We start from the raw sequence: 229,346 nt of genomic DNA on the forward strand, positions 1-229,346 counted from the left end.
CTCGACCGGCGGACCAAGGCCCGTCCGCGCCCGGTGCATTTCAACACTTGGGAGGCGGTCTACTTCGACCACAACGAAGAGAAGCTTCTCGCGCTTGCCGAGAAAGCCGCAGCGGTGGGGGCCGAACGCTTCGTGCTGGATGATGGCTGGTTCGGTGCCCGGCGGAATGACCGCGCGGGGCTTGGGGACTGGACGGTGGCGAGCGAAGTCTATCCCCGCGGGTTGCACCGGTTGGCCGATCGCGTGCGTGAGCTTGGAATGGAATTCGGGATCTGGTTCGAGCCGGAGATGGTCAACCCAGATAGCGATCTTTACCGTCAGCACCCGGATTGGGTCCTGCACGCCAGCGGCGTGGACCAGGTCCCGGAGCGGAACCAGCTCGCCCTCGACCTGACCAAGGCCGAGGTCTGCGACTATCTCTTCGGTGCAATTTCTTCCATCGTGGAGAACTATGGTGTCGCGTATATCAAGTGGGACATGAACCGCGACCTTCATCATCCGGGAACGGATGGAGGGCGAGCCGTCGCCCATCAGCAGACGAGGGACCTCTATAGCCTCCTCGCAAGACTGCGAAAGGCGTATCCCGAGTTGGAGATCGAGACCTGTTCTTCTGGCGGGGGCAGGGCAGACTTCGGTATTTTGAGGTATACTGATCGTGTATGGTCGTCAGACAACAATGATGCGCGGGAAAGACAGGCCATCCAGCGCGGGGCGAGCTATTTCTTCCCGCTCAAAGTCCTGGGCAGCCATGTCGGGCCGAAGGTCTGCCACATCACGGGCCGCGCCCTGGATATGCGTTTGCGGGTTGCCAGCGCCATCTTCGGCCATATGGGCATGGAGGTCGATCTTTCCGAAGAGAGCGAAGAGGACCTCGAGATCCTGAAGAAAGGTGTTGCTCTTTACAAGGAGCACCGGCTGCTGCTGCATGACGGCGTGTTCCATCGGCTTGAAACCCCTTCCACCTATAATGCTCTCTCGGTCGTTTCCTGCGACAGGCTGGAAGCGCTTGTTTCCTGCGCCAAGCTGGACAGCCAGGTAGCGACCCATCCGAGCCGGTTGCGGTTTGCCGGGCTCGCGGATGAGTATCGTTATAGGGTGAGGCTGGTTTGGCCAGCTGGCCTTGTCAGCGCGACGGTACCTTCGATCATCGAAACTGCAGGCCTGCAAGCGGGCGGATCAGTCTTTTCGGGACGGGCGCTGATGACCCATGGGATGCAATTGCCCGTGACGCATCCAGATGTGTGCCTTGTCTTTCATCTGCAGGCGGATAATCAAGAGGGAGCGGCCGAGAGATGAACGCTGTCACCAGGATCGGACAGGTTGGCGAGAAGGCAGTCTTTCGCCGGCATCATCGCAAGCCCGATGGAAGATCGTTGTTCCTCTACGGCTTCGCCAAGCCCGACGGAGTCTCTCTTCCTGAAGGGAATGATCCGGTGGCGAAGGGCGGGGAGCTGCGCTGGCATCCGTTCCGCCGCGAATGGAACGTCTACGCCGCGCACCGGCAGAATCGGACCTTCAAGCCAAGCTCTGCCGAGGACCCGCTCGCCCCGAGCAAACCCGGCGGCGCCGTGACCGAGATACCTTTCGAGACCTTCGAAGTCGCGGTCTTCGGCAACAAGTTCACGAGCCTTCACCCCGAAGCACCGGATCCGCCGGAGATCCCTGGCGTGTCCAGCCAGCCGGCTGTCGGGGCGTGCGAGGTCGTCGTCTACACCCCGGAACAGACAGGCAGTCTTTACACGGTGGGCCAAGAGCGCCGGAGACTGCTCCTTTCAGCATGGAACGATCGGTATGAAGCGCTTTTCCAGCAGGGCTGTGCCTTTGTGATGCCGTTCGAGAGCAGGGGAGAGGAAGTGGGCGTCACGCTCCATCATCCCCACGGTCAGATCTATGGCTTCGGAGAGGTCCCACAGGTCCAGAGACAGATGGCGAGCGCTTTCGACGACGGCTTCTCGCTCGAGAGACTTCTTCCGCAGTGGTCTGAGTATAGTGTCGATGAGGCAGGGGGCGTTTCGGCATTCTGTCCGCCCTTTGCCCGCTTTCCCTTCGAAGTCTGGCTCACGCCAAGGCGGCGCGTGCCCGGTCCGTGGGACTTCAGCGAGGAGGAGTCCGATGGCTTCGCCCATCTCCTCGGCGAGGTCACGAGGCGGTATGACCGCTTCTTCGGCAGGGACACTGCCTACATGCTGACGCTTCACGCCGCGCCGAAGGGATGCGAGCAGACCTTCCACTTCACCGCGCAGTTCTATCCGATCTTGCGGGCACCGGGGCGGGTGAAATTCCTCGCTTCGGTCGAGCAGGGAACGGGGGTCTTCACTGTCGATGTGATGCCCGAAGAGGCCGCCAGAACGTTGAGGGCGCAATGACGATCGAGGAACTCTTCCGTAAACGGTTCGGAGCAGAGCCGGAGGCTGTTGCCCGAGCGCCGGGCAGGGTGAACCTCATCGGTGAGCATATCGATTACAACGGCGGTGCTGTCCTGCCTTTCCCGATCAGCCGTGGTGTGACCGTGGGGATTCAGCTCACGGAGGAACCGGTTGCGTCGATCGCTTCGGACCGGTTTCCGGATATGGTCACCGCGCGGCTCGAAGGCGAGATGCGGGAGGGTTGGGCACGGTATGCGTTCTACGCGATCAGGCTCGCAAAGGACCTCGGCTGGTTTTCCGGCGGAGCCCGGCTCGCGATTACGTCCGATCTCAGCGATGGGGCGGGGCTGTCCAGCTCCGCCGCGCTGTGTGTCGCTGTCCTCAAGGCCCTGCGTTCTCTATCCCAAGTCGGCGTCACCGATGTCGAGATCGCGAAGCTCGCCCGGCGTGTCGAGAACGAGTTCATCGGGATGCCCTGCGGGATCATGGACCAGATGGCAGTGGCAATCGTACGGCCTGGCGAGGCGCTGTTCCTTGATACGGTTACACTCGAGTTCGAGACCATTCCGCTTCCGGATGGATACGACTTCATAGCCCTTCACTCCGGCGTGCACCGGGAGCTGGCCGATGGCCGATACCGAGCGCGGAAGGAGGAGTGCGACGTCGCCAAGGAAGTGTTGGGAACGGATAATCTTTGCACTCTTGACCTGGCCGAGATCGAAAAGGCGAGCCTTCCTGATAGTGTTCGCCGTCGTGTACGGCACTGCATCACGGAGCATCGGCGCGTGGGTTTGGCCGCCGAGGCTCTCAGGAAGGGAGACGCTGCGAGATTGGGCCGGTTGATGAACGAAAGTCACGCGTCGATGCGGGATGATTTCGAGATGTCCCTTCCGGCCATCGACGCGCTTGTGGCGACTGCCTTGGCTGAGGGCGCGGCCGGGGCACGCCTGACTGGCGGCGGCTTTGGCGGGTGTATCGTGGCCTGCGTCGAAGCCGCTGCTTCGGATGCCTGGCAGCAGCGCGTGCTCCGTCAGCATCCGGAGGCTTTCGCCATCGAGGACCGGTAGGCCCGGACCTATCCAGCAGCAACGATGAAGCAGCAGTTTGTCGTTCCCGATCCGCCGACGTTGTAAGTCGCTGCGCGCCGGGCGCCTTCGACCTGATAGTCGCCAGCCTGACCGCTGACTTGTCTCGAAGCGTCGAGGACCATCCGCACACCGGTTGCACCGACCGGGTGGCCAAGGCCTATGAGGCCGCCTGACGGGTTCACAGGCAGGCTGCCTCCGAACGCAATCCTGCCATCCTCGACGGCCTTCCAGCCCTCGCCGGGTAAGGTCAGGCCGAAATGCTCGATCGCCATATATTCAGTGATGGTGAAGCAGTCATGGGTCTCGATGAGATCAAGATCGTCTGGTCCCTGAAGGCCAGCGCGGTCATAGGCATCGGTGATGGCCTTGCGGACCCATGGGAAGACGTAAGGGCTCCCAGCGCTATCCTTGAGCTTCTGCTCCAGCATCATAGGCGCAGTGGTATGACCCCAGCCGTCGATCCGCGGCAGATTCTCAAGAGACAATCCGTGCTGGTCGCAATAAGCTTTGGCGCGCTCTGGTGAAGCGAGAAAAAGAACGGCAGCGCCGTCGGTGACTTGCGCGCAGTCCTGCCTGCGCATCCAGCCCTCGATGACGGGGTTCGCCTCGTCATCGGCGGTGAAGCTTTGCGACGTGAAGCCCCAGCCCCTTGTCTGGGCGAGAGGATTTCTCTTGGCGTTTGCGAAGTTGATCTCGGCGATGCCCATCAGGTGACGATAGTCGAGCCCGTATCGCCGATCATATTCCTCCGCGAGGTCCGAGAACATCGCTGGCCAGACATAGGTCGCGCCCTGCGCTTCCTTCCCGCGCCAAGCCGCAGCGCCCAGATGGTCCGCAGCCAGATGGCCTGCCACATTGCGCATCAGTTCGATGCCGACGACACAGGCAAGATCATACCGGCCGCTCTCGATATCGGCCATCGCGGCCATGAGGGCGAGGGATCCCGATGCGCAGGCGCCTTCGTGCCGCGAGGCAGGCATCCCGGCAAAACCCGGATCAGCGTGGGCAAAGAAACCACCGAGCATCCCCTGTCCGGTGAAAAGTTCGGCGACGAAGTTGCCCACATGGCCCACCTCGACCTCGTCAGCGTCGATCCGGGTGCCGTCGAGCGCATCCAGCAGGCAGGATTGGAAAAGGTCAAACAGCTCGGAGCCTTCGCGCGTCCAGTTGCGTGCAAAATCGGTTTGCGCACCGCCAAGAATATAGACCGGTCCAGCCATTATAGCGCTTCCTCCGCATGGATGGGGACGCGTCCTCACCCTTGCTTGCGAGGGTAGGCCCGGCATCACCACCAACACAAGCTATGCCTGATGGGCTGACTTAATTCTTGCTGCTTTCTACCCCGCTCCATAGGCTTCGGTCGAGGAAAGAGCGCCGCGAAAGGCACCGCCCGGGAGGACAGGATGAGCATCAACATCGTCAACCGCTTCCAGTCGGGGATCCGGCCGTCTGCACACCCTTACCTCAACGGTGCATGGACGCCGTGTACGGAGGAGGTTGACGCGGACGAGCTTGAGGTGATCGGGGAAATCCCGAAGGACCTCAGCGGTGTCTATATTCGCAACACCGAGAATCCGCTTCACGAGGCCATCGGCGTCTATCATCCCTTCGATGGCGACGGAATGCTGCACATGATGTCGTTCGAGGGCGGAAGGGCAAGCTATCGCAACCGCTTCGTGCGAACGGAAGGTTTCCGCGCCGAGCAGGAAGCAGGCCGCGCCCTCTGGACGGGGATTGCCGGGAATCCAAGCAAGTCCGAACGTGAAGGGTGGGGTGCGCGTGGCCGGATGAAGGATTCATCGTCCACGGATGTCGTGGTCTTCGGCGGGGAGGCCCTGTCGACCTTTTACATGTGCGGGGAAGGCTATCGCCTCGATCCGTATACGCTTGAGGATCATGGGCGCGCGGCCTGGGTGCCGCCGGAGGGCATTTCGGCCCACCCGAAAGTCGATCCGAGGACTGGCGAGCTCCTGTTTTTCAACTACGGCAAGAAAGCTCCCTACATGCATTATGGTGTGGTGGGGCCTGACCGGAAGCTCAGGCACATGACGCCGATCCCCCTGCCGGGACCACGCCTGCCACACGATATGGCGTTTACGGAGAATTATTCCATCCTGATCGACCTGCCGCTGTTCTGGAAGGAAGAGCTTCTCGAGGCGGGCATCCACTCGGCGGCCTATCACGAGGACCTGCCGACGCGTTTCGCTGTCGTTCCGCGCTACGGATCAGAGAACGAGATCCGCCGGTTCGAAGCGGCTCCGACCTACGTCCTGCACTGGACGAATGCTTGGGAGGAGGGGAACGAGATCGTCATAGACGGCTATTTTCAGGAGGACCCAGACCCCGCGCCGATCCGGATGCCGGGCATCGACCCGCGCTTCGGAAAGCTGCTCGCGAACATCGACTACCACTCCTTCAAGCCGAAGCTTCATCGCTGGCGCCTCAATCTCGATACCGGAGGCGTCCGGGAGGAGAGGCTGCACGACGAACTGGTCGAGTTCGGAACGATCAACCAGCATTATGCCTGCCGGCCCAACCGTTACGTATACAGCGCAACCGCCGTGCCGGGCATGTTCCTTTTTGCGGGCTTGAAGAAGCACGACCTCGAAACCGGAGAGACCACGTCGCTGTCTTTCGGTGAAGGCAGGGTCGGCAGCGAGGCACCCTTCGCACCGCGTGTCGGTGGTGAACGGGAGGACGATGGCTATATCGTGTCTTTCGTGACCGACACGAATGAGGATCGCTCCGAGTGCATCATCGTTGACGCCCGCGATATTGCGGCGGGTCCCGTGGCGCGGGTCATTCTCCCTCACAGGATTTCCAGCGGGACCCATGTCGTCTGGGCATCACATGACGAGATCCGCCAGCAACGAGCGATGGCCTGAGGTCCCATGAGCGGCATCATTCTCTCCAACCTCGCCATCATGCTCGGGATCTTCACAGTCGTCTGGGTACTGAGCATTGCAATCCGGAATGCCAGCATTGTCGATATCCTCTGGGGACCGGCCTGCGCCCTTCCGGCATTCCTCACTTGGGTGCGGACCGACGGCTATGAGCCAAGAGCGCTCATCCTGACCTTTCTTGTGGCGCTATGGGGACTGCGCCTCGGCTTCTATCTTGCCCGGCGGAACATCGGTCACGGGGAGGACTACCGCTATGTGGCCATGCGGAAGAAGGCAGGCGGCGACGGACCGTTCAGAATGATCAGTCTCGTGAGGGTGTTCTGGTTGCAGTGCCTGATCTCCTTCTTCGTCTCCCTGCCCACACAGGTTGGCCAGTTCGGGGTATCGCCGTTCCTGCTTTGGGGAAGCGAGCCGCTCGGCGTCCTTGCATGGCTCGGCATCGCGGTGTTCGCCGTCGGGTTCCTGTTCGAGACAGTGGGCGATGCGCAGCTCCGCGCCTTCAAGTCGAAGCCTGAAAACAAGGGCCGATTGATGACCGAAGGGCTTTGGGCATGGACGCGGCATCCGAACTATTTCGGCGACGCAGCGGTCTGGACCGGCCTGACGCTGATAGCCCTCGAGAGCCAATGGGGCTTCGTGACGGTACTGAGCCCGGCACTGATGATTTTCTTCCTTTACGCGGTGTCCGGGAAGGCGCTGCTCGAGCGCGCGATGGTTCGGAAGTATCCTGAGTACGAGAGCTACAAGAAGCGAACGAGCGGCTTCTTCCCGAGGCCTCCCAAAAGGCTGTAAGCCTTCCCGCGGTGACTCCGGAACTGCCGGGAGCTCACCGTGGGCTCAAGCGGTGGGCGCGGGTTCCCTCCGTTTCGTTCCGGCGACGGGGCTCAGGGGCCGACCATCAATCCCGATGGCGGGCACCGAAATCTGCACCTCAAGCCCTCTCGGCTCGAGCGGTACAAGCTCCAACCGGAAATCGTCTTGGAAGGCCGACCGCAGTCTCTGTTCGACATTGCGCAGGCCGATTCCCGTGGAAGAGGGCGCGTTGCGTTCTTGCCGTCTTTCTTCGTCGCTGCCGCTGTCGCGAACCCGGATTTCAAGCCGTCCCTCGTCGAGCCATGCGGCAAGCGTGAGGGTGGAAGGGCTTAGGCTCCGGCCGACCGCATATTTCATCGCATTCTCGAAAAGCGGCTGGAGGAGGAAGCTCGGCACCGTGGCCTTGATGGCTTCGGGTTGGACGTCGAATTCGGTCTGCAGCCGGTCGCGGAATCGGATTTTCTCTATGCTGAGATAAAGGCCGAGGAGATCGATTTCCTGGTCGAGGGTGTGTTCGAGTTCGTCGTCGTGTTCGAGGGTGGCGCGCAGGAACTCGGCAATTCGGGCCAGCATCGATGTTGCGCCCTCGGCTTCGCCCTTGCGGACCAGCCCGCTCACCGAGTTCAGGGCGTTGAAGAGGAAGTGCGGGTTGAGCTGGTACTTCAGCATTCGGAGCCGGGCCTCCTGGTAGAGGCTCTCAGCGGTGAGGCGTTTGACGCTTTCCTCGTGGGCGCGTGCCGTGGCCTGCAGCGCGGCACGTTCTACCGCCGCGATCCGGTCTTTCTGCTCGAGGGACTGCCGGTAATACTTCGCGGCATGGTAACAGAAGACCCAGCTGCCGAAGACAATGACCGAGGCGAAGAGCCAACCGCCATAGTCGACCGGGCTGACCCATTCGCCTGTGAGCCATCCGAAAGTCAGGAGACGGAGGGCTGTCCAGATGACAGAGGCTGCGATCACTGCAGCGGTCACGATGGCGATCCGTACGAAGATCGGAGCGTTCCAGGCCCACCTCGAAACATAGCGGAGAGGGTGGCTGACGATGAGGCCGAGCACCGATTGCACCAGGGTGTGGAGCGCGTAATCCCATTGGCCGGGGTTGTACCAGAGCGTCAGACTGAGATAGCTCAACATCGTCAGGGCCAGCCAGCCTGCGATTTGTAGCGTCCAGTAACGCCTGTTGTCGGAGGACAGCCACATTTGCGTTCGCTGCTCGATGCTGGTCATATGCCCCTTCAACTCCACGTCTGTAAGCGACGTGCCGACATGGTAAGACCCCTCCACAGCGGATGGCAAATCTGCGCAACCAATTGTTCTTGGGCTGAGCATGACACTTCGTACCGTTGTCTGCGATGACGAGCCGCCAGCACTCGAGCTGCTATGCGATCTTCTTCGCGCAACGGGCGACGTCGAGATTGATGAGGCTTGCCAGTCGGTTGATGCGGCGATCGAGCGGATCAACCGCGGCGGCATCGATCTGGCCGTCTTCGATATCGAAATGCCGGGCAGCAGCGGGGTCGAGGCATGGTCGCAGATCTCGGTCGAGCCGAAACCGCTGCTCGTCTTCGCCACGGCCCATCCGGAATACGCGCTCGAGGCTTTCGACATCGACGCGATCGACTATCTTGTGAAGCCGCTGGAGCAAGACCGCGTGAACAAGGCGGTGGAAAAAGCACAGCGCATGCACCGGCTCATTGCTTCGGTCCAGCCGGAGGTGCCAGCGGAGTCCTCGGCCCTCGAACAGGGCGAAACCATCAAGGTCCGCGATGGCGGAAGGGTTCATTTTATCCCTTATGAAGAGGTGACTTGGATCGAGGCCGCTGGCGATTACTCGCTTGTCCACACCGCGGACAAGGAGTTTGCGATGCGAACGACCATCTCCGCGCTCGAGAAGCAGTTGCCCGATGATCGTTTCGTGCGGATCCATCGCTCGACGATCATCGCGCGGGGCCATGTCCGTGAAGCCCGGCTGCTGGCCAAAGGGGAGGCGATGATCACCCTCGACACTGGAATCAAGGTCCGGGCGAGCCGCAGCTACCGCAAGGTGATCCGCGAGCTGACTGGCGGCTGACTTCGTTGCGCTGCAACATCCCGTTCGTCGCGTGAGCAGGGCGCTTCACCGCAATATGCGCAGACGGTAGTTGAAACGGTGGTGCCGTTCGCAACAATACGAGTGCTTGCGAGCCGGCCGGCTCGCCATGATGGCGGCTGGGTCGAGGGCGGCAGTTTGAGAACGACAAAGTTCGAGGAAGCCTCATGAAAGCTATTCTCGCCGCAGGGACGGCACTTCTTTCCAGCAGCCTGCTTGCCGGAGCCTTGGCCCAGGATACCGCAGCCGAGAAGGCAGAGGCTTTGCTCCAGCAGATGACCCTCGAAGAGAAAGTCGGCCAGCTGACCCAGTACAGCGAGGCCTGGGACGTCACGGGCCCTGCGCCGACCGGCGATGTCGCGCGCGAGAAGTTCGAGCACGTCGAGACCGGCATGGTCGGGTCCATGCTGAATGTCATCGGTGCGGAGCGTGTACGGAAGATCCAGGACTATGCTGTCGAGAATTCGCGGCTCGGTATCCCGATGATCTTCGCCTACGATGTTATCCACGGTCACAAGACGGCTTTCCCGATTCCCCTCGCAGAAGCTGCGAGCTGGGACCTCGAGATGATCGAGCTCAGCGCGCGCATCGCCGCGCGTGAAGCGGCAGCGCAGGGCCTCAATTGGACCTTTGCCCCGATGGTCGACATCTCACGCGATCCGCGCTGGGGCCGGGTCATGGAGGGGGCTGGCGAAGACCCCTATCTCGGCTCTAAAATCGCGGTTGCAAGGGTTCGCGGCTTCCAGGGCGAGGATCTCTCCGACCCGCTGACGATTGCAGCCACGGCCAAGCACTTCGCGGCCTACGGCTTCGCAGAGGCAGGCAAGGACTACAATGCTGCCGATATCGGCACGGTGACACTCTGGAACGTCGTCTTCCCGCCGTTCAAGGCCGCTATCGATGACGCTAATGTCCGTACAGTGATGAATGCCTTCAACACTTTGAACGGCATTCCGGCGACGGCTGACGAATGGCTCCAACGCGATGTTTTGAAAGGCAAATGGGATTTTGACGGCTTCGTTATTTCGGACTGGGGTTCGGCCGTGGAAATGATCGACCACGGCGTTGCCGCAGACCGCGAAGACGCTGCATTCCTCGCCATGAAGGCCGGATCGGACATGGACATGGAGTCGTATGTCTACCGCGATCATCTCAAAGATCTCGTCGAGGCGGGAAAGATCGACGAGGAGCTGGTTGATGATGCTGTCCGCCGTGTCCTGACGGTCAAATACGAGCTCGGTCTTTTCGATGACCCTTATCGTTATATCGACGAGGGTCGCGAGGCTAGCCTTCTGTTCACGGACGAACATCGTGAAGCTTCTCTGAAGATGGCCGAGCGCTCGGTGGTCCTTCTCAAGAATGAGGGGTCCTTGCTCCCCCTGAAGGAAGGCGAATCGATCGCCCTGATCGGCGCTCTGGCAGCGGACAAGGACAGCCCCCTCGGCAACTGGCGTGGTCAGGCCGAGAAGGGCTCCGCAGTCTCGCTCATGGAAGGGTTTGAAGCTGCCGGTATCGATTTCACCTATGCCGAGGGTGCGGCCGTCGAAACCGGCGATGCCGGCTTCGCGACCGAGGTCGAGGTCAATCTCGACGACCGCTCCGGGTTCGCCGAAGCGGTGGAGGCTGCTCAGTCTGCGGACAAGGTTGTCATCGTCCTCGGCGAGGACGCGCTCCAGTCCGGCGAAGGGCGGAGCAGGGCCGATCTCGGATTTCCGGGCGTACAGCAGGAGCTGCTGGAGGCCGTTCACGCGGCCAACCCGAACACGATCCTCGTCGTGATGAGCGGGCGCCCGCTTATCCTCACCTGGGCGGACGAAAATGTTCCGGCGATCGTGCAGGCGTGGCATCTCGGCCACGAGGGTGGGCACGCTCTGACCAACGTCCTGACCGGCGCCTACAACCCGAGCGGCAAGCTTCCCATGACCTTCCCGCGATCGGTCGGGCAGATCCCGATCTACTACAACCACCTCAACACCGGGCGCCCCGGACCCAGGGACGTCGTGTTCTGGCAGCACTACATCGACGAGAGCAACGACCCGCTCTATCCGTTCGGCCATGGCCTCAGCTACACCGAGTTCGACTATTCGCGTCTTCGCGTGCGAAACCGTGGCGATCAGGTCGAAGTGTCCGTTCGGGTGCGAAACACCGGGGACGTCGAGGGAGAAGAAGTCGTCCAGCTCTACATCCGGGATCGCGTCGCCAGCATTGCCCGGCCTGTGAGAGAGCTCAAAGGCTTCGAGAAAGTCAGCCTGAAGCCGGGCGAGGCGCGCCGTGTCAGCTTCACCCTGACCGACGAGGAGCTCGGCTTCTACGGTCCGCGCGGTGATTACCGGGTCGAGCCAGGCGCGTTCGATGTGTTTGTCGGTGGGTCGTCCGAAGCGGACCTGACGGCGACTTTCGAGCTTTCTCGCGACTGAATCGCAGAAACAACCAAATGGGAGGTGTGCGGCGCAGCAATTGCTCCAAATCGTCGCACAACCGTCCCGTTCACCGCTGCACGCGACCCGTTCGTCGCAAACCGATTGAGCGAATAAGGCGACCCCATCACCCTGTTCCTAACGCCAATGCAAGATTGGCGATCGTTAGGGTGGACATGCAGAAGCACGTGAAGATCACGGCTGCCAGGGGTATCGTCGGAGGGGTTCTCATCTCCGCGGGGCTTGTCGGTTGCACGGCGTCCGGCGGCGTTGCGGAGAGCAGCAGCGCCCGCTGGGAAGTGGTTTGGTCCGACGAATTTTCCGGCAACGCGCTCGATCGGTCCAAGTGGCTCCCTGAAGAAAGCTGCTGGGGCGGCGGTAACAATGAGCGCCAATGCTACACGGACCGGCCGGTCAACGTGTCCGTTGCGGATGGCAAGCTCAAGTTGACGGCGATCCCCGAGGAGTTCACCGGCCCGATGTATCCGGAGGGCCTGGGTATGGATGGTCCCGAAACGGGGACGCAGGCCTACACGTCGGGGAAGGTTCGCACCCGCGGTCTTCACGCTTGGAAATACGGCCGTTTTTCCGCCCGGATGAAGCTTCCCAAAGGGCAGGGTACCTGGCCCGCCTTCTGGATGATGCCCGAGGCCGACCATTACGGCACTTGGCCGCTGTCGGGCGAAATCGACATCATGGAGGCGACCAACCTCGGAACGCCCTGCGACGAATGTCAGGGCGGGTTCGAGAGTCGCACCTCCGCAGCGCTTCATTTCGGCGACCACGCGCCGGACAACACCTACCTGTTTCACAAGACTGAAGCTCGCCCGGTCGATGGTCCTGGCGACGGATGGCATACCTATACGGTCGAGTGGGCCGATGGGGTCATCCAATGGTTCGTGGACGATGAGATCCTCATGCGCGTGCACGAGGACCAGTGGTTCACGGGGTCGAACGAGGCGCGCGAGGGCAGCGCCGCGCCCTTCGACCAACCTTTCTACATGATGATCAATCTAGCCGTGGGCGGAAGGCTCGCTGAAGAAAGCAACGGCCGCGGCTTTGATCCACAAGCTTTCCCGGCGGAAGTGCTGGTCGACTGGGTCCGGGTCGAACAGTGCGTCGGGGATGAGGAGACGGGCCGGGCCTGTCTCTCCGATCAGGCCTGGAACGGCCAACCACGCGGGCCCTGGGAACCAGAAAAACAGTAGGGCTCGAAGGCGAAATCGCGCCGTACACGTCGTCAAAGCTTCAGGGAGGGTACTCAATGCAAGATGACAAGAAACTGAAGGGGCTGAAAATGTCCCTCGCGCTGCTCGGGAGCGTCTCCGCGCTTTCGATCGCGCAACATGCCTCGGCGCAAATCGCCGTCGATACATCGGATGAATTCACTGAGGATGATGTCATCATCGTCCGCGGTATCCGCAGCTCGTTGGAAGCGTCCTCTGATGTGAAGCGGAACGAGCAGGGCGTCGTCGATGCTCTGACCGCGGAAGACATGGGCAAGTTCCCCGACACCAACCTCGCTGAATCGCTTCAGCGTATCACCGGTGTGGCAATTGACCGTTCGAACGGTGAAGGATCGCGCGTCACGGTTCGCGGCTTCGGTCCGGACTTCAACCTCGTCCTCCTCAATGGCCGCCAGATGCCGACTGCCTTCCTCGAAGGCGGTGCGCCCGCATCGCGGAGCTTCGATTTCGGTAACCTCGCATCCGAGGGCATTGCTGGCGTCCGCGTCTACAAGACGGGTCGCGCAGCGCTTCCGACCGGTGGTATCGGCTCTACGCTGAACATCCTGACCGCGCGTCCGCTCGACGCTCCGGGTATGCGTGCTTCGTTTGGTGCGAAGGCGGTTATCGATGACTCGGTCACCACGCTCGGTGACGGTACGAGCATCACCCCCGAATTCTCGGGCTTTTATTCGAACACCTTCGCCGACGACACGTTCGGCGTGACGCTGGTTGGCTCCTACCAGGACCGCGAGTCCGGTGTTGCACAGTTCGGGACCACCAGCGGCTGGCGCGGCGCCTATCTCGGCTCCGAAAACAACTGGGGCACGCTGCCGCAACCGCCGGCTGACACCCAGGTCACCAACCGTCCGGGCCCGAACGACATCTATTCGGTCCCGCAGAACGGCAACTACTCGCTCACCAACATCAATCGTGAGCGGATCAACGGTCAGCTGGCGCTGCAGTGGGAGCCGGTCGAAACCGTCCGCGCGACGCTCGACTACTTCTACTCGCAGAACAAGGTCGACACCGAGCGCTCGGATCTTTCGGTCTGGTTCAACCACGGCAATACGACCAGCGCATGGGGCGATGGCCCGATTGCCGACATTCTCTTCTACAACGAGAACTTTGCTCCGGGTACGACCGACCTCTCGATGGGTGCGGCGAAGTTCGCTACGGTCGCAGAGAACAACTCGCTGGGCGGCAATATCGTCTGGGAAGCCACCGACAACCTGACCCTGACCCTCGACGCCCATTCGTCGAGCGCCGAGTCGGGTAATGATAGCCCCTACGGTACCGCTGGCGTCGTCTCGACGGCAGACTTCTCGCTCGACTTCCAGGGCCTGGATTTCCGGACAGAGCTTCCGAGCCTCTCGCTCGGCTGGGTTGATCCGATCAACGACATCGACCCGAGCCGCATGGTCGGTACCGGCTCGACGTTCCAGGACAGCTTCATCCGTACCGAGATCGACCAGATCCAGCTCATCGCGACCTATGAGTTCGACAATTCGATCGTGAACAGCATCGATTTCGGTGTGTCGTCGACGACCAACAACTATCGTTCGACCTTCTCGAACAACCAGCGTGACAGCTGGGGTGGTGTCGGTACGCCTGCGGACTACCCGGACACGATCTGGCGGCGTCTCGACCTGGCTTCGAACTTCGATCAGTTCGATGGCTCGTCGCAGACCTTCCAGGACTTCCTCGTCATCGATTTCGATGCGCTGATTGCAGTCATGGACACCGATTTCGGTGGCTTTACCGCGGTCTGTGGTGGTGACGGCATCTGTACGGCCGACTCGGTTGCCGTTGATCGTCGCTCGGAAGAAGAGAGCCTTGCTGCATTCTTCGAGTTCGACACGGACTTCGAGATCGGAAGCATGCCTGCTTCGCTCATCGGTGGTGTCCGTTACGAGAAAACCGACGTTACCTCGCGCGCGCTCGTTCCGATCCCCACCGGTTCGCAGTGGGTTGCCGCAAACGAGTTCGGTCTGCTCGGCCTGAACGACCCGAACAACCGCGACTTCACCGAACTTCAGGGTGAGTACGAGTTCTGGTTGCCGGCCATCGACTTCGAAATCGAGCCGTTCGAGAACTTCGTGTTCCGTGCTTCCTACAGCCACACCATGACCCGTCCGTCCTATGCGGATATTCAGGGTGGCCAGACCGTGGACCAGCTGTTCCGTGTGGACGGCGGCACCGGTTCAGCGGGTAACCCGGACCTCGATCCGTTCCTTTCGAAGAACATCGATTTCTCGGCTGAGTACTACTACGCTGAAGGCAGCTATGTTTCGGCGGGCTACTTCACCAAGGAGGTCGAGAACTTCATCGGTATCGACACCACCTTCGGTGTGCAGCCGTTCCCGAACATCTACACCCCGGTTGGTGGCCAGCGCTACAACGACGCTGTCGCCGCTCTCGGCACGACGGACGCCGAGGCCATCCGTCAGTGGATCTTCGCGAACGCCGATCCGTCGACCTTCGAGATCACCGGCGGCGTGCCGGGAGCCTATACCGGTAACATCTTCGCTGTTCCGGGCGAGGATCCCGTCCTTGAGTTCCGGATCACCCAACCGGTCAATGATGACGAGACCAAGTCGGTCGATGGTTGGGAATTCGCCTGGCAGCACCTGCTCGGCGAGACCGGCTTCGGCTGGATCCTGAACTACACGATCGTCGATGGCGATGTTGAATTCGACAACCTCTCGGTTCCGTCGAGTGGCGATGTCCAAACCCCGCTTCTGGGTCTGTCGGACAGCTACAACATCATTGGCTTCTACGACAAAGAAGGCCTCCAGGTCCGTGTCGCGTACAACTATCGCGACCAGTTCCTGGCTTCGGCTATCGGTGTCAGCGGTCAGCCGAACAACCCGCTGTATCGCGAACCGTTCGGTCAGCTCGACTTCTTCGCGTCGTATGACATCAAGGAAGGCGTGACGGCCTTTGTCGAAGGCATCAACGTCACGAACGAGACGAGCCGGACGATCGGCCGTAGCGACGCCTACGTCAATTTCGCGACCCAGACAGGTCCGCGTTACGGCGTTGGCCTGCGTCTCAACTTCTAAACACACTCCCTAGGTGGCGGCTCCCAAATGGCCGCCTCCTAACTTTGCCGGGTCCTCCACCTGCGCGGTGATGCCTCTCTCGAACTCTGCGCGTTCGTGGTATCATCTGAGGAGGGCCCGGCTTTTTTCTTTTCGGGCCGGGGAAGGGTTGCGTGACGGACACGGTTGAACGTGTGGTGATTGTTGGAGGCGGAACGGCCGGCTGGCTCACCGCCGGTATCCTCGCAGCCGATCATTGCGCGCACGAGCCAGACGGGTTGAAGGTCACGCTGATCGAGGCTCCCGGAATTCCCATCCTCGGCGTGGGCGAGGGAACATGGCCGACGATCCGTGACACGCTGCGGCGTATCGGGATCAGCGAAACCGAATTCATCCGGCGCTGCAATGCAAGCTTCAAGCAGGGCTCGCGCTTCGACGGATGGCGCGACGGTTCCTCTTCTGACAGCTACTTCCATCCCTTCGGAGCCCCTCCGAACCCTGACGATTGTGACCCGCTCGCCCTGTGGCGAGCGGCTCCGCAGGGTGAGGCCTTCGCGCGCGCCGTCAATGTGCAGGCTGATCTCTGCCTTGCAGGGAAGGCGCCGAAACAGGCAGGGACGCCCGAATACGCAGCCGTGGCGAACTACGCCTACCACCTCGATGCAGGTGCATTTTCGGAATTGCTGAAAGAGCATTGCACGGACCGTCTGGGGGTCGAGCATATCGAGGCCGAGGTGGTCGGTGTCGATCTCGACGACCATGGCTGGGTCCGGGCAGTGGAGACCAAAGAACGCGGCAGTGTATCTGGCGACCTCTTTATCGATTGCTCGGGAATGCGTTCCCTTCTGGTCGGGCAAGCTCTGGGCGCGGCGCTGACCGATGTCTCGGATATCCTGTTCAATGACCGCGCCCTCGCGCTTCATGTTCCTTACGCAGACGAGAATGCACCGATCCAGTCGCAGACGAACGGCACGGCCTTGCCTGCTGGCTGGGTCTGGGACATCGGCCTTCAGACTCGCCGCGGGGTCGGGCATGTCTTTTCTTCATCGCACAGCACCGAAGACGATGCGCGGGCAGCGTTGCAGCAGTATCTCGACCGCCATGCGCCCGGTGCCGGTGTGTCCAGTGCCGATGCCCGGCTGATAAAATTCCGCTCGGCCTACAGGGAGACGCCCTGGGTCAAGAACTGCGTTGCCGTGGGCATGGCGCAGGGTTTTGTCGAGCCGCTGGAAGCGTCCGCGATCGTCATGGCCGAGCTTTCCGCGGGAATGGTCTCGGACAGCCTTCCGGCGCACCGCGTGCTCATGGAGAGCACGGCAAGAAGGTTCAACGAACGCTTCGCCTACCGCTGGACGCGCATCGTCGATTTCCTGAAGCTTCATTACATTTTCAGTGAGCGGCGCGAGCCCTACTGGCAAGACCATCGCAACCCCGAAAGCTGGACGCCCCGTCTTGTCGAGCTGGTCGAGCGGTGGCGCTTCACGCCTCCCTCCCGTGAGGATTTCGTCCAGATCCAGGAGATATTCCCCGCGGCCAGCTACGCCTATGTCCTTTATGGGATGGGGTTCGAGACCGCACCGTTGCGCACGAGGAGACGGAAGGATGCCCCTGAAATCGCGGCGCGATTCCTGCAGGATATTCACGCAACCAAGCGCAAGTTCCTCCAGGGCCTGCCCACGAACCGGGAACTGCTCAATCACATCATGGCCCACGGATTGTCCCGGGTCTGAGGAAACAACTGATGCCTAATTTTACCCAGCTCAACAACGTCGAACACGCAGATCTCCGAGTCCGTACGGAGCGCGGCACCGAGTTCGGCGATAACGTCATGTCTGCCCCCGTCTTCCCGCACGAGTTCCGCAATCTCCAGGGGCACTATCCCATCGTGTTCATGAAGGAGCCGGAGTCCGGGAAGTTCCGCCCGATTGCGCTCTTCTCCTTTGAGGAAGGCCAGAACCTTTTCCTCACGGAAGACGGATGGGACGCGCGCTACATTCCGCTGTCCATGCGCATGCAGCCTTTCGTCATCGGTCTGAACAATCGGGACGGCGGTGCCCCCAGCCTCGAGGTTCACGTCGATCTCGATCATCCGCGCGTCAAACAGGAAGGTGGCGAACCGGTTTTCCTGGCGCAGGGCGGGCATACGGACTTTCTCAAGGAGAAAACCGAGCTGCTGGGGGAGATCCATTCTGCCGAGCAGGCGCTTCCTCAGTTCATGGCGCTCCTCGACGAGTTCGAGCTCATCGAGCCTTTCACCCTTGATGTAACGCTCAAGGACGGATCGCAGGGCCGACTGGCTGGCCTCTACGTCATTGCCGAGGAGAAGCTTTATAACCTGGGCGACGAAGCGGTTAGCAAGCTTCACAAAGCCAATGCGCTGCTGCCGATCTTCATGGCGGTGGCATCGTTCTCCCAGTTCGGCAGCTTGGTCGAGCGCCGGAACCGGCAGCTGGAAAGTTCCTGATGAGCGTTCTTGCCGGTTTTCCTTCGCGCGGACTGCCGAGCGGCACGCCGGTTGAGGAGATTGGCGCACGCCCCGGTGCTCCGGTTCCTGAAGAACTCATCGACCGCCAGACGCCTGCCATCCTGCGCGGCTTCGTTGAAGACTGGCCTGTTGTGAAAGCGGGACGCGACGGCGCCGATGCGCTGCGGGACTACCTGCTCCGGTTCGAGAACGGGGCGGTGGTGCCTGTCTCCGTTGGTTCATCGGGGCTGAAGGGGCGGCTTTTCTACCGGGAGGACTTCTCCGGTCCGAATGCGGACAGGGGAAACACGAAGATCGGTGAAGCGCTTCGGAGGATCGCGCTGCATGGCCAGGAAACCGATCCGCCGCTGATCTACCTGGCGTCCGCGACCATCGACCAGGTCCTGCCTGGGTTCAGGCGGGAGAATGATGTCGATTTCGCGGGGTACGAACCTCTTGCGAGCATCTGGATTGGTACACGGACGAGAATAGCGGCCCATAACGACCTTCCGCTCAATCTCGCATGCGTTGCTGCGGGCCGTCGTACGTTCACGCTGTTCCCGCCAGACCAACTCCCGAATCTGTATATCGGCCCGATCGAGAATACCCCTGCCGGGCGGCCAATCAGCCTTGTTGATTTTGCCGACCCCGATCTCGAGCGATTTCCGAGATTTGCGGAAGCCATGAAGCACGCTCAGGTCGCCGAACTCGAGCCGGGTGACGCGCTCTTCATTCCTTCGATGTGGTGGCACCATGTCGAGGCGACCGAGGGGTTCAACGTGCTCGTCAATTATTGGTGGCGCACCGTGCCGCGCTTTCTGGGGACACCTCAGGACGTGCTGAATCACGCCATGTTGACGATCCGCGACCTTCCGCAGGCAGAGAAAGACGTCTGGCGCGGGATCTTCGATCACTACGTTTTCGGTAACAGCGACGAGACCGCGGCACACATCCCTGAACACGCCAGAGGTATGCTCGCTCCGATCGATGAAGCATCCGCGCGGCGGATTCGTGCCTTTCTCCTCAATCAACTCAATCGGTGAAGCTATGAGTACCGTCCGCAAACAGAGAGTCGTGATCGCAGGCGGGGGGACCGCAGGCTGGATGGCGGCGGCCGCTATTGGCAAGGCCGTGGGCAAGGTTTCCGATATCACGCTTGTCGAATCCGACGCGATCGGAACAGTCGGCGTGGGGGAGGCTACGATCCCGCCGCTTCTCAACTTCAACCGGCTCTGCGGTATCGAGGAGCCGGAGTTCATGAAGGCGGTTCGCGGCACCTTCAAGCTCGGTATCGCTTTCGAGAACTGGACCGATGTCGGCCACCGCTACATTCACTCCTTCGGCATCACCGGAAAGGATCACTGGACCGCCGGGTTCCAGCATTTCTGGCGTCGCGGCAAGGAAATGGGCATTGCTGACGAGTTTGGGAACTATTGCCTCGAGCTTGTCGCCGCCGAGGAAGAGAAGTTCGCCCATCTTCCGGACCTCGGCCTCAACTACGCATACCATATTGACTCCTCCGCTTACGCAGCGCTGTTGCGCAAACATGCAGAGAGCCACGGCGTCGTCCGGAAGGAAGGCAAGATCCAATCGATCGAGCGGGATGGCGAGAGCGGCGAACTGCGTTCGATCACGCTTGAGGATGGCACTGTCCTGGAGGGTGATCTTTTCATCGACTGCACGGGGTTCCGTGCACTGTTGATTGGCGGTGCCCTTGGGGCCGGTTACCATGACTGGACGCACTGGTTGCCTTGCGACAGGGCAATTGCCGTGCAGACGAAGTCTATCCGAGAGCCTCTTCCGTACACGCGATCAATTGCGCACGAAGCAGGCTGGCGCTGGCAGATTCCACTTCAGCACAGGACAGGCAACGGGACGGTCTTCTGCAGCCGGTTCATGTCCGAGGACGAGGCGCGAGCGAAACTGCTGGAGGACGTCGAGGGAGAAACCCTGACAGAGCCGCGCGTGATCCACTTCCGCACTGGAATGCGTCGCGAGCATTGGAAGAAGAACTGCGTCGCGTTGGGGCTTGCCAGCGGTTTCATCGAGCCGCTGGAATCGACGAGCATCCACCTGATCCAGCGCTCGATCATCCGCCTCCTGCAAATGTGGCCCCACGGCCGGGTCAGTGATGAAGATATCGCGGAATTCAATGCGCAGACTGACTATGAAGTCGAGCATATCCGGGACTTCATCATCCTTCACTACAACCTGACCAACAGGACGGACACCGAATTCTGGCGTCACGTCAGGAGCATGGACATCCCGGAGAACCTCAAGCACCGGATGGACCTGTTCCGCGAGACCGGTCGGGTGTTCAAAGCCAATGACCAGCTCTTCGCCGAGAACTCATGGGTGCAGGTCATGCTGGGGCAGGGCATCATGCCGGAGACCTATCATCCGACGGCTGATGTCATGGACGAGCAGGAAATTACACGATTCCTCGATCATGTGAAAACCAATGTGTCCCGCACCGTGGCGGGGCTTCCCCGGCATAAGGCCTATATCGAGAGCTATTGCCCGGCCGACGTATGACCTGATTCCGGCAGGGATCCTTTTCTGCAACGAAACGGGAGCAACCTGCCTGCTGGAGCGTTTCATCGTCTCCTATTCCTGAGCAACTCGAGCCGGAAGAGGTGTTGCTCATTGGGATCGGCGGACGGGCGTGAAAGCGGTGTGGCCACCGGGCGCGTCGATATCGGTCGGTGTTGATCGAACGAAGATCAGCCCGGCGAAGGACCTGCTTCCGGTTTCCCTTTCTCCGACTAAGGGTCGAGATAGAGCGCGAGGTAGGCTTCCAGCGCTTTCTCGCCTTCTTCGAAAGCTGTCCCCCGCTGGTCCGGAGGCAGGCTTTCGTAGCGGCGTTCGACTGCCTCGACGATGGTGATCACCATCCCGGCGATGTTCGCCGCGGCCTCCTCGTCAAGATTCTCCGCCACCTTGAGGATCCGGTCGCTCAGCACACTGTTGATCGCGCTGCTTTCGTCTTCCAGCCGACCGACATGCCCCATCAGGGCACCATAGGCGGGGTGCTCGTCGTGGGCGTCTTTGACGATCGCGAGGATGCGTCTGAGGTCGTGCCGCCAATTGGAAGGCGTGACAGGGAGGGCTCTGACGGCCTCGACAGTGCGCTCATTGAAGCTTTCGAACAATGAATGAAGCAGGCCTTCGACATTGGCAAAGTAACGATAGACAGAACCGATTGGGATGCCCGCCCGCTCCGCCACCATGCGGGTCGTCACCTCCGACGGTGGAACCTCAGACAGGAGATCCTCGGTCGCGGCCAGGATTTGCTCGCGTTTCTTGGCGGCGCGGGCCTGCTTGATCGGGGGGCGGGTCACACTGTCATTCACTGGACTTCGTTAGCAGCGCTCGGAACCGCAGGCGAGGGTTGCAAATAAAATGAACATTGTTCACCTTATCGATCCCGGAGGATTTCCCATGCGCCTAGCTGCTGTTTCGATTGTCGTCCTGTCCCTTGTCGCTTGTGGACAGGAGGCCACCGCTCCTCCCGAGACGGATGTGAGCTTCCAGGACCAGCTGCAGGCCCAGCTTCTTGATGCGCAGCCCGGTGACGTGATCACCATTCCAGCGGGAACCTATGCGCTCGACCGGGGCCTCAGCCTTGCGCAGGACGGTGTCACCATCCGCGGCGCCGGCATGGACGAAACCGTGCTGAGTTTCAAAGGCCAGCTCGCGGGCGCCGAAGGGCTCCTTGTCACTGGCGACGATTTCGTCATCGAAGACCTCGCTCTCGAAGACGCCAAGGGCGATGCCCTGAAAGTGACGGAGGCGGACGGCGTCACGATCCGGCGGGTGCGGGTGGAGTGGACGGGCGGTCCCAAGACCGAAAACGGGGCCTATGGATTCTATCCGGTGCAGACGACGAATGTCCTGATCGAAGATACGGTGGCAATCGGTGCCTCCGATGCGGGCATCTATGTCGGCCAATCGAAAAACGTCATTGTCAGGAACAATCTCGCAGAAGAGAACGTCGCAGGCATTGAGATCGAGAACACGCAAGATGCGGATGTTTACGGAAACACGGCGCGCGGGAACACGGGCGGCATTCTCGTCTTCAACATGCCGAACCTGTCCCAGGAGGGTGGGCGTGTCAGGGTCTACCAAAACGTCGTGACTGGGAACAACCTTGGCAATTTCGGACATCCGGGGACGCCAGTCGCTTCCATCCCGGCCGGCTCGGGCGTCGTGATCAACAGCCATGATGACGTCGAAGTCTTTGAAAACCAGATCAGCGACAATCGCACTGCGAATGTCATCATTTCATCAGTCTACAGCTCGAACTATGCCGAGGACAGCTGGTCTGAGAGCTTCGATCCTTACCCAGAGCGCATTTATGTCCACTCCAACACACTCTCCGGAGGCGGGAACCGGCCTGACGGCATGGAGCTCAAGGCGGCGAAGCTCGTCCTGTTCGGTCCCAACGGGCGCTTCCCGCATGTCCTGTGGGACGGTTTTGCGCCGGAAGACCGAGATCCAAAGATCTGCATCTCCGACGAGGGGGCGGAAGTCCTGAACGCTGATGTCCCCGGTGGGTCGAAGAATGCGCGGGTGGAGAACGAACCCTTCGATTGCTCGCTTCCGCGGCTTCAACCTGTCCGGCTGGCGCGCGCTGGCTGAAAACCATGCTCCGTCTTCTGATAATTGCCGTCCTCGTCTTCGCAGCGGCGTGTTCGGACCGGCAGGTCACACCGCGCTTCCATGCGTCTCAGAACCCCCAGCTCCTGTCGGAGTGGGGCGCCATCGCCGTCGAGGGAGAGATCCTTGCGCTTGGAAGGGGGGTCACGCCTTATGCCCTCAACACGCCGCTGTTCACCGACTACGCGCACAAGCTCCGCACTGTCTGGACGATGGGCGACGCCTCGCCTTACCAGGAACAGGATGTCTTCGCACTTCCGGTCGGAACCGTCATCACGAAGACCTTTTATTACCCGACATCGGGCGACAGCGTCCTTCAGGCAGAGGACCTCGAAAGCGTCAATGGAGCGAACCCGCTCGATCTGTCCAGACACCGCCTCATTGAAACGAGGCTGCTCGTCCGGCGAGACGATGGCTGGCACCCGCTCTCCTATATCTGGAACGAGGCACAGACGGATGCGGTGCTGAAGCGGACCGGCGCAGTGATCCCCCTGACCCTCGTCGCCGAGGACGGAGGCGAGCGATCATTCGCTTATGTCGTCCCCAACAAAAACCAGTGCGCTGCCTGCCACGCAACGAATGCTACGACGAAGGAAATAAGCCCGATCGGCCCTTCTGCGGGGCAGCTGAACCGATTTTATTGGTATGCTGAAGGCGAAAGAAATCAGCTGCTGGCTTGGGCGGAGCGCGGTCTGATCGAGCGGCCGGTCAGTGTCCCTATCCGTCAGGTTTCCTGGATGGACCCGGAAGCATCGCTCGATGCACGTGCGCGCAGCTATCTCGCGGCCAATTGTGCGCACTGTCACAATCCGAAGGGACCGGCTGATACGTCAGGTCTCGACCTCACCCTTTCTGCGACGCCATTGGCACTGGGTCGTTGCAAGCTCCCGATCGCCGCCGGTTCTGGCACGGGCGGGCACCGCTATGACATCGTGCCGGGCGCACCCCAAGAGTCGATCCTTGTCTATCGCACCGCTTCCAGCGATCCGGGTGCCATGATGCCAGAACTGGGGCGCAGCCTTGTGCATGACGAGGGGGTTGCGCTCCTCTCCGAGTGGATCAGCGCGATGGAAGGGAGCTGTTCCTGATATAAACCCCCGGACCGCAAGGCCCGGGGGTTGCCAAGGGAGGCTCTCGATGAGGGAAAGCGAGAGCTATTCTCCCTGTGCCGAATGAAAAACTGCCACGGCCGCCTGATGCCGCTGGACTTGGCCGGGTGGCACGCCTTCCAGTGCTTGCAGAATGGTCGAGCGAAGCAGGTCGAAATCGATTGGCTTGCTGAGGACTGAGTCCATTCCCGCTTCTTCGGCCCGGTAGAGCTCGGCATCAGAGGTCGATGCTGTCAGGCCGATGATGGTCGTCCGGGCGTTCCGGCTGTCACTTTGCCGGAGGCGACGGGTGGCGTCGAAGCCGCCCATGACCGGCATGAAGACATCCATCAGGATCGCACCGAATTCTTCCTCGGCTGCCAGCTCGAGCGCTTGTGCACCGTTCTCCGCGGAAACAGTCTCCATACCCATTTTCTTGAGCACCGCTTCGACCAGCAGCCGGTTGGCAGGAACGTCATCGACGATCAGCACCCGGCGCTCGTTCTTGAATGGCTTGAGGGTGACGATGTTGTCTTCTTTCACCGAGGCAGGACGTTCGTCACGTTGGCCTTTCTCGCTCTCGCCCCGGAGCGTGAATTCCAGGGCTTGCGAAATCGTCCCGTCAAAGATCGGCTGGTTGACGACGAAGCTTTTGCCGTCCTCGGAGATGCCAGCCTTATCAACGGATCCACCGTAGAACACCAAGGCTGCTTCATCCACCAAGCGTTTCCGGCGCAGCTTGTCGCCAACATTCAGGGCGGCGTCGATGTCGTGACTGATGAAGACCGCATCTATGACATCGCCTTCGGAACCCATCCTTGAGAGACTGACGAAGGCTTCTTCGGCGTCACAGAAAGCAACAACGTCTACGTTCTGGCTGCGGAGCATCGCGGATACAATCTCCGCATTGATCCCCACGCTGTCGACAAGCGCGACGCGCAGCGCGGTACCCGTCTTGGCGGGGGCCGGCTTGTCGAGCACGACGGCGTCCACGTCGGCGCAGAGGGGGACTTCGAAGCTGAAGCAGCTCCCGGTGCCGATTTGGCTTTCGCAGCGGATGTCCCCGCCCATTGCGGTGACCAGCTCGTGGCAGATGGCAAGGCCGAGGCCTGAGCCTTCGAAGCGGCGGGTGTCGCCGTCGTCGACCTGGCTGAAGCGTTGGAACAGGACGCGCTGCTTGTCGGCGGGGATGCCGATCCCGGTGTCGCGGACCTCGAAACGGATCTCGCCGTTCTCGCCAGCAGGCTTGATGGTCACAGCGACAGCGCCAGTCTCGGTGAACTTGATCGAGTTACCGACAAGGTTGAGCAGGATCTGGCGGATGCGATCTTCGTCGCCATTCACATGGCTCGGCACCCGCGGGTCGATGTGCAGGGCGAGGCTCAGGCCTTTCTCCTGCGCTTTCGCACGGAGGAGCTTGACCGCGTTCTCGGCCGTCACGCGGAGGTTGAACATCGAGCTGCGGAGCTTCAGCTTGCCTGCCTCGATCTGTGAAAGGTCGAGGATGTCATTGATCAAAGTCAGGAGCGCCTTGCCCGAGTTGTCGATGATCTCGACCTGCTCGCGCTGGTCTTCGCTCAGGTCGCTGTGGAGCAACACCTCTGTGAATCCTAGAATGCCGTTCATCGGAGTACGGAGTTCATGGCTCATCGTCGCCAGGAAGGTCGACTTGGTACGGTCGGCCTGCTCGGCCTCTTCCTTCGCCTTGATAAGGTCGCGTTCGATGACTTCGCGCTGCGCGATTTCGTCATTGAGCTGGTCGACAGTCGAGCTGAGTTCGTCATTGATGCGGGCAACATGGCGCTTGTTCGAATAGGCGCCGACGGCTGCAAGGAAGGCAAAGAGGAGCACGACGCCGCCAGCGGCAATGACGACACGCTGCACGTGCTGTTGGCGCTCACCTTCGGAAAGCTCCTGCGCCTGTTGCAATCGCTCGTTCTTGAGGCGTTCGATGTTGAGCTGTTGCTCTGCAAACTGAAAACGGGCGCCGATGATTGCCAGGTTCGACGACGAAGCGATTTTCTTGGCCTCGTCCGAGAGGCGTTTATGGTTGCGCTGGTGCGCGAACGCAGTCTCAAAGTCGCCGAGGCTCGAATAGACTTCGCTCGCGACGCTGTGCATCCCTTCAAATGACAGGGACGTGGTGTCGAGATCGATCCCCGCGAAACCTGATTCGATGCTTTTCCGGGCCTGCTCGATATTACCTTCAGCCATGGCGATCTCGGCTTCAACGCCGTGTACGAACCGATCCCAGGGCGCGCCTTCGTCGGTAGCGAGCGCCTTGTGCGCACGAAGGGCGGTCATGCGAGCCGATTCGAGCAGGCCCGTAGCAACCTCGAGGCGCGCAATGTTCGTCAGGATACGTCCGACCAGGATATCGCTTCCCATCTCTTCGGCAAGCCCGAGCGCTGCTTCGAAATTCTCGCGAGCACTTTCGTGTTCGCCCATTTCGAAGAGGATATTGCCGCGATTGTTCGCCATCGACAGGGCCACGACCGTGTCCGCGTCGTAAACATCACCAGCACGGCGGTAGTAATCGAGTGCCTTGGCGTAGCTTTCGGCATCCTTGTAGATCGACCCGATCGCCTGCAGCGCGATCGATTCCTTTCGCTCGTCGCCCAGTTCCACGAACTTGGTATGCGCATCAAAGAAACTGCGGGCCGCCAGTTCGGTCTGTGACAGGCGGCTGGCCAGCCGGCCACGCGCGAGGAGGAGGTCAGCTTCGAGCTGTCCATGGTCCTCGATCCGTTCCAGAATCGTCAGTGCACTCTCGACCGCCGGTGCACCCTGTTCGGGGATACCTGCGCGCAGAGCCGCTTCGCCTTTCAGCCAGAGGGCTGTGGCACGCGCAATTTCGCGCTTTCCGTCTTCAAGGCTCGTGGCGAGGTGCTCGGCCTGCTCCGCCGCGGTGAACGAGCCCTTCGGGTCGTTCATCATCATGTCCTTCGAGGCCGCGATCAATTCGTCATACGCGCTTTCGAGATTCGCACGGTGGGACATATTGGTGTCGAGAGCGAAGGCGGACGAAGCCATCACCGTGCCGGAGAGAGCGGCAGCGAGGACGGACTTGCGCTGCACCCTGCGCGCAAGACGCTGAAGCGAGATCATGCTCATTGGACAGATCCTCTCCAGATTTTTCTCAATAGCTGATCGTCAGCTTGCTGCCGAACGACAGGGCGTCGTATCGACCGAAGCTGTCGACCACGTTCTGGTCGTAGCGGGTGAAGGCGCTCATCCGAACGGCGTCGCCGGCGAGGCCGAAGCCATATTCCGCCTCTGCCGCCAGGTGCCGAGCGCTGCTGCCCAGGGCCCAGTGGTCCGTGACCTTCCCGGTCGTGCCCGACAGGCGGTCCGTGACCTGAACGGAGGTGTAGGCGACATCGCCGGCTTCCACATGCATCGGCTGCATTACGCTGGCGCGCAGACGGTCGCGCTTGCCAAAGATCTGGTCCTTGGTGATCGTGAATTGCATGGCGCTGGAGAGGAGGCCATCCTTGGCGATCGCCAGTGCACGCTGGTCATCGAGCGACGTCGTTCGCGCGCCCGTGGCCGATGCCGTAAGCGACAGGGTCGGGGCAAGCTCATAGCGCCCTGTCAGGGTCAGTGCTCCCGTGGCTGCACCGTTCTCCATGCTGAGTATCCCCGCGCCCTGGGCGCCAAGGACAGCGTTTTCCTCCACGAGACCGGTGAAGCCGACGCCGATCGAAAGGCGCTCGCTCGGGGCCCACGCGATTTCGGCATAGGTCGCAGCAGCATCGCGAGAGCCGAAGAGCGGATTCTCGGCCAGGAAGTCCCCGGTTGCCGGGTCGGCGACACGCTGGTCAAAAGCCGTTGCCGACATCCCCAAGGAAAGGGTCAGGTCACCAGGCGTCTTGACGGTGAGGCGCCCGAAGCTGCCGCCGGAGGCAAGGCCGAGAAGGGGGTTCGTGCCGCCCGTCTCGGCGTGATAATCCGTGCTCGAAGCAGTCGGGTTGATCGCGCTGAGGTGGTGGCTGCCGAGACCTTGGCCGCTCAGGACCTCGACGTCGCCCTCCTGCGAGGTGAAGCTGAAGAAAACCGAGCCGCCAAGCACGCCTGAAGCATCATCGGTGGTGCTTGTCACCATCGTGTCAGCCCAAGCGATGAGCCTGTCGGTGACATGGCGCTGGAACCGTTCACCGGCGAGATGCATGCTGGAATTGCCGTGCAGCAGCGTCGACAGCGGGATCGCAAAGTCCCGGAAGGTACCCGCGGTTCGTTCGAAGGCGATGATGCTGGCGCCGTTCGCCTCCCAGAGGTCGAGGACTCCAGGCGTCATGATCGCCGTCGCGAGAGAGACACTGTTGGTGTAGGAATAACCGTAGTTTCCGAGCTCATCGAGATAGATATGCAGATCGGAGAAATCGATCGGAGAGACCGCCGCCTCCACATCGAGAAGCCCATGTCCGTACACGGCATCGACACCCGGATCACCAAGGTCGCGCGCAGTGGCCAGAATGATCTCGGCTGTTGCCTCCGGGTTGCGTTGCAGCCACGGCCAGAAGTCCTGCATGAGGGCAACGGTGCCGGTGACCAGCGGAGCGGCAAAGGACGTGCCCGTGGCGCGGGCCGTACCCCCATTGTTGTCGGACACGAGAAGCAGCTCACCCGGCGCGACAAGGAAGCGGTCCATAAGGCGGTCGCCTTCGGCGCAGGTGCCTGCGGTCGATACGAAACAGGCACCACCCGGACGGTTCGAGAACGAGCTGATCGTACCCGTGGGATCGACCGAACCGACGATCAGCAGGTTACGCGTCGAGAACGCGCTCCCGCCAAGGATCACGTCGCCCGTTTGGGTAACGCCCTCGTTCCCTGCGGCGAAGACCATCAAAGCCGATCTGCCCGCCAGAGAGAAGTCTGGCGAGTTGAAGATGTCCGCGATCGACTGATCGAAAGTCGATCCGGGCACACCGAGCGACATGTTAATCACGCTGGCGCCACCATTGACGAGGGCAAGAAGGCCTTCGCGGACAGCATCGGGGTTCGTCGTGCCGGTGTCGTCGAACGGGTTGTAGGCAAGAACCGATGCGGTCGGTGCGATACCCATGACGCCCTGGCCATCGTGACGCGCGCCGATGAGGCTGGCCACCGCGGCACCGTGCGGATTCGTATCATTCGTGTACCCACCGATGTTCGTGAGATACTCGATGTTGTGGTCCGTCTGTGCGATCCGCATGTCCAGGAGGCCCACCACCGTGTCGAAGCCTGCGCCCTGGTCCTACGAGATCATCGGCGTCCAGTTGATCATGGGCATCCAGTGATCCGGGATGTCCATGCCGGCATGGGCCATCAGCTCATCGTACCATGAGAGGAAGAAGGCCGAACGCTGGGCGTCGGTAAACTGTGCGAGCGTGTCGGGATCATTGAGGTCGATCCCCCACTCGGCAAGGAATGGATTGGCGAAGCCTGTCCAGAAGTCGAGACCCGTCGACGTGGTGACGGCGCTGGCCCAGCTGGCCTCGGCATTGGCGAGAAAGGCGTTGAATGCGTCGGTGACGGCGTTCCAGTCAGCGCCCGTCGAGGCCGCCGACCAGTCGCGGTAGAGGGACCCGATCTGCTCGCCGGTTTCTGCCCAATAACCAGCCATGCCCCATTGGTGGGTGACCGGATCGCCATCAACAAACGGATCAAGGTCACCCCAGAAGGGGTTGATGTCGCCGGTCAGGCTCGTGCCATCGCCAAAGAACGGATTGATATCCCCGGTCAGGCTGGCGCCGTCACCCATAAACGGGTTGATGTCATGCCAGAAGGGATTGATGTCCCCGAGGAAAGGGTTGATATCGCCGACCAGGCTGGATCCGTCGGTCGTGAACGGGTTTATGTCGACCGTGAACGGATTGATATCCGAAACGAACGTTCCCGTCCGTGTGCCGAAGGCCTGAATATCACCGCTTCGTGGGCTGATCGTTTGTGCTACCGCGCCAGAAGCTGCAGCGGTAAGGCCGCCGCAGCAAAGAGCGACTTTTGCAACCGAGAGCTTGAACGTCTTCCGCGACATGACGGACCTCTTGAAGGATCAAATCGAGGCGCATTAGGCGCGGTTTTTCGTAAAAAGCTCTGAAAATGCTTCGTTAACGGACGTTATCCATAGATGAATGCTGGAGCTAGAAACCTCGGAAAAACGGAGGGTTCCGAGCGATTGGCTCAAGCGCGCAGAAAAAACTTTGACGATCTCGTTCGATTTTCTCGTCGGTGAAGAAGCCCCGCTCAGGGTGCCGGGTCGGCTTTCCCGAGGAAGGGAAGCCGTGCGAGCAGGCTCCGTGCGTCAACGATCAAGGGGTGCCTCAGAACACCAAGCGCGATCAGCCAGCCCATGCCCGCGCCGACCAGACCGACCGTTAGCTGTGCTACCGGGCCTGTCTCTGGAGGAACGAGGAAGCCGAGCGAAGCGCCTCCACCGGCGACGGCCGCAATCGCCAAGCCTTGACCCAGAACCCCGAGGAGCTCGGCCGTGTCGTAGGTTATGCGCCGGTGAAGCTCCCAAACCACTGCGGTCATTTTTAAGAAGAGGGCGATTGTGATCCCCGCACAGGCCCAGGCCAGGGATTGGGTCGCGCCGATCCCGGCAAACAGCAGCCTGATCACCTGGAACCCGGTCTGTATTCTCAGGTAGACGGGCGTGAAATCGAATGTCGCGTAGAGCTTGAGCCCCATCTTCGTGAACGGCGTCGTGAGCGCGCCGATGAGAAGAAGGCGGGCCGGCAGAACCGCCTCTGCCCATTGCGGACCCAGAAGCGTCATGATCAGCGGTTCTGTCAGGACGATCATCCCGACAAGAATCGGCCAGAGGAAGCTCGTCAGGTACTGGATCTTCCGGACATAGACCTCGCCAGGGCTGTATCCGTCTTCCAGGGCTCGGGCGAGGATCGGCATGATTGCTGGCTTGATGGCGTTCATCACTGCGCGGTCGAGCAATGTGACAATGGCCTGTGCCCGGTTGAAGAGACCGACAGTGGCCACGCCCAGGAGTTCTGCGAAGATCGCAAGAAGGGCGAAGCCGCCAAGCTTGGGAAGCGTGTTGGCCAGGGCGTAAGGCGCGCCGAAGGCGGAAAACCGTTTCCACCCGCCTAGGCGCGGGCGTACCCGCCCTTGCGGCGCGAAGATCAGGACGCCAGCAGCGGTGACCGCCCGTCCTGCGAGGAAACCGATTGCGATGGCAATCGGGCCGTAGCCCAGGACGGCGAGAAGCGCCCCGATACCGGTCTCCGTGATACTGCGCCCCACCGAAAGGGCCGACACGAAGCCGAAGCGCAGATCCCTTTCGAGCACCACCTCGGCAGCCAGGCCCATCGGCTGGATGAGGAGCGAGGCCATCAGGACCAGGAGCACGGTTGCGAAACTCTCCGGCACCGCGCCGTCGGGCAACAGCATCAAACCGGCGATGCAGAACAGAAAAGTCGCAAGCCCGGTCGTCAAACCCAAGCCGACCGCATGTTCAAGATCGAGTCGGCTGAGCTTCCGTTCCCTGACGAGAAACGGCTTCAAGCCAAAGAGACAAAGCTGCTCTGCAACCTGGAAGACGGCAAACGCCAACGCGTAAACACCGAACTCGGTAGGGGTCAGGAAGCGCGCGAGAATTGCGACGCCGATCGCCATGACCGCAATATTGAAGGGGCGTGCCATCAGCGTGTGGACAACGGCCAGCCGCATCCGGTGGGATCGGTCGGATGTCGGCTGCTCGCTCGTCACGACATGCGTTTCCTCTGCCGGTTCTGTTGGTCCTGAGCCCAGACGAGGGTGCTGGCAGTGAGGGCCGCGACCGGATCGACAAACTTGGCTCCAAGATTGACGAAGTTTCGGTTGGTTCCAAGGCCCGGCACCTTTTTGAGAAGGGTCTTGCTCACGCCTTCCCGACGGCGCCAACCGAGCTTCGAGAAGCGCCCTGCGAAATACTCGTCGTTCTTGAGCCCCCATTTGTCGCGGAAGTGCTCAAGGCTTCGCCTCTGCCATTCCGGCGACCAGCGGACGAGGAAGAACGGGAAGTCGCCGATCTCCATGGCGTGCTGCCTGGTGGGAAAAAGGTAGGTCACCACCGATTTCGGCTCGAACCAGACCGTCCCGCCCGCTTGGTGCACCGACATGCATAGGTCCATATGCTCCTTGGTCGCGCACATTTCCTCGTCGAGCGGGCCGATCGTGTCGAAGATCGAGCGCCTGACCAAGACGCAGTGGAACTCGCAGACGCCGGTTTCCTTGCGCTCAAGGGGCGGGAGGTCGGAACGCCTGGCTTTGTGATGATGCATGATGTCGGCGATGGCGCGTTCGCCTCGCGGCGCCCGCCAGAACGTCGTCCGGTCGACCGCGTAGTCTCCGCCTGCCTGATGAACGACCTCGTGGATAGCCGGGCCCTCGCAGGTGAGCGGCGCGACAACGTCCGCACCCGTCTCGTCTGCGCAATCGACCAGCGCGCCCAACCATCCTTTTTCGAAGATCACATCATTATCGACGAACACGATGTAGTCCGTTTTCGCGGCCTCGAATCCGAGGTTTCTCGCCGCGTTGGGCGGCAGGACCGTTGGGCTGTGGGCGAGGTGGAAACCTTTCTCCTCGGCTTGTTCCTGAAGCCATGCGCGCAGGCTGCGCGGTGTGCCCGCATCAACATAGACGAGGTCAAAGGGCGTATCCGTCGCTTCGTAGAGGCTTTCGAGGGAAGCTTTGGCCATGCCAAAGCGTTCGCGCGGCGTGACGATCACCGTCGCACGTGTGGAACTCTGCTTCATACTCTTGCTCCCTCGGCCAGCATCGAGCGGTAGATGCTCAACATTTTCTCGCCAGTACTTTCGAGATCGTAGTCGTTTTTGACCTTCTCGGCACCGGCCTTACCCATGGCAGGCCAACGTTCCGGAGAGGCGAGAAGTTCTGTCACTGCGGCAGCAAGTGCTGTTGGATTCCTTTCGGGAACGATGAAACCGGATCGACCATGCTCCAGAAGTTCCGGTATTCCGCCATGCCGGGTGCCGACAACCGGTAGGCCGCTCGCCATCGCCTCCTTCAAGGTGTTGATCGGACCGTCTTGGTTGCCATCCGAAGCGGTCACCGACGGACCAAGGAAAATATGCGCATTTTGAAGTTCTTGCGCGATGCGGTCGAGCGATTGGGCACCCAGGAACTCGACCCGGTCACCAAATCCTACCGCACGGGCACGGGCTTCGAGTTCGTCCCGGAGGGGGCCGTCGCCAATAATCGTGTAGCGCAGGGGCTTGTCTGTGCTGATCTTCGGAAGGGCATCGATCACATCGACGAACCCTTTCTTTTCAACCAGGCGCCCGACGCTGATGAGCCTCACCGGCCCCTCGGTCGGCATGGTTCTCGCTGCGAATGTGAACTTCGACGTATCGAGCCCTGACGGCAGGACGTCAGAACGATCTGCGGGCGCTCCGAGCTTGATGGCCTTCTGCCGGAAGAACTCGGAGTTGGCGCAGAAGTGGTCGGCGTCGCGGAAGGTCGCATCATAGACGTCTTCGCCTTGGGCCATCACGTAGGAAGAAATATCGCCGCCGCGAAAATGAACGAGGACCTTGCCCTTCAGGAGACCTGCGCGCCGGAGCTGGAGAACCCGGTGCGAGAGTTGGCCAAAGTGCACATGAATGACGTCGTAGCTCGCGCCTTCTCTGAGCGCTGAGGCATCGAAAATGGTGCGCGCTTTCGTGCGAAGGCCGTCAGGGCACGGGGTGGTCAGGAGACGGAAGGCTTTCGAACCCTCGCGCGCGTAGGTTTTGCCGAATGCCTTGGCCAGTCCTGCCAGCTTGCCAGCGCCATTCGGGACGTGGGGCGACCGTGTCCGCTCCACCATGTCGTAGCGTGCAACCGTGTCCTGGACCTCGCTGGTCTGCCTGAACTGCGGATCGACGGCATAGATGTCGAGGTCGTGACCTGCATCCAGCACCTTTTTCGCGGCATTCACCACGAAGGTCTCCGACGTCATCGGGAATGCTCCGACGAAAAAAGCCACACGCAAACTCCGGCTCATTTCTTGTCTTCCTCCAGGTTAGGCGCCACATTGCCGATGCTTAGCATGGCGAGACTTATGGCCAGGGTTTCCGTTGTCATCCCGACTTACAGAAGGCCCGACGACGTCATGCGCGCGATTGAATCCGTCCGCTCCCAAACGTTTCAGGATTTTGAAATCGTCGTGACGGTGGATGGACGGGACAATGCCACTGTCAAATCCGTCCGCAAGCTGAGCGATCCGCGGATAAGAGCGTTCGTCCCCGACGCCAATCTCGGCAACGCGGAGGCCCGCAATGTCGCGATCCAGGCGGCCGAAGGAGAACTCATCGCGCTTCTCGATGACGACGACATCTGGATGCCCGGCAAGCTCGCCGCGCAGGTCGAGACCTACGACCGCATCGGCTCTGACCGCGCGATCGTCAGTTGCTTTTTCCGGGTTCAAAGCGAAAGCGAGAGGCTGGTCTGGCCACGCCGACGACCCGGAGAGGGGGAGCCCCTTTCGGAGTTCATCTTCTGCCGCCATCGCAGCCTGAGCGTCGAGGGCGCTGTGCAGACATCCACGCTTCTCGCCGCACGGGCGCTGTTCCTCAGCGTTCCGTTCGACAAGGACCTGCCCCGCATGGTCGACCTTGACTGGCTCTTGCGGGTCGCAGGGGAAGGTGCCTTTCTGGTCTTTCCTGATACGGAAGAATGCTTGTCCCTCTACGCTGTTGACGATACGCGACCTCGGGTCAGCCATAAGGCTCGGTGGAGCTGGGAAAGGGACTGGGCGATCGCAAGGCGCGAGCTCTTCACCGACCGGAGCTTCGCTGCTTTTCTTCTGACATCCGCCAGCCTCGCGGCCAGCCGGGCCGGCGATCATGGCGCTTTCATTCCGCTTCTGAAGACGGCGCTCCGTGAAGGTCGTCCGAGTGCTGCTGAAATAGCGTTTCATTGCGGCAACACGGCACTTCCGCTGCCGCTGAAGAAGCGGATTGCAGCGTGGCTCGAACCGAGGAAAGCTTCCGCGTGACCCCAGATTTTTCTATCGTCATCCCGACCTATAACAGGCCGGGCGAGATACGCGGGTGCATCGATGCTCTGACCTCGCTCCGTGGACCGAGCTTCGAGGTCATCGTCGTGGACGATGGCAGCGACGAGCCGGTGGCCTCGGTGCTCGATAGGTCGCAGGCGGACATTGATGTCCGCGTCATTCGTCAGGCCAATAAAGGTCCTGGCGCTGCCAGGAACCGCGGAGCACGGGAGGCGCGGGGAAGGTTTCTCGCTTTCACCGACGATGACTGCAGGCCCGTCGAGGGTTGGCTCGAAGCCTTCGCCGACAGCCTCGCAGAGCACCCCGACCGGCTTGCAGGCGGTCTGGTGGTCAACGCCCTCACCGGCAACCCTTTTGCCGCAGCCAGTCAGGACATCATCGCCTACGGCTTCCTCGAGGACACGACGGAGCTGACCTTCTTCACCTCGAACAATTTCGCCTGTCATCGCGAAGCGTTCCTCGCGTTGGGCGGGTTCGACGAAGCGCTGAGGATCTCGTCCGAGGACAGGGACTTTTGCATCCGTTGGCGGGCCGCAGGAAAGCAAACGGTCCGCGCCGACGACGCACTCGTGCACCATCGTCACGAACTCGACCTGCGCGGTTTCTGGGAGCAGCACACCAACTATGGTCGTGGTGCACGGCAGATGTCTGACAAGCTCAAGGTGACGGGCGATGCTCCGCCGCTCCATGTGCGAGGCCCGGACTATTATGCCGATCTCATCAGTTTTCCCTTCCGCGCAGGTGGAAAGCACCGCTTTGCGCGCTCCATGCTCATCGTTCTGTCTCATATCGCGATGGCCCGGGGCTTTTACTGGTCGGCCGGGTAGTCGGTTTCCATGAGGGCGACGTGCTGCCGGGCCAGAAGTGGCGGCAGAGGCAGCGCGCTGTTCAACCACACAAGCGCAAAGGCCGTGCTCGAATAGGCATGGTAAGCGGCGTGCAGGAATATTCCGGGAACGAACGTCCTGACCCCGCCGCGCTTGAGCAAGAGCCAGAAGAACGGGAGATTCATTGCGACGTAAACTGAAGCGAACAAGACAGCGAAGGGCAAAGCACCAGGCACGAACAGAGACAGTGCCAGCAAGAGAGCAGAGGCGTAGACCAGAACAGCTTTCAGCTTTTCACCGCTCCGGGCATTCAGGACCTCCGGCGCGCGCCCATGCACGATCAGGGTCGACCAGGGCAGGGCGCGGGACACGATGTCATCTCGCCAGAGCTGGCGAAGGGTCCAATTCTTGAGGTGCGTTCCCTGGGCTTGCGGTACCAGTCGCACACGGTATCCGGCCCGCGAAAAACGTAGCCCGATCTCGACATCCTCCATCGCCGGCTTCTCGATCTTGTCGGAGAAGCCCCGAAGATGCGCGAATGCCGACGCCCGGACCATGCCCAGCCCGGTCCAGAAGCTCTTTGCTTCGCGGCGGCCGGACTGATGGAAGAAGTGGTGTCGAAGATTGGCGTAGCGCGCTGCGATATTCGGACAGGCCTGCCACGCACCGTAGGAGCCGAAAGCAGCCGCGATCTTCGGATCGTGACGGAGCGCCCGGATCAAATGATTCGGGGCTTCTGGGTGGATGACCACATCCGCGTCGAGGAACAGGTAGAGGTCGCAGGTCGCCGTCTGTGCCCCGAGGTTCCTGGCGCGGGCAGGTCCGATAGGCTTGTCGCCACCGTGTGACACCACGCGAGCGCCGGAGGCTTTCGCGATCTCCGCAGTGTTGTCGGTTGAGGCATCGTCGACAACGATCACTTCTGCCGGAGCCGGCTTGGCCGACAGGGCTGCATCGATGACACGAGCGATCTCGTTCTCCGCATTCCTTGCGGGGACAATGACGCTGTAGCTCTCGCTCGCCTGCAAATGACCCACGGACTTCTCCCTCGCCGGATCGACCCGTCCCGCGCTTATCGTCTAACAGAGACGAACCGAAATGATTGCATTGACAAGCGGCAATCAACAGCTTGTTAATCAACCTTTTCCGGCTATTGGCCGAGGTATAACCCAAGTGTGATCCTCGTGGGGGCAGTTTGCTGCACCGTAAGCTGGTTTGGTCGCGTTCGGGCTGGAGGAGTATCGCACCTGCATGCGGCCGAGCTTTATCGTGATAGGCGGAACGAAGTGCGGCACGACGAGCCTTTACAGCTCGCTCGCCGACCATCCGGGCATCTTCCTGGCGCCGAAGGAACTCCGCTTTTTCACAATTGAGCACCGGTGGAGGCGCGGCGAGGGGTGGTATCGCAGCCAATTCGCGGCCGCCCCGCGCACGGCCGTCTCCGGAGAGTTTTCGAACGCCTATACGCGCGATCCCGTCTATGCCTGCCCGGCTTCGAGAATAGCCAGGATGCTTCCTGAGGTCCGGCTCGTTTACCTCGTGAGAGACCCTTTCGAGCGCCTCGCCTCGCATTACCGGCACCGCTTCGTGACAGGTGCTGAATGGCGGAACCCATCCCGAGCCATCGGCGCGGATGATGGCTATGTCGCGGCCAGCCTCTATGGCCACCAGCTCAATCTCTTCCGGCAGCACTTCCCCGAAGAGCAGATCAAGGTCATTGACAGCGCAAGGCTGTTCTCTGAACCAACAGCGACCCTTGCCGAGATTTGTAGCTTCGTTGGGGCTGACACAGACCATCCGCTCGAGCTTCGGCGCGAGAACGCGTCCGCCGAACGCCACGTCGTCCCGCCGATGTTGCGGAGCCTTGCTCGGTTTCCGGCCCTGCGACCGGTCTTGAAGAAGACCCCGGCGGCGATGCGCGCAATTGGCCTCCAGGGGGTGACGCACACGGCGGACAACCGCAAAGCCTCTCTTCCCGATGAAATGCGCCGTCGTCTCGAGCGCCGCTTCGCAGAAGACTTTCACCTTCTTCGCAGTTTGGCGGGGAACGTTTCGTTGTCCTGGTCGTTCGGCCAGGACGGATACAGGGGAGGGGCCGCAGGCGGCCGTTCGCCCATGCCCAGCCAGGAGGGCAGGATTGATGCTTGAGAACGCAGGGGCGACTCCAACCGCGAAAATGATGCGGAGCGTCGGACTGGTGACGCGCTACGGCGGCAAGCTTGCGAAAAAGCAGGCCTTCGTCGTCACGAATGCCATCGCCAGGAATTGGGAGAAGGCCAGCCCCCAGACGTTCAAGGCTGCGCGTGCCGTGCTCAGGGGCAAGGACGCTGCGCAGGTCGAAGACCCGATTCCTCCTTACGGATCGGTCGTCGAGGTCGATGGCTTCCGTATCCGTATCGACCCACGCATGGCCAAGGCGAACATCCGGAAGCTGATGGCCGGGAAGCACGTCCTGCAGGAGCGCAAGATCCTCGATCTCATCCTCGAACCTGGTGACCGGATGGTCGAGCTTGGCGGCGGCATCGGCATGGTGGCGATTGCCGCGTCGCGCGCGATCGGTTCCGAGAATGTCACGTCCTTCGAGGCCAACCCGGCGCTCGAGGAGGTCATTCGCGAAAACTACCGCCTGAACAATGTCAGCCCGACGCTTCGAATGTGCATGGTCGGGCCGGAAGCGTCGAGCAGGACGTTCTACGTCGCCAAGAAATTCTCGCGTTCCTCGGTCTATGATCCTGACGGAGAGGATACGACGGCGGTGGACGTCCCTGTCGTTCCGTTCAATGACGAGTTGATGGCCATAAAACCCAATGTGCTCGTCATCGACATTCAGGGGGCCGAAGTCGAGCTGATCGACTATGCTGACTTTACCGGTGTCGAAAAACTGGCCATCGAGTTCCACCCGAGCATGACCGGTGTCCGGCCGATCCTCTCGATGCGCAGGAAGCTTGCTGAGCAGCACGGCTTTGAAGAGACGCACCGCTTCGGCAACAGCTTCGTGTACCGAAAACCATCCTAGAACCCGAACGCCACCCCGGGAACATGGGGACGCCCTGTGATGTCATAGTCCTGGGCGTCGAGGTTTGCCCTGAACGTCATGGGCTTCCGGACCCGACGCCCGCCTGCGGGCGCCGTCACTGGTAGGGGGTGTCCTGTCGGTTGTCTTCCGCTCTCGAGCCATGAATTCCCGACAGTCCTGCCTGTCACCCATGGCTGCTTCTGAGTATGGATACGGACGGAATGGGGCGCCTCAGGCAGCCGCCTGTGACCGATCGCCTTTGAGGTGAGAGAGAACGAGGTCAGAAAGACGGCCATGCAGCCTCGGCGGAAGATCGTGCCCCATGCCTTCGATCAATTCGAGACGCGAGCCTTCGATATTGGCGTGGACGTCCTTTCCGGCGGCTGTCGGGACCAGCTTGTCCTCGGTTCCGTGAATGACCAGCGTCGGTGCCTTGATGGTCCGGCTGTGCTTGCGCAGGTCCCCGGTTTCGAGAATCGCTGCCATCTGCCGCTGCCAGCCCTCTTGGTCCATGCCGCGTTCTGCAGCCGCCCGGTGGAAGGCCCTGAGTTCCTCGAGGGACATGCCACCGTCAGCCGTCATGAAGAACTGCCATTTCGCGACCATCCGATCCACGACCTCATCGATGCTGGCGGGTTCGGGATCGCGCCCCATCAGGATCTTCCGTGCTTCGCCGCTCGGCAGGGGCAGTGAGCGGTTTCCCGTCGTGGTCATGAAGAGCGTGAGTGTCTCCGTACGCTGAGGGTAGCGCGCGGCGAACATCTGGCTGATGATCCCGCCCATGGAGAGGCCGAGGACGTGGGCCTTTTCGATGCCCATGTCATCGAGCACGCTCGCCGCGTCATCCGCCATGTCAGCCAGGGAGTAGGGCGCGCCTGCCGAAAGGCCGAAGAGCCCCAGGCCGATCTGCACCCAGGGATTGGGGATTTTGCCGCCCGTCACCCGTCCGGACAGGCCAACGTCGCGGTTATCGACCCGCACGGTCCTGAAACCGGCATCATGGAACGCTTCGAGCATCGACTGTGGCCATTGGGTCAACTGCATACCAAGCCCGTTCAGCATCATGATGACAGGCGCGCCGTCGGGCCCGTCGACCTCGTAGGCGATAGGGATTTCGCCAGATGTCCTGTGCTCGCTCATTCCTCAGTCTCCGTTCTTCCGGATACGGCGCATGCCGGGCTGTGGAGGGGTTTCCGCACCCCCGGCGAAGCACTGGGCCTTGCTCATCCAGTCCTTCGCCACCGCTCCGGTGACCTTCAGGGGAACATCTGCGATGTTCCGTGTCTGGGCCACGACCTGGCAGAAGGCCGTCGCTGGTCCCTCGATCCGTTCGTCGTCCCGTTCGTCGTTGAACCGCCACACTTTCCCTGAAGGAGCCGTCAGGACGACATGCGGTTTCGTCTCGGGTTTCCGCTCGCCGCGCACCGTGTAGGTCCAGCCGAAGGTCCTCACGCCAAGCTCCGCAATCGGATAGATCCGGTCCTCATCCTGCCGTTCGATCCCGGCTGCATCATAGATCGCCTGGCCATGGGCCCATGTTTCCATCAGCCGCGCAGAGATCGACGAGCGGGCACTCATCGGTGGGCCGGCCCAGGGAAGGCGGGCTTCGGGGTCGGCGACCCTGAAGGCGTCCGCCGTCTCTTCCGCGCCCTCGAGCCAGGCCTCAAGCAAGTCCTCACCGGCGAGGCCGCTGAACCGGTCGTCTTCATAGCCGCGCATGCCGCCTTGCATCATCTTCGGCATGGCCTCCTTCAGCATCGCCATAAAGCCGTCAGCATCTTGAAGGCTCAACAGCGCGGCGCCATTCCACATGTGCAGGTGTCGAAGGATCTGGTTCGGGGTCCAGTCCTTGAACAGCGTTGGTTCGTCAAAGGGCAGCGCACTCTCAGCGATCACCCGGCCCAAGGCCCGGCTCTCGGCAAGGAAGAATTCGGCTTCCTCGATCATTCTCCGAGTGCCTCGGTCAGGCGCTCATACGCCTCTGCGAACTCTTCCTTGAAGCGCTGGACAACCTGTCCCGAAGTCTCCCTTTCATTCATCAGGCCAACAGCTTGGCCAACCCAGTAGGTGGAGAGCTCCCTGGCGCCCTCGTGGCCGCCATCAGCGAGCTTGTCGAGCTTTCGCAGCGCTGGCTCGGATACCAGCGTCTGGAGCGGCATGGGCAGGGGCTTCGGTCCTTCGGATTCCCATGCATCCGTCCACGGACTTCTCAGCTGGCGGGAAGGCTTGCCCGTACGCGAGCGTGACCGCACGGTGTCCGCGGACGTTGCCGTCAGCATTTTCTCCTTCACCGACTCGGAGGTCTCTGCCTCGGCGGTCGTCAGCCAGACTGAACCGCACCAGGCGCCGGCGGCGCCCATGGCCATCAGTCCCGCCATCTGGGCGCCCGTGGCGATGCCGCCCGCCGCCAGAACGGGTGTCCCCTTGGCGGCGCGGACGACTTCCGGGACGAGGACGATGGTCGAAACCTCGCCGCAATGGCCACCAGCCTCTCCGCCGGCAGCGATCAGCACGTCCACTCCCGCTTCGACCTGTTTCGCGGCGTGCTTGGCCGAGCCGACCAGAGCACCGACCTTCACGCCGTGCTCCTTGCCCTTGTCGAGCATGATCTGCGGCGGCACGCCGAGGGCGTTCACAAGCAGCTTGATCGGGTGCGACAGGGCGACATCAAGAACCGCACCCGCACCGTCAGGGGTCAGATTGTCCGTGAAGTGAAGCTGGTCGCGCCTTGTGTCCTCGATCCCTTCGGTCGAAACGCCCTTGTCCTCCAGGACCTTGTTGGCGAACGACTTGTGTTCTTCAGGCACCATTCCGAGGAGCGCGTCCTTGTCGACGGGCCCGGCTTGCAGGACGCTGGATGTCGGGACGATGAGGTCGAGGCCGTAGGGCTTTCCGTCCACATGCTCGTCGATCCATGCCAGTTCTTCCTCGAGAAGTTCGGGCGGGTGGTTCACGGCGCCGAAGACACCCATGCCGCCGGCCTTGGAAACGGCGGCCACCACGTCGCGGCAATGGCTGAAGGCGAGGAGGGGGAACTCGATCCCGAACATCTCGCAGATTGGCGACTTCATCTTATTCCTCCGTATCAGGTTCGATCTGCACGAGAAGCTCGCCGCTCCCCACCTGCGCACCTTCCCGCGCGGGCAGGGACGTCACCACGCCGCTCACCGGCGCGGCAATCTCGTGCTGCATCTTCATCGCTTCGAGGGTCGCAAGCCGCTGGCCTTTCTCTACCCGCTCGCCGTCCTCGACAAACACGCTGGTGACAAGGCCGTGCATGACGGCGGTTACGGCCCCGACGCCTCCGGCATCGTTCGCGCTCTTTCTCGTTGCCACCTTGTTCGTAAGCTGAAGGTCATTGCTTGGTGTCGAGAGGAAGAGGTCTGGTCCTCGCGTGACGAAGGCAAACCGAATCCTGTTGTCCCCAACCTCAGCGGTGCCTTCGTTCCCCGCAAGCCTCAGCTGGCCCACCGGGACCTCTTCCCCATCGACATCCACGATGCAGCCGTCTTCCGACGAGCGAACCGCGCAGGCTATGGTCCCCTCGGGCCCCTCGTAGAGGAACGGCGCAGCGATGGGTTCGGCGGAGCTCCAGCCAGCAAGATCTTTCGGCAGGCGGAATTTCTCAGCGACTTCCTCGAAAGCCGTCCGGAACTGAATCGCGGCCGCAAGAGCGAATGTGTCCCTGTCCGGAGTAATAGCAACCGGCGGAGGAGCGCTGTCGATCGTGTTGGTCCGCGCCTCGCCTGTGCGGAACACTTTGTCCCCGACGAGATCGATCAGAAAACGACGGTTGCTGACAGGGCCGAGGAGAGCGGTTTCTTCCAGCATCCGGTTCAATTTACGGATCGCTTCGTCACGCGTATCACCGCGCGCGATCACCTTCGCGACCAAAGGGTCGTAATGCGGCGTGATCTCTCCACCTGTCTCGATTCCGGCATCGGTCCGTCCACCGGGCGCGGGGCGCCAGAGATGGACTGGCCCGGTGGCAGGAAGGAATCCGGCCGCTGGGTCTTCGGCATAAAGCCGCGCTTCGATGGAATGGCCGCGGAGCCGGACCTCTTCTTGGGTCAGACCCAAGGGCTCCCCCTGCGCGACATTGAGCTGGAGCGCCACGAGATCGAGCCCCGTGACTTCCTCCGTAACCGGATGTTCGACCTGCAGGCGCGTGTTCATCTCGAGAAAGTAGAACTGCCGATCATCCGCCAGCAGGAACTCGACCGTTCCTGCTCCGCGATAGCTCACGGCTCTCGCCGCCTCGACGGCAGCTTTTCCCAAGGCCTGCCGAAGTGCTTCATCGACCGCAGGCGAAGGCGCTTCTTCAATGACCTTCTGGTGACGCCGCTGGAGCGAGCAGTCTCTTTCGCCCAAGTGGATGATCGTGCCGTGGGCATCCCCGAAGACCTGCACCTCCACATGGCGCGCGTTCTCCACGGCCTTTTCGAGGATCAGGTCGCCCGAGCCGAACGCGTTTTCTGCTTCGGACCTGGCCGTCTGCAGCGCCGCTGGCAGCTCGTCGGGGTTGCGAACAATCCGCATACCTCTTCCGCCACCGCCGGCAGCTGCCTTGACCATGACAGGATACCCAGCCTCTTCGGCTGCGCGGACGAAGCGCTCCTCGTCCTGCTCCTCCCCCTCATAGCCCGGGATACACGGGACACCGGCGGCGATCATCGCGCGTTTCGCGCGCGCCTTGTCACCCATCAGGTCGATCGCCTCGGGGGAAGGACCTACAAAGACGAGCCCTGCATCTTCGACCTCGCGCGCGAAATCCGCGTTCTCGGAGAGGAAGCCATAGCCCGGATGGATAGCTTCCGCCCGGCTCTCCTTCGCCGCCTTCAGGATCCGTTCTGCGTCGAGATAGGACTGGCCCACAGGCGCGGGCCCGATGACAATGCACTGGTCAGCAAGCTTCGCGTGCGGAGCATCGCGATCAGCTTCGGAAGCGACGGCAACCGTCCGGTAGCCGAGAGCCTTCGCGGTCCGGATGACCCGGCAGGCGATCTCGCCACGGTTTGCAACGAGGAGGGAGGTAAACCGTTCAGCCATCCTGCCTCCAGCTCGGTTTGCGCTTCTCGACAAAGCTCGCGATGCCCTCCCGGCCTTCCTCAGAGAGGAGGCATTCGGTGAACATCTCCGCCGCCAGCTTTTTCATCTCCTCAGCTGGAAGACGAACAGATGCGAGGGCGAGCTTCTTGGTAGCCGCATTGGCAGCGGGAGCGCATTGCAGGACCTGCCTGCGGATCGCTGCTTCGAAATCGTCCAGACCATGACTATCGGGGACAAGGCTGTCAGCCAGCCCTAACCGCAAGGCCTCCTCGCCATCGAACTTGGCACCGGTGAGCATCAGGCGCTTTGCCTGGGGTAGCCCGATCCTTGCCACCACGTGCGGAGCGATTTGCGCAGGTGGGATGCCGAGTTGGGTCTCGGTCAACGCGAAGCTTGCTGCCTTCGTCACCGCGACAATATCGGCGCAGCAGGCGAGGCCAAGGCCACCCGCCAATGCCGGTCCATCGATCAGTGCAAGGATGGGCTGTGGTTGGTTCTTCACCTGATCGAAAAGGTCGCCGCCAGCCCGGCTCATGGCTGCAATCGCCTCAAGATCGCCCGAAAAGATATGCTTTGCCATTCCCTTCAGGTCCCCCCCTGCGCAGAACACACCGCCTTCGCCACGGAGCGTGATGCCGCGGACGGAACGGTCGTCCGCCACGGCGGCGAGCGCGGATGAGAGATCGCGTGACATTTCCTGCGAAAGGGCATTTTTCCGGGCGGGGTCGTCGAATTTGATGGTCAGCCAACCGCCCTCGACGGAAGCGTTGAGTACCTTGCTAGTAGGAAGATCCGTCATCGTCACATCCTTGCTACGCCGAAGGCATTGGGTTGCAACGTCCGTGCCCGTCCTTCGAGGCAGGTTGCGAGCAGGAAGCCCAGGACCCGACGCGTATCGCGCGGGTCGATCACGCCATCGTCGCAATTGCGGCCCGATGTGGTGAAGGCGTCCGCCTGGTTATCGAACATGTGTTTGAGCGCCGCTTCCTGGAAGGCGAGCATCTCCTTGTTTGGCTCCTCTCCCTTTGCGGCAGCCTGCGCTTCGGCGACGATCCGCATGACCTTGCCGGCCTGCTCGCCACCCATCACGCCGGTCATGGCATTGGGCCAGGTCACGACGAAGTCGGGGCGGAAGCCTCTTCCGCACATCCCGTAATTGCCGGCGCCAAAGCTGGCGCCGACCTGGACAGTAATACGCGGCACACGGAGGTTCGCGACGGCCTGGATCATCTTGGAGCCGTTCTTGATCATGCCCAGCCGTTCATGCTCGACCCCGACCATGTATCCGGTCGTGTTTTGCAGGAAGACCACTGGCGTCTGCGCGCTGTCACAGAGCTGCAGGAACTGCGCCGCCTTATGCGCGCCCGGATTGTCGATCGGGCCATTGTTTCCGAGGATGCCGACCCGCTGCCCGAAGATGGACGCGAAGACGCAGACCGTCGCCGATCCGATCCGTTCCTTGAAATCAGTGAAGTCCGAGCCATCGACGATGCGGGCGATGATTTCGCGGACATCGTAAGGCTTGCGATAGTCCGTGGGCACGACGCCCGCAAGCTCCTCGGTCGGGTAGACCGGCTCCTCGAACGGTTCTCCGCCAAGGTCCGGGGTTTCGGGAAGCCGACTGACAATTTCGCGCGCCATCAGGATGGCTTCCGCGTCGTCTTCGGCCAGCATGTCCACAAGCCCGGAAACATCCGCATGCATCTGTGCGCCGCCAAGGCTCTCATCGTCGGCCACTTCGCCCGTTGCCGCCTTCAGGAGAGGAGGCCCCGCGAGGAACGCCTTGCCCCTGTCCTTGACCGCAACCACGTAGTCGGACAATCCGGGCATGTAGGCGCCGCCAGCAGTTGAAGAGCCATGAAGGACGGCCACTGTCGGCACCCCTTGTGCCGAGAGCCGGGCAAGGTTGGCGAAAATCGATCCGCCCTCGATAAACCCTTCGACCGTATAGTTTTTCAGGTCGCCCCCGGCGCTTTCGACCAGGTGCACGAACGGCAGGTTCTGTTCGAGCGCGATCTCCTCGCAGCGGATGAAGCGCTGCGCCGATCCCGTTGTCAGGGCGCCGGCCTTGATGGCGCTGTCATCGACCGTCACCACGCAGCGCCGGCCGGAGACATAGCCAATCCCTGCGATGATGGTCGATCCGGGAACGGAGCGCTCTTCCTTGTCCGTGTCCACCATATATCCGGTGAGGTTGCCGATCGCGAGAAAGGGCATCCCCGGATCGAGTAGCCTTGCGAGCCGTTCTCTTGGCAGGAGCTGGCCGCGCTTCTCAAACTTCTCCGCCTTGGATGCCGAGAGCCTTGCCCCCCGCGCATTGAGTTCCTGCAGGCGCTCGATGAGAGCCAGCATGTCCTTGCGGTTCTCGGCGAACCCGTCGGAGTTGGTATCGATGCGGCTGGAATAGACGCTCATGACCACGCCTCGCGCAACAGGCTCTCGGGCACTTCGACTGGAATAGTCAGCATGATCTGGCTGAAACCCTTTCCTTGCGGATCATTTCTCAGGGACGCGATCCCGCCGCCGCCGAGACTCCGGGTCAGGAGGAAGTTGATAGCGTGTGGTCCCGGCATCGCGAAACGGGAAACGTCGCCTTCGAGGACATGCGCGAAGCGTTCAGCAACAACGCCTTCGGTCAATTGCTCCCAGAGATAGGGGAGCAGATCTGGATGCCGCGCAATGACGCCGACATTGGCGCTGTCGCCCTTGTCGCCGGAACGTGCCCATGCCGCCTCGATCAGCATCACGCTCACCATGTCATCCGTCCGCTGCGCGGGAGGCAGGGTCGGAGCGTTGACCTGAGCTGCTTCTCCGGACGGTGTATGCTGGTGAACCTGTTGCGGTCCGCTGCCAAGGTCAAAGGTTGCCTCGACGCGGCTCCGGTCAATGAGGAAGGAATAGAGCTGGACCACTGGCGAAGGCTTGGGCCGCGCGCCCGCGAAGCCGCAGAGGCCCGGAGGTGTCGCCAGCCCCATGCCCGCGGCTTCCTTGAGCAAAACAGCGATGCCGTCCTGCTCAGGGTGGCGCGCGGCAAGCTTGAGAACGACTTCATCCGCAGGTGCCGTTTCGCCGAACATCGTCCCTGTGCCGATGACTTCGACCGAGACCTCAGTGAAAGGAGCAAGGTTCGCTGCGCGCAAGGTCTCCTCCGCCCGGGCTAGTGTCGCGGCGGCGAACTCTTCGGCCTTTTCCGAAGCCTCGAAGCCATAAAAGGTCGGCGTCAGGCCACCGCGCCATCCTGCGACGTGTGTGGCGCAGACCTTGAGCTCTTGAGGGGGCGGACGACCCTTGGCCCCACTGACCCGGACCCGGTCCTTCCCGGTTTCCTCGATTTGCACCGAAGAGAAGTCGCAGCGCACGTCGGGAAGAACGTAGTCGGACGGGTCTCCGATCTCGTAGACCAGCTGCTCGGTCACCGTGCCGCGACTGACAAGCCCGCCGGTCCCGCCGGGCTTTGTGATTACAGCGGTTCCGTCGGCTTCTACCTCAGCGACCGGATAGCCGATGGCGGCACGTCGCGTGACATCACGCCAGTCTGTGAAGTTCCCGCCCGTCGCCTGCGGGCCGCATTCAAGCAGGTGCCCGACAAGGCTGCCGGCGGCGAGCAAGTCGAGGTCTTCAGCCTGCCAACCATAATGCGCGATGAGCGCGCCGAGAGTCACAGCGCTGTCGACGCAGCGTCCCGTCACAACGATGTCCGCGCCAGCATCGAGCGCCGCGGCGATGGGGAAAGCACCGAGATAGGCGTTCATGCTGACCACCGTCATTGGGTGGGGAAGAGGTGCGCCGGAGAACATCTCCTTGACGCCAGCTTCGGCAATCTCGGCAAGCCGGGGTTTCAGGTCGTCGCCTTCCACCACGGCAACCTTCAGGTCCACGCCAGCCCTGTCGATCAGCTCCCGGAGAGCCTTGCCGCAGGCCTGCGGATTGATTCCTCCGGCGTTGCTGACCACCTTCACGCCCTTCTCGGCGATCTCGGCAAGGTGAGGCTTCATCGCGGCACTGACGAAGTCCTTGGCGTAGCCGCCTCCCTCGGGGTCCTTCATCTTCGCCCGAGCAAGGAGGCTCATCGTGATCTCTGCAAGGTAGTCGTAGACGAGGACATCGACGCCGGCTTCCAGCAATTGTGGCGTCGCCATCGCGCTTTCGCCCCAATAGCCGCTCGCACCGCCGATCCTGATCATCGAAGCCTCCTTCTGGCCGCGCTGACCATGCCCTTGACGAACCGAATGAGCAACCCTCATTATTTCTGAGCGTGACTTCAAACCGCGGGAGCAGGCCATGCGCAACCCTTTCGATACGCCGGAGCGCGAGGCCTTCCGGGACACCGTGCGGAGCTTTGTTGCGCGGGATATCACGCCCTTTGCGGACGGCTGGGACGAAGCAGGCGAAATCCCGTGGGAGCTTCACCAAAAGGTCGCCGAGCTGGGCGTTTTTGGCTTCGGCATTCCCGAGGAGCATGGTGGCCTCGGTTTTGACGATGCCTTCATGCGTGCCATTTGGGCCGTGGAGCTTGCCGCCTGCGGGGCGGGGGGTGTCGGGGCGGCTCTCGGCGGGCGGACGATCTCGATCGACCCGATCGTCAAGTTCGCAAGCCCCGAAATCCGTGACCGCGTCGTTCCCGAGATCGTCTCGGGGCGGAAGGGCTCCTCCCTGGGGATCACGGAACCCGGTGGCGGGTCCGATGTCGCCAACCTCAAGACCTCCGCCCGCAAGGACGGTAACGGCTGGAGGATTTCCGGTTCGAAGACTTTTATCACAGGAGGGATGACGTCCGATTATTTCGTCATCGGTGCACGGACGGGCGGCGAGGGGATGGGAGGAGTGTCCCTTTTCTTCATCGAATGGGGGGCGGAAGGGTTCACCCGTACAGCCCTTGAGAGGAAGATGGGCTGGTGGTGCTCGGACCAGGCGACGCTTTACTTCGACGATGTCTTCGTTCCTGCCGATGCGATGATCGGGCCGGAGAATGCCGGATTCATGGTCGTCATGAACAATTTCAATCTCGAACGCCTCGGCTTGATCGCCGGCTCGCTGGGCATGGCGAAGGTCTGCCTCGAGGACTCGATCGCTTGGGCCAAGGAACGGGTCACGTTCGGCAAGCCTTTGATCCGGCACCAGGTCATCCGCCACAAGATCGCGGACATGAGCGCAAGGATTGATGCGCTCGAGGCGTATACGAACCAGATCTGCTGGCAGATCAATGAAGGCGACATGCCGGTGGCGGAGCTTTCCAAGGCAAAGTTTTTCGCGACCAAGACCCTCGAGCATGTCGCCTCGGAGGCCATGCAGATTCTCGGCGGGGCAGGCTACCTTCGGGGCAACCGCATCGAGCGGATCTACCGCGAGGTGAAAGTCATGGCGATCGGCGGAGGTTCTGAGGAGATCATGAAGGACCTCGCGGTCAGGCAGATGGGCCTATGACCGTCCGGACAAAGACCAAACGCGAGAAGCTTGCCGAGCGGGAGGAGGCTATCGTGTCTGCGGCGCGCAAGATGTTCCATGAGCGCGGCATGCAGGCAGCGAAGATGGCCGACATTGCGGCAGCGGCGGGGGTCGCGGAAGGCACGCTCTATCTCTACTTCAAGAACAAGGAGGCATTGTTCGCAGCCGTCGTCACCCGGCACTGGGAAGACCTGACCGAGGGTGCTTCGCGGGTCGTGGCGGAAGTGGACACACCGCGGGACCAGCTCGCGGCCCTTGCGCAGTTCACCCTGCGGCGCATCCTCGATGACTGGAAGCTCTTCGAGCTTAGTTTCGTTCTCCACTATGGCAGTGGCGACACGAGTGATGCCACGGACAAGCGCGCCTATGTCCGGATCTTCGACGGCATCATAGAGCGGGGCATCGACCGCGGGGATTTCTCCCCCGAGGCGCCGGTCCGTCTCCTACGGGACCTTTTTTTCGGCACGATGGAATACGCGGTCCGATCCATGCTTCGGTCTGGCAAGCAGGACGATGAGCCCGCAGCGCTCGCCATGCTGCTCAAGGCCACGGACGGCGTGCTCATGCCCACAGCCGAGCCGCAGAAAGCAGATCTTGCCGACCGGCTGGAAGCGGCGGTCGCGCGTCTCGAGGCGATGTCAAATCGGTGAAATGGAGCGGGTAGCGGGAATCGAACCCGCATCCTCAGCTTGGAAGGCTGCTGCACTACCATTGTGCTATACCCGCAAAGGAAGGGCCGCATAGCAACCTTTCGCGTCCGCGCAAAGGGTCCGATTTCCCGATCTGCCATTGAGCTCTCGGAATGCCCTCACCGTTCAGCGCGACCGGATGCGTGACGAGGGGCTTCAGGAGAAGGCCTGAAGCCCGGTCATTGCCCGGCCAAGGATGAGGGCGTGGATGTCGTGGGTGCCCTCATAGGTGTTCACGGTCTCGAGGTTCACAGCATGGCGCAGCACGTGATAGTCCTCGCTGATACCGTTCCCTCCGTGCACGTCGCGAGCGACGCGCGCAATGTCGAGGGCCTTGCCGCAATTGTTTCGCTTCATCAGGGAAATGGCTTCGGGCGATCCTGTCCCTTCGTCCAGCATCCGGCCAAGACGGAGGGAGCCTTGCAGCCCAAGGGCGATCTCGGTCTGCATGTCGGCGAGTTTCTTCTGCACGAGCTGTGTCCCGGCGATCGGCTTGCCGAAAACCCTCCTGTCCATGGCGTAGTCCCGCGCCGCGCGCCAGCAGAACTCTGCCGCCCCCATGGCGCCCCAAGAAATGCCGTAGCGGGCCTTGTTGAGGCAGGAGAAAGGTCCCTTCAGTCCACGGACCCCTGGCAGCAAATTGTCTTCCGGCACGAAAGCGTCACGGAGCACGATCTCGCCGGTGATCGAGGCACGCAAGGATAGCTTTCCCCTGATCGTCGGCGTCTCGAAGCCCTTCGTCCCGCGCTCGACAACGAACCCGCGTATCTTACCGTCGAGCTTGGCCCAGACCACGGCGAGGTCCGCGATCGGCGAATTGGTGATCCACATCTTCGCGCCGTTGAGCACATATCCGCCATCGGCCTTCGCGGCGGTGGTCCGCATGCTGGCGGGGTCTGAGGCGCCATCGGCCTCGGACAGACCGAAACAGCCGACCAACTCGCCGCTGGCGAGGCCCGGTAGGTATCGTTGCTTCTGCTTCTCGCTGCCGAAGGCTTCGATCGGATACATGACCAGCGACGACTGCACCGACATCGCCGAGCGGTAGCCGGAGTCGACAGCCTCAATCTCCCGCGCGATCAGTCCGTAGGCGACGTGGTTCACACCAGCACCGCCATAGGCTGGATCGACCATCGCGCCGAGAAGGCCAGCTTCGCCAAGCTCGGTCATGATCTCCCGGTCAAAGCGCTCCTCACGGTTCGCGCTGATGACGCGAGGCATCAGCCTGTCTTGCGCATAGGCGCGGGCCGTGTCGCGGATCGCGCGCTCCTCGGCCGTCAGTTGCTCATCGAGAAGAAAGGGGTCGTCCCACTGAAAACCGCTCATCCGCCGAACACCACTTCATGCATGATCCGTCCGGGCATCAGCGTGAAAGCCCCGGCGATGACAAGGCCGAAGATGTAGATCGCCCTGAACGCACCGCCATGGCGCTTGAGGTCCGGGCCGCCCCTGACGAGGTGCGCGATCCCGGCCAAGAGGCCAATCGTCGTGATCCCGCTCAGGACGTGGATTGGCGAAAATCGGATGTCTCCGAACATCCAGACCGTCATCCAGGACGTCGCTACGACGAGGACCAGGAGGACGATCCAGACGAGCCCGAGGCTCCGGTGCGGCAGCGTCCCCTTCGGTGCCAGAAGCTGCACGGTTCCCAGCATCAAGGCCCCGAGCGCCGAGAGCGCGTGAACCTGCAGGAACCACGGGGCCTCCCATAAGGGTTCCCAATCAATGCCCATGGTGGTTGCCTCCCTGCCTGCACTTTGATTGAAAGCAACGCCTAGTCTGCGCGCAAGGAGTTCCGTCATGGCTGACACGAAATTCGACCTCATTGTCATCGGCGCAGGACCCGGGGGCTATGTCGCGGCGATCCGCGCGAGCCAGCTGGGGATGAAGACCGCGATTGTCGAGCGCGAGCATCTGGGCGGCGTCTGCCTCAACTGGGGCTGTATCCCGACCAAGGCGCTGCTCAGGACCGCGGAGGTCTACACCAACATGAAACATGCCTCGGCGTTTGGCCTCAAGGCGGAGAATATCGGGTTCGACCTCGACGCCGTGGTCCAGCGCTCGCGCAAGATCGCGAAGCAACTGGCTGGCGGTGTCGGCTACCTGATGAAGAAGAACAAGATCACCGTCATCGATGGCGAAGGGCGCCTTGGGGGCGCCAATGGCTCGGGGCCGTCGGTGATCGTGAAGGGCAAAGACGGCAAGGAGACGACCTACCACGCGACCAACACGATCATTGCCACCGGCGCGCGTGCACGGACCATCCCGCAGGCAGGTCTGGAACCTGACGGAAAGCTGATCTGGACCGCGCGCGAGGCGATGACGCCCGACCACTTCCCGAAGAAGCTGCTGGTGATCGGCTCCGGCGCGATCGGGATCGAATTCGCGAGTTTCTATAATGCTCTTGGCTCTGACGTTCACGTGGTGGAGATGTTGGACCGGATCTTGCCTGCCGAGGATAAAGAGGTCTCTGCCTTTGCGCGTAAAGCCTTCGAAGGGCAGGGGATGAAGATCTCCACCGAGGCGAAAGTCGACAAGGTCGAGCTGAACGGTGACAGCGTGAAGGCGACGATTACCGGCAAGGACGGCAAGTCCGTGACCGACGTGTATGAGCGGGTCATTCTCGCTATCGGCATCGTGGGCAACACCGAAGGTCTCGGTCTCGAGGAGGCTGGCGTGAAAGTCGAGAAGGGCCATGTCGTTGTCGATGAGTGGCTGTCGACCGGCGTGAAGGGCGTCTACGCTATCGGGGACCTCACGGGCCCGCCATGGCTGGCGCATAAGGCGTCCCATGAAGGCATCATCTGTGTCGAGAAGATCGCCGGCTCGAACTCTGTTCATCCGCTCGATGTGAAGCGCATTCCGGGGTGTACGTATTGCCAGCCGCAGGTCGCTTCTGTTGGCCTCACCGAAGAGAAGGCGAAGGCTGCGGGGCGCAAGGTCAAGGTCGGCAAGTTCCCCTTTCAGGGCAACGGCAAGGCCATCGCGCTGGGCGAGCAGGAAGGCTTCATCAAGACCGTCTTCGACGAGAAGACCGGTGAGCTCCTCGGCGCCCACTGCATCGGCGCGGAAGTGACCGAGCTGATCCAGGGCTTCGGAATCGCGATGACGCTCGAGGCGACGGAGGAGGACCTCTTCCACACGGTCTTCCCGCACCCGACGCTCAGCGAGATGATGCATGAATCGGCGCTCGATGCGTTCGGGCGGGTGGTGCATATCTAGTGCTCGCCCGTGTGCTGACGGTTTTAGCTGTGCTCGTGCTCGGCCTTCTTGGTAGTGGCGCATATTGGCTGCACGTCAATATCGCACCGGAATTGGCCTACGACGGTGTTTGGATCTGGATCGCAGCTCCTTTCTTTGTCAGCGTGATTTTCGCTGCGTTGGTCGCTTCAAGGATGCCGATCTGGATTAAGCTTCTCGGCTCTGCGGCTTGGTTCCTAGTCGCGGTTCTCCCACCGCTCAATCTCCTCTTCGGACTGTATTAGGGTCCCGGTGATGCTCAAACAATCCGACGACCATATCCTTCTTGGTGCTGATCATATGGGGGCTGGTGTCGAGCTGCCTCTCAAGATGTGCAACCGCCACGGGCTGATCGCCGGGGCGACGGGGACGGGGAAGACTGTCTCTGTGCAGATCATGGCGGAGCATTTCAGTGCGGCCGGGGTTCCTGTTTTCGTGTCTGACGTGAAGGGTGATCTTGCCGGGCTTGCGGCGGAAGGGGGAGACAAGGACTTCCTTCACGCGAGGGCGGAGAAGATCGGGCTGCAGGGGTATACCGGGAAGAGCTTCCCTGTGCGCCTGTGGGATTTCTACGGCGAGGGTGGCCTGCCGATCCGGGCGACGGTGACCGAGGTCGGGCCGCTGCTCATGTCACGCATGCTCGACCTCAACGATACGCAGGAAGGTGTGCTGGCGATCACCTTCCGGGTGGCTGACGAGGATGGGCTGCCGCTTCTCGATCTCAAGGACCTGCGTGCGCTGCTGGCCCATGTCAGTGAACGGAGGGCCGAGCTTTCGGCGATGTATGGTAACGTCTCGCCGTCGTCAGTGGCAGCGATCCAGCGGCGGCTGATCCAGCTCGAGGACCAGGGGGGCGAGCTCTTCTTTGGTGAGCCTGCCCTCGACGTCAGAGATCTTCTGAGAACGACCCGTGACGGACAGGGTATCATCAATGTCCTGAAGGCCGATAAGTTGATGATGGCGCCGAGGCTCTACGGCGCTTTCCTTCTCTGGCTGCTGTCAGAGCTGTTCGAAGAGCTGCCGGAGGTCGGTGACCCGGAGAAACCAAAGCTTGTCTTCGTATTCGACGAGGCGCACCTCCTTTTCGATGGAGCTTCCAAGTCGCTCCTCGACAAGGTGGAGCAGGTCTGCCGCCTGATCCGGTCGAAGGGCGTCGGCGTGTTCTTCGCGACGCAGGATCCCGGCGACATTCCCGATGACGTGGCCGGGCAGCTTGGCAGCAAGATCCAGCACGCTCTCCGCGCCTTCACCCCTGCGCAGCAGAAGCGGGTGAAGGCTGCGGCCGACGGTTTTCGTCCGAACCCGGCATTTGATACGCGCGAGGTCATCACCGAGCTGGGTGTCGGCGAGGCGCTGGTCTCGACCCTCCAGAAGAAGGGCATCCCGACCCCTGTTTCGCGCATGTTGATCCGTCCGCCTGCGTCACGGCTCGGGCCGCTGACCGACAAGGAAAGGAAGGCGATCCTGAGGGACGATGAGCTTTCCAGCATCTATGCCAAGCCTGTGGATAACCGCTCGGCCCACGAGATGCTGGCCGAAAGGGCCGAACGCATGGCCCGCGAGGCGGAAAAGGCCGAGACCAAGACGGTACGGGAGAAGCGCCAGCGCTCAACGAAACGCCGACGCTCCTCACGCATGACGACCACGGAGCGCGCGATCAACCAGGCAGCACGGACGGCCTCGGGCACCTTGGTCCGTGAGCTGATCAGGGGCCTACTCGGCGGGTTGAAGCGGCGCTAGCTTCCGTGGGAAGAGGTTTCTTTGCGTTCTTGGCCCTGTTGGTCTTGGTGCTCTCGACCTCCCTCGGTCTTGAGGCGACGATGTCGGTCAACTGCGTGAATAGTGAGTGCGTGACCCGAGGGTCGACCTCTCCGGCAGCGATGGTGGCTGGAGTGTCGCTTTTTCGCCTGTCCTTCTTTGTCCCGCGAAAAGCCGTGGCAGAGGTGATCGACGGTCCAGCCAGTCTGCGCCGACGCTTGGTGGCAGCGTATACCGATTTTTTCATCTCGCTGAGCATCACCCTCCCGTTTCTCGCATTTTTCTTTGTGGCCGTGGAAGCGCTGAATTCTGGAGAGTTCGCGTGGGAGTTCAGCAGGGATTATGTGTTGCCTACAGACTTGCTGATCGTATTTGCATCGCTAGTCTTAACGTTTGGGTTCCTGTTTTTCTAATTCTGGTGGGCCATTCGCAGCCGGACGGCGACTGTTGGACAGTATATTTTCGGGTTTTCGGTCATCGCGTCGGAAGAAGGCAGGTTGCCAGCGGCTCGTCTTGCCTGGTGGCCAATCCTGACGTCAGATCCGATGAAGCTACGCGGGATCCGTCGTCTGCTCGAAAGGCTCCGGGATGCTGAGCACGCTCGGCGGGTCGTGCGATCTTAGTAGCTCCGTCGGAACCTTCGCGTTCGGCACTTTTCTTCAGGGGCGGTGAGGCGCGGGTCTCGCTGCACTCCACCCTCTGTCCTTCCGGGTGGGCGAGGCTGACGCCCGGAAGTCATAGGAAGCACTGTTTGGTCCTGGGCACGCTCTGCGAGCGCCCCACAGAGCACTTTAAGCCCTCGTCCCCGCGGCACGATTGTCATCCGTAGCGACGAGGAACACCGCCCCGCTGCCAAACCGTGACGAACCCGGATTGTCCTGACCAGCAGCAGGGACGGACAGGATACGCTGGCTGGAAGGAGCGGGGATAAGTTTTGGGAAGCTGGCAAAATCGCTCACTGATTGCGACCCGTGCCTATTCAATTGAACGGAGAACTGCAGTAGGCTTTTCGCCATGACCGCGAGCTGGGGACATCGGCGTCAACAAACTGTGCGGGGAGCGTCCTGGCTGATCGCCGCGCTGGTGCTGTATGTCTTCGCCAGTGCGGCAGGTGCCGCGCACCAGCACGCCGGTGACGAGCACCTGCCTGGAAACAAGCAGGAATGCCTTGCCTGTGCGATCGGGTCTCTCGGAGACGACCCGGTGCTGCCCGCCGACGAGGCAGAGCTCCCCTTGCCAGCACTCACGCGCGACGCCCCGGAGCGAGCGGACGAGAGCACTGCCGGTCGCCGCGCCCGTCAGAACGTCCAGCCCCGCGCGCCCCCTGCTGCCTGACTGAAGACGCATCCACGCAGATTTTCATTCAGGGAGGACGATCATGTCCCATCGTCTGGCGGTCGTCAGTGACCGCAACGCTATCGCCCAACCGGTCAAGCGCCGGGAGCGCATGACCGCCAATGACCGCATGGTTATCGAGTGCCTGCGTGAGCAGGGGCGACCGATGAAGGCCTATGACTTGCTGGATTGCCTTCGCGCCGGCGGGATCAATGCGCCCATGACCATCTACCGCGCCCTGTCGCGGCTGACGGAGAGTGGCAAGGTCAAGAAGATCGAGTCGCTGAACGCCTATTTCGCAATGCCCGCCGATGAGGCTTCAGGGCCGACAGCCTTCCTGCTCTGCGACAGGTGCCAGGCGGTGAGCCTTCTGCCTGTGGAGGACCATGCGCTGCTGGCGTTGGTGCCCGAAGGTGTCGAACTCAAAGAGGCAGCGATCGAGCTGACGACGGGATGCCTCGACGGCAAGCCGGCTGTCTCTGAGGGGACCTGCCGGAAGAGCTGACCACGCGCCGGGATTGGGATAGGCTGGGGCCATGTCCGTCTGGTCCCCCAGCCGCTCCGGCGATCCGGAGCCCGACGCCTTTCGCCGCATGGCGGAGGAAGCCTATGCCCGTATCCCCGAGGCGTTCCGTACCCTGACGGCGGATCTCGTCATCAGGACGCCTGACCTGCCGACCGAGGACGTGCTCGCCGAGCTCGGGATCGAGGATCCCTACGGGCTTCTCGGACTCTATCACGGCATCGACCTCACGCGGAAGTCACTGTTCGACGTATCAGGGGAGCCGGACACGGTGTTCCTCTACCGGCTGCCGATCCTGCGCTTCTGGCGCGAGGGGACGGACAGCCTGGAGGAGATCGTGGAGCATGTGCTGGTCCACGAGATCGGCCATCACTTCGGCTTCTCCGACGAAGACATGGAGGCCATCGAAAGCTCCGAGGACTGATCGGTGTCCCCGGCCTCTTCGAGGGCTTCGCGCTTCTTCTTCTGGACCGAGTTGTAGGTCGACCAGAGGCCGAGGGCGATCAGGACGGCGATGGCGCCATAGACCCAGCCGGGCAGGTTCTCTCCGAATACAGCCACGTAGAGATAGGGCTGGATGGCGAAGTAGAGCAGCAGCAGCGCCTGCAGCGTCACGGACTTTTTCTGCCGCGCGCGGTTCGTCAACCAAGCAAGGATGCCGAGGAAGACGGGGATGCCGCCGACATAAAGGATCCCGAAGATCCAGGGGTTCACATTGTAGGCCTCACTCAGCCCGAAGAACCATTCGCTCAAGCCTTCCATGCGGCCTCCCGGTTTGCTGCCCCCCTGTTCGGGGCGCATCGCTGCGCGGTTACCATGAACAGGTGCTTAAGCGCATCGCGCGAGTTGGCCAGCGCGGGGAAGCAGCATCGTAGGACAAATTTGATCCAATGCCCGCTGGTTCGGGAGGGTATGGAACCTATGAAACGTCTTCTTCTTACTGCTGCCGCATCGGTCGCGGCCCTGTCCTCGTCCGCTCTTGCCGGTATCGGTGCGGATGTTTCTGTCGGTACGCCCGGCGTCAGCGGCAATGTGCACTATCAGGTGACGCCGTTCGTGACCCTCCGCGGCGGAGCGAATTTCTTCGAGTTCGAGATGGAGGACATGGAGTTCGACGGCATCTCCTATGATGTCGATTTCGGCTTCACGCAGCTCGGCGGCTATGTCGACCTGCACCCGATGATGAACGGCTTCACCGTGACGGGCGGGATGCTGTTCGGCGAGCGCCAGATCGAGCTGAGCGCAACGCCGGTGGACCCGGTCGAGATCGGTGGACAGACCTTCTCCGCGAGCGATGTCGGTTCCCTCGTCGGGAGCGCGAATTTCGGCGATACCTCGTACTATGCAGGTGTCGGCTGGGACTCGACGACCCATGGCCTGATGCCGGTGTCCTTCGTGATCCGCGCAGGCGTGCTGATGACGGACTCGCCGGAGATCTCGCTGGTCAATGTCGGCGGCAGCACTGACCCGATCATCCAGTCGCAGATCGACGCGGAGATCGCGACGGAGATCAACCAGCTCCAAAGCGACTTCGAGGACTTCGAGTTCTATCCGATGGTCTCGATTGGGATCGGCTTCGGCTTCTGAGCCAACGAGGATTGACGATATAAGGAAATCCTTATATCGCAGCGCGGTGAGGTGAGCCGTGCTTTTCGGTCCGAGTTTAGAACAATTGCGCGCAGCGGGTGAGGAAACCCGCCTGCGCGTTCTTTGCTTATTGCGGCAGGGGGACCTGACGGTCTCCGAGCTGACCCGCGCGCTGGGCCAGTTGCAACCGCGGGTGAGCCGCCACCTGCGCATCCTCGTCGATGCAGGTCTCATCAAGCCATACCAGGAAGGCTCCTGGCGGTTTTACAGGCTCTCGGCCTTGCCTGCGTGGCTGGCGGAGCTGCTCGACGGGCTCGAAGGCGAAGAGGTCGATGCGCTGGCGAAGGCGATCGACGAGATTCGCGCCGAGCGGGCCAAGAGGGCCGCTGACTTTTTCGCGGAGAATGCCGAGGAGTGGGACGCACTGCGCCTCCTGCACACGGATGACCGCCTGATCGAAGAGGCGATCCTGTCGCTGGCGCCTGACCGGGTGGACAGCTTTGCCGACCTCGGAACCGGGACGGGACGTATGCTGATCGTCCTCAAGGACCGCTACCGTGAGGCCGTGGGCTATGACCTCTCCCCGGAGATGCTCTCGGTCGCGCGCGTGCGGCTGGACGAAGAGGGGGTGAAGAACGCTCGGGTGAGACGACGGGACATCCTGGCGCCGGACCAGGTGCCGCCTGCTTCGGCTGACCTGGTGTGCCTGCACCATGTCCTGCACTTCCTTGGCGAGCCGGAACGGGCGGTGGAGGTTGGCGCGGCGACCCTGCGTCCGGGGGGATCGCTTCTGATCGCGGATTTCGCTTCTCATGGGATGGAAGAGCTCCGCGAGCGCTATGCCCACCGGCGACTTGGTTTTGATACTGAAGATATTGTCGAGTTTGCCCGGCGCGCGAACCTGATCCTGAAGGATGAGACCTCGCTGGCGCCGCGCTCTGGCGGCGGGCTCGTCAGCAAGATCTGGCGGCTGGACAAGCCGCTTTCAGCCACCCATTCGGCACCCCAGCGGGAGACAGCCCTTGTCTGACTTATCGGTGAGTTTCGAGTTCTTCCCGCCCAAGACCGAAGCGATGGCGGAGAAGCTGTGGGCGTCAGTGGAGAAGCTCGCACCGCTCAAGCCGAGCTTCGTCTCCGTCACTTATGGCGCAGGCGGATCGACTCGCGAGCGAACCCATGCCACCGTCGAAAAGATCGTGCAGAACACGGATCTCCCGGTGGCGGCGCACCTGACGACGATCGACGCGACAACCAGCGAGGTGGACGACGTCCTGCGCAGCTACTGGGATGCCGGGGTCAGGCATATCGTGGCCCTGCGCGGTGATCCCGCCGACGGTGTGGGTGAGCGCTACGTACCGGCTCCGGATGGTTATGCAGGCGCGGCAGAGCTGGCGGCGGGTGCGAAACGGATTGCGGATTTCGAGATCTCGGTCGGCTGCTATCCCGAGAAGCATCCGGAAAGCCCGAGCTTCGAGCATGATATCGACCTCCTGAAACGGAAGGTGGACAACGGCGCCACGCGGGCCATTACGCAGTTTTTCTACGATAATGATGTCTACGAACGTTATGTCGAGATGGTCCGAAAGGCCGGGATCGACATCCCGATCGTACCGGGAATAATGCCGGTGAACAGCTTCAGGGCGCTGACCCGCATGGCGAAGCTGTGCAACGCCACGGTGCCGGCGCGATACGAGAAGCTTTTCGGGCATCTCGATGACGACCCGGAGACGCGCCAGCTTGTCGCGGCGACGGTGGCGGCCGAGCAGTGCCACGACCTTGCCGAGCGCGGCGTCGACCATTTCCACTTCTACACGCTGAACAAATCCGAACTGACCTATGCGTTGTGCCACATGCTTGGCCTGCGTCCGAAGGCCTGAGGCTCATGCAACCCACTTTCGTCAATATCGGTGAACGGACCAATGTTACCGGCTCAGCCAAGTTCCGGAAGCTGATCAAGTCCGGTGATTATGCGGCGGCGGTCGAGGTGGCGCGCCAGCAGGTGGAGAACGGTGCGCAGGTCATCGACGTCAACATGGACGAGGGGATGCTCGATGGCGTCGAGGCCATGCAGACCTTCCTCAGGCTGATCGCTTCGGAGCCTGACATCGCGCGGGTGCCCGTGATGATCGACAGCTCGAAGTGGGAGGTGATCGAGGCGGGCCTGAAGCAGGTGCAGGGCAAGCCGATCGTCAACTCGATCAGCCTGAAGGAAGGCGAGGGGCCCTTCCTCGAGCAGGCGCGCAAGTGCATGCGCTATGGCGCGGCCGTCGTTGTCATGGCCTTTGACGAGCAGGGCCAGGCGGATACGGCCGAGCGCAAGATTGAGATCTGTACGCGGAGCTACAAGCTTCTCACCAGCATTGGCTTCCCGCCGGAAGACATCATCTTCGACCCCAATATTTTCGCCGTGGCGACGGGGATCGACGAGCATTCGAACTACGGCGTCGACTTCATCGAGGCGACGAAGGCGATCAAGGAGACCCTTCCGGGCGCCAAGGTGTCGGGCGGCGTGTCGAATGTCTCGTTCAGCTTCCGCGGCAATGACGCAGTCCGCGAGGCGATGCATTCCGTCTTCCTCTACCATGCCATCCGTGCAGGGATGGATATGGGCATCGTCAATGCAGGGCAGCTTGCCATCTATGACGATATCCCACCGAAGCTGAAGGATGCAGTCGAAGACGTGATCCTCAACCGCCGCGAGGACGCGACGGAGCGGCTGCTGGACGTGGCCGAAGAGTATCGCGGGCAGGGCGCGAAGGCGCGGGAGCAGGACCTTTCTTGGCGCGAGCAGGAGGTCGAGAAGCGGCTCGAACACGCGCTGGTCAAGGGAATTACGGAGTATATCGTCGAGGACACCGAAGAAGCGCGGCAGAAGCTCGGCCGCCCACTCCATGTGATCGAAGGCCCCCTGATGGATGGAATGAACGTCGTGGGTGACCTCTTCGGCTCTGGCAAGATGTTCCTGCCGCAAGTGGTGAAGTCCGCCCGCGTGATGAAGGCGGCGGTCGCCTATCTCGAACCCTTCATGGAGGAAGAGCGACTGGCCGGAGGCAAGGCCCCGGAGGCCAAGGGGCGTGTGCTGATGGCCACTGTGAAAGGCGATGTCCATGATATCGGCAAGAACATTGTTGGCGTCGTTCTTCAGTGTAACAACTACGAGGTGATCGACCTCGGCGTCATGGTCCCCGCCAACGACATCCTCGACAAGGCCGAGGAACACAAGGTCGATGTCATCGGGCTTTCGGGCCTCATCACGCCGTCGCTCGACGAGATGGTCGGTGTGGCGAAGGAAATGACGCGGCGGGGCATGACACAGCCGCTGATGATCGGCGGCGCCACGACCTCCAAGGCGCACACGGCGGTGAAGATCGCACCGGCTTACGAAAATGGCGTGATCTATGTCGCGGATGCGAGCCGCGCCGTGGGGGTCGTCAGCGACCTGATCTCCGAAGATCGGAAGGCTGACTATCTCGCCAGTATCGCGAATGAATATGACAGCGTGCGACAGAGTTTCTCCAAGCGCCAACGGCAGGATGACCGCGTGTCGATTGCCGAGGCGCGGGCGAATGGCCATGCGCTGACCGACTGGGACGTGCCAACGCCGAAGAAGCCGGGCGTGACCGTCCTGCGGGATATTCCGCTCAAGGAGCTTGTTCCTTACATCGACTGGACACCGTTTTTTGCAAGCTGGGACCTGCACGGACGGTTTCCGGCCATTCTTACCGACAGCGTGGTCGGTGAGGCGGCGCGCTCGCTCTATGCCGATGCGCAGAAGACGCTGGAAAAGCTGGTCGATGAGGGCTGGTTCACGGCCCACGCCGTGGCGGGCCTTTTTCCTGCCAATCGCGACGGCGATGACATCGTGATCTGGGAGGACGAGAGCCGCACGAAAGAGCGCACGCGCCTCCATACGATCCGCCAGCAGATGAAAAAGAGCAAGGGCGCGAACCTGGCGCTGGCGGACTTCATCAAGTCCGAAGGCGAGGACTGGATCGGCGGCTTCGCCGTGACCGCCGGGCATGGCGAGGACGAGATCGTCGCGAAGTTTAACGAGGCGGGCGATAATTACGGCTCGATCATGGCATCGGCGCTCGCGGACCGGCTGGCCGAGGCGATGGCGGAGTGGCTGCACGAGAAGGTGCGGCGGGAACTCTGGGGCTTCGAGGCTGGCGATCCACTGTCGAACGCCGAGCTGATCGCGGAAAAATACCAGGGCATCCGCCCGGCGCCCGGCTATCCCGCGCAGCCGGACCATACCGAGAAGCGCGTGCTGTTCGATCTTCTGTCTGCAGAGGAGAATGCAGGCATCACCCTGACCGAGAGCTTTGCGATGCAGCCGGGGGCCGCGGTCTCGGGGCTCTATTTTGCCCACCCCGATGCGCATTACTTTGGCACGGGCAAGATCGCGAAGGACCAGGTTGAGGACTATGCGCGCCGGAAGGGCTGGGACCTTCCGACGGCTGAAAGGTGGCTGGCGCCGATCCTGGCCTATGAGGCCTAGGACGCCTTGCGGACCTCCGAATGGCTCTTGAGGACGCGCTGGCCGTCCTTCTGCTCGATCATGTAGGCGGGGCAGTCGCGTGAAGCCTCGCGCTTGATGTCATTGCCGTCGATCTGGCGCTCGACGTCCTCGGTGAAGCTCTCCTGCACCTCGCCGGTGGCGGTGCCGTTGCCCCAGTCCCATTCGACTTTGGTGCCTTTGTTGTAGGCTTTGCTCATGGCGTTCTCCTCTGCGGATATGGAGGGGGAACGACGCTCACGGCGCGCGCTATCCATCACGTTGATGCGCGGGGACAGTATGCCGCAATAAAAAAGCCCGGCGGAGAGCCGGGCTTCGTGATGGTTCCAAGCCTTCGGGGCTTAGAGGACCTTGAGGTCCACGGCGCTGGTCTTGCCACGGCGCTCATCGGTGTAGAGCTCGTAGGAGACCTTCTGGTCTTCCGCGAGGCCCTGGAGGCCCGAGCGCTGCACTGCGGAGATGTGGACGAAAATGTCCGAACCGCCTTCATCCGGCTGGATGAAGCCATAGCCTTTTTGGTCGTTGAACCATTTCACTTTGCCGACTGCCATACTGGCTCCTTGTCGTTAGATACCGCCCTTTCGGGCCTTGAGCATTCCGGGGGTATCAAGTCGTAGAGCCGTCGGTCTGACGGTAGTCCAAGTCCAAGACCGACCGTATGCAGCCCTAGACGTGAAACGCCAGGGGTTCGCGGTCAAGACCGAAGTTCATCCGTAGGTTGATAAGACCCGCAGGTCCGGCGTCGGGGGCAGGCTGAGACGGCGTAGAATGGCGGACGCTGACAAGGGCTGCGGTGACCGTGTTACAAAAAATTCTTGCAAGACCCGCGACGCTCGGCCCGTGCGACGGAGAAGCGGTGCAGGTGCTGCCGGAGGAGATACAAAGGCGAAGCTGGTGAGATTTTTGAAGGCGATTGCACGACATTGCTTAAGGCAAGGCCGGGAATGCGCCAACGCTTGACGACTGGCAGACCGTGATCACCCAGCCAATGAACATGCAGGTCGTGGAAGACCTGTTGGCCTGTTTTGGCCGTCCGTACCGGGAAGCTTATGGCCGGTGCAAGGTCGCGGACTGAGCGGTCAGCCAGTGCGCTTCACTTCGATGCCCTGCTCCTGGACCTTGCGGTAGAGGGTGGAGCGGCCAATGCCGAGGCGGCGGGCGACTTCGGACATCTGGCCGCGATACATCTCGATGGCGGCGGCGATGAGGTCGCGTTCGATGTTCTGGAGCGAGCGCAGGTGGCCGTCATGGTCGAAGACCTCGATGCCCTCGGGGCCCTGACGCTGGACGCCAGCCGTGGAGGGGCTCGGCATGGGCGCCGCTGCTGCGGCTTCGGTCGGCGGGGGACCTGCGCTGACGCCCGCTTCTTCGAAGGCTGCGGCCATGGTCGGGAAGTCCGCCGCGGTCAGCCACTCACCCTCGGCAAGGACGACGGCGCGATAGATCGTGTTTTCGAGCTGGCGGACATTGCCGGGCCAGTCCTGGGCCACGAGAACGTCCATCACTTCGTGCAGGGCGCCTTTGACATCGCGGCCTTCCTCGGCGTTGTAGCGCTCGATGAAGTGCTGGACGAGGGACGGGATGTCTTCGCGGCGCTGGCGCAGCGGCGGGACCTCCACGGGGAAGACGTTGAGGCGGTAGTAGAGGTCTTCGCGGAAGGTGCCTTCCTTCACGCACTCGGCGAGGTCGCGGTTCGTCGCGGAGATGACCCGGACATCGACCTTCACGGGGCGCTTGGAGCCGACCGGATCGACTTCGCCTTCCTGCAGCGCACGGAGGAGCTTGACCTGCGTGTCGAGGGGCAGCTCGCCGACCTCGTCGAGGAAGAGCGTGCCGCCATTCGCTTCCTGGAACTTGCCGATATGCTTGGCCGTGGCGCCAGTGAAGGCGCCTTTCTCGTGGCCGAAGAGGATCGATTCCACGAGGTTCTCAGGAATCGCACCGCAGTTCACGGTGACGAAGGGCGCGCCGGAGCGCTCTGACGACCCCTGGATGGCGCGGGCGATCATCTCCTTGCCGACACCGCTCTCGCCAGTGATCAGGATGGGGATGGTCGAGGCCGCTGCACGCTCGGCGAGCTTGAGGCATCCGCGGAAAGCGGGGGAGGTCCCGACGACATCGTCGAAGCTCATCTCGCCCTTGCCCTTGCGCTTGAGGCGCGAAACTTCGGTGCGGAGATTCGAGACATTGAGCGCATTGGCGATGCCCACCGTGATGCGCTCGGGCGAGGCCGGCTTCACGAAGAAATCGACTGCGCCTGCCTTCATGGTCTTCACCACGGTGTCGATACCAGCCTTGGCGGTCAGCATGATGACCGGGAGGTCCGGCTTGATCGAGGGAAGCTGCGCCAGCACCTCCATGCCGTCGGTACCGGGCATGACGAGGTCGAGCAGCATCACGTCGACGGAAGCACCGCGATCTGATCGCAGGAGGTCGATGGCCTCCTCGCCGCCCTCGGCCTGCTTCACGAAATAGCCTGCTTTCTCGCAGACCGCCTGCACCAGACGGCGTTGCGTCGGGTCATCGTCAACGATCAGAACGGTCTTCGGCATCGGTGTCTCTCGCAACTCGTGGGGGCATCCCACGCCCCGATCTAACCGTTATGTTGTAAAGATCCGGTTCACCGCGTTTGCAGTTCCGACTGCGTGTGGGACTTGCCTTTCAGCGCGGTGCACCATTTTGCTGTGGGAAAGGACGGGCTCTCTGGTGAAGAGGCCGCCGGTCGTTGCGTGAGAGGAAAGGTGCCGGTCCATGAAGCTAGCTGGTGTGCGAGCCCAAGGAGAAAAGCGCTCCCCTCTGTCGCCGGAGACGGTCAAGAAATTCAGACAGCTAGGTTTTGAGGTCGCCATAGAGCCCGGCCTTGGTAAGGACGCTGGGATCCCCGACGCGGCCTTTGAGGAAGCCGGTGCCACGGTGACGACCGACGCAGCGAGCGGTGCGGATGTGGTGCTCAGCGCCGGGCCTCTCGAGGGTGAGGCGCTGTCAAAACTTGGACGCGGCACCCGGCTGGTCGGCATGCTCGACCCCTATGATGCGAAGGACCGGGTCCATGCCTATGCCAGTGCCGGGATCGACGCCTTCGCGATGGAACTGCTTCCCCGGATCACGCGGGCGCAGTCGATGGACGTCCTGTCGAGCCAGGCAAACCTCGCAGGCTACAAGGCGGTGATCGACGCGGCCGCGAATTACGGCCGGGCCTTCCCAATGATGATGACCGCGGCGGGCACCGTGCCTCCCGCGAAGGTGTTCGTGATGGGCGCGGGCGTTGCGGGACTGCAGGCAATCGCTACGGCGCGACGGCTGGGGGCCGTGGTCTCGGCCACCGACGTGCGCGCGGCGGCCGGCGAACAGGTGGAATCGCTCGGCGGTACCTTCATCTTCGTCAAGGAGGCGATGGAGGAAGGCGAAGGTACGGGCGGCTATGCCAAGGAGCTGACGCCCGAACAGCAGAAAGCCCAGCAGGAGCTGGTCACTGAACATCTCAAGAAGATGGACGTGGTCATCACCACGGCACTGATCCCCGGAAGGCCGGCACCGAAGCTCATCACCGACGACATGCTCAAGGGCATGAAGCCGGGCTCGGTGATCGTCGATCTCGCCACGCCGCGCGGCGGCAATGTGGATGGGGAGGCCGACGGCGTGACCATCCTCCGGCCAAAGAACATTCTCGATGGCCTGGCCGGGGAGGCGTCAAACCTTCTCGCCAAGAACTTCCTCAGTTTCGTGACGCTGATCACCGACAAGGAAGAGAAGCAGATCAAGGTCGACCCTGAAGACGAGATCATCAAAGGCGTCCAGCTGACGCGGGACGGCGAGATCGTTCATGAACGGTTCAAGGGGGAAGGATGACGGCGAAAGCGCGATCACCTCTCTCGGCGGGAGAGGTGGAGTCCGGAGTAGATGATGAGCCAGGAACAAACGCATATTGAGAAAACGGCTGAAGAGCTGGAGATGACCGTCGAGGAGTTGCGGGCTGCGTCCGAGCAGCTGGCGGCGGCCTCGGAGGAGGCGGATGCCGCCGCGGCAAAGGCGGAGAGCCTGCTCGGCACGCTCGACTCCCTCGCCCATGCCGGCGGGCCGAGCGACCTGATCTATCTCGCCGCTATCTTCGCGCTGGCGTGCTTCGTCGGCTATTACGTGGTGTGGTCGGTGACCCCAGCGCTGCACACGCCGCTCATGTCCGTGACCAACGCCGTCTCCTCCGTGGTGATCGTCGGTGCGCTGATCGCGGTCGGCGCGGACATCACCCAGTCGCCTGCAGGCGGGCTCAGCCGATGGCTGGGCGTCATCGCGGTCGCGCTGGCCTCCGTGAACATCTTCGGCGGCTTCCTCGTCACCAACAGGATGCTCGCCATGTACAAGAAGAAAGGGGGATAAGGCGCTCGTGGTCAGCCCGTTCGCCTTTCACACCGTGAAAACCATCCGTTTCGAACCGGGGATTGCATCCCAGATCGCCGACCCGCTCGGCGGTCTCCTCGGTGAGCGGGTGCTGGTGGTCACGGATCCCGGCCTGATCGAGATCGGGCTGCCCGGCCCTGCGCTCAAAAGCCTGCAGGATGCCGGTGCGGAGCTTTCGGTCTTTTACGAGGTGGAATCCGATCCTTCGCTCGGCACGCTGATGAAGGCGGTGGATCTGGCCAAGGAAGACCGCGTGACGGGTGTCCTCGGCTTCGGCGGCGGCTCGTCCATGGATGTGGCGAAGCTCACGGCCCTCCTCGCAGGGTCCGGCGAGGATATCGACGGAGCCTGGGGCGTGGGCAATGCGAAGGGTCCGCGCCTGCCCCTGGCGCTGGTGCCGACAACAGCCGGGACCGGCTCTGAGGTGACGCCCGTGTCGATCATCACGCTGCCCGGCGATGAGAAGCGGGGGGTCAGTTCTCCGCTCCTGATCCCCGATGCAGCCATTCTCGACCCGGACCTGACGCTCGGCTTGCCTCCGCACACGACGGCAGCAACGGGGATCGACGCGATGGTGCACGCGATCGAGGCCTATGCCTCGGCGAGCCCGAACAACAACCCGATGTCGAAATCGATGGCGATCGAGGCGCTCAAGCTCCTCGGGCCGAACATCGAACGTGCGGTGCGCAGCCCCAAGAACCGCGAGGCGAGGGGGGCGATGCTGCTGGGCGCGATGATGGCGGGACAGGCATTCGCCAATGCGCCTGTCGCAGCGGTCCACGCACTGGCCTATCCGATCGGCGGGCGTTTCCATGTCAGCCACGGGCTGTCCAACGCCATCGTCCTGCCCCATGTCCTGCGGTTCAACGCGGCGGGCAGCGAGGAAGCGATGCGCATGTATGCGGAGCTTTCCCGCTATGCCTTCCCGGACCTGCCCGCGACGGACGGGGCGCAAGCGCAATGCGCGGCCTTTATCGAGCGGTTGGCGCACCTTGCCGAGGATCTCGGTCTCGAGACGAAGCTGCGCGACGTGGGGATCGGAAAGGGAGACCTGCCAAAGCTCGCCTCGGACGCGATGCTGCAGACCCGGCTGCTCGTCAACAATCCGCGCAACGTCTCCGAAGCGGATGCGCTGCGCATCTATGAGCAGGCCTTCTGATGGCGGAGAGGAAAGAGCCATCGACGAGGAGCGACTACCGCGCCTTCCGCACCCTGACGACCCGCTGGGCCGACAACGACGTCTACGGCCACATGAACAACGTTGTGCACTATGCGCTCTTCGACACGGCGGTGAACCAGCTGCTGATCGAGGAAGCAGCGCTCGATATCAGGAGCGGCCCTCAGGTGGGCCTCGTGGTCGAGACCCGGTGCAGCTATTTCTCCGAGATGGCATTCCCGGACAAGGTCCATGCCGGGATCAGGACTGACCATGTGGGCAACAGCGCCGTCACCTATGGCATCGGGCTGTTCCGTAATGACGATTTCTCCGCCGCTGCCGAAGGGCAGTTCACCCATGTCTATGTCGACGCGATTTCGCGCAGGCCCAAACCGCTCGCGCCGAAGCTGCGCGCGCTGGTGGAGGGCCTGGCGGCGTGAGGCAAGTGTTTCAACTTTCTCGGCATCCCTTGTGCCGGTCTCTCCCAACGGAGAGAGGAGGGCTGTCCTGTGATCTTACCCGAGGGGTCCTATGAGTACTGACCTGACCGCCATTCTCTATATCATTGCCGGGATCATGTTCATTCTGGCGCTCCGTGGGCTGAGTTCTCCGGCGACTTCGCGGGCCGGCAACCGGAACGGGATGATCGGCATGGCGATCGCCGTGGTGGCGACGCTGTTTTCCGAAAGGTTCCTCGAGGCCGCGAATGTGTCGGCATGGCTCCTCGTGATCGTCGCGGTCGCCGCGGGCGCGATACCCGGAGCGATCATTGCACGGAAGGTGGCGATGACCGCGATGCCGCAGCTTGTTGCGGCGTTCCACGCCATGGTCGGCATGGCCGCTGTGCTGATCGCCTGGGCTGCGTTTCTCTCGCCACGGGCATATGGGATTGGCGAGCCCGGCGCTATCGAGGCACAGGCGATCGTCGAGATGTCCATCGGCGTCTTCGTCGGTGCCGTCACCTTCTCCGGCTCGGTCATCGCGTTCCTGAAGCTGTCGGGCAGGATGTCGGGCAAGCCGATACTCCTGCCTGCGCGGCACCTCATCAACATTGCGCTGGCCGTTGTGTCGGTGATCCTCATCCTGATGCTGTGCCTCGGCGTGCAAAGCCCGACCCTGTTCTTGATCCTGACGGCGATCGCCTTTGCGATGGGCTTCTTGCTCATCATCCCGATCGGTGGCGGCGACATGCCGGTCGTGGTCTCGATGCTGAACTCCTACTCCGGTTGGGCCGCGGCCGGGATCGGCTTTACGCTCCAGAACATGGCGCTGATCATCACCGGAGCGCTGGTCGGCGCTTCGGGCGCGATCCTGTCCTACATCATGTGCAAGGGCATGAATCGGAGCTTCATCTCCGTGATCCTGGGCGGCTTCGGCGGCGAGGATGACGCGGGCGGCGGAGGCGGCGGCGGTGAGGAACGCCCGGTGAAGCAGGGCTCCGCCGAGGACGCAGCCTTCATCATGAAGAATGCCGGCAAGGTCATTATCGTGCCGGGATACGGCATGGCCGTGGCGCAGGCCCAGCACGCCCTTCGCGAGATGTGCGACAAGCTCAAGGAAGAGGGCGTCGAGGTGAAATACGCCATCCACCCCGTGGCGGGCCGGATGCCGGGGCACATGAACGTCCTCCTGGCCGAAGCCAACGTGCCTTATGACGAGGTCTTCGAACTCGAGGATATCAACTCGGAGTTCTCGAGCGCCGATGTGGCCTTTGTCATCGGCGCGAACGACGTGACCAACCCTGCGGCGAAGACGGACAAGTCCTCTCCGATTTACGGCATGCCGATCCTCGACGTGGAGAAAGCCGGAACCGTGCTCTTCGTGAAGCGCGGCATGTCCTCGGGCTATGCCGGGGTGCAGAACGAGCTCTTCTTCCGCGACAACACGATGATGCTGTTCGGCGACGCGAAAAAGATGTGCGAGGAAATCGCCAAGGCCCTCGATTAAGAGCCTATGCGGGGAGAATGGACGCGGGCTCCGGCCTGCGCTATGGCCCCGCGAAGTTTCCACGAATCTGCCTGAGGCCTGTCCATGAGCATTGTGAAGAGCGACACCGACAAGATGCCGGACGACGTGATCGAATCGCGCGCCAAGACCTATGAAGGCCTGATGACCTTCGCCTATGTCTGGGGGCTGCCGATCGTTCTGGCGATCGTCATGTTCCTGACCCTGCTGCTTCGCGATGTCGGTTTCCTGACCTCCCTCATCATTTCCTTCTTCACCTTCCTCGGTGTGATGGCGTTCTCGAAGACATTCTTCGTCCATTAGGCGACGCAGAGAGCGATCCGGAGAACCGGCATGGCGCGCAGACTGCTTCCGCTTTTGCTCCTGGTCCTGATCGCTGCCTGCGGACAGCGAGAGGAGGCGGGGGAGAAAGCGATGCCTTCCCCTGTCAGTGACGAAGCGCCTATCCCCGACGAGGCACCGTCCAATCCCGAGCCGCTACGCATTGCGACTTTCAATGTCTCGCTCTATCGCTCCGAGGGCGGACAGCTTCTCGAGGACCTGCGCGAAGACGCCGATCCCCAGATCGAGGCGGTGCGCGAGGTCATCCGCCGGGTGGACCCGGACATCCTCGTCCTCAACGAGTTCGACCACGACGAGACTGGCGAGGCGCTGGCGCTGTTCGCGCAGCAGCTGGACCTCGGCTACGATCACTGGCTGAGCCTACCGTCGAATACCGGCGTGCCGAGCGGCGTCGACTATGACGGCGATGGCCGGGCCGACCATCCCGAGGGCAGCCGGGAGTACGGCAATGACAGCTTCGGCTACGGCGTTCATCCGGGGCAGTACGCGATAGCGATCCTTTCGCGTTACCCTATCGACAAGGGCGGCGTACGGACATTTCGCGAGCTTCTCTGGAAGGACATGCCGGGGAACCTTCTTCCCACGGAGTTCTACTCCGAAGAGGCGCAGCAGGTTTTCCGGCTCTCGTCCAAGACTCATGCCGACGTGCCGGTCATGGTCGGTGACGAGACCCTGCACATGATCCTCGCCCATCCGACACCGCCGGGTTTTGATGGACCCGAAGACCGGAACGGCCGCCGGAACCATGACGAAATTCGCTTGATCGAGAACTATATAGACGGCGCGGATTGGCTGGTGGATGACGCGGGCAAGGCAGGGGGCCTCGATGCCGGGGCCTATTTCGTCATCGCCGGCGATCTCAATGCAGATCCTGTCGATGGGGACGTGCCCGACGGCATTGAGCCACACGCGATCGTCAGCCTGCTGCAGAACCCGCAGCTGACCGATCCTGAGCCGCGCAGCGCAGGCGGGGTAGAGGCTGCCGAGCGGCAGGGCGGCAACAATCTTCGCCAAAGCGGCGACCCGGCTCTCGATACCGGGGACTTCTCCGACAGCCGTGTCGGGAATCTGCGCATCGACTATGTGCTGCCCTCGAGCAATCTTGACGTGGTGGGCAGCGGCGTCTTCTGGCCCGCCGAGGGCGAGGACGGCTTTGATCTGGTCGGGCCGGGCTTCCCGCCCGTGAGTTCGGACCACCGCATGGTCTGGGTCGACCTGCTGTTCCCGCCGGACGAGTGAGCCGAAGCGCGTTCTCGAGTGTTAGGGTTCCATGACCCGGATCGCGCACCTTTCCGACCTGCATTTCGGTTCGACGGAACCGCGCCAGCTCGACGCATTGGCGCGGATTCTGGTCGCTGACGGTATCGACCACGCGATCGTCACGGGGGACATCACCCAGGCCGGCCGGAAGAAGGAGTTCAGGGAAGCGGCGCATTGGTTTGCCAAGCTTCCAATGCCAGTGATCGCGATCCCCGGAAATCACGACACGCCCGTCCACAATCTCGCGCGCAGGTTTCTCGAGCCTTGGAGCCGGTTCGAGGAAATAGCGGGCTTTCAGCAAGAGCCGATCGTGCGGCACCGTGATTTCGTCTTTGCAGGACTCAACAGCGCCCGCCGGATGCGGCCGGGCCTCGACTGGTCAAAGGGCAAGCTGTCGACGAGACAGCTCGAACAGATCAAGCCTGCTTTTGAGGAAGCGGGGAGGCGCCTGCGCATCTGCGGCTTCCACCACCCTCTGCGCGGCTTTGACGATGGCGGTAGTGCCGGACGGGCAGTTCTTCCAAAGACTGACGATATCCTGTCCGTCCTGACCGACGCGAAGGTCGACGTCGTGATGACCGGGCATGTCCACAAGACGCGGTTGCTTCGGATGGAGCACAATGGCTGGTCATTCGTCCTGAGCCAGGCAGGGACGGCGGTATCGACGAGGCTGCGCGGGGAACCTGCGAGCTACAATGTCCTGACGATCGAGAGTGATCGAGAGATCGATCTTTCCGTTCACAGGTGGAACGAAGAGGGTTTCAGTGCGGAAGGCAGTGTCAGGTTCTTTCGAGATGAAGCCGGCTGGAGAGAGACGCCATGAGCGCTGATTACCTCGTCCTCATCAATTCGAAATCCGGCCGTGCGAGCGCCGAAGGCCCAGAAAACATCGAGCGCGACTTGCGTAGCGTGCTGGACACTCGCGGCTCCACGGAGGTTCTGGTTGCCCCCGTCGAAGAGCTGATGGAGGTGGCGCGACAAAGCGGGAGCAGGGCGCTGGTCACGGTTGGTGGCGACGGCACGATCGCCGGTATCGCAAGCTGCGTCTACGGACGGAAAGATGCGCCGCTCTATATCCCGCTGCCCTATGGCACCGCGAACCTGATCCCGCGGGACCTCGGCATGCCGATGGATCCTGTGGAAGCGCTTCGGCTGTCGATCGATGCCCCGCCACGGAAGATCGACTTCGTCGACGCGCAGGGGAGGGCGCTTCTTCACTCCGCAGGCTTCGGCACATTCGCTGAGATTGCCGAGGCGCGGGAAGCTCTCCGGTCTGCACCGACCTTCGGCGACCGTGTGGGCGCTGCGCTGATGATGTGGGACCAGTTCCTCGAAACTGGCGAGGAGCCCTATCGGATCACCGTGGATGGCAAGCTTGTGGAGATCGAGTCGGCGGCAGTTTTCGTGTCGAATAACCCCATCACGGGCGGTCAGGGCGCCCTGCCGCTCCGCGAACGTCTCGATACCGGCCAGATCGTCGTCTATATCTCGCGCGGTCGTGGGGTTTTCGCTCTCGTCCAGCACGTTATCGAAGCGATGACCGGGCAGTTCGACGAGAGCCCGGAGTTCATCCGCGAGACGGGCCGCGAGGTCGAGATCGAAAGCCGCGGACACGGCCTCCACTATACCATTGACGGCGAGCCGGGGAGCAATCGCGACCGCATCAGGTTCACGATGTATCCGAGCTGCCTCACGGTGCCCGACCTCAGATAGGCGTCTGGCATCCCGCCCGGCTTCCCTGTAATGCAGCGCGAACGACCAAGGAGACCGCCATGCCCCGCACGCTTGCCTTCCTGCGCCACGGCCAGTCGCAGTGGAACCTCGAGAACCGCTTCACCGGCTGGGTCGATGTCGACCTGACGGAGAAAGGCGAGGCCGAGGCGCGAAAGGCCGGGCAGCTCCTCAAGCAGGAAGGGACCGAGTTCGATGGCACCTTCACTTCGGTCCAAACGAGAGCAATCCGTACGCTGAACCTTGCGCTTGAAGAGATGGGCGAGTGCTGGTTGCCGGTCATCAAGAACTGGCGCCTGAACGAGCGGCATTACGGCGCCCTGACCGGGCTGAACAAGCAAGAAACTCGCGAGAAGCATGGCGACGAACAGGTGCACATCTGGCGCCGCAGCTACGACGTGCCGCCGCCGCCGCTCGAAGACAGCTCGGCCTTCCCGTCGCTCAACGACCGACGCTACCGCGGCGTTGATGTTCCGAAGACGGAGAGCCTGAAGCTCTGTCTCGATCGGGTGGAACCCTACTGGAACGAGGCGATCGCGCCGGCGGTCCGCGATGGCCAGAACTGTATCATTGCGGCGCACGGCAATTCCCTTCGCGCGCTGGTGAAGCTGCTCTTCGAGGTCAGCGACCAAGACATCACGTCGGTGGAGATCCCGACGGGCAACCCGCTGCTGATCCAGCTCGACGAGAATCTCAAGCCGACCGCGGCCCGCTATCTCGATCAGGACCGGGCGCAGCCTCTGCCGGGCGGTTTCTGATGACGCCAGCGGCGCCTCCGCTCCCTGACGCGGCGCTGCTCAGGGAGCGGAAGATCGAGGTCCGTCGCCTTGGTCTTCATCTCCGTGTCTGGGGTGATGCGTCGAAGCCGTTGGTCCTTTTGCAACATGGTGGCAAGGACCACGGGCGGAGCTGGGACTGGACGGTCGAGGCCCTGCGCGAGGACTATTGCCTCGCCGTGCCGGACCTTCGTGGCCATGGTGACAGCGACTGGCCGACGGGCGGCGGCTATGAGAGCTTCGACTTCGTTAGCGACATGGCGGCAATCGTGGAGCACCTCGTCTCCGAGGGGCATGACGCGCCGATCCACATCATCGGGCATTCCCTGGGCGGGAATATCGCGCTCAACTATGCCGCGGCCCAGCCCCACCGTGTGCGGAGCGTCATCGCCATCGAAGGGCTCGGCTTCAGCCAGAAGAGCTATGACGAATTGACGGCCAAGCGTGCCTCCGAGCGGATGCGCGAGGGCGTCGAGCGACGGCTCAAGGTAGCGCAGAGAAAGCCGCGGCGGTTCAGGAGTGCAGAAGAGGGGATCAAGCGCCTCGCCAATCTCCACCAGCAGCTCTCCCCTGAGCAAGCGGAGCATCTCGCGCTCCATGCGCTGCGCGAGCACGAGGACGGGTGGAGCTGGAAGCATGACCCGCTCCTGGGTTTCATGCCCATCAGGCCCATGCCACCTTCAGAATACGGACAGTTGTTCGCTGATATCGAGGCGCCGGTGCTCCTGATGTACGGCCGCGAAAGCTGGGCTTCCTCGCCAAAGGACGACGGCAGGCTGGAATATTTCGGTCGCGCCGAACTCATCGAGTTCGATAATGCAGGCCACTGGTTGCATCACGACCGCTTCGAGGATTTCATCAGCCGAGCGAAAAAGTTCCTGAGGAGCCATTCATGACCACATCCGTTCGCGCCGCGAAGGTGAAGCTTGTCGTCGCCATCGCCTTCGATCTGGCTGATTTCGTGATCGGCCGGGTGATAGGCATCGGCACCGGGTTCGACATCGTTCTCACGGCAATCGGCTTTGCGCTGTTCGGTTGGAAGGGCCTTGCCCAGGCATGGGAGGTCGTCGATGTGACTGATCAGATTGACGGTTTTATCCCGACCCTCACACTTCTGGCGCTTGCGGAGCTGCGCGAGGCGAAAAAGCGGGAAGCGCAAAAAACTGCGTAGATCGCGCTTGACGCCCCCGGCTCAGGGTATTATTCCCGCGGCTCCCGACGACATATGTCGGGTTCGCGGGTGTAGCTCAGTTGGTTAGAGTGCCGGCCTGTCACGCCGGAGGTCGCGGGTTCGAGCCCCGTCACTCGCGCCACTTTCCTCTCAGAAGGAAAGTGGGAAGATCAGACTTCTTGCAAATTCCAAAGCCATTTCCAGCCAGCGATAGGTCCGCTGGTTGCGCGGTTTCCTGAACCACACGACGCGAACCCTTGGCGCGGTGGAGCAAGTGAATCGATCCTTACCCGGATCGAAGTTTGTCCGGCAATACTGCCCTGCCGAGATCTGAGGAAGTCGCTTCAGTCGCTGTCATTGTTTTGTCATCGCACATTGGCGGAACTGACATGTTGCGTCGCTAGCTGCGCCGCCATGGGGCGTCGGTGGATGTTTTCAGGATCTCGCCCCGCAAAATTTGGCCGATCAAGAACCTCAGGGGTACCCATGTCTTTTCGCTCTTCCGTCAGCCTCATCGCTCTCGCCCTTCTCGCAGCCTGCACGGCGGGGGAAGATATCGCTTCACCGGGCGCAACAAGCCCAGGCACCGGCGTCGGTGGCGGCGGAACGGGCGGCGGTGGCGGTACGGGTGGCGGCTCCGCCAGCTGCCCCGCAGGATTCGCCGAGGGCACTGGTGTCGGCAACCTGACCGTCTGTGAGATCTCGGGCCAGATCACGTCCAACCTGACATTGCCCTTTGTCGATGGCGTCGCCTACAAGCTCGACGGTCGCGTTGACGTCGGCGTCGATATCGGCGCAGACGGAAATGCCGTCAATGGGGCGCGCGCGACGCTGACGATCGAGCCTGGAGTGACTGTTTTCGGTAGTTCGGGCAGCGACTATCTGGTCGTGAACCGTGGATCGGAAATCGTTGCGGATGGTGCAGTCAGTGCACCGATCATTTTTACCAGCGAAGATGACCTCGTCCGCCAGGCCGACAGCGACCCGACGAATGACGATGGTGGCGATGCTATCGGCGAATGGGGCGGGCTGGTCATTCTGGGCCGGGCCCCGATCAACCGTTGCGCCGGGGCAGGTGCGACGCCGGGTTCGGTCGACTGCGAAAACGTCGTGGAAGGGGTGACCAACCCCGATGCGCTCTATGGTGGTGCGCTCTCGAGCGATCGGAGCGGCAAACTGAAGTACGTGCAGGTTCGGTTCGCCGGCTTTGCGATCAACGCGCAGGGCAACGAGCTTAACGGTATCACTTTCGGCGGGGTCGGAAGCGAGACCGAAGTCGATTTCGTCCAGGTGCACAACAATTCCGACGATGGCGTTGAATTCTTCGGCGGCAATGTGAATGTCAGCCACCTCGTCCTGACGGGCAATGACGATGACTCGATCGACACCGACAACGGCTACCAAGGGAACATTCAGTTCGCTCTGGTCATCCAGAGGGACAGTGGCGGCGACAATATTGTCGAGGCTTCCAGCGTGGCTCCGAATGCGACGCCTGCGTCGGATGCGACGATTGCCAACTTCACCTTCGTCGGTAATCGGACGAATGCCTTCCGTCTGAACACCGGCACGATCGGACAGTACCTGAATGGGGTCGTGGACTACGGACAAGAGTGCTTCCGGTGGCAGGACTCAGCCGGCGACGGAAACGCCTCATACAGCGCCCAGTTCGATCCGGCCTTCAATTCCGTTCTGTTCGACTGCGATGGCGGGGTGGCTACAAGCAATTCCGAAGGGCTCCTGGCGCAAGCCGCGATCGACGCGGACCCGAACAACGTCGTTGGGCCTACCTCGCTGGCGAGCCGTTTCTTCCCCGGCCCGGAAGAGGAAGAAGTGATCCCATTCGACCTTACGACCCTCCCCGGCGTGTTCTTCCAGGATACGGACTATATCGGCGCCTTTGCGCCTAGCGAGACCGAGACCAGCAACTGGGCAGCGGGTTGGACCTTCGCGCTGTTCCCAGACCCGGTGTGCCCTGTCGGGACCACCGATGCCGGGACTGCGATAGATGGGCAGACAGTTTGCGATATTCAGGGCACCATCACTGATCCCCTGCGGCTGACGCGCGGCAACCTCTACAGGCTCAACGGCCGTGTCGATGTCGGTGTGGATGTCGGCGCCGACGGCATGGATCCGAACGGTGACCCGGCGACCCTGACCATCGAGTCGGGCGTGACCGTGTTCGGGAACAGCGGCGCGGACTACCTCGTGGTGAACCGCGGTTCGCAGATTTTCTCGAATGGAACGCAAACCGATCCTGTGATCTTCACGTCGCAGCCGGATCTCCTCAACCCGAACCGTGACGACACGGATAATATCAGCGAATGGGGCGGCATCGTCATCCTGGGCCGTGCACCGATCAACCGTTGTGCCGGTGCGGGGGCAACTCCTGGCAGCGTCAACTGCGAGAACGTCGTTGAAGGCGTCACCAACCCAGACGCGCTCTATGGTGGTGCAGTCGCGGACGATAACAGCGGTTCACTCAGCTATACCCAAGTGAAATTCGCAGGATTTGCGATCAACGCGCAGGGCAACGAACTCAACGGTATCACCTTCGGTGGTGTTGGCAGCGGCACGGAAGTCGACCACATCCAGGTCCACAACAATGCGGATGATGGGGTCGAGTTCTTCGGCGGCAATGTGAATGTCAGCCACCTGGTGCTCACCGGTAATGATGACGACTCGATCGACACCGACAACGGCTACCAAGGCAACATCCAGTTTGCTCTCGTGGTCCAGCGCATGAACGGTGGCGACAATATTGTCGAAGCATCGAGTGTTGCACCGGGCGCGACGTCGGCCTCCGATGCGACGATCGCCAATTTCACTTTCGTCGGTAACCGGTCCAACGCCTTCCGCCTGAACACCGGCACGATTGGCACATATGTGAACGGCGTCGTGGACTACGGCCAGGAGTGTTTCCGCTGGCAGGACTCCGCAGGCAATGGTGTGGCCGGCTATCAGGCCGGTGCCGATCCTGCCTTCCAATCCGTGCTGTTCGACTGTGCTGGCGGGCTGGCAACCTCCAACTCCGACGTCGCCGCGGCCCAGGGTGCCGTGAACGCAGACCCGAACAACACAACAGGGCTAGCGGCCACGCTCAGTGCGACCTTCATCAATGGCGCCAACGAAGCGGGCGTGACGGCCGTCGATCCCGCAAGCCTGGACAGCTTCTTCACGTCCACGGATTATATCGGCGCGGTGCGCGATCTCAATGATCGCTGGTGGGCCGGATGGACCTGCGGCCTCGAAGCGGGAAGCTCCTGCTGATCACGAACAGAGAGGGGAGCTTCGGATCCCCTCTCTATTGATCTCAAAATTCAAATCTAGGTCTGGGCCATGAATTCCAAACATAGTTTCTCCGCTTGGTTGCTAGCGTCGACACTGCTCGCACCAGCGCAAGCTTTCTCTCAGGACACGGACATGAGTTCGGATGACGGCGGCGACGTCATCACCGTTCGCGGCGTGTTCATTCCCAACGAACAGGAATCGTCCTCGCAGGTTGCCACGTTCCTCGATGACGAGGATCTCGCGCGTACGGGTGACGCCACGGCTGCGGAGGCACTGACCCGACTGAGTGGCCTGAGTGTCGTCGGGGGCCGGTTCGCCTATATCCGGGGGCTCGGTGACCGTTATTCCTCGGCGCTTCTCAACGGCTCGCCCCTTCCGAGCCCCGATCCCTTGCGCCGGACTGTGCCGCTTGACCTGTTCCCCTCGAACATCCTGTCGGGCGCGGCGGTCCAGAAGACGTTTTCCGCGGACTATCCGGGAGAATTCGGCGGCGGGATCATTGATCTGCGTACGACGCGCCTTCCTTCGGAACCCTTCCTCACCCTGAAGGCTGGCTCGGCCTACAATTCCGAGACGACCGGAAAGGACGGGCTTTTCGTTCGTGGCGGCGATTCCGACTGGACGGGTTTCAGCTTCGGCCTCAGGGATGTCCCGGATCCATTGCAGGCGGTTCTTGATTCGGACCAAAGGCTCAACGAGCTTTCGGACAGGCAAATCGAGATCGTTGGTGAAAGCCTGATCAACTCGCCGCTGACCGTGATCCAGTCCGGGGAGCTAGGACCGAATTGGAATGGCTCGATCGAGGGAGGCACGTCCTTCCTGAAGGGTGACCTTGAAATCGGTTTGGTCGGTGTTGTTGGCTACAATCAACAATGGACGACCGAGCGTGCGAAACGGCAGACGGTTCGTGGTGATGTGCTTGCCTTCGATTTCGATGCCACGGAAACGATTCTGGATGTCACGGCAAATGCTCTGACCTCGGCATCAGCCAACTGGGGCCAGCAGGAAATCCAGTCCACGCTGTTCTACGTTCACTCGACGTCGAAAGAGGCCCAGATCTCTGAGGGCCTCGACTTCGATGCCCAGGGAGAAAACTCGTTCACGGAGAGTTCTGGCTGGTACGAGCGTGAACTGATCATGTTCCAGACCAGTGGCGATCACGTTCTGGGCGATTTCGAGCTGAATTGGCGCGGCGCTCTCGCGGAATCCTCACGCGATGCGCCTTATGAGCGATTCGTCCAACGTGAAGTCGACGACACGGGCACGCCGAGATACTCCGTGGCCAACCGAAACGGTACCAACTTTTCGTTTCTCGAGGACCAGGTCGCGAGCGGCGGGGCCGATCTCTCCTACTCGGCGATGATGTTCGACGGGCTGAACCAAATTTTCACCGTCGGCTACGATTTCTCGACCACGGAGCGGACCTACGACTTTTTCTCCTTCCGGTTTGCCGGGGGCAACTCGCTGCCTGATGACGTCCAGCTCGCGCGAACGGACTTCCTGTTTTCGCCTGACAATATCGACCCGGCGCGGTTCGAGTTGATCGAGGTTTCTTCGGTCAACGATTCCTACGAGGCCGAACTCACGGTGAATGCAGCTTTCGCGCAGGCGGATCTTGAGCTGACGCCGTTCATTCGCTCGACATTGGGTGTGCGCTACGAAGACGCCGAGCAATTCGTCTTCACCCGCGACCGGTTCGGAAATGTCGGTACACGTTCCGATCTCAACAATGATTACGTCCTTCCGGCTGCCACGATTACGTGGAACTTCGCAGACGACATGCAGCTCCGTTTTGGTTACTCCGAGACGATCACGCGCCCGCAGTTCCGCGAACTGGCTCGCTCGTCCTATTTCGATCCGCAGAACGACCGAGTCTATCGAGGGAATGATGGGCTGATCGACAGCCAGCTGACCAATTATGACGCCCGTGTGGAATGGTATCTGGGCAGGGAACAGTTCGTCACCCTTGCCGGCTTCTACAAGGAAATCGAAAACCCGATTGAAGAGATCCAGATCGAAAACGGAACCTTCGTTTTCGAGACGACGTTCATCAACTCGCCGAAGGCCGAGTTGTTCGGTCTGGAGGCGGAGTATCGTAACACGTTCATGATGCCGTTTGGCGGGGCGTGGTTCGAGGACCGTGACTGGCTGTTCTCGGCCAACTACACCTACACCAATTCCGAAGTCCAGGCGGAAGAGGGCGACCTGATCGTTGATCCGTTGTCAGGTCGCTTGGTCGAAGCTTCACTCTTCGGGCTGGATGGTGCTGACCTGCAAGGCGCACCAGAGCATATCGCGAACACCCAGTTCGGATGGGAGAGTGACCGGGAGCAGATGACCCTGCTCGTCGGCTATGTCAGCAATCGTATTCTCCAGCGCGGGATCCCGCTCGCCGGAGCCGAGCTGCCCGACATTGTCGAGGAGCCAGGCGTTCAACTCGACCTTGTCTATCGCAGGGATTTCGAAGTGAAGGGGCGCGACTTTACCCTTGGGATCAGCGGCCGAAACCTTCTAAATACAGAACATCGTGAGTTCCAGAACAGCGGTGGCTCGCTCGGGGAAACTGAGTTCAACACCTATGACCGGGGGATGTCACTGTCTGCGAGCCTTTCGGCCTCGTTCTGATACCGCTTCTCTACGCCGAAGGAAAAGCGCCCCCTTGCGGGCGCTTTTTCGATGTGCGGTTTCCATTGTTCAGGGATTATGCCGGTCGCCCCATGACCCGATGAAAGCGCGTGTGCAGAGGACGTTCAAGAGGCGGAAGGTCTCATCACGTCTAGATGCCCTGTCTTCGCTCTTCGAATCTTTTTTGAGGTGTCGGCATCTTGCCAAACCGCGAAGCGTGTATGGCATGGTATGTATTCTGAACGAAAGCTGCGGCGCTTGTCGCTTTCCTGGAAAGCTCCTTGCGCGCATCGCCTTGGGAAGGGGCGGGGGAGGAGCTGGTGGTTAGTCGGCTTCCCCTGTCCCATGCTCGGGTGCAGCAACATCCGATCGGAGAAAAATCGGCGTGGGCCCGGAGCCGAACGGATTAAACCCTTCGGCCCGGCATTGCTCATAGACCGTTGCATCAAAAAGATACCGGCAACTAGGCAGGAGCGCTGCGTCTAGCAGCGCCGGGCTGTCGTCGTTGGCCGACATCACGTCGCCTCAGCGAAAGACGATGTTCCTTCAGACTGCGACTTCGCCAGCTTGCGGAGCCTCAGACCCAGGGCGATCATGATTACGCCAAACACCAAGGCGTAGAAGCCAATAATCCAACCGAGCGCCAACAGCGCCGCCTCGGGTTGAACCACGACCAGCCAGGCAACCGCGATGCCGAAGATGATCGAAACAATACCGCTCAATGCCAGCCAGATCTCGCCGGTGATCGCCTTGCGAAGCCGGATCGCGGCCGCGAGTTCGAGAGAGCCTGTCGCGACCGACCAGAAAGCGACGATGGTCCAGAAGAAGGTCGCGAGCACGACCGTGGCGACGAGCGGCGCGACGACAACAATCACACCGATCCCTATGCAGAGGATCCCACTGAGCAGAAGCCAGAGAAAGCGGTCCTTGGCAGGGGTGTTCCTTACGGCCGCGTAGACGCTAAACAATCCGTTTGCGAATGTGAATGCGCCGAACACGATTGTCAGGGCAAGGAGAGACCCCGACGGGACGACGAATGCAAAGATAGCAAAAAGGAGTGCCAAAACCCCGCGCAGAATGAATGCGGGCCAGTTCCTTGCAAGCCAGACAGTGCTGAATTCTGCTTCCACTCGGCTGACGCTCACGGTCTCTTCGACGTGGTCGGTCATTCCAGGACCTCCTTAGAATAAAGACTCAACTCTAATCAGTGGGCGGAAGGGGGAGATCCCCCTTCCGTCAGCTGTTAGGGCCGGGATTCGTCGCGATGACCGATATCGCCCGATTGGCCATTGCGCATCGCGGCAACATCGTTGTCCGGGGCGTCGTCTGAATCTGACTCACCAGACGAGCCGATCGCCGACTTTTCACTTTCTTCACCGTGGCCGTTCGCGCCTTCTCCGCCGGTGGAGTTTGCTTCCTTCTCGTCAGCGGAGCTTTTGGAGATGGTGTCGAAAACGACGACACCATCTTCGTCAGACCACCGTACACGGACCTTGGAGCCGTCTTCGATCTCTCCGGAAAGAACCCTGCGGGCCAATTCCGTTTCCAGCTCGGAGCGGATGAGACGACGAAGCTCGCGGGCCCCGAACTCCGGCTTGAAGCCGACCTCTGCGAAGTGCTCGACGATGCTTTCGTCGAACTCGAGCTCGATGCCCTGACCAGCAGCCGTGCGTTTGACGCGGTCCAGCTGTAGTCCGACGATCTGCTTGATCTCGTCCCGGTTCAGCGAGTGGAAGACGATGATCTCGTCGATCCGGTTGATGAACTCGGGCCGGAAATGACCACGCAGGACTTCCATGAGCTCGGCCTTTTGCGTGGCTTCGTCGAACTCCTTCGTTCCGCGTTTCTGCAGGTTCTTCTGGATGACGTCGGAGCCGAGGTTCGAGGTCGCGATGATGATCGTGTTGGTGAAATCGACCACGCGACCCTTGCCGTCGGTCAACCGGCCATCGTCGAAGACCTGCAGCAGGATGTTGTAGACATCGGGGTGCGCCTTCTCGATCTCGTCGAGGAGGACCACCGAGTAGGGCCGACGCCGGACTTTCTCGGTGAGTTGTCCGCCTTCGTCATAGCCAACATATCCCGGCGGTGCGCCCACGAGACGAGCAACGGCATGACGCTCTCCGTACTCGGACATATCGATACGGATCATCGCGTCCTCATCACCGAAGATCGTTTCGGCGAGGGCCTTGGCCAGCTCGGTCTTACCGACACCCGTCGGTCCGAGGAACAGGAACGTCGCCGTCGGACCGGAGCCTTCGCGCAGGCCGGCGCGAGCGAGCCGGACGGCGTCGGACACGGCCTTGATGGCCTCGTCCTGACCGATCACCCGTTCATGGAGCTTCTCTTCGAGCTTGAGGAGCTTGTCCTTCTCTTCTGTGGTCAGGTCGGTGACCGGGACACCGGTGATCTTGGAGACGATCTGGGCGACGTGGTCGGCGCGGACCTCGGCTTTCGCAGAGGCGCGATCGCGTTTCCAGGTCTCGAGAAGCTCGTCCAGCTCCTTCTGCTTGGCCTGGAGTTCCTCCTTGATCTCCGCAGCACGGTCGAACTGCTTGCGCGCGGCGGCATAGTCCTGTTCGCGTTTGAGCTGGGCGACTTCAGCTTCGAGCTCCTGGACCTCCACCGGGCGCGCGGTCGCGCTGATCTTCACGCGGGCGGCGGCCTGGTCGATCAGGTCGATGGCCTTGTCGGGCATGAACCGGCCAGTGATGTACCGGTCCGACAGTTCGGCCGCGGCAACGATTGCCTCGTCGGTGATGGTCACCTTGTGGTGGGACTCCAGCGTATCCCGCAGGCCCCGGAGGATCATGATCGTCTGCGCGACGGTCGGCTCTTCCACGTAGACAGGCTGGAACCGGCGCTCCAGCGCGGCGTCCTTCTCGATGTATTTCTGGTACTCGTTCAGCGTGGTCGCGCCGATGAGGTTGAGCTCACCGCGGGCCAGAGCAGGCTTGAAGGTGTTGGCGATATCGAGCCCGCCTTCGCCGCCGCCCTGTCCGGCACCGACGATGGTATGGATCTCGTCGATGAAGAGGATCAGGTTGTCCTTCTCCTCCATGATCTCCTTGAGGATCTTCTGCACGCGTTCCTCAAATTCGCCGCGATACTTCGAACCGGCGACCATCGAGTTGATGTTGAGTTCCACGAGGCGCTTGTCACGCAGTGCTTCGGGGACCTCGCCCGCAACGATGCGTTGGGCGAGCCCTTCCACGATCGCGGTCTTACCGACCCCCGGCTCACCGATCAGGACCGGGTTGTTCTTCTTGCGGCGGGCAAGGACTTCGATCGTCGTCTCGATTTCCCGCGCGCGGCCGATCACCGGATCGAGCTTTCCTTCGCGAGCGAGTTTCGTCAGGTCACGGCTAAACTCGTCGAGGTCCGGGGTGTTGGATGGGGCTTCGACCCTTCCTTCCTCGGCGCCTTTACCGACAACCTTGGTGACCTTCTGACGGAGCGCTTGCGGGGTCAGGCCGTATTTCTTCAGCACATCCGACGCGAGACCTTCGCCCTCTTCGGCGAGGCCGATCAGAAGGTGCTCAGGTCCGACATAGGAGTGACCAAGCTCGGTCGACGAGATCAGCGCACGATTGAGCGCATCTTTCATCCGTGGGCTGACGCCGATTTCTCCGCCCTCGGATGAGCCTTCTCCTTTCGGCGCATTCGCCTCGACGTAGCGGAGCAGGTCGTCAGGATCGATCTTGAACTGGTCGAACAGCGTCCTGACCACATCCGAACTCGTGAGCGCCATCAGGAGGTGTTCGGTGTCGACCTCGGAACGGCCGAACTCGCCAGCCCGCTGCGCTGCCTCCTGCAGGAGACGGTTACCCTGCTCGCTGAGCCGGTCGGCAAGGCTTACGCCGTGACCGCCGCGGCGTGCCGCCCCGCGGATCGGGATACGGCTACCGTCCGAACCGTCGTCGGCCCGGTCGATGCTGCTGCGGAACGGGCTGTCGCCGAAGAATTCATCGAAGAGCGAGCTGCCGCCGAACAGGGATTCAAGGGGAGACGTGCTCCGCCCCTGCCGACGCGCGAGCCGACGATAATCCTCGTCACACAGTTCCATGAGGCGCTTTTCTCCGTTGACGGAGACTTGTGCACGGAAGCTTGCGGGACGTACTTTGCAGACGTCGCAGATTCCTTGGGCCATTGGTGAATCCTCCTGTGAATCAGCGTTGTACTTCGTACGAACTGACTGGCGTTTCCTTGCGCCTGATCAGGGCGCCTGATCAGGCTGCTTCGACGCTTTCCCGTTGAGTAAGACGTTCGGCCAACCCTTTGAGTTCATCTTCGGTCAGCGTTTCCCTGTTCAGCAGGCGTTGCGCGTACTCCTCGAGAAGGTCGCGGTTTTTCTCGAGGATCGAGAAGCTCTGACTGAACGCGGTTTCGATGATCTCCCGGACCTTCTGGTCGATCTTCTCTGCGGTTTCCTCGGAATGGGGTCGGCGTGCCCAGATCTCGTCGCCAGGCCTGCCAAGGAAGCCGGGACGCTCCTCGTCATAGCTGACGTGGCCAAGATCGCGGTCCATGCCGTACCGGGTGACCATCGCCCGGGCGATGTCCGTCGCCTTGGCGAGATCGTCTGCGGCACCGGTGGACAGGTGATTGAACACGAGCTTCTCGGCCGCACGCCCGCCCAAGAGGACCGATATCTTGTTCCTGAGTTCTTCCTCGGTCATCAGGAACCTGTCTTCGGTTGGCCTTTGCAAGGTGTAGCCGAGCGCGCCAACGCCGCGGGGGATGATCGAGACTTTGTGAACAGGATCGACTCCCGGCAGGGCCAAAGCGACCATCGCGTGCCCCATCTCATGGTGGGCGACGATCTCGCGCTCACGCTGATTGAGAACGCGGTTTCGCTTCTCGAGACCGGCGACGATCCTTTCGACGGCATTGCTGAAATCGTCCATGGTCACGGCATCGGCCTTTCGCCGGGTCGCAAGCAGCGCAGCTTCGTTGACGAGATTGGCAAGGTCGGCCCCCGAGAAGCCGGGCGTCAGCGCCGCCACCTTTTCAGCGTCGACATCATCGGCCAGCTTGACCTTTTTCATATGCACACGGAGGATATCGATACGGCCTTTCTTGTCGGGCTTGTCGACAAGAACCTGCCTGTCGAACCGGCCAGCCCGCAGCAGCGCCGGATCGAGGATTTCCGGTCGGTTCGTTGCTGCCAGGAGGACAATCCCGACGGACGGGTCGAAGCCGTCAAGCTCGGTCAGGAGCTGGTTCAGCGTCTGCTCCCGTTCGTCATGCCCGCCATAGATCTGGCCGGCCGAGCGGGCCCTGCCGAGGGCATCAAGCTCGTCGATGAATATGATGGCGGGGGCCGCCTTCCGCGCACCTTCGAACAGGTCCCGGACCCTCGCGGCGCCGACCCCGACGAACATCTCGACGAATTCCGAGCCAGAGATCGAAAAGAAGGTGACACCTGCCTCACCAGCGACTGCACGGGCAAGCAGCGTCTTGCCCGTGCCCGGCGGGCCGACGAGCAGGATGCCTTTCGGGATGCGGGCGCCAAGCCTGCTATACTCGGATGGGTTCTTAAGGAAATCGACGACTTCCTTGAGTTCGGCCTTCGCCTCATCGACCCCGGCGACGTCGTCGAAACTGACGCCGGTTTCGCTCTCCATGTAGACCTTCGCCCGGCTTTTGCCGATCGCCATGAAGCCGTTCATCCCCTGCTTCTCGGCGAATTGCCGGAACAGGAGCATCCAGACGGCAAAAAACGCGAATGCCGGAACAATCCAGGACAGAAGATCCCTGAGGAAACGGTTCTCGGGCTCGCCTACAATGTCGACACCGGTTTCTTCGAGGCGGGCAACGATATCAGGATCGACGCGCGTGGTGACGTATCGGGTCTTGCCGTCGATCGGGGTTTGAAACGTGCCGGAAATGAACTGGTCGCCGATGATGGCCGTGGCGATCTTGTCCTCCTCCGCATACGTCTCGAACTGGCTGTAGGTGAGGGTCATCGTCTGCCGGGCGGTCGAGACGAGGTCCTGCACAAACAGAACGCCCAGCACGGCGACGACCAGGTACCAGAGATTGGCCTGGGTCTCTTTGCTCATCGGGATTCCTTTTCGGTGGATGGGCAGGCGTCGGGAGACTTTGCGGCCGGGTTATTCGGATACCCGGCCGGTGCGGAATGAGGGGCCTATCCGACGGTGACGCCGGTGAAGGCAGGAGGATCGCTGGCCGGGAAGGTTTCTTCCAGGGCTTCGTCGATGATCCGGTCCCTGAGCGGCTCAACCTCGGTGCTGAACTCCGGCGACCGCATCTGCTCGACGATCGGGGCACCGGAGCGCAGTTGCAGGCGGCGCTTCAGGTCCGTCGCATAACTTCGCTCTTGCCGACGGACCACAGGATCGGAGACCTGATACCGCCAGCCATGGGCCTCGGCATATTCGACAGCGCTCTCGAGATCCGGGAAGGTGAGCTCGATCGATGTGTACGGATCGTTGTTCGAGGTCCAGCCCATGAGAGGTTCGGGAGCCTGGCGGCCAAAGGGTTCGAACGTCAATTTCCACTGGTTCCGCCGGGACCGGCCACCCCGTTCGGGTTCAGAGGAAACAGGCGTGATGAGCGCCGTCGGCAATTTCCGCGCTTCGAGAACCGACCCTGGAACCTTCGGCGTGCCGCGCATGGTGTTGCGACGGTCCACGATAGACGGAGCGGAAGGAAATTCTCTCGCCATAGATTTTGCCTCCGGGGGAAGAGCTGCACTGCCAGAACTCGTCTCACTGGATGAGACGAGGGCCGGGTCCAAAAAGTTCCATCCCGCGAAACTTTTCTGCAGTTCGGCGGCGCGTTCCTTCAGCGGCGCTTGCGGGCGCGCTTCAGGTTCCCTCTCAGGCCGCCACCCGTCAGGGCCGCGACCGCAACGACCGCGGCTGCGATCCGCCATGGCGAGCCGGCGACGATGTATGCCGGGTGCCAAACCGGATCGAACTTGTCCTTGAACGTCCTTAGCCCGTCGAAATTGTAGAAACGTCTGCCGTGTTGATAGGCCAGGGTGCCCAGACGGGCGAGGAGGGAGTCCTGTTTCCTGTCCTCGAGCCCGGCAAGGGGAGCGAGGCCCAGGTCCAGCTCTTCAAACCCCTCGTTCTGTGCCCAGAGGGCGAGCTCGGTGAAGAGATAATCCATCCCTCCACCGGGACCGTCATCCCTGAACCGCATCAGGTCCATGGTCACGAGGCCCTTGGACGACCAGACGTTGGCGAATGCCACGGGGGTGTCCTCGCGATAGACGACAGCGAGCCGGAACCTCCGGAGGTAGTCGGGGTCGAACCGGCCGAGGGAGAAGGTCTTCTCGGCTCCGCTTTTCATCTCGAGCCACGCATCGGAGACGGGCTTGAGCGACGCGATCAGCTCGTCAGGCGCGTTCTCTTCGTGAACGACGAAACGGCAGCCCGCCTTGATCGCCTTGTTGCGGGAATTCCGGAGGTCCTTCTTTCCCTTGCCGGAAAGGCTGAACGTGGAAAGGTCGACCACCGCCCGCTCACCGATCTTCTCGGCGGAGAATCCGTGCGACCGGTGGCGGTCGGCGGTTTCCTCGCTGACCGAGTAGAAGGCAGGCCAGCCACGCCCTTTTCGCGCGATGTCGATGAACTTCGCCTCGAGTTCCGGGAACTCCTCTGGAAACCCCACAGGGTCGGCCATGGCAATCCGGGCCCGGCCTTTCGGAGCGAACATGATGAAGCTGCGCCCGGAGTCGCTGAAGACGAAGCGCTTGTCTCCGGTGAAGGCAAGGAAGGCTTCGCCGTGGGAGTATTTGGCTTCCTCGATGATCTCGGCAACGAGGTCGAGCTGGCGCGGGTCGGCAGTGGGGGGGAGGGCCGCCTCCCTCTGGCGCCGGAAGGCCAGCCTTGGGTTGAGAGGAAGACCGCGCTGTCTGCGCCTGCCGCTGCGTCGCGTTTTCGTTTTTGGGTGGTCGACCAACTGACAAATCCTCTGTGGCTCCGACAAGGTCCGCCTATCAACCGAGATGGCCGGGGAGGGTCGTTCCGTCGGGTGGCCATGACGCCCGCATTATTGCGGAAGGAACCACATCCGCGGTTCTCTCGCCAGCAGCTTGCTCACGGCTCGCTCTCGGGGAATGCAGCCGCGGAGGGCATTGCGCGATGGGTCACGCCCAAACGCGATGAGGGGTGATCGGCGATCCGAGGAGTTGCAAACCCTCGGTGAGACTCGTCCGCTGTCCTGCGACCAGCCCTTTGAACCAAGGGTTTCAAACTGGCAGGTGTTGCCCGACCGGCCCTTCTAGCTCGATCTCGTGGGTCCCCACGTTACGCACGCCAGCCTGCCGGAGCGCTTGCAGTACCGTTTCCTCGAGGACGGAACCGTCGATCCGGACAAAGACGATCAGGCCACCGCACATCAGCTCGAAGCGAAGTTTGCGAGCCTGCTGCTTGCCGAGGTCGGTCTCGAGGACCTCATTCAGGTCGCCCCTCGGGACCTCCCCCGAACCTGCTGCGAGGACAGCGTCGGCTATCGCTCCGCCCGAGGCGAGAACGGCACCCGTAGCACCGAGGGCTCCGAGATGAATCAACGTCCTGAACGGCCCGGCTCTTGTCGAATCCGCTCCCGTCTTGAGGACCAATGCCTTGCGCGGGACGCGTGGGTCTTCTGCCATTGGCGCTGGATCGACATAGAGGTGGCCGAGCTTTCGCAAGATCGCTTCGCGGCTTCCCATGATGTCAATATGGTCGCGTGGCACGCCAGTTGCCGCAAGATGCTGGCAGGTGCAGTCGAGTTCATCCTCCGTACGCACCACACCGAACGCCTCACGGACTGCCGGGATGGAGGCGCCAGGATGGTAGGTAGCGGGAGCGACCGCAGCAGACGACCTTTCGAGTTCCTTTATCATCTTCGATAAGTCTTGCTCCCTGTTACAGTCGGTCAGGGTCGGCAGCCTGGTTCAGCAGCCGGTCCATGGCCTCCCAGTTTCTGTCTTGATGGATCAGTTCAGTCTTGCAGGCTGTGTTGCCCGTTGACGGTTCAGGAGCGCACCGGAAGGCGCGCTCCTGATGGCTTGTTAGCTGTTCTCGCCGGGCATCAGGTTCGCAACCTGACGGCGCAGCGACTTCAACAGGCCGCTCGAGTCTTTTTTGTCCTCGATGCGATCCTCGAGCCTCTCGAGGTCACGCTCCAGCTTGCGATAGAGCGACTTGTCTCCGTAGCCAAAAGCCTTTGCGAGCTGGACCTCATAGGCGGCATTCTGACGAAGTTGCTCCGCGACTTCAAAGGCATCGTCTTCGCCTTCGGCAAGAACCGCTTCAGCGAGGGACAGCATGGCATCAGCCCTCAGGAGAGGGATCGGAATCGTCTGCTCAGTGACGACAAGCGTCGACAGGGCTGCGTCGAGGGCAACCTTGGCAGCCTCGATCTCACCATCGTCGATCAGGGCTGCGACTTCCTTGATGGCGTCCGGATAGGTCGCGAGCGGAATGCTGGTCGTCGTGATGATGAACTCGCTCCCGAACGATTCTGCGAGCGGCCTTGCTTCCTGGATCTTTCCGTCTTCGACAAGTTCCTCAATGGTTTTGCGCAGGGCCTTCACATCTTCGACCGTGGCGATGAGATCCTGACGGGAAGCGGTGACGCTGACCGGAGCGAGGGCGAGGTCAGGCTCGCGCGCCACGATCACTTCCAGTTTACCGGTTGCTTCGGCCAAGGCTTCAAGAGCGGCCTCCGGATCGCCGTCAGCGAGAAAGATGACGGCCTGACGCGACTGCTCGAGGGCGATGGCTGCGTCCCTCAGCAGGGTAGCGCGCTTTTCGGCGAGTTTCTGGCTGGCGTTGGAATCGACTTCGTCAGCGACAGAAGCCTGGGCTTCGGCCTGGTTTTCGGGAGCCTTTACGTCAGCGCTACCGCTCTCGGTGCCTTGTTCGACAATGGTCGAAGCGGCCGGCACGGCATTCGCGGTGTCTTCCGCAAAGGCGGGCGAAAGCAACAAAGCCAGCGACGCCAGTGCGGCCTTGGAGACGTCACCCATCATCAGGGTCTTGGTACTGATTTTCGGCATTTCAAAGTTCCTCCTCGTTTCGAATTCCGGTGCAGTCGAACAGACTTTTCGGCGAAGGCGAAGGAGTCCTGCTTTCTCTGACTGGACCTCAGTACACAGCCGGATGGTTCTGAGATGTCGCACTGATACTGCTTTTGATCTCAGATCGTCCTTTGCCGACGCTCGCCTTCGTAGCTATAGACGGACCAGCCGCGGAAAAGTTCAGCCGGCTCGTCAAACCGAAAGGGCCATCGATGGAAACCTACGCTCTGGTCGCAGAACTTCCGCGGCTGCGGGGATATGCCCGGTACCTCGCCAGGGATCCCGCAGAGGCAGAGGATCTCGTCCACGACACGATCGAGAAGGCGCTGAAGGCCTTCCAGCAGGCCGCAAAGCCGACATCATTGCGGGCGTGGCTCTTTTCGATCATGCGCAATCGCCATATCGATCTCGTTCGTCGGCGAAATGGGGCCGCGGAAACAACGTCCGCGGACGAGGCGGAGATCGAACATGCCGTGCCCGATGTCCGTCTCGAGGCTTCGGACTTCCTGCGCGATCTCGAAGGGGCCTTCTCCCGCCTGCCGGGAGAGTTGAAGGAAACGATCTGGCTTGTCAGTATACAGGGCTATTCCTATGCAGAGGTCGCCGAGGTCATGTCCGTACCAGTCGGCACGGTCAGGTCCCGCGTCTTCCGTGCAAGGGAACTGCTGCGCGAACACCTGAAGGATTATTTTCCGAAGCTGAACCCTGAGGCAGACGAGAATGACTGACCTGCGACCGCCAACGCCCGAAGAACTCTCCGCTTACCATGATGGGCAGCTCGACCCAGATCGTCTTGTCGAGGTTGCTCAGTTTCTTGCCGAGAACACGACCCATGACGAGCTGATGGCGACCGACGCTGCGATTCGGGATGGCTTGAAGGCCCTGCACCAACCTGTTTCCGGAGACATCCCAAAGATCCTGAGGGCCGCCCTCGACGAGCAGTATCCGCCGCCCTGGTTCCGTCGCCACGCCATTGCCCTGATTGCCGGCACGGCATTGCTGGGCCTGGCTGCTGTCCTTCTGACCTAGAACGAGGAGCGGGCCGGGGGCGCCCCGGCATTCGCTCTCAGCCCTTTTTCCAATCCTGCCGTCGCGGACGGGGCCAGGTCCGCTCGCCTGTCAACCTGGCGACGCCGGGCGACAATTTTTTCGATTTTTTTGCGGCAGGCCGTGAACTTTCCGGGTGCCTTCTTCGTCCAAGAGGACAGAACAGCAGAAAGGAGGTCGCAAATGATGCTGAGTTCCTTTGACCCGTCCCGCAACTGGGATCCGTTCACCGAGATGCGGTGGCTTCAGAACCAGATGAACCAGTTCTTCGAGAGTGTCGCTGATCGGAGCAGCTCGGCATTCCCTGCGGTCAATCTCTACGCGAATGACCAGGGCCTGCTGATCACGGCGGAAATGCCGGGCTTCAGTGAGGATCAGGTCGAGCTCTCGGTCCAGGACAACGAACTCGTTATCGAAGGCGAGACGTCCGAAACCAACGAGGCAACCGACTGGCATCGGAAAGAGCGTCGCTATGGCAAGTTCGTCCGGAGGATCGAACTGCCGTTCCGCGTTGATCCCGACCAGGTGGATGCCCGTTTTGAAAACGGTGTCCTCGAGATCGAGCTCAAACGGCCCGAAGAGGACAAGCCCCGTAAGATCCCGGTGAACCGCTAAGAAAGACGACGAAAGGAGGTTTGACATGTCTGCAGATCTCGTCCGTCAAGACCGGGAAGAGAATGTCACCCGGCTCGACGACCATCGTTCGGTCCCTGTTTATCGTCCCGATACGGACATCTACGATGACGGGGACCGCGTGATCATCGAGGCCGATCTGCCCGGCTGCTCGGTGGATGACATCGACATCACCCTCGAGAACGGTGTCCTGACGATCAAGAGCCAGCAACCGCGCCAATCACGCAGCGGCTGGCGACCGATCTACACGGAGTATGGAGAGGGTCGGTTCGAAAGGAGCTTCGCGCTCACCGATGACATCGATCAGGACAAGATCGATGCCTCGGTCCGCAACGGGGTTCTGCGTCTGGAACTCCATCGCTCCGAAAGCACGAAGCCGCGCCGGATCAGCATTTCGGCAAAATAAATATTCTTCGAAAGGAGGATAAGACGATGAAAGTGCGTGATCTTGTACCTTGGGGTCGGCGCAAGAACGCGGATCATGCGCCGGCCCTTCGTTTCCGCGGAGGCCGTGACCACCGGCAAGACCGCGAACGGCCGCTCGACCTGTTCCAGGACGAGATGAACGATGTGTTCGAGCGGTTCTTCCGGCGCTTCGACGCGCCGTCCTTCGACCGCTTTGGCGGTCTGTTCGGCGGGGTCCCGCAGCCGCTGGTCGATGTTTCTGAAACCGACAAGGAGATCAAGATCGTCGTCGATCTCCCTGGCCTGGATGAAGACGACATCGACGTGAGTGTCACGGGTAACCTGCTGACCGTCCGCGGTGAACGCCGCGAAGAACGTGACGAGGACGAGCGTGGCTTTGTTGTCCACGAGCGGACTATCGGAACGTTCTACCGTTCGATCCCGCTGCCTCCGGGCATTGACCCTGACAAGGCGAAAGCCGAGTTCAAACGGGGTGTCCTGAAAGTCCGTATCCCGAAAACCGCCGATGCGGCAGGACACACCAAGCGTATCGAAGTCAAGGCAGCTTGACGGAGAGACACCCCCGCGCACTTCCCTGCCTCCCCCGCGCGGGGGTGGTCTACCGCCCGGAACTCCTAGCCCCCATAGAACGTGAGTAGGCCATGGGTCAGGGGCGGGCCTTCAATGGGCGGGCGGTTATGACAGGCCAGCCAAGTCGGCCTCACCCGAAGACCTGGCGCTATCAATTCCCAAATCGTTGGTAAGCTGAATATCGCGCTGTGAGCGCGAATGTCTCCCTGCACCCTTGCGATTGCCGACGGACGTTGGTCCCCAGCGGCACTTTTCTTGCCGTGCGCCCTATGCGCGACACGAGCGCGCGCCTAAGGTCGCCGAAAAAAACAAGAAAATTCTACCAGGGAGAGAAAAGTGGCAGGGACAGAAGCGATCCTGCGGGAGTTGGGCGTCACGACGCCCGGAACCGTGCATCACAACCTCAAGGAAGCGAGGCTCTACGAAATCGCCGTGCGCAGGGGCGAGGGCGAAGTGGCCAAGGGCGGCGCGCTCGTCGTGAAGACCGGCGCGCATACCGGCCGTTCGGCGAAGGACAAGTTCGTGGTCCGGGACGCCGAGACCGAAGACACGGTCTGGTGGTACAATAATACGCCGATGACGACCGAGCATTTCGACGCGCTCTGGGCTGACTTCAGGAACCATCTCGAGGGGCGCGAGGTCTATGTCCAGGACCTTTTCGGTGGCGCGGATCCGGCGCACCGTATTTCTGTTCGTGTGGTGAACGAGCTGGCCTGGCACAATCTGTTCATCCGGCATCTGCTTCGCCGTCCGTTGGACGATGAGCTGGCGAACTTCGCGCCGGACTACACCATCGTGAACCTGCCGAGCTTCAAGGCCGATCCTGCGCGCCATGGCTGCCGCTCGGAGACGGTCATCGGCGTCAATTTCGCAGAGAAGCTGATCCTGATCGGCGGTACGGCCTATGCCGGCGAGACGAAGAAGTCTGTCTTCACGCTGCTGAACTACATCCTCCCCAAGCAGGATGTGCTTCCGATGCACTGCTCGGTGAATGTAGGCGAGCGTGGCGATGCTGCGGTCTTTTTCGGTCTTTCAGGGACGGGCAAGACGACGCTCTCCGCCGATCCGAACCGTCGGCTCGTTGGTGATGACGAACACGGATGGTCCGAGGGTGGCCTTTTCAATTTCGAAGGCGGTTGCTACGCCAAGATGATCCGCCTTTCCGAAAAGGCCGAGCCGGAAATCTACGCCACCACGCAGAAATGGGCCACAGTGCTCGAGAATGTCGTCATGGATCCCGACACGCGGGAGCTCGATCTCGACGATGCTTCGCTCGCGGAGAACAGCCGTGGCGCCTATCCGATCCACTACATCCCGAACATCGTCGAAGACGGCCGCTGCGGCCCGGCACAGAACGTCATCATGCTGACCTGTGATGCGTTTGGCGTGATGCCGCCGATCGCCAAGCTGTCGACGCCCCAGGCGATGTATCACTTCCTGTCAGGCTACACGGCAAAGGTGGCCGGGACTGAGCGCGGGGTGACCGAGCCGACGGCAACCTTCTCCACCTGCTTCGGCGCGCCGTTCATGCCGCGGCACCCTTCGGTCTATGGCGAGCTCCTTCGCCAGCGGATCGATACGACAGACGCGACCTGCTGGTTGGTCAATACCGGCTGGACCGGCGGTCCGCATGGTATCGGCCACCGTATGCCGATCAAGGCAACGCGGACGCTTCTCAACGCCGCGCTTGACGGTTCGCTCAATGACGCGACCTATCGAGAGGACCCGCATTTCGGCTTCCTCGTGCCCACGTCGCTCCCGGGCGTGGACAGTGCGATCCTCGATCCGCGCGGCACGTGGGGCGATGCAGATGCCTTCGATCAGCAGGCGGAGAAACTGGCGGCCATGTTCCGCGAGAATTTCGCCAAGTTCGAAGATTATGTCGCGGATGACGTCAAAGCGGCTGCTCCGGGTCGATGAGGCCGAAAACGGCGGAGCACCTATCGCTCCGCCGTGGCCTGGCCGCGAGGGACAGGCGGCGCTTGGCGTCGCGGGGCAGGGCGCCTAGGCTTTTCCGATGGAACAGGTGATCGTTTCCGCCGAAGACCTGCTGGCCGAGAAGGGCCCCGTGGCCTTTGTTGATGGGAGCTGGTTCCTCGAGCCCGGCCGCGACGGCGCCGAGGGCTACCGGCGGGAGCACCTTCCAGGTGCTGTCTTCTTCGACCTCGATACCGTGTGCGACCATGCGAGCAACCTGCCGCACATGCTGCCTTCGCCCGAGCAGTTCGCCCACGCCGTCGGCCAGATGGGCCTCACACAGGACGACGCTATCGTCGTTTATGACCAGCAGGGGTTGTTCTCCGCTCCGCGCGTCTGGTGGACGTTCCGGGTCATGGGCGCAAGGCACGTCCGTGTCCTGAATGGTGGCCTGCCGGCGTGGAAGGCAGCGGGCGGGAAGACTTCGAGGTCATGGGAGTTCCCGGAGGTGAAAACCTTCACGCCGTCGTTCGAGTCCCAGGAAGTCGTGTCCCATGACGAAATGCGCCAGTTGGTGGAGCGCGGCGGTGCACAGATCCTCGATGCCCGGCCACGCGGGAGATTCGACGGCACCGAACCCGAGCCGCGGGCGGGAGTCAGCTCGGGGCATATGCCCGGTGCGCTCAGCCTGCCGGTTTCGGAGGTCATCCGGGACGGCAGGATGCCGCCAGCCGAAGAGCTGCGGACGATATTCGAGGGGCTCGGGATCCGCGATGACGCCATGGTCGTGACCACGTGCGGCTCAGGGGTCACCGCGGCGGTGCTGCTCCTCGCGCTCACCATCGCAGGCCATCAGGATGTGAGGCTCTATGATGCGTCATGGGCTGGTTGGGCGTCCGATCCTGACGCGCCGATTATCCCACCCCGCTAGAAAAGATATACCTATTGCTCTATCCTGCGCGCGATGAGGACATTGTTCGACAAGCTCTGGGACGCGCACCGGGTCGAGGGCGCCGCAATCGGTGGCCACGATCTGATAGCGATCGACCGCTTGCTGCTACACGAGCGGACGGGCGGCGTGGCGTTGAAGAGCCTCGCGGAGAAGGGTCTCCGTCCGCTGGATCCGAAACGCGCCTTCGCGGTGATGGATCATATCGTGTCTTTCCGCGAAGGACGCGATCGTGACGAGGCCAGGAGCCCTGGCGGCGGTGCTTTCATCACCGAAACCCGAGCAATGGCGACCGAAGCTGGTCTGAACCTCATCGATACCGATCATCCGTCGCAAGGCATCGTTCATGTCATTGCGCCAGAGCTTGCCATCGCGGCGCCGGGATTGACGCTGGTCTGCCCTGACAGTCACACCTGCAGCCTTGGCGCACTGGGAGCGCTTGCCTGGGGTATCGGTTCCTCGGAGGCCGAGCACGCGCTGGCCACGGGTTGCGTGCGCGTGAAGAAGCCCAAGCAGATGCGCATTCGAATCGAGGGGCGGTTGCCACCGGGCGTGACGGCCAAGGACTTGGCATTGCATATCATCGCAAACTACGGAGCAAATGGCGGGAATGGATGCGCCATCGAATATTCTGGCGAAGCGGTCGCTGATCTCGACATCGAGGCGCGGTTGACGCTTTGCAATCTTGCGGTCGAGTTTGCTGCCTTCACCGCTGTGATCGCACCCGACGAGAAGACCAGAGCCTTCCTGGAAGGCAAGCCGTTCGCGCCCCCTTCGAATGTATTGCGTCAGCGCCTTGAGACTGACGAACAGGCCGTGTTTGATCGGGAAATCCTCATTGAGGCAACGACCGTCAGCCCACAGATCAGCTGGGGCACCAGCCCCGAAGAAACGATCTCGCTCAGTGGACGTGTCCCAACCGACGGCCGAGAAAAGGCCTTGCGCTACATGGGTCTCGCGCCCGGTATGCCGATCGAAGGCGTACCAATTGGCGGAGCGTTCATAGGATCGTGCACGAATGGGCGTTTAAGCGATCTCGTTTCGGCTGCGAAGGTGCTGCGTGGGCGGAAGGTTGCAGAAGGCGTCAGGGCCGTTTGCGTGCCGGGCTCGCAAGGGGTCAAGCGCGAGGCCGAGCGGCAGGGGCTGGACGTGATCTTCAAGGATGCAGGTTTTGAATGGGGAGCACCGGGCTGCGCCATGTGTTTTTATGCAGGAGGAGAGACCTTCGCGCCGGGAACGCGCGTCGTCTCATCAACCAACAGGAATTTCGAGGGCCGTCAGGGTCCTGGCGTCAGAACGCACCTGACCAATCCGGCCGTCGTTGCGGCCAGCGCAGTTGCGGGCAGGATCGCCTCACCGTCCTCCCTGCCCGTACGTGAGGAGGCCGCGTGATGGCTGAGCCTTTCCGGGTTCATAGAGGAAGAGCCGTTGTGCTCCCCGTCAACCATGTGGATACGGACCAGATCATTCCATCGCGCGAGATGAAGAGGGTGAGCAGGGAGGGCCTCGGTGAAGGGCTGTTCGCGGGCTGGAGATACCGTGAAGCCAGCGGGCGGGAGCCGGTGCCCGAATTCCCCCTCAATCGACCCGAGGCGGAAGGTGCCACGATTCTCGTCTCTGGCGAGAACTTTGGGTGCGGATCATCTCGCGAGCATGCAGTTTGGGCCCTTGCTCAATATGGCTTTCGGGTGATCATCGCCGAGAGCTTTGGCGCTATCTTTCGCGGGAATTGTATCCGGAATGGTATTTTGCCCCTGAGCCTGCCCGGAAAAGACTGCACGCAATGGCGAAATGGGGTCGAAATTTCTGTCGATCTCGAAGCGCAGAAGTTGATCCTTCACGACCAGACCGTCCGGCAATACGACTTTGATATTGATCCGTATGCGAAAAAGCTGTTGCTCGAGGGGCTCGAGCCGATTGCGATGACCCTGTCCCAGTCGGAAAGCATCGAAGAGTTCATCGAGCGAGACAAAAAGATGCGGCCCTGGCTTTACTCTGCTGCGTGAGCACGGCGATGGCGCTTTGGAGTATCGATGATGCCTCGGTCTTCGAGACCTTTTATGGTGTCCTCATCCCGTCCAAGCGACCGGAGAATTTCAACCGTGTTCTGACCAATCTCGGGCGGATCGAAACGAAGGGCAGGCCGCTCTCCTTCTATGGCTAGCGGCAACGCCGGAAGAGCGATCTCTCCGCCGTCCGGTATCGTCATCTCGAGAAGGCCGCCGCTTTCAGTCAGGTGGGGGTCATCGAAGAGATCTTCAGGCCGCTTGATCGGCGCGAAGGGCAGGCCGAGTTCTTCGAGCTTGGCCATGAGGTCAGACTGGGCGTGCTCGGCGAAGAGCTTCTTCAGGCGAGGAATGATCTCGTCGCGCCGGGCCACGCGTTGATTGTTCTCGCGCAGGCTCTCATCGGCAGCCCATTCATCGAGGCCGAACGCTTCGCAGAAGGTCGTCCATTGGCTGTCGGAGACAACACCGACGAAGACTTTCTCGCCATCCTTCGTGTCGAAAACATCATAGACGGCCCACGCCGATATACGGGCCGGCATGGGTGCGGCCGGCGATCCGGTCACGGCATATTGGGCCATGTGCTGGCCTACGAGGAACACGGATGTTTCAAAAAGGGAGCTTGATACATGCGTGCCCACGCCGGAGAGGTCCCGCTGGCGCAGAGCCGCGAGGACAGCAATGGCGCCGAACATGCCGCCTGCGACATCAATGACGGATGCTCCGGCGCGCAACGGACGACCGGGTGGCCCGGTCATATAGGCAAGACCACCCATCATCTGGGCCACCTCGTCAAGAGCGGTTCGATGCCTGTAGGGGCCGTCGAGAAAGCCTTTTTCCGAGCAATAAATCAGCTTGGGATTGAGCTCTTTGAGCTGCTCATAACCGAAGCCGAGTTTGTCGAGCGCACCAGGGCGAAAATTTTCGACGAATACGTCTGCTTCTTTGATGAGGTCGAGAGCAATCGCCCGGCCCTCTTCGGATTTGAGATCGACAGCGAGGCTCTTCTTGTTGCGGTTGTACATCGGAAAATAGCCAGCACCGGAACCGCGCAGGCGGCGGGTCTTATCGCCTCCGACAGGTTCGACCTTGATAACTTCGGCCCCAAGATCGGCAAGGATCAAACCGGCCGCTGGGCCCATGACCATATGCGTGAATTCAACGACCTTGAGGCCGTCGAGCAATGATTTCGCGGGCATGAGATCCTCCCGAACCGGCGAAAACCGCTGGTTTTCTTTATCTGAAGGAATTGGTATATCATTCCGGAAGCAAGTCTGCACCTGACTTTTGAACCGGAGCTGTCAATGGACGCCGTGCTGATAAGCGAAGTCGGTCCGCGGGACGGCCTGCAGAACTGCAAGGCGGTGATGCCGACGGCGGCAAAGAAGGCGTGGATCTCCGCCCTTGCAGAGGCTGGGCTGAAGGAAATCGAGGTCGGCTCTTTCGTTTCGCCCAAGCTGCTGCCGCAAATGGCGGACACCGCAGAGATTGCCCGCCATGCTTGCGGTATTGATGGTCTGGCAGTCGCCGTGCTGGTGCCGAACCTGAAAGGCGCGCAGCTCGCCGTGGAGGCAGGGGCCCACAAGATCACCCTGCCGATGTCCGTGAGCGAGACCCATTCGCTGAGAAACATTCGCCGGACCCACGACCAGGTGATCGAAGAAGCGCACGCGATCAGCGAGCTGATTGCGAGCCTGCCGGAGGATGAGCGACCAGACTTCGAGGGATCGCTGTCGACAGCTTTCGGCTGCACGCTGGAAGGACCGATTGATGAGAAGATCGTCCTTCGTTGCGCAGAGCGACTGATTGCGGCGGGCTGTGACGAGGTCGGGCTGTCCGATACGACGGGGTATGCAAACCCGCGCGCGATCCGTCATCTGATCAAGGCCGTTCGCGCGGAAGTCGGGGCGGACAGGCTGACCGGGGTGCATCTTCACAACACCCGCGGCCTCGGCCTCGCCAATGCCCTGGCCGCCTTCGAGGAAGGGATAACGACCTTTGACAGCTCGCTCGGCGGGCTTGGCGGCTGTCCGACGGCCCCTGGCGCGAGCGGAAATATCGTGACCGAGGATCTCGTTTTCATGTTCGAAAGCATGGGGGTTGCCACCGGTGTGGATCTCGACCGGTTGATGGCTTGCCGCGAGTTTCTGGAACGAGCCCTGCCGGAAGAGCCGCTTTATGGTTTCACGCCGCTGGCGGGCCTGCCCTTGGGTTTTCGGCCTGCCGCAACTGAAGCGGCCTGATCTGCATGATGCTCAGTTCAGAGACGTCTTGGGCGCTTCTCACCCTGATCGGCTATGCGACCATTCTGTTTGGCATAGGAGTCTGGGCGGCGCAGCGCGCGACGACAAATGCTGATTTCTTTCTCGGCGACAGGTCGCTGGGGCCTCTGGTAGCGGGTCTGGCCTACGCTGCCTCAACGTCGAGCGCGTGGGTCCTTCTAGGGTTTTCGGGCTTTGTTTATAGCGCGGGACCTTCTGCGCTTTGGATGGTGCCGGGAATTCTTGTCGGATATGCGGCGGTCTGGCTTGGAGCGGGGAGGGTGCTGCAGGAGGAAAGCCGAGAGCGGGGTTTCCTGACACTGACGGACTTTCTTGCAGCAGGCTCCGGTCCTGTCGAGCGATGGATCAGAGGGGCTGCAAGCCTGATGATCGTCTTCTGCTTCGCATACTATGTCGCCTCGCAGTTCCAGGGAGCAGGGACGGCGTTCGACGGCTTGTTTGGCAGCGGACTCACCAATGGGGTGCTGCTCGGTGCTACGATCATTCTTCTTTACACGTTTCTCGGTGGCTTTGTTGCCGTCTCGCTGATCGACACTCTTCAGGGACTGCTTATAGCATTCGTTGCGGTCTTGCTCCCTGCGGTGACTTTTCTCGCGGCCGGAGGATTTGCCGGATGGGAGTCTGCCTTCGCGGATGCGCCTGAGACTTACGCCAGCACCTTCGGAGGGCGGACAGCTTTTGCGGCGTTCGGCTTCGTGGTCGGTCTGTTCGCCACGGGCTTTGGCGCGCTCGGTCAACCGCATCTTGCTGCGTGGATCATGGCGAGTCGCAGTCGCAAGGCACGCATCACCGGTGCCGGAATCGCGATTGGCTGGGGGGCCCTCGTTTATTCCGGCATGGCTGTTCTCGGCCTCTCGGCGCGGGCTCTTTTCGGAGGGGGTGTTCCGGCGGAGGGGGTGTTCTTTCAGGCAGCGTCAGAGCTGCTCCCACCAATCTTCGCCGGCGTCATCATCGCAGCCACGCTCTCGGCGATCATGTCGACGGTGGACAGCCAGTTGCTGGTGGTTGGCGCAGCGGTCAGTCACGATCTCGGCTTGGCAAAGCTATTCGGAGGGCGAGAAGTGCTCGTTTCCCGGCTGGCGATCGTGGTGGTCTGTGCAGCCGCTGTGGTGCTGACGCTAGCGCTCCCCTCGACGATCTTTGCCCGGACGCTTTTCGCCTGGACGGCTTTAGGGGCGAGTTTTGGTCCCGTGGTCATCGCCCGCGCCTTCGGCTGCACGCCGAAGCCCGGCGGCGTGCTGGCGGCTCTCTTGATCGGTTTCGGGCTGAGCCTTGCCTATGAATTCGTGCTGCCCTCGGGACCGGGCGCTGTTTGGGCGCGTACGGTCCCGTGGGGGGCAGGATTCCTTGCGCTCTGGTTGTTTACGGCGGCGGGATCGCGGCCGGTGATTGCTGACAAAAGCGTTGCCGAAGCAGGCTGATGCGTGCGACGGTGTAAAAGATATACCCTTTAGGGGAGGAGGAAAAAAGTGATCCGTTCGATCCTTCTGGCAGGCGCAGCTGCCATCGCATCACTAGGCGCCGCGCAGGCGCAGGACCGTCTTGACCCCGGTGACCCTCAAGACACGCTCAAGATCATGCGGAAAATCCAGTGCTCGCTCAAGGAGAACGAGCCAGCGATCTACTGGTGGCACGGCGTCGCCTATTCGCGGAAGCAGGGCGAGCGCGATCGCAAGCTGTTCAACGTCGAAGGCATGAACATACGCGCTTGCTCCCGGACCCGCGACCGGGAATTGGGCCAGGGCTTCGCACTCGTGTCGCGTGAGATCCTTCTGTACAAGGACCCGGAAACGAACGAGGTCCTCACGACCTGGGACAATCCGTGGACGGGCGAGACTGTCGAGGTGCTGCACGTCGCGAACGACCCGGTCAACTTCGAGATGTACGAGACCGGACGCGGGGGGCAGCCGACCTCCTGGGCTGGCGAGATCGGCCCCGACGGGACCTGGTGGTACCGTTCGACTTTTCCGCTTTGGTATCCCAACCCACTTGGTGGTGCGTTTCAGCAAGAGGTCGGGGGGACCTACCACGCGACAGAGCTGTTCAACTTCTTCGGGCGAACAGATGATCTTCTCGACCCTGATCTTCCGTCTGCGAAGGTGACGGTAGGATGGTCGCGCATTGCGGACTGGCTTCCCTGGATGAAGATGAATGGCCGCGAGGGGATCATCTACATGCATACAGCCGGGCGCAAGCTCTCGAGTTTCGACGAGCTCAGCGACACCATGAAAGAACAGATCGCGACTCACTATCCCGACTATGCGCGGCCTCCCCGGCGAGGGGACGATCGGGAAAACATGACGAGCTGGGAATACTACAAGCGTGTCAAGGAGGGTTCGATCGAGCCGCCGAGGCGGGGAGGGGACTGACCCCTCCGGAGGTTGAGGGGTTCGTCAGAACTCCTTGCCTTCGTATGATTGCCAGTCCTTCGTGACGAAGTGTTCGTCGACAAGGGTTCGCTGGAATAGGCGGTCAGCCTTGAACCACTGCCACACCCGTGCACGGGACTTTCCGTCATCGGAAAGCTGGATCATCTCGTAGAGATAGAGGTCTGGCTCGCCGGTGCGGGTCCAGTTCAGCATGGTCGTCCGGTGGAAGTCGTCCAAGTCCACATCGCATGCCCAACCATTGATGAACTCGTTGTCCCAGAAAAGGCGGCCATCCTTTACAGTTGCGGGGAAATCACGGACCTCGCGGCGACCCTCTGGCCATTTGTAATGATTCGTCTGATGGTAAGGGTGACCCTTTTCGGGGAATCGACAGATCAATCGTGAAGCGTGCTCGTCGATCAGATTCCCATCTCGATTGTAGTAACGGTAAGTGCCTTCCCACACACCTTCGTGTCGTGCGAGCAGCGGCATGATCCTTTTGAGTTCGTTGGAGGTGATATCGCCCGACATCTTTTCTGCCTTTCCGTGAGTGTGGTCTAACTGCAGCATTAATTTGTCGATTTGCAGTTTCCGCGACAATCCGCCCTTGCATCATCGCCCGATCCGACGGATGCTCAAATGATATATCTTTTGTCGGGCGTGTCGAGAGCTATCGGCATAAGGGAGGTGCAGAATGGTCAACAAAACGAATCAAGCGGCGTTGTTCGCAGGTGCAGCGGCGTCAGCAATAGCGTGGGTCATGACATCGGCTCATGCGCAGACGGACGATGTCGAAGACGGTATCGAAGAGGACGACGTCATCACCGTCACAGCGCGGAGGAAAGACGAGACGATTCTCGAAGCGCCTGTCGCGGTGAGCGCGTTCGATCGTGACGCGATCGAAAACCTCCAGCTCCTCAACATTGACGACGTGGCCCGGTTTACCCCTGGTCTCTCATTCTCCAAGGCGTTTGGGCGGGCTACGGAACGTCCCGTGATCCGCGGACAGTCGAATGTTCTTGCAGGCGTCCAGTTTGGTGTTGAATCAGGTACGGCCTATTTCGTTGACGGCGTTTATTACGCAGGCTCGATCCAGAACCTCGACCCCAATGAACTCGAGCGGGTCGAGGTCGTCAAAGGTCCGCAGTCGGCGCTCTATGGCCGGAATACCTATGCCGGTGCCATCAACTTCATCACCCGCGGCGGTACAGATGAGCCATCAGGCTCTTTCACCCTCCGTGCGGGAAGCAATGACACGATTGACGCAGCGGCGTCGTTTGCCGGGCCGATTCTTCCGACCTTGAACGGCCGTTTGACTGTCCGCTCCTACGAGTATGGCGGAGAGTTCCGGAACGAGGTCACGGGCGAGCTGGTCGGTCAGGAAGAGACCTTCAGCGTGGGTGCTGTTCTCGATTGGGAGCCCACGGAGAACTTCAACTCGCGGCTCCGCTATAACTACAACAGTGACAAGGACGGCCCGCTGCCGATTTTCCTGCAGGACGCTTCGGAAAACAATTGCGAGCCGGGCTACCGGTCGCTGTCGTCGATCTACTACGTGCCTGGCTACCAAGGCGTGCCGTTTCCGCGTCCGGCTTACACCAACCAGAACCAGTATTACTGTGGTGTGATCGAGCCCGGCCAGGTGGCATTGAACACCGGTCCGGATGCGGACGGTATTCCGAACGTCATTCCGGGTGCATTAGAGGGGACGAGCTTCGTACCCATCTATGGGCTCGCTGATGGAACGGCGTTCGACGGCATCGATCGCAAGCAGAAGCTCATCAGCTGGATCAACGAACTGGAGCTTGGCGGCGGCTATAATCTCAAGTTCCTCGCAGGCTATCGTGATGAGGAGCTGAAGCAGGGCTATGATTCGGACCACTCGCCGGTCAATTGGTTCATTTTCGGTCCGCAAGCGGAGCCTTTCTTTGCCAACACCACGAGAGACGAGGTCGAAGACTACAGCCTTGAACTCAAGCTCTCATCGCCGACCGACCAAAGGTTGCGCTGGCTTCTCGGGCTCTATTACTATGAGCAGGAAATCAAGGACTTCGATATCACCTTCAGCGATATCGAAGGGAACGATCCGGCGAACTTTCAAGGCGATCGCGGGATCGAAAACCAGGCGATCTTTGCCTTTGTCGAGTACGACATCACCGACAACCTCTCGCTGACCGTCGAAGGGCGCTACGCGGAAGAAACGAAGACAGACAGCAATTCTCCGATCGGGGAAGCCGAGTTCGATGCCTTCACCCCACGGGTGACACTGGATTACGACCTGCCCAATGGCGGCGTAGTGTACGCGCTGTATGCTGAGGGCGTGAAACCCGGTGGTCTCAATGGCGCCGAAGGGGCCGAGGTCGGCAATCCGGACTATCGGCAGGAAGAGTCGAAGAACTACGAGATCGGTATCAAAACGCCTCTCATCGCTGGCCTGAACATGACCAGCGCCCTGTTCTTCACCGATGCAACGGACGTCCAGCTGACAACCGCACTCGCGACGCCGTCGGGTGCCCTTAACTCGATTGCCACGAATCAGGGTTCTGGCGAGATATTCGGCTTCGAGATCGAAGTCGCCGGCAATCTCAACGAGTGGTTTTCGACGGCTGTCAACTACGCCTATGTCGACAGCGAATTCACCAAGGGCTGCGACCCCGATGAGTGGATCATCACCTCGGGTGGCGGTATCCTCAATGACCCGGCCAACCAAACGGGTACGGATTTCACGGCGGACTTCCCGGGTTCAGGACCTGCAAGCTGTTCCATCGAAGGGCGGCAGTTCCCTCTGACGTCGAAGCACCAGGCCTCGGGCTTCTTGCGGTACGATTCGCCCAACGTCGGGCCCATGGGTTCGAATTTCTTTGCATCACTCGATGTCACTTACGAGAGTTCGAAATTCGTGCAGGTTCATAACCGTGCCGAGACCGGGGATGCCACAATCCTCGGTGGGCGGATCGGTTTCGATCACGAGAACTGGACGCTCAGTGCTTATGGTCAGAACATCAATGACGAGGACTCGATCGTGATGGCGACCCGTTGGCTGCAGAACCCGTACTTCTTCGCCAATATCAACACAGCGCCTACGGGCGCGTCGACCTCGCCGCCACGCGCATTCTTTGGGACGCTGCGCCGTGGCCCGCAATATGGCGTCGAGCTGCGTTACCGGTTCTGACGTCCCCCCTCAGCCCTCCCCCTCAGGGCTCGGGCACGCTTCTTCCTTCGGGGAGGGGCGTGCCCTCTTGCCATCGCCGCGGAAGTGAATTGATATACCAAAAAAGCTAGCGGCCCCGTACCGGCGGGCCGGGTCCTACCGGGAGGTCGCCTATGGCACGAGAGACGGAGTTTGGACGCGGTTGGCCGGTTCTCGCCGCAGCCGCGGTTGGGGTCGGGCTGGGTCTTTCGCCTCTGCCTTTTTACACGATCGGTGTTTTCATCCCGCCCCTGCTCGGAGAGTTCGGGCCGCTAGGATGGGCACCCGGTGATATCCTGAACGCCTTGGCGATCTACACGTTCGGTGCCTTTGCCGCTTCGCCCATTATCGGCATCCTGACCGAGAAGTTCGGTGCAAGGACGGTGGCGCTAACGTCGATCGTGACGTTCAGCCTGGCCATGATGGCCCTCAGCCTCAATACAGGCTCGAAGTCTCTCTACATCCTTTTATGGGTGGTGCTGGCGTTTGCTGGAGCGGGGACTCTGCCTATCACCTTTACCCGCCCCGTGGCGAACTGGTTCAAGGCGAACCGCGGCATCGCGCTCGGCATCGCCTTGATAGCCACGGGTGTCTTCGGTGCGCTCGCGAAATTCTTCGCCCAGTATGTCGTAAGCAACGAGGAACTTCATTTTTTCGGCGGCTCAGGCTGGCGCTCAGCCTACGTCCTTCTCGGCCTGTTACCGCTGGTGATCGCGCTGCCGGTCTGTTGGCTCGGGCTGCGGGATATCAATGATACACCTGCGCGGGATGCTGCGATCACCAGGTTCAAGCTGCCCATCCTGAGTATTTCGCTGGCTGGGACATTGGCGCTGATCTTCATCGTGCTGCGCCAGGTGATCCCATTGGCCGAGGCGAATGGGCTGCGGCTGGAATACCTGATGGCTTACGGGTTCTGTGCCCTGGCGCTCCTACCCGTCGGCATGATGCTGCTGCTCGACATCAGGAAAGCTCCGCCGGAGGTGGATGAGAGCGGGCCAGTGGTCCTCGAGGGGCTGACGCTGCCGCAGGCGCTGAAGACCTGGCGTTTCTGGCTGCTGGCTTTCTGCTTCGTTCCGATTTCCTACGCGGTCGGCGCCGTGATCCCGAACATCGAACGTATCCTCACGGCAAGCCGGTTCGGCATGGACGAGGCGGTCGGTCTTGCCACCCTGACGGGCCTGGCGGTGTTCGCGGGACGGATGATCGGCGGGTTCCTCATCGACAGGTTCTGGGCGCCGGGGGTGGCATTCATGTTCCTTGCGTCACCCGCGTTGGCGCTATGGCTTCTGTCCCAGCCGGGCCTTGACGCGGGAAGCGCGACGATCGCTATTCTGATGATCGGGTTCGGTGCTGGCGTGGAATACGATTTCATGGCCTACATCGTCTCCAAGTATTTCGGGATGAAGGCCTACTCGGCGATCTATGGTGCCTTGTACGGGTTTTTCGCGCTGGGCGCGGGGCTTGGCCCAACGATCATGACGGATATCGCCGATGGCCGCGGGATCCATTTCTTTGGCATCGACACCGGAATCCTGCCGGGTCACGACTGGGAATTCACGCTGACCACGGCGGCAATCGTCCTGTTCTGTTCGACGCTACCGCTGCTGGCGCTCGGCAAGTACCGCTATACCGTGGACTGATCAGGCAGCATCGAGTTTGGGCAGGAGGAGGTCGGCGACTTCCTTCGCATGGACGTCGAGGAAGCCGTAGGTCCAGTCCGGCAGCTCGATGATCTCGCCATTCGTCATCATTTCCCTGGCCCGTCTCGTGCAGACCTGCAGGTCGTCCGCGGGATTGAGGATGATCTTGCGATGAGGGAGCTGCTCGAGGCCCTCCGTGAACGGCGCGTTGTAGGCGAAGGCTGCTGTGTGGCCCCATTCATAGGCCTCTCCGGCCATCTGGGTCTGGAGAAAGCTACGGTCCATGTGCTCAAGCGACCAGGCCGGACCTGCCGAGGCGACGATACGGCGCCAGTTTTCCTTGATCCTCGTGCCCTCTCTGTCCAGCGGAATTGGCGTGAAGAAATCAGCGAACTGCGCGCGTTCCTCCTCGGTGAGGATTGCCGCGGACACCATCGCGATGCCGCGCACACGGGCGGGCTGTTGCTTCGCCATTTCGATGGCCACCTTCGAGCCAGTGTGGTTGCCGAAGACGTCGATCCGATCGAGCGCCATTGCGTCAGCGACCTTCCACATGCTCTCGGCGTAGAGTTCGACCGAAGCTTGTTCCTCCGAAGGCGGAGCGTCGGACATGCCATAGCCGGGATAGTCGCCAGCGACGGTCAACCGATCGCGGGAGGCTTCGAGCAGAAAAGTCTCGAACTCGAGAGAGTTTTTGGGACTCTGGTGGAGGCAGAAGAGGGGGAGTCGGTCCGTTTTCTCTCCGGCGAAGCGGTAGTGGATCTGACCGTACCTACCGTCAGTGTAGGCCTTCCGGGAGCGGGGCATCACAGTTTCTCCGGTGCGATCTGGACGAGGGCCTTGCCTTGGTTCTCGCCGTTCATCAGCCTTTCGAAGTGGGAGGGAAGAGCGTCGAGCCCATTCGCGCGGTCCTCCTGAAAACGGAGCCTGCCCTCACGGATCCAGGCGGACGCCTCGGCGATGAATTCGTCCCAGCGCGGATAGAAGTCATAGACGACGAGGCCCATCAGCTTCGCGCGCTTTCCGATGATCATGCCGGCATTGATCGGGTGCTGGCTCTGCTCCTCGCTGTGATAGGCGTCAACAAGGCCGCAGAGAATGCCGCGGGCATAGGGCCGGGCGTGCGACAGAGCGATCATGGCCATGTCTGCACTGACGTTTTCGAAGAAAGCGGTCAAACCGCCGGGCAGGGCTTCAGCGAGTGCGTCCCGCCAGTCCGCATCCTTGTAATCGACGCAGGTATCGAAGCCGTAGGTTTCTTTCACGATGCCGCATTTCTCAGGCCCCCCGGCAATTCCGACGACGCTGGAAGCACCCTTGATACGGGCAATCTGGCCAGCCGTGCCGCCAACGGGACCAGCCGCAGCATCGACGAGGAAAACGTCCCCTTTGCCGACCTCTGCCAGCTGCGTGACGCCCGCCCAGGCCGTCAGTCCAGGCATACCGAGAACACCGAGATAGGCGGAGAGCGGAGCATCCTCTGGCGAAACCTTCCGAATGTCTTCAGCATTCAGAGCAATGGTCTCGGCCCAGGCGCCATCCATCGAATAGATATAATCTCCTGCTGCGACCTTTTCGGTGTCGCTCTTGATGACCTGCGCGACCACAGCGGCGTTGACCGGATCTTTCATGGGGACGGGAGGCGTATGCCCCATGTGCCTGCCCCGAAGGGCTGAACCAATGTAGGGGTCGAGAGAGACATGGATCACACGGGCGAGGACACCGCCGGGTGGGCAAGACGGAGCCTCTGCTTCGATCACAGCGAAATCGTTTGCCTGCGGCTTATGATCGATGGCGTGGCGGGGCGTGACAAGCTTCATGCGTCGCCTGCCACGATTTCGACGAGCGTGCCATCAGGGCCTTTCATCGTGCCTGCGAGGCTATCCTTGTAGATCGGGCCGGGACGCACGGTCGGTTCGGTGATCCACGGCCCTTCGAGGCTACGGAAATCAGGGTTCCACATCGTGCCGATGGCGCAGCCTGGGACGAGCATCCCGTCATGGCGCGGGCGCTGTGTCGCCGCCGGCGGATACTGGTCGAGCTCGAGGAAGACGTCCCGCTCATGGACCATCGTTGCGATCCGATGAAGCTCCGCCTCGTCGGTTCCGTAAGCCTTGGCCAGCATTGTGTAGACGATCTCCATGTCGCGACCGAAGCTGACGCCCGCATGCTTGGCCATCCAGTCGAGACCTTCATCGAGGTCGCTGCATCCCATCACGAGGATGAAGAGCTTGTCGATGAGCGTCGACGCACGCGGAAGATCGAAGGCGGGAAGGTCATCCTTGATCTGGGTCAGGTAGACGATCTCCTCGTCGGGGCCCTTCACCTGCATCGGATGAATTGCAGGCAGGCCTTCTATCTCTCGGGGCGGGCCGATGATCTCAAAGGGGCTGTCGAGCATCCGCTCATTCGCGGCGAGGACGTCCTGCACGCAGATCTCGATCGCGTTCCAGCCATGAGTGACAAGCGCCTTGAAACCCTCGACGGGTGGCTGCTCGATGAAGCGGAGATAGATCTCTGCGCCGGAGCTCGGCTGCATGATGGCATAGTCGAGACCTGCGCTTTTGGGCGCGTCCCAGCTCTTGGCGAGGTCATCTGGCACCTGGCCGCGCTCGACGACCGAATAATCGAAATACTTGGCGTAGAGGCCTGTCGAGCGTTCGAGATCGCTCACGGTAAGGGTCGCGGCGCGCAGAAGTTTCATGCTGGCTCTTTCAACGGCTCTTGGGTTCTCCGATAAAAGGTATACCATTTAATCCGAGAAGCGAACAGGAACGATGCCATGGCCGCCTATATGATCGTCTTTGCCGCAGTGCATGACCGTGAGAGGTTCTTTCGAAATTATGCCAAGCCGACGGCCGAGCTGATCGAAAACTACGGCGGCGAGTATGTGCTGCGGGCACCTGGTGTCGAAAGCCTGGAAGGTGGACTGTTCGACGGCGCGAGCGCCGTCATTTCGAGATGGCCGGACAAGGCGGCGATCATGAAATTCTGGAATTCACCAGAGTACGAAGCATTGAAGTCGGCGCGGCAGCCGCTTTGCGATGCGCATGTGATGGTGGTGGAGGAGCCCGCATGATCGGCCTACTGATCGCCATCATGGCGCCGCCGGCCCTGGAAGACAGGGCAACCATGCCTGCTGCCGTACAGGCAGAGATCGAGCTTTCCGGTCGGGAGATCATTGAACGAGCGCAGGATGCCGCCGGCGGTGAGCTGTTCGTGCATCCTCGGACATTGAGACTCACGGGCTATAACATTATCCGCGATGAGGCCGGTGGGGAGACCCTATGGGACCGCTACGCCATGTGGCGGCAGTTCCCCGAGCAGAAAACCGATGCGCATACTGCAGATGGCAAAGTCAGGATCGAAGCGTGGTCGAATGGCTCCCTCGCGATGCTTCTGACCTTCGATGGCCATCGGACCTATAACGAAAAAGGTCTGGTGGCGGATCAGTCGGCGAACGCTATGTGGGGCGCGAACTTCGGTTTCGGAGCGATCCGGAATGCGCTCGATGAGGGATGGTCGCAGAAACGCAAAGCCGACCGTCTCATCGATGGCAATCCGACATTCATGGTAGCGCTGACCGACCCTTCCGGTGGCGAAACGCTCTTCGGGATCAGGCAGGCGGACAGCGCGATTGTCTATGTCGGCTTCGACACGCCTAAAGGTTGGCATGAAAGACGGTATTCGGAGTTTTTCTCCAAACCTGGAAGCGACTGGGTCCAGGCAGGGCGGGTTCGGCTATTCTATGACGGGGTGAAGTCCAATGAAGCGGTGTGGACGGATTACGAGGTCGGCACGCCGCTTCCGGACGCACTGTTCGTGGTGAAAGAACCTCCGGAAGAGCCGAGCTTTTAGCCGCCTTCGGCGAACTCCTCGGCAACCTCTTCGCTCGAGGCCTCCTTGCCTTCGGTCAGAGCTTCACGGTCCTGTTGCAGGATGCGAAGACATCGGGCGATAAACTCCTGCTGCCAGAGGCCTCGTTCGTCGGCCTCTTGCTTGCTGGGTTCAAAGGCCTCGATGGCTTCGCGCGTGATGTTGCCGTCACGTTCGAGAAGGCGTTCGATGGTATCGAGACGCTCTCGCATAACCGCGACCTCCTGCATCAGGACGAGAGTGATGTTCAGGACCCGCTCAGCGTCGGTGTTATCGAGAAACCATGGACGCTTGCCCTTGGCCTTGGCCCCCGCGAGGGCGAGAGGATCGAGCTTTTCTGCCATCATGCAGCCTTCCGTGCGCCGATGACGTGCCATGCGGCCTTTCGCCCGTAGTCCTCCTGGCCTTCATCCTTGGCGGCTTCTGGGAAGACTTCCGGATCCACCACGGCAGCGACACCGCCATGGATGAGGGTGTTGTGGCCGAAGCCTGCGTCTTCCATCCACTGGTCGAGATCGATCTCGTGCATCTTCGTCCAGAACGGTTCGTTGTTGTAGAAGGCGTCCCAATCCCGCATCGCCTGTTCGAAAAGAGACATGTCCTCTGTATACTGAGGCTGTTCGACGTGCAGGACAATGCCTCCGGGTCTCAGTAGACGTCTGGTTTCCCTGAAGATCATCGGCATCAGTTTGTAAGATGTTTCGTGGAGGAACATGGTCGACTGGATCCAGTCGAAGCTCTCGTCCTCGAATCGATCGAGCCGTGAAACATCTCCCTGTATGAAGCGGACATTCTCGATGCCCATGCTCTTGGCGCGGGCAAGCCCGTAGCGAAGCATCGGGGCACCAGCGTCGATACCGATCACCTCTGCATCCGGGAAAGCCGCCGCGATCGGGAGGACGTTGTGGCCGAGACCGCAGCCCAGGTCGAGGATACGTTTCGGGGCAAAGTCGGGCAGGTTCTGCTTCACCCACTGGGCCACCGCAACTCCGCCTCCATCGTTGAACCTGCCCAGCATGCCGCCGGTCGTCGCAAAAATGCCGATATCGTAGTTCGCCGCGCCGGACACGTCGCCGGGGAACAGTTCCGTGTAATAGCTACCGGGCATACAGTGATGGTCGATCGCAGCGGTGGAGCGAGGCTGCTCGAAGCAGGGATCGAGTTCGAGACGGTCGTCGCCTTCCGTCAGCTCACGGACCTTGTCCGCCAGTTCCTCTGCCTGCCGGATTGTGGTCCAGCGGCCCGCCTGTTGGCGCGATTCCATGGTCGCCCTGCGAAGAGCCGACCACCACTGCCAGGCCGGGTCTTTCGCCAGCGCCTTTCGGACCTCATGGCGGTTGGCGAACTCACGACCTTCAGCTGCTTCAAACGCCGGTCGGACGCGCGCTTCGAAAGCCTCCGCCACGCCGGGCATCAGCTGCTTCGACAGGTAGCGATTCATCTGCGCGAGAAAATTGAAACGAGCGGCTTCGTCATGACTGACCTCCGGATACACCCCGTGACGGCCGACGACGCGATAGTCCGGCGGGCCGTCATAGACGGCGGATTTGTCCTTTTGAGCCATGTTGGTCTCCTGGTTCTACAGGCTACGCGTGCTGATTGCAGCAAGCGGTCTGGGCATTTCAGGCAAATGGTATATCATTTCTGGAGTACAATCCCAAGGGAGCTTGCCCATGAGCACAAAAATTGTCGTTCTGTTCAATCTCAAGGACGGGGTGAGCGCCGCCGATTACGAGGCCTGGGCGAAGGCTACGGACCTGCCAACGGTCAATGGGCTGAAGTCAGTGGACAGCTTCCAGCCGTTCAGGTCGGTGGGGCTTCTCGGCTCTGACGCGAAGCCGCCCTACGCCTATGTCGAGATCATCGACGTCAACGACATGGACACCTTCGGGGATGAAATCGGCACGGATGCCATGCAGAAGGTGGCGAGCGAATTCCAGAGTATGGTCGACGATGTTTTCTTCATCCTGACCGAACCGGTTCGCTGAGATGGGGCGCTTCTCGGGAAAGACGGCGGTGATCACGGGCTCGGGCCGGAAGAACGGGCTCGGAGAAGCAATCGCCCTGCGCCTGGCCGAAGACGGCTGCGCAATCGTCATTTCTGATGTTGGACAGTCCCGGGACTCAGCCACGGGCACAGAGCATATCGGGACAACGGACGAAATGGAGGCGATTGCCGAGGAAATTCGGAAGAAGGGCGTGCAGGCTTCGACCAAGACCTGTGATGTCCGTTCCCTCGAAGAAGTCCGTGCACTGGCGAAGCACGCGAAGGAGACCCACGGCTCTCTCGACATCTGGGTCAACAATGCAGGTATAGGTTACATCATGAAGCCGCTGCTGGAGGTCACCGAGGATGATTGGCGCGCGGTAATCGACGTCAATCTCACCGGTGCCTTTTTCGGTGTGAAAGCCGCGGCCGAAGTGATGGTGGAGCAGGGCAGAGGCGGCCGTATCATCAACATTGCCAGTCAGGCTGCAAAGTCGGGCTTTCCCCACGCGCAGGCCTACACGAGTTCGAAACACGGTCTTGTCGGTCTCGTCCGCTCGGCGGCAGTGGAGCTGGGCCCGCACAAGATCACCGTCAACAATGTCTGTCCGAACCATGTCACGACGGGGCTCGGCGCATGGCAGAACGAGTATTTCTCGAAAGTCGTCGGTGCAAAGAGCGTCGACGAGTATCTGAAGGCGATGACAGCCCGTATACCGATGGGACGGCCCGGTCTGCCAAAAGACACGGCAAATGCGGTCGCGTGGCTGTGTTCCGACGAGGCAGAATACATCACGGCCGAGAGCATGAATGTTTCCGGTGGGGAGGAGCCACACTAAGGTCCTGGTGATGAATTTGAATGCTTTTCTCAGTCGTCCTCAGTCGAGCTTATGCGCTCTCAGATTTCATGGGTTAGGGACCCGGCGTGACGGACAGACGCGGTGCTGGCTTCGCCCTCGAGGGCGAGAGTGACGTTCCTAGACACGCAGATGATCCGCTTGATGACAGTGTGTTCCCTGAAAATCACCGCGGCAAGACTGGCCGCGTGGTCTGGAAGTTTGTCAAACCCGTTATTCAGAACGAGAGGGCGGTATTGCACTGTCTTCCGTGAAAGGAAATTATGAAGTTGCCGCGAGATCCAGCACCTCAAGATTTTACATGGCCGGGTGGTAAACGGCTCGCGCTTTCGATCGTCGTCAATGTCGAGGAAGGCGCGGAGAGCCGTATCGACGAGGGCGATCGCGGGCCAGAGCCCGTGGACGAGCTCGGGGTGACGCTTAAGAAGCCGATCCGCATGTATGGCAATGAAACAAACTATCAGTATGGGATCAATCGTGGCGCGCCGCGTGTGCTGAAGCTCCTTGACGAAGCCGGGGTCAACGCAACGTGGACTGCCTGTGGGTTGGCTTTGGAAAAGGCCCCCTGGTTGGCAGAGGCGATCGTGGCGCGGGGCGATGAGCCTTGCAATCATGGCTACAAATGGGCGTTCACGGCGTTCATGAACGAAGAAGCCGAGGCTGAATTCATCCGCAAGGGGACGGAATCGATTGAGAAGACCTGCGGCAGGAAGCCGGCTGGCTGGCTATCCCGTTACCTGCATAGCGATGCCACCCGACGGCTCCTGAAGGAACAGGGCTACTTTTACCACATGGATGATTATTCGGATGATTTTCCGTTCTGGGATCAGGTCGAGATGAAGGATGGCCACCACGAACCGATGGTCATCCTGCCGTATGCGATCGATTCCAACGACATGAAGTTCTGGCTCGATCCGAGCTTCACCCCGAACATGTGGCTCGATTACGCGACGCGAACGTTCGACTGGCTGCGGACGGAGGCGGCCGAGGAGGGCGCGCGAATGATGAGCATTGGGCTTCATCTCCGGATCATCGGCAGGCCGGGACGGATCGCTGCGCTAAGGGACTTCCTTTCCTACGTGACCGGACATGACGACGTCTGGATCACGACACGCGAAGCAATTGCCCGGCATTTTGCCGAGAATGTGCAGCCCGGATGACCTGGGCAGCTATTTTCCTCTTTATGCAGATGGCGTCTCCTTCTGACGATGCCGAGGCGTTTGCTCGGCAGGCGGTCGGTGTGTGGACAAGCGCTGAACAAGCTTCGGACGACGCCTATGACTACGTCGTCACCGAGGTGGTTCCGATCTCCGTGGACGAGGGTGCGAGCTACATCTACCAGCAGAACTGGATCTTCGGTTCTTCTACGCAGGAAGCCGACAGCCCCTCGCTCAGGCACGGAAAGCGACCCTATTTCCAAGTTGTCACTGCTGCGCGCGACCTCGGCGACGGGCTGGTTCACCTGACGACCTATCGGCTCACCAGTGAAGGCAGGTCGGCTGCGCGTGTTTGGATAAAGCACCGCGAAGCACCATTCGATCTCGACTGGCTTTCCGAGGTGGCCTGCATGAGCCACGTCCAGAAAGTCGCGGACGGATATTGGGAGGGCGGGGCTACATGCCCGAACGGTTACAAGGGCGGGGCAAGGGTTGAGAGCCGCTCGATCAGGACGCCCGATGCTTACGTGAACTGGGACCGTGGATTCTCCGCTGACGGTCGGTTCATCTGGGGTCCTGCTAGCGGCGGTTACATTTTCAAACGGTGGGAGAGCGCGGAATGATGCGCATAGGGACATTGATCGCGACGCTGTGGCTCATAGCGTGTTCGGGGGAGACAGTGACGACCGCTGCGGCCGAAGAGGAGGTTCGCAACCCTTTGGACTTCAGGCGGACCACGCTCATCGTGCGTGACATCGAAGCTTCGCTGGCGCTCTATCGGGACGCGCTGGGCATGACCGTAGCGTATGACGAGGAGCTGACCTCTCCGGGTCTTTCGACCCGCTTCGGCGCTGACGGTGTGAACCGCTCGCGCCTCGTCCTTCTGAAAGCCAATGACGACTACATTGGGATGCTGGGTCTGTGGCAGTTCCTCGACCAGACCGAGGCTGACAGGTCTGCACCCGATCCCGCCGATTTCACGCCGGGTGACATCGTTCTCCTCTTCAATACGCAGACGCTGGAAGAGACCTTCGCCAGGGCCGCCACAGCACCGGGCGTGAGCGTTATCGGAGAACCAAAGGAGCGTCGCTATCCGTCGCCAGCCGGTGATATCGTGGTCATGGTCTCGATGCTCACCGACAATGACGGCCATACCATCGAGCTGAACCAATTGTTGGAAGACCCACGCCGCGACTGATCGGCGCTCAAAGGATATGCCATTTGACGCCGATCGCATGGCGCTCTAATTTGTCCGGACAAATGACGCCGGACGGAGAGGCACGCCATGGTTCAGCAGTGGAAAGAGGTCGGTCCCAACCGGTACCGTGAGACCTTCGGTCGATATTTCGAGGATTTCCGCGAGGGCGATATCTACGAACACCGCCCCGGAAAGACCGTGACCGAATACGACAACCACCTCTTCACCCTGATGACTATGAACACCCATCCGATGCACTTCGATGCGGAGTTCGCGAAAGAAAGCGAGTTCAAGCAGAACCTCGTTGTTTCTCCGTATACGCTTGCCATTCTCATCGGAATGTCAGTCACGGATGTGAGCCAGAAGGCGATCGCCAATCTTGGCATGGAAGAGGTGAAGTTCACTGCGCCCGTGTTCGCCGGAGATACCATCTATGGTGAGAGCGAGGTCATCAAGAAACGCGAATCCAAGTCGCGCCCCGGTCAAGGTATCGTCACTGTGCTGACGACCGGCAAAAATCAGCGCGGCGAAACAGTGTGTACGTTCTACCGTAATCTCCTGATCCCGTCCCGCGGCAATGCGGTCGAGGACAAGATCGAGAACTATTGAGGACCATCCCATGGCCTATGAGCAGATGAATAGCGACGACGAAATGATGCTGGACGCCATTGGGAAGTGGCTCGAGCAAAAAGTCCATCCCGTTGCCATGAAGCTCGAACATGATGACGAGTACCCCACCGAGCTTGTCGAGGACATGAAGGAACTGGGACTCTTCGGTGCCCTGATCGATCCCGAATATGGCGGCCTCGGCCTGTCGGCAACGACCTACTCGAGGATCGTGACGAAAATTGCCGAGGAATGGATGAGCCTTACGGGCATCTTTAACTCCCACCTGATGATGGCACAGATCGTCCAGCGCTTCGGCACAGATGAGCAGAAGGAATACTGGCTTCCAAAATTTGCGACCGGCGAAATCCGCGGCGGGCTAGCGCTGACCGAACCTGATGCGGGTACCGATCTCCAGGCCATCAAGACCAAGGCGACGCGCCGTGGCGACAAGTACATCGTTGAAGGTGCCAAGACCTGGATTTCGAATGCCATCCAAGGGCATTGCGTCGCTCTCCTCGTGAAGACCGACCCCTCGGCTGAGCCGCGATACAAGGGGATGTCGATCCTCATTACCCAGACGAAAGATCCTTCCACAGGTCAGTGCCTGCCGGGGGTCCGAAATGGCAACAAGCTCGAGAAGCTGGGCTACAAGGGCATCGACAGTGGCGAGCTGATCTACGACAATTACGAGTGCGATGCAGACCTTTGCCTTGTCGGTGGCGAGGAAGGCAAAGGTTTCTTCATGGCGACAGGCGGACTCGAAATCGGCCGAATCAACATCGCTGCGCGGTCGGTTGGTATTGCGCGCCGGGCGCTTCGTGAATCTGTGGCCTACAGTCAGACGCGAAAGACGATGGGGAAGCCCATCTGCGAGCATCAGGCCATCCAGTTGAAGCTCGGGCACATGGCAGCACGCACCCGTGCTGCGGAGCTGCTCGTCGAGGACGCCGCACGTGCGTACGATACCGGTGAACGCGTCGACATGGAGGCCGGGATGGCAAAATACTATGCTTCGGAAACCGCTGTCGAAGTCGCAACTGAAGCCATGCGGATTCACGGCGGATACGGATATTCCAAGGAGTATCCGATCGAGCGCCTGTATCGCGACGCCCCGTTGATGTGTATCGGTGAGGGCACCAATGAAATGCAGCGCATCATCATTGCGAAGCAGCTCGTGAAGAGAAATCCCGTCTGATGACCGGGAGACCGCTTTCGGGTATCCGTGTGCTCTCTGTCGAGCAGTACGGGGCCGGCCCATACGGAACGATGCTTCTGGCCGACCTCGGAGCGGAGGTCATCAAAATCGAGGATCCTGACCGGGGCGGGGATATCTCGCGATCAGTAGGTCCTTTCACCCTCGGCGAGGGGGACAGCCAATTCTTCCAGACCTTCAGCCTCGGGAAGAAATCGGTAGCCCTGAACCTCAAAACTGAGGAGGGGCGATCGGCGTTCGAGCGACTGGTGCAAGACGCTGACGCTGTCGTCAACAACCTGCGAGGCGACCAGCCCGCGAAACTGCGATTGACCTATCCGGACCTATGCGAGAGCAACCCGGCGATTGTCTGTGCACATTTATCCGCTTACGGACGGGAAGGTGAGCGTGCCGACTGGCCGGGCTACGACTACCTAATGCAGGCGGAGGCGGGATTCATGTCGCTAACCGGCGAGCCTGACGGGCCGCCGGTGCGGTTCGGTTTATCGATGGTCGATTATCAGTCAGGAAGCCAGCTCGCGACCGCGGTGCTCGCAGGGATCATTGGCGCAAAGCGGACAGGAAGGGGCTGCGACATGGACGTCGCTCTGTTCGACACGGCGCTTCACCAGCTGTCATACCCCGGAACCTGGTATCTCAACGAGAAGTATGTGACTGGCAGGCTTCCGCGAGGGTCGCATCCCTCCATTACTCCGAGCCAGCTCGTGAAGACCAAGGATGCCTGGGGGCTCCTGATGTGCCAGACGCCGAAGTTCTGGGACCTTTGGTGCAAGATCGCTGGTGCAGAACATCTGCAAGCTGATGAACGTTTTTCTTCCATCCCATCCCGCCGGGAAAATCTCGCAGCGTTGAGCGATGAAGTCGATAAAGTGATGATGGCGCGGACCACCGACGAATGGACGGAGCTCCTCGGCGGGAAGGTGCCCTTCGCGCCGGTATACGACATCGCCCAGGCGCTTGATAATCCCTACGTCCAGTCCGTTGCCATGACATCCGAAATTGATCATCCTGATAGGGATCGACCGCTCCGCGTGCTTTCCTCACCATTCAGGATCAACGGCGAAAGACCCACCCCGCACCGGGCTCCAAAGATGGGTGAGCATACGAAAGAGTTTCTGAAATGAAGCTTCAGGGGCTCAAGGTCTTGGATCTCTCGGCATTTCTTCCGGGCCCCCACATGACGATGATGATGGCCGACCATGGGGCCGACGTCATCATGGTCGAGCCTGCAAATGGTGTCGGCGAACCGACTCGCGAGATCGGAGAGAAAACAGCCGATGGTGTATCAGTCTGGTTCCGGAATATTGCTCGGGGCAAGCGTAGCCTGAAACTCAACCTCAAGGATGATGCAGGGCGGGAGCTGTTCCATCGTCTTGCGGACCAGGCGGACGTTGTCGTGGAGGCATTCAGGCCAGGCGTGGTCAAGCGCCTGGGCGTCGATTACGAAACGCTTTCGGCGCGGAACGAGCGTCTGATCTATTGCTCGATCTCTGCGTTTGGGCAGGATGCATCAATCGCCAAGAAGCCTGCTCATGACCTGACGGTGCAGGGGCTTGCGGGCCTTGTCGATCTCAACCGCGGGCTCGAGGACGGAAAGCCGACCCTTCCCAATGTTCCGTTTGCTGACGCCTCGGCCTCGCTGATGGCTCTCTCAGCGATCATGATGGCTCTCTACCGCAGAGAGACGACGGGGCGAGGCGATTACATCGATCTTGCGATGTTCGACGCAGCCATGGCCTGGACCCCGAATGTGCTGGGGCCAGTCTTTGCGCAGAACCGCCCGCCGGAACCGAAGGAGATGCGAAGCTTCGGGGGAAGTGCGATGTACAATCTCTACGAAACGGCCGATGGCGAGTATCTCATTCTCGGCGGTTCGGAGGTGAAGTTCGCTGCGAACCTACTCGAAGCGTTGGGTAGGCGTGACCTGCTGCCTATTGCGAAGCTGCCGCCTGGACCCGATCAGGAGCCGCTTCGGTCGTTTTTCCGCGAGACTTTCATCGCAAAGGATCTGGCGAGCTGGAAGAAGTTCCTTTCCGAGGTCGATTGTTGTTGGAGTTGGGTCCGAAGTCTCGATGAGGCTATAAACGATCCGTATACTAATGAACGCCGTATGGTCTTTACTGACAGCGAAGGTCACAGGCATCTCGGCCCGCCGATCAGATTTCGTGAGGAGCCACCGACACCGGTTCCTTCGGTGCCGGGTTACGGAGAACACAGCATCGAGATTGCTCGTGAAGCTGGCCTCTCCGAGCCAGAGATTGACGCGCTGATCGCGAGAGGTGTCATCTGATGAATTTTCCTGCGACGCGCGCGCATGAAGGGACGTGGCGCGGTGTCTATACGCATCTCGACGAGGCCGGCAGGCTCATCGATCGGCACCGATCAGTTGTCGAGTGCGCGTTCCCCGATGACGGCGAAGTGTTCTACCGTCAGACGATCCGCTTCGACTGGGAAGACGGGCGGGTGCGCGAGGATGTCTTCGAAGGCCAGGTCGATGGCGACAAGCTCCGCTATGACACGGAAACCTTCTGCGGCGTTTCGTGGGAGACGGACGACGGCCTGATCCTTCTCAGCCTTCAGCGCAAGGATGAACCCGGCACCCATTTTTATGAGATCATCTGCATGGGTGAGGGCGGCCGCAACCGGGCCCGGACTTGGCATTGGTTCAGGGAAGGAAGGCTCTACCGCCGCACGCTTTGCGACGAGATGCGGGACCTGCGCTAGCGCCGCTCGAGTTGCATCTCGTAGGCAAAGCGTCCCGCCGGGTAGAGACTGATCGACAGAAGAATGACTTCGTCTGATCCGTCTCGGAATCTTCTTATCGCGGAGAGGGCGGGCGTGCCTGGATCGAGATCCAGTCTGGCGGCCGACTTCGGATCGAGTGCGACGGCCTCCATGCGCTGTGTGACCCGCGCTATCGGGATGCCATGCTGCTGTTCAATTCGTTCGGAGATCGATCCCTCGAGTATCGCACCGTCAGCCAGGTCTGGCGCAAGATCCCTCCTTACAAGGATGGACACACTGGCTTGAGGTGGTTTGTCCAATTCCCTCCGTATACCTTCTAGAATTATGAAATCACCAGTCAGACCGTAGCGGTCGAGGATCTCGCTTCCTGCGTCACAGCGTTCAGTCACTTGGAAATGGGCATCCCGCGCATATTGAAGCAGGCTGTCGAAGTCGTTTATCGACTGCGCGAAGGCGGCGACGCGCTCACCGACAACGACGGTGCCGGCGCCGCGGCGCCGCTCGATCAGGCCGTCATCCGTCAAGATCCGGAGCGCCTCGCGCGCGGTATGGCGCGAGACTGAATGGATCTCGCAGATTTCCATCTCCGTCGGGAAGCTGTCTCCGGGCTTGAACTTGCCGGATGTGATGTCCGCGCGAAGTGAAGCTGCAAGGGTTCGGTAAAGAGGGAGAGGGCGCTTCATTCAGAGTATCCGTTCGATCTCGGCCCAAGCCTGTTCGAGCGACGGCCTGTGTTCTGGCGCGGCGATAGCGATAAGCCGCTCCGCACGCTCTATGTCTGTTGCATGGCGAAGGTCTGCCACGCCATGCTCGGTGACAACGGTCTCGACATCACCGCGCGCCACCGAGACTGCGCTGCGGGCAAGATGCGGCACGATCCGGCTTATCGTGCCATTTCTTGCCGATGAAGCCAGAGCGATGATGCCGCGCCCCCCAGGGCTGGTCGCAGCACCCCGCAAAAAATCGACGAGTCCGCCGGTTCCAGAAACCTGGCGTCCACTGAGGAACTCTGCATTGACTTGGCCGAACAGGTCGACCTCGATGGCGGAGTTGACGGCCTTGAACCGGGGGATGGCGCTGAGTGTGGCCAAGGCATGGGTGTTCGTGACCGGCTCGAAACGAAATTGCGGTTCGCGACCTGCCGCTTCGTAGAGCTGCGACGAGCCGATCGCGACCCCGGTGGTGATGCTTCCATCCTCCGAGGAGATGGCCCCTGTGTCCATGAGGTTGAGGATCGGGTCCGATACCATGCCGGAGTGGATCTTCAGGTCCCGGTGATCGGTCAGGGCCTCGAGCACCGCCTGTTGGACGCTGCCTAGCCCTAGCTGAAGCGTGTCTCTGGATTCAATGAGCATCGCGACATGCTTGCCGATCGCCTCGAATTTTTCCGGCAGGTCTGTGGGCGGAACATTGATCAGGGGATAGTCGCTTTGGACCTCATGGGAGAACCGCGCCTTGCTGACTGAAGGGCTCCTGCCGGGAGCGGGCATCTGGCGGTTGATGATGCCCATTACCGGGACATCTTCCCGTTCAAGGATGATTTGTGAAAAGTCGCACGCCACACCGAGGCTGACCGTCCCCGGATCGCCGGACAACTCTTCGCTCGTCATCACGAAGGCGCCATCACAGGGGGTCCGAGCAAGCCACTGGCACGCTTGCGTATAGGAGAGTGGACGAAATGCCGTCTTCCTATTGGCAAAAGATTCGCGCGTAGCGGGAGTGACGAAGATGCTCTCGGCACGAGCCCCTGGAGCGAGGGAAGCCCAGTCCGTCACATTCACGCCGGGAATCCAAATGCCGAAGAAGGTCAGTCCTTCGGCGAGGGCGGGCTCGTGTCGGAACGCCTCGGCCAAGGCCAGCGGCTCACCAGCGCAACCAGCCACATAGACCCGTGCACGGGGAGGCAGCCGCGACCTGAAACGCCGGAGTTCTTCGAGCAAATTGCCATCTGTCACGCGTGTGCCTCCGGGGGCGATTCCCTATTCACTATAGGCGCGATGGCGTGCTAGCACAGCGAAATGTCCGGACAAATGAAGCGAGCGTCGATCCTGGAGAGACTTGCCCAGCTTCTCTCCCGTCCGCCGGGACCCGAAGAACGGGCGCGGGCAGCCTGGCACCTTGCGGACTGGCTCGCCTGTGCCGCTGCAGGGCGGGCCGAACCGGTCGGATCCGTGCTGGCGATGAGGCCGCGCTCCGGGGCCTCGGACGATGCCTTTTACTGGGGTGGTCTTGGCAATGTTCTGGAGATGGATGACGTCGATAAACGCGCGCTTCTCCATCCCGGTCCGGTCATATGCGCGGCTGCGTTATCCATGGGGAAGCATAAGCTGATCGGTCAGGCAGAGCTGCTGGATGCAATCGTTCGCGGGTATGACGCAACGATCAGGCTAGGTCGCGCAGTCGGTCCGCAGCACTACCGCTTTTTTCACAACACAGGAACGTGCGGTCCGATCGGAGCAGCCGTCGCGGGGTCAGCGATTCTCGGACATAAGCCGGAGCGCACGGCCCACGCGATGGCACTGGCAATGAGCCAGGCCTCGGGCCTTTGGCAGACGCGTCATGAACCTCGGAGCATGGGCAAGCAGCTGCACACCAGCCATGCAGCGCGGGCCGGTATTGATTCTGCGCTTCTCGCCGAGGACGGTTTCAAGGGTCCAGTGACGATCCTTGAGGGAGAGCAGGGCTTCTTCGCAGCGACGTGTGGCTCGGCTGACCCCAACGCCGTCCTTGATGACAACCCCAGGTGGCGAATCCACGACGTCAGTTTCAAGCCTTGGCCGGCATGTCGACATGCCCATGCGGCCATAGATGCCGCCCTGGCGATCCGGGAAGGGGTTGATCCGTCTACGGTTGAAAGTGTGGTCGTCGAGACCTACCGCGATGCGTTGGTCTTCTGTGATCGACCGGAACCCAAGACGGTCATTGAGGCAAAGTTCTCCTTGCAGCATGCGGTGGCCGTGGCACTTCTGAACGGGGAGCCGACGCTCGACGATTTCTCCGACAAGGCCGTTCAAGACGAAACGCTGGCGAGGCTTCGCGAGAAAATCCTGGTCCGCCAAGATGAGGAGCTGACCGCTACTTATCCGAACCGTTTCGGCGCGCGGGTCATGGTTGATGACCGAGAAGTCTTCATCGCCGATGCGCTTGGCGATCCGGAAAACCCGATCCAAAGAGACCAGCTGCATGCTAAGATCCGTATGCTGCTGGAGACTAGAGGCACCAAATCCGAGGCGCTTAAGCAGCAATGCAGCCGTCTCCTGCGTAATTCTGAGCCTGTCGATCCCGAAAAACTCGCCGTTGCCTTTGAGGAGGCACTGCGATGAGCGATGCTGCGCGTTTGTTCGCCGCCCACGGCCTTGGCGTCCGGTTCGACGACCTTCCGGTCGAAGCGATCGATGCCGCGAAGACTTTTGTTCTCGACACGATCGGCGTGGGGATTGCCGGGAAATCCGCTCCGCTAACGGATAATGTACGAAGCGCAGCGTCGCGCTGGGGAGGCGTCGGCCCCGCCCACCTACTGGGTGGCGGAGCTCCGGTCACTGCCGCCCAGGCCGCTTTTGTCAACGGGTTCCAGATCCACTGCCAGGAGTTCGACTGTGTCCATGAGCCCGCCGTGGTGCATCCTCTCGCGACGATCCTTTCAGCCATGCTTGCGGAGGTGGATCAGGCTGAGCAGGAAGTTTCGGGTAGTCAGTTCACGGTCGCGCTTTGCGTGGCCGTCGACATGGCAGCCAGCCTCGGGGTTGCTGCCAGATCGGCGCTGAAATTCTTTCGGCCAGCCAATGCCGGGATCTTCGGCGCAACGCTCGGGATATCACGCCTTCGCGGCTTCACTGAGCAGCAGACGGTGGATGCCCTCGGCCATGCGTTGGCATTCTGCTCGGGGACGATGCAGGCCCATGTCGAGGGCAAGCCTGTCCTCCCGCTCCAGATCGCTAACGCAGCGCGGGGCTCCATTGCCGCAGCTGACTTGGCCGGTATCGGTATTCCGGGTCCAGAACAATCTATCAACGGGCCCTACGGCTACTTCGCTCTCTTCGAGGATGCCTGCGATCTCAACCCTGTGCTGGAACAGCTTGGCAAGCGTTGGAGGATCGCGGAGGTGAGCCACAAGCCGTTCCCGACGGGCAGGGCGGCTCAAGGCGGCATAGTCCTTGTCCAGAACATAAGGCGGCGTATCGACGACGTGCAGTCTATCAGTTCCATGTCCCTGTCTGCACCTCCGCTGATCAAGCGCCTGGTTGGTCGTCGTGCGACGATCGGAATGCCTGCGAGCTATGCTCGCCTCTGTTTTCCCTACCTTGCAGCGACTGCCATGGTTTCCGGAAGCGTGACGCTGGAAGACTTCACGGACAGCGCGCTGAAGCGCGGCGACGTGCTGGATTTGGCTCAGGGTGTAACGGTCGAGAATGATGGATCATCGGATCCTTCTGCCTTCACACCCCAGACCCTGTTGGTCACGCTCAAGGATGGGACCACGTTGATGGAAACCACGGAGACACTCTATGGTTCGCCCGCTCACCCAATGACGCATGCGGATCACCTAGCGAAGTTCCGTAATTGTCTCGCATTCGGCTTTGGTGAGGAACGGACTGCTCTCGCCGATGCACTGATCGAGGCTGTCGACGACTTGGTGGAGCTCGGAGATATCCGCGAACTGACCCGATTGGCTGCAGGTGGAGGAGCCGATAATGGCAGATGAGCACAGAACTTACTTCAATTCGGTCGATTGGAATGCACTGCAGGAAGACCATCCGATTGGCGAGGGATTCCTGGCTTTCGCAGGCAAGAGCGCTGATGAAATCCGTCAGCACCAGGAGCGCCTGTTTGCCCGATGTGTCGAGAGAGCCTGGAAAGTGCCGTTCTATCAGCGTCTCTGGGGCGAGGCGGGTGTCGAACCAGGCGATATCAAGGGGCTCGACACACTGCCAAAACTGCCGAGCTTCGACAAGGCCGACATCATGGCGTCGATCGAGCGCGCCCCACCGCTCGGTGACTTTGCCGGTTTCGAGAGCTACGGCAGCGCTCGGCCGCCGGTGGTGATGCACACCACGTCGGGCACAACCGGCACCCCGCAGGTCCTTTTGTTCGGTGCAAAGGGTCGGGAGGCACAGAACCTGCTGCTTGGACGACTCTACAGGTTCCAGGGTCTGCGCCCTGACGACGTCGTTCACTCAGTCTACGGCCACGGCATGATCAATGGCGGGCATTATGTACGGGAGGCCGTGATCCACTGGACCAGCGCGCTCTTCCTGTCCGCTGGCACGGGCGTGGAGACCCGATCGGTCCGTCAGGTTGAGCTGATGCGCGACTTTGGTGCGACGGTGATTGTCGGTTTTGCCGACTACATCAAGAAGCTGGCACGGGTCGCAGCCGAGCAACGTATCGATCCTGTCAATGACCTCAATATACGGATGATCTCGGGCCACCTCGGCCGGGAAGACAAACATGCCCTTTCAGAGAGCTGGGGCGGCGCGGAATGCTTTGATTGGTATGGAGTTGGCGACACGGGCTGTATCGCGGGCGAGGGCCCTGATCGAGACGGCCTCTATGTCATGGAAGATGCTCAATTCCTCGAAATATGTGATATTGAATCTGGCCAGCCAGTCCGTGATGGAAGTGATGGGGACATGGTCTGCACCTGTCTTTACAAGGACGATATCTACCCGATCATTCGCTTCAATACCCATGACGTGAGCAGGGTGAAAACCGGGCGGTCTGCTCTCGGCCTGAACTTCAAGAGGATCGAGGGTTTCTTGGGCCGTTCCGACAACATGGTGAAAATTCGTGGTCTGAATATATTCCCGCAGGCCGTCGGTCCATTGCTCGAAGATATTGATGCGTTTACGGGAGAATTCATCTGTCGCGCTGTTCGACATCCCGATGGGCGTGATGAGTTCATCGTCTGTGCGGAGGTCAGCGGCGATCGGAACGACACTCTTCGAAGCGCCTTCAAGTCTCTCCTCAAGCAGAAGCTCGGTCTCGATTGCGGTGTCGAGCTCTTCGAGCCTGGAGCGCTGGCAGACCTGACGCAGACGGAGAAACGGCAGAAACCGATCCGCTTGATTGATGAGCGTTTCGCATGAATCCAGTGGAACGGTTCGAGCGCTACCAAAAGAGGATCGCCACGCTTGATGGCGACCTGCACGCCTTTCTTCATCTGCGTCTGGACGACGCAAAAAGGGAGGCCGAAGCCAGCGAAGCCCGTTTGCGGAAGCAAGAGGCGCTTTCGCCGATCGACGGATGGTGTGTAGCAATAAAGGCGAATATCGCGGTCGCCGGAATGCCGTGGCACGCCGGGATTGCTGCCTATAAGGATCGTCTCGCTGAACAAGATGCCGAATGCGTTCGTCGCCTCAAGAGCGCTGGCGCGGTGATCCTCGGCATCGTGAATATGGACGAAGGCGCCCTTGGCGCAACGTGCGGCAACGAGGCGTTTGGCCGCACACACAATCCCTGGCGCCACGGGAACACGCCAGGGGGTTCCTCTGGAGGATCAGCGGCTGCCGTAGCGGCTGATCTTTGCGATATAGCTCTCGGCTCGGACACGATGGGATCAGTTCGCATACCCTCGGCCTATTGCGGCGTTCAGGGTTTCAAGCCGAGCCGCGGACTTGTCAGTCTCGACGGAGTGCTGGCCCTGTCGCCGACCCTTGACCATATCGGGCCCCATGCACGAACTGTCAGTAAACTGCGTCAGTCTCTCGCGGCCATGACTGGAAGGGCCTTCAACCGTCAGAAGGATGATGCATCCGGAATCAAGATCGGCGTCTGGCTGCCGCTGGACGATGTTGCGATGCAGCCGGACATCCTGGAGAGGTTCAACGAAGTGATCGAGATCCTCGCGGCGCGGGGCTTGTCCTGTCGAAACGTCCAGGTCCCGGCCTATCGCTTCGGATATTCGCGCCGCGCCGGACTGCTTGTTTCGGAATTCGAGGCCGCGGCGATCCACAAAGACCGCCTTGAGGCTGATCCAGGGGGTTTTTCCCAAACATTCCGCAAAATGATGGAATGGAGCCTTGCCCAACCGGCGGAGAAACGGGAGGTGGCCTACCGTCATCTCGAAGAGATTTCAGAAAGCGCTCCTACAGCGTTCAGCGATGTCGATTTCATCCTTGCACCGACTGCACCACAATCGTCGTTCGCTTTCGAAGAAGAGGTCCCCGCAAATCAGGCAGACCTGACTGCTTGGGCAAACTTCGCCGGGTTGCCAGCATGTGCGATCTGGAGCGGTTTTTCGCCCAGTGGCCTTCCTCTTTCCCTACAGGTCATTGGACCACCAAACAGCGATGGTGCCGTTCTCGACATGGCTGAAGCGATCGAGGATTTTCTCGGGCAGCCGCCTGTACCGCCTCGTTTTCGCTAGCGATAGGGAAAGTCGGGCTTCCGCTTGGCAAGAAAGGCGCGGTAGCCTTCCTGGAAGTCCTCACCGGAGAAACCGTCGAGAAACAGGTTGATCGCTTCTGCGGTGTGATCGTCCCAGCCGCTCTCCAGCCCACGGATCATTCGTTTGGTGGCGCGGATCGACCATTGGGATAGAGCTGCCATCTCTCCCGCAAGACTTTGCGCCACCTGGAGTGCCATGCCCGCAGCGACCAAGCGATCGACAAGGCGCATGTCCTTGGCTTCTCGGTCCGTAATGATTCGTCCGGTGAACAAGAGTTCCTTGGCCGCCGACACGCCGACCGTTCGGATCAGGCGGCGCGTATCCGCGGGGTTGTAGAGGATTCCGAGCTTGCCGGGCGTCACCCCGAATTTGGAGCCCGCGCCGGCGATCCTGAGATCCGCTGCGCAGGCGAGGCTGACCCCGCCACCCACGCAGACGCCTTCGATCGCGGCGATGACTGGCTTGGGACAGTCCTCCACTGCCTGGACTCCCCCAGCGATGATGTCAGATGTCCGGGCGGCCTGATCCTTGGTTTTGTAGTTCTCTTCGAACTCCGAGATGTCAGCACCCGCAGCAAATGTATTTGCCTCGCCTCCGTGCAGGATGACCGACAGGACAGCCTCGTCGTGCGCGGCTTTGTCGATAAGCTCGGGGATCGCCTGCCACATGGCAAGCGACAGGGCGTTTTTCTTCTCCGGTCGGTTCAGCGTTATATGGGCACTCGGCCCGATCAGCTCGTAGCGGATGTGCCCGGTCATTGATCCTCTGAGAATGCAGATAGCGGCAAAGGTTCGCCATGTTGCGCGATCAAGGCCTTGCGCCGCAAGAACCTCTGGAAGCCTGCCGGACCCATCCGCGATCCGCCGAGACCTGACAGCTTGAAGCTGTGCTTCTCTGCTTCATGGAACAGTGAAGTGAGGGCCGCATCGTTGAGGCTGACCGCTCCGGCGTTGATGCGACGTGCGATGCGTTCCGCCTCTTCAAGGGTGCCCGCAATGACGGCGGCTGACAAACCGTACTCGCTGTCGTTGGCCAGGTTCACCGCGTCGTCTTCGTCCTTGTATCCCATGACCGGGATGACGGGTCCGAACGTTTCTTCTCGCATGACTTTCATATCGTGGTTGACGTCGACCAGAACCGTTGGGCGCAGCCATAGGCCGCCATCCAGCGTCTCTATCGTCCCGCCCGTCAGGACCTTCGCCCCTCGGCGTCTCGCGTCTTCGATCTGTAGACGGATAATATCTGCTTGTTTCTCGAAGATGATAGGACCGATTTCGCCTGAGGCAATGTCAGGATGATTGAGCCTTACGGCCTCGGCTTTCTGGACCAGTAGGTCGACGAATTCACCTAGTACGGATTGATGGACATAGACGCGCTCGATGGATTGACAGGCCTGTCCGCTGGACAGAGTGGCGCCGCGAAGAGCTGCTGTCGCTGCCCTCTCGAGGTCGGCGGTTCCGGTGACGATGAGGGGATCCTTTCCACCGAGCTCGAGAAATGCAGGGATGAGACGCTCCGCTGCAGCACGCGCGACCTTCTTTCCCGTTGCAACTGACCCCGTGAAGCAGACGGCATCGACTTGCGCGATCAGAGCCGCGCCCGTCTGGCCTCCGCCCTGCACGAAACCCAGCACGTGATCGAGGCCGGCCTGCCGGATCGCATCGCTCAGGGGGCGGACGAAGCGGGGTGTAACTTCGGAAGGTTTCACAATGACCGTGGACCCGGCGAGAAGCGCCGGGACAGTGTCAATCATGCTGAGCGTGAGGGGGAAGTTCCAGGGGGAGATAACACCGACCCTCCCATAAGGAACAAATTGCGGACGATGTCTAATGCTCGGATTTTGTCGGCCTTCCTGCCATCCGTCGGGCAGAAGGTGCGGAATCTGCTTCACCCAACCTTCGATCGAGGCGGCAAGACCACTGACCTCGAGGCGGGCAATCCGCCTGCGACCGGTATCCTGCTCCAGGGCTTCCGCAATTTCATCCGCATGCGCTATCAGGGTCTCCGCGAGGCTGAGCAGTCTTTCGCCGCGATCGTCAAGGGAGAGTGCTTGCCAGGCTTCTGACGCAGCGGATTGGCGTTCCGCCAAGGCCTTGATGTCTTCCCTTGAAGCCGGGATGAGATGTTCATCGATCCTTCCGGTGCGGGGATTTCTGACAGGTATCGGCTGTTGCTTGCGCGCAAGGCCAAGGGCGCCGGGGTTGACGAGCCCGTTCTCATCGACGGCACCCTTGATCCTTTCGAGAAGGGCGCTCACCTCGGGCCGGAGCTGATCCTTGTACCGATAGGTTCGCCCGATCTGGAAGTGGGCCGCGCTATATTTTTCGAAGATGTCAAGACAGGTTTGGCGAGCCCTCTCGACGACTGCCGTAGCGCTCGGATTTTCCGGGAATGTCTGGAGCTTGTCCAGGAAGCTCCGCTCGACCGACGTTTCGTGGATGGCGAAGCGCTTTTCCGGCCAGAGAAACACCGGCTCGATGAGATAACCGTTGTTGGAGAGAGTGGTGATGAGAAATCCAGTTGTGATCTGGTGCGCCTGAAAATCGCTCTCCATACGGTCAAAAGCATCCGCGATCTCCCGCCACGCCTTAGGTCCATCAGCCATGGAGACGATGCCGTGGATGGGGACCCAGCGTTCGCCGCGAGGCCCGAGCATATTGTTGAGGGGGGTGAACGGATTGGCGCGAATGACCTTCGGAATGGTGTTGGCCACTTCTTTGCCGCCTAGCTGGGAACAGATCCTCCGTAGGCGGTCAAGATCCATTCGCACACCTGCATCGGAACGGCCTTCGACAACGAGGTGAAGCGACCATGTGCCGTTGCCCAGGAACTTTCGCCCTGCCGTGGCCATTTTCGCGCCTTCGCGAAGGCCCTTCAACAGGTTGCCTTGGCCCAGAACCACCTTGCCTAGGGTTTTGGCATCAGAGGCGAGGGAAGCGCGCTGCAAACGGACTTCGGTCAGGTTCGGGTCGAAACCGAAAAGCTCCGAGGCGAGACCTTCCTTGCCGACTTCACGCATGGCTTCCGCGCATGCATCCCGAGTGGCGAACTCAAAACTCGCATAGTCCTCTGCTTCTGGTTTCCGGATCAGGCGAAAGGTGGCCTCAGCCTTGTGTCCGAGGGCTCCTGCGTCGCCAAGGAACAGGCCGGTCAGGTCCGGGCCATAGTGGCGAAAGAAAGGTTTTCCATCCTGTATCGCTGCTGTCCCCGTGCGGATGAGTGTTCCGTCGGCGAGGACGACGGTCACCGATACGACACTCTCCGAGGTCGGGCCGTAGGTGCCGGCACCGAAGAACGCGTTGTTCTGGGAGAGTCCGCCGCCAATGGTCGAGGAGATGCCCGAGAGCGGCCCCCAAAACGGAGTGCGAAGCCCGCGGGCGCTGAGAGCGCCATGAAGGCTTTTCCAAGTGCAGCCGGCCTCGACGGTCACGGTCATGTCGCCTTCATTGATCTCGACGATGCGGCTCAGGCGACGGAAATCGATCAGGCCGATACCTTCGCGGTCGGGCGTGTAGCCGTTTGTGTACGACATGCCGCCACCACGTGGGTTGAGGGGCACGCCAGCCTGATGGGCTTCGCGGACAACTTCGCAAAGTTCGCTGATCGTGGCCGGTGCCGCGACGAACGCCGGGGGCTGCCCCTTCTTCCAAATGTCCTGTCCCATCAGCGCCAGGGTTCCTGGGTCGCGTGTCAGGCCGTCTCCCCCGAGCCGCTGGGCGAGGTTTTCAGTCAGCCTCGCAATGGTTTCACTTTGGTTGCTCATGTTTGAGCCTTTCTAGAGCGATGTCGGCGTCCAGAGGCCGAAGAACGCAGCTCCGATGAGCAGGAGCCAGATGCCCGTCACGAGAGGCCGTGCCTTTTTGAGGGTTGCTCTGATTTCGGCCTCCCCATGTGCGGATGTCGCGGGGTTCGAAAGTTTCATCATGGCCGACGGAAGAGGCTTCAGAACCGATCTGATCGCCAGGCCGAGAAGCACGCAAGCCGCGAGAGCAAGGAGCTTCACGGAGAGAAAGAGTGGCAGGCTGACGATCTGCGCGAGACCGGCGATGGCCCAGCACGCGGCCCCGATGGTCAGTGCCCACCGAAGCGCCATGTCGACGGGCCGCATCCAGCCTGGCTGCTCGCCATGCTTGAGGTGGATCTGCCATGCGACGACGAGCCAGAACCCCGCAACCAGCGCTGCGGCGATGACGGAGGTCCATCCGAGGTCGACCCAGCCTTTTGCCTGCGCGAGGGCAAGACCCGACGGGAACGCCAGGATAAGCGCCGAGCGCGGCGCCATGTCGATATCGCCGACGATCTTGGCCGCCAGCATCCTTCGGTCAGCGGAAACCCCTTCCGCAGAGAGAAAACGGCTGGAATAAAAAGCGCCGAGGTCGCCGCCCAGCCAGTAGACGAACACCAGGATGTGGATCAGCGCGAGCAGGGCTGGAACAAGCACGATAATGGCCTCCCAGGAAAAGATATATCATTTCCCGGTGTCATGGCCATAGGCGACTTATTGTTTCGCTACCCAGTCCGAATTGCCCGTACCCTCGCGATTCAGGCGCATCCGGTATTCAAAACGATCGGCACGGTACTGGGCCGTGATGTCCTGGACCGGTCGACCTGCGGCATCCCGCATGATGCGGTGGATCTTGAGGAGCGGCGAGCCCTTGCTGACACCCAGGTTGACGGCAACCGCTGCTTCGGCGGGCACGGCGGAGATCGTCTGTTCCGCCTCCACCGGGGCGTGGCCCGCGCGTTCGAGGAGGGAGATGAGCGAAGCCGATGCCAGCTCTTCTTCGTCGTAGGTTTCGGCGATGTCTTCGGGAACGTGGGTGACAAGGTAGGAGAGGGGCTCGCCCTCAAGGCGGCGGACCCGCACGATTCGCTGCACGATCGCGCCCTGCGGAAGGTCCAGGGCTTCGCACACTGCCGCGCTGGCCGTCGTGGGTGTGCAATCGAGAAGCTGGACCTCTGTATCGAGGCCCATGCGCGTGAGGCCGTCGATCATGGTGTCGAAGCTGCCGCGGATCATCGGCGCGCTGGCATCGTAAGTGACCACGGTGCCGATGCCGCGCTGACGCCTGACGAGACCAGCGGTGGCCAGCTCGTTCATCGCGCGCTTGACGGTGATCCGCGAAACACCCAGCTGCTGGGTGAGTTCGGCCTCGGCAGGAAGGCGGTCATTCACGCCCAAGGTGCCATCGGCGATCTTCTCGCGAAGCAGGTCATAGACCTGCTGATAGAGCGGTGTCGCGCGGCCTTCGTCGAGCATGGCCGGTGTGAGCTTGAGCGGCTGGGTCATCGGTCGAGGCTCCCCGAAAGATCGAGTCTTCTCGGAACCATCCGCCTATGATGTCAAGCGCTTGTCATGTGGGTCCACCTGCAGCCCTGTGCGCAATGGACTGAACATCCTTCCAGATTTTGCCACCGATGAACTGGCCAATCGAGTTGGAAAACTCATGATATTCGATCGAGCGATAGAGCCCGCTGGTGATATAAGGGTCGCCGTTCATCAGCTCCTTCGCATCGTCGAGATCATCCGCAAGGACGAGGAAGACCGAGCCGCAGAGCGCTTCCTGTCCCGGCTCGCGGATTGGGCCGGCCGTCACGTAGCGCTGCCAATGACGCTCCACATGCTCAAGATGCCCCGCAAGGTTCTCCGTCCGCAGACGAGCGCTGTCGTCTCCATCGCGGCATGTGACGAGGAAGCACTTCTGCTTGAGACGTTCGACATAGGGAGGTTCTGTGGCGGGCATGTTTACCTCTTCAGGATTCCGTCTTGGGTCAAACGGTCGATGACGGCCTGTTGCTGGGCAATGGCCTCGGTCTTCTCGACCATCTTCCCATCAGCGGAGCGGTTGGGCGGGGCGTGTTCCGCGGCCGCGTAGCCCTGCGCAAAGGCTGTGGTCGGCAGGCGCGAGAGGGTGTTCGTCATTCCAGTGTTGGCGCGCGCCGAGCGCAGGCCTTCGATGTCGAGGACTGCATTGGCGTTGATCGTCTCGCCCTGGCTCGCTTCAGCGAGAGTCCGTCCGTACCAGTCCAGAACTGTCGACATGCCATCGGTGGAGGCTGCGGGAACGGGGGTTCCTTCTATCCGCGCCGAGTTGGCAGAAACCACATAGGCGATATTCTCGATTGCGCGGGCCTTCTTGCAGATATGCTTCGGTGTCAGCGTCGGAGCGGCGACCTCAGAGGTCGGATGAAGCAGGATTTCTGCGCCTTTGAAGGCATGCAGTCTGGCAATTTCCGGATAAAGAATCTCCTCGCTGGCGATCGTGCCGAGGGTGCCGATCTCCGTTTCCGCCACCGGGAAGATCGCGTCGGGGCCATAAGCGTCAATATAGGCGTCCCACACATCGTAGGGGCTCGGCGTATAGAGCGAGATCATCCGCCGGTAACGCAGGAGCACATCACCTGATGGTCCGTAGACGACGTTGGCCTGAAAATACAGCTCGGGGAAGTTGGGGTCGTTCTCATAATGGTTCGAGCACAGATAGATGCCGAAAGCCTGTGCGATGCCTGCGAGCTTCTCCGAGAAAGCACCGTCCACGTCGATCGCAGCCTTGTCCTGCCATTGTTCCCGCGTCTCGCGTAGGGGGAAGCCTGTCATCCAGTATTCAGGCAGGACGACGAGCTTGAGGTCGTATCCATTGAACCCCTTGAGAAACCCCTTGGCACTGGCGATCTGGCCGCGGACACGGTCGATAGCGCGATGCATCCTTCGATGTGCCTCTTCTGCGGATGCGTCCTGGTTGACTGCGTCGCAGACGGTCTGGAGAGCGAGAGCCGTGTAGCGCATGGGCGTCTTTCCTCGTGCCAGAACGGGGAGGGCTGCTACCGTGGCCCCGATCAGGAGTTGGCGTCTGTTCACGGAGTTTCACCGAAAAGGTCGACCGCCTTGGCCGCCGTGCAGACCCTGATCTCATCCATGGCCGCGAGGCCTGCCAGGATTCGGCGGAGAGCCTCGATGCGGAAAGGCTGGCCCGCGATGAAAGGCGTCAGGGTGAAGGCAAAAGCACCCGCCCCCTCGTCCTCGTAACGGCCGACATGATCATCCGCAGTGGACAGGATCTGGGTCACCCACTCATCCTCGCTCTGGTTGCGTGTGGCGAGCAGGGTGAAATCCGAGAGTTCATTGTAATGAGGGACCGCAGTGATGCTGCCGTGCGCGGTCTTCATGGCAAGGGGGCGCATGTCGGCTTCCCAGTCGAGACATACCTTGAAACCCGCTTCGGCGAGCAGGGGCAGGGTGTTGAAGCTCTCGTTACGCGCCGGGCTCAGCCAGGTCGTCGCTTGGGGAAGCGCGCTCCTCACGCGCTCAATCAGTTGGCGCTCTTCGTTTTCGGTGAGACCTGCATGGTGGATGTGAGCGGTAGATACCCCGGCTGCCGCGATCTCGTGCTTGCCGTCCTTGATTGCGTCGAGCAGGGGAGGGTAGCGCTCCGCGGTCGCGGCGTCGACGCAGAAGGTCGCCTTGCAACCGGCGTGGTCAAGCTCCCGGAGTATGCGGAACACTCCGACGCGGTTGCCGTAGTCCCTGCTCGTATAGTGACGAAGGTCCGGATAAGGTGTTTTCATCCCGGCCGGGTGCCTGAATGGCTCGGACGGCGGGTCGAGCGGGAAGAATTCGCAAGGGACGACGATTGTCGCTGTAGCCTTGAGCCGCTTCTTGAGCTTGGCTTTCTTGCGCAACGGGACGGGTTCCCAGCCGTAGAACGGCTGGTCAAATCCCCGCTTTCGGTGAGGATACTGAAGGTATTCGTCAGGCAGGGGCAAAACCGGTCCCTCCCGTTGCAATGCCGCGCTTTTCGATGTCCGCGAGGGTCTGGTCCCAGAAGTTATCGCGAAAGTGCTCGGCGATTTCGCTGCCGGTTGCGAACCAGACATCGTCATTGTGCGAAGTGATGTGCTTCAGCACACGCTTGAATGCCCGCAGGCGATGCGGCTGGCTGACAAGATAGGCGTGGAGCGGGATGCACATCACCGTGCCCGATTGGGAGCCCTCTTCGAGAAGCTGGTCGAAATGGCGGATCAGGACATCCGCATAACGTTCGGCTGACCATCCCTGCACGGAGTAGCCGATCACGTCATTGACCTCGAGAGAGTAAGGCAGTGAAACAAGCCTGCCCGCTTTGGTCTTCAGGGGTTGGGGCTGGTCGTCCTGGAACAGGTCGCAGGTGTACCAGAAGTCGTACTCCGCGATGAGGTCGAGGGTCTTCTCCGTATGCGTCAGAGCGGGCGCGAGATAGCCTCGGATTCGCTGGCCGGTAGCGTTCTCCACACTCTTGATCGAGTCTTCGAGGACGGCGCGCTCCTGCGCTTCATCCATGCCGTAGCTGAAACGGGTGTTGTAGATGCCGTGGGAAAAGAACTCCCAGTTGCGCTCGACGCAGGCTTCGATAATCTCGGGATGATGGTCGATGAGGCCAATCGAAAGCGAAATCGATCCGCGCAAGCCGTATTTGTCGAACAGCTCCATCATCCGCCAGTGGCCGACGGTGTTGCCCCAAGTCCGCTGGGAGTAGCCGACGACATCCGGATTGCCGCGAGGCCAAGGCTTGCGTTGCGGGTTCGGAGGCGGATTCCACTCGTAATACTCGATATTCGGGGCGATCCAGAAGGCGAGCTTCTTTCCGCCCGGCCACTTGATCCGTGGACGTCCTTCATAGGGCCAGTAATCGTAGAGATTTGGGTCGGAGTGCATCAGCCGGGATACTCCTCGATCGCAGCGTAGACCTCCTGGACTGTCACCACATCAGCGTATTTCAGGTGCAGATCGGTGAGGTTCGCGTAGTGATAGCTTTCATGCTTGTCGGCCACGCATTCGATGGGAACGATGGTCCTGTACCCGCGTGACAGGCTGTCCACCGCGGTGGCCCGGACGCAGCCCGAGGTGGAACCTCCGGTCACGACCACGGTGTCGACCTTGTGCCACACGAGGAAGCTTTGCAGGGGCGTCTCGAAAAACGCGCTCGGCATTCGCTTGGTATAGACCGCATCGACGTCTTGGTGGATCGAGAGCCGGTCATCGAAGGCGTGCCGCTCCGAGCCATACTTGATGTTCTGAAGACTGTCTGGTGTGTCTGTCCTCGTGCCCCAGACGCCAGCGTCGGCCCCGTTCTCCATATAAGCGACATGGGTCCAGACGACCGGCAGGCCCTTGGCCCGTGCGGCCTTCGAGATCCCGTCGATGTGCTCCATCTGCCGCGGATCGGTGATGTAGCCGGTTTTCGGAAAGAGATCGGGCCTGGTGTAGGCTTTTTGAGGATCGACATTCACGATCGCCATTTTCTCGCCGAAGCCAAAAGCCGCCCTGGCCGGGTTTGCCCAGACCTCCTCGAAGATTTCGCGGGCAGTCTTGTCCGAGCGGATCATGGTCGGCTCGGTCAGACGGTCTGTCATGCTGTCGGTTCCCGTTCCAAATGTCCGGACAATGATATACCCTTTCCCGGAAAAATCATCCCCGAGTGAAAGGGAAACCTGCATGAAGTTTGGTTTGATCGCCGTCTTGCTGTCGCTCATCACACCCGCGCCAGCTGCTGCCGAGGAACAGGCCCCTGCTTACCTGATCGTACTCGGCGAGGTGCGAGACCGCGAAGCCTTCATGGAAGGCTACGCTTCGAAGCTCGCCCCGCTTTATGAAAAATACGGCGGAGAGTACCTCGCGATCGGGCAGGGAGTTGAGGTGCTCGAAGGCGACTTTGTGCCAGAGAGTTTTGTCCTTGCTCGATGGAGGTCGATGGACGCTGCGCGGGCGTTCTGGAACAGCCCGGAATACGATGCCCTCCGGCGCGCCAGGATTGAGAATGACTGGGGCCGTTTTGACGTCCTCCTTGTGCCGGGGTTGCCGCTCCGGAGTGAAAGATAGCGTGTTGCGGCGCAATATGAGGCAATCCGGCCACAGAGTCCGGTCAAAGTAAATTTTCCTCGTTTCCAGGTCGACAGAAAAGATATATCTTTTCCACGGCAACAGGGAGACTCGTGTCATGAGACGGCTTAGAGCTACGCTGGCAGGTGCCGGCGCAATCAGTGCAATCGTGACCGCGTGGGGTGCAACGGCTAGCGCGCAAGGGCCGGAAGCCGATATCGAAGACGACGACGTCATCCTCGTCACAGCCCAGAGGCGGGTTCAAGACATTCAGGATGTCCCGGCCGCGGTGACGAACCTCTCCCAAGACGAGCTTGAGGCGAACCAGGTCGCTGACGTTACAGATCTCCAATACCTGATCCCGAATATTTCGATAGCAGCCGGCACCGGCACGGCAAACTCCGCTAGGATCTTCCTCCGCGGTGTCGGTGAGGACGAGAGCCGCGGCGCGGTCGACCCCGCCGTCGGGATCTACATCGACGGCATCTATATCGGACGTCAGGTCGGCTCGCTCTTCGACCTCGTGGATGTCGAGCGGATCGAGGTGCTGCGTGGTCCGCAGGGCACGCTCTACGGCCGGAACACCAATGGCGGTGCAATCAAGCTCGTCAGCGTCCGTCCCCAAATGGAGAACGGCGGGGAAGTCCGGACGCTGATCGGTAACGAGGGCAGGGTCGACCTGCGGGCGACCGCGAACCTTGCCCTTGGCGACAACACCGCGTTCCGCGTGACCGGCTTCAGCCGAGACCGTGATGGGTTCTGGGACTTCAATCCGAACGGAGCCGCCGCGCAGTTCGGCGGCGAATTCGGTGAGCTGAAGACCCGCGCGGTGAGAGCCAGCCTGCTGCACAACTTCACCGAGGACTGGCGACTGCTTCTGTCTGCTGACTATACCAACGACCTCAGCGATCCGATCCCGGACTCGGCAGCGCCGCCTAATGATGCCGATGGGGACGTTTTCACGATCGAGCCTCTTCCAGGCACCACATGCGCAGCGGGAACCCCGATCACGTTCCAGCCGCTGGGCTGTTTTGGCGGCTACGACAACAACACGGAGTCGCAAGGCTATTCCGCGAACCTTGAAGGTGTCTTCGGCAATTTCGACTTCGTTTCGCTGACGGGTTATCGGGAGATGGAGGACGACCTTGCCACCCGGATCGGGTTCCCGTATTTCCAGCAGACGACGCAGGACCAGTTCAGCCAGGAGTTTACGCTCAGTTCGAACTTTGACGGGCCGTTCAACTTCGTCGGCGGCGTCTACTACTTCACCGAAGATGTCCTGCTCGAAACCACTTTCATCTTCCCCTTCTCGGTGGATACGAGCACCGAGAGCTATGCAATCTTCGCGCAGGGTTTCCTCGATGTCGGCGACAACGGAACACTGACGGTCGGTGGCCGGTACACAGACGAGGAGAAGGAGCTCGATGCCGCGAACCTTGCCTTCAACCTTACCCGGATGGAGGACATCAGCTTTGACGACTTCAGCTACACGCTGAAATACGACCATGACTTCACCGAGGACGTCATGGGGTATGTCAGTTACTCCACGGGTTTCAAGGCTGGTGGTTGGTCGCCTGATTGCTTCGGCGCTGCTGCGTGCTTCCTGCCCGTCGAAGAAGAGACGCTGGACAGCTTCGAGATCGGCGTGAAGACGGACCTCTTGGACGGGATGCTCCGCTTCAACGCGACTTATTTCAACAACGACTACGAGAACTTGCAGATCGGCGCGACGGTGCCGGGCCTCGGTTTCACCCGGTTCAACGTCGACGAAACGTCGATCCAGGGTTTTGAGTTCGAGTGGAACCTCGACTTGAGCGATAGTTTCTCGGTCTTCGGTAACCTCGGTCTTCTCGATGCGGAATATACCTCCGTGACCCAGAGCCAGGCCGGTGGCCTGACCAACTCCGGCGCATCCTGCCCTGGCGGTGTCGTCACTATCGAGTGCGCCCTCGACCTCGAGCTCAAGAACGCTCCCGAGTACAAGGGCCTCGTCGGTGCGCAGTACGAGACGCCGTTTGCCAACGGCATCTTGACCGTGCGGGGTGATGTGTCGTTCGAGGACGACAGCTGGAGCCTCGTGGCAAACGGTCCGCCCCATGCGCTCACTGATCCGGGCGCGTTGCTGAACGGCCGGATTCACTACGAGCCAATGGACGGCAATTGGTTTGTCGCCGTTTGGGGCCAGAACCTCACGAACGAAGAGTATTGGCGCGCAGCGTCGGCAAACAGCTTCACGGTCTACGCGTCCCCGCCGATCACCTATGGGGTCGAACTCGGAGTCGAGTTCTAGGAGGCGCCGTGGCGAGCAACTTCGGCAAACTCTGGAGGTATGCTCTTGCAGCATACCTCCTTTTCTTTGTCTTGCCCGCGCCGGCGATGCAGCGGCCGCCGCCAGTCACCACCGAGCCTTGGCTGATGGCGACGGCCAGCGTCACCGACCTTGATCGCTCGGCCCGGTTTTTCCGGGAAATTGGCGGATACGAGACTGCGTTCCAAGGCCCGCTTGACGAAGCCGAGATCGAAGCGCTCGGGCTGCCTGAGGGCGCAGGTGGCGAAGTCCTCGTCCTGCGTGCTCCGGGTGCCGAGCACGGGCTTGTCAGGCTGATACGCTTCGATCATGCAGGTCAGAAGGTGCCTACGCGTCCTGGTGCCCGCGCCTGGGATACCGGCTGCATTTGGTCGCTCATGGTGCGGATGAAGGATATCGAGGCGATCTATCACGATGCGATCGCGCTCGGTTGGTGGACCGAGACTCCGATCACGTATCTAGAGTTCGGCCCTTCCAAGCTGAACGTCGTCGTCTTCAAAGGTCCCGATGGACTTCAGGTGCAGGGCTATGAGCGCCTGACCACGCCGCTCCCTGACGGTTTCCCCGCGTTCGAGCGGATGAGCCAGCCGTTCAACGTCATGCAGATGACCCGTGACAGGGAGGCAGCCCGTGCCTTGATGGAGGATATCCTTGGCTTCGCCAGATTCTGGTATGGAGATCCTTATACGGACAAGGAACCAACGGTCATGCCGCTCGGAATTCCGAGAAACTTGACCACGACGATTCCCTATCTGGCGGGTATTTTCTACCCTGAGCCGATGGAATTCGGGCGCATGGAATACATTGAAATTCAGGGACTCGACGGGGCCGACTACGCCGAACGCTGCGATGCCCCCAATCTCGGCTGGCTCTCGGTGACCTACCCCGTGGAAAGCGCCCGTCGGGCCAAAGCCGAGATCGAGACGCGTGGCGGCAAGGTCGAGGGTGGGGCGTTCACCGCGTTTCGCCCTCCCTTCGGTGTTCAGGAGGTGATCCGCGTCCGCGCACCGGACGGCGCCGTGATCGAATTCGCCAGTCTCGCCGAGTAAGCATCGAGGCGCGGAAAAGCCTTGGCAACCGCCTTGTCTTGGCGCCATGGTTCGCCGTGGTCGCGGGGAGGGCGGCCAGACGCTCTCGTGTGCGCCGCTCAGGTGGTGCCGCAATTCCTTGTTCGCTCTCCCGAAACCGGCCACACAGAAGACCTGCGGGCGCCTCAGAGCGTCCGTTTCTCAATGGATAAGCAGCCTTCGAGAGCTGCGAGCTAGGGCAGGAGGGTGAGCGTGAGCGCTACACTTGCACAATCGGAAGGGGCTCTCGCGGAGCCGAAACTCGGGGCGATCATCGGTGTCGCCCTCGTTGCCACGCTGGGTGGCTTCCTCTTCGGGTTTGACTCAGGGGTCATCAACGGGACGGTCGATGGCCTCCAGCAAGCCTTTGATTCGAATTCGGTCGGTACGGGGTTCTCGGTCGCATCGATGCTTCTCGGGGCGGCGCTGGGCGCGCTCCTGGCAGGAACGCTGGCGGATGCCTTTGGCCGCCGGACGATGCTCATGGCTGCGGCAATCTTTTTCATCATCTCGGCCTGGGGTTCGGGGATCGCGGGCGGCACGACGGAGTTCGTGATCTACCGCCTGATCGGTGGCTTCGCCGTCGGTGCTGCGTCGGTGATGTCGCCCGCCTATATCGCGGAGATCGCCCCGGCGAAGATGCGCGGCGCCCTGGCCACGATCCAGCAGATCGCCATCGTGGTCGGTCTCTTCTTCGCCTTCCTGTCGAACTACATGCTCGCCAATTCCGCAGGTGGTTCGACCGCGGAATTTGCCCTGGGTTACGAGACCTGGCGCTGGATGTTCTGGGTCGAACTGATCCCGGCCGCGATCTTCCTGATCGCGCTGTTCATCATCCCGGAGAGCCCCCGCTTCCTCGTTGCCAAGGGCAGGGATGCAGCCGCGCAAAGCGTCTTCGACCGCCTGTTCAAGCGGGGCGGCCAGCAGAAGGTCGCGGAGATCAAGGAAAGCCTCGCCGCAGACCACAAGCCGCGCTTCAGCGATATTTTCAAAGACGGGAAGCTGCGCCCGATCGTCTGGGTGGGGATCGGTCTCGCCGTGTTCCAGCAGCTGGTCGGCATCAACGTCATCTTCTATTACGGCGCTGTGCTCTGGCAGTCGGCGGGTTTCACCGAAGAGGACGCCCTTCTGCAGAACGTGCTGACTGGCGCATCGTCGATCGTGGCGGTGCTGATCTGCCTGTCGATGGTCGACAAGATCGGCCGCAAGCCGTTCCTGTTCTGGGGCTCGATCGGCATGGCCGTGACGCTCGGCATCATGGCGTTCGCGTTCTCCACCGGAGAGCTCGGCGAAAATGGCTTGCAGCTGTCGTCCGAGATGGGGATCGTCGCTCTTGGTGCGGGGCTTGCCTATGCGTTCATCTTCAACATGTCCTGGGGCCCGGTCATGTGGGTCATGCTGGGTGAGATGTTCCCGAACCAGTTCCGCGGCAGCGCCCTTGCGGTTGCCGGTCTGATGCAATGGGTGGCGAACTTCCTCGTCACCATGACCTTCCCGATCATGCTGACATCGATCGGGCTGGCGGCAGCCTATGGCATCTACTGCTTCTTCGCAGTGGTCTCGGCGCTCTTCATCGCGAAGGCGGTGAAAGAGACCAAAGGCCTCGAACTCGAGCAGATGGAAGGCTGAGCCTCCTGGGCGCGGGAGAATGGTTTCCTCCCGCGCTGCCCAAGCGCGGCGAGCCTGGATCCCCGAAGGCCGGGCCCGCCCCGGCCCTCAGGCGGTTCGGGCGCGCTCGGCGAAGAGGGCGGAGCGTTCGCGGTAATCCTTGAACGGAGGAGACGAGGGCGCAGCCGGGGAGAAGAGGATCACGCCGCCTGCCGGACACATCTCCTCGGCACTGGTGATGGCGTCCTGCAGGCTCTCCACCTTCTTTGTGAGATTGCGCAGACGCCGCCCGGTCGGGCCGAAGCCGATCGCGCGCACCGTTCCGTGCTCGGCAAGATAGGCTTCGAGGGGCGAAAAATCCTGCTGGCGGTCTCCGCCGCCGAGCAAGACCACGACGGGCCGGGAGGCGAAGCGCTGGAGCGCTGCGATCGCCGACTCCGGGATCGTGGACAGGGCATCATCCACCCAGGTCCGACCGTCGATTGACGGAATGATCTGCTGGCGGGATGGCAGCCCCTTCCATTCGGCTGCGGCAGCACCCGCAGCTTTCGCAACATCCTTCGAGGAAAGGAACGACGTGGCGACAGCTGCGGCTGCGGTCAGGGCGAGGCGCAGCGGCCCTCGGCGGAATCCCTGCATTTCGTCACCTGTATCGATAATCTCGTCACCCACATGAAGAGCATCGCCAGTGTCCCTGACAGCATCCTCGATTGCCCTCACCGACGCGGGGAGCGCGTGGGCGTCGATGACACTGCGCGGCGCGAACCCCTTCGCCGGGTCCGGCCGCGTGAAGGGACGGAGCTTGGCCGCGTGGTAGGGAGCGGCACCGCCATGCCAGTCGAGATGGTCCCTGTAGAGATTGGTGACGAGGTGGATGTGATCCGCCTTCGGAAGATCGTGCATCATGTAGCTCGACACCTCGAGGACCGGATGCACTTCCTCGGGCAGGGCGGCGGAAAGCGGCGGACGACCGATATTGCCATAGGCCGCCGCGCGCAGTCCCGCCTTCCGGAGGATGAGCGCCGTCAGTGCCGAGGTGGAGCTTTTCCCCTTGGTGCCGGTGACGGTGACGGTCCCTGACGGGGCATGGTTTTTCAGCCAGAACCCGGTCGGCGTTGTCGAGAGGAGCGCATGGGATTGTGCATACTGAACAAGAGGGTGATGGGGAGGGATGCCCGGCGACCGCAGGTAGATCCCGCTCCTTATGATGCGCTCTGCTGCGGTTCGGTCCACGCTCTCGCAGCCCGGAATACTCCCGCCATGGTCGTCAAAGACGGCAAGCTCCTGCTGCAGGACGTCTCGGAAATATTCCGCGGCGGCGAGGCCCTCGGTCCCCGTACCATGAAGCAGGTGCTTCATGCTGGTAGCCTCAACGCAGCGTTGAACAGCATTTCGGGAAGGGCGCCGCGTGGATGGGGCTTCATCGATGCTGCGACCTGGGCCTCGAGCGCGGCCTCTGATTTTCCTTCCAGCAACCGCGGCATCAGTGCACGGACAGCCTTTGTCTCGCTCCAGCGCGGATGGCGTGACAGGAGGAAGAGCGCAGCCTGGCATTCGTCGATCGTGCCGACGCAGTCCCACGGTTTCTGCTGGGAAAGGCCGCACAGTTCCTCATAGACTGGCAGCAGGGCGTCTTGGTCGAGCATGATCCGTGAGAAGATCGTCATGGCTTCCTCTTCGCCAATGAATGGCGAGAGGACGAGCGAGGTGAATGCGCATTTCGCACATTCACCGCACCAGCGCTTGTCAGCGTCGCCGGCGATGCGGAAATTGCGGTTACAGCTCGTGAAGCGGGGAAAGGCTTCCTCAATCTCTGCGAAGCGCGAGGCAATCCAGAGCTCCGAGAAGGGTCGCAACACTGAATAGGTCGGCGGGGCCGCCGGCGCAGCCTCGGCCACTGCGGCACGGACAAGCGCTTCGAACTGTGAAGACTTCGAATACTGATGGTTGGCAATGATCCCGCCTGCGTTGAGCGTCGGCTCGTCCGCCGATCGTTCGTTGGCGAAAAGGATCGGCCCTGACCCACGAAGCAGACCAGCAATGGTCAGGACGAGGATGTTGATGGCGGTGATCGGAACATGGCCGCTGAACGCGCATTCGAGCGTCATCAGCTTCGGATCGAGGCTCCGCCAGATCAAGAGAGGGGGCGCGGGAGCGGTCTTGGCGAGGACATCGGCCACGGGCTGGGCCATGACGACGGAAGCGAATTGAGGTGGCATGCCGAGCGCTTCCTCGACAATACGCCCGGCGACGTAGCTGTCCTTGCCTCCGCCGAAAGCGACGAGGGGTGTCCCGGAGGCCGTGACATCGGCGGCGGCCGCTGCGTCTTGGATCGGGCCGCGGAACTCCGTGCCAGCGGGGTAGTCAAGGCCGCTGCGGACGAAGAACTCCGCGAGCCCCTCGGTATAAAGCGCCTCGGCCATGGCGCGCCCGGCAGGCGACAGCGAGGGCAGCTCCACCGTCTTCGCCGCGGCGGCCTTGTAGGTGCTGACGCCCAACGCAACGTGGAGCAGGGCGAGGAGCTCATCGGAAACCGCACCGTCGGCGCCAAACTGAACGCGCTCTTCGAAATCGCCGAAACGGCTGCAGGAGAAGCCAAAACTGGCTTCACCTCGCGCATATGTGCGCGGACCGAAGCGAAAAAGTTCCCCGCGCGTCTTGCTGTCCTGAGCTTTCGTCATCACATCGTGTGGAGGCTGTCTCGCCGTCGCCGTCAAGCTTTCTCCGGGCTTGAGCGGTGCATTGTGGTTGTGCCCAAGCTTGGGGGTTCAACCTTCAAGTCTCGACCGGATCACTGCAAAGATCCGAAAGGTGTTATGTTATACTAGTCTTGCGTGACAAGTTGCTGACACTAGAAAATCTCGAGACCGTTATTCCAAATTAAGCGAACTGTTTGAAAGATTCCTGTAGACACGACTGCCCCTGAGCGGATATGAACCTCCTTGTCTGAAGGGAGGCATGGGCAATGTCTGATTACTGCTCAAATGAGGGAGCCGTCCGTCTGCAGTCGATGATCCGGGATTACTGGAAGAAGCAAGGCTTCGACGTCGACGTGAAACTTGTTCAGGAAGGCTTCGTCTCGACGATGCGTTCCTCGCGCTACGATCTCCGCAGCGACATGGTGAATGGCATGCCGCGCCGGGGTGGCGATCTGCACGCCTGACTAGGCGAGCGGCGAGAGGCGCGCAAAGACGCGCCCAGGCAGCTCACGGAAGCTGTCAAAGGTTTCGGCGACCGCCAGTCTGGGGTCGCCGAAGCCATAACCGAACCCAGCGATGAGTGACGGAATGCCAGCAGCTTCGGCTGCGAGCAGGTCCGTGGCCGTGTCGCCCACCATCACCGCGCGGTCGCTGGCGGTGCTCTCGACAATGTGAAGCAACGGTGCCGGGGACGGTTTCTTCTCCGGCAGGCTGTCGGCGCAGACCACCATCTCGAAGAAATCCCTGATCCCGAGGTCGCGGAGCAGCGGCTCGGCGAGGCGGACGAGCTTGTTCGTACAGACCGCAAGCCGGGCGCCCTCGTCCTGCAGCTCCCTCAGGCTCTCCTCGACCCCCTCGAAGACGAAGGAATGATCGCTGATATTTGCCGCGTAATCATCGATATACGCCGCGACCTCGGCGTCGCCCTTCTCGTCTTCGGGGAACACGAGGCCATGACGCTTGTAGCCCTCCCGCAGCAGCGCGCGGGCGCCTTCCCCGACCAGCGGGCGGACCTCTTCGGGGGGGATCGCCGCAAGGCCCTTGCGGGCGAGCGCCCGGTTGAGGGCGGCGGAGAGGTCGGGGGCACTGTCGACGAGTGTTCCGTCGAGGTCGAAGATGCAGACGGCACCGGAAAGTTTTCCCATAACGCTCCCTCGCCAAGCTCGCGCGCTGTAGCAAGCCTTCACAGTCTTTGAGACGCCGCCTAGGCCAAAAGCGCCTAACGCAAGCTCACCATCCGAGCCCAGGGAGACGGAATGGCCGCCATTGCATCGATTGTCCTCGCCGCAGGTCACGGGACCCGCATGCGCTCCGAGAAGCCGAAGGTGCTGCACGAAATCGGCCATTTGCCGATGGTAGGCCACTGCCTGCGGACTGCGCGCGCCCTCGGTGCCGACCGGCTCGGCGTCGTGATCGGCGCTGGCGGTGACAGGGTGAAGGCTGCCCTCGGCAAGCTCGATCCGGATGCGCAGATCGCGGTGCAGGACCCGCCGCGGGGCACGGGCGATGCGGTGACGGCTGCGATGCCGGTGCTCGACGGGTTCGAGGGCGTGGTCGTCGTTCTCTATGGCGACACGCCGCTCCTCCGTGTGGAGACGCTTGAGCGGCTGGTGGCCGAAATCGACGGCGGCGCGGCCATGGCGGTCCTGGGCTTCGAGGCTGAAGAACCGGGCCCCTATGGCCGTCTGATAACGGATGAAAAGGACAACCTCCTGAGGATCGTTGAGGCGAAAGAGGCGACGCCGGAGGAGCTGGCGGTCAGGCTCTGCAATTCAGGCGTCATCGCTGTACGGACGGATGCGCTGCGTGAATTCCTGCCGAAGATCACCAACGACAATGCCAAGGGCGAATACTACCTCACGGACCTTGTCGGCTTGATTGGCGGTGCGGGGCACAAGCTGGCCTTCGTGCGCGGGTCGGAGGACGAAGTGCTCGGTGTCAACAACCGTGCAGAGCTGGCCGAGGCCGAGCGCCTGTTCCAGCAGCGCCGCCGCGAGGAGCTGATGCTCGCCGGTGTCACCATGCAGGACCCCCAGACTGTCTATCTCGCGTGGGATACGGAGATCGGGAATGACTGCGTCATCGGCCAGAACGTCGTTTTCGGCCCCGGCGTGAAGCTCGAGCCCGGCGTGACCGTAAAGCCGTTCAGCCATCTCGAAGGGACCGTCATGCGCTCGGGTTCTGCCGCCGGACCGTTCGCCCGCCTGCGTGAGGGGACGGATGTCGGCGCGAATGCCCGCATAGGCAACTTCGTCGAAACAAAGAAATCCGTGCTCGGAGAAGGTGTGAAGGCGGGCCATCTGACCTATCTCGGCGACGCCACGATCGGCGCGGGGACGAATATCGGTGCAGGGACAATCACCTGCAATTACGACGGCTTCGGCAAGCACAAGACCGTGGTTGGAGAGAACGCCTTTATCGGCTCGAACACCATGCTCGTGGCACCGGTCACCATCGGGAAGGGCGCCTTCACGGGCTCGGGTTCGGTCATCACGAAAGATGTCTCCGATGACGCGTTGGCTGTCGGGCGCGGCAAGCAGTTCGAGAAAGCGGGCTGGGCTGCGTCCTTCCGCCGTAAACACGGAGATACCTGATGTGTGGAATTGTTGGTATCGTCAGTGAGCACGCGGTGGCTTCACGGCTGGTCGAGGGCCTGAGGCGACTTGAATACCGTGGCTACGATTCCGCCGGGATCGCGACGGTCCTTGACGGCAAGGTCCACCGGCGCCGTGCCGTGGGCAAGCTGCGCGCGCTCGAAGACGTGCTCGAAAAGGAGCCCCTGGCAGGGCACACGGGCATCGGTCATACCCGCTGGGCAACCCATGGCCGACCCACGGTGTCGAATGCGCACCCCCACGGCAGCGAGAAGGTCGCCGTCGTCCATAATGGCATCATTGAAAACTTCAGTGAGCTGAAGGAAGACCTCGTTGCCAAGGGTGTCAGTTTCGAAAGCGAGACTGATACGGAAGTCGTTGCGCGCCTTATAGAGTGGGAGCTGTCGCGCCTCGAGGATCCGCAGGCAGCGTTCAGCTCGGCCCTCAAAGCCCTTGAGGGCGCCTTCGCGCTGGGCGTGATCTTCGCCTCGCAGCCCCAGACGCTTTATTGCGCGCGCAGGGGCAGTCCGCTGGCGATCGGTCGCGGCGAAGGGGAGATGTATATCGGCTCTGACGCTCTCGCATTGGCGCCGTTCACCCGCCGCGTGACCTATCTCGAAGAGGGCGACTGGGCCGTCCTGGGACTCTCCGGGGCTGTGATCTATTCCGCAGGCGGAACGCGGGTAGAACGCAAGGAGACGCTTTCCGATGCCTCGGCCGCGCTCGTCGGCAAGGGACGTCACCGGCATTTCATGGCCAAGGAGATCGAAGAGCAGGCCGAAGTCGTCAGCCATGCCCTTGCAACTTACCTCCTCCCTGCCGAAGGCAAAATCGAACTCCCCGAGGGAGGCATCGACTTCTCGAAAGTCTCGAGGCTGACAATCTCGGCGTGTGGTACGGCGTTTTATGCCGGGCTGATTGCCAAATACTGGTTGGAGAGCTGGGCCCGTCTACCGGTCGAAATCGATATCGCCTCGGAGCTTCGCTACCGCGACGTGCCTTACCAGAAAGGCGACTCGGCACTTTTCATCAGCCAGTCCGGAGAGACGGCCGACACGCTCGCGGCCATGCGCCATGCCAAGGCGTCAGGCGTGAAGGTGGGCGCCATTCTCAATGTTGTCGAAAGCTCGATGGCCCGCGACGCCGATGCGATCTATCCGATCAAGGCGGGGCCGGAGATCGGTGTCGCCTCGACGAAAGCCTTCACCTGCCAGCTTGCGACGCTCGCTTGTATCGCGATCGCAGCGGGTCGCCAGCGCGGGCACCTGACCGAAGCCGACGAGAAGCGGCTGGTGCATGAGCTTCTCAAGATTCCAAGGCTGATGGCCGATGTTTCGTCCAAGGAGCGCGACCTCGAACAGCTTGCCCTGGACCTCGTGCCGGCGTCGGACGTCATCTATCTCGGACGCGGCGTGAGCTTCCCGCTCGCCCTCGAGGGCGCGCTGAAGCTCAAGGAAATCAGCTATATCCATGCGGAGGGTTATGCCGCTGGCGAGTTGAAACACGGGCCGATCGCGCTCATCGACGAGCATGTCCCGGTCGTCGTGATCGCTCCTGACGATCAACACTTCGAGAAAACCGTCAGTAACATGCATGAAGTCATCGCGAGGGGCGGGAAATGCATCCTGTTGTCGACAAGCGAAGGTCTTGAGAAAGCCAGGGCTGATGACGAACTCCTCGGGAGCTTCGCCATGCCTTCTGTCGAGCCTATGCTGGCGCCGCTTGTCTACGCTGTGCCGATCCAGCTCCTGGCTTACTACACCGCGGTACATAAGGGCACGGATGTCGACCAGCCGCGGAATCTCGCCAAGTCCGTCACGGTCGAGTGAGCGAACCCGCGGTTATGTAACAGCGCGAAACAGAACCTCACTTCGGTTGGCCGGGTTAGCCATACATAAGTCACACTAGAGGGCTTAGGGGTAATCCGATGTTTGACGAGCCGGCCAACGATATGAGGGCAGCTGCCACCGTGCGCGAGATCGTGCGCCTTTCGGGCGTGGGTCTGCATACGGGCGAGGTCGCTGAGCTTGTCATCGAGCCTGCTCCGGCAGGGGACGGCATCCGTTTCATCCGTTCCGATCTTGAAGGCCCGGTCGCCGACCGGACGATCCCGGCCGATCCTGCGCTCGTCACCAAGACCCAGCTCGGCACGGTCCTGACCAACGCGAACGGCGCTTCGATCTCGACTGTCGAGCACCTGATGGCCGCCTTTGCGATGCTCGGCATCACGGATGCCGATGTCTTGTGTTCGGGACCCGAGGTCCCGATCCTCGATGGTTCGGCCAAGGATTTCATCGCGGCGATCCAGCGTGCCGGGATCCATGTCTCCCCGCACACCGTAGAAGCCGTTGCACCGAAAGAGGCCGTGTCGGTCGAACTCGGCGATTGCTGGGCCGTGGCCGAGCCGCTGCCTGAGGGAACGGGCGCCGAGCTCCTTCTCGATGTCACCATCGAGTTCGACCATCCGACCATCGGCCTCCAGCGCATTGTCATCGAGGGCGACCGCGACACCATCATGAAGGAAGTCGCCGAAGCCCGGACCTTCACGCTGCTCGAGCATGTCGAGGCCCTGCGCGAGATGGGACTGGCCCGTGGCGGTTCGCTCGAGAATGCCATTGTCCTCAACGCGGCCGGCGTGATGAACGAAGGCGGCCTGCGGATGGAGCGTGAGTTCGTGCGCCACAAGGCGCTTGATCTCGTCGGGGACCTTTACCTTCTGGGGCTCCCGCTTGGTTGCAAGATCACGGCGCACAAGCCGGGTCACACGCTGAACACGATGCTCGCCAAGGCCCTGGCGGCCGAAGCCCGTGGCGAAGTTCAGGAAGATCTCCCTCTCGCCGCGACTGCCTGAACGGCTTGAGAACCTTTCACGACACGCCTTTTGCATTTGCGCGCCCGTGACATTACACCGGGTGCGTCCGGGGTGTTTCTCGTCCGGTGGAGGCTTAGGGGCTGATTGATGAAGTTCTCGCGTATTGCAGTCGTATCCGTTCTTTCCCTCGCGCTCGTGAGCTGCGGGAGCCGGGACAAGACCGGGACCGACCGCTTCGCTTATGTCGAACAGCCCGTGGAGCAGCTCTACGCAGAAGGCGCCCGCGCCGTCGAGCGCCGCCGCTATGACGACGCCATTGCCTATTTCGCAGAGGTCGAGCGCCAGCACCCATATTCAGCCTGGGCACGACGAGCGATGCTCATGACGGCGTATACGGAGTATCTTACAGGCGACTTCGATGCTTCGATCGAATCGCTCGACCGCTTTCTTGCCATCCACCCCGGCAACAAGGACGCCGGCTACGCCTATTACCTTCGGGCGATGAATTATTACGAGCGTATCCGCGATGTCGGGCGTGACCAGGATATTACCAAGAAGGCGCGCGATGCGCTGATGGATGTCATTCGCCGCTATCCGGACACGGAATATGCCCGCGATGCGCAGCTCAAACTCGACCTGACTCGCGATCACTTGGCGGGCAAGGAGATGGATATCGGCCGCTGGTACCTGCGTCGGAACCAGCACATCGCCGCAATCGGCCGTTTCAACAATGTCCTCGAGAACTATCAGACCACGGCGCATACCGAAGAGGCCCTTCACAGGATCGTCGAAGCCTATCTCGAACTCGGTCTGGTGGACGAGGCAAGGCGCCACGCGGCGATTCTTGGCTACAACTACCCCAACTCCCGCTGGTACCGGGATACCTATCGCGTCTTCACCAAGCATGGGCAGGAGCTCGAACTCAAACAAGCGGCCAATGATGCCGCCGGTGACGCGACAGATGAAGAGCTGACGCCTGCGGAGCGTCTCGCGCGCTCGCGGGGGCCCGTCGATCTGGAGAACGCTCCGGAGATCGATGCAAGCGAAAACGATGTGACGCCGCCAGCGATCACGCCGGGCGTTCCGTCGAACCCGCAGTAACCGTGCCATCTTAAGCCTCCAGTCGGTGTCCCCGGCGGGAGCGCGAAGCGGGGGCGTGGCAACTCTCCTGAACGGAGCGGTCGGCATCGCCCTTGATGGCTGGCAGCAGGCGAGTGGGCAGAAAAAAGCCAGGCTGGAGCGGGTCCTGCCTGGCTCGACCGTTTGAACGGGATGGTCCTCAAGCGATCGTTCAGGCCGCTTCCATGACTTCGATCAAATAGCTCTCCATCACCGGGTTCGCCAGGAGCTTGTCGCACATGGCTTTCGCTTTCTCTTCGGCCTCAGCCGCAGAGGATGCGTCCTTGATGTCGAGTTCGATGAGCTTGCCCTGGCGGACATTCTCTGCGCCTTCGAAGCCCAGGCCGTGCAGCGCGCCTTCGATCGCCTTGCCCTGCGGGTCGAGGACCCCGTTTTTCAGGGTGATCAGAACACGAACCTTCATGACGGAGCCTTTCCGTTGGAGCTAACGAGCTTTGGGCCGGACTTGTCTCCCGTCCCCTCATCGTCATTGCGGAGGATACCGAGGCGGCGGGCCACCTCGCGATAACCTTCCACGACATTACCGAGATCCTTGCGGAACCGGTCCTTGTCCATGATCTCGCCGGTTTGGAAGTCCCACAGCCGGCAGCTGTCGGGGCTGATCTCGTCGGCGAGGATCAGGCGGACCATGTCGTTCTCGTACTGACGACCGAATTCGAGTTTGAAGTCGACGAGACGGATGCCGGCGGCTGCGAAGAGGCCCGACAGGTAGTCGTTCACGCGCAGTGCATAGGCCATCATGTCGTCGATTTCCTGCGGGCTGGCCCAGCCCCAAGCGGTGATGTGGTCCTCGGAAACCATCGGGTCGCCGAGCTTGTCGTCCTTGAAGTAGAATTCCACGACCGAGCGGGGGAGGGGCTCGCCCTCTTTCAGGCCCAGCTTCTTGCAGATCGACCCGGCGGCGACATTGCGCACGACGACTTCGAGCGGGATGATCTCGACCATGCGGATCAGCTGCTCGCGCATATTGATGCGCTTGATGAAGTGGGTCGGGATGCCGATCCGCTCCAGACCGGTCATGATGAACTCGGAGATCCGGTTGTTGAGGACGCCCTTGCCCTCGAGAACGGCGTGCTTCTGGTTGTTGAAGGCGGTGGCGTCGTCCTTGAAGAACTGGACGAGCGTCCCGGGTTCGGGGCCCTCATAGAGGATCTTGGCCTTGCCTTCGTAGATCTGCTTGCCGCGGGCCATAGGTTTTGGCTCCTTCGAGAAATGCGTGAGGGGCGCGGGGCGGGCTTTCGCCACCCGTCGCGCCCCGGAGCCCGCGCTGCTACCACGGCTGACGCTGCACCGCAAAGCGCTTTGACGGGAGGCACAACACTCCTAGGTAGGGGCGAGTTTATGGGAGAATCGCCACGATGACGACGTTCGACGATCGCGAAAAAGCTTTCGAAGCCAAGTTCGCGAAGGATGAAGATCTGCGCTTCAAGGTCGAGGCCAGGCGGGACAAGATTGTGGCCCATTGGGCAGCCGAGAAGCTCGGCAAGACCGGCGATGAGGCAGAAGAGTACGTCAGGTCGATCATCCGGGCCGACCTCGAGGAGCCTGGCTCCGATGACGTGTTCAGGAAGCTGCGCGCCGACCTGCCAAAGGCGGACGTGAGCGACGCGGAAATCCGCAAGGCAATGGCCGACGCGCTCGCCAAGGCGATGGATGAATTCCGGACGAGCTGAGCTCTCCCAACAGGACAGGAGACACTCAGTGTCTAAACGACTTAAAGGCAAGAAGGCCTTCATCACCGGCGGTGCGCAGGGCCTCGGCCTCGCCATGGGCAAGCGCTTCATGGAAGAGGGCGCTGATGTGGTGCTCACGGACATCCAGCTCGACAAGGTGGCGGAAGAGGCTGAAAAGATCGGCGCTGCCGCGGGGATCGAGCACGACGTGACCGATCCTTTCGCGTGGAAGGCCGCCCTTGAGGCCGCCAACGAAGCGATGGATGGCATCAACGTCCTCGTCCACAATGCAGGCATTGGCAGCTTCGGCAATGTCGAGACCGAGACCTATGAGATGTACCGCAAGGTCTGCGCCATCGACATGGACTCGGTGTTCATCGGCACCCAGGCGGCGATGCCTTACCTGAAGGAACACCAGCCAGCCTCGATCATCGTGATTTCATCCGTGGCCGGACTGATGGCCGATGGCAACTTCCTCAGCTACAACACGGCGAAGGCCGGCGTTGCGATGATGACGAAGTCGATCGCGCTCCACTGTGCCCGTAACGGGATGCAGATCACGGCGAACTCGATCCATCCCGTCTTTACACGGACGGCCATCATCGATCCGATGATCCAGCTCAAGGGTTCCCAGGAAGAGGGCGAGAAGGCGCTCACCCGCAACATCCCGATGAAGCGTCTCGGCGAGCCTGAGGAGGTCGCGGCGATGGCGACCTATCTTGCCTCCGACGAGGCCAAATTCGTGACGGGATCGGAGTTCAGGATCGACGGCGGTATCACGGCCTGCGGGCTCGGTGCGAAGTAGCTCCTCAGCGCTCCCCACGGCTTGACCGTGGGGGCCGGGCCGCCGTCGCGTTCCACCCTCGACCTTCGGGCGGTAGGCGCCACGGTCCAGCCGAGAAGAGCGCGATAGTCAAAGAAGCGACCCCTGCTCAGGTCTCCGCACCTTGAGCGGGGGACCATCCTCCCGCCTTGCGGCCTCGATTTCAGCCGAGTACCGAATATCCGGGTCGCGATCTGTCAGGAAGGGGATAAGCTGCACGTCGCGAAGCTCTTCCCACTTCTTGCCCTTGAGGTCCCCGCGGGGTACGCGAGGGAGCTTGCCGGGAAGCTCCGTCCACGTCATGAGGTCGCTCGGACCCTTCATGTTCAGCATGTCGCGCAGGTGAAGCGCCGAAGTGTAGGCATCCGGATAAGCCCGGTGGACGGGCAGGGCGCGTTCGCGGTCCAGACCTTCAGGCATGCGCCAGTATTTCAGCACTTGGTTCGAGAAGGACGGGCTGTCGGGGAAGCACCGCAGCGCTGTTTTCCATGTGCAGATCCAGGACATTCCGCCGGTCAGCTCGGGCGTGCAGAACCGGCTCTCGAACGAAACCCGGTGCGCCGCCAGCGCGATGCAGCCCTCACCGGGGCGCAGGATGTCCTTCGCGACGTCGCGCCATTTCGGTGCGCCCTTCACGTCCTCATCGGTGATGTGGTGCACGGCCTGCGTTACGGCGGGAATCGGCCGTTCGGGGTCGATTAGCATGCTGCCGTGCTCACCGCCGATCTCCCAGCGGCCGTCCACCTCCACGACATCCTGCCAGCCGATCTCGCACACTGCATGTGCAGGCGGGCGGGTGCCTGTGGTCTCGAGGTCGATGGTCCTGACAAAGCGCATGCTGGCGGCGATTTTCCTTCAGGTGTTTGCTGCTACGCTCAGCCTAACACGGGAGGGATGTCATGTTTGCAGGACACTACGCCGCTGCCTTCGCGGGCCGCGCCGCAGGGCCGATGGTCCCGCTTTGGGTGCTCTTCATCGCGGTGCAGTTCGTGGACTTTATCTGGGCCGGATTTATCCTTGCGGGCATCGAAACGGCGCAAATCGTGCCGGGTTTCGCCCAAGCTTCGAACCTAGATCTCTCTTTCATGCCGTACACCCACAGCTTCGTCGGCTCGCTCGTCTGGTCGGTCGTTTTCGCCGGTGGCTACGTCCTGCTGGCGAGGCCGCAGGATCCCTGGCTCGCCGCGCTGGTTACAGGCGGAGCGGTGTTTTCGCACTGGCTGGCGGACCTGCTGGTCCACCTGCCGGACCTGCCTATCGTCTTCGGTGAGCCGAAGGTCGGGTTCGGGCTCTGGAGGAGCCTTCTCTGGTCGCAGGTGCTGGAGGTCGGCCTGCTGATCGCAGGGACGTTGTGGTACGTCCGCGTGACGGAACCCAAAGGGTTCCTCGGCAAGGCCGCGCCGTGGATCCTCCTGGCTATTCTCCTTGGCATGCAGACGATCAGCCATCTGCCTGCGGAGGAGTATCCGTCGATCGAAGGCTTCGCTGTTCAGGCGCTGCTTGCCTTCACCGTTCTGGTCGTGGCCGCAGCATTCGTGGACGCCACGCGCCGGGCGCGGTGATCAGCTTTCCCCGAACACCCGCTCGAAGATCACATCGACGTTCTTGGTGTGGTAGTTCATGTCGAACATCGCTTCGACCTCTTCCGCACTCAGAGCGTTCATCACCTCGTCGTCGGCTTTGAGATAGTCGAGGAACTGGCCACCTTCGTCCCAGACCTTGAGGGCATTGCGCTGGACGAGGCGATACGCATCCTCGCGGCTGACACCGGCCTGTGTCAGCGCCAGCAGAACGCGCTGGGAGAAGGTGAGGCCACCGAGCTGGTCGAGATTGCGCTGCATGTTCTCGGGGAAGACCAGCAGCTTCTCGACGACACCCGCCAGGCGGTGCAGTGCGAAATCGAGATGCGTCGTTGCGTCCGGACCGATGCCGCGCTCGACGGAGGAATGGCTGATGTCGCGCTCATGCCAGAGTGCGACGTTCTCCATGGCCGGGATCACGGCTGAGCGGACGAGGCGGGCGAGGCCGGTGAGGTTCTCGGTCAGGATTGGGTTCTTCTTGTGCGGCATGGCCGAGGAGCCTTTCTGGCCCTTGGAGAAAAACTCGGCAGCCTCGAGCACTTCAGTACGCTGAAGGTGGCGGATCTCGGTGGCGAGGCGCTCTACCGACGAGGCAATCACGCCAAGCGTCGCGAAGAAGGCTGCGTGGCGGTCACGCGGGATCACCTGCGTGGAGACCGGTTCCGGCTTGAGGCCCAATTTCTTGGCAACGTATTCCTCGACCCTGGGGTCGGTATTGGCGAAAGTGCCGACGGCGCCGGAGAGGGCGCAGGTGGCGATTTCCTCGCGTGCCGTCTTCAACCTTGTCAGCCCACGGTCGAATTCTGCGTAGAATGTCGCGAGCGTGACGCCGAAGGTCGTCGGCTCTGCGTGGATGCCGTGGCTGCGTCCGATCTTGATCGTGTTCTTGTGCTCGAAAGCGCGTTTCTTCAGCGCTGCGAGAACCCGCTCCATGCCTTCGATCAGCATGTCCGACGCACGGGTGAGCTGCACGGCGAACTGCGTGTCGAGAATGTCGGAAGATGTCAGCCCTTGGTGCACGAAGCGGCTGTCGTCGCCGATGAACTCGGCAAGGTGGGTGAGGAAGGCGATGACGTCGTGCTTGGTCTCCGCCTCGATCTCGTGGATTCGTTCGACGGAAAACTCAGCCTTCGAACCTTTCTCCCAGATCGTCTTCGCGCTCTCCTTCGGGATGACGCCGAGCTCGGCCATTGCCTCGGCTGCGTAGCCTTCGATCTCGAACCAGATCCGGTACTTCGTCGCGTCCGACCAAAGCTCGATCATCTGGGGGCGGGCGTAACGGGGAATCATGGCGTTCGGTCCTTGTCATCTTGCGCGGTGCACCGCACACAAAGGAAGCGGATGAACCCAAAGAGGCCGACGATCAAGACCCTCTACGACTGCATGAAGTGCCCGGCCTATTGCTGCTCCTACGAGCACATCCCGGTCACCGATCCCGACATCAAGCGGCTTGCGAAGCACTTCGACCTGAAGGTCGAGGATGCGCGGAAGAAGTTCACCAAGAAGGGTGATGCGGAGAACCCGCGCGTCCTGCGCCACAAGGCAGACGAGCATTTCGGCACGATTTGCAGGTTTCTCGATTCAGAGACCCGCGGCTGCACGATCTACGAGGCGCGGCCCGAGATCTGCCGTGATTTCCCGAACCGGAAGCGATGCGGCTACTACGAATTCCTGATCCACGAGCGTGAGACCCAGGAGGACGAGGAGTGGATTTCGACCACCGGGAACTACCCGGACCGATAGCTGCTCCTAGCGCTTGTGGTTCCGCCAATCGTCAAAGCGCACGAGAATGACGTAGATCGCGGCGATGACCGCGATGACGCCTGCCGCGATGATGATGGCGTCCCAAGCCTCCTCCTGGTCCTCGAAGGTCGAGACAAAGACTTTCTCGGTTGTTTCGGTGACCTCTTCGGGCTCCGGCAGCGTGCCAGGATTGTCGGTCGGGGTTTCCTGAGCAGTCTCGTCGGTAGGACCGGAATCCCCAGGTGCTTCCGGTTCTGAGGAACCGTCCCCTTCGGACGCGGTTTCTTCCTCGCCGTCGTCATCATTGCGCATGAGCACGGAGCCTGCACCGACAGCACCCGCGACCCCCGCAGCAGCGGCACCGCCAACCGTCCGCGAGCTGCCGAGATTGGGCCTGCGCGGTGAGTTCTCCTCGACTGGAGCGCCCTTTGTCTCGTCGATCGGCGAGTTTTCTTCTTCGGCCTCTCTTGTGAGTTCTTCGAGCCCTTCGAGGAAAAGGGCGGCTTCGGCAGCGCGGCGCCTCTTGAGACCGTTCACGACCTTGCCGCCGGCCTTGTTCCACCACAGCATGGCCTCGGCTGCGCCTTCGTAATCCTTGTTGTTCAGCCGCTTGATGAAGGTCGAGTTCCGCATCGCGTTGATGCCGATGTTGTAAGTGATCGATACCAGCGCATCGAACATGTTCTGGGTAATATCGACCTTCACCGCGCGCTCGACGGCTTCCTCGTACTGGCGGAGGTCACGGCGAAGGATTTCCTCCGCTTCCTGCTCGGTGATTTCCATGCCGGGGACGACTTCCGGCGGGCCAGCCATCGACGTATGGCCATATCCGATGGTCCAGACGCCGACGATGTCCTGATAGGCCTCGAGCTCGAGCCCTTCGAATTGCTTGATGAGCTCGAGCCCCCGTTCGGATATCTTCATCAACTGCCCCTGTCACCAATCCACCAGCTATCGATATAGTAACACAATCGATGAAGGCGGTCAGCTTCTTCGGTTTAACGAATCCTGCATAACTATTACGCGAAAATCCTTGAAGGTTTCACGAGCGGTGTTGTCCTCGACTGTCACCGCCGTTAATGGCTCACCGAACGGGCCACGTGTTGGCCGAGGGGCAAACCACGGAGGCGGCCATGTCCGTCGCTGACAACGACGAATATCGTCCTAGCGCCGATGAACCGTTCATGAATGAACGGCAGCTCGAGTACTTCCGCAAGAAGCTGCTCGACTGGAAGGCGGACATTCTCGAACAGAGCAAGATGACCATTGGCCAGATGCAGGACGCGACCCTGCATGCGCCTGACGTGGTCGACCGTGCCTCGTCCGAGACTGACCATGCGCTGGAACTTCGAACCCGAGACCGCCAGCGCAAGCTGATCGCCAAGATTGACGCGGCGCTCAGGCGGATTGACGAAGGCGAGTACGGTTACTGCTCAGAGACCGGAGAGCCCATTTCGCTCGAACGGCTCGAGGCGCGACCGACCGCGACCATGTCGCTGGAGGCGCAGGAGCGCCACGAGCGGCGTGAGAAGGTGCATCGCGACGACTGACGCGCTTGGCGTTGGTCCGGGGCACGATAATTGCGTCGGCGAGTTCCGACGATTGAGGGTGGATATCATGCGCATTATTGGCGCTTTCGCGCTTTTCCTAGGGGCCGCGGGCCTCACTGCCTGTTCGACTGCGGGATCACCTTTCACCCGCTACGAGGCGCCGCCGAGCGAAGGCGTCGACACGACGACCCTGCAGGACCAGGAATACCCTGAATATGTGATCGGGCCTTATGACTCTCTGACGGTCTTCGTCTGGCGTGCGCCGGAGCTTTCCGCGCAGGTGCAGGTCCGGCCCGACGGTCGTATCTCGACCCCGCTGGTGGAAGACATCATCGCCGCGGGCAAATCGCCGACGCAACTGAGCGCCGAGCTCGAAGACAGGCTCGGCCAATATGTCCGCAGCCCCGAAGTTACCGTCATCGTCAGCGGTTTCTCCTCGACTTTCGACCAGCAGGTCCGGGTCCTTGGCGAGGCGCAGCAGCCTTCGGCAATCCCGTACCAGGCGGGCATGACTGTTCTCGACGTGATGATTTCAGTCGGCGGCCTCACCGATTTCGCAGCGGGCAACCGGGCCAAGCTGATCCGCGGCCGTGGCGAGGACAAACAGACCTACCGCCTTCGGCTCGGTGACCTTCTGCGGAATGGCGATGTCAGCGCCGACGTCGCGCTGCAGCCGGGTGACGTGATCCTGATCCCGGAAGCCATCTTCTAGCAGGGGACCTGCGGCACAGCTTGAGAGGGAGCGTACCTTGACCTCATCCCGACGATTACTTCTCTCCGCCGCCTTGCCGGCGCTTCTCGTTGGGACGGCGCAGGCGCAGCTCCAGCAGGGCCAGAACCAGCCAGGCCAGACCGGAGGCGTCCAGGCGCCGACGGTCCAGCCCTCAAAGGGGACACCTGCCGTTTCGGGCGGGCGTCAGGGGCGCTCGCTCATCAACAGCTGGTCGCTCGATCTTTCGCTGAACTACACGGACAATTTCGCCCGTATCCAGGAGGGCGACTATGAGCGCCGCTTCCTGCTCGACGGCCAGGCCTTCGCTTCTACCCTTGAGGACGTGACCCTGCCCGACGGCACGACGGTACAGGCGGTGGTCCCGGTCAGCGATACGGTGCCCCTCGAGAAAATCGGCAAGCTCTTCGCTTCGGCCTCCATGTCGGGGGCCTCGGTGATGAGCCGTCCGGGCATGCGCGGGCTCCTGCGCGGCACGGTCCGCGTAGGGCATTATTTCGACGGCACGACATTCGCCGAGGAAGTCGAGGACGATATCCAAGGCAACCTGCCCGCGATTCTCGACCAGGTCCCGCAGGGGGTGACGATCGAGCCTGTCGTCGGGGGCCGCGGCGCCTTCCGGGAGACCTTCGTCGATCCGAACATCTCCGGCATCGCGCAGGTGGATATCGTCGACAAGCTGCTCTTCATCGAAGGCGGCGGCTTCGTGACCGAGCAGCAGCGCGGCAATGGCGGGTTCCTGACCCAGCAGCAGGCCGGCCAGAACTTCGGCGAGATCATCGTCGGCGGTTTCTTCATCAGTCCGGGCTCGCGGATCGACCTTCCGTCCCAGCAGGCGGTGGAGCTGCGGCTGCGCAACTCCTCGGTGGTCGTGATCGACGAGGTCGACGATCCCAATTTTGGCGGCACCGTGCCCCAGCTCGGCGACAGCGTCAGCAACGAGGCGCGGATCGCCTATTCGAGCGGCAGCCTGCTGCCGAAGCTCGGTTTCTCGACCGAGGTCTTCGCGCGACGTTTCGAGGAAGAGGGCACGGACACGCGGCCTGAACAGACGCTCGACCAGTTGAGCGGCAGTGTCGCCGTCAACTATGACGTCAATCCGCGTTTCTCGCTTCTTGGCGTCGTCGGCTATGACGATGCGGAGATCGCCTCGACACCTGCACCGCTCGTCGATCCACTCGACCCGACGGCGCCTCCAACGCCGCAGCCCGAGACGACGAGCGATATTTCCGGTGCCTTTTACACGGCAGGTTTCTCGCTGCGTTCATCGAAGGGCAGCTCGATCTCGCTGAGTGTCGGCGAGCGTTTTAACGGGACGCAGATCAACGGCGACCTGCGCTGGATCATCACTCCGCGCATGCGCGCCTCCGTGGGCGTCAACCGGCGGCTGTCCTCCGGCCTGCAGGAGCTTCAGGAGCAGCAGGTCCGACTCAATAATGTCGGCATCAATTTCATCGAGCAGCTGCGTTCACAGAACATCGCGTTCTCGGACCGGGACGTCCAGAGCCTGGTCAATGTCGGTTTTGGCAATGCGGCACAGATCAGCCAAGGCGACCTGACAATCCGCCCGATCACGAACGTAAACGCCAATCTCAGCGGCAATGCCGGTCGCACGAGCTGGGCGATCAACAGCTTCGTCATCATTCCGGAGAAATTCGACCCCAATCCCGATGATGGGATCGAGCCGGGCGCGCCGAGCAAGCGGATTTCGGTCGGCGCGCAGGTGAGCCGCAATCTCAACCGCCGCCTTCGGGTCGGTGTCCAGGCCAGGTCGCTTCACCTCATCGCGGATGAGGACAGCACCAATCCCTTCGACCGCGATGCGAGCGAGTTTCTTTTCGGCGTCACGGCTGGGTACGCGATCAATCGCCGCTGGGCGGTGACGGCCGGATACAGCCACCTTCGTCGCGACGTGGACGAAACGGGTGGGCCGCTTTCCCTCTTCGGTGGCACGCCTTTTGATTTCCAGGAGAATGTGGTCCGCGTGGGTACGCGACTGACGTTCTGACGGAGGTGACATGATGAGGGCGCAACAAGGCAACATGGCCGCGCCCTTCGCCGTGGCCCGCAAGGCGGGGTTCCTCTTCCGCACAAGCGCCATGCGACGCGTCTTCGATGCCCTCGACCACGCATTCAACCAGCGCGTTTTCCCGGTGATCCTTGCGGGTTCCGAGGGTATCGGGAAGCGCACGGCCCTGCACGCCTGGGTCGAGGAAGCCCGCACTTCGGACGACGCCGTGATCGCGCTCAGGGCCGACATGCTCGTTTCCGGGGACATGGCTGAAGCGATCCTCGCAGGCTTCGGCCTCGCTCCCGTCCCGGGATCACCGGCCAAGCTCGCCCTTCAGGATTATCTCGAGGATTGTGCCGAAGCGGGACGCCGCACGGCTGTGCTTGTCACCGACCTGCACCGTCTTGAGCCGCAGGCCGTGGATGCGCTGGTCGCGCTGACCGTCCGGCGCGCGCAGGGTGGGATTTCCCTGCCACTGATCGCCACGACTGATGATGTCGATGCCGCCAGCGCTTTCCCGGCGCCGCCGCTGATGCTCGGCGGGATGTTGACCGATGAGATCGAGTCCCTCGCCGACCAGCTTTTCGGTGGCCGGATGCGCCTGTCGAACGACGCCGCCGAGGAAATCCGGAAGCGCACTGGCGGCGCGATCGCGAAAGTGGGGCCGATGCTGGATGAAGCCCATGCACGCGCCACCGGCGAGGGCGTGGGACGGATCTCGGTCCGGCATCTCGACGATGCGGAGCCCGCTGGCGGTGCTGACGCGCCCGAGCCTGAGCGGCCAGAGCAACAAGGCGCGCGCCCGAAAGCCATCCCGACGCCCGACGACATTGAGAAAGCGCTGCTCGCGCTTGATGAGCCTTCGCAGCAGAGAGCCGACGAACCGGCCGGCACGCGCGCCGAACCAGCCGATGAGCGGCAGGCGGACGAGGACGCGCTCGATGCGCGGCTCGAACGCTCGCTGGCCGTCGATTTTCCGAAGATCGAGCTGCGCCAGCCGAAACTGCCCGAGGACGGGCCTGCCAATGATCCGAAAGCGGGTCTCGACCCGGCCGTCATCGAAGGGCTCAAGGGTATCGCGAAGGAGCTCGCATCGCTCCAAGGCCATCTCGCCTATATCAGGACCGAGACCGAGGCGCTGCAATCTGCGGCTGCAGAGCGTCGCCGGCGGGTGCTCAAGGCATCGGAAGATTTCGTGAAATCACTGCGCGAACCCGTTGATCGGGCCTCTGGGGAGTAGTCCAGACGGTTAAACTCGGTTAACCTTCGCCCCGATCAGACATCGGGGTGTTCAGTATGATCCGCATTATTCTCCCACTCGCCATGGCCATCGTGGCCTTCTTCGGTCCTTGGGCAGGGGGCTCGACCGGTTCCGAATACGCCAGCAACACGGTCGAATGCCTCCTCGACGTGAAACTGCCGACAGCGCCGGAGTGCCGGCCGGACGGCTCGCTCAATGACCAGCTCATCGGCTACACCGTCGCAGGGGGCGCCGCGGCGGCCGTTCTTTCCGTGCTCGGTCTTCTGCCCTTCGTGGGTCGGCTGACGAGCCTCGGGGTTCTTGCCGCGGGGGCCGCGGGCCTCGGCGCTGCCGGCCTCACGGCCTTCGGCGCGATGGGCGAGCAGGGCCTCACAGCCGTCGGCTGGGGTGCCTGGGCGACCCTTGCCCTTGCTGTTCTCACCATTTTCGCCGCGATCAACGGGATCCGCGGCGAGGGCGAGAACTAGCCTCAGCGCCAGGTGGCGATCGGCGGCAGGCTCGAGAGAATCGATTTCACATTGCCGCCGGTCTTCAGGCCGAAGGTCGTGCCACGGTCGTAGAGCAGGTTGAACTCGGCGTAGCGGCCGCGGCGGAACATCTGTTCCTCGCGGTCAGCGTCGGTCCATGGCTGGTCCATGCGCTTCGCGACGAGTGTGGGGTAGGTTGAGAGAAAACCTTCGCCAACTGCTTTTGTCAGCGCAAAATCAGCACCCCAGTCGCCAGTGTTCAGGTGGTCATAGAAGATGCCTCCGACCCCCCGCGGTTCATTGCGGTGGGGTAGCCAGAAATACTCGTCGCACCATGCCTTGAAGTGCGCGTAGTCTCCTGACGGGCTTTTGGCGCAGGCTTCCTCCATGCCCTTGTGGAACGCGATGGTGTCTTCGTGCTCCTGGGTCCGGTAGCGGTCCAGCATCGGGTTGAGGTCACCGCCGCCTCCGAACCAGGTCTTCGTCGTGCAGACGAAGCGGGTGTTCATGTGCGCCGCGGGCGCATGGGGATTCCGTGTGTGGGCGATCAGGCTGATTCCCGCCGCCCAGAAGAGCGGGTCCTCCTCGGCACCCGGAATCTGTTTCCGGAATTCCGGCGAGAACTCGCCATGGACCTCGGAGAAATGAATGCCCGCTTTTTCGAAGACGCGGCCACGCAGCATGCCCATGCGGCCGCCGCCCTGATTCGGGCCGCGCTCCCATTCTTCGAGGTCGAAGCGCCCAGCCTCCATGTCCGCGTAGAGCGGCCCTGCGTCGTCCTCGAGCTTCTCGAAGGCCGCGATCAATTGCTTCTGAAGGGACTTGAACCAGGCACTGGCGGTACGCTTACGCTCGTCGAGATCGGTCATGGGGCTGCGATAGCGGACGTTCTAAGCCGGAACCAATCAGGAAAATATCTTACCTGAAGAGTCCGAGCTGTCGGCTCGCCTCGGCGAGCGCGATGGCTCCCGCGACACTGACATTCAGGCTTCGGGCCGAAGGGGCGAGAGGGATGCGGACCCGTTCGTCGGCGCGGTCATGGACGTGTTCCGGCACGCCGGCGCTTTCCTGTCCCAGAAGGATGATGTCGCCGTCTTCAAATGCGACGGCATCGACCGGTTTATCCGCGTGAGTCGTCAGCAGGACCCGGCGGCCCGGAACTTCGGCTTCGAAGCATTCCCAGTCACGATGGCGCTTCAGGGAGGCGTCATAATCCATGGCGACGCGGCCAATATCGCGGTGCCGCCAGGGAAAGCCACAAGGCTCGATCACATGGAGAGGAACGCCGAAACAAGAGGCGATCCTGATTGCCGCTCCTAAGTTTGCGGCAATTTCCGGTTGGTAGAGCGCCAGTCTCAACACGTCGCGCGACCTCCCGGCACATGGACTTTTCGGGGTCTATCCGTCACCTGCGCTCTAGACCTTGCGGGCGCTTAGTGGCATGCGCGAGCGAAAATTTGAAAAGGAATTCTGGACGACGATGAGTTCCACGTCAGAAACCACCACCGGCCCCAAGGGCGACTGGGTCCAGCCCGACAGCTCCGAGCCGACGAAACGCGATTTCATTCACCTGCTTGCGGGCGGACTGGCCGCTGCGGCAGGCGTCGGAATCGTCATCCCCCTCGTTGCGCAGCTTGCCCCCGATGCGGCGGTTCGCGCGCTCGCGACCAAGGAAGTCAGTGTCGCTGGCGTCGAGCCTGGACAGGCGGTCAAGACGATCTGGCAGGGCAAGCCGGTGTTCATCCGGCGCCTGACCGAGGCCGAGCTCGAAGCCGACGCCCAGACGCCGCTCTCGGCGCTCAAGGACAAGGACGCCCGCAACGCCAACATCCCGAACGGGCTCGCCACGGTCGAGAACCGAACCGTCGACGGCGGTTTCGTTGTCGTCACCGGTGTCTGCACGCACCTTGGCTGTGTCCCCCTGGGCACCGAGCCCGGCGAGAACCGCGGCGACTATGGCGGCTGGTTCTGCCCCTGCCACGGGTCGCACTACGACAGCCTCGGGCGCATCCGGAAAGGTCCGGCGCCAGACAACCTCACGGTGCCGCCGCTCGAATTCATCTCCGACACCACCATTCGCCTGGGGTAAGATATGTCTCACGAAAGCACATACGTTCCCTCTACCGGCATAGAGAAATGGATCGACGAGCGCCTGCCGATCATCCGGCTCGGCTATGACAGCTTTGTCGATTTCCCGACGCCGAAGAACCTGAACTACTGGTACACCTTCGGCGGCATCCTCGCGATCTGCCTGATGGTCCAGATCGTGACCGGTGTCGTGCTGGCCATGCACTACACCGCGCATACGAGCCTCGCCTTCCAGTCGGTCGAAGAGATCATGCGCGACGTGAACTATGGCTGGCTGATGCGTTACACGCACGCCAACGGCGCCTCGATGTTCTTCATCGCGGTCTATGCGCACATCGCGCGCGGCCTCTATTATGGTTCGTACAAGGAGCCGCGCGAGATCCTCTGGATTCTCGGCGTGGTGATCTTCCTCCTGATGATGGCGACTGCATTCATGGGCTACGTCCTGCCGTGGGGCCAGATGAGCTTCTGGGGCGCGACGGTCATCACCTCGCTGTTCTCGGCGATTCCCGTCATCGGTGACCCGATCAAGACGCTGCTGTGGGGCGGCTTCTCGGTCGACAACCCGACCCTCAACCGCTTCTACGCGCTGCACTACCTGCTGCCGTTCCTGATCGCGGGTGCCGTGATCCTGCACATCTGGGCGCTGCACGTGCCGGGGAACAACAACCCGTCGGGCGTCGAAGTGAAGGACGTCAAGAAGGACACGGTTCCGTTCCACCCGTACTACACGGTGAAGGACGGCTTCGCGATCGTCGTCTTCCTCCTGCTGTTCGCGACCTTCGTGTTCTACATGCCGAACGCGCTTGGCCACCCGGACAACTACATCGAAGCGGACCCGCTCGTGACCCCGGCGCACATCGTTCCCGAATGGTACTTCCTGCCGTTCTACGCGATGCTCCGCGCGATCGACTTCAACTTCCTCTTCATCAACTCGAAGCTCGGCGGCGTGATCGTCATGTTCGGCTCGATCCTCATCTGGTTCGTGCTGCCCTGGCTTGACCGTTCCAAGGTGCGCTCGATGCGCTACCGTCCGATCGCGAAGCAGTTCTTCTTCCTGCTGATGATCAGCTTCTTCGCGCTCGGCTATCTCGGCGCGATGCCGGCGGAAGGGATCTACGTGGCGCTGGCGAAGGGCTTCACGCTCTACTATTTCGCCTACTTCCTGGTGATCCTGCCGGTGCTCTCGGTCACGGAGACGCCGTTGCCGCTGCCGAAGTCGATCAGCGAAGCGGTGCTCGCCGACAAGAACCAGAAGGGCAAGGCGAAGAGCCCGGCCCCCATCACCGGCGGCGCCCAGCCGAGCCCTGCGGAGTAATTGAGAATGCTGAAACGTCTCCTCAGCGCCGCGGCGATCGCTGCGGCAGCCCTCCCGATGGCGGCCGGTGCCGCCACCGGCGGGACCAAGCCTCTCAAGGACAAGGAATGGTCCTGGGAGGGTCCGTTCGGCCGCTACGACAAGCCTCAGCTCCAGCGCGGCTTCCAGGTCTACCGCGAGGTTTGTGCCAACTGTCACTCGCTGAAGCTCGTGGCGTTTCGTCACCTCGGTGAGAAGGGTGGTCCTTTCTACGTTGAAGAGTGTCCCGAAGAGCTTGGCCTCGGCGAGAGCACGGATTGTTCGGTTCCTTCGCAGAACCCGATCATCAAATCGCTCGCGGCTGAATACACGATCACGGACGGCCCGGACGAATTCGGCGACATGTTCGAACGCCCCGGCCTGCCGGCTGATTACTTCCCGTCGCCCTACGCCAATGTGCAGCAGGCGACGGCAGCCAATGGCGGCGCCTATCCGCCGGACCAGAGCCTGATCGCCAAGGCCCGGCCGCACGGCCCCGACTATATCTACAGCCTGCTGACGGGTTATCCGGACGGCGAGCTGAACACGATCGAAGTCCCGCCGGGCAACTACTATAACCCGTATTATCCCGGTGACACGCTCGGCCTCATGAAGGAAGAATACCTCGATGAGGAGGGCCACCTTCTCGAGGACAAGATCCGCGAGGACGAAAAAGAGGGTTACGTCTCGAAAGAAGGCTACATCTATGGCGGTGCCTTCAAGATGGCTCCGCCGCTGTCGGACGGTATCGTTACCTATGAAGACGGCTCGCCCGAGACGGTGTCTCAGTACGCTGAAGATGTCACCGCGTTCCTGCAATGGGCTGCCGAGCCCAAGCTCGAGGAGCGCAAGGGCATGGGCACCTATGTGATGGCCTATCTCTTTATCTTCGCTGGTGTGACTTACGCCTCGTACCGCCAGGTCTGGCGCAACGTCGAGAAGTAAGACGTCACCGCATCCAAGCAACGAAGCCGCGGAGAGCGACCTCCGCGGCTTTTTTCTTTTTGGACTGGCGGGTGGGTTTGCTACTCCGGCCCGATCACCAGGAGGGCACCATGACCGAACAGACCCGCGAAACCTGCCTCGCCATTTTCGGCGGCTCGGGCATTTACGAGATGCCCGGCCTGACGATCGAGGAAGAGCGCGAGATCGAGACGCCATGGGGGATGCCCTCGGCTCCAGTAACCATCGGTAGACTGAACGGTGTCCGTGTTCTCTTTCTTTCCCGGCATGGCAAGGGCCACACCATCCCGCCGTCCGAGCTTAACGCACGCGCCAACGTCGCGGCAGCGAAGATGCTGGGAGCCACGGACATGCTCAGCCTCTCCGCCTGCGGATCGTTCAGGGAGGAGCTGGCTCCGGGAGACTTCGTGGCCGTCGACCAGTTCGTCGATCGTACGAAGGGACGCACACCGAGCTTTTTTGAAAGCGGCTGCGTCGCCCATGTCTCGATGGCGCACCCAGTCTGCTCGCGCCTGACCGAAGAAGCCGCTCAGGCTGCGGAAGCGGCCGGTGCCAGGGTCCACCGCGGCGGCACCTATCTCGTCATGGAAGGCCCGCAATTCTCGACCAAGGCGGAGAGCGAGCTTTACCGCTCGTGGGGCATGGACGTCATTGGCATGACCGCCATGCCGGAGGCCAAGCTCGCCCGCGAGGCCGAGCTTCCCTATGCGATCCTCGGCATGGTGACGGATTACGACTGCTGGCACGAGGATGAGGGGCCGGTCGATGTCGCTTCGGTTCTCGCCATTCTCGCCCAGAACCGCGATGCGGGCCAGCGCACCGTTGCCGAGATTGCCAGGATGATCGGGCCTGAGCGCACGCCAAGCCCTGACGGCATCGAGACCTGTCTCGATTTCGCTATCGTGACGCCTCCCGAAGCTCGCGACCCGCAGGTCCTCCGCAAGCTGAAGACGATCGCAGGCCGCGTTCTGGGCTAGTTTCTCCGAACCGGGAGTTCGATCACCTCGACGGCGCCGCTTTCGAAAATGAGCGTTACCTTGCGCTCCTCGCCCTCCTCGAAACCTTCATCGAGACCGATGAGCATCAGGTGATCGCCGCGCGGTGCGAGGACCAGCGGCTCTCCCGCCTTGACCTCGAACCCTTCGACCCGTCGCATGCGCATGACGCCGTCGGTCTCGGTATTCGTATGCAGTTCGATCCGCTCGACGCCTTCGATCTCGGCGTTGATGAGGCGGTCATCGCTGTCGCGCGTCACCGTCAGGTAGGCCGCCGTCATCATCGCTCCGTCGGCTGGCAGGCGGATGAAGCCTGTGGGAGCATCGTCGCCCGACCCGCAGGCAAAGAGAGTTATGCTCGCGACAAGGGAAAGGATGACGGCGCGCATGGCGGCTCCACATGGTTGGACAGTTGACGTCGGCCCTACGAAACCGCAGGCCAGCGCGAAACCCATAAATGGGCGCGGGGGACCGTGCCCAGCCGAAAGGAGCACCATGGACACTCAAGAAGTTGCGAAGCTGCAGAATTTCCTGCGTCGCCGTTTCAATGACCAGACTCTCACCGTACGCGCGCGTCCGAACAAGGATGACAGCGCCGAAGTCTACATCGGCGAGGAATTCATCGGCGTCCTGAGCCGTGACGATGAAGACGAGGACCTGTCCTACGACTTCCACATGGCTATCCTCGACGTCGATCTCGACACCATTGGCTCGGCCTGAGCCACTTTCGGCGTTTCGCAAGGAGCTATCGGCCTGCCGCCATTGCGAGCGGCATGGCCTGATCCCCGAGGCGCGTCCCGTCTTCCAACTGCCCGAAGGCGCGCGCATCGGCATTTTCAGCCAGGCGCCTGGCAACCTTGCCCATCAGGGCGGCATGCCCTTTCTCGATCCCTCGGGCGTCCGCCTGCGCCAGTGGCTCGGGGTGAGCGAAGCCCAGTTCTACAACAGCGGGTCCTTCGCCATCGTCCCGATGGCTTTTTGCTTTCCAGGCTATGACGGGACCGGGAAGACAGGGAAGGGCGGCGATCGCCCGCCGCCCAGGGTTTGCGCCGAGATCTGGCGGGAGCGGGCGCTCGAGCATCTGCGGGGAGACCTCGACCTCGCCCTCCTGATCGGCAGTTACGCGCAGGCCTGGCACTTGGGCGGTGCCCGCCGGAAGACCCTGACCGAGACCGTGCGGGCGTGGCGCGACTATCCGCGAGATCCTGCGACCGGAGCGAAGCTCTATGTCCTGCCGCACCCGAGCTGGCGGAACACAGGGTGGCTGAAGAAAAACCCGTGGTTCGAGGAAGAGGTTGTCCCGGCGATACGGGCCGACGTGCGCCGGGCGCTGGAGCGGACATGAAAAAGCCCGGCACGGGGCCGGGCTCCATCTTCACGAACTGGAAGAGCCGTGCTTAGCGCGTCGGTTCGTCGCCATCGTTCTCTTCGACATCGACATCGACGTCGCCTTCGACGTCCACATTGAGACCTTCATCGTCCGTGATTTCGGTCTCTTCGCCGTCGGCATCGTCTTCCGGCACGTCAATGCTGACAGTCGGGACTTCAACGGTCACTTCCTTCGTACCGGTGGTGACTTCCGGACCGCGAACCTCGACTTCAGGAAGTTCAGCGCCTTCAACGTCGACGTCGACTTCCGGCATCTTGCCGCCTCCGACATCGGTATCGAACAGGAACGTGTATCCGAGGAATGCGAGGACCACGACCACGACAGCAGCTACAATTTTTCCCATGACAAACCCCTTTCGTGTGTTGTCTTGCCCCCTCTAACACTGAGGTAACGATCGAGTTCGGACCCTTGCTGCTTCTCCGGCATTTTAGGAAACTTCGCGACTCCTTGTGAGGTTTGTTTCAAGACCCGTCAGGCCTGTTCGAATTCTTCACGCGCGCGTGTGGAAGACTGCTGCTTCCACAGACGTGCATAAAGGCCCCCCTTGCCGAGAAGCTCCTCATGCGTTCCTTCTTCGGCCACGACCCCTCCGTCCACCACTACGATCTTGTCCGCATCTATGATCGTGGACAGCCGGTGCGCAATGACGATGGACGTCCGGCCCGAGGCAAGCGCGTTCAGGGAGGTGAGGATTTCTGCCTCCGTTTCACTGTCGAGTGCTGAGGTTGCCTCGTCCAGGATCAGGATCGGCGGGTTCTTGATGATCGTCCGTGCAATCGCCACCCGTTGCTTCTCCCCGCCGGAGAGCTTGAGGCCCCGCTCACCAACCAGTGTTTCGTACCCATCGGGCAGGCGGGAGACGAACTCATGGATCTGCGCCATCTGCGCCGCGCGCTCGATCTCGTCCTTCGTCGCTTCGGGTCGCGGGTAGCTGATATTGTAGGAGATCGTATCGTTGAACAGCACCGTGTCCTGAGGAACGACACCGAGGTTCCGCCTGACGCTGTCCTGCGTGACGTCGCGAATGTCGGTCCCGCCGATCGTGATCGCGCCTTGGGTGACATCGTAGAAGCGGAAGATCAGCCGGGCGATGGTCGACTTGCCTGCGCCGGACGGACCGACGATTGCTGTTTTTTTCCCAGCTTCGGCCTCGAAGCTCAGCCCTTTGAGAACCGCGCGCCGCGGGTCATAGCCGAAATGCACATCGTCGAAGCGGACGGAGCAGGCATCGACGTCGAGATCCTGCGCACCCGGAGCATCCTTCACCTCGGGTTCGATCTTCAAGAGGTCGAACATCTTCTCCATGTCGATGAGTGACTGTTTGATCTCGCGATAGGCAAAGCCGAGGATGTTCAGCGGCTGGTAGAGCTGCATCATGATAAGGCTCACGCCAGTCACCTCGCCAATGCCGTAACGGCCTTCCGCGACCCCGAGCGCCGTGATGCCGAGGGCGGCGACCATTCCGCCATTGACCACGGCAGCCTGGCCGATGTTCACCCAGGCGAGGGAACGGTTCGAGCGGATCGCGGCGTCCTGGTAGTCCTCGAGTGCCTTGGAGAAGCGCTCGGTCTCCCGCTTCTCCGCCCCGAAGAGCTTCACCGTTTCGAAGTTGAGAAGCGCATCCACTGACCGCGACGAGGCGAGCTGGTCCTTCTCGTTCATCTTCCTACGGAACTTCAGCCGCCATTCGGTCGACGCGATCGTGAACCAGAAATAGCCGATCACCGTCACGGCCGCGATGAGCGACAGCGCGATCTCGTAGCGGGCCGCGAAGATCACGCAGACATAACCGAGCAGGATCAGGGTCGGCCCGATATTGAAGAGGAGGAAGCGGAACAGAAAGTCGATCGACCTGTTCCCCCGCTCCATGATCCGCGACAGGCTGCCGGTCTTCCGTTCGAGGTGGAAGCGCAGCGACAGGTTCTGCAGGTGGCGGAAGACATCGACGCCGACCTCCCGCTGCGCCGTCTGGCCAACCCTGGCGAACAGGAATTCGCGCAGGTTCGGGATGACCACCGACAAGAAGCGCAGCACGCCATAGCCGATGATGAAGCCGAAGACGCTGGCGATCGCCGCGCCCGTCATGTCCGTCTCGGCGAGCCTGTTGATACCGTCTGCCAGCACGAGGGGCGCCTGAACGGTGATGAAAGTGCCGAGCAGGATGACCAAAAGGGAGAGGATGATCCGCAGCTTGAACCCCGGCCGTCCTTTCCTCCACAGATAGGGGAGCAGGAGGCGGAGATTGCCGAGCTGTTCGGCCAGCGTCGTTTCGCGGACCTCTTCGAGTTTCCGGGCTGAGCCTTGCATCGGTGGAACTTAAGCGCTCATCACCGCATTGCGACCCGCGACATCAGGCAGCAAGGATCAATTGAAGCCCAGCACCTGCACCCGGAACAGCAGCTCGCGATCCTGCTGGAACCCAGGCACGGTGGAATCGTCGAAGCGGTAGAGGATCGTCATGCCTGCGCAGCGGTTCGCGAGCCTGAGCGCGAGCTGCGTATTGGTGGTCGAGCCGCTGTCGAGGTTCTGGGCCTGGCTATAGGCGAGGTTGATGTTCTTCGTCACTTTGAGGGCGGCGGAAACAACGAGGAATTCGTCGAGCACCTGGTCGGTTTCGAAGTCGTCGCTCTCGATACGGAGGTAATTGAGCCGGCCCGACAACCGGCCCAGCCTCCCGCGCACGAGGGATTCGACGCGCCGGAAGGAGCCCGTGTCGTCGTCGATGCGGAAACGGTTGTCGATCGCGAAGTTGCTGCCGAGGTTCACGTCGACAGCGCCGACGATGTCTGATTGGACCTCCCCGATGCCCGTATTGTCGTTGAAGGCGTCGCTCGACTTGGCCCTGAACTGCCCACCGACCAGCGTGTTCACGGTGACGCCCTGGCCGAACGTGGCAGTCGTCGAGACGCCAGCATTGACGCGCTGCCCGCCCTCCCAGAGATCGAGCCCTGTCGCCTTGTTGTAGTCGAAAAGCGTCACCGTATCGAACTGGAAGAACTGGCTGTCTTCGTTGAAGACGTCGTCTGCGAAGCTCTCGTCAGGGCTGACGACAGCCTGGACGCGCGGCTCGATGATGAAGCTCGCATTCTCGCCGATCCTCGCCAGCGGATAAGACCACTCCGCACCGACAGTCGGCAGGAAGCGCGAGACCGAGAAGCTCTCCTCGTTGCCGCCGCGCGGGAACATCATTCTGCATGCGTCGTAAGCGCGGTCGTCGACATTGCAGGCTTGCGTGCCAAGGTCCGCATCGCGGTATGTGTAGAGATCGCCGCGCAGCTCACCGAAGGTCTCGAAGCGGTGCCCGCCGCGTGTCAGCTTCACCCGTTCGTAGCGCAGGTGGCCCGAACCGCGCATGGAATCGAGGCCATCATCGCGGAGGAGGGTGAGGAAACTTCCGCCGAGGGTGAAATTGCCTCCGAGCCCGTCGAAGTAGCGCTCATGGCGGATGCGGGGCAGGGCCTGCGCCGTGAACGCCTGGTCCTCGCGGACCCGCAGCGTCTGGAAAAGCCAGGCCGAAACATCGGTAAACGAATTTTCTGTCCGCCGGTCGAAGGTCAGGTTGCTCTCGAGGCGGTCGGGGCGAAGGATGCCGATTTCCTCCTGCAACTCGCCATCGGGCTCGAGGTCATAGATCAGGAGGTAGCCCTGGTCCGACACGGCATCGACGTCAGCTTCCAGCGTCCACTGCGCGGGCAGCTCGCGGCGGTACTTGCTGAACCAGTGCCAGCGCACATTGTCCGGGTTACCGCCTTCCGCGCTGAGATCGTTGGTGGGCTTGATGATCCCGGCCTGGACGATGGCCGAGGAGTTCCAGGTGTTCCGCCGGTATTCGCCCTTCCATTGTGTCCCCAGGAGTTCGAAGTGCCGCGGCGAGAAGGTGAAATCCTGATAGTCCGAAATGGCCCAGTAGTAGGGCACCTCGACCTCCGTTCCGCGGACGGAGGAGCTCCCGATCTGCGGCGCGAGGAAGCCCGATGCGCGATCCACCGAAGGGTCGGGGACCTGCACGTAGGGCACATACATGGCCGGGACGCCGTAAATCTCGAGGAACGCGTCCCGGAAGGTGAGTTTCTTCTTGTTCTCGTCCTGTATGACCCGGCGTGCCTTCAGCTGCCAGGTCGGCCGGTCGCGACGCAGTCCTTCATCGCATACCCGGCACAGCGTGTAGGTCGCCTTGCGCAGCTCATTGGTGCCTGACTCCCGCCTGATCGCGGTCGCAGCGCCAAGCGTGCCGTTCGGAGGCAGTTCCGCGGCGAAGGCTGCAACGATACCGTTTCGCAGGTCGCTGGACAGCACCACGTCCTCGCCGAAGAAAAGCTGTCCGTCCTCGGACCTGACGGCGACATTGCCCTGCGCGGTCACGGTGTCGGCGGCAATGTCGTAGACGACACGGTCGGCACGGAGGAATTGCGCCCCGGAAGCAGCGCGCACATCGCCCTCTGCGATCAGCGGGCCATCTTCAAATTCGCGGTAGATCCTGTCGGCTTCGAGCAGGACATCGCCTTCGCGCACCGTTTCCACGGGCTCGGCCTGCACCGTGATGGCTGAGCTGAAGAGGAGGAGGAACGCAGCGAGCATCGGTGGTCCTGAAATATGCAATCGGGCCTTAGAAGGATTTCGTTAACCGTCCTTCACCGCGAATCGAAAGGGCTTTCAGCCGTCTTCCCGGAAAAGAATGAGCGTCATCCCGACAAGCAGTGTCACCAAAGGCGGCGTCCAGGCTGCGATCCGCACGGGGATAAGGCCTGCTTCCCCGATGGCCTGGCTGAACTGCACGAGGATGAAGGCGAGGAAACCCGCAGCGATCCCCTGAAGGATCAGCTTCGCCGTCCCGCCTCCGCGGGAATGGATGGGCAGGGCAAAGACACAGGCAAGCACCGCCATGGAGGCGAGCTTGAGCGGGGTCGCAATCAGCTCGTGCAGGCGCAAGGCATAGGGCTCGAGCGGTATCCCCGCATCGCCGATCCGCTTCATCAGCCTGGGCAGGTTCCAGATGTTGAGCACCTCGGGCCGCTTGCCGGTTTCCGCGAGGTCTTCGAGCGCGAAGCTCATCGGGAAGGCGCGATCGCCCACGGGTTGCGACAGCTCACCGCCGGGGACCGAGCGCGATGCATCCCGCAGGGTCAGCGTGCCGCCGTCGAGCACGGCTTCGTCCGCATCGAAGCGCTCGATGAAAGTGCCGTTCTCGGTCTTCCGCCAGACCACTGCCTCGGTCAGCCTGCCGGTCTCGATATCGATATCGTCGGCATGAAGAATCAGGACGTCGCCCCCGGCCTGCGGCTGGCGCAGCCAGACCCCGTCGCGGAAAATCCTTGGGGTCTCCGCACGCAGGCCACGATATTCGGCAAGCTTGTTATCCGCCGCATAGGCCATTTTCGTGGTGATCGGATCGACGATCGTGACGAGCGCGACGCCCAGGGCCAGAGCCAGCCAGACTGGCGCGCCAATGATCCGCCAGACCGAGAAACCTGCGGCCCTGAAGACAGCGATTTCGAGGGATCGCGCCAATTGGGCGAACGCCATCAGCGTGCCAAACAGCATGATGAAGGGCGACAGGATCATAAGGAGCTGCGGGGAGCGGAGGAGGGTGAGCTGCGCCGCGGCGAGGGGACCAGCACCCGGGTACTCGCTGACCTGCCGGAGCGCCTCGAGGAAATCGATCGACATGGTGAGACCGAGCGAAGCGGCGCCAAGGACGAGGACGGCCTTCAGCGTCCTACCCATCAGGTAGCGTTCTGCAGGGGTCAGGCCGATCATGCCCGTGCCCCGGCATGTCCGAAGAGGTCGTGCTGGCCCTCCGGCGCACGGCGGGCTTGGAGCGAGAAGCTGCGCGGATTCATGAGAGCCAAGCTTGCGATGACGATGGCGGAAATGGGAACCGCATATTGGGTCCAGTTGAGGCTTGGATTGTCGGATGCAAGGCTCTGGGCGACGAAGCCGAGAATGCGGATCAACCCAGCCACCGCCGATGCGTAGAGAATCCTCTGCCCATAGCCGCGCCTGCTCGTTGTTGCCGTGAGCATGAACACGGCGGCGATCAGGACGAAGGCGATCGAGTAAAGAGGTGTCGCCAGCCGCGCATGGGCCTCCGCGAGGAAAATCAGGCGATGCTCCTGATTGTAAGGACGGTTGAGATCGGGATTGAACAGCTCGCCCAAATAGCGCTCCGATGTCTCCCAAGGTTTGTTGACCGGACGACCGTTCGTAAACCCCTCAAGCCCGACATTCGTGTTGTCGAAGCGAACGATCTCGATCTCGCCAGTCTCGGGATCAGGCCATTGCGCAGTGCCCTTGAGCAAATAGAGGCGAGGCCCAGCCTCGGTTTGCGTGAAGAGACCGTTCTCGGCGGTGTAAGTGACCGGTCGTTCGGGATTGCGTTCGTCATGGATGTGGACCCCCACATACTGGTCGCCCGGCCTGACGTCCTCGGCATAGAAGGTGACGCCGCTGGTGACACGCGCGAAGACCTGATCCCGGACGAGCGACGAGGCGATATTTGACCGGACGTCCCAGACGGTTTCGCGGAGCTGGCGGTAGCTCCGTGGCTGGAGGTCGAGGTTGATGATGTAGACCGCCCCCGCTGCGAGGATTCCCAGCAGCAACAGCGGCCGGGCGATCCGGAACCGGCTCGCCCCCGCTGCGCGCATCACCGGGATCTCCGAGTCGACCATCAGGACGTTCAGGACATAAAGACACGCAGCGAAGAGAGCGACGGGGATCACGATCCCCACCAGGCTCGGGATCAGCAGCACCGTGATCTTCAGGAACGCTGCCAGCGTTCCGCCATCATCCACGATAATGTCCATGCGCTGCAGCACCTGCGTCAGCCATGCGACCGCTGTCGTGCAGACCAGGATGAGGAGGAAGGGCAGGAGAGCTGCGCGAAAAATGTAGCGGTCGAGACGGCTCAAGCGGAAACCCCGAAAGACATGGACGTGAAGAAAGGGAGGTTCCCCTTCCGGCCCGGGACGCCTAGCACGCCCTGAACCCATGGCACCACGCCTTCACGAGACGGGAGATGACACGATGGAATTAAACTTCACCAACCAGGTTCCCGAAAGCGGCATGATTTACGTGCCGGTGGCGAAGGACGGGGAGATCGTCCTGCCGGGCACGCTCAAGGGCGCGGAAGCCGAGGTGAAGCGCGCGGCGAAGGCTTCGGACTTCTCCGGCAAGCCGGGCCAGTCGGTCACGGTCGCCGGTCCCGAGAAACTGCCCAATGCGACCATCGTCCTGCTCGGCGCGGGCGAGATCAACGCCGACGACGCCCTGGCCATGCAAAAGCTCGGCGGCAAGGCCTCGGCTCCTTCGGTGAAGAAGGCCCGCTCGATCGCCATCGTCGCTCCTCCGGGTGCGGCAGCGCAGGTTGCCTATGGCGCCGCCCTGCGTGCCTATACATTCACCAAATACATGAAGAAGGCCGAGGCCGACGAGCTGCCGAAGCTCGAGAAGATCACCATCATCACCGACGACAAGGCGGCGGCTGAGGATTACGCACCGTTGGGCGCAGTCCTTGAAGGGGTGAACCTCGCCCGCGATCTCGTCTCGGAGCCGCCGAACATCCTGTACCCGGAAAGCTACGCCCTGCGCTGCAAGGAAGAACTCGAGGGCCTGGGCGTCGATGTCGACATCCTCGGCGAGAAGGAACTCCGGAAGCTGGGCATGCACATGATGCTCGGCGTCGGCCAGGGCTCGGTGCGTGAGAGCCAGCTCGTCGTCATGCGCTGGAACGGCGGCGGTTTGGAGAAGCCGGTCGCCTTTGTCGGCAAGGGCGTGACCTTCGATACCGGCGGCATTTCCCTGAAGCCCGGCGCCAATATGGACGAGATGAAGATGGACATGGGCGGCTCGGCCGCCGTCGTCGGTGCCATCCGTGCGCTCGCTGGCCGCAAGGCTAAGGTCAACGCGGTCGGTCTCATCGGCCTCGTCGAGAACATGCCTGACGGCAACGCCCAGCGACCGGGCGACATCGTCGATACCATGTCGGGCCAGACGGTGGAGATCCTGAACACCGATGCCGAAGGCCGCCTCGTCCTCGGCGACGTGCTCACCTACACCCAGGAGAAGATCAAGCCGCAGGCCATTGTCGACCTCGCCACCCTGACCGGCGCGATCATCATCGCGCTTGCCTATGAATATGGCGGCATGTTCACCGAAGACGATCAGCTTGCGGAGGCTCTCTCGAAAGCCGGCAAGGAGACGGGTGACGAGCTCTGGCGGATGCCGCTCGGCGACGCGCACCGCGAGATGATCAAGTCCGACGTGGCCGACATGAAGAACATCGGCGGCCGGGACGGTGGCTCGTCCTCGGCGGCGGCATTTCTTTCGCGCTTCGTCGAGAAGGGGACGCCCTGGGCGCATCTCGACATCGCGGGCACGGCCTGGATCAAGAAAGACACGGACACCAACCCGAAAGGCGCCACCGGCTTCGGCGTGCGCCTTCTCGACCAATGGGTTCGTCAGTACGAGAAGTAACCACCGCCGGAAAAATCACCTCTCCTCTGAGGAGAGGTGATTGGCGCAGCTTTTACGGCCTGTCTTTCAAACCGGCCCTTGCAATGCCCGCCCGCGCGCACCTTGCGTCCTCGACGGCCGGGGCTCCGGAGACGCCGACACCGCCGAGAAGGACGCCGTCCTTCGAATAGACCGGCACGCCGCCCTCGATAGGCGTCCCGCCGGAGGAAAGGGCAAAGCCGAGACGGCCTTCGGAAACGGCGTCGGCCAGTCCCTTGGTCTCCGACCCCCAGCGGGCCGAGTAATCGGCTTTGGCCTTGGACAGATCGGCGGGGCCTTGGCGCAGGCCATCCATCCTGCGGTAACCCACGAGCTGCAGCCGGTCATCGACCACGGTGACGGCGACGGAGAGATCGTTCTCCGTCGCATAATCGTGGCATCCGGAGAGAATGGCCTGGGTCGAGGCATCGTTGAGGCGGACGCTCGCATCCTGCCAGGCGATGGAAAGCGCTGCGATCGCGAGGGTGGTCAGCATGGTGGTCTCCCTGAAACGGCGGTGCGAGGGGAGCCTTCCCGCCGTCTCCGGTCAATCGCTGCGCTGCTGAAATCAGGCGGCGATCATTCCGCTGTCAGGCCCAGCGCTTCGAGGGCATCTTTGTCCCAGCCCTTGCCGTCCTCGTAGAGGGCGAAAGTGTTGGCGTAGGACCAGATGCACCAGGCGATGCCTTTCTCCGACATCGCTTTGGTGACGGCGCCGAGATATTTGACGCGCTCCTTGTTCTTGACCGGGCTGTTGACCCCGACCTCGCCAAGGAAGACCGGGTGCCCTGTCGCCTCGGCGAATGTCGCCGCAGTTTCCGTCGCGCGGGCGAGCTCTTGGCGGTCAGCCTTGCTGCCCCAGCCACGGGTGCCCTTGGGCATGGCATCGCCCAGCCACTCGGCCTTCTGGTGGGTGAAGCTGAACGGGTCGTAGTAGTGGAAGGAGTAGACGATGTTGTCATCGGGCGGGGCGATGTTGCTGCCGAGGCTCCGGATCCCCGACCAATCCTCGCCCATCAGGATCACGATGCGATCGGGATTGCTTTCCCGGATCGCGGCGACGCTCGCGGCCTGGACCTGCTGCATCAGTTTTCCGGTCAATTCGCCATTCGGCTCGTTCAGGGTCTCGAACCAGAGGTTGTCCGAGCGGTCGGCGAAATGTGGGGCGATCTGCCGCCACAGGCCGATGAGCCTGCGGGCGTGGCCGCGGGGGTCGCGCATCATCTCCTCGTAGTGGTGGACGTTGAGGACGACGTTGAAACCCATATCAAGCGCGGCATCGACGATCGTCTCGACCTCTTCCATGAAATCGGGCTGGATCGTGTACGGAGGTTCCTGCGCGGCATAGTCGCTCCAGCGCACGGGTATGCGCACGGTGTCGAATCCTGCGGCCTTGATCCGCTCGAGATCATCGACCCGCATGCGTCGGCCGCCCCAATTCTCGCCCTTGGGCGTCTCCAGCGAATTGCCGAGATTGACGCAGCGTTCGGCGTCGTAAGCGGCGGCCTTCTCCTGCGCCGCCACCGGGCTCGCCGCTAATGCGACGAGGGCCGCTCCCACCATGAATGTCCGCACCTGATCCTCCCTTTTTGAAAGTATGATAACGTTGTCAGGATTTCGTGCAAGCGCTTGCGACCGCGCAAACGCAAGGCGGGGTCATCCCTGAGGGTGGAAGTGGTCGTAGATCCGCTGCGCCATGGCTTCGGAGATGCCGTCCACGGCCATCAGGTCCGTTGCCTTGGCGCGGCTCACGCCCTTGGCGGAGCCGAAATGGTGGAGGAGGGCCTTTTTCCGCGCGGCCCCGATCCCCTCGATCGCGTCGAGCGGGTTGTTCGTGATCTGCTTCGTTCGCTTCGCACGCTGGGCGCCGATGGCGAAGCGGTGCGCCTCGTCACGAAGCCGCTGGATATAATAGAGAACCGGCGAGCGGGGTGGCAGCATGAAGGCTGGCTTGCCCGGTACGAAGAACTGCTCGGCCACCGCGCCCGCCGAGCGGTCCGCTGTCTTCCCTCCGCGAGCGTCTTCGCGCCGTGCCTTCGCGATCGAAAGCAGCATGATCTCGCCGCCTTCGAGGTCCGGCCCGACGCGGATGCCCGCGTCCTCCATCGCCTGCTTGGCAGCCGAGAGCTGGCCGATGCCACCGTCGATCACCACCAGCCCAGGCCAGTCGTCCTGGCCCGGAGCGCTTTCCTTGACGAGCCGTGAAAACCGGCGCTGCAGGACCTCGCGCATGGCGCCGAAGTCGTCCCCCGCGGCAACCTCCGGGTCCTTGATGTTGAACTTGCGGTACTTGTTCTTCTCGAAGCCTTCTTCGCCCGAGACGATCATGGCACCGACCATCCCTGTGCCGCCTATATGCGAGTTGTCGTAGCATTCGACGCGGGTAGGCGAGGCCGTCAGCTCGAGCGTCTCGCAGAGAGCCTGCATCAGGCGCTTCTGGCTGGCCGTGTCCGCGAGGCGTCGCGCAAGGGCTTCGCGGGCATTGACCAGCGCGTGGCGAACAAGCTGCCGCTTCTCGCCGCGCTGGGGCACGGAGACCTCGATTTTCCTGCCCGTCTTGATCGACAGGGCTTCCGCCAGCAGATCCTGGTCCGCGATCGGCTGGTTCAGCATGATTGACTTAGGCGGCATGTGGCCGTCATAGAACTGCGTCAGGAAGGCGCCGAGGATATGCGCTGGCAGGTCCTCTTTGTCCGCCTTCGGAAAATAGGCGCGCGAACCGAGGTTTTGTCCCGCACGGAAGAAAAAGGCCTGCACGCAGCACTGACCGCCTTCGGCATGGACTGCGAAGACATCGGCTTCATCCACGGATCCCGGATTGATGCCTTGGCTCTCCGTCAGGTGCGCAATGGCCCTGATCCTGTCCCGGAGCCGTGCTGCGCGTTCGAAGTCCAGCTCCTCCGCCGCCTCTTCCATTTCTCTGGAGAGCGCTGCCGTCACTTCGCGATTGCCCCCGCGCAGGAAGGTCGTCGCCTCGCGAACGAGCTGGGCGTATTCGGCCTTGTTCACGACGCCCGTGCACGGAGCAGCGCAGCGCTTGATCTGGTGGAGGAGGCAGGGCCGGTCGCGGTTCTCGAACACGCTGTCGTTGCAGGAGCGCAGGAGGAACGCCTTCTGCAGTGTGTCGATCCCCTTGTTCACTGCGCCCGCCGAAGCGAACGGCCCGAAATACTCGCCCGGCCGTTTTTGCGCGCCGCGGTGTTTGAGGATCTGCGGGAAGTCGTGGTCCTTGGCGATCAGGATCGAGGCGAAGCTCTTGTCGTCCCGCATCAGCACATTGTACCGTGGACGGAGCTGTTTGATGAGGTTCGCTTCGAGGAGAAGCGCCTCGGTCTCCGTGTCCGTCACCACGAACTCCATCGCCGCCGTCTCGGAGATCATCCGGGCGATGCGGTTCGTATGCCCGTTCAGGGTGGCGTAGTTGGCGACGCGGTTCTTGAGGCTTTTCGCCTTGCCGACATAGAGGACGTCGCCCGCCTCGTTGAACATGCGATAGACACCGGGACGCTGCGGCAGGCGTTTCACCTGGTCGGCGATCAGCTCCGTGCCACGCAGCTTCTTGTTGATGTAATCGCTCATCGGGTTCCGGGTTCTCGGCGGATTCCGGCCTATAGCGAAGCGGGCGCGGCGGCTCTAGCCCACGAGGCTTGCTTCTCCGTCAGATCGCCTGCCCTTGACCTTGTGCCGCACCCACTCCTTGGCGCGGCGCAGGCCGGAGCGCGCACGGGCGTGGAGCGCTGCCATCGCCGGGACAACGAACATCAGGACAATGGTGCCGAACAGGATACCGAAACCCAGCGACACAGCCGTCGGCTTCAGGAAGGCCGCCTGCACTGAATGCTCGAGAACGATCGGCGTCACACCGAAGAACGTGGTCAGCGAGGTGAGAATGATCGGCCGGAAGCGCCCGACCGCAGCATCCACAATGGCTTCGGTCCGCTCGAGCCCCTTGCGCATGTTCTCATTGATGTAGTCGACCATCAGGAGAGCATCGTTGATGATGACCCCCGAAAGGCCAATGATCCCGAAGATCGACAGCAGGCTGATGTCGAGATTCAGGAAGGCGTGACCCCACAGCGCACCGATAAGGCCGAAAGGGATCACCGAGAGAACGATCAAGGGCTGGGTATAGCTCCTGAATGCCAGTGCCAGCAGGGCGTAGATGCAGAACATCGCCAGGATGAAGTTGCGGTAGAGCGCGGGCAGGGCGCGGGCCGACTCCTCCTGCTCGCCGCCAGGCGCGACACGGACCTGCGGGTAGTCCGCCGCGATGTTTTCCCAGGCTGGGCCGAGAATCTGCGCAGTGACTTCGTCCGCCGTTGTGATCGCTCCGTCGATGTCGGCCGAGAGAACGAACACCCGCTGGCCATCGACCCGCGTGATCGAGGCGGGAGCCTGGCCGATCGAGATATCGGCCACCGCGCTGATCGGGATGGCGGTACCGTTGACGATGATCTTCTGGCGCTTCACGTCTTCTATGGTGCGGCGTTCATCCTTAGGCAGACGAACACGGACCTCGATTTCCTCGCGGTCCCTCTGGACACGGACGGCCTCTGCACCGAAGAAGGCGGCGCGTACGGCGCGGGCAACGGTTTGCAGGTCGATGCCATAGGACACCGCTTCAGGCAAAAGGCGCACCTGGACCTCGTCCGTCGTGCGGAACCTGTCATCGGAGACGTCGAAGACCCCCCTGATGCTTTCCAGCTCGTCCCTGAGTTTCCCGACCACTTCGCGTGCAGCCTCTTCGTCGCGCGAGAGGACCCGAATCTGCACCGGCAGGCCGCCGCCCGTCAGGTCGAAGCTGAAGGTCAGCTTCTGCGCCCCGGGAATGGGACCTGTCGCCTCGCGCCAGGCTGCCTCGAACTGCTCGGCGGTGAAGTTCCGGATCGCGGCATCCTGGATCTTCACATCGATATTGGCGAAGTTGGGGGCGGCACCGCCAGAGGTTTCGGTGCTCCCGATGCCCGGTCCGGATACGGACTGCCCGAGCGACCAGAAGATGCTCTCAATGACCTTTTCTTCGGGGGTTCCCGAGCGTTTAGCGACGACCTTCGCGGCTTCTTCGGCGGCGGCCAGGATCTGGTCGACGGAGCGCATGGTCTGGACTTCCGATGCGGCCTCGGCGAGCTGGAGCTGCGCGGTGACGTAATTCCCTTCGATCTCGGGGAAGAAGATCGTCTTGATCCGCCCGCTGGAGAACAGCGCGAAGGTCGCGATAAGGATCGCCAGGGCGAAGAGTAAGGTGGCGAAGGGTTTCGACGCCGCGAAGGTGATCCAAGGCCTGAGCTGGTTGTCGCTGAACGCGTCAAGGCGCTTCGCTGTCCAGTTGCGCAACGGATCCGTGTACCGCCGGATCGAAATCCTGCCCGGCGGCCTGTCGTGAAGGTGCGAAAGGTGTTGCGGCAGGATGAAGAAGCTCTCGATCAGTGACATCACCAGGACGGCGCACACGACGAAGGCGATGTCGCCGATGAACTGGCCCACCGTGGACGGGACGAACATCAGGGGCAGGAACGCAGCCACCGTTGTCGATACCGAGAAGAAGACCGGGGAGGCGACGCGGATCGTGCCACGCTTGGCCGCTTGCTTGGTGTCTTCCTCGCCTTCCTCGATGGTCGCGTAGATGTTTTCGCCGACCACGATGGCGTCATCGACCACGATCCCGGTCGCAAGGATGAAGCCGAAGAGCGAGAGCTGGCTGATCGCGATACCGGCCGCGGCCATCGGGATGAAAGCGCCGAAAAAGCTGATCGCCACACCCACCCCCACCCAGAAGGCCACCCGGACGTCGAGAAAGAGGAGCAACAGGACGAGGATCAGCATGAAACCGATGATCCCGTTGGAGATGAGGAGGTTCACCCGGTCCCGGAGGCCTGTCGACTGGTCGCGGAAGAGGTTCGCTTCCACACCCGGCGGAAGGGTTTCGTCGGCCTCCGCCAGCACCGCCTTGACCTCCTCGATGATCGCGAAGACCTGCTCGTCGCCCACGCGAAAAACATTCAGACCCACGGCCGGATGCCCGTCGAAGCGGGAGAGAATCGGGGTTTCGGCCAGTCCGTCCGTGATGTTGGCGATTTCCTGCAGCAGGACCGGCGCCTTTTCCTCCGAAGTCAGGATGGAAATCTTGCCGAACTCCGAGCCGACTTCGGCCTCGCCCAGGGTGCGGACGAGAAGCCTGTTCCGGTCGCCCTCGATCTCCCCACCGGAGAGCTCCAGAGATCGCGCGCGGATCCGCGCGGCAATGTCTTCGAGGGACAGGCCGAGCGATTCGAGCCGGGCCGAAGGTATCTCGATATCGATCAGGTATTCGGGCACGCCGACAATCTCGACACGGCTGACGGCGTCCGAGGCGATGATGCGGGACCGTACCCCGTCGGCGATCTTCTTAAGATCGATCGCGTCCCGGTCACCCCACAGGACGACTTGCGCGATGACCTCCTCGCTTTTGACCTCGGAAATCTGCGGTTCTTCGGCGTCAGCCGGAAAGACCGTAATCTGGTTGACCGCATTGCGGATATCGTTGGCGAGCTCGGGTGTGTCTTCGCCGAAATCCAGGAAAACAAGGACGTTGGCGACATTCTCCGCGGCGAGCGCATCCACCTTGCGCACGCCCTCGAGGCCCTGGACCTGCTCCTCGATGGGTTCCACGATCCCTTCCTCGACCTCTTCGGGCGAAGCGCCGGGGTAGGGGACCGTGATGTTCACCGCATACGGATTGACGTCGGGAAAAAGCCTCACGGTCAGTGACCGCGCGCTGACAAGGCCTGCCGCGACCAGGAAGATCGCCAGCAGGTTCGCGGCGACGCGGCTGTCGACGAACCAGCGGATCAGCTTGTTCATTGCATGGTCTCTTGCAGGGATGCCGAGCGGGAAACCGGGGTAACCTTCAGGCCCTCCGCCTCCTCGGTCAGGGCCGTCAGGACGATCCGCTCATCCCGCAGGTCGGTCGCCGTTCGGAAAATCACATCGGTATCGGTTCGCTGGACTGGCGTGACCGGAACCATGCGCAGCCTGTCTTCTTCATCGAGGGCCCAGACGAAGCGCTCTTCGCGCACGGTGCCCAATGGCGCCGCGAAGAGCTGCCCGCTGATTTCAGCAGGAATTTCGACGGTGACGAAGTCATTCGCGAACGCCCCGCTATCGCTTGCAAAGGCGTCGGGCACTTCGATGACGACGGGGACGGTCCGGCTCTGCCGGTCCACGGATTGACCGAAGCGCTTCACCCTGCCGGTGAGCGTTACGTTGCTGGCACTGGCGCGGCTTGGCTTGACGATCACGTCGAGCGGACGGTCACTGTTCGATGCGGCGCGACGGACAGCCTCGGCATCCCTTGGCAGCAAGCCAAGCAGGATCTCCGCCGCGCCAGTATCGAAGATGGTGGCAGCGGCCATGCCAGGTTGCACCAACCTCCCCAGGGCGACGTTCTCCGAGATCACCGAGGCATCGAAGGGCGCCGTGACACGCGTGTCCTCCAGGCGCTTTCGCGCTACCGTCAGCGCCGCTCCGGCCTGGCCGACCCGAGCGCGGGCGCTGGCGAGGGCGGCATCGGCTTGCTGCCTGCGTGAGGTCGCCGTGGCGCCGATTTCCTCGAGCCGCTTCTGGCGCGCAGCTTCCGCTTCGGCCCGGGCGAGTTCGGCCTTTGCCGCTTCGAGATCCGCTGCTGCCCGTTCAAGATCCGCCTCGAAAGTCCGGGGATCGATCCTGAACAGAAGCTCGCCCTTGGCGAACCGGCCGCCCGGTTCGAGCTTGGGGGAGACTTCGACCACCTTGCCGGAGACCTCCGGCATGACATCGACTTCGGCCTTGGGTCGCAGGAAGCCTTCTTCGACCACCGAGAGTGTTTCCACCGGGCGGGCGCTCACGGTCTCGACCAGCGGGAAGGATTCTTCGCGCGGTGGCCGGGCATTGTCCCGCGCCTTCGCGACCACGCCCGCGCCAAAATAGATCAGCAAACCAAGACCCAGTGCGCCTAGGGCGATGACGACCCACCGCATGCCGCTACTGTCTTCTTGGGTCAGGTCCATTAGTTGGTCCTCCGGGACGCTCAACCTACCCTTACCAACTCAGTGCTAGGGGAGCGTAAAATTCCAAGGGTTTTGCAGATGCAGAAATACCTAATGCTCGTGCTCGCGATGACGCTCTCGGGATGTATCGCGGTGGGGCCGCGCTACAACGAACCGGGCGTTGAGGGCCTGCAGGAAGGGTATGTCTACGGCGGTGAGGATGTTTTCGCCGCTGGCGAGGAAGCTGACGCTAACCCGGTGTGGTGGAGGGCCTTTTCCGACCCTCGCATCGGCGAAATGGTCGGCCTGGCCCAAGCACAAAATCGTGACCTCCGGGCCGCGTTTTTCCGGCTCGAGGCGGCTGAGGCCCGGGCTGGCGCAGCGCGCCGGGCGCTTTTGCCGCAAGGCGGCACCAGCTTCGCCATCACGCGCCAACAGCAGCCACGGGCGGCCTTTGCCGGCTTCGGTGGCGCTGCGGGGCAGCAGCCTCAGCAGCAGGGCGGGGCGCCCGAATTCACCCTGTACCAGGCCCAGGCCCAGGCAAGCTGGGAGGTCGATCTCTTCGGCCGCCTCCGCCGTCAGGCACAGGGCGCCAGCGCGCGCGCCGAGCAGCAGGCTGAACTGCTCCGCGATGCCCAGCGGCTGACGACCGCGCAGACCGTCGATACCTTTCTCGTGCTGGTCGAGGCGCTGAACCGGCGGCGGGTGGCTCTCGACAACCTGGCGCTGCAACAGCGGACACTGGCCCTGACCGAACAGCTTTACGAGTTGGGAGAGATCCCGCAGCTCGACCTGTTCAGGCAGCAGACCCTGGTGAACACCACCGCCGCGCAGGTGAAGCAGCTGGAAAACGCTGCCGCCGATGCCACGGCGTCGATGGCGCTCCTCGTCGGCATGACCGTGCCGGACTTCCTCGCCCGGTTCCCGGATCTCATCGACAAGGACGTCGCACCGCCAATCCCGAGCGCGGAAGGCGCGATCGTCCTCGCCGAGCCGGCAGAGGTCCTGCGGAAGCGCCCTGACGTTATCGCCGCGGAACGCCAGCTCGCAGCGGAGACCTACGACATCGGGGTGGAAACGGCCGGCCTCTTTCCCCAGGTCAGCCTTGTCGGCTCAGGTGGCCTGACGGCGCTCGATTTCTCTGGCCTCGGCGAAGACAATGCCGTGGGCTATTCGGTGGGGCCGCAGATCAGCTGGCAGATCCTGAGCTACCCGCTGCTCCTCAGGCAGCGGGCCGCGGCCAGCGCCGAAGCGCGCGCGGCTCTCGCCAATTACGAACAGACCGTGCTCCGCGCACTGACCGAGACTGACCGGGCGCTGGCGGTTCACTCTGGCGCGGTGGAGCAGGCGGTGCTGCTGAGTGACGCCGAGCGCACCGCCACCCGCGCGGCCGAGCTGACGGCAATCCGCTACCGGGAGGGTGCCGACAGCCTCCTCAACCTCCTCGATGCCCAGCGCACCGCGCTCAGCATTCAGGACCAGGCCGTCACGGCCAAGGTGGCGGCTCTGAGGACGAGGGCTGCCGTTCACCGGGTGCTTGCCGACTAGAAGCGGAACCCGGCGTGCGAGATCAGGAAGCTTCCAAGGCACCCGACCGGGTGTCCGGCGCGTTTGCGCCGCCCCATCGGAGCGCCCCCGGCGCGCGAGATCAAAGGATGGTAGGGGCGGAGGGACTCGAACCCCCAACCTAGCGGTTATGAGCCGCCAGCTCTAACCAATTGAGCTACACCCCCGAACCCGAAGCGCGGGACGGTCTCCCTAGCATCAGCCGCACTGTTCTCAAGGAAAAGAGCTTCCTCCGATGCGCTTTCCTGCTGGCTCTCGACAGGGCAGCCCGGTGTGGGGGTCCGCTTGGTGATCGTCGGATTGACCATGCGCCGCAGCATGTTCTGGCCTTCGCGGCTTTGGACCTGTAACGGTCTCCTCAACTGAGAAAAGAGGAGACGCTTCATGACTGAGGCCTTCATCTACGACGCCGTGCGCACCCCGCGCGGCAAGGGCAAGCCGGACGGCTCGCTTCACGAAATCACCCCGGTACAGCTTGGCGCGCAGGTCCTTCAGGCCCTCCGCGACCGCAACGAGCTCGACACCCGTTATGTCGACGACGTGATCTTCGGCTGCGTGTCGCCGGTGGGCGAGCAGGGTGCCGACATTGCCCGCACGGCGGTGCTGCAGGCAGACTATGCGCAGACCACCGCGGGTGTGCAGATCAACCGCTTTTGCGCCTCGGCGCTCGAAGCCACCAACATGGCTGCCGCGAAGGTCATGTCCGGTGAGGCCGACATGGCTATCGGCGGCGGTGTCGAAGCGATGAGCCGTGTACCGATGGGTTCAGATGGCGGCGCCATGGTTTCCGACCCGGCCGTCACCTTCAAGAACTACATCGTCCCGCAAGGGATCTCGGCCGACCTCATCGCGACCAAGTACGGCATCAGCCGCGACGACGCCGACGCCTACGCTGTCGAGTCGCAGAAACGCTCGGCCAGGAGCTGGGAAGAGAACCGCTTCGAAAAGTCCGTCGTCCCGGTGAAGGACGTCATTGGGATGACGGTCCTCGACCATGACGAGAACATCCGTCCGCAAACCGACATGCAGAGCCTCGCGGGCCTGCCGCCGGCCTTCCAGGGCCTGGGCGAGATGATGCCGGGCTTCGACAAGGTCGCGATCCAGAAATACCCCGAGCTCGAGCGGATCGAGCACATCCACACCGCGGGCAACTCCTCGGCGATCGTCGACGGTGCTGCCGGCATCCTCATCGGCAACGAAGAGATGGGCAAGAAGTTCGGCATGAAGCCCCGTGCACGGATCAAGGCGATGGCCTCGATCGGTTCGGAGCCGACCATCATGCTGACGGGTCCCGAATTCGTTGCCAAGAAGGTCCTCGAGCGCGCGGGCATGTCGAAGAATGACATCGACCTCTGGGAGCTCAACGAAGCCTTCGCCTCGGTCGTCCTGCGCTTCATGCAGGCCCTCGACATCGACCACTCGGACATCAATGTCTGCGGCGGCGCGATTGCGATGGGCCACCCGCTGGGCGCGACTGGCGCGATGATCCTCGGCACGGTCCTCGACGAGCTCGAGCGCACCGGCAAGTCGACCGCTCTCACCACGCTGTGCATCGGCGGCGGCATGGGCACGGCCACGATCATCGAGCGCGTCTAATTGGGATCGCTGTCCAGCCGGGCGGTCCCGCCCGGCCCGGACGGCGGGGAGACTGGAATGACCGTACGCAAACTGTCTGTCGTTGCTTCTGCCCTCGCCCTGTTGGGCGTGGCGTCGGCACAGAACAGCGCATGCAATGCGAACACCGACTATGCGATCGGCCTTCACGGCGGTGCGTATACGAACGGTGAGAACATCAGCCAGCAACAGATGACCTATATCCGCGAGCTGGCTGCCCAGGTGAACCGCAGGCTGCAAAACGGTGCGACGGCTGTCGACGCCGTGGAGCTGGCCGTCGGGGCGATGGAGGAAAGCGGGCTCTACAATGCTGGCCGTGCTTCCATCACCAATCAGGAAGGCTATGTCGAGAACGACGCCTCGATCATGGATGGATCGGACCTCAATGCAGGTGCCGTCGGTTCGCTGATCAACACCCGCTCGCCTGTCCATGCGGCCCGCCTTGTCATGGACAAGTCGCGGCACGTCATGGTCGTCGGCGACCGGGGCGAGGCGTATGTCCGCGAGCTGGGTGCAGAGGAAGCGCCGAAAGGCTGGTTCCTCAAGGCCGGTTCGGAGAAAGACGAGCACGGAACGGTGGGCGCGGTCGCGCTTGACCGTTGCGGCAATATCGCGGCAGCGACTTCCACCGGCGGTTATGACGCCAAGGTTCCCGGCCGGCTGGGTGATGTCCCGGTCATCGGCGCAGGGACCTATGCGGACAATATGGGTGCGGCGGTCTCCGCCACCGGTCACGGCGAATGGTTCATTCGCCACGCCGCGGCACACTCGATCTCCCTCCTCGTGGAAGGCGGCCTCTCGGTGCAGGATGCATCCGAAGCCGTCCTCGAACGCATGGCCAGAAAGAACGGTCTTGGGGCCGTGATCACGCTGGACCGGCAAGGCAACTTCGCCGCTCCGCACTCGACGCAAGGCATCATCCACGCCTTCGCCAGCGACGACACCCAGGCCTATTCGAAGAAAACCAGCGCAGAGCCCGTGGGCCGCGCGAACCAGGAATAAGGGGATAATCCCATGAGCTACGAAAGCTTCAAGATCGAAACCGATGCCGACGGCATCGTCACCATGACCATCGACCTGCCGGGCAAGTCGATGAATGTCTGGGACCAGAACCTCATCGCGGACTTTGAAAAGTTCGTGGACGAATTTGTCTCGAATGACGACATGAAGGGACTGGTCATCACGTCTGGCAAGGACAGTGGCTTCCTCGCGGGTGCCGACCTGACCATGCTCGGCTCGATGCCGAAAGATGCGACCCCGGAGCAAATGTTCGAGGCAAATTACGGCCTGCAGAAAGCGCTCCGCAAGCTGGAGACCGGCGGCCAGGACGTCAAAGCGCTGCAAAAGGGACAGGCCCATGCCAAGCCCGTCGCGGCTGCGGTCAATGGCCTCGCCCTCGGAGGCGGCATGGAACTGGCGCTTGCCGCGCATTACCGCGTGGCCTCCGACAGCCCGAAGGTCCAGTTCGGCCAGCCTGAAGTGCAGGTCGGCCTGATCCCGGGCGCAGGCGGCACCCAGCGCACGATGCGCCTCGCCGGCGTCCAGAACGCGATGCAGATCTGCACCCAGGGCAAGCCGATGAAGGCCGACGCCGCCAAGGCCATGGGCATCGTCGATGAAATCGCTCCGCATGAAGAGATTGTCGCCAAGGCGAAGGAATGGGTGAAAGCCAACCCGAAAACCGCGGCGCGCTGGGACCGCAAGGGCTTCAAGATCCCCGGCGGCGCAGGCGCCATGGACCCGAGGGTCGTGCCGATCTTCGCTGGGTCCTCCGCCATGGCCCAGGGCCAGACCTACCACAACTACCCCGCCGTCGAGCGTATCCTCTCGGCGATCTATGAAGGCTCGATCGTCCCGATCGATGTCGGCCTCCGGATCGAGAGCAAGTATTTCGTCAAGTGCCTGATGGAGCCGCAGGCGAAGAACATGATCCGTACGCTGTTCATCAACAAGACGGCGGCGGAAAAGGGCGCAGCGCGCCCCAAGGGTATCGAGAAGCAGGTGATCAAGACCCTGGGCGTCCTCGGTGCCGGCATGATGGGCGCTGGTATCGCCTACGTCTCGGCTAAAGCGGGGATGAAGGTCGTCCTCCTCGACCGCGACATGGAGAGCGCCGAGCGGGGCAAGGGCTACTCGGTCAAGCTGAACGAGAAAGCCATCTCGCGCGGCAAGCTGACGAAAGAGAAGTCGGACGCGATGCTCGACCTCATCATGCCGACTGACAAGGTCGAGGACCTCAAGGATGTCGACCTCATCATCGAGGCCGTCTTCGAGGATCCGGCGGTGAAGAAAGACATCACCGAGCGCGTCGAAGCCGTCATCCGCAAGGATGTCATCTTCGCATCGAACACTTCGACCATCCCGATCAAGAACCTTGCGAAGAACTTCACGCGTACGGAAGACTTTATCGGCATCCACTTCTTCTCGCCTGTCGACAAGATGCCTCTGGTCGAGATCATCACGCCGGAAGGCTGCGGTGACAAAGCCCTCGCCACGGCTCTGGACTACGTGCAGGCGATCAAGAAGACGCCGATCGTCGTCTCCGACACCCGCGGCTTCTACTGCAACTCGGTCGTCATGCCCTACCTCAACGAGGCGGCGCTGATGGTCAAAGAGGGCATCAATCCCGCGCTCATCGAGAACTGTGCCGTCCACATGGGCATGCCGATTGGCCCGCTCGCGCTGATGGACGAAACCAGTCAGGAGCTCGGCTGGCGGATTGCCCAGGCGACCATGAAGGAGATGGGTGACGATTATCAGCCCACGGGAGTCGAAGACCTGCTCAAGACCTTCGTTGAAGATCTCGGGCGCAAGGGCAAGAAAGTCGGCAAGGGCTTTTACGACTATCCCGAAGGCGGCAAGAAGCACCTCTGGAAAGGTCTCTCGGAGTACTTCCCCCTGCGCGAAGACCAGCCGACGCCGGAAGAGGTCAAGGAACGTCTCCTCTACATCCAGCTTGTCGCTGCATCGAACATGTATGCCCAGGACGTCGTCCATGATCCGCAGTCGGCCGATCTCGGCGCTATCTTCGGCTGGGGTTTTGCTCCGTGGACGGGTGGTCCGATGAGCTACATCGACACCATCGGCGTGGACGAGTTCGTCCGTATTGCTGACAGTCTGGCCGAGAAGTACGGTTCGAAGTTCTCGCCGCCCGCGAAGTTCCGCGAGATGGCCGAGAAAGGCGAGAAGCTCTACAACGACGCCGCGTAACCATTCCTGCTCCTGGCTTTCAGGAGCGCTTGGATAGCTGCGGAGGTGATGACCAAGCCATCACCTCTGCACTCAGGGATCTCTTCGACGAGGTCATGCCCCAGGCCGAGGTCACGCTCGCCTGGGGTTTTTCGTGTCAGCCTAACGGCCCCAGGCCCTGTGTCGCCTCGATCACAGGCTATCGCGACCGCTGCAACCCCCAGCATTCGGAGGGTGCCGCGTGTGCCGGACAATTTCCGCACGAGACCAAGGGAACCGGGATGAAGCTGAGCCATGCTGAAATCCGCCCTTGTCCCCCAGCCAAGGGTGCCCTTCGGGTCTGAGCGAGCGTGCACGCTCAGGCGAAGCTCTCTTGAGCAACTTGCGAGGTGTCGGTTTGGATCGCGCCGTCATCATCGAGGGTCAGCGCCGCCGGGTTTGGCCAGGCGTGCTGAAGCCTCAGACCATTTGGGAGACCTGATGGCCCACCGATCCTCGCGCTCGCCATCACCTCAACCATCCGCTATCACACCAAAGGTCTCTCGAAATGAGCGAGGGTGCTCAAGCGCGCAGGTCATGGTTGATTTTCCCCAGACCACCGGCTGGAGGCAGACATCGGACCACGAAAGACGCAAATCCGTCCGCATTGCGCTTTTGCTCGCCGCATTTGGCGCAATCATGATCGCCGCATCGTTTGTGTTCCATCGCATGGACAATGCCTTCTTCGCATCGGCTGTTCCGACGACGGCGACCATCACGGAAAAGCGTAAAGCCATAAAGCTCGATGGCGGGGGAGCCTTGAGGCTCGACTATGCCTTCGAAATCGACGAACGGGAGGCTGTCGGCGGCGACTTCTGGGGAGGGTCGGAGCGTGCGTTCGATGCGCTCGAGATCGGCGACACGGTCGAGATCGCCTATGTCATCATTGATGGTGGAAGGAGCTATGACAGCAGGCTCGTTACAGGCGCTCAGCTCGGGTTTCCCTACGGCATAGCGGGGATCGGCCTCGTCATGTTGGGCGCCGGGGCAGTGCTTGCCGTGCGGGCCATGCGCAAGTAGCGACGAGACCACCTCGAAAACCGGCAATGTGACTCGGGCAGTCGGAAGCTAACTCTGATCCTCGGCCACCAATACCGAGTGGTTAAACCCTGCCGATTCTCACGTTACCGTTAGACCCCTGATGGGGTCAGGCTCGGCTCGAAAGGGTGAACACATCTTCCGTCCGTGCCCGTCCACGGTGACAGGTCCCGATCAACGCGTGCCGAAAAATCCGTAAAACAAGCAAAGCCCCGGCAGCGTCCTTGGCGACCGCTGCCGGGGCTTCTGGCGCATATTCCTCAGGGCGGGTCCACCCCCTCGTGGACCATAGGAACGCTGCCGGCGCAGAACCAAGACTGATGGATGCGTTCTGTGGACGGCGATAAAGTCAGCAAGCGCCGGCTCTCGCCCCGGCACCAACTGACCAAGTCATATCTGTGTCCCACCCACCAGTTGCTCGGTTCAGCGGTTACTTCTCGCAATGAGTTCGAGGGGTGTAGGCAGTCATTCCCGAACTCGATTATCCGAAGCCGTGTCAGATTTGACCGTTCGCCTCCAATTGCATTGTAAAATTCCGACACTCGGGCAAGAGAGGGGTGAAATCAGCCGGCGTTGAGGGGAGTGGCGGCTTTAGCGGAATGAAATTCCACTATTTTCATGTCGGAAGTTCGGTCGCTGACGCGCTGAGCAGTTTTTATGATTTCGCCACGTCGGCGGAGGTCAACGATATCTTGCGCGCCGACATACCGAATCTGCGCTTCGTCATGGACGGTTCGCTGACAGTGGACCTCAGTGGCGAAACCGAGACCTTCGCTGCCGGGTCGGTCATCGTCTGTGGTCCGACCTTCCATGCATGCAACATCACGCTGGCCGCGGGAACGCGGATATTCGGAATGTCCGTGCTTCCGCTCGGCTGGGCGAGGCTGTTCCCGGACGGCCGCGACGTCCTGACCAACAGGTTCTGCCAAGGGCAAGACTGGCTCTGCGATGAGGCCATGGACTCGGCCCGAAGCCTCATGGGCAGCAAGGACGTCCGTGAGCGGATGGAGGCTGTAACAAGGCTTGTCATTGCCCAGCGCAATGACGACGCGCGGGTGAACGCCGATTTCCTGGCCGCGGCGGACGATTGGCTGAAGGCTCCGGGCGAGTTCGATGTCGAGAACCTTGTCGAGCGCACAGGCCTTTCGCACCGCCAGGTCGAGAGGCTTTGCAAGTCCTATTTCGGCGCGGGTCCGAAAAAGCTCTTCCGGAAGTTCCGTGCACTGTACGCCGCCAACCAGATGATGTGGCAAGGTGTCTCCGACTGGCGAAAAGTTGCGGCCTCGACCTATTACGACCAGGCGCACTTCATCCGGGAGTTCAAGGCCTTCAACGGCCAGACCCCGCGGGAATTCCTGTCCGAAGGCCCCACGCTTGCGCGCCTCATTCTCGGCGAGCGCCAGCTTACGGGTCATCCGAACACCTTCACCGTCATCAGTTAACCGTCACGCGGCACGGCGTTTGCACTTCGTTCAGCATGAGACTGGACCCTGACATGATGATCGAGGCTCTGGAGGGACGCACCTGGGCCATTGCCCGAACCGTGAAGCGCGAGATCGATGCGGTCGCGCCCTTTGCGGAGTGCGGCCTTGCCATGGGCGTTCCGACCTGGTCGGTGCACCACCGCGTTGTCTCGCTCATACCCTTCCCGGCCAAGTGCAATCTTCATTTCTGGCAAGGCGAGCGGCTCGAAGCGCTGGTCCCCGGCAGGCTCAGGGGTACCAATGCCGGGAGCATCCGCTTTCTCGAACTGCATTCCATGCTCGACGTCGACGGCGATGTCCGCGCACTCATTCGTGAAGCCTTCAGCCTGACCCTCAGCGACCTTGCAAAGGAAGAGGCGGCGAGGGAAAGCAACGCAGCTTTGCAATTCTGAAGCAGTCTTTCCTGTTGTTCTCGCGGTCGATCGCGCCAACTTTTCCTCGCGCAACAGTCACGAGGGAAAGCCTCATGAAACTTCTCACCACTTCGCTCATCGCCGCGGCGAGCCTTGTCTCGATCGCGCAGGCACAGGACGTGCCGAGCGGTGAATACAAGCTCGACCCGGCCCACACGACCGTCATCTGGGGCGTGAACCACGCGGGCTTCTCGCTTTACCGAGGAAGTTTCGACAGTGTCGACGGAACGCTGATCTGGGACGCGGAGAACCCGACCAAAAGCAGGCTCTCCGTTTCCATCGACGCCAACTCGGTCGATAGCCCGGAAGCCGTGAGCCATGATGGCAACGCGAACTTCCAGGAAGACATTGCAAAGAACGCCCTCGGCGCGGAAACCCAGCCCGTCATCACCTTCACCTCGAAGCGTCTCGAGCGCACGGGCGATACGACCGGCGTGATCTATGGCGATCTGAGCTTCAACGGGAACACCGGTCCGGTGGAGATGCAGGTTTCTCTCACCGGCTCGGGCGATTTCATGGGCACGCCGAAGCTCGGTTTCTCTGGCGAGACCACGATCGACCGGACCAAATGGGGCTCGAACGCCTGGACCCAGTTCGGCATCGGTACGGATGTCACGATCTCCATTCAAAGCGAGTTCGCCAAGGCGGACTGACGTGAAGTCCAACCCATCGGGAAAGCCGGGCCTCCGCCCGGCTTTTTTCGTGCGCGGTGAACGAGGTGGCTTGCCTAGGTCAGGCGATGGGGCCACGCTCTTTCCTGACATATCGGGGAAGGGACAAAGGCCGATGTTTCGTATTCTAGCTGGTGTCGCCGCGGCGGCGGCAAGTCTGTTGGGCGCAGCCTCCGCGCAGATGGCGAATCCGACCGGGGTGATGCCGAATTTCGACCCGCAAACGGTGAAGCCGGTGATCGAGGAACTCGGCGGAACCGCGGAGGTCCTGCAGGACGGCGACTTCGTGGCGATCGGCGTCATCTGGCCCGACGGCGTGCGGTACCTGATGTACCCGACCGTGTGCAACGACTTCGGCCGGGAGTGCCGTGGCCTGTCGATCCAGGGCCTGTTCGAGGCCGGGAACATGCTCCCCGGTGCGGTGAACACCTTCAACCAGCAGGGCACCATTCCGAAGGCTGTCCATGAAGGCCAGCGTGTCACGCTTTACCATTATCTTGTTGCTGACCATGGTTTCCTGCGCGGGAATTTTGAGACCCATATGGGCATCATGCATTTCTCGATCGGCCGCTACCTGCAGTTCATCAACGGCGCGAGTCCGGCGCAGTCCGTATCGCTGGCCCTAAGCAAGAACTCCGGCCACACCCGCCGGGTGGAGGCGGTGCCGGATCTTCACACCGGAAGCATCCCGCCCAGCTTCACGCCGCCCAAGGGTTACTACAACCGCTGATATTATGCGCTAGCGGACCAGGGTCAGCTTCTTCGCGGCCCTGGTCACGCCGGTGTAGAGCCAGGCCATCCTGTGCTCCCGGAAGGCGTAGCTTTCGTCGAAGAGCATGACGTCGTCCCATTGGCTGCCCTGCGCCTTGTGCACTGTGAGGGCGTAGCCGAAGTCGAACTCGTCCGAGTTCCTCTTTTTCGGCCAGGGGATGTCCTTGGCCTCCTCGGTGAAGAACTCAGGCAGGACGGCGACTCTCGCCGCACGGCCCCCGTCTTCGGGCAGGAGGTCCATTCTCAGCATGCCTCTTTTCTTGCCGTTGCGCTGCTTCACGGTCCACATGGAGCCGTTGAGGAGGCCTTTTTGCTTGTTGTTCCGCAGGCAGACGAGGCGTTCCCCGACGCAAGGCTCGATCCCTTCGAAGTCCTGCCGCTCGCGCAGGCGTTCGTTGTAGCGGCGGCGAGTGCGGTTGGTGCCGACGAGGACCTGGTCCGCTTCGAGGACAGAATCGGGGTCGATCTCGCGCTTGCCGATGACCTTGGCCTCGCCGTAGTCACCGAAGTCGGGGATCTCGCCTTCGCGGATCTGCATCGAGAGCCGGACGATAGGGCTTTCCTCCGCCTGCCGATGAACCTCGGTCAGCATGACGTCAGGCTCTTCCTCGGTGAAGTAGCCGCCGCCTTTGACGGGCGGGAGCTGGGCCGGATCGCCGAGGACGAGGACCGGCGCGCCGAAGGAGAGAAGGTCGCGGCCAAGCTCTTCGTCCACCATCGAGCATTCGTCGATGATGATGAGCGAGGCTTCGCCCGCGGGCGCGTCGCGGCGGATGGTGAACATCGGGCTTTCGCCGGGGTCCTCATCCTCCGCCACGGCGGGGCGGTAGATCAGGGAGTGGATCGTCTGTGCACCCTCGCAACCCTTCTGCCGCAGGACGTGGGCTGCCTTGCCGGTGAAGGCACCGAAGACGACGTCGCCGTCAACCTGCTGCGCCAGTTCCTTGGCGAGGGTGGTCTTACCCGTGCCCGCGAAACCGAAGAGGCGGAAAACCTGATCGTCGCGCTTCTTCAGCCAGTGGCTGGCAGCTTTCAGGGCGTCGTCCTGCTGGGGGGACCACTTCATCCGGGGGTGCTCCTGTGAATCCGAGAGTGGGCGGAACGTAAGGAGAACCTTCGGTTGTGTCCAGCGGGCGGGGATGGATAGTTTGGGAGTTTTTGCTGCGTGCGTGGGCGCAGGAGGCGAGCCGGGGTCCGCGGCCTTCTTTCTCTCATTCCGGGGCGGGCAACGCCCGAGCCGGAATGACAGCTCTCTATTGGCCGACGCGGACGAGGGTGACTTCGACGTCTTGCGGGTACTCTTTACGCTGATTGACCAGCTCTTCGGTCGTGATGGCGACTTCCAGCTCGCTGTCGGAGAGCCAGCGCATGCCGGCGATGACCTGGCCGGGTTCGTCCTGGATGGCGATGGCGTTGCCGAACTCGTTGGGCAGGTCGAGGTCCGCGGCGAGGATCGAGATGTGGGCCGAGGTGCGGATTTCGCTGCCGCACTGGCGCTCGAACAGGACGGCCTTCACCTCGCCGGAAGGGGCGAGGGCGGTCTGGACGACCTCGTTCTCGCACTCGGCGAACTGGAAGTTCGAGACGTTGTAGATCGTCGTGCCGAGGATGAGCAACGCGAGAGCAGCGAAGATGAGGAGGATGATGCGTGTACGGTTCATGCGATATTGATCCAAACAGGAACGTGGTCTGACGGTTTGACGTCTCCGTTGCCGGTCTCGGGATCCCGGACATCAGCATCGACGCCTGCTTCTTCCAAGCGGTCGGCGGCTTCGGGGGAGAGGAGGAGGTGGTCGATCTGGAGGCCGTGGTTCTTCTTCCACGCGCCGCCCTGGTAGTCCCAGAAGGTGTAGTAGGGCTCCTGCATCAGGGCGTGGACGGCGCTGGTGAAACCGATGGCCTTCATGCGGCGAAAGGCGGCGCGGACCTCGGGGCGGAAGAGGGCGTCATCGGCCCATCCCTTGGGGTCATAAACACCGTCTGCAGACGGAATGATGTTATAGTCGCCCGCGACGCAGAAGGCTTCCTCCCGAGAGAAGCGGTCCTCCATGTGCCGTATCAGGGCTTCGATGAAAGCGAGCTTGTAATCCCACTTCGGACCGGGGGCGGGGTTTCCGTTCGGCATGTAAAGCCCACCAACGCGGATGGGGTCCGTGTCGTCGGGGATGATCGTGCCTTCGATATAGCGGGCCTGGTCGTCCTCGAAATTGGGGAGCCCCTTTATGACATCCTCGACCGGATGCTTGGAGAGGAGCGCAACACCATTATAGGTCTTCTGTCCGTATACGAAGACGTTATAGCCGCGCTCCTCGAAATCGCCTGTGGGGAAGGCTTCATCGACGCATTTGATTTCCTGGAGCACGCAGACATCAGGCTTCGCTTCGTCGAACCAGTCGAGAATGCGCGGCTTTCGGGCCTTGATCGAGTTGACGTTCCAAGTGGCGATTTTCACGCAGCACCCCCGAGCATCATCCCGCCAAGGTGCCACCACATGAAGACGACCGCGAAAAGGCCGATCCCGAAAACACCTGCGCGCAAGGGGACGAAGTTGAATGTGCAGTGGATGGCTGCGTGGACCAGGCGGCTGATCGCGAAGACCCATGCCGCGGTTACGAGGGCTGGAGTGACGAGGTTTGCGCCGATGGCAACTGCGACCGCTGCGTAAAAAAGGACCGGCAGCTCGAATTGGTTGGCGACGTTCTGGGCGATGAGCTGCGGCGTCCGGGCGTATTTCTCTTTCGAGCCCGCGAGGACAGCCTTCTTGACCTCGGGATCGGTCGCGGTCTGGGCGACGCGGGAGGTGACGAGGATGACGTAGAGGACCAGGGTCAGAGCGACCTGGATCAGAAGAGGGGCGGCGATCGCAGACATCGGGAACTCCTACAGCTTTGCAGGAGCCCTAACGGAGATCGCGCGAGCTTGGGAAGCTCAGATGCTGAAACTGGTGCCGCAGCCGCAGCCGGACTTGGCGAGCGGGTTGTCGATCTTGAATGCCGCGGCGATCAGCTCATCGGCGAAGTCGATGACCGCGCCGGGCATGTATTGCTGGGAAATCGCGTCGATCAGGATGGTGGCACCATCGCGGGAGAGCACGAGGTCGTCGTCGCCTTTTTCCGTGGTGATTTCAAAGTCGTACTGGAAGCCTGAGCATCCGCCCCCAAGAACGGCCACGCGCAGCATGGAGCCCTCGGGCTCGCTCGCGAGAATCTCCGCCACGCGCTTGGCCGCACGGTCGGTCATGGTGATGGGCTTGGTTTCGGTTTCGACGTCCATGGGGAAGAAATAGGCGCTGTTTCAGGCGAGATAAAGGCCTGAACGCGTGCTGCGATCTCGCATCAACCCTAATTTAGGTGCTCTCCTGTAACGCGGCTCTTCAGGGTTGGAGAGCATAAGCGTGACTTTTGACAGAGCACTTACAGTCGGAATCCGTCTCACCGCGGGCTTTCTCGCGGTCTCGTGCATCGCCGCAGGCGCCGTTATGGCGACAGGCGGTGCCCCGTGGGCTGCCCTGACGGGCGTGATTTTCGGCGTCCTGGCCCTCGCCGCTGCCAGTTGGACGATGGTCTCTTCTGGCGCGATGTCCAGAGGGTTTGCGGCTGAGAAAGCGCTGGCCGAGGAGCTTGAGGCTGCCGCGACGGAGGCGGCTGCTGCGCGGGATGAGGCCGCGGCGAGAGCCGAAGCGTGCGAGGAAGCTCTGCGGTCCGCAACGGCGGTCGCGGATGCCGCGTCGCGGAGCGTCGCCCAGATGGTGTTCGGCGCGGATGGGCGCGTTCTGACGGCTTCGGAGGAAGCAGCTGTATTGATGGGCCGCGATGAGACGTCGCTCCCCGGCGAGCCACGCGAGGCGCTGGTCGAGGATGGCGCCTTTGACGGCATCTGGGACGCGGCCATTGATACCGGCCGGGCGTCTGGCCGGGTGAAGATGGGCGAGCGGGTTGTCGCGGTATGGCTGTCGACCACGGAAGAAAAAGAGCGCCGCATCGTGGCGCAATTCGTAGATGTGACGGACGAAATGCGCGAGCGCGCGGCCCTCGAAGCGGCCAAGGCCGCTTTCGACACCGCGCCAGTGGCCCTTGCCACTGTCGATGGATCGGGCGCTGTCGTGGAGAGCAATGCGGCTTTCGCCGCTGCAGGCTATGACCGGTTCGCGGCCGCAGAAGGGCTGGTCGAGCGGGACGGTAGGGCTGTGCTGGTCGAGCGCGTCGGGAACGTGGTCGCTGTCCGGGACGTGACCGAAGAGATGCGGGCGGCTGCTCCTGCCGAGGCCATCGAGGCTTCTCTGGCCATGGTCCATCTTGATGCGGAAGGTTTCGTGCTCGACGCGAATGATGTCTTCTGCATGCAGATCGGTCGCGAAGCGGGCAGCGTGATTGGCAGCTCTTACGAGGCCTTGCTGGCCCACGAATCCGCGTTCGAGCTGGCTGCGGGCAGCCAGCGTCTGGCCCATGGCGATGTCTGGCTGGCCATGCTGTTTGTCCCGATGGGCGAGGGCTTCCTTGCGATCGGGCACGACGTGACGGCTGAAGTCGAAGCGGAGAATGCGCGGGCACAGGCCGCCAGCCGCGGCTTCGTGCGGGCGACACTCGATGCGGCGGGTATGATTGCCGATTGTAGCGAGGCTTTCGCAAGCGCGTTTGGTGGTTCCGTCGACGGCTTCGTGGGCCGGAGCTTCGCTTCCGTTGCGGGAGTTGAGCCGGAGAGTGGCGAGACCATCCGTGCCCGCATCGACAAGGCTGGCGAAGCGCGGGTGTTCGATATCGTCAGCGCCTCGATAGGCGAACACCGTGACGTGTTCTGCGTCGATGTCACCGATGCTGCTGTGCGTGAAGAGAAGCTCGCTGGCCGGGCGGGCGCGTTCGAGGCTGCTGCGCCTGCGATGATCGTCGTCGATGGCGCAGGTCGCATTTGCGCCGCGAACAATGCGGCCACCGAACAGGTCGGCACGTTCTTCGATGGCGCCAGCATCATCGCTGGCGGACGGCTGGCGGACCTTCATGAGGACCTGGCGCCGCTTGTCGAAGCAGCGCGAGTGGACAGCGCTGGAGAGGCCGTATCAACCCTGATCGTCGGAGATCGGATGATCGGGGCGGCGGTCAACACGTTCGGTGATCGCAACGGGTTCGTCGTGACGCTGCGCGACGTCACGGACGACATGGAGAACCGGGCCTTCGTCGATACGCTCCATGCGCGCCGAGCGATCATCAAGTTCGACCCCGAGGGGAACATCCTGGAGGCGAACGGCAACTTCCTTGATGCGGTGGGGTATACGGAGGATGAAATCATCGGTCGTCATCATCGTATGTTCGTGCCGACAGACGAAGCCGCGCGTGAGGAATACAAGGCGTTCTGGCGGGACCTCGCAGCTGGCAAGACCAAGGCTGGCCTGATGGAACGCCGCCGCAAGGATGGCAGCGTCCTGTTCCTGCAGGCTGCCTACACGCCGCTGACCTCCAGCGACGGGACGATCGTCTCGATCGTCAAGACGGCTTCGGACATGACGGAGCAGGTGCTGGCTGAGCGCGAACGCCGGGCGGCGGAGGAACAGCAGCAGGCGGAATATCGCACCGTTGTCGACCACCTCGCGACTGGCTTGAAGCGCCTGTCTGAGGGCGACCTGACCGTCGAACTGACCGAGATGTTCCCCGAGGCGTATATCCAGCTGCGCTACGACTTCAATGATGCCGTCGCAAAGCTTCGCGAGGCTGATGCGCTCCGTAAAAAGATATCCGGCGAACAGGATGAAGTGGTCGGACGGCTTGCTGCGGCTCTCAAGGGGCTTTCGGAAGGCGATCTTCTCGAAACGCTGGCCGAGCCGTTCCCTCCGCAATACGAACAGCTTCGCGTCGACTTCAACGCGGCTGTGGCGAACCTGCGCGAAGCCATCGAAGGCGTGTCCGAGACATCGCGGAACATTAGGTCGGGGGCTGACGAGATCAGTCAGGCCGCAGACGACCTGTCCAAGCGGACCGAGAACCAGGCGGCGACGCTGGAAGAGACTGCGGCCGCCCTTGACGAGATCACCGCGACGGTCCGCCAGACCGCTGAAGGCGCAACGCAAGTGAACCAGGTGGCCGATGACACCCGCGCCGAGGCGCACAATTCCGGCGAGGTCGTCCGTAGCGCCGTCGCTGCGATGGGTGAAATCGAGAAGTCCTCGAGCCAGATCAGCCAGATCATCGGCGTGATCGATGACATTGCCTTCCAGACCAACCTTCTTGCACTGAATGCTGGCGTGGAAGCTGCGCGGGCGGGCGACGCGGGCCGCGGCTTCGCCGTCGTCGCGCAAGAAGTCCGCGCACTGGCGCAACGATCGTCGGAAGCGGCGAAGGAGATCAAGGACCTCATCTCCACCTCATCGGCCCAGGTCAGCCAAGGCGTGGACCTCGTCGGGCGGGCCGGGGATGCTCTTGGCGAGATCGTCGACCGGGTCGCCAATGTCTCATCGCTGGTCTCCGAGATCGCGGCGTCAGCGCAGGAGCAGTCTGTCAGCCTTGCCGAGGTGAACGCGGCGATGAACAAGATGGACCAGGTGACACAGCAGAACGCTGCCATGGTGGAGCAGTCGACGGCCTCGAGCCACTCGCTGGCACAGGCTTCTTCGATGCTGATCCAGAAGGTCGCCCACTTCAAGACGGGCGTGACAATCGAAGCTCCGACCGGGAACGAGCCGCCGACATTCCACGATGATGGCTTCGACTTCCAAGAGGATTTCGGTGGTGATGGCTCTAGAGGATCCGAGGCGGAGCCGCCGGTCGTCAAGCAGCGTGAAGCTGCCCAGGCGTTCTTCGCTGGCGTCGGCGGTGCCGCTGAAAAGCTACAAGACGAAGACGATAATTGGGAAGAGTTTTAAGACGTTGGGCGCAAGAATGTAAGCGACGGGTCCGACGGGGCGATGCCCCGTTGGACCTTTTGCGTTGAGTGAGAGAGCAAGGGGCACGGCCTGTGTCGTCCGTTAAAAAGAGTGCGATCAGGGTTCTGATCATCGACGACAGCGCCACCATGCGTGGGTTGATGGCGCACGCCCTGCAGAAGGACCCGGGTATCGAGGTCGTCGGATATGCCGGCGATGCCTATGGTGCGCGCGAGGCAATCAAGACCCTGAACCCGGATGTCGTGACACTCGATATCGAGATGCCGCGCATGGACGGTCTGACCTTTCTCGAGAAGCTGATGCGGCTGCGTCCGCTGCCTGTGGTCGTGGTGACGTCGAAAACGGAGTCTGCGGAGGAGATCGAGGTCTCTGCCCTGAAACTCGGTGCGGCGCATTGCCTGTTCAAGCCCGCGGGGGCTGCGGGAGCGTCGCTGTTCGACGCGCTTCCAGGCAAGATCCGGGAAGCGGTGCAACAGGGTGCCGAAGAAGCCCCGAGCGATCGGGACAGCTCGGTTGGCTCCGAAATCAATCCGAAGAAGCGTATTTTCCTTGGCGCGTCCACCGGGGGCGTGGATGCTCTGGTCTCGGTGCTTCGATCGTTTCCGCGGAACTGCCCGCCGACAATGATCGTGCAGCACATGCCGAAGAAGTTCATCCCGCTCTTCGCGCAGCGGCTCAACACGCTTTGTGCACCGACGGTGCAGATCGCACGCGGAGGGACCAAGATCGAGCCGGGCAGGATCCTGATCGCTCCGGCCGGGGAGCATATGCGCCTCAGCCGCCGCGACCCGGATATCTGCATTCTCGAGGACCGGCCGCCCGTAAATGGCTTCAGGCCATCCGTAGACGTTCTTTTCAAGTCCGCGGCAGAAGTGGTCGGGAAGCACTGCGTCGCGGCATTGCTGACGGGTATGGGGCGCGACGGGGCCGATGGGCTGCTGTCGATCAGGATGGCTGGGGGTGTGACGCTGGCCCAGGATGAAGAAACCTCCGTGGTCTGGGGCATGCCGCGGGTCGCCTATGAGCTTGGTGCCGTCGACCGGCCCCTGCCGCTGAGAAAAATCGCGGCGTCCCTGCTTGATCCGTGCAGGACCCCGGCGCTGCGAGATGCGTCATGAGGCCGGTTTCAGACTACGCGCGCGCCGGACGGCGCCCGCCGACACTTATTGGCGTCGGAGGCATCGCGTGGAGCGGCGACTCAGCGGTCGTCTACTCGACCCTGCTGGGGAGCTGCATCGCGGTCTGCCTGTGGGACAAGATGGCGATGAAGGGTGGGCTGATCCACTTCCTGCTCGCCAAGGCGCCGAGCGAGGATTGCGACGACACGCGCTATGGCGAGGTCTCGCTGCCGCTGCTCGTCAACAACCTGTGCGCCGTGGGCTGCATGAAGCACCGCCTGCAGGCCATTGTCGCCGGGGGAGCGGATCTCCTCTCCAATATGCAGCCGATCGGGACCGAGAACACCGAGTTCGCCCTTGAATGGCTGCGCAAGGCTGGCATCCCGATCATCAAGAAAGACTATGGCGGCAGCAATGCACGGCGGGTCCGCTTCTATCCGACCACAGGTCTTTGCGAAATCACGACAATCGAAGGCGCCACAGCTCCGCCGCGCGGTTAAAAGCAAAGTAACTGCAGTGCGCTACACGATCACCCTGAGAGAAGATCCGCCGCCTGGTGTGCGGTGACTTGGGCATGAGGGAATTGGGGCATGAGCGAGGAGAGCGTCGGCTATTGCCAGATCACGCTTGATGCGAAGCTCGCGTCGCGGGCCGCTCCTGATCTTTATGCGCAACTTGCCAAGCAGCGCGGCAATACGCTCGTGCTCGATGCATCCAGGGTCGAGCAGATCGGCGTTCTCTCATGGCAGATCCTCGTGTCCGCAGCAAAGACGTGGACGAACGAGGGTAAAAGTTTCGAAGTCATCGACCCTTCGGTGGCTTTCACAGGCAGCGCAGCGGATCTCGGTCTCGATCTCTCGCTGGTAGGTGTCGAGACCGACGGGGAGGCCGCAGGTGGCGCTTAAGATCCTAGCCGTTGAAGACAGCCTGACTGTCCGTACCATGATCGAGCATGTCCTGAAGGACGCGGGCTTCGAGGTGCATCTGGCCGAAGACGGTCAGCACGGGCTGAAACGCCTGGCCGAGGTGCAGCCGGACGTCATCACCACCGATATGAACATGCCGGTGATGGATGGCCTCGGTTTCATCAAGGGTGTGCGTGCTGACGAACGATTCAAGATGACCCCGATCCTGGTCATTTCGTCGGAGACGGCGCCAGAGCTCAAGACCAAGGCCCGATCGCTCGGTGCTTCGGGCTGGATGGCGAAGCCGTTCCACGACGAGCGTCTCATCTCTGCAGTCAAACGCCTTGCGGCGTAGGCGGAGGATATGTCCGATCCGCTCGCAGAACTGAGGGAAACCTTCTTCCTCGAATGCGACGAGCTTCTCGAGAAGCTCGAGACGGACCTGCTTGCCCTAGAGCAAGGGGTCGAAGACGAGGAACTGGTGAACTCCGCCTTCCGCGCGGTCCACTCGATAAAGGGTGGCGCGGGGGCGTTCGGCATGTCCGCAATCACGGATTGCGCCCATGTCTTCGAGACGGCGATGGACCATGTCCGGGCGGGGACGCTGAAGCTGGGTCCTGACCTCTGTGCGCTGTTCCTGCGGGGCAAGGACTGTCTTGCGAGCCTTATCCTCGCCGAGAATGGCGGTCCGCCTGCTGACGAAGCCGAGGTGAAGGCTGTCGAGGAGGCGTTCGACGAGGTCAATCCGAAGGAAGAGGAATTCGATCCCTCGGAGATTTTCAAGCCGGTCTCGCTGGCGGCGGACCTGGGCCTCGAGGTCGAGGCCGATGCTGCGGCAGAGGCAGATGCGGCCGCGACCGATCCGATGGATATCCTGGCCCAGTTCGAAGCGAGTGAGGAAGAGATTGCCGCTGCCGAAGACGCTGGGGCGGGCAAGGAACTGGTCGTCGTCTTTGCGCCAAAGGATGCGTTCTTCGCGCGCGGTAATGATGCTGCGCCGTTCATTCGTGAGCTGCACGATCTCGGCGATGCCGAGGTGATGCTTGATGCCTCGCGCGTGCCGTCCTTTGATGACCTATCCGCGACAGGCGCCTATTTCGAATGGACCGTGTGCCTCGATCCGTCGGTGAACCCCTCGACAGTCGAAGAGATCTTCGAGTTCGTCGAAGAGGACTGCGTCCTGTCCATCGGCGAGAGCATCGGGCTGGCGTCCGAGGAGCCGGTGGCGAAAGAGCCCGAAGCAGATGTCTTCATCGACTTCGAAGCCGAGTTCGAGGCAGAGGATGGAGCGGCAGGAGAGACCGTAGCTCCTGCAAAGGTTGCCGAGGCGGAGGGCGAGTCTGAAACCGAGGCGAAGGAAGAGGCCGCGGAGCCGCAGATCATTCTGCCGAAGCCTGAGGACGTGCCCGATGTGGCGGCTTCCGAGGTTGCGGCGGATGCGAAGCCCGCCCCCGCCAACGACCAGCCGAAGCCCGTCGAGCAGAAGCCTGTTGTGGCGCAAGCTGCCCGGCCCGGAGGCGGTCCGAAGCCTGTCGTTCGGGTCGAGCTTTCCCGTGTCGACCGCCTCATCAACCTCGTCTCCGAGCTGGTCATCAGCCAGTCGATGTTGAGCCAGGCCGTCGAGGACCAGCACAAGCTGGCTGATAACGAGAACCGCGCGCTGGCGTCCGGTCTCGATGAGTTCCGTGCACTGACCCGCGAGCTGCAGGAAAGCGTGATGGCGATCCGGGCGGAGCCCGTCCGCTCGATGTTCATGCGCATGGGGCAGATCGCCCGGTCAGCGGCCCAGGTCTGCGGGAAGAAAGTCCGCCTGGTGACGGAAGGCGAGACGACCGAGGTCGACAAGACCGTCATCGAACGCCTGACAGAGCCGCTGACCCACATGATCCGCAACTCCGTTGATCACGGCATCGAAGATGTCGAAAAGCGCATCGAGGCCGGCAAGGATCCAACAGGAACGATCCATCTGTCTGCGGATCACCAATCCGGCAAGGTGGTCCTGACGGTGACAGATGACGGTGGCGGCGTGAACCGGCCCAAAGTCCTCGAAAAGGCGATCGAGAAGGGCATCGTGCCTGAGGGTGCGCAGCTCACCGATGCGGAGATCGACCAGCTTCTCTTTGCACCGGGCTTCTCCACGGCGGCAACGATCAGCCAGGTGTCCGGCCGCGGCGTCGGCATGGATGTTGTCAAGCGCGAGATCAATTCGCTCGGCGGAAGGATCAGCCTGTCCTCGACTCCAGGCGAGGGAACGGTCTTCACCATCTCCCTGCCGCTCACCCTTGCGGTTCTCGATGGCATGGTCATCAAGGTCGCCGGGCAGACAGTCGTGGTTCCGCTTTCCGCCATTGCCGAGAGCCTTCGCCCGGAGGCGGACGAAATCCAGAATATCGGCGATGGGGGCAAGTGCATCTTCGTGCGCGGGAACTTCGTGCCGATCCTCGATATCGGGCTTTCGCTCGGCTACCGCGAGCCGATCGAGAGCTACGAGGGCAAGGTGATGCTGTTGGTCGAAAACGACCACGGCGGGCAATACGCCTTCGCGGTCGACGACATCGTCGATCAGCGACAGGTGGTGATCAAGGGACTGCAGGACAATTACGGCCGGATTGAAGGTGTCGCCGCGGCGACAATCCTCGGCGATGGCCAGATTGCCCTGATCCTCGACGTGAATGACCTGACCCAGGACGGCTCCGCTCTCGGCGCGCCGATCGGGATGGCAGGCCAGATGAAGGAGGCTGTCGGTGTCTGACAAAGAGCTTGAGACCAATCGTCACTACACGGAAGTCATTGCCTTCAAGGTGCAGGAAGACGAGTACTGCGTGGATATCATGTCGGTGCGCGAGATTCGCGGCTGGACGCCGGCGACGCGTATTCCGCACGCGCCGTCCTATGTCCGCGGCGTTATCAACCTGCGCGGCGCGGTGCTGCCGATCATCGACCTTGGCGCACGTCTCGGCTTTGGCCTGACCGAGCCGTCGGAGCGCAACGTCATTATCGTGGCCCAGATGGAGGGGCAGCTTTTTGGTCTTCTGGTCGATGCCGTCTCCGACATCATGACGATCACCTCCGACGACCTTCAACCTACGCCGAATATCGGCTCTGAAGAGGCGCGGACCTTCATCAAGAACGTCATCGCCCGCGAGGAGCAGATGATCCGGTTCGTCGACCTCAAGCAGATCCTTCCGCAACAAATGGCGCAGGTCGCTTAAGGGTCGGTTCTTCCGTGCTGCACAATCCGCGCGCTCCAGAGTTCGAGTATACGGACGAAGACTTCCGTCAGATCAAGGGCATGATCTACGACGACGCAGGCATCTTCATCCCGGATACCAAGATGAACCTCGTCTATTCGAGGCTCGCGCGACGCCTGCGCGCGCTCGGCATGACGACGTTCTACGACTACGTCCTCCACGTACAGAGCAGGGCAGGCCGCGAAGAGCGCGGGCACCTGATCAATGCGCTGACGACGAACCTCACGCATTTCTTCCGTGAGCCCCATCATTTTGAGACGGCGCGGAAGGAGCTCGTGCCGAAGGCCCTCGAGCAGACCGAGAAGGGCGGGCGCTTCCGCGTCTGGTCTGCTGGTTGTTCCACCGGGGAAGAGGCCTATTCGCTGGCCATCACGCTTCTCGATGCGGCACCGGAGCTTGGCAAGCGGGACGTGATGATCCTCGGCACGGACATCGACTCAAACGTGGTCGAGAAGGCGACCAAGGGCGCCTATGAGAAGGATATCATCTCGCCGGTAGAGCCGCGCCTGAGGCAGCGCTTCTTCCAGACCGGGTGGGGCCCGAATGCCGACCGCTATGTGGTGGGTGACGAGCTGCGAGCGATCACGCAGTTCAAGGTCCTGAACCTGATGCAGCACTGGCCAATGACAGGGCAGTTCGATGCGATCTTCTGCCGTAATGTCGTCATTTATTTTGACGAGGCGACGAAGTCGGTCCTCTGGGACCGCTATGCGAACATCCTCAAGCCGGGCGGCCTGTTATTCATAGGGCACTCGGAACGCATCGGCGGCAAGGCGCGGGAGCGCTTTGAACCGGCGGGTCTGACGACGTATCGCAAGAAGGGCTGAGAGGCCGTTCGGAGCCATTTTGGTTAGCCGATCGCGGAAATTCTGCGGCCTCTGTCAGGCTCGCATTAACCCACGGTCGCTAAAGGGTAATTCTGGCCCATCCCTGGGGCCTTGGCAGGAGAGAGCCGAAAATGTCGCTGGCGAAAGTGCTCAAAGTTCTGGTGGTCGATGACATGTCGATCAGCCGTGGGCTGATCACGCAGACGCTTGCGTCCGTGGGTATCCAGAACATCCGGTATGCCGAGGACGGCAAGCAGGCCCTCGCGATGATGCGTGAGGACCCGGCTCATCTCGTGATCTCCGACTATAACATGCCGAAAATGTCCGGCATCGACCTGCTCTATGCACTGCGCCAGAACCCGAAGACGCAGAAGGTCGGTTTTATCCTGATTACCGGCAAGGCGACCCGGACGATCCTCGAAGAGGGTGTTCACCTGAAGATGAACAACTACCTACTCAAGCCGTTCGAGCCGCCGCAGCTCATCAAGGCGATCCAGGACGTGTTCGGACCGCTCGGGGCATCGAAAGCGAGCTAACGGGCGCGATTGTCCCGGCTGGGGGTCTGGCCTAGCTTGCCCGGACGCGAAGGGACATCGGATGACCGCGACGGCCTTTGACAGCTTCGAGACCTACAAGGCGCGTAAGCGGTTCCTGAACCTCGACGGGATTCGCTTTCTCTGCATCTCGGCAGTGATCTGGCACCATGCGGGGATCGAGCTGCCTTTCCTGACGCAGCTGTTCAGCCGAGGGTTCCTGGGCGTCGATTTCTTCTTTGTGCTGAGCGGTTTCCTCATTACGACGCTGTTGCTGCGTGAGCGGGAACGCAAGGGGCGGGTGAGCTTCCGCGGTTTCTACTGGCGCCGGTTCCTGCGGATCATCCCTGTCTATTTCTTCGTCGTGACGGCGGTGACGGCCTATTACGGGATCGTGCAGGGACAGGCCGAGGCGCTGGAACGGGCGCCTTATTACTACCTCTTCCTGTCGAACTTCATGCAGGGCGATACGCCGCTCCTGGCGCCGACGTGGTCGCTGTCGGTGGAAGAGCAGTACTATGTCCTCTGGCCGCTGCTTCTCGTGTTGATCCCGGCACGGTGGATCGTGCCGTTCCTACTCGCCATGATCGCGGTCAACGTGCTGATCATCATGGGCGCGTTCGATTTCATCGCCGAGGAGCCCTATCAGAGGGGGCTTTTCATCCTGACCCTGCCCAATGCTACTTATGCACCCATCCTGATGGGGTCTCTGGCGGCAATCCTGCTCAACCGGAAAGGCGCCTACGAAGTCTTGGGCCGTTTCCTCGGGCAACGATGGATGGCGCTGGCACTTGGGCTCGCGCTGCTCGTGATGTTCCAGGTGACGCCAGCCGACCTCAGGGGCCTGCCGAACCTCGCGATCCACCTGACGATGACGGCGATGCTCATCAGCCTTCTGGTGCGCGAAGAGAACCTCCTGAAGCCGTTCCTGAACTTCGCGCCGGTCGTGCGGGTGGGGGAGATCAGCTACGGGATGTATCTCTACCACCTGATCGGGCTGCATATAGCGACCGTCGGGATGAAGCTCGCAGGTTTCGAATCGAAGTGGCTGGGCCTCATCGGCATGTTCGCGATCACCTGGGTGATCTCGGAAGTCAGCTACCGGACGCTGGAGGCCGCGTTCCGGTCGTTGCGCGCCAAGCCGCCCTTCTTCATCGCGCCCTCAACGAAAGTTCAGCCTTCGAGCTGAGCACGCTCCCTCGACCGGGGGCATGGAATCATCGAGAAGGTGGGGTGTTTCCCTTGAGAGATGCCATCTATGCCGCTCGCATTCCCCGCGCCCCTTGCGCCCTTCGCATCGAAGGCCGAGGCGACGCGCGGGCGCCTTCATCCTGAAGAAGAAAGCTCCGGGCGGACGCCATTCCAGCGCGACCGCGACCGGGTCCTGCACACCGTCGCCTTCCGCCGCCTGAAGCACAAGACGCAGGTCTTCGTCTTCCATGAGGGGGATCACTACCGCACCCGGCTGACCCACAGCCTCGAAGTCAGCCAGATCGCGCGGGCGATGGCCCGGACCCTGAAACTCGACGAGGATCTCGCGGAAGTCGTTGCGCTGGGCCATGACCTCGGCCACCCGGCCTTCGGGCATACCGGAGAGGATGTCCTGATCGAGATGATGGAAGGGGCAGGGGGCTTCGACCACAATGCGCAGACCCTCCGTCTGCTGACCAAGCTCGAGCGCCAGCACGGGGCCTATCCGGGGCTGAACCTGACCTGGGAGGCGCTCGAAGGGACCGTGAAGCATAACGGCCCGCTGATCGGTGAGCACCGGACCAAGGACAAGCCGCTGCCGCTGGCGATCGAGGAATATGCCGAGAAACACGATCTGTGGCTGCACGCCTGGCCGAGCCTCGAGGCACAGCTTGCGGCGCTGTCAGATGATATCGCCTATAACAATCACGATTGCGACGATGGCCTGCGGGCAGGGCTCATCACTTTTGACGAAGCGATGGACGTGCCTCTCATCGGCCCGGCGCTCCATGCAGCGCAGAAGGACTGGCCCGGCGAGCCGCGGGAGGTGCAGATCGCCGAGGCGGTATCGAGCCTGATCGGCCGGATGGTCGCCGATGTGCTGGGCGAGACGCGGGCGCGACTCGAGGCCCTCAACCCTCAGTCAGCGGACGATATTCGTCTTGCAGGCAGGGCGACGGCTGCATTCTCGGAAGGGATGACCGAGGAGCTCAAGGTCTTGCGCGGCTTTCTCTTCGAGCGGGTCTACCGGCATTACAAGGTCAACCAGGTGCGCAGCCAGGCCAAGCGAATCGTCCGTGACCTGTTCGTGCTCTTCCGGGACGAGCCGGAGGTCCTGCCGCCAGCGTGGTTCGAACGGCAGAGGGGCGAAAGCATGCAGAAGCGCAAGCGCGTCATCTGCGATTACATTGCTGGCATGACCGACCGTTATGCCATCCATGAGCACAAGCGGCTCTTTGATCTCTCGCGAAGTTTCATCTGATGGTTAACAGCGTCTTTACCAATGGCGCGCGAAAGCCTTAACCGAGCGGAAAGGAAATCCCGATGTCCAGCACGGTGGCCAATGTGAACGACATTCTGGAAGAAGACGAAGGCGGCCTGTCCGGCTTCACGATTCTCGCCATTCTCGCGACCCTCGTCGCGGTTTTCATTCTCGTGGTCTTCTACGCCTATCGCCAGGGCAAGGCGTCTGCGATCGCGGCGAGCGAACAGCTCCCGGTCGTGGCCGCGGATCCCTCGCCGGTGGCCGAAGACATTCCCCTCGACGTGACCCGTGAAGGGGCGCGGCAGGAGGTCTATGACCGGGTGTCCGGCGCCGTCGATACGCGGGTCGTGACCTCGGAAGACCCCGCGCGCGATGCCCTTGATGGCTATTCCGGCGCGCCGAGCAGCATGTTGCCGCAATCGGGCACGCTGGCGAGCGCGGACGAGCCTGCCGATGATCCGGTCGTCACCGCGATGACCCAGACCTCCGAGCCTGAGCGCCCCGTCACCCCACCGAGCCAGAAGCCTGCTACCCAGGCATCGGCTCCAGCCCAGTTGCAAACCCGCACGGCCGAACGCCAGACCCCGATCCGTGCGACCACGACGCCGGAGCGCCCTGCGACGACCGAGGCGGCAAGCGCCACCACGGTGTCCGCCCTCGCAGGCACCCACGTCGTGCAGGTCGGTGCGTTCCCCTCCACGCAGGCCGCCTACGACCATTTCGACAGCCTCTCGAGACGCATGGGCACGCTGCTCGCCGACAAGAGGCCCGACGTGCAGGTGGCCGAGGTCAATGGGCGGACTTACCACCGCCTCCGCATCGGCCCGTTCGATTCCAAGGCCGCGGCACAGAATTACTGCGCGCAGCTCAAGAACCGTGGTCAGGACTGCCTGGTTCGCGGAGTTTAATGAGACAGCGGGAGGCGACTCGGCTTAGCTGATCCTTCCCGCTGATTTGAAAGAGAAAGCGTGTTCGACGATCAGGTTCCCGATTTCGAGGAAGACGCCGGCCGGAGCGATCCGACCGAAACCCTGATCCTTCGCCTCGAAGGCTATGAAGGCCCGCTCGATGCGCTCCTGGATCTCGCCCACCGCCAGAAAGTGGATCTGCGCGAGATTTCGGTTCTCGCACTGGCCCAGCAATATATCGAGTTCGTCGAGGAGGCGCGGTCACGGAACCTGCAACTCGCCGCCGACTATCTCGTCATGGCGAGCTGGCTGACCTACCTCAAGACGCGCCTGCTTCTTCCCAAGCAGGAGGGGGATGAAGAGCTCTCCGGCGAGGAAATCGCCGCGCTGCTCGCCCACCGCCTGCAAAGGCTGGACGCGATGCGGAAGGCCGCGCGGGCCCTGACCGGGCGGCGGCTCCTTGGCCGGGACATCTTCCCCCGAGGCGTGCGCGGGACGGAAATTCGCCGGACGACCCACACGGCGGCGGAGCTTTTCGACCTGCTGCAGGCCTACTCCAACCAGCGCTTGCGCGCCGCGCCGCCCGAGAAGCGGGCCGACCCGATCCCGCTGTTCCGTATCGAAGAGGCGCGGGACGAGCTGAAGACGGCGCTCACCGAGAACGATGACTGGTTCGAGCTGACCGGGATATCGAGCCGGCGGGACTTCGACGCGCCGCGTGGCTCGGTTGTCGCCTCGACGTTCACCGCTGCGCTCGAGGCCGGCCGGGACGGCCATGCCGCGCTGCGACAGGACCAAGCTTTCGACCCGATCTTCGTGAGGGCCGCAAAATGAACGCACTCCAGCCGATTGAAGCCGCCGACGAGGCCGAGGCGCCGCTCGACCTGCAGGACGAGGCCATTGCCGACGCCCAGCGCTTGCGCCGGATCGAGGCGCTGCTCTTCGCATCCCCTGAACCGCTGAGTGAAAACCTCATTGCGGACAGGGTGCCTGGCGGCGCCGTGAAGCCTCTGCTCGAGGAACTCCAAGAGCTTTACAAGGACCGCGGCATCAACCTGCGCAAGGTGGCGAACCGATGGCAATTCGTGACGGCCGAAGACTGCGCCGAGGTCTTGGTTACGACTCAGGAGACGACAAGGAAGCTGTCGCGTCCGGCTCTCGAGACCCTTGCGATCATTGCTTATCACCAGCCCTGCAGCCGCGCGGATATCGAAGATGTCCGCGGTGTGTCCGTGTCCAAGGGATCCCTCGACCAGCTCATGCAGCTTGGCTGGGTCAAGATGCGGGGCCGCCGCGATGCGCCCGGCCGCCCGTTGCTCTACGGCACGACACCGGCCTTCCTTGAGCACTTCGACCTCGAATCCATCGGAGACTTGCCAGGTCTTCAGGATTTGAAAGCCCAAGGTCTGCTAGAGGGCACCCTGCCGCCGGGCTTCGACGTCCCGCGCCCCACGGATGCCGTGGATGGCGAAGACGAGGACGAAGACAGCTACGACGGTTGATGTCGGTAGGCCTTCGGCGCAGGAGGCCTTGTCCACTCTGATGAGTGCTTAAGGAGGCTCTATGGCGATCGGGCCGTGGCAAATCGCGATAATTCTGGTGCTGGTGCTTCTCCTGTTCGGGGGACGAGGCCGCATTTCCTCGATGATGGGCGACCTTGCGAAGGGCATCAAATCCTTCCGCTCGGGCCTCGCTGACGACAGCGATGACGAGAAGCCTGCGGGTGCGACCTCGTCGCTCGAATCGAAGCCCGTCGAGCCGGTGACGACCGACGAGAAAGAGCGCACGAAGGCTGAATAATGAGCCTCGTTCCGCAGCTCGGCCTGCCGGAGATCCTGGTGCTGGCCATGCTGGCCCTCCTGGTAATCGGGCCGAAGGACCTCCCCAAATTTCTCCACTCCGTCGGCAAGATGGTGGGCAAGATCCGCCGCCTGGCCGATGAATTCCGTGCAGGGATCAGCCAGATGGCGCGCGAAGCCGAGATGGAAGAGATGCGCAGGGAAATCGAGGAACTGAAGAAAACAGCGGGTGCTGATGACGTCCAGAAAGCCTTCCGCGACCTCGAAAGCGATGTGAACAGCGCTGTCAGCGTGGCCTCCTCGCGACCGCACCCCCATGACGAGCATCCTCCGCATGAGGGGGAAGAGCAGGCCGGAAGCGATGGCGCCCCGGAGCCGGAACCCGGTGCGAAGACGTCCGAGGGCACGCATGGCTGATAACGTTCCGCAACCGGACATTATCGACGCGCGAGACGGTGCCGACGAGATCGAGCAGAGCCGCGCGCCGCTGATGGAGCACCTGATCGAACTGCGCGCGCGGCTGATGATTATCGTCGGTGCTTTGGCAGCAGCCTTCGTTCTCTGCTTCCTCGTCAGTGCGCCGCTCTACAATTGGCTGACGCTGCCCTTCGTCAATGCTGTGACCGCGGCAGGACAGGAGACGGCGGTCCTGAATTACGCCCCGCTCGAGCTGTTCTTCAGCCGGATCAAGCTGAGCTTCTTCGCGGCGCTCATGGCATCCTTCCCGATCACGGCCTGGCAGATCTATGCCTTCGTGGCGCCCGGTCTTTACAAGTCGGAGAAGCGGGCGGTGCTGCCGTTCCTTTTCGCCATGCCCGTGCTGTTCGCGATGGGGATCGCGCTGGTGCACGTCATGGTCCTGCCCATGGTGCTCGATTTCGCGCTCGGTATCGAAGCGGGGACCGAGGCGGGCGCGCCTGCGAACTACAATCTCTTCGTGAAGGTGGGTGAGTATCTGAGCCTCGCTATCGCGCTGATGGTCGGGTTCGGATTCGCCTTCCAGCTTCCGGTGGTGCTGATGCTGCTGGGGCAGGCGGGGCTGATCTCGGCGGAGTTCCTGTCGCGCAACCGCCGCTATGCAATTGTCATCATCTTCCTCGTCGCCGCCTTCCTGACGCCGCCGGACCCGATGAGCCAGATCGCCCTCGGCGGGACTATTCTGGTTCTCTACGAGCTCTCCATTTGGGGCGTGCGCTGGACGCAAAGAAAAAGGGGCCCAGTGGCCCCTGAAACAAGCGCTGGTTGAACCAGCTTGATTGTTTTCAATTAAAAGCGGCCAGCAGCTGAGGCGGCTGGCCTGATCAGGGCACTGCCTTACGCGGCCGAGGCTTTCTTGCGGCCACCGCGCTTGGTCGCGGCCTTGCGGCCACCTTGGGTGCCGAGGCCGATTTGCTTGGCGAATTCCGACCGGCGCTTGGCGTAGTTCGGAGCGACCATCGGGTAGTCAGCCGGCAGGTTCCATTTGCGGCGATATTCTTCGGGGCTGAGATTGTACTGCGTGCGCAAGTAGCGTTTCAGCATTTTCAGCTTCTTACCGTCCTCGAGGCAGATCAGGTAATCGTCGGTGATCGACTTCTTCACCGGAACGGCCGGCTTCTGCTGGACCTCTTCTTCCTTGGCGGTGCCGCCGAGGTTGCTCAGCGTCTGAAAGGTGTTTTGCAGCAGCTCTTGGAGTTGATCAGCAGGGACCGAATTGTTGCTGACGAAAGCGGCGACGATGTCGGTGGTCAGCGCAAGAGTTTCGGAGGTGTCGATGACATCCTGCTGAGTGGTATTGTCTGTCATTTTAAGTCCTTGAGGGGTCATTTGTTTGGGCGCTTTGCGTACAGGTAGAACGAATTCCTGTTCATTACGCCTCATTTTGATCTAGGGCGCTTAGAGAGCTTTGACTGCCCTGCCAAGAACAAAATCGCGTAAAGGTACTGCACTGTTGAAACTCAATTGGGTGACAGCGAAGTGTTCGCAGGTGCCAAAAATTGAGACGTTGCGACCCCTTCCAGATGAAGGCGGACGGGCGTAGGGACCGCATGACGACGAAAGGTGCTCAAGTCCCGATGACCACTGCAGAACCCCTTGCAGCCCAGCCATTCTCCTTTGAACGCGGCCTCGCGGAAACCGATCCCGAGCTCCAGGCGATGATCGACCGGGAACTGGACCGGCAACAAAGGCAGATCGAGCTGATCGCTTCAGAGAACATTGTCAGCCAGGCCGTGCTCGATGCACAGGGCTCGGTCCTGACCAACAAGTATGCGGAAGGTTATCCGGGCCGCCGCTATTACGGCGGCTGTGAGTTCGTCGATCAGGTCGAACAGCTCGCCATCGACCGGGCCAAGCGCCTCTTCGGCTGCGAAGAGGCGATCGTGCAGCCGCACTCCGGCAGCCAGGCCAACCAGGCCGTCTTCATGGCGCTGCTGAAACCCGGCGACAAGATCATGGGCCTCGACCTCGCGGCCGGTGGGCACCTGACCCACGGCGCCAAGGTCAACCAGTCAGGCAAATGGTTCGAAGCCGTCCATTACGGTGTCCGCGAGGATGACCACCGCATCGACATGGATGAGGTCCGCAAAAAGGCGCTCGAAGAAAAGCCGCAGCTCATCATCGCAGGTGGCTCCGCCTACAGCCGGATTATCGATTTCGCGGCCTTCCGTCAGATCGCTGATGAAGTGGGTGCGTATTTCCTTGTCGATATGGCGCACTTCTCTGGCCTCGTCGCAGGCGGTCACTATCCGTCCCCGGTCCCGCATGCCCATGCCGTGACCTCCACGACGCACAAGACGCTCCGCGGTCCCCGTGGCGGCATCATCCTCACCAACCACAAGGACCTGGCCAAGAAGTTCCGCTCGGCGCTCTTCCCTGGCCTGCAGGGTGGTCCGCTGATGCACGTGATCGCAGGCAAGGCGGCGGCCTTCGGTGAGGCCCTGACGCCTGAATACAAGATCTACACGAAGCAGGTGATCGAGAACGCCAAGGCGCTCTCGGCTGTCCTCGTGGAGGCGGGCTACGCGGTCGTCTCGGGGGGCACGGACAGCCACGTGATCCTGGTCGACCTGCGACCGAAGGGTGTGAAGGGCAACGAGGCCGAAGAAGCGCTCGAACGCGCAGGCATGACCTGCAACAAGAACGGCGTGCCGAATGACCCCGAGAAACCCACGGTGACGTCGGGTATCCGCCTTGGGACCCCCGCGGGCACGTCACGCGGGTTCGGCGTTGCGGAATTCCAAGAGACCGGACGCCTGATCGCAAGGGTGCTCGATGGGCTGGCCGAGGGCGGTGATACCACCGAGCTCGAGAACGCCGTGCGTGTCGAGGTCGAGGCTTTGACGGCGCGCTTCCCGATCTACGGGGGCTGAGCCTTTCTCCTGCGAAGAGCTGCGGCTAGGGTCCTGCGATGCGCTTGATCCTGACCGCCGCCATCGTCCTTCTCTCCTTCGCACATGCGGAGGAGCCCGAGGAAGCCATCCGCTCGGTCCTTTCGGCCCAGGCCGAAGCCTGGAACCGGGGCGACATTCCGGCTTTCATGGACGGGTATCTGAAGACCGACGCCTTGCGGTTCGCCTCAGGCAATTCCGTCCAACGCGGCTATGACGAGACACTGGGGCGATACCTGCGCAATTACGGCACGCCGGAGAAGATGGGGACGCTCAGCTTCAAGGACCTCGATGTCGATGTCCTGAGCGATGACGCTGCCGTGGTGTTCGGGCGGTTCCACCTTGAACGACCGGAAGAGGGCGATGCGACCGGGCTGTTCACGCTGATTTTCCGCAAGATCGATGGGTCGTGGGTCATCGTCCACGATCACACGTCGAGCTGAGACCTGAATGACAGAACGCTAGGCCGGAGGCGGCTTCCCAACGCCTCTGGAAAAGTCTATCTCCCGCGCGATGCGCTGCCCTTTCTGCAATGGTGAAGACACCCAGGTGAAGGACTCCCGGCCTGCCGATGACGGCGCCGCGATCCGTCGCCGACGGCTGTGCAACACCTGCGAGGCGCGGTTCACGACCTTCGAACGGGTGCAGCTGCGGGAGCTTGTCGTGCTGAAGTCGTCGGGGCGCAAGGTGCCCTTCGACCGCGAGAAGCTGCAGCGTTCGATCCAGATCGCGACTCGCAAGCGCGATATCGACCAGGATACGATTGATCGGACAGTCAGCCAGATCGTCCGTACGCTGGAGCAATCCGGCGAGACCGAAATCTCCTCGAGCACCATCGGCTCCCACGTCATGGCCGCGCTCAAGGATATCGATGACGTCGCCTTCGTCCGCTACGCGAGTGTCTACAAGAACTTCCGCGAGGCCAAGGACTTCGAAGGCTTCCTCCGTGAGATGAACAAGTGAACGAGAAAACCAAAGACTACGCCAAATCCCGCCGTGAGGCGCGGACGCTGGCGCGGCTCGGTGCCGTGCAGGCGCTTTATCAGATGGAGCATTCGGGGCAGGGCGTGGACGCGACCGTGCGCGAGTTCCTGAACCACCGCCTCGGAAGTGAGCTCGACGGCGTGGCAATCCGCGAGGCTGACGACGAGTTTTTCGTCGACCTGACCCGCGGTGTGGTCGAGGCGCAGCGCCCGATTGACCGCCTGATCGACCGGAACCTGCGCGAAGGCTGGAGCCTGAAGCGGATCGACAGCACTGCGCGTGCCATCCTGCGCTGCGGCGCCTTCGAGATGATCCGTAGACCCGATGTACCGGCCAAGGTGGTGATCGACGAGTATGTCGAGATCGCCAACGACTTCTTCGGCGAGGGCGAGCAGGAGCCGAAATTCATCAACGGCCTGCTCGAAGCCTGTGGCCGCGAGGCGCGCGCGGAAGAGTTCGCGTAGGGCCCGTGGGCGAGTTCGAGCGCATCGCCCGCTTTCTCGCGCCACTGGCGGGGGAGGGGGCGGAGGGCCTCAAGGACGACGCCGCCTATTCCTATGACCGTGTGCTGACGAAGGACGTCCTTGTCGAGGGTGTCCATTTCCTTTCCTCCGACCCGGTCGATCTCGTTGCGCGCAAGGCGCTGCGGGTGAACCAGTCCGACGTGATCGCCAAGGGCGCGACGCCTGAAGCCTACCTGCTGGGGCTTGTCTGGCCAAAGAGCCGTACCGAGAGCGCTTTTGCCGATTTCTGCGCCGGGCTCGAGCTCGAGCAGCGGGAGACGGGCCTGAAGCTCTTGGGTGGTGACACCACGGCAGGGGATCGGCTGCTTGTCAGTGTCACGATGTTCGGAATGCCTGTCTCGGACCGCAGGATCCTGCGCAGTGGCGGACAGGCAGGTGACCTTGTCTATGTGTCGGGGACCATTGGCGACGGTTTGCTGGGGCTTGAAGCGGCGAAGCTGTCTCCGCCAGCCGACGATGCCGCGGCGATGCCTTACCGCGTGCCGCGAGTGCCGTTTGGCGTCGAGCGCCTGATCGCCGACCATGCCACGGCGTCGCTTGATGTCTCGGACGGGCTGGTGGCGGATGCCGGACACCTCGCTGAAGAGAGCGGTGTGCAGATCATCATCGACGCAAGCCAGGTGCCTTTGTCCGATGCCGGACGGAAAGCAAGGGCACAGGGCAGGCTGGCCGAGCTCCTCACAGCTGGCGACGACTACCAGAGCCTGATCCTCGCGCCTGCCGATGCTGCGAAGGCGCTGCGCGGCAGCTTCACGGCGATTGGCAGGGCGGTGGAAGGCGAAGGGGTAATCGTGCTTGGTGCCAACGGGGAGCCGATGGAGCTGAAGCGCTCCGGGTGGGACCATTTCGGTCGTTGAACACTGAAATGACAGGGAGGACACATTGCTGTCCTGCCCCTTGCGCAGGCGAGGCCTCTCGCCATATGCTGATAAACGATAAAACGACCGGTCTCAGACCGGCACCATTGTTTGGGGTGAGTTTCTCGCGCGATGCGGGGTTCGCCCGGCAATGACGGACGAATTCCCTATCGCTTGGCTCAAGCTCGACCTCTGCCCGGAGGTCCCGATACAGGGAAATCAACCGTGCAAAAACCAATCCTTCCCGCCATTGCTTCCGCCGCCTTCATGGTCGCCAGCGCCTCGGCCCAGGACGTCGCCGTGACGGTGGACACCTGGATGCTCGAACACAACAAAGGTGCCGAGCAGGTCTACAAGAATTTCGAGCGGGCGGTGGACCGGGTCTGCCGCAAGACCACGGGCCGTCTTCACTGGGTCGATCGTGAGTGTACGGCGGACCTGATGGACCAACTGGTCGTCGACATCAACCACCCCCGGATCGACCGTCTGCATACGGGGGCTGCCGTCCGTTATGCCGAAAGGGATGGCAACGCGGATAACCGATAGCCCTCCTGTCGGTCAGGTAATAGGGTGACGCCGCGCTCCTCCTGCGCTATGCGGGAGCCGCGTCCCCTTAGCTCATCAGGATAGAGCGACAGATTCCTAATCTGTAGGTAGCAGGTTCGAGTCCTGCAGGGGACACGTTTTCCTTCTGTCCTATCGCTTGGTTGTTGGAGGCGGTTCTTGTGTCCCACGCCTCCAACGGCGCGGCCGTTGACCTCACGCTATCGTTAGCAGTCTTCGCTCTTTGCTTCTTCATGCTGCACCTGCTGAAAGGCGGAGACGATTCTATCGGAGAGGCCCATGACTGACCGCGCCCATGCCAAGCTGTCCGAGCTGAAGAAGCGGCTGCAAGAGCTTCGCGGACGGCTGGAAGACGACCCGTTGGCCAACCCGGTTCGTCGGCTAGGCCACGACCTTTCCCGCGCCATCGAGGCGGGCGAGCTGAGCCTCGACGATACCGAGAGGATGATCGAAGCGCTGGCCGAGGAAGCTGCCGCCGCCCGCGCCGAGAAAGGCAGGGCCTATCTCGCCGCAGGAGGGAAGCTGGTCGACGCAATCAAGCTGCTTGCCGAAGGCGCCGACGATCTGGAGACCCTGCGCGAGAGGACTGAAAAGCCGCTGGAGACCATTGTCTTCACCGGCCACCCCACCTTCGCGATGACCGAGAAAGGCGGCGCAGCGCTCCGCGGCCTTGCGCCCTTGGTCGAGGCCACGAAAATTCGGAAGCGGATCACCCTCGAGGACGAACACCGTGAGGCTCTCCGCGCGCTGGCCTCAGCCGCCGACGCGACGAGCAGGGCTTCCGAAGAAATTCTGAAGATCGCTCGGGAGCGCTTCGGTGACGGGTTCCGTTCGCTGCTTCCCATTCCGGTGAGTCTCGCGACCTGGGTCGGCTATGACCTTGATGGCAGGCAGGATATCGGTTGGACACGGATCTTCCGTCACCGCTTGCTCGAGAAGACCGAGGCGCTGGCTGACTATGTCCGCCGTCTTGAAGACTTGCCTGGCTGCGGTGACATCGCCGCGCGCCTGAACCGAGCCCATGACCGTGCCCGGCTCGAGGCTGACGGCTTCGCCAGCGACGATATTGTCGGATCACCCGAGGCCGTCGCCGAAGCGGCCAACCGGCTGACTGCGGACGGACCGGACAGGCTGGTTTCGCTGGCGCCGGTGATCGAAGAGCTTCGGGACATCGCCAGGACGGTAGAAGCTGATGACGCGATACGGATCCTCGGCGTCGCTTCGCTGATGAAGGCGAGGGGTCTTGGCGTCGGCGAGATCCATTTCCGGCTCAACGCCTCGCAGATCAGGAACGCGACGCGCTCCCTGATCCCGATTGCTCGGGATGCGGACCTTTTTGGCCATACGGTGTTGCACGCGGTGAATGAGGCTGCCGCCAATGTGAAGCCGGTGCGCGTGAACTTCGCCAGCCTCGCGCAGGAGACCTCTTCGGCGCGCAGGATCGCCATCACCGCGGCGCAGATTATCAAGCACATCGATGCAGACACGCCGATCCGCCTGCTGATCGCGGAATGCGAAAACCCGGTGACGGTGCTGACGGCGATCTACATGGCGCGGCGCTATGGGACTGAGAACCATCTCGATATATGCCCGCTTTTTGAAACCGCCAAGAGCTTTGACCGCTCGCGCAGGATCCTGAACGTGCTGCTGGCGCAGCCGGCATTCCGCGAACAGGCGGAGCTGCGTGGCCGGATCGCCATCGAAGCCGGATTCTCCGATGCCGGACGGTTCATGGGACAGGTCCCGGCGACGCTGGCGATCGAGCGGCTCCAGGTGCAGCTTGCCCGCGAGATGCGGTCGCAGGGGCTCGATCATCTCGACGCGGTGATCTTCAACACCCATGGCGAAAGCATGGGCCGGGGCGGCCATCCGGCCTCGATCCTCGATCGCAGCCGATACGTGCTGTCGCCCTTCGCACGGGACACCTTCGGCAAGGCGGGGATCCGGCTTTGCCATGAGATCAGCTTCCAGGGCGGTGACGGCTACAGCTGGTTTGCCTCGCCTGAGGCTGCCGAGGCCATTGTTGCGGGCCTCATCAAGGCGGAAAGCTGTATCGGTGATCCGTCAACTGATCCTTTCTACAAGAACACCGAAGCGAGCCTCGATTTCTACAACTCGATCCGCCAGCAGCAGATCGACCTTTTCCATCAGGAATCGATGACGCAGGTCGCGATGGGGCCGGGGCTGGCGCTCCTTCCGCCCGCTGGGTCGCGGAAGACCAAGCGACAGTTCGAACGTCCGGGCGAGGAGGAGCTGAGCCTCCGCCGCATCCGTGCCATCTCGCACAATGGCAGCCTGCAGCAGATCGGCTATGTCGCGAACATTCACGCGGGCGTGGGCGAGGCGATCGGGACCGAGCCCGAGGCGTATACGGAGCTCGCGAGAAACTCGGACCGCTTCCAGAGGCTGATGCGCCTTGTCGAGCGGGCGGCAGAGCTGTCCGACATGAAGACGCTGATCGCCTATATGAAACTCTATGACGGCAGCTTCTGGGCGACGCGGCCGATCTCGGGCAGGGAACCGGAGCTCGAGAAAGCCTGCGCCGATCTTGCGACGCATCTCGTCGGCGACAAGCGCTATTTTGCTGCGCTGGAGCTTGCGGCCCGGCTGCGGCCCGGCGCGATCAAGCTGAAGCGCGGACTGAAGAGCATGGGCTTCGACAAGCTCGGTCCGGCGCCTGCCAATCTCGACCTGTTGCACGCGCTACGGCTGGCCCTGATGCAGCACATGTTCCTGCTGGGCGCGCGACTTCCGAGCTTCGTGCGGGCAGGCGGTTTTTCCCGGCCGGAGGTGATGGACGAGATCCTCGCCCTCGATGTTCCGCGTGCGGTAGAACAGCTGCGTGAGGGCTTTCCGCAGCGCAAGGAGGACATGATCCAGAAGCTCGTTGACGAGCCTGCCGACGAGACGGATGCGGAAACTGGCTACGATGTCATCGAGCGCGAAACCATCGCGCCGCTGGAGCGCAGCTTCGAGCAATGCCGCAGGATCAGCCTCGCGATTGCCCACCATTTCGGGGCCCATGGCTAGGCCGCATCACCTCTCCCCCACGGGAGAGGTGCCGCTGCGCGCGTCATCCGCCTAAGCGATGTCGATAAGGTGGCTCGCTTCGGGGAGGTCTTCGCCGAAGGCGCGTTGGTAGAATTCAGCGACCAGAGGACGCTCCAGCTCGTCGCATTTGTTCAGGAACGTCACCCGGAACGCGTAGCCGATGTCGCCGAAGATCTCGGCGTTCTGGGCCCAGGTAATCACAGTCCGTGGGCTCATCACGGTGGAGATGTCACCAGCCATGAGGGCGTTGCGGGTCATGTCGGCAACCCGGACCATGGCGTCGAGGGTCTTGCGGCCTTCTTCGGTCTGGTAGCTTTTCAGCTTGCTCGCGACAATTTCCATTTCTTCCTCGTGCGGAAGATAGTTCAATGTCGTGACGATCGACCAGCGGTCCATCTGACCCTGGTTGATCTGCTGCGTGCCGTGATAAAGTCCCGTGGTATCCCCAAGGCCGATCGTGTTGGTCGTTGCGAAGAGGCGGAAGCTCGGATGCGGCTTCAGGACCTTGTTCTGGTCGAGGAGCGTCAGCTTGCCCTCGGCCTCGAGCACGCGCTGGATCACGAACATCACATCCGGGCGGCCAGCATCGTATTCGTCGAAGACGAGGGCGACGGGGCGTTGGAACGCCCACGGGAGGATGCCTTCCTTGAACGAGGTGATCTGCTTGCCGTCCTGGATCGTGATCGCGTCCTTGCCGATCATGTCGATGCGGCTGACGTGGCTGTCGAGGTTGATCCGTACACAGGGCCAGTTGAGGCGCGAGGCGACCTGCTCGATGTGGGTCGACTTGCCCGTGCCGTGATAGCCCTGGACCATCACGCGGCGGTTGTGGGCGAAGCCCGCGAGGATCGCGAGGGTCGTCTGCGGATCGAAGCGGTAAGAGGGATCGCGCTCGGGCACGTGCTCTCCGCCTTCGGAGAAGGCAGGGACCTGCATGTTCGACTTGATGCCGAAGGTCTCGGCCACGGACACCGTGGTATCCGGCTGGCGGGAGGGGTCGACGTCCGAACGCTCGCTCATACGCACTCCTTGACTGGGTCTATGGGCCGCCGCGGCGGCTCACGGCGGGGAAATTGCTCCCCGCCGTGTCTCAGGGCTAGCCCGGAAAGTCTAGGGCGCCTTTGCGCCGCAGCAATCCTCGCCTATTTGCCTGACGCTGCCATCTGCTCGTCGCGGATGGCGCGGAACTCGTTGCCTTCGTACCAGTTTGGATAGCCTTCGGTGTTGGCGATCTCGAGGCCGGTGTCGCGGAGGATCGTCAGGAGCTCCGTCATGCCGTCCCAGCGCCAGGTCGAGGGGTGGTCCACCTCGTCGGTGACGTTGTGGTACGGGCCGGAGGTGTAGGCGTCGCCAGCCGCATTGCCGGCCTCTTCGCCGCCTTCGATCAGGTCTACGCC

At 61.9% G+C, this 229,346-nt stretch carries 211 protein-coding genes and 4 tRNA genes (2 of these 215 only partly in view); 136 read left to right on the forward strand and 79 right to left on the reverse strand.

Annotated elements, in window-relative coordinates; all coding sequences use genetic code 11:
* The 3 genes in view from IE053_RS01290 to galK are tightly spaced (each overlapping or abutting the next) and all read left to right on the forward strand, a layout consistent with a single transcriptional unit that may run on beyond the window.
* Positions 1–1,296: the 3' portion of an alpha-galactosidase gene (locus tag IE053_RS01290; RefSeq protein WP_189570699.1), read on the forward strand. Its footprint begins 870 nt before the window's first position; the window shows 1,296 of its 2,166 coding nt (coding positions 871–2,166); the start codon falls outside the window, past its left edge; the stop codon is at positions 1,294–1,296.
* Complete coding sequence (locus IE053_RS01295; RefSeq protein WP_189570701.1) at positions 1,293–2,366, forward strand: galactose-1-phosphate uridylyltransferase; 1,074 nt, start codon at positions 1,293–1,295, stop codon at positions 2,364–2,366. The genes IE053_RS01290 and IE053_RS01295 overlap by 4 nt, the downstream gene beginning before the upstream one ends.
* Entirely contained in the window at positions 2,363–3,433 is a 1,071-nt protein-coding gene (gene galK / locus IE053_RS01300) for a galactokinase (RefSeq protein WP_189570703.1), read from the forward strand. Before IE053_RS01295 ends, galK begins: the two co-directional genes overlap by 4 nt.
* A gap of 8 nt (positions 3,434–3,441) precedes the next feature.
* Here galK and IE053_RS01305 read toward each other — a convergent pair whose 3' ends face one another.
* Positions 3,442–4,674, reverse strand: coding sequence for an acetyl-CoA acetyltransferase (locus IE053_RS01305; RefSeq protein ID WP_189570705.1), 1,233 nt, complete (start codon positions 4,672–4,674; stop codon positions 3,442–3,444).
* Between the two features lie 183 nt (positions 4,675–4,857).
* Between IE053_RS01305 and IE053_RS01310 the strand changes: the two genes are divergently transcribed.
* Positions 4,858–6,339, forward strand: coding sequence for a carotenoid oxygenase family protein (locus IE053_RS01310; RefSeq protein ID WP_189570706.1), 1,482 nt, complete (start codon positions 4,858–4,860; stop codon positions 6,337–6,339).
* Positions 6,340–6,345: 6 nt separating this feature from the next.
* Complete coding sequence (locus tag IE053_RS01315) at positions 6,346–7,149, forward strand: DUF1295 domain-containing protein (RefSeq protein ID WP_189570708.1); 804 nt, start codon at positions 6,346–6,348, stop codon at positions 7,147–7,149.
* 45 nt (positions 7,150–7,194) lie between these two features.
* Here IE053_RS01315 and IE053_RS01320 read toward each other — a convergent pair whose 3' ends face one another.
* Positions 7,195–8,397, reverse strand: coding sequence for a sensor histidine kinase (locus IE053_RS01320; RefSeq protein ID WP_189570710.1), 1,203 nt, complete (start codon positions 8,395–8,397; stop codon positions 7,195–7,197).
* 100 nt (positions 8,398–8,497) lie between these two features.
* Between IE053_RS01320 and IE053_RS01325 the strand changes: the two genes are divergently transcribed.
* The 8 genes from IE053_RS01325 (at position 8,498) to IE053_RS01360 (ending at position 20,945) form a co-directional block, all read left to right on the forward strand.
* Complete coding sequence (locus tag IE053_RS01325) at positions 8,498–9,241, forward strand: LytR/AlgR family response regulator transcription factor (protein ID WP_189570712.1); 744 nt, start codon at positions 8,498–8,500, stop codon at positions 9,239–9,241.
* A 185-nt stretch (positions 9,242–9,426) separates the two neighbouring features.
* Positions 9,427–11,676: a beta-glucosidase BglX gene (gene bglX / locus IE053_RS01330; RefSeq protein ID WP_189570714.1), complete on the forward strand. Its 2,250-nt coding sequence runs from the start codon at positions 9,427–9,429 to the stop codon at positions 11,674–11,676.
* A gap of 176 nt (positions 11,677–11,852) precedes the next feature.
* Positions 11,853–12,884: a glycoside hydrolase family 16 protein gene (locus IE053_RS01335; protein ID WP_189570716.1), complete on the forward strand. Its 1,032-nt coding sequence runs from the start codon at positions 11,853–11,855 to the stop codon at positions 12,882–12,884.
* A 56-nt stretch (positions 12,885–12,940) separates the two neighbouring features.
* A complete protein-coding gene (locus IE053_RS01340) occupies positions 12,941–15,967 on the forward strand; it encodes a TonB-dependent receptor (RefSeq protein ID WP_229786009.1) in 3,027 nt (1,008 codons plus the stop codon).
* Positions 15,968–16,119: 152 nt separating this feature from the next.
* Positions 16,120–17,676 carry a tryptophan halogenase family protein gene (locus tag IE053_RS01345; RefSeq protein ID WP_189570718.1) on the forward strand — a complete coding sequence of 519 codons (1,557 nt, stop codon included), beginning with the start codon at positions 16,120–16,122 and terminating at the stop codon, positions 17,674–17,676.
* Positions 17,677–17,687: 11 nt separating this feature from the next.
* Entirely contained in the window at positions 17,688–18,410 is a 723-nt protein-coding gene (locus IE053_RS01350) for a SapC family protein (protein WP_189570720.1), read from the forward strand.
* Positions 18,410–19,453 (forward strand): cupin-like domain-containing protein, encoded by a 1,044-nt coding sequence (locus IE053_RS01355; RefSeq protein WP_189570722.1) that lies wholly within the window; start codon positions 18,410–18,412, stop codon positions 19,451–19,453. Before IE053_RS01350 ends, IE053_RS01355 begins: the two co-directional genes overlap by 1 nt.
* A gap of 4 nt (positions 19,454–19,457) precedes the next feature.
* A complete protein-coding gene (locus IE053_RS01360) occupies positions 19,458–20,945 on the forward strand; it encodes a tryptophan halogenase family protein (RefSeq protein ID WP_189570724.1) in 1,488 nt (495 codons plus the stop codon).
* Positions 20,946–21,175: 230 nt separating this feature from the next.
* On the opposite strand, the gene IE053_RS01365 is transcribed toward IE053_RS01360, so the two are convergent.
* Positions 21,176–21,763, reverse strand: coding sequence for a TetR/AcrR family transcriptional regulator (locus IE053_RS01365; protein ID WP_189570726.1), 588 nt, complete (start codon positions 21,761–21,763; stop codon positions 21,176–21,178).
* Positions 21,764–21,851: 88 nt separating this feature from the next.
* Here IE053_RS01365 and IE053_RS01370 point away from each other — a divergent pair, with 88 nt between their 5' ends.
* Both IE053_RS01370 and IE053_RS01375 read left to right on the forward strand, forming a co-directional pair.
* Complete coding sequence (locus IE053_RS01370) at positions 21,852–23,051, forward strand: parallel beta-helix domain-containing protein (protein WP_189570728.1); 1,200 nt, start codon at positions 21,852–21,854, stop codon at positions 23,049–23,051.
* A gap of 5 nt (positions 23,052–23,056) precedes the next feature.
* Entirely contained in the window at positions 23,057–24,157 is a 1,101-nt protein-coding gene (locus IE053_RS01375; protein ID WP_189570729.1) for an SO2930 family diheme c-type cytochrome, read from the forward strand.
* A 66-nt stretch (positions 24,158–24,223) separates the two neighbouring features.
* Here IE053_RS01375 and IE053_RS01380 read toward each other — a convergent pair whose 3' ends face one another.
* The 6 genes from IE053_RS01380 to IE053_RS01405 form a co-directional block, all read right to left on the reverse strand.
* Positions 24,224–27,271, reverse strand: a complete 3,048-nt coding sequence (locus IE053_RS01380) for a tetratricopeptide repeat-containing hybrid sensor histidine kinase/response regulator (protein WP_189570731.1) — start codon at positions 27,269–27,271, stop codon at positions 24,224–24,226.
* 25 nt (positions 27,272–27,296) lie between these two features.
* Entirely contained in the window at positions 27,297–29,369 is a 2,073-nt protein-coding gene (locus tag IE053_RS01385; protein ID WP_189570733.1) for a S8 family peptidase, read from the reverse strand.
* A gap of 24 nt (positions 29,370–29,393) precedes the next feature.
* A complete protein-coding gene (locus IE053_RS01390; protein WP_189570735.1) occupies positions 29,394–30,173 on the reverse strand; it encodes a hypothetical protein in 780 nt (259 codons plus the stop codon).
* Positions 30,174–30,382: 209 nt separating this feature from the next.
* Entirely contained in the window at positions 30,383–31,864 is a 1,482-nt protein-coding gene (locus IE053_RS01395; protein WP_189570737.1) for an oligosaccharide flippase family protein, read from the reverse strand.
* Complete coding sequence (locus IE053_RS01400; RefSeq protein WP_189570739.1) at positions 31,861–32,895, reverse strand: glycosyltransferase family 2 protein; 1,035 nt, start codon at positions 32,893–32,895, stop codon at positions 31,861–31,863. Before IE053_RS01400 ends, IE053_RS01395 begins: the two co-directional genes overlap by 4 nt.
* Entirely contained in the window at positions 32,892–34,145 is a 1,254-nt protein-coding gene (locus tag IE053_RS01405; protein WP_189570742.1) for a glycosyltransferase, read from the reverse strand. Before IE053_RS01405 ends, IE053_RS01400 begins: the two co-directional genes overlap by 4 nt.
* A 57-nt stretch (positions 34,146–34,202) precedes the next feature.
* Here IE053_RS01405 and IE053_RS01410 point away from each other — a divergent pair, with 57 nt between their 5' ends.
* Positions 34,203–35,138: a glycosyltransferase family 2 protein gene (locus tag IE053_RS01410; protein WP_189570744.1), complete on the forward strand. Its 936-nt coding sequence runs from the start codon at positions 34,203–34,205 to the stop codon at positions 35,136–35,138.
* On the forward strand, positions 35,135–35,986 hold the full coding sequence (locus IE053_RS01415) for a glycosyltransferase family 2 protein (RefSeq protein WP_189570746.1): 852 nt from the start codon (positions 35,135–35,137) through the stop codon (positions 35,984–35,986). Before IE053_RS01410 ends, IE053_RS01415 begins: the two co-directional genes overlap by 4 nt.
* On the opposite strand, the gene IE053_RS01420 is transcribed toward IE053_RS01415, so the two are convergent.
* Complete coding sequence (locus tag IE053_RS01420; RefSeq protein WP_189570748.1) at positions 35,968–37,023, reverse strand: glycosyltransferase family 2 protein; 1,056 nt, start codon at positions 37,021–37,023, stop codon at positions 35,968–35,970. The two genes, IE053_RS01415 and IE053_RS01420, sit on opposite strands and share 19 nt — an antisense overlap.
* Before the next feature lie 214 nt (positions 37,024–37,237).
* Between IE053_RS01420 and IE053_RS01425 the strand changes: the two genes are divergently transcribed.
* Both IE053_RS01425 and IE053_RS01430 read left to right on the forward strand, forming a co-directional pair.
* Complete coding sequence (locus IE053_RS01425) at positions 37,238–38,134, forward strand: sulfotransferase family protein (protein ID WP_189570750.1); 897 nt, start codon at positions 37,238–37,240, stop codon at positions 38,132–38,134.
* Between the two features lie 28 nt (positions 38,135–38,162).
* Positions 38,163–39,002 carry an FkbM family methyltransferase gene (locus IE053_RS01430; protein ID WP_189570752.1) on the forward strand — a complete coding sequence of 280 codons (840 nt, stop codon included), beginning with the start codon at positions 38,163–38,165 and terminating at the stop codon, positions 39,000–39,002.
* A 231-nt stretch (positions 39,003–39,233) separates the two neighbouring features.
* Here IE053_RS01430 and IE053_RS01435 read toward each other — a convergent pair whose 3' ends face one another.
* From IE053_RS01435 to IE053_RS01465, 7 genes are read right to left on the reverse strand one after another with little or no spacing between them, the layout of a single operon-like run.
* On the reverse strand, positions 39,234–40,142 hold the full coding sequence (locus IE053_RS01435; RefSeq protein ID WP_189570754.1) for an alpha/beta fold hydrolase: 909 nt from the start codon (positions 40,140–40,142) through the stop codon (positions 39,234–39,236).
* A 3-nt stretch (positions 40,143–40,145) separates the two neighbouring features.
* Positions 40,146–40,949, reverse strand: a complete 804-nt coding sequence (locus IE053_RS01440) for a TIGR03084 family metal-binding protein (RefSeq protein ID WP_229786010.1) — start codon at positions 40,947–40,949, stop codon at positions 40,146–40,148.
* Positions 40,946–42,073, reverse strand: coding sequence for an NAD(P)H-dependent flavin oxidoreductase (locus IE053_RS01445; RefSeq protein ID WP_189570756.1), 1,128 nt, complete (start codon positions 42,071–42,073; stop codon positions 40,946–40,948). Before IE053_RS01445 ends, IE053_RS01440 begins: the two co-directional genes overlap by 4 nt.
* 1 nt (position 42,074) lies before the next feature.
* Positions 42,075–44,051 carry an ATP-binding protein gene (locus tag IE053_RS01450; RefSeq protein WP_189570759.1) on the reverse strand — a complete coding sequence of 659 codons (1,977 nt, stop codon included), beginning with the start codon at positions 44,049–44,051 and terminating at the stop codon, positions 42,075–42,077.
* On the reverse strand, positions 44,044–44,850 hold the full coding sequence (locus IE053_RS01455) for an enoyl-CoA hydratase/isomerase family protein (protein WP_189570761.1): 807 nt from the start codon (positions 44,848–44,850) through the stop codon (positions 44,044–44,046). The genes IE053_RS01450 and IE053_RS01455 overlap by 8 nt, the downstream gene beginning before the upstream one ends.
* A 2-nt stretch (positions 44,851–44,852) precedes the next feature.
* On the reverse strand, positions 44,853–46,466 hold the full coding sequence (locus IE053_RS01460) for an acyl-CoA carboxylase subunit beta (protein WP_189570762.1): 1,614 nt from the start codon (positions 46,464–46,466) through the stop codon (positions 44,853–44,855).
* Positions 46,463–48,235, reverse strand: a complete 1,773-nt coding sequence (locus IE053_RS01465; protein ID WP_189570764.1) for an acyclic terpene utilization AtuA family protein — start codon at positions 48,233–48,235, stop codon at positions 46,463–46,465. The genes IE053_RS01460 and IE053_RS01465 overlap by 4 nt, the downstream gene beginning before the upstream one ends.
* A gap of 97 nt (positions 48,236–48,332) precedes the next feature.
* On the opposite strand from IE053_RS01465, the gene IE053_RS01470 reads away from it, so the two are divergent.
* Both IE053_RS01470 and IE053_RS01475 read left to right on the forward strand, forming a co-directional pair.
* The gene (locus IE053_RS01470; protein ID WP_189570766.1) at positions 48,333–49,475 is read left to right on the forward strand and encodes an acyl-CoA dehydrogenase family protein; all 1,143 of its coding nucleotides are present in this window, start codon (positions 48,333–48,335) and stop codon (positions 49,473–49,475) included.
* A complete protein-coding gene (locus IE053_RS01475) occupies positions 49,472–50,146 on the forward strand; it encodes a TetR/AcrR family transcriptional regulator (protein WP_189570768.1) in 675 nt (224 codons plus the stop codon). Before IE053_RS01470 ends, IE053_RS01475 begins: the two co-directional genes overlap by 4 nt.
* Before the next feature lie 2 nt (positions 50,147–50,148).
* On the opposite strand, the gene IE053_RS01480 is transcribed toward IE053_RS01475, so the two are convergent.
* The 3 genes from IE053_RS01480 to IE053_RS01490 all read right to left on the reverse strand — a co-directional run bounded on the left by IE053_RS01480 (position 50,149) and on the right by IE053_RS01490 (position 51,918).
* Positions 50,149–50,222, reverse strand: a tRNA-Gly gene (locus IE053_RS01480).
* Positions 50,223–50,341: 119 nt separating this feature from the next.
* The gene (locus IE053_RS01485; protein ID WP_189570770.1) at positions 50,342–51,511 is read right to left on the reverse strand and encodes an acyl-CoA dehydrogenase; all 1,170 of its coding nucleotides are present in this window, start codon (positions 51,509–51,511) and stop codon (positions 50,342–50,344) included.
* Entirely contained in the window at positions 51,508–51,918 is a 411-nt protein-coding gene (locus IE053_RS01490; RefSeq protein WP_229786011.1) for a DUF2306 domain-containing protein, read from the reverse strand. The genes IE053_RS01485 and IE053_RS01490 overlap by 4 nt, the downstream gene beginning before the upstream one ends.
* A 67-nt stretch (positions 51,919–51,985) precedes the next feature.
* On the opposite strand from IE053_RS01490, the gene lpdA reads away from it, so the two are divergent.
* The 7 genes from lpdA (at position 51,986) to IE053_RS01525 (ending at position 57,465) form a co-directional block, all read left to right on the forward strand.
* Positions 51,986–53,407: a dihydrolipoyl dehydrogenase gene (lpdA, locus tag IE053_RS01495; RefSeq protein ID WP_189570772.1), complete on the forward strand. Its 1,422-nt coding sequence runs from the start codon at positions 51,986–51,988 to the stop codon at positions 53,405–53,407.
* Entirely contained in the window at positions 53,407–53,670 is a 264-nt protein-coding gene (locus tag IE053_RS01500; RefSeq protein ID WP_189570775.1) for a hypothetical protein, read from the forward strand. The genes lpdA and IE053_RS01500 overlap by 1 nt, the downstream gene beginning before the upstream one ends.
* 10 nt (positions 53,671–53,680) lie before the next feature.
* A complete protein-coding gene (locus IE053_RS01505; RefSeq protein ID WP_189570777.1) occupies positions 53,681–55,165 on the forward strand; it encodes a helicase HerA-like domain-containing protein in 1,485 nt (494 codons plus the stop codon).
* 140 nt (positions 55,166–55,305) lie between these two features.
* Positions 55,306–55,596 carry an RDD family protein gene (locus tag IE053_RS01510; protein WP_189570779.1) on the forward strand — a complete coding sequence of 97 codons (291 nt, stop codon included), beginning with the start codon at positions 55,306–55,308 and terminating at the stop codon, positions 55,594–55,596.
* 670 nt (positions 55,597–56,266) lie between these two features.
* The gene (locus IE053_RS01515; protein ID WP_189570780.1) at positions 56,267–56,518 is read left to right on the forward strand and encodes a hypothetical protein; all 252 of its coding nucleotides are present in this window, start codon (positions 56,267–56,269) and stop codon (positions 56,516–56,518) included.
* A gap of 43 nt (positions 56,519–56,561) precedes the next feature.
* A complete protein-coding gene (locus IE053_RS01520; protein ID WP_189570782.1) occupies positions 56,562–57,023 on the forward strand; it encodes a transcriptional repressor in 462 nt (153 codons plus the stop codon).
* Between the two features lie 31 nt (positions 57,024–57,054).
* On the forward strand, positions 57,055–57,465 hold the full coding sequence (locus IE053_RS01525; protein WP_189570784.1) for a metallopeptidase family protein: 411 nt from the start codon (positions 57,055–57,057) through the stop codon (positions 57,463–57,465).
* On the opposite strand, the gene IE053_RS01530 is transcribed toward IE053_RS01525, so the two are convergent.
* Positions 57,411–57,803 (reverse strand): hypothetical protein, encoded by a 393-nt coding sequence (locus IE053_RS01530; RefSeq protein WP_189570786.1) that lies wholly within the window; start codon positions 57,801–57,803, stop codon positions 57,411–57,413. The genes IE053_RS01525 and IE053_RS01530 overlap by 55 nt on opposite strands.
* 159 nt (positions 57,804–57,962) lie before the next feature.
* Between IE053_RS01530 and IE053_RS01535 the strand changes: the two genes are divergently transcribed.
* The 4 genes from IE053_RS01535 to metH all read left to right on the forward strand — a co-directional run bounded on the left by IE053_RS01535 (position 57,963) and on the right by metH (position 63,129).
* Positions 57,963–58,628 (forward strand): hypothetical protein, encoded by a 666-nt coding sequence (locus tag IE053_RS01535; RefSeq protein WP_189570788.1) that lies wholly within the window; start codon positions 57,963–57,965, stop codon positions 58,626–58,628.
* Positions 58,629–58,713: 85 nt separating this feature from the next.
* Entirely contained in the window at positions 58,714–59,658 is a 945-nt protein-coding gene (locus tag IE053_RS01540; RefSeq protein ID WP_189570790.1) for an ArsR/SmtB family transcription factor, read from the forward strand.
* Positions 59,651–60,505 (forward strand): methylenetetrahydrofolate reductase [NAD(P)H], encoded by an 855-nt coding sequence (metF, locus tag IE053_RS01545; RefSeq protein WP_229786012.1) that lies wholly within the window; start codon positions 59,651–59,653, stop codon positions 60,503–60,505. The genes IE053_RS01540 and metF overlap by 8 nt, the downstream gene beginning before the upstream one ends.
* Positions 60,506–60,510: 5 nt before the next feature.
* On the forward strand, positions 60,511–63,129 hold the full coding sequence (metH, locus tag IE053_RS01550; RefSeq protein ID WP_189570794.1) for a methionine synthase: 2,619 nt from the start codon (positions 60,511–60,513) through the stop codon (positions 63,127–63,129).
* Here the strand turns inward: metH and IE053_RS01555 are convergent.
* The 3 genes from IE053_RS01555 to IE053_RS01565 all read right to left on the reverse strand — a co-directional run bounded on the left by IE053_RS01555 (position 63,126) and on the right by IE053_RS01565 (position 65,699).
* Positions 63,126–63,347: a hypervirulence associated TUDOR domain-containing protein gene (locus IE053_RS01555; protein WP_189570796.1), complete on the reverse strand. Its 222-nt coding sequence runs from the start codon at positions 63,345–63,347 to the stop codon at positions 63,126–63,128. The genes metH and IE053_RS01555 overlap by 4 nt on opposite strands.
* A gap of 141 nt (positions 63,348–63,488) precedes the next feature.
* Positions 63,489–63,698: a cold-shock protein gene (locus tag IE053_RS01560; RefSeq protein WP_189570798.1), complete on the reverse strand. Its 210-nt coding sequence runs from the start codon at positions 63,696–63,698 to the stop codon at positions 63,489–63,491.
* A 528-nt stretch (positions 63,699–64,226) separates the two neighbouring features.
* On the reverse strand, positions 64,227–65,699 hold the full coding sequence (locus IE053_RS01565; protein WP_189570800.1) for a sigma-54-dependent transcriptional regulator: 1,473 nt from the start codon (positions 65,697–65,699) through the stop codon (positions 64,227–64,229).
* 199 nt (positions 65,700–65,898) lie between these two features.
* Between IE053_RS01565 and IE053_RS01570 the strand changes: the two genes are divergently transcribed.
* The 15 genes from IE053_RS01570 (at position 65,899) to IE053_RS01640 (ending at position 81,859) form a co-directional block, all read left to right on the forward strand.
* On the forward strand, positions 65,899–66,996 hold the full coding sequence (locus IE053_RS01570; RefSeq protein ID WP_189570802.1) for an NAD(P) transhydrogenase subunit alpha: 1,098 nt from the start codon (positions 65,899–65,901) through the stop codon (positions 66,994–66,996).
* Between the two features lie 51 nt (positions 66,997–67,047).
* Entirely contained in the window at positions 67,048–67,524 is a 477-nt protein-coding gene (locus IE053_RS14550) for an NAD(P) transhydrogenase subunit alpha part 2 (protein ID WP_268249037.1), read from the forward strand.
* 34 nt (positions 67,525–67,558) lie between these two features.
* Positions 67,559–68,704, forward strand: a complete 1,146-nt coding sequence (locus IE053_RS01580; RefSeq protein ID WP_229786013.1) for an iron-containing alcohol dehydrogenase — start codon at positions 67,559–67,561, stop codon at positions 68,702–68,704.
* Positions 68,704–69,141: an acyl-CoA thioesterase gene (locus tag IE053_RS01585; protein ID WP_189570806.1), complete on the forward strand. Its 438-nt coding sequence runs from the start codon at positions 68,704–68,706 to the stop codon at positions 69,139–69,141. Before IE053_RS01580 ends, IE053_RS01585 begins: the two co-directional genes overlap by 1 nt.
* Positions 69,142–69,232: 91 nt before the next feature.
* Entirely contained in the window at positions 69,233–70,648 is a 1,416-nt protein-coding gene (locus IE053_RS01590) for an NAD(P)(+) transhydrogenase (Re/Si-specific) subunit beta (RefSeq protein WP_189570808.1), read from the forward strand.
* Positions 70,649–70,732: 84 nt separating this feature from the next.
* Positions 70,733–70,969: a hypothetical protein gene (locus IE053_RS01595; protein WP_189570809.1), complete on the forward strand. Its 237-nt coding sequence runs from the start codon at positions 70,733–70,735 to the stop codon at positions 70,967–70,969.
* Positions 70,970–70,999: 30 nt separating this feature from the next.
* On the forward strand, positions 71,000–72,247 hold the full coding sequence (locus IE053_RS01600) for an endonuclease/exonuclease/phosphatase family protein (protein ID WP_229786014.1): 1,248 nt from the start codon (positions 71,000–71,002) through the stop codon (positions 72,245–72,247).
* 31 nt (positions 72,248–72,278) lie between these two features.
* Positions 72,279–73,091: a metallophosphoesterase family protein gene (locus IE053_RS01605; protein WP_189570811.1), complete on the forward strand. Its 813-nt coding sequence runs from the start codon at positions 72,279–72,281 to the stop codon at positions 73,089–73,091.
* Complete coding sequence (locus IE053_RS01610; protein ID WP_189570813.1) at positions 73,088–73,981, forward strand: diacylglycerol/lipid kinase family protein; 894 nt, start codon at positions 73,088–73,090, stop codon at positions 73,979–73,981. The genes IE053_RS01605 and IE053_RS01610 overlap by 4 nt, the downstream gene beginning before the upstream one ends.
* A 59-nt stretch (positions 73,982–74,040) precedes the next feature.
* Positions 74,041–74,757 (forward strand): 2,3-diphosphoglycerate-dependent phosphoglycerate mutase, encoded by a 717-nt coding sequence (gene gpmA / locus IE053_RS01615; RefSeq protein ID WP_189570815.1) that lies wholly within the window; start codon positions 74,041–74,043, stop codon positions 74,755–74,757.
* Positions 74,757–75,671, forward strand: a complete 915-nt coding sequence (locus IE053_RS01620) for an alpha/beta fold hydrolase (RefSeq protein ID WP_189570817.1) — start codon at positions 74,757–74,759, stop codon at positions 75,669–75,671. Before gpmA ends, IE053_RS01620 begins: the two co-directional genes overlap by 1 nt.
* A complete protein-coding gene (locus IE053_RS01625) occupies positions 75,668–75,946 on the forward strand; it encodes a hypothetical protein (RefSeq protein ID WP_189570819.1) in 279 nt (92 codons plus the stop codon). Before IE053_RS01620 ends, IE053_RS01625 begins: the two co-directional genes overlap by 4 nt.
* Before the next feature lie 65 nt (positions 75,947–76,011).
* Positions 76,012–76,088 (forward strand) — tRNA-Asp (locus tag IE053_RS01630).
* 344 nt (positions 76,089–76,432) lie between these two features.
* Entirely contained in the window at positions 76,433–79,213 is a 2,781-nt protein-coding gene (locus IE053_RS01635; protein WP_229786142.1) for a beta-helix domain-containing protein, read from the forward strand.
* A gap of 153 nt (positions 79,214–79,366) precedes the next feature.
* Positions 79,367–81,859, forward strand: a complete 2,493-nt coding sequence (locus tag IE053_RS01640; RefSeq protein WP_229786015.1) for a TonB-dependent receptor domain-containing protein — start codon at positions 79,367–79,369, stop codon at positions 81,857–81,859.
* 515 nt (positions 81,860–82,374) lie between these two features.
* On the opposite strand, the gene IE053_RS01645 is transcribed toward IE053_RS01640, so the two are convergent.
* From IE053_RS01645 to IE053_RS01675, 7 genes are all read right to left on the reverse strand, one after another.
* Complete coding sequence (locus IE053_RS01645) at positions 82,375–83,028, reverse strand: HdeD family acid-resistance protein (RefSeq protein WP_189570825.1); 654 nt, start codon at positions 83,026–83,028, stop codon at positions 82,375–82,377.
* Between the two features lie 74 nt (positions 83,029–83,102).
* Positions 83,103–86,009 carry an ATP-dependent Clp protease ATP-binding subunit gene (locus tag IE053_RS01650; RefSeq protein WP_189570827.1) on the reverse strand — a complete coding sequence of 969 codons (2,907 nt, stop codon included), beginning with the start codon at positions 86,007–86,009 and terminating at the stop codon, positions 83,103–83,105.
* Between the two features lie 79 nt (positions 86,010–86,088).
* Positions 86,089–87,924, reverse strand: coding sequence for an ATP-dependent zinc metalloprotease FtsH (gene ftsH / locus IE053_RS01655; protein WP_189570829.1), 1,836 nt, complete (start codon positions 87,922–87,924; stop codon positions 86,089–86,091).
* A gap of 86 nt (positions 87,925–88,010) precedes the next feature.
* Entirely contained in the window at positions 88,011–88,517 is a 507-nt protein-coding gene (locus IE053_RS01660; protein ID WP_189570831.1) for an NADH dehydrogenase ubiquinone Fe-S protein 4, read from the reverse strand.
* A gap of 152 nt (positions 88,518–88,669) precedes the next feature.
* The gene (locus IE053_RS01665; protein WP_189570833.1) at positions 88,670–89,794 is read right to left on the reverse strand and encodes a GNAT family N-acetyltransferase; all 1,125 of its coding nucleotides are present in this window, start codon (positions 89,792–89,794) and stop codon (positions 88,670–88,672) included.
* Positions 89,795–90,083: 289 nt separating this feature from the next.
* Positions 90,084–90,722, reverse strand: coding sequence for a hypothetical protein (locus IE053_RS01670; protein WP_189570835.1), 639 nt, complete (start codon positions 90,720–90,722; stop codon positions 90,084–90,086).
* Between the two features lie 168 nt (positions 90,723–90,890).
* Positions 90,891–91,880, reverse strand: coding sequence for a YfdX family protein (locus tag IE053_RS01675; protein WP_189570837.1), 990 nt, complete (start codon positions 91,878–91,880; stop codon positions 90,891–90,893).
* A gap of 233 nt (positions 91,881–92,113) precedes the next feature.
* Here IE053_RS01675 and IE053_RS01680 point away from each other — a divergent pair, with 233 nt between their 5' ends.
* From IE053_RS01680 to leuD, 9 genes are all read left to right on the forward strand, one after another.
* The gene (locus tag IE053_RS01680) at positions 92,114–92,629 is read left to right on the forward strand and encodes an RNA polymerase sigma factor (protein WP_189570839.1); all 516 of its coding nucleotides are present in this window, start codon (positions 92,114–92,116) and stop codon (positions 92,627–92,629) included.
* Positions 92,622–92,930, forward strand: coding sequence for an anti-sigma factor family protein (locus tag IE053_RS01685; RefSeq protein WP_189570842.1), 309 nt, complete (start codon positions 92,622–92,624; stop codon positions 92,928–92,930). Before IE053_RS01680 ends, IE053_RS01685 begins: the two co-directional genes overlap by 8 nt.
* A 201-nt stretch (positions 92,931–93,131) precedes the next feature.
* Positions 93,132–93,563 carry an Hsp20/alpha crystallin family protein gene (locus IE053_RS01690; RefSeq protein ID WP_189570844.1) on the forward strand — a complete coding sequence of 144 codons (432 nt, stop codon included), beginning with the start codon at positions 93,132–93,134 and terminating at the stop codon, positions 93,561–93,563.
* 25 nt (positions 93,564–93,588) lie between these two features.
* Positions 93,589–93,987 (forward strand): Hsp20/alpha crystallin family protein, encoded by a 399-nt coding sequence (locus IE053_RS01695; RefSeq protein ID WP_189570846.1) that lies wholly within the window; start codon positions 93,589–93,591, stop codon positions 93,985–93,987.
* A 26-nt stretch (positions 93,988–94,013) separates the two neighbouring features.
* Positions 94,014–94,556 carry an Hsp20/alpha crystallin family protein gene (locus tag IE053_RS01700; protein WP_189570848.1) on the forward strand — a complete coding sequence of 181 codons (543 nt, stop codon included), beginning with the start codon at positions 94,014–94,016 and terminating at the stop codon, positions 94,554–94,556.
* Between the two features lie 357 nt (positions 94,557–94,913).
* A complete protein-coding gene (locus tag IE053_RS01705) occupies positions 94,914–96,497 on the forward strand; it encodes a phosphoenolpyruvate carboxykinase (RefSeq protein WP_189570850.1) in 1,584 nt (527 codons plus the stop codon).
* A 97-nt stretch (positions 96,498–96,594) separates the two neighbouring features.
* Positions 96,595–97,425: a 3-mercaptopyruvate sulfurtransferase gene (sseA, locus tag IE053_RS01710; RefSeq protein ID WP_189570852.1), complete on the forward strand. Its 831-nt coding sequence runs from the start codon at positions 96,595–96,597 to the stop codon at positions 97,423–97,425.
* Between the two features lie 33 nt (positions 97,426–97,458).
* A complete protein-coding gene (locus IE053_RS01715) occupies positions 97,459–98,835 on the forward strand; it encodes a 3-isopropylmalate dehydratase large subunit (protein WP_189570854.1) in 1,377 nt (458 codons plus the stop codon).
* The gene (gene leuD, locus IE053_RS01720) at positions 98,835–99,449 is read left to right on the forward strand and encodes a 3-isopropylmalate dehydratase small subunit (RefSeq protein ID WP_189570856.1); all 615 of its coding nucleotides are present in this window, start codon (positions 98,835–98,837) and stop codon (positions 99,447–99,449) included. The genes IE053_RS01715 and leuD overlap by 1 nt, the downstream gene beginning before the upstream one ends.
* Here the strand turns inward: leuD and IE053_RS01725 are convergent.
* Positions 99,434–100,648 carry a CaiB/BaiF CoA transferase family protein gene (locus IE053_RS01725; RefSeq protein ID WP_189570858.1) on the reverse strand — a complete coding sequence of 405 codons (1,215 nt, stop codon included), beginning with the start codon at positions 100,646–100,648 and terminating at the stop codon, positions 99,434–99,436. The genes leuD and IE053_RS01725 overlap by 16 nt on opposite strands.
* A 105-nt stretch (positions 100,649–100,753) precedes the next feature.
* Between IE053_RS01725 and IE053_RS01730 the strand changes: the two genes are divergently transcribed.
* Genes IE053_RS01730 through IE053_RS01740 form a run of 3 tightly spaced genes read left to right on the forward strand, consistent with a single transcriptional unit; the run spans position 100,754 to position 104,100 of the window.
* Entirely contained in the window at positions 100,754–101,692 is a 939-nt protein-coding gene (locus IE053_RS01730) for a hydroxymethylglutaryl-CoA lyase (RefSeq protein WP_189570860.1), read from the forward strand.
* Between the two features lie 5 nt (positions 101,693–101,697).
* Positions 101,698–103,152, forward strand: a complete 1,455-nt coding sequence (locus IE053_RS01735) for a sodium/proline symporter (RefSeq protein ID WP_229786016.1) — start codon at positions 101,698–101,700, stop codon at positions 103,150–103,152.
* Between the two features lie 48 nt (positions 103,153–103,200).
* Positions 103,201–104,100, forward strand: a complete 900-nt coding sequence (locus tag IE053_RS01740; protein ID WP_229786017.1) for a DUF1838 family protein — start codon at positions 103,201–103,203, stop codon at positions 104,098–104,100.
* Positions 104,101–104,124: 24 nt separating this feature from the next.
* Here IE053_RS01740 and IE053_RS01745 read toward each other — a convergent pair whose 3' ends face one another.
* Positions 104,125–104,631, reverse strand: coding sequence for a DUF3598 domain-containing protein (locus IE053_RS01745; RefSeq protein WP_189570862.1), 507 nt, complete (start codon positions 104,629–104,631; stop codon positions 104,125–104,127).
* 229 nt (positions 104,632–104,860) lie between these two features.
* Between IE053_RS01745 and IE053_RS01750 the strand changes: the two genes are divergently transcribed.
* Both IE053_RS01750 and IE053_RS01755 read left to right on the forward strand, forming a co-directional pair.
* Positions 104,861–107,272, forward strand: a complete 2,412-nt coding sequence (locus tag IE053_RS01750; protein ID WP_189570865.1) for a TonB-dependent receptor — start codon at positions 104,861–104,863, stop codon at positions 107,270–107,272.
* Between the two features lie 152 nt (positions 107,273–107,424).
* Positions 107,425–108,930 (forward strand): MFS transporter, encoded by a 1,506-nt coding sequence (locus IE053_RS01755; protein ID WP_189570867.1) that lies wholly within the window; start codon positions 107,425–107,427, stop codon positions 108,928–108,930.
* On the opposite strand, the gene IE053_RS01760 is transcribed toward IE053_RS01755, so the two are convergent.
* From IE053_RS01760 to IE053_RS01770, 3 genes are read right to left on the reverse strand one after another with little or no spacing between them, the layout of a single operon-like run.
* Positions 108,931–109,737, reverse strand: a complete 807-nt coding sequence (locus tag IE053_RS01760; protein WP_189570869.1) for an alpha/beta fold hydrolase — start codon at positions 109,735–109,737, stop codon at positions 108,931–108,933.
* Positions 109,737–110,750: an MDR family NADP-dependent oxidoreductase gene (locus tag IE053_RS01765; protein ID WP_189570871.1), complete on the reverse strand. Its 1,014-nt coding sequence runs from the start codon at positions 110,748–110,750 to the stop codon at positions 109,737–109,739. The genes IE053_RS01760 and IE053_RS01765 overlap by 1 nt, the downstream gene beginning before the upstream one ends.
* Entirely contained in the window at positions 110,747–111,634 is an 888-nt protein-coding gene (locus IE053_RS01770; protein ID WP_189570873.1) for a VOC family protein, read from the reverse strand. Before IE053_RS01770 ends, IE053_RS01765 begins: the two co-directional genes overlap by 4 nt.
* 78 nt (positions 111,635–111,712) lie before the next feature.
* Here IE053_RS01770 and IE053_RS01775 point away from each other — a divergent pair, with 78 nt between their 5' ends.
* Both IE053_RS01775 and IE053_RS01780 read left to right on the forward strand, forming a co-directional pair.
* On the forward strand, positions 111,713–112,009 hold the full coding sequence (locus IE053_RS01775; RefSeq protein ID WP_189570874.1) for a DUF1330 domain-containing protein: 297 nt from the start codon (positions 111,713–111,715) through the stop codon (positions 112,007–112,009).
* A complete protein-coding gene (locus tag IE053_RS01780; protein ID WP_189570876.1) occupies positions 112,006–112,788 on the forward strand; it encodes a hypothetical protein in 783 nt (260 codons plus the stop codon). Before IE053_RS01775 ends, IE053_RS01780 begins: the two co-directional genes overlap by 4 nt.
* On the opposite strand, the gene IE053_RS01785 is transcribed toward IE053_RS01780, so the two are convergent.
* A complete protein-coding gene (locus IE053_RS01785) occupies positions 112,785–113,153 on the reverse strand; it encodes a hypothetical protein (RefSeq protein WP_229786018.1) in 369 nt (122 codons plus the stop codon). The two genes, IE053_RS01780 and IE053_RS01785, sit on opposite strands and share 4 nt — an antisense overlap.
* Positions 113,150–114,370, reverse strand: a complete 1,221-nt coding sequence (locus IE053_RS01790) for a class I SAM-dependent methyltransferase (RefSeq protein WP_189570878.1) — start codon at positions 114,368–114,370, stop codon at positions 113,150–113,152. Before IE053_RS01790 ends, IE053_RS01785 begins: the two co-directional genes overlap by 4 nt.
* Positions 114,371–114,479: 109 nt before the next feature.
* Between IE053_RS01790 and IE053_RS01795 the strand changes: the two genes are divergently transcribed.
* The 10 genes from IE053_RS01795 (at position 114,480) to IE053_RS01840 (ending at position 122,551) form a co-directional block, all read left to right on the forward strand.
* Positions 114,480–114,794 (forward strand): RedY/HapK family protein, encoded by a 315-nt coding sequence (locus IE053_RS01795; protein ID WP_189570880.1) that lies wholly within the window; start codon positions 114,480–114,482, stop codon positions 114,792–114,794.
* 1 nt (position 114,795) lies between these two features.
* Positions 114,796–115,632 (forward strand): SDR family NAD(P)-dependent oxidoreductase, encoded by an 837-nt coding sequence (locus IE053_RS01800; RefSeq protein ID WP_189570882.1) that lies wholly within the window; start codon positions 114,796–114,798, stop codon positions 115,630–115,632.
* A 281-nt stretch (positions 115,633–115,913) separates the two neighbouring features.
* Entirely contained in the window at positions 115,914–116,810 is an 897-nt protein-coding gene (locus IE053_RS01805) for a polysaccharide deacetylase family protein (protein ID WP_189570884.1), read from the forward strand.
* A gap of 29 nt (positions 116,811–116,839) precedes the next feature.
* Entirely contained in the window at positions 116,840–117,430 is a 591-nt protein-coding gene (locus IE053_RS01810) for a CpcT/CpeT family chromophore lyase (RefSeq protein WP_189570886.1), read from the forward strand.
* Complete coding sequence (locus tag IE053_RS01815) at positions 117,427–118,005, forward strand: VOC family protein (protein ID WP_189570888.1); 579 nt, start codon at positions 117,427–117,429, stop codon at positions 118,003–118,005. Before IE053_RS01810 ends, IE053_RS01815 begins: the two co-directional genes overlap by 4 nt.
* Before the next feature lie 87 nt (positions 118,006–118,092).
* Positions 118,093–118,614, forward strand: coding sequence for a MaoC family dehydratase (locus tag IE053_RS01820; protein ID WP_189570889.1), 522 nt, complete (start codon positions 118,093–118,095; stop codon positions 118,612–118,614).
* A gap of 10 nt (positions 118,615–118,624) precedes the next feature.
* On the forward strand, positions 118,625–119,809 hold the full coding sequence (locus IE053_RS01825) for an acyl-CoA dehydrogenase family protein (RefSeq protein WP_189570890.1): 1,185 nt from the start codon (positions 118,625–118,627) through the stop codon (positions 119,807–119,809).
* The gene (locus IE053_RS01830; RefSeq protein WP_189570892.1) at positions 119,809–120,951 is read left to right on the forward strand and encodes a CaiB/BaiF CoA transferase family protein; all 1,143 of its coding nucleotides are present in this window, start codon (positions 119,809–119,811) and stop codon (positions 120,949–120,951) included. The genes IE053_RS01825 and IE053_RS01830 overlap by 1 nt, the downstream gene beginning before the upstream one ends.
* On the forward strand, positions 120,948–122,117 hold the full coding sequence (locus tag IE053_RS01835; RefSeq protein ID WP_189570894.1) for a CaiB/BaiF CoA transferase family protein: 1,170 nt from the start codon (positions 120,948–120,950) through the stop codon (positions 122,115–122,117). The genes IE053_RS01830 and IE053_RS01835 overlap by 4 nt, the downstream gene beginning before the upstream one ends.
* Positions 122,117–122,551: a DUF3598 family protein gene (locus tag IE053_RS01840; RefSeq protein ID WP_189570896.1), complete on the forward strand. Its 435-nt coding sequence runs from the start codon at positions 122,117–122,119 to the stop codon at positions 122,549–122,551. Before IE053_RS01835 ends, IE053_RS01840 begins: the two co-directional genes overlap by 1 nt.
* Here the strand turns inward: IE053_RS01840 and IE053_RS01845 are convergent.
* Positions 122,548–123,255, reverse strand: a complete 708-nt coding sequence (locus IE053_RS01845) for a GntR family transcriptional regulator (RefSeq protein ID WP_189570898.1) — start codon at positions 123,253–123,255, stop codon at positions 122,548–122,550. The two genes, IE053_RS01840 and IE053_RS01845, sit on opposite strands and share 4 nt — an antisense overlap.
* Positions 123,256–124,425: an acetyl-CoA hydrolase/transferase family protein gene (locus tag IE053_RS01850; protein ID WP_189570900.1), complete on the reverse strand. Its 1,170-nt coding sequence runs from the start codon at positions 124,423–124,425 to the stop codon at positions 123,256–123,258.
* Positions 124,426–124,602: 177 nt separating this feature from the next.
* Between IE053_RS01850 and IE053_RS01855 the strand changes: the two genes are divergently transcribed.
* Genes IE053_RS01855 through IE053_RS01870 form a run of 4 tightly spaced genes read left to right on the forward strand, consistent with a single transcriptional unit; the run spans position 124,603 to position 129,938 of the window.
* The gene (locus IE053_RS01855; RefSeq protein ID WP_268249051.1) at positions 124,603–125,895 is read left to right on the forward strand and encodes an MmgE/PrpD family protein; all 1,293 of its coding nucleotides are present in this window, start codon (positions 124,603–124,605) and stop codon (positions 125,893–125,895) included.
* On the forward strand, positions 125,892–127,274 hold the full coding sequence (locus tag IE053_RS01860; protein ID WP_189570904.1) for an MmgE/PrpD family protein: 1,383 nt from the start codon (positions 125,892–125,894) through the stop codon (positions 127,272–127,274). The genes IE053_RS01855 and IE053_RS01860 overlap by 4 nt, the downstream gene beginning before the upstream one ends.
* Positions 127,264–128,658: a phenylacetate--CoA ligase family protein gene (locus IE053_RS01865; protein WP_189570906.1), complete on the forward strand. Its 1,395-nt coding sequence runs from the start codon at positions 127,264–127,266 to the stop codon at positions 128,656–128,658. The genes IE053_RS01860 and IE053_RS01865 overlap by 11 nt, the downstream gene beginning before the upstream one ends.
* Entirely contained in the window at positions 128,655–129,938 is a 1,284-nt protein-coding gene (locus IE053_RS01870) for an amidase (protein WP_189570908.1), read from the forward strand. The genes IE053_RS01865 and IE053_RS01870 overlap by 4 nt, the downstream gene beginning before the upstream one ends.
* Here IE053_RS01870 and IE053_RS01875 read toward each other — a convergent pair.
* The 9 genes from IE053_RS01875 to IE053_RS01915 form a co-directional block, all read right to left on the reverse strand.
* Positions 129,935–130,717, reverse strand: a complete 783-nt coding sequence (locus IE053_RS01875; RefSeq protein ID WP_189570910.1) for an enoyl-CoA hydratase/isomerase family protein — start codon at positions 130,715–130,717, stop codon at positions 129,935–129,937. The two genes, IE053_RS01870 and IE053_RS01875, sit on opposite strands and share 4 nt — an antisense overlap.
* Complete coding sequence (locus IE053_RS14395) at positions 130,714–133,722, reverse strand: aldehyde dehydrogenase family protein (protein ID WP_229786020.1); 3,009 nt, start codon at positions 133,720–133,722, stop codon at positions 130,714–130,716. The genes IE053_RS01875 and IE053_RS14395 overlap by 4 nt, the downstream gene beginning before the upstream one ends.
* Positions 133,723–133,734: 12 nt before the next feature.
* On the reverse strand, positions 133,735–134,400 hold the full coding sequence (locus IE053_RS01885; RefSeq protein WP_189570912.1) for a hypothetical protein: 666 nt from the start codon (positions 134,398–134,400) through the stop codon (positions 133,735–133,737).
* Between the two features lie 57 nt (positions 134,401–134,457).
* Positions 134,458–135,249 (reverse strand): GntR family transcriptional regulator, encoded by a 792-nt coding sequence (locus IE053_RS01890; RefSeq protein ID WP_189570914.1) that lies wholly within the window; start codon positions 135,247–135,249, stop codon positions 134,458–134,460.
* A gap of 64 nt (positions 135,250–135,313) precedes the next feature.
* Positions 135,314–135,703, reverse strand: coding sequence for a YciI family protein (locus IE053_RS01895; protein ID WP_189570916.1), 390 nt, complete (start codon positions 135,701–135,703; stop codon positions 135,314–135,316).
* Between the two features lie 2 nt (positions 135,704–135,705).
* Positions 135,706–136,746, reverse strand: coding sequence for a nitrilase-related carbon-nitrogen hydrolase (locus tag IE053_RS01900; protein WP_189570918.1), 1,041 nt, complete (start codon positions 136,744–136,746; stop codon positions 135,706–135,708).
* Positions 136,747–136,814: 68 nt separating this feature from the next.
* A complete protein-coding gene (locus tag IE053_RS01905; RefSeq protein WP_189570920.1) occupies positions 136,815–137,723 on the reverse strand; it encodes a polysaccharide deacetylase family protein in 909 nt (302 codons plus the stop codon).
* Positions 137,710–138,651, reverse strand: coding sequence for a polysaccharide deacetylase family protein (locus IE053_RS01910; protein ID WP_189570922.1), 942 nt, complete (start codon positions 138,649–138,651; stop codon positions 137,710–137,712). The genes IE053_RS01905 and IE053_RS01910 overlap by 14 nt, the downstream gene beginning before the upstream one ends.
* The gene (locus IE053_RS01915) at positions 138,651–139,322 is read right to left on the reverse strand and encodes an isochorismatase family protein (RefSeq protein ID WP_189574630.1); all 672 of its coding nucleotides are present in this window, start codon (positions 139,320–139,322) and stop codon (positions 138,651–138,653) included. Before IE053_RS01915 ends, IE053_RS01910 begins: the two co-directional genes overlap by 1 nt.
* Positions 139,323–139,431: 109 nt before the next feature.
* Here IE053_RS01915 and IE053_RS01920 point away from each other — a divergent pair, with 109 nt between their 5' ends.
* From IE053_RS01920 to IE053_RS01935, 4 genes are all read left to right on the forward strand, one after another.
* Positions 139,432–139,815: a DUF1330 domain-containing protein gene (locus IE053_RS01920; RefSeq protein ID WP_189570924.1), complete on the forward strand. Its 384-nt coding sequence runs from the start codon at positions 139,432–139,434 to the stop codon at positions 139,813–139,815.
* Between the two features lie 118 nt (positions 139,816–139,933).
* Positions 139,934–142,105 (forward strand): TonB-dependent receptor, encoded by a 2,172-nt coding sequence (locus IE053_RS01925; RefSeq protein ID WP_189570926.1) that lies wholly within the window; start codon positions 139,934–139,936, stop codon positions 142,103–142,105.
* An 8-nt stretch (positions 142,106–142,113) separates the two neighbouring features.
* A complete protein-coding gene (locus IE053_RS01930) occupies positions 142,114–143,172 on the forward strand; it encodes a VOC family protein (RefSeq protein ID WP_189570928.1) in 1,059 nt (352 codons plus the stop codon).
* A gap of 231 nt (positions 143,173–143,403) precedes the next feature.
* On the forward strand, positions 143,404–144,819 hold the full coding sequence (locus IE053_RS01935) for a sugar porter family MFS transporter (protein WP_229786022.1): 1,416 nt from the start codon (positions 143,404–143,406) through the stop codon (positions 144,817–144,819).
* A gap of 87 nt (positions 144,820–144,906) precedes the next feature.
* On the opposite strand, the gene murD is transcribed toward IE053_RS01935, so the two are convergent.
* Together murD and IE053_RS01945 are read right to left on the reverse strand one after the other, a co-directional pair.
* Positions 144,907–146,157 carry a UDP-N-acetylmuramoyl-L-alanine--D-glutamate ligase gene (gene murD, locus IE053_RS01940; RefSeq protein ID WP_189570930.1) on the reverse strand — a complete coding sequence of 417 codons (1,251 nt, stop codon included), beginning with the start codon at positions 146,155–146,157 and terminating at the stop codon, positions 144,907–144,909.
* Positions 146,154–147,479: a MurL-like N-terminal domain-containing gene (locus IE053_RS01945; RefSeq protein WP_189570932.1), complete on the reverse strand. Its 1,326-nt coding sequence runs from the start codon at positions 147,477–147,479 to the stop codon at positions 146,154–146,156. The genes murD and IE053_RS01945 overlap by 4 nt, the downstream gene beginning before the upstream one ends.
* 284 nt (positions 147,480–147,763) lie before the next feature.
* On the opposite strand from IE053_RS01945, the gene IE053_RS01950 reads away from it, so the two are divergent.
* Entirely contained in the window at positions 147,764–147,961 is a 198-nt protein-coding gene (locus tag IE053_RS01950) for a hypothetical protein (RefSeq protein ID WP_189570934.1), read from the forward strand.
* Here the strand turns inward: IE053_RS01950 and IE053_RS01955 are convergent, their stop codons facing one another.
* On the reverse strand, positions 147,962–148,642 hold the full coding sequence (locus IE053_RS01955; RefSeq protein ID WP_189570936.1) for an HAD-IA family hydrolase: 681 nt from the start codon (positions 148,640–148,642) through the stop codon (positions 147,962–147,964).
* 111 nt (positions 148,643–148,753) lie between these two features.
* Here IE053_RS01955 and glmU point away from each other — a divergent pair, with 111 nt between their 5' ends.
* The 4 genes from glmU to IE053_RS01975 all read left to right on the forward strand — a co-directional run bounded on the left by glmU (position 148,754) and on the right by IE053_RS01975 (position 154,004).
* Entirely contained in the window at positions 148,754–150,091 is a 1,338-nt protein-coding gene (gene glmU / locus IE053_RS01960; protein WP_189570938.1) for a bifunctional UDP-N-acetylglucosamine diphosphorylase/glucosamine-1-phosphate N-acetyltransferase GlmU, read from the forward strand.
* Positions 150,091–151,920, forward strand: a complete 1,830-nt coding sequence (gene glmS, locus IE053_RS01965) for a glutamine--fructose-6-phosphate transaminase (isomerizing) (protein WP_189570940.1) — start codon at positions 150,091–150,093, stop codon at positions 151,918–151,920. The genes glmU and glmS overlap by 1 nt, the downstream gene beginning before the upstream one ends.
* A 98-nt stretch (positions 151,921–152,018) precedes the next feature.
* Positions 152,019–152,942 (forward strand): UDP-3-O-acyl-N-acetylglucosamine deacetylase, encoded by a 924-nt coding sequence (gene lpxC / locus IE053_RS01970; RefSeq protein ID WP_189570942.1) that lies wholly within the window; start codon positions 152,019–152,021, stop codon positions 152,940–152,942.
* A gap of 108 nt (positions 152,943–153,050) precedes the next feature.
* Positions 153,051–154,004 carry an outer membrane protein assembly factor BamD gene (locus tag IE053_RS01975; RefSeq protein ID WP_189570944.1) on the forward strand — a complete coding sequence of 318 codons (954 nt, stop codon included), beginning with the start codon at positions 153,051–153,053 and terminating at the stop codon, positions 154,002–154,004.
* Positions 154,005–154,194: 190 nt separating this feature from the next.
* Here IE053_RS01975 and purS read toward each other — a convergent pair whose 3' ends face one another.
* Together purS and purC are read right to left on the reverse strand one after the other, a co-directional pair.
* Positions 154,195–154,446 carry a phosphoribosylformylglycinamidine synthase subunit PurS gene (purS, locus tag IE053_RS01980; protein WP_189570946.1) on the reverse strand — a complete coding sequence of 84 codons (252 nt, stop codon included), beginning with the start codon at positions 154,444–154,446 and terminating at the stop codon, positions 154,195–154,197.
* Positions 154,443–155,234, reverse strand: coding sequence for a phosphoribosylaminoimidazolesuccinocarboxamide synthase (gene purC / locus IE053_RS01985; RefSeq protein ID WP_189570948.1), 792 nt, complete (start codon positions 155,232–155,234; stop codon positions 154,443–154,445). The genes purS and purC overlap by 4 nt, the downstream gene beginning before the upstream one ends.
* A 167-nt stretch (positions 155,235–155,401) precedes the next feature.
* On the opposite strand from purC, the gene IE053_RS01990 reads away from it, so the two are divergent.
* Together IE053_RS01990 and IE053_RS01995 are read left to right on the forward strand one after the other, a co-directional pair.
* Positions 155,402–155,716, forward strand: a complete 315-nt coding sequence (locus IE053_RS01990) for a DUF1476 domain-containing protein (protein ID WP_189570950.1) — start codon at positions 155,402–155,404, stop codon at positions 155,714–155,716.
* Positions 155,717–155,744: 28 nt separating this feature from the next.
* Complete coding sequence (locus IE053_RS01995) at positions 155,745–156,521, forward strand: SDR family oxidoreductase (RefSeq protein ID WP_229786023.1); 777 nt, start codon at positions 155,745–155,747, stop codon at positions 156,519–156,521.
* 108 nt (positions 156,522–156,629) lie between these two features.
* Here IE053_RS01995 and IE053_RS02000 read toward each other — a convergent pair whose 3' ends face one another.
* Entirely contained in the window at positions 156,630–157,376 is a 747-nt protein-coding gene (locus IE053_RS02000) for a 3'-5' exonuclease (protein WP_189570954.1), read from the reverse strand.
* A gap of 62 nt (positions 157,377–157,438) precedes the next feature.
* Here IE053_RS02000 and IE053_RS02005 point away from each other — a divergent pair, with 62 nt between their 5' ends.
* Positions 157,439–158,101: a hypothetical protein gene (locus tag IE053_RS02005; RefSeq protein ID WP_189570956.1), complete on the forward strand. Its 663-nt coding sequence runs from the start codon at positions 157,439–157,441 to the stop codon at positions 158,099–158,101.
* Here IE053_RS02005 and purB read toward each other — a convergent pair whose 3' ends face one another.
* Complete coding sequence (gene purB, locus IE053_RS02010; protein WP_189570958.1) at positions 158,102–159,409, reverse strand: adenylosuccinate lyase; 1,308 nt, start codon at positions 159,407–159,409, stop codon at positions 158,102–158,104.
* Between the two features lie 51 nt (positions 159,410–159,460).
* On the opposite strand from purB, the gene IE053_RS02015 reads away from it, so the two are divergent.
* Positions 159,461–159,862, forward strand: coding sequence for a YkgJ family cysteine cluster protein (locus IE053_RS02015; RefSeq protein WP_189570960.1), 402 nt, complete (start codon positions 159,461–159,463; stop codon positions 159,860–159,862).
* Positions 159,863–159,868: 6 nt separating this feature from the next.
* On the opposite strand, the gene IE053_RS02020 is transcribed toward IE053_RS02015, so the two are convergent.
* Positions 159,869–160,786, reverse strand: coding sequence for a lysozyme (locus tag IE053_RS02020; protein ID WP_189570962.1), 918 nt, complete (start codon positions 160,784–160,786; stop codon positions 159,869–159,871).
* A gap of 209 nt (positions 160,787–160,995) precedes the next feature.
* On the opposite strand from IE053_RS02020, the gene dksA reads away from it, so the two are divergent.
* The 5 genes from dksA to IE053_RS02045 all read left to right on the forward strand — a co-directional run bounded on the left by dksA (position 160,996) and on the right by IE053_RS02045 (position 165,881).
* Positions 160,996–161,412 carry an RNA polymerase-binding protein DksA gene (gene dksA / locus IE053_RS02025; RefSeq protein ID WP_189570964.1) on the forward strand — a complete coding sequence of 139 codons (417 nt, stop codon included), beginning with the start codon at positions 160,996–160,998 and terminating at the stop codon, positions 161,410–161,412.
* A gap of 67 nt (positions 161,413–161,479) precedes the next feature.
* Positions 161,480–162,124, forward strand: coding sequence for an XrtA/PEP-CTERM system exopolysaccharide export protein (locus tag IE053_RS02030; RefSeq protein ID WP_189570966.1), 645 nt, complete (start codon positions 161,480–161,482; stop codon positions 162,122–162,124).
* Positions 162,125–162,161: 37 nt separating this feature from the next.
* On the forward strand, positions 162,162–164,150 hold the full coding sequence (locus IE053_RS02035; protein ID WP_189570968.1) for a hypothetical protein: 1,989 nt from the start codon (positions 162,162–162,164) through the stop codon (positions 164,148–164,150).
* A 10-nt stretch (positions 164,151–164,160) separates the two neighbouring features.
* Positions 164,161–165,393 (forward strand): hypothetical protein, encoded by a 1,233-nt coding sequence (locus IE053_RS02040; protein WP_189570970.1) that lies wholly within the window; start codon positions 164,161–164,163, stop codon positions 165,391–165,393.
* A 56-nt stretch (positions 165,394–165,449) separates the two neighbouring features.
* Positions 165,450–165,881, forward strand: a complete 432-nt coding sequence (locus IE053_RS02045) for a hypothetical protein (protein WP_189570972.1) — start codon at positions 165,450–165,452, stop codon at positions 165,879–165,881.
* 2 nt (positions 165,882–165,883) lie between these two features.
* Here the strand turns inward: IE053_RS02045 and hemF are convergent, their stop codons facing one another.
* Together hemF and IE053_RS02055 are read right to left on the reverse strand one after the other, a co-directional pair.
* Positions 165,884–166,750 carry an oxygen-dependent coproporphyrinogen oxidase gene (hemF, locus tag IE053_RS02050; RefSeq protein ID WP_189570974.1) on the reverse strand — a complete coding sequence of 289 codons (867 nt, stop codon included), beginning with the start codon at positions 166,748–166,750 and terminating at the stop codon, positions 165,884–165,886.
* Between the two features lie 49 nt (positions 166,751–166,799).
* A complete protein-coding gene (locus IE053_RS02055; protein ID WP_229786024.1) occupies positions 166,800–167,243 on the reverse strand; it encodes a tRNA (cytidine(34)-2'-O)-methyltransferase in 444 nt (147 codons plus the stop codon).
* A gap of 118 nt (positions 167,244–167,361) precedes the next feature.
* Between IE053_RS02055 and petA the strand changes: the two genes are divergently transcribed.
* The 4 genes from petA to mtnP all read left to right on the forward strand — a co-directional run bounded on the left by petA (position 167,362) and on the right by mtnP (position 171,245).
* Positions 167,362–167,970: a ubiquinol-cytochrome c reductase iron-sulfur subunit gene (gene petA, locus IE053_RS02060; protein ID WP_189570976.1), complete on the forward strand. Its 609-nt coding sequence runs from the start codon at positions 167,362–167,364 to the stop codon at positions 167,968–167,970.
* 3 nt (positions 167,971–167,973) lie between these two features.
* Positions 167,974–169,287: a cytochrome b gene (locus IE053_RS02065; protein ID WP_189570978.1), complete on the forward strand. Its 1,314-nt coding sequence runs from the start codon at positions 167,974–167,976 to the stop codon at positions 169,285–169,287.
* 6 nt (positions 169,288–169,293) lie between these two features.
* Positions 169,294–170,250: a cytochrome c1 gene (locus IE053_RS02070; RefSeq protein ID WP_189570980.1), complete on the forward strand. Its 957-nt coding sequence runs from the start codon at positions 169,294–169,296 to the stop codon at positions 170,248–170,250.
* Positions 170,251–170,360: 110 nt separating this feature from the next.
* Positions 170,361–171,245: an S-methyl-5'-thioadenosine phosphorylase gene (gene mtnP, locus IE053_RS02075; protein WP_189570981.1), complete on the forward strand. Its 885-nt coding sequence runs from the start codon at positions 170,361–170,363 to the stop codon at positions 171,243–171,245.
* Here mtnP and IE053_RS02080 read toward each other — a convergent pair.
* Positions 171,242–171,652, reverse strand: coding sequence for a copper chaperone PCu(A)C (locus tag IE053_RS02080; protein WP_189570982.1), 411 nt, complete (start codon positions 171,650–171,652; stop codon positions 171,242–171,244). The genes mtnP and IE053_RS02080 overlap by 4 nt on opposite strands.
* A 106-nt stretch (positions 171,653–171,758) precedes the next feature.
* Between IE053_RS02080 and IE053_RS02085 the strand changes: the two genes are divergently transcribed.
* Positions 171,759–171,983, forward strand: coding sequence for a DUF3126 family protein (locus IE053_RS02085; protein ID WP_189570983.1), 225 nt, complete (start codon positions 171,759–171,761; stop codon positions 171,981–171,983).
* Positions 171,970–172,608 (forward strand): uracil-DNA glycosylase family protein, encoded by a 639-nt coding sequence (locus IE053_RS02090; RefSeq protein WP_229786025.1) that lies wholly within the window; start codon positions 171,970–171,972, stop codon positions 172,606–172,608. The genes IE053_RS02085 and IE053_RS02090 overlap by 14 nt, the downstream gene beginning before the upstream one ends.
* A gap of 52 nt (positions 172,609–172,660) precedes the next feature.
* Here the strand turns inward: IE053_RS02090 and IE053_RS02095 are convergent, their stop codons facing one another.
* The 5 genes from IE053_RS02095 to IE053_RS02115 all read right to left on the reverse strand — a co-directional run bounded on the left by IE053_RS02095 (position 172,661) and on the right by IE053_RS02115 (position 179,564).
* Entirely contained in the window at positions 172,661–172,996 is a 336-nt protein-coding gene (locus tag IE053_RS02095) for a hypothetical protein (protein WP_189570986.1), read from the reverse strand.
* A 128-nt stretch (positions 172,997–173,124) separates the two neighbouring features.
* The gene (locus IE053_RS02100; protein WP_189570989.1) at positions 173,125–174,960 is read right to left on the reverse strand and encodes an ABCB family ABC transporter ATP-binding protein/permease; all 1,836 of its coding nucleotides are present in this window, start codon (positions 174,958–174,960) and stop codon (positions 173,125–173,127) included.
* Between the two features lie 57 nt (positions 174,961–175,017).
* Positions 175,018–177,231 (reverse strand): LPS-assembly protein LptD, encoded by a 2,214-nt coding sequence (locus IE053_RS02105; protein ID WP_189570990.1) that lies wholly within the window; start codon positions 177,229–177,231, stop codon positions 175,018–175,020.
* A 75-nt stretch (positions 177,232–177,306) separates the two neighbouring features.
* Positions 177,307–178,410: an LptF/LptG family permease gene (locus IE053_RS02110; RefSeq protein ID WP_189570991.1), complete on the reverse strand. Its 1,104-nt coding sequence runs from the start codon at positions 178,408–178,410 to the stop codon at positions 177,307–177,309.
* Positions 178,407–179,564 (reverse strand): LptF/LptG family permease, encoded by a 1,158-nt coding sequence (locus IE053_RS02115; protein ID WP_189570993.1) that lies wholly within the window; start codon positions 179,562–179,564, stop codon positions 178,407–178,409. The genes IE053_RS02110 and IE053_RS02115 overlap by 4 nt, the downstream gene beginning before the upstream one ends.
* Before the next feature lie 115 nt (positions 179,565–179,679).
* On the opposite strand from IE053_RS02115, the gene IE053_RS02120 reads away from it, so the two are divergent.
* On the forward strand, positions 179,680–181,128 hold the full coding sequence (locus IE053_RS02120) for a leucyl aminopeptidase (RefSeq protein WP_189570996.1): 1,449 nt from the start codon (positions 179,680–179,682) through the stop codon (positions 181,126–181,128).
* A gap of 52 nt (positions 181,129–181,180) precedes the next feature.
* Here IE053_RS02120 and IE053_RS02125 read toward each other — a convergent pair whose 3' ends face one another.
* From IE053_RS02125 to IE053_RS02145, 5 genes are all read right to left on the reverse strand, one after another.
* Positions 181,181–181,642 (reverse strand): GlcG/HbpS family heme-binding protein, encoded by a 462-nt coding sequence (locus tag IE053_RS02125; protein ID WP_189571005.1) that lies wholly within the window; start codon positions 181,640–181,642, stop codon positions 181,181–181,183.
* Positions 181,643–181,725: 83 nt separating this feature from the next.
* On the reverse strand, positions 181,726–182,721 hold the full coding sequence (locus tag IE053_RS02130) for a glycoside hydrolase family 5 protein (protein ID WP_189571007.1): 996 nt from the start codon (positions 182,719–182,721) through the stop codon (positions 181,726–181,728).
* 81 nt (positions 182,722–182,802) lie between these two features.
* Positions 182,803–184,725 carry an excinuclease ABC subunit UvrC gene (gene uvrC / locus IE053_RS02135; protein WP_189571010.1) on the reverse strand — a complete coding sequence of 641 codons (1,923 nt, stop codon included), beginning with the start codon at positions 184,723–184,725 and terminating at the stop codon, positions 182,803–182,805.
* 54 nt (positions 184,726–184,779) lie between these two features.
* Positions 184,780–187,986, reverse strand: coding sequence for an efflux RND transporter permease subunit (locus tag IE053_RS02140; protein ID WP_189571013.1), 3,207 nt, complete (start codon positions 187,984–187,986; stop codon positions 184,780–184,782).
* Complete coding sequence (locus IE053_RS02145; RefSeq protein ID WP_189571015.1) at positions 187,983–189,170, reverse strand: efflux RND transporter periplasmic adaptor subunit; 1,188 nt, start codon at positions 189,168–189,170, stop codon at positions 187,983–187,985. The genes IE053_RS02140 and IE053_RS02145 overlap by 4 nt, the downstream gene beginning before the upstream one ends.
* Positions 189,171–189,248: 78 nt before the next feature.
* Between IE053_RS02145 and IE053_RS02150 the strand changes: the two genes are divergently transcribed.
* The gene (locus tag IE053_RS02150; RefSeq protein WP_189571026.1) at positions 189,249–190,697 is read left to right on the forward strand and encodes an efflux transporter outer membrane subunit; all 1,449 of its coding nucleotides are present in this window, start codon (positions 189,249–189,251) and stop codon (positions 190,695–190,697) included.
* A gap of 108 nt (positions 190,698–190,805) precedes the next feature.
* On the opposite strand, the gene IE053_RS02155 is transcribed toward IE053_RS02150, so the two are convergent.
* Positions 190,806–190,882: transfer RNA gene (locus tag IE053_RS02155), tRNA-Ile, on the reverse strand.
* Positions 190,883–191,099: 217 nt separating this feature from the next.
* On the opposite strand from IE053_RS02155, the gene IE053_RS02160 reads away from it, so the two are divergent.
* The 8 genes from IE053_RS02160 to IE053_RS02195 all read left to right on the forward strand — a co-directional run bounded on the left by IE053_RS02160 (position 191,100) and on the right by IE053_RS02195 (position 199,893).
* On the forward strand, positions 191,100–192,311 hold the full coding sequence (locus IE053_RS02160; RefSeq protein ID WP_189571029.1) for an acetyl-CoA C-acetyltransferase: 1,212 nt from the start codon (positions 191,100–191,102) through the stop codon (positions 192,309–192,311).
* Between the two features lie 57 nt (positions 192,312–192,368).
* Entirely contained in the window at positions 192,369–193,331 is a 963-nt protein-coding gene (locus IE053_RS02165) for an isoaspartyl peptidase/L-asparaginase family protein (RefSeq protein WP_189571032.1), read from the forward strand.
* A gap of 12 nt (positions 193,332–193,343) precedes the next feature.
* Positions 193,344–195,539 carry a 3-hydroxyacyl-CoA dehydrogenase NAD-binding domain-containing protein gene (locus tag IE053_RS02170; protein ID WP_189571035.1) on the forward strand — a complete coding sequence of 732 codons (2,196 nt, stop codon included), beginning with the start codon at positions 193,344–193,346 and terminating at the stop codon, positions 195,537–195,539.
* A gap of 555 nt (positions 195,540–196,094) precedes the next feature.
* Positions 196,095–196,577 (forward strand): hypothetical protein, encoded by a 483-nt coding sequence (locus tag IE053_RS02175; protein ID WP_189571038.1) that lies wholly within the window; start codon positions 196,095–196,097, stop codon positions 196,575–196,577.
* A 617-nt stretch (positions 196,578–197,194) separates the two neighbouring features.
* Positions 197,195–198,037: a helix-turn-helix domain-containing protein gene (locus IE053_RS02180; protein ID WP_189571041.1), complete on the forward strand. Its 843-nt coding sequence runs from the start codon at positions 197,195–197,197 to the stop codon at positions 198,035–198,037.
* A gap of 35 nt (positions 198,038–198,072) precedes the next feature.
* The gene (locus IE053_RS02185; RefSeq protein ID WP_189571043.1) at positions 198,073–198,471 is read left to right on the forward strand and encodes a DUF1801 domain-containing protein; all 399 of its coding nucleotides are present in this window, start codon (positions 198,073–198,075) and stop codon (positions 198,469–198,471) included.
* 74 nt (positions 198,472–198,545) lie between these two features.
* Positions 198,546–199,145, forward strand: coding sequence for a YceI family protein (locus IE053_RS02190; RefSeq protein WP_189571046.1), 600 nt, complete (start codon positions 198,546–198,548; stop codon positions 199,143–199,145).
* 133 nt (positions 199,146–199,278) lie between these two features.
* A complete protein-coding gene (locus tag IE053_RS02195; RefSeq protein ID WP_189571049.1) occupies positions 199,279–199,893 on the forward strand; it encodes a type III secretion system chaperone family protein in 615 nt (204 codons plus the stop codon).
* A 9-nt stretch (positions 199,894–199,902) separates the two neighbouring features.
* Here IE053_RS02195 and IE053_RS02200 read toward each other — a convergent pair whose 3' ends face one another.
* From IE053_RS02200 to erpA, 5 genes are all read right to left on the reverse strand, one after another.
* Complete coding sequence (locus IE053_RS02200) at positions 199,903–201,000, reverse strand: ATP-dependent DNA helicase (RefSeq protein WP_189571051.1); 1,098 nt, start codon at positions 200,998–201,000, stop codon at positions 199,903–199,905.
* Positions 201,001–201,187: 187 nt separating this feature from the next.
* Positions 201,188–201,595 (reverse strand): hypothetical protein, encoded by a 408-nt coding sequence (locus IE053_RS02205; protein WP_189571053.1) that lies wholly within the window; start codon positions 201,593–201,595, stop codon positions 201,188–201,190.
* Positions 201,592–202,386: an exodeoxyribonuclease III gene (locus IE053_RS02210; protein WP_189571055.1), complete on the reverse strand. Its 795-nt coding sequence runs from the start codon at positions 202,384–202,386 to the stop codon at positions 201,592–201,594. Before IE053_RS02210 ends, IE053_RS02205 begins: the two co-directional genes overlap by 4 nt.
* The gene (locus IE053_RS02215; protein ID WP_189571057.1) at positions 202,383–202,805 is read right to left on the reverse strand and encodes an MAPEG family protein; all 423 of its coding nucleotides are present in this window, start codon (positions 202,803–202,805) and stop codon (positions 202,383–202,385) included. Before IE053_RS02215 ends, IE053_RS02210 begins: the two co-directional genes overlap by 4 nt.
* A gap of 57 nt (positions 202,806–202,862) precedes the next feature.
* Positions 202,863–203,207, reverse strand: a complete 345-nt coding sequence (gene erpA / locus IE053_RS02220) for an iron-sulfur cluster insertion protein ErpA (RefSeq protein WP_189571059.1) — start codon at positions 203,205–203,207, stop codon at positions 202,863–202,865.
* A gap of 121 nt (positions 203,208–203,328) precedes the next feature.
* Here erpA and IE053_RS02225 point away from each other — a divergent pair, with 121 nt between their 5' ends.
* The 17 genes from IE053_RS02225 to tatC all read left to right on the forward strand — a co-directional run bounded on the left by IE053_RS02225 (position 203,329) and on the right by tatC (position 219,847).
* The gene (locus tag IE053_RS02225) at positions 203,329–206,784 is read left to right on the forward strand and encodes a methyl-accepting chemotaxis protein (protein ID WP_189571063.1); all 3,456 of its coding nucleotides are present in this window, start codon (positions 203,329–203,331) and stop codon (positions 206,782–206,784) included.
* Positions 206,785–206,876: 92 nt separating this feature from the next.
* On the forward strand, positions 206,877–207,923 hold the full coding sequence (locus IE053_RS02230) for a protein-glutamate methylesterase/protein-glutamine glutaminase (protein WP_229786026.1): 1,047 nt from the start codon (positions 206,877–206,879) through the stop codon (positions 207,921–207,923).
* Positions 207,920–208,423, forward strand: a complete 504-nt coding sequence (locus IE053_RS02235; protein ID WP_189571066.1) for a chemotaxis protein CheD — start codon at positions 207,920–207,922, stop codon at positions 208,421–208,423. The genes IE053_RS02230 and IE053_RS02235 overlap by 4 nt, the downstream gene beginning before the upstream one ends.
* Before the next feature lie 90 nt (positions 208,424–208,513).
* The gene (locus tag IE053_RS02240) at positions 208,514–208,828 is read left to right on the forward strand and encodes an STAS domain-containing protein (protein ID WP_189571069.1); all 315 of its coding nucleotides are present in this window, start codon (positions 208,514–208,516) and stop codon (positions 208,826–208,828) included.
* Complete coding sequence (locus tag IE053_RS02245) at positions 208,818–209,183, forward strand: response regulator (protein WP_189571072.1); 366 nt, start codon at positions 208,818–208,820, stop codon at positions 209,181–209,183. The genes IE053_RS02240 and IE053_RS02245 overlap by 11 nt, the downstream gene beginning before the upstream one ends.
* A gap of 9 nt (positions 209,184–209,192) precedes the next feature.
* A complete protein-coding gene (locus IE053_RS02250; protein ID WP_189571075.1) occupies positions 209,193–211,580 on the forward strand; it encodes a chemotaxis protein CheA in 2,388 nt (795 codons plus the stop codon).
* Entirely contained in the window at positions 211,573–212,040 is a 468-nt protein-coding gene (locus IE053_RS02255) for a chemotaxis protein CheW (RefSeq protein WP_189571077.1), read from the forward strand. Before IE053_RS02250 ends, IE053_RS02255 begins: the two co-directional genes overlap by 8 nt.
* Positions 212,041–212,054: 14 nt before the next feature.
* Complete coding sequence (locus IE053_RS02260; protein WP_189571080.1) at positions 212,055–212,906, forward strand: CheR family methyltransferase; 852 nt, start codon at positions 212,055–212,057, stop codon at positions 212,904–212,906.
* Positions 212,907–213,037: 131 nt separating this feature from the next.
* A complete protein-coding gene (locus tag IE053_RS02265) occupies positions 213,038–213,442 on the forward strand; it encodes a response regulator (protein ID WP_189571084.1) in 405 nt (134 codons plus the stop codon).
* 61 nt (positions 213,443–213,503) lie between these two features.
* Positions 213,504–214,628, forward strand: a complete 1,125-nt coding sequence (locus IE053_RS02270) for an acyltransferase family protein (RefSeq protein WP_189571087.1) — start codon at positions 213,504–213,506, stop codon at positions 214,626–214,628.
* A gap of 60 nt (positions 214,629–214,688) precedes the next feature.
* Entirely contained in the window at positions 214,689–215,891 is a 1,203-nt protein-coding gene (locus IE053_RS02275) for a deoxyguanosinetriphosphate triphosphohydrolase (RefSeq protein ID WP_373302861.1), read from the forward strand.
* A gap of 62 nt (positions 215,892–215,953) precedes the next feature.
* Positions 215,954–216,802, forward strand: coding sequence for an SPOR domain-containing protein (locus IE053_RS02280; protein WP_189571093.1), 849 nt, complete (start codon positions 215,954–215,956; stop codon positions 216,800–216,802).
* A gap of 60 nt (positions 216,803–216,862) precedes the next feature.
* Positions 216,863–217,636, forward strand: a complete 774-nt coding sequence (locus tag IE053_RS02285; RefSeq protein WP_189571096.1) for a segregation and condensation protein A — start codon at positions 216,863–216,865, stop codon at positions 217,634–217,636.
* Positions 217,633–218,304 (forward strand): SMC-Scp complex subunit ScpB, encoded by a 672-nt coding sequence (gene scpB / locus IE053_RS02290; RefSeq protein WP_189571099.1) that lies wholly within the window; start codon positions 217,633–217,635, stop codon positions 218,302–218,304. Before IE053_RS02285 ends, scpB begins: the two co-directional genes overlap by 4 nt.
* Positions 218,305–218,365: 61 nt before the next feature.
* A complete protein-coding gene (gene tatA / locus IE053_RS02295) occupies positions 218,366–218,602 on the forward strand; it encodes a twin-arginine translocase TatA/TatE family subunit (protein ID WP_189571102.1) in 237 nt (78 codons plus the stop codon).
* Entirely contained in the window at positions 218,602–219,018 is a 417-nt protein-coding gene (gene tatB / locus IE053_RS02300; RefSeq protein WP_189571105.1) for a Sec-independent protein translocase protein TatB, read from the forward strand. Before tatA ends, tatB begins: the two co-directional genes overlap by 1 nt.
* Complete coding sequence (gene tatC, locus IE053_RS02305; protein WP_189571108.1) at positions 219,011–219,847, forward strand: twin-arginine translocase subunit TatC; 837 nt, start codon at positions 219,011–219,013, stop codon at positions 219,845–219,847. The genes tatB and tatC overlap by 8 nt, the downstream gene beginning before the upstream one ends.
* A 68-nt stretch (positions 219,848–219,915) precedes the next feature.
* Here tatC and IE053_RS02310 read toward each other — a convergent pair whose 3' ends face one another.
* A complete protein-coding gene (locus tag IE053_RS02310; RefSeq protein ID WP_189571110.1) occupies positions 219,916–220,386 on the reverse strand; it encodes a Ros/MucR family transcriptional regulator in 471 nt (156 codons plus the stop codon).
* Positions 220,387–220,655: 269 nt separating this feature from the next.
* Here IE053_RS02310 and glyA point away from each other — a divergent pair, with 269 nt between their 5' ends.
* The 8 genes from glyA to IE053_RS02350 all read left to right on the forward strand — a co-directional run bounded on the left by glyA (position 220,656) and on the right by IE053_RS02350 (position 227,928).
* Positions 220,656–221,951 (forward strand): serine hydroxymethyltransferase, encoded by a 1,296-nt coding sequence (glyA, locus tag IE053_RS02315; RefSeq protein ID WP_189571114.1) that lies wholly within the window; start codon positions 220,656–220,658, stop codon positions 221,949–221,951.
* Positions 221,952–221,989: 38 nt separating this feature from the next.
* Positions 221,990–222,412 carry a YybH family protein gene (locus IE053_RS02320; RefSeq protein ID WP_189571117.1) on the forward strand — a complete coding sequence of 141 codons (423 nt, stop codon included), beginning with the start codon at positions 221,990–221,992 and terminating at the stop codon, positions 222,410–222,412.
* 70 nt (positions 222,413–222,482) lie between these two features.
* Positions 222,483–222,932 (forward strand): transcriptional regulator NrdR, encoded by a 450-nt coding sequence (gene nrdR, locus IE053_RS02325; RefSeq protein ID WP_189571119.1) that lies wholly within the window; start codon positions 222,483–222,485, stop codon positions 222,930–222,932.
* Positions 222,929–223,417 (forward strand): transcription antitermination factor NusB, encoded by a 489-nt coding sequence (gene nusB, locus IE053_RS02330; RefSeq protein ID WP_189571122.1) that lies wholly within the window; start codon positions 222,929–222,931, stop codon positions 223,415–223,417. Before nrdR ends, nusB begins: the two co-directional genes overlap by 4 nt.
* A 5-nt stretch (positions 223,418–223,422) precedes the next feature.
* Positions 223,423–224,334, forward strand: a complete 912-nt coding sequence (gene thiL, locus IE053_RS02335; protein ID WP_189571125.1) for a thiamine-phosphate kinase — start codon at positions 223,423–223,425, stop codon at positions 224,332–224,334.
* A 225-nt stretch (positions 224,335–224,559) separates the two neighbouring features.
* Positions 224,560–224,880 (forward strand): UrcA family protein, encoded by a 321-nt coding sequence (locus IE053_RS02340; protein ID WP_189571127.1) that lies wholly within the window; start codon positions 224,560–224,562, stop codon positions 224,878–224,880.
* Between the two features lie 61 nt (positions 224,881–224,941).
* Positions 224,942–225,015 (forward strand) — tRNA-Arg (locus IE053_RS02345).
* Between the two features lie 162 nt (positions 225,016–225,177).
* Positions 225,178–227,928, forward strand: coding sequence for a phosphoenolpyruvate carboxylase (locus IE053_RS02350; protein WP_189571130.1), 2,751 nt, complete (start codon positions 225,178–225,180; stop codon positions 227,926–227,928).
* A gap of 51 nt (positions 227,929–227,979) precedes the next feature.
* Here the strand turns inward: IE053_RS02350 and cobS are convergent, their stop codons facing one another.
* A complete protein-coding gene (gene cobS, locus IE053_RS02355) occupies positions 227,980–228,969 on the reverse strand; it encodes a cobaltochelatase subunit CobS (protein WP_189571133.1) in 990 nt (329 codons plus the stop codon).
* Positions 228,970–229,091: 122 nt separating this feature from the next.
* Positions 229,092–229,346: the end of a M28 family peptidase gene (locus tag IE053_RS02360; RefSeq protein WP_189571137.1), read on the reverse strand. It continues 1,470 nt past the right edge of the window; 255 of the gene's 1,725 nt are visible here — the last part of the coding sequence; its start codon lies beyond the right edge, outside the window — the gene reads right to left on this strand; its stop codon occupies positions 229,092–229,094.

This window comes from Parvularcula lutaonensis (assembly GCF_014651915.1).
Lineage (GTDB): Bacteria > Pseudomonadota > Alphaproteobacteria > Caulobacterales > Parvularculaceae > Parvularcula > Parvularcula lutaonensis.

What these genes read in the sequence shown, in the direction of transcription:
- IE053_RS01325 (WP_189570712.1), top strand. Translation starts at nt 8,498, where the DNA reads ATGACACTTCGTACCGTTGTCTGCGATGACGAGCCGCCAGCACTCGAG.
- IE053_RS01910 (WP_189570922.1), bottom strand. Translation starts at nt 138,651, where the DNA reads ATGCACTCCGACCCAAATCTCTACGATTACTGGCCCTATGAAGGACGT.
- IE053_RS01425 (WP_189570750.1), top strand. Translation starts at nt 37,238, where the DNA reads ATGCGGCCGAGCTTTATCGTGATAGGCGGAACGAAGTGCGGCACGACG.
- metH (WP_189570794.1), top strand. Translation starts at nt 60,511, where the DNA reads ATGCAACCCACTTTCGTCAATATCGGTGAACGGACCAATGTTACCGGC.
- IE053_RS02030 (WP_189570966.1), top strand. Translation starts at nt 161,480, where the DNA reads ATGCGCATTATTGGCGCTTTCGCGCTTTTCCTAGGGGCCGCGGGCCTC.
- glmS (WP_189570940.1), top strand. Translation starts at nt 150,091, where the DNA reads ATGTGTGGAATTGTTGGTATCGTCAGTGAGCACGCGGTGGCTTCACGG.
- IE053_RS01950 (WP_189570934.1), top strand. Translation starts at nt 147,764, where the DNA reads ATGTCTGATTACTGCTCAAATGAGGGAGCCGTCCGTCTGCAGTCGATG.
- IE053_RS02240 (WP_189571069.1), top strand. Translation starts at nt 208,514, where the DNA reads ATGAGCGAGGAGAGCGTCGGCTATTGCCAGATCACGCTTGATGCGAAG.
- IE053_RS01925 (WP_189570926.1), top strand. Translation starts at nt 139,934, where the DNA reads ATGAGACGGCTTAGAGCTACGCTGGCAGGTGCCGGCGCAATCAGTGCA.
- IE053_RS01410 (WP_189570744.1), top strand. Translation starts at nt 34,203, where the DNA reads ATGGCCAGGGTTTCCGTTGTCATCCCGACTTACAGAAGGCCCGACGAC.
- IE053_RS01600 (WP_229786014.1), top strand. Translation starts at nt 71,000, where the DNA reads ATGGCGCGCAGACTGCTTCCGCTTTTGCTCCTGGTCCTGATCGCTGCC.
- IE053_RS02150 (WP_189571026.1), top strand. Translation starts at nt 189,249, where the DNA reads ATGCAGAAATACCTAATGCTCGTGCTCGCGATGACGCTCTCGGGATGT.
- IE053_RS01820 (WP_189570889.1), top strand. Translation starts at nt 118,093, where the DNA reads ATGGTTCAGCAGTGGAAAGAGGTCGGTCCCAACCGGTACCGTGAGACC.
- IE053_RS01685 (WP_189570842.1), top strand. Translation starts at nt 92,622, where the DNA reads ATGACTGACCTGCGACCGCCAACGCCCGAAGAACTCTCCGCTTACCAT.
- IE053_RS02005 (WP_189570956.1), top strand. Translation starts at nt 157,439, where the DNA reads ATGTTTGCAGGACACTACGCCGCTGCCTTCGCGGGCCGCGCCGCAGGG.
- bglX (WP_189570714.1), top strand. Translation starts at nt 9,427, where the DNA reads ATGAAAGCTATTCTCGCCGCAGGGACGGCACTTCTTTCCAGCAGCCTG.
- IE053_RS01520 (WP_189570782.1), top strand. Translation starts at nt 56,562, where the DNA reads ATGTCCCATCGTCTGGCGGTCGTCAGTGACCGCAACGCTATCGCCCAA.
- IE053_RS01645 (WP_189570825.1), bottom strand. Translation starts at nt 83,028, where the DNA reads ATGACCGACCACGTCGAAGAGACCGTGAGCGTCAGCCGAGTGGAAGCA.
- IE053_RS01370 (WP_189570728.1), top strand. Translation starts at nt 21,852, where the DNA reads ATGCGCCTAGCTGCTGTTTCGATTGTCGTCCTGTCCCTTGTCGCTTGT.
- IE053_RS01830 (WP_189570892.1), top strand. Translation starts at nt 119,809, where the DNA reads ATGACCGGGAGACCGCTTTCGGGTATCCGTGTGCTCTCTGTCGAGCAG.
- IE053_RS01640 (WP_229786015.1), top strand. Translation starts at nt 79,367, where the DNA reads ATGAGTTCGGATGACGGCGGCGACGTCATCACCGTTCGCGGCGTGTTC.
- IE053_RS01315 (WP_189570708.1), top strand. Translation starts at nt 6,346, where the DNA reads ATGAGCGGCATCATTCTCTCCAACCTCGCCATCATGCTCGGGATCTTC.
- IE053_RS01570 (WP_189570802.1), top strand. Translation starts at nt 65,899, where the DNA reads ATGAAGCTAGCTGGTGTGCGAGCCCAAGGAGAAAAGCGCTCCCCTCTG.
- IE053_RS01765 (WP_189570871.1), bottom strand. Translation starts at nt 110,750, where the DNA reads ATGAAGCTTGTCACGCCCCGCCACGCCATCGATCATAAGCCGCAGGCA.
- IE053_RS01595 (WP_189570809.1), top strand. Translation starts at nt 70,733, where the DNA reads ATGAGCATTGTGAAGAGCGACACCGACAAGATGCCGGACGACGTGATC.
- IE053_RS01860 (WP_189570904.1), top strand. Translation starts at nt 125,892, where the DNA reads ATGAGCGATGCTGCGCGTTTGTTCGCCGCCCACGGCCTTGGCGTCCGG.
- IE053_RS01375 (WP_189570729.1), top strand. Translation starts at nt 23,057, where the DNA reads ATGCTCCGTCTTCTGATAATTGCCGTCCTCGTCTTCGCAGCGGCGTGT.
- IE053_RS02065 (WP_189570978.1), top strand. Translation starts at nt 167,974, where the DNA reads ATGTCTCACGAAAGCACATACGTTCCCTCTACCGGCATAGAGAAATGG.
- IE053_RS01380 (WP_189570731.1), bottom strand. Translation starts at nt 27,271, where the DNA reads ATGAGCATGATCTCGCTTCAGCGTCTTGCGCGCAGGGTGCAGCGCAAG.
- IE053_RS02110 (WP_189570991.1), bottom strand. Translation starts at nt 178,410, where the DNA reads ATGATCGGCCTGACCCCTGCAGAACGCTACCTGATGGGTAGGACGCTG.
- IE053_RS02275 (WP_373302861.1), top strand. Translation starts at nt 214,689, where the DNA reads ATGCCATCTATGCCGCTCGCATTCCCCGCGCCCCTTGCGCCCTTCGCA.
- IE053_RS02185 (WP_189571043.1), top strand. Translation starts at nt 198,073, where the DNA reads ATGAGACTGGACCCTGACATGATGATCGAGGCTCTGGAGGGACGCACC.
- IE053_RS01635 (WP_229786142.1), top strand. Translation starts at nt 76,433, where the DNA reads ATGTCTTTTCGCTCTTCCGTCAGCCTCATCGCTCTCGCCCTTCTCGCA.
- IE053_RS01470 (WP_189570766.1), top strand. Translation starts at nt 48,333, where the DNA reads ATGCGCAACCCTTTCGATACGCCGGAGCGCGAGGCCTTCCGGGACACC.
- IE053_RS02000 (WP_189570954.1), bottom strand. Translation starts at nt 157,376, where the DNA reads ATGCGCTTTGTCAGGACCATCGACCTCGAGACCACAGGCACCCGCCCG.
- IE053_RS02205 (WP_189571053.1), bottom strand. Translation starts at nt 201,595, where the DNA reads ATGAACCGTACACGCATCATCCTCCTCATCTTCGCTGCTCTCGCGTTG.
- IE053_RS01770 (WP_189570873.1), bottom strand. Translation starts at nt 111,634, where the DNA reads ATGAAACTTCTGCGCGCCGCGACCCTTACCGTGAGCGATCTCGAACGC.
- IE053_RS01530 (WP_189570786.1), bottom strand. Translation starts at nt 57,803, where the DNA reads ATGGAAGGCTTGAGCGAATGGTTCTTCGGGCTGAGTGAGGCCTACAAT.
- petA (WP_189570976.1), top strand. Translation starts at nt 167,362, where the DNA reads ATGAGTTCCACGTCAGAAACCACCACCGGCCCCAAGGGCGACTGGGTC.
- IE053_RS01560 (WP_189570798.1), bottom strand. Translation starts at nt 63,698, where the DNA reads ATGGCAGTCGGCAAAGTGAAATGGTTCAACGACCAAAAAGGCTATGGC.
- IE053_RS01590 (WP_189570808.1), top strand. Translation starts at nt 69,233, where the DNA reads ATGAGTACTGACCTGACCGCCATTCTCTATATCATTGCCGGGATCATG.
- leuD (WP_189570856.1), top strand. Translation starts at nt 98,835, where the DNA reads ATGGCTGAGCCTTTCCGGGTTCATAGAGGAAGAGCCGTTGTGCTCCCC.
- IE053_RS14395 (WP_229786020.1), bottom strand. Translation starts at nt 133,722, where the DNA reads ATGAGCAACCAAAGTGAAACCATTGCGAGGCTGACTGAAAACCTCGCC.
- IE053_RS01780 (WP_189570876.1), top strand. Translation starts at nt 112,006, where the DNA reads ATGATCGGCCTACTGATCGCCATCATGGCGCCGCCGGCCCTGGAAGAC.
- IE053_RS02215 (WP_189571057.1), bottom strand. Translation starts at nt 202,805, where the DNA reads ATGTCTGCGATCGCCGCCCCTCTTCTGATCCAGGTCGCTCTGACCCTG.
- IE053_RS01800 (WP_189570882.1), top strand. Translation starts at nt 114,796, where the DNA reads ATGGGGCGCTTCTCGGGAAAGACGGCGGTGATCACGGGCTCGGGCCGG.
- IE053_RS01565 (WP_189570800.1), bottom strand. Translation starts at nt 65,699, where the DNA reads ATGCCGAAGACCGTTCTGATCGTTGACGATGACCCGACGCAACGCCGT.
- IE053_RS01845 (WP_189570898.1), bottom strand. Translation starts at nt 123,255, where the DNA reads ATGAAGCGCCCTCTCCCTCTTTACCGAACCCTTGCAGCTTCACTTCGC.
- dksA (WP_189570964.1), top strand. Translation starts at nt 160,996, where the DNA reads ATGTCCGTCGCTGACAACGACGAATATCGTCCTAGCGCCGATGAACCG.
- IE053_RS01625 (WP_189570819.1), top strand. Translation starts at nt 75,668, where the DNA reads ATGACCACATCCGTTCGCGCCGCGAAGGTGAAGCTTGTCGTCGCCATC.
- IE053_RS01525 (WP_189570784.1), top strand. Translation starts at nt 57,055, where the DNA reads ATGTCCGTCTGGTCCCCCAGCCGCTCCGGCGATCCGGAGCCCGACGCC.
- IE053_RS01900 (WP_189570918.1), bottom strand. Translation starts at nt 136,746, where the DNA reads ATGCGCTACACGGCTCTCGCTCTCCAGACCGTCTGCGACGCAGTCAAC.
- IE053_RS01695 (WP_189570846.1), top strand. Translation starts at nt 93,589, where the DNA reads ATGTCTGCAGATCTCGTCCGTCAAGACCGGGAAGAGAATGTCACCCGG.
- IE053_RS01725 (WP_189570858.1), bottom strand. Translation starts at nt 100,648, where the DNA reads ATGCCCGCGAAATCATTGCTCGACGGCCTCAAGGTCGTTGAATTCACG.
- IE053_RS01460 (WP_189570762.1), bottom strand. Translation starts at nt 46,466, where the DNA reads ATGAGCGTCTATTCCAGCCGCATCGATACCAACTCCGACGGGTTCGCC.
- IE053_RS01700 (WP_189570848.1), top strand. Translation starts at nt 94,014, where the DNA reads ATGAAAGTGCGTGATCTTGTACCTTGGGGTCGGCGCAAGAACGCGGAT.
- nrdR (WP_189571119.1), top strand. Translation starts at nt 222,483, where the DNA reads ATGCGCTGCCCTTTCTGCAATGGTGAAGACACCCAGGTGAAGGACTCC.
- IE053_RS02070 (WP_189570980.1), top strand. Translation starts at nt 169,294, where the DNA reads ATGCTGAAACGTCTCCTCAGCGCCGCGGCGATCGCTGCGGCAGCCCTC.
- IE053_RS01510 (WP_189570779.1), top strand. Translation starts at nt 55,306, where the DNA reads ATGGTGGCTGGAGTGTCGCTTTTTCGCCTGTCCTTCTTTGTCCCGCGA.
- purS (WP_189570946.1), bottom strand. Translation starts at nt 154,446, where the DNA reads ATGAAGGTTCGTGTTCTGATCACCCTGAAAAACGGGGTCCTCGACCCG.
- IE053_RS01690 (WP_189570844.1), top strand. Translation starts at nt 93,132, where the DNA reads ATGATGCTGAGTTCCTTTGACCCGTCCCGCAACTGGGATCCGTTCACC.
- IE053_RS01870 (WP_189570908.1), top strand. Translation starts at nt 128,655, where the DNA reads ATGAATCCAGTGGAACGGTTCGAGCGCTACCAAAAGAGGATCGCCACG.
- IE053_RS01920 (WP_189570924.1), top strand. Translation starts at nt 139,432, where the DNA reads ATGAAGTTTGGTTTGATCGCCGTCTTGCTGTCGCTCATCACACCCGCG.
- purC (WP_189570948.1), bottom strand. Translation starts at nt 155,234, where the DNA reads ATGGCCCGCGGCAAGCAGATCTACGAAGGCAAGGCCAAGATCCTCTAT.
- IE053_RS01320 (WP_189570710.1), bottom strand. Translation starts at nt 8,397, where the DNA reads ATGACCAGCATCGAGCAGCGAACGCAAATGTGGCTGTCCTCCGACAAC.
- IE053_RS02095 (WP_189570986.1), bottom strand. Translation starts at nt 172,996, where the DNA reads ATGGGAAAAATTGTAGCTGCTGTCGTGGTCGTGGTCCTCGCATTCCTC.
- hemF (WP_189570974.1), bottom strand. Translation starts at nt 166,750, where the DNA reads ATGACCGATCTCGACGAGCGTAAGCGTACCGCCAGTGCCTGGTTCAAG.
- IE053_RS01360 (WP_189570724.1), top strand. Translation starts at nt 19,458, where the DNA reads ATGAGTACCGTCCGCAAACAGAGAGTCGTGATCGCAGGCGGGGGGACC.
- IE053_RS01585 (WP_189570806.1), top strand. Translation starts at nt 68,704, where the DNA reads ATGGCGGAGAGGAAAGAGCCATCGACGAGGAGCGACTACCGCGCCTTC.
- IE053_RS01620 (WP_189570817.1), top strand. Translation starts at nt 74,757, where the DNA reads ATGACGCCAGCGGCGCCTCCGCTCCCTGACGCGGCGCTGCTCAGGGAG.
- IE053_RS01335 (WP_189570716.1), top strand. Translation starts at nt 11,853, where the DNA reads ATGCAGAAGCACGTGAAGATCACGGCTGCCAGGGGTATCGTCGGAGGG.
- IE053_RS02310 (WP_189571110.1), bottom strand. Translation starts at nt 220,386, where the DNA reads ATGACAGACAATACCACTCAGCAGGATGTCATCGACACCTCCGAAACT.
- IE053_RS02250 (WP_189571075.1), top strand. Translation starts at nt 209,193, where the DNA reads ATGTCCGATCCGCTCGCAGAACTGAGGGAAACCTTCTTCCTCGAATGC.
- IE053_RS01650 (WP_189570827.1), bottom strand. Translation starts at nt 86,009, where the DNA reads ATGGCCCAAGGAATCTGCGACGTCTGCAAAGTACGTCCCGCAAGCTTC.
- IE053_RS01485 (WP_189570770.1), bottom strand. Translation starts at nt 51,511, where the DNA reads ATGAGCGGTTTTCAGTGGGACGACCCCTTTCTTCTCGATGAGCAACTG.
- IE053_RS01445 (WP_189570756.1), bottom strand. Translation starts at nt 42,073, where the DNA reads ATGAAGTCGCCAATCTGCGAGATGTTCGGGATCGAGTTCCCCCTCCTC.
- lpxC (WP_189570942.1), top strand. Translation starts at nt 152,019, where the DNA reads ATGTTTGACGAGCCGGCCAACGATATGAGGGCAGCTGCCACCGTGCGC.
- IE053_RS01610 (WP_189570813.1), top strand. Translation starts at nt 73,088, where the DNA reads ATGAGCGCTGATTACCTCGTCCTCATCAATTCGAAATCCGGCCGTGCG.
- tatA (WP_189571102.1), top strand. Translation starts at nt 218,366, where the DNA reads ATGGCGATCGGGCCGTGGCAAATCGCGATAATTCTGGTGCTGGTGCTT.
- IE053_RS01310 (WP_189570706.1), top strand. Translation starts at nt 4,858, where the DNA reads ATGAGCATCAACATCGTCAACCGCTTCCAGTCGGGGATCCGGCCGTCT.
- IE053_RS02175 (WP_189571038.1), top strand. Translation starts at nt 196,095, where the DNA reads ATGGTTGATTTTCCCCAGACCACCGGCTGGAGGCAGACATCGGACCAC.
- IE053_RS01675 (WP_189570837.1), bottom strand. Translation starts at nt 91,880, where the DNA reads ATGCCGAAAATCAGTACCAAGACCCTGATGATGGGTGACGTCTCCAAG.
- IE053_RS02320 (WP_189571117.1), top strand. Translation starts at nt 221,990, where the DNA reads ATGCGCTTGATCCTGACCGCCGCCATCGTCCTTCTCTCCTTCGCACAT.
- IE053_RS01390 (WP_189570735.1), bottom strand. Translation starts at nt 30,173, where the DNA reads ATGTCGCGGAAGACGTTCAAGCTCTCGGTTGCAAAAGTCGCTCTTTGC.
- glyA (WP_189571114.1), top strand. Translation starts at nt 220,656, where the DNA reads ATGACCACTGCAGAACCCCTTGCAGCCCAGCCATTCTCCTTTGAACGC.
- IE053_RS01775 (WP_189570874.1), top strand. Translation starts at nt 111,713, where the DNA reads ATGGCCGCCTATATGATCGTCTTTGCCGCAGTGCATGACCGTGAGAGG.
- IE053_RS01975 (WP_189570944.1), top strand. Translation starts at nt 153,051, where the DNA reads ATGAAGTTCTCGCGTATTGCAGTCGTATCCGTTCTTTCCCTCGCGCTC.
- IE053_RS01825 (WP_189570890.1), top strand. Translation starts at nt 118,625, where the DNA reads ATGGCCTATGAGCAGATGAATAGCGACGACGAAATGATGCTGGACGCC.
- IE053_RS01555 (WP_189570796.1), bottom strand. Translation starts at nt 63,347, where the DNA reads ATGAGCAAAGCCTACAACAAAGGCACCAAAGTCGAATGGGACTGGGGC.
- IE053_RS02190 (WP_189571046.1), top strand. Translation starts at nt 198,546, where the DNA reads ATGAAACTTCTCACCACTTCGCTCATCGCCGCGGCGAGCCTTGTCTCG.
- IE053_RS02170 (WP_189571035.1), top strand. Translation starts at nt 193,344, where the DNA reads ATGAGCTACGAAAGCTTCAAGATCGAAACCGATGCCGACGGCATCGTC.
- IE053_RS02105 (WP_189570990.1), bottom strand. Translation starts at nt 177,231, where the DNA reads ATGCTCGCTGCGTTCCTCCTCCTCTTCAGCTCAGCCATCACGGTGCAG.
- IE053_RS01855 (WP_268249051.1), top strand. Translation starts at nt 124,603, where the DNA reads ATGAAGCGAGCGTCGATCCTGGAGAGACTTGCCCAGCTTCTCTCCCGT.
- glmU (WP_189570938.1), top strand. Translation starts at nt 148,754, where the DNA reads ATGGCCGCCATTGCATCGATTGTCCTCGCCGCAGGTCACGGGACCCGC.
- IE053_RS01405 (WP_189570742.1), bottom strand. Translation starts at nt 34,145, where the DNA reads ATGAGCCGGAGTTTGCGTGTGGCTTTTTTCGTCGGAGCATTCCCGATG.
- erpA (WP_189571059.1), bottom strand. Translation starts at nt 203,207, where the DNA reads ATGGACGTCGAAACCGAAACCAAGCCCATCACCATGACCGACCGTGCG.
- IE053_RS02265 (WP_189571084.1), top strand. Translation starts at nt 213,038, where the DNA reads ATGTCGCTGGCGAAAGTGCTCAAAGTTCTGGTGGTCGATGACATGTCG.
- IE053_RS02015 (WP_189570960.1), top strand. Translation starts at nt 159,461, where the DNA reads ATGAACCCAAAGAGGCCGACGATCAAGACCCTCTACGACTGCATGAAG.
- IE053_RS01440 (WP_229786010.1), bottom strand. Translation starts at nt 40,949, where the DNA reads ATGATCGAGGAAGCCGAATTCTTCCTTGCCGAGAGCCGGGCCTTGGGC.
- IE053_RS01455 (WP_189570761.1), bottom strand. Translation starts at nt 44,850, where the DNA reads ATGACGGATCTTCCTACTAGCAAGGTACTCAACGCTTCCGTCGAGGGC.
- IE053_RS01760 (WP_189570869.1), bottom strand. Translation starts at nt 109,737, where the DNA reads ATGCCCCGCTCCCGGAAGGCCTACACTGACGGTAGGTACGGTCAGATC.
- IE053_RS01810 (WP_189570886.1), top strand. Translation starts at nt 116,840, where the DNA reads ATGGCGTCTCCTTCTGACGATGCCGAGGCGTTTGCTCGGCAGGCGGTC.
- IE053_RS02165 (WP_189571032.1), top strand. Translation starts at nt 192,369, where the DNA reads ATGACCGTACGCAAACTGTCTGTCGTTGCTTCTGCCCTCGCCCTGTTG.
- IE053_RS01295 (WP_189570701.1), top strand. Translation starts at nt 1,293, where the DNA reads ATGAACGCTGTCACCAGGATCGGACAGGTTGGCGAGAAGGCAGTCTTT.
- IE053_RS01305 (WP_189570705.1), bottom strand. Translation starts at nt 4,674, where the DNA reads ATGGCTGGACCGGTCTATATTCTTGGCGGTGCGCAAACCGATTTTGCA.
- IE053_RS02145 (WP_189571015.1), bottom strand. Translation starts at nt 189,170, where the DNA reads ATGGACCTGACCCAAGAAGACAGTAGCGGCATGCGGTGGGTCGTCATC.
- murD (WP_189570930.1), bottom strand. Translation starts at nt 146,157, where the DNA reads ATGAAGCACCTGCTTCATGGTACGGGGACCGAGGGCCTCGCCGCCGCG.
- IE053_RS01400 (WP_189570739.1), bottom strand. Translation starts at nt 32,895, where the DNA reads ATGAAGCAGAGTTCCACACGTGCGACGGTGATCGTCACGCCGCGCGAA.
- lpdA (WP_189570772.1), top strand. Translation starts at nt 51,986, where the DNA reads ATGGCTGACACGAAATTCGACCTCATTGTCATCGGCGCAGGACCCGGG.
- IE053_RS01835 (WP_189570894.1), top strand. Translation starts at nt 120,948, where the DNA reads ATGAAGCTTCAGGGGCTCAAGGTCTTGGATCTCTCGGCATTTCTTCCG.
- IE053_RS01735 (WP_229786016.1), top strand. Translation starts at nt 101,698, where the DNA reads ATGATGCTCAGTTCAGAGACGTCTTGGGCGCTTCTCACCCTGATCGGC.
- IE053_RS02160 (WP_189571029.1), top strand. Translation starts at nt 191,100, where the DNA reads ATGACTGAGGCCTTCATCTACGACGCCGTGCGCACCCCGCGCGGCAAG.
- IE053_RS02040 (WP_189570970.1), top strand. Translation starts at nt 164,161, where the DNA reads ATGATGAGGGCGCAACAAGGCAACATGGCCGCGCCCTTCGCCGTGGCC.
- cobS (WP_189571133.1), bottom strand. Translation starts at nt 228,969, where the DNA reads ATGAGCGAGCGTTCGGACGTCGACCCCTCCCGCCAGCCGGATACCACG.
- IE053_RS14550 (WP_268249037.1), top strand. Translation starts at nt 67,048, where the DNA reads ATGATGAGCCAGGAACAAACGCATATTGAGAAAACGGCTGAAGAGCTG.
- IE053_RS01435 (WP_189570754.1), bottom strand. Translation starts at nt 40,142, where the DNA reads ATGAGCGAGCACAGGACATCTGGCGAAATCCCTATCGCCTACGAGGTC.
- IE053_RS01505 (WP_189570777.1), top strand. Translation starts at nt 53,681, where the DNA reads ATGCTCAAACAATCCGACGACCATATCCTTCTTGGTGCTGATCATATG.
- mtnP (WP_189570981.1), top strand. Translation starts at nt 170,361, where the DNA reads ATGACCGAACAGACCCGCGAAACCTGCCTCGCCATTTTCGGCGGCTCG.
- IE053_RS01890 (WP_189570914.1), bottom strand. Translation starts at nt 135,249, where the DNA reads ATGACCCAGCCGCTCAAGCTCACACCGGCCATGCTCGACGAAGGCCGC.
- IE053_RS01680 (WP_189570839.1), top strand. Translation starts at nt 92,114, where the DNA reads ATGGAAACCTACGCTCTGGTCGCAGAACTTCCGCGGCTGCGGGGATAT.
- ftsH (WP_189570829.1), bottom strand. Translation starts at nt 87,924, where the DNA reads ATGAGCAAAGAGACCCAGGCCAATCTCTGGTACCTGGTCGTCGCCGTG.
- IE053_RS01450 (WP_189570759.1), bottom strand. Translation starts at nt 44,051, where the DNA reads ATGGCTGAACGGTTTACCTCCCTCCTCGTTGCAAACCGTGGCGAGATC.
- uvrC (WP_189571010.1), bottom strand. Translation starts at nt 184,725, where the DNA reads ATGAGCGATTACATCAACAAGAAGCTGCGTGGCACGGAGCTGATCGCC.
- IE053_RS01915 (WP_189574630.1), bottom strand. Translation starts at nt 139,322, where the DNA reads ATGATCCGCTCGGACAAGACTGCCCGCGAAATCTTCGAGGAGGTCTGG.
- IE053_RS01945 (WP_189570932.1), bottom strand. Translation starts at nt 147,479, where the DNA reads ATGACGAAAGCTCAGGACAGCAAGACGCGCGGGGAACTTTTTCGCTTC.
- IE053_RS02020 (WP_189570962.1), bottom strand. Translation starts at nt 160,786, where the DNA reads ATGAAGATATCCGAACGGGGGCTCGAGCTCATCAAGCAATTCGAAGGG.
- IE053_RS01805 (WP_189570884.1), top strand. Translation starts at nt 115,914, where the DNA reads ATGAAGTTGCCGCGAGATCCAGCACCTCAAGATTTTACATGGCCGGGT.
- IE053_RS01815 (WP_189570888.1), top strand. Translation starts at nt 117,427, where the DNA reads ATGATGCGCATAGGGACATTGATCGCGACGCTGTGGCTCATAGCGTGT.
- IE053_RS01355 (WP_189570722.1), top strand. Translation starts at nt 18,410, where the DNA reads ATGAGCGTTCTTGCCGGTTTTCCTTCGCGCGGACTGCCGAGCGGCACG.
- IE053_RS01795 (WP_189570880.1), top strand. Translation starts at nt 114,480, where the DNA reads ATGAGCACAAAAATTGTCGTTCTGTTCAATCTCAAGGACGGGGTGAGC.
- IE053_RS01730 (WP_189570860.1), top strand. Translation starts at nt 100,754, where the DNA reads ATGGACGCCGTGCTGATAAGCGAAGTCGGTCCGCGGGACGGCCTGCAG.
- IE053_RS01840 (WP_189570896.1), top strand. Translation starts at nt 122,117, where the DNA reads ATGAATTTTCCTGCGACGCGCGCGCATGAAGGGACGTGGCGCGGTGTC.
- IE053_RS01790 (WP_189570878.1), bottom strand. Translation starts at nt 114,370, where the DNA reads ATGGCTCAAAAGGACAAATCCGCCGTCTATGACGGCCCGCCGGACTAT.
- IE053_RS01990 (WP_189570950.1), top strand. Translation starts at nt 155,402, where the DNA reads ATGACGACGTTCGACGATCGCGAAAAAGCTTTCGAAGCCAAGTTCGCG.
- IE053_RS01750 (WP_189570865.1), top strand. Translation starts at nt 104,861, where the DNA reads ATGACATCGGCTCATGCGCAGACGGACGATGTCGAAGACGGTATCGAA.
- IE053_RS01535 (WP_189570788.1), top strand. Translation starts at nt 57,963, where the DNA reads ATGAAACGTCTTCTTCTTACTGCTGCCGCATCGGTCGCGGCCCTGTCC.
- IE053_RS02125 (WP_189571005.1), bottom strand. Translation starts at nt 181,642, where the DNA reads ATGCTGACCACCCTCGCGATCGCAGCGCTTTCCATCGCCTGGCAGGAT.
- gpmA (WP_189570815.1), top strand. Translation starts at nt 74,041, where the DNA reads ATGCCCCGCACGCTTGCCTTCCTGCGCCACGGCCAGTCGCAGTGGAAC.
- tatC (WP_189571108.1), top strand. Translation starts at nt 219,011, where the DNA reads ATGGCTGATAACGTTCCGCAACCGGACATTATCGACGCGCGAGACGGT.
- IE053_RS02270 (WP_189571087.1), top strand. Translation starts at nt 213,504, where the DNA reads ATGACCGCGACGGCCTTTGACAGCTTCGAGACCTACAAGGCGCGTAAG.
- IE053_RS01430 (WP_189570752.1), top strand. Translation starts at nt 38,163, where the DNA reads ATGATGCGGAGCGTCGGACTGGTGACGCGCTACGGCGGCAAGCTTGCG.
- IE053_RS01605 (WP_189570811.1), top strand. Translation starts at nt 72,279, where the DNA reads ATGACCCGGATCGCGCACCTTTCCGACCTGCATTTCGGTTCGACGGAA.
- IE053_RS01670 (WP_189570835.1), bottom strand. Translation starts at nt 90,722, where the DNA reads ATGATAAAGGAACTCGAAAGGTCGTCTGCTGCGGTCGCTCCCGCTACC.
- IE053_RS02280 (WP_189571093.1), top strand. Translation starts at nt 215,954, where the DNA reads ATGTCCAGCACGGTGGCCAATGTGAACGACATTCTGGAAGAAGACGAA.
- IE053_RS02180 (WP_189571041.1), top strand. Translation starts at nt 197,195, where the DNA reads ATGAAATTCCACTATTTTCATGTCGGAAGTTCGGTCGCTGACGCGCTG.
- IE053_RS01340 (WP_229786009.1), top strand. Translation starts at nt 12,941, where the DNA reads ATGCAAGATGACAAGAAACTGAAGGGGCTGAAAATGTCCCTCGCGCTG.
- IE053_RS02200 (WP_189571051.1), bottom strand. Translation starts at nt 201,000, where the DNA reads ATGAAGTGGTCCCCCCAGCAGGACGACGCCCTGAAAGCTGCCAGCCAC.
- IE053_RS02120 (WP_189570996.1), top strand. Translation starts at nt 179,680, where the DNA reads ATGGAATTAAACTTCACCAACCAGGTTCCCGAAAGCGGCATGATTTAC.
- IE053_RS02350 (WP_189571130.1), top strand. Translation starts at nt 225,178, where the DNA reads ATGACTGACCGCGCCCATGCCAAGCTGTCCGAGCTGAAGAAGCGGCTG.
- IE053_RS02045 (WP_189570972.1), top strand. Translation starts at nt 165,450, where the DNA reads ATGATCCGCATTATTCTCCCACTCGCCATGGCCATCGTGGCCTTCTTC.
- IE053_RS02235 (WP_189571066.1), top strand. Translation starts at nt 207,920, where the DNA reads ATGAGGCCGGTTTCAGACTACGCGCGCGCCGGACGGCGCCCGCCGACA.
- IE053_RS01490 (WP_229786011.1), bottom strand. Translation starts at nt 51,918, where the DNA reads ATGGGCATTGATTGGGAACCCTTATGGGAGGCCCCGTGGTTCCTGCAG.
- IE053_RS02195 (WP_189571049.1), top strand. Translation starts at nt 199,279, where the DNA reads ATGTTTCGTATTCTAGCTGGTGTCGCCGCGGCGGCGGCAAGTCTGTTG.
- IE053_RS01875 (WP_189570910.1), bottom strand. Translation starts at nt 130,717, where the DNA reads ATGACCGGGCACATCCGCTACGAGCTGATCGGGCCGAGTGCCCATATA.
- IE053_RS01475 (WP_189570768.1), top strand. Translation starts at nt 49,472, where the DNA reads ATGACCGTCCGGACAAAGACCAAACGCGAGAAGCTTGCCGAGCGGGAG.
- IE053_RS01350 (WP_189570720.1), top strand. Translation starts at nt 17,688, where the DNA reads ATGCCTAATTTTACCCAGCTCAACAACGTCGAACACGCAGATCTCCGA.
- IE053_RS02140 (WP_189571013.1), bottom strand. Translation starts at nt 187,986, where the DNA reads ATGAACAAGCTGATCCGCTGGTTCGTCGACAGCCGCGTCGCCGCGAAC.
- IE053_RS02080 (WP_189570982.1), bottom strand. Translation starts at nt 171,652, where the DNA reads ATGCGCGCCGTCATCCTTTCCCTTGTCGCGAGCATAACTCTCTTTGCC.
- IE053_RS01865 (WP_189570906.1), top strand. Translation starts at nt 127,264, where the DNA reads ATGGCAGATGAGCACAGAACTTACTTCAATTCGGTCGATTGGAATGCA.
- purB (WP_189570958.1), bottom strand. Translation starts at nt 159,409, where the DNA reads ATGATTCCCCGTTACGCCCGCCCCCAGATGATCGAGCTTTGGTCGGAC.
- IE053_RS01715 (WP_189570854.1), top strand. Translation starts at nt 97,459, where the DNA reads ATGAGGACATTGTTCGACAAGCTCTGGGACGCGCACCGGGTCGAGGGC.
- scpB (WP_189571099.1), top strand. Translation starts at nt 217,633, where the DNA reads ATGAACGCACTCCAGCCGATTGAAGCCGCCGACGAGGCCGAGGCGCCG.
- IE053_RS01745 (WP_189570862.1), bottom strand. Translation starts at nt 104,631, where the DNA reads ATGTCGGGCGATATCACCTCCAACGAACTCAAAAGGATCATGCCGCTG.
- tatB (WP_189571105.1), top strand. Translation starts at nt 218,602, where the DNA reads ATGAGCCTCGTTCCGCAGCTCGGCCTGCCGGAGATCCTGGTGCTGGCC.
- IE053_RS01465 (WP_189570764.1), bottom strand. Translation starts at nt 48,235, where the DNA reads ATGATCAGGATCGGCGGTGCGAGCGGCTATTGGGGCGAAAGCGCGATG.
- galK (WP_189570703.1), top strand. Translation starts at nt 2,363, where the DNA reads ATGACGATCGAGGAACTCTTCCGTAAACGGTTCGGAGCAGAGCCGGAG.
- IE053_RS01785 (WP_229786018.1), bottom strand. Translation starts at nt 113,153, where the DNA reads ATGATGGCAGAAAAGCTCGATCCTCTCGCCCTCGCGGGGGCCAAGGCC.
- IE053_RS01955 (WP_189570936.1), bottom strand. Translation starts at nt 148,642, where the DNA reads ATGGGAAAACTTTCCGGTGCCGTCTGCATCTTCGACCTCGACGGAACA.
- IE053_RS02085 (WP_189570983.1), top strand. Translation starts at nt 171,759, where the DNA reads ATGGACACTCAAGAAGTTGCGAAGCTGCAGAATTTCCTGCGTCGCCGT.
- IE053_RS01895 (WP_189570916.1), bottom strand. Translation starts at nt 135,703, where the DNA reads ATGCCCGCCACAGAACCTCCCTATGTCGAACGTCTCAAGCAGAAGTGC.
- sseA (WP_189570852.1), top strand. Translation starts at nt 96,595, where the DNA reads ATGGAACAGGTGATCGTTTCCGCCGAAGACCTGCTGGCCGAGAAGGGC.
- IE053_RS01755 (WP_189570867.1), top strand. Translation starts at nt 107,425, where the DNA reads ATGGCACGAGAGACGGAGTTTGGACGCGGTTGGCCGGTTCTCGCCGCA.
- IE053_RS02100 (WP_189570989.1), bottom strand. Translation starts at nt 174,960, where the DNA reads ATGCAAGGCTCAGCCCGGAAACTCGAAGAGGTCCGCGAAACGACGCTG.